Here is a 227,947-nt window from a genome sequence, read left to right as displayed (position 1 = left end):
CTCGGCCGCACGCGCGCAGTCCGAGATGGGCTCGACAGGAGCGGTCTGAGGTCTAGCCGAGGCGCAGCACGACCGCCTCCCACGGACGAAGGGTGATCGGCACTGCACCGGGCTCGGCCTCGGGGTAGTTGCCGATCACCCTTTCGACCTCGCCGAACGCATCAGCGTCCAGCACCACGGCCTGGTCGTCCCCGGTGAAGTTGCCGAGGACGACCAGTGTCGTGTCGGAGAGAGTGCGCGTGAAGGCGTACACATGCGGGTCCTCCGGCAGCAGCAGCGCGAAATCCCCGAAGCGGACGACGGGGTCGTCGTGGCGCAGCGCGATGAGGCGCCGGTAGTGGTGGAAGACGGATGCCTCGTCCCCCCGCTCCGCCTCGGCGTTGACGGTGACGTGGTTGGGGTTGACCGCGAGCCACGGCGTGCCCGTCGTGAAGCCGGCCGCGGGAGAGGCATCCCACTGCATCGGCGTGCGCGCGTTGTCGCGGCTGCCGTCGGCGAGTCCCTTCAGGAGCTGTTCGTCGCTCGCGCTCCCGAGCGCGCGCGCCTGCTCGACGTGGCGCAGCGACTCGATGTCGCGGTAGTCGTCGAACGAGTCGAAGTGCGCATTCGTCATCCCGAGCTCCTCGCCCTGGTAGACGTACGGCGTGCCGCGGTGCAGGTGGAGGATCGTCGCGAGCATCGTCGCGGACTCCCGCCGATAGCGGCCGTCGTCGCCGAAGCGAGAGACGACGCGGGGCTGGTCGTGGTTCTCCCAGTACAGGGCGTTCCACCCCGCCTCGTGCAGTCCCGCCTGCCACCGCGCCATCGTCGCCTTGAGCGCGAGGAGGTCCAGCGGCACGACGTCGAAGCGCCCGCCCGTGCCGTGGTCGAGGCCCACGTGCTCGAACGTGAAGATCATGTCGAGCTCCTGGCGGGCCGGGTCGGTCAGGACCTTCGCGTCGTCGACGGTCGCGCCGGGCGTCTCGCCGACGAGCAGCAGGCTCCCGCGGCGTCCGTCGAAGACCGCGTGATGCATCTCCTGCAGGAACTCGTGCAGGCGGGGGCCGTTGACGCTTCCCGCCCAGCCGTCGCCGTGCGGCCCGGTCGTGACGACCCCGTCGGCGAGCTCGCCGCTCTCCCCGATGTGCTTGGAGATGAGGTTGATGACGTCCATCCGGAACCCGTCGATTCCGCGGTCGAGCCACCAGCGCATCATGGCGTACACGGCCTCGCGCACCTCGGGATTCTCCCAGTTGAGGTCGGGCTGCTTGCGGCTGAACAGATGCAGGTAGTACTCGCCGGTCGCCTCGTCGTACTCCCACGCGGGACCCGAGAACACCGATCCCCAGTTGGTCGGCTCGGCTCCCGGCGTGCCGGGCTCGAGCCCCTCCCGTCCCGGGCGCCACCAGTACCAGTCGCGCTTCGGGCTGTCGGTGGACGAGCGCGACTCGACGAACCACGGGTGCTCGTCGCTCGTGTGGTTCACCACGAGGTCCATCACGACCTTGATCCCGCGCTCGTGCAGTGCCGCGACGACCTCGTCGAGGTCCTCGAGCGTGCCGAAGAGCGGATCGACGTCCTGGTAGTCGCTGATGTCGTAGCCGTTGTCGTCCTGCGGGCTGCGGTACAACGGCGAGAACCAGACGACGTCGACGCCGAGCTCGGCGAGGTGGTCGACCCGCTGGAGGACTCCGCGGAGGTCGCCCACCCCGTCGCCGTCCGAATCCTGGAACGAGCGCGGGTAGATCTGGTACACGACCGCGCCCGTCCACCACGGAGCCGTGGCGGGGTCGAGCAGCGGATTGGTCGCGTCGGTCATGCGGAGCCTTTCGGATCAGTCCAGGCGCAGCCGGTCCACGGCCGCCTGGATCGCGACGGCGGCGGCGCCGCGCGCCCACGCCGTGAACGCCGTGTCGTCGACGTAGAGCTGGATGGGGTCGGCTCGGGGATCGCGGTCGGCGTCGATCGCCGAGCGCACGCGGTCCTCCGCGACGGCGAACAGGCCCATGCCCTCGCCCGCCAGGACGGTCGCCGGCTGGAGCGTGAGGTTGGCCGCGAGCGCGACGAACCGCCCGAGCGCGTCGGCGGCGGCGTCCACGACGGCCCGCGCGGCGGGATCGCCCGCCGCGGCGAGGTCGAGCGCCTCGGCGTACTCGACGGGGCGCTGGAGGGATGCCGACACCTGCGCCGAGATGGACCCCGAGCTCAGCATCGCCTGGGCGCAGCCGCGGTGGCCCTCCTGGCACACAGGCCCGTTCGCACTCAGCGGCAGGTGGCCGCCGAGTCCGAGCCCCGCCTCACGGGAGCGGACGACTTCCCCGTGCACGACCAGCCCGTAGCCGACCCCCGCGCCGATCGTGATGACCGTGAATCCGGGGATGCCGCGCCCGAGCCCGAACCAGCGTTCGGCCTCCGCGAGCGCGACGAGGTCGTTCTCGAGCGAGACGGGCACGCCCACGACGTGCTCCAGGAGCTCCGCGAACGGCACGTCCTCCCAGTGCAGGAACGGCGCGTATTCGACCCTGTCCTGGCGGACGGATCCGCCCACCGAGACGCCGACGCCGGAGGGTTCGGTGAGACCGAGCTCGTCGATCGCACGGGCGATCTCGGCGGCCACGTCTCCGGGGGCGGTCGAGGCGAGCGGGCGGCTCACGGAGTCGAGCAGCGAGGCGCGCACGTCGGTCGCGACGGCGTGGAGCGCCTCACCCGTCAGCTTGACCCCGACGAACCGGCCGACGCCGGGGGCGACGTCGAGCGGGCGCACGGGGCGGCCTACGGAACCGTCCGACGTGTCGTCCAGCTCCACCAGCAGACCGCGATCGAGGAAAGGCTTCGCGAGCCGCGTGAGGCTCGCAGGGGACAGCCCGAGGCGGGTCGTCAGCGCGCTTCGCGAGATGGGTCCGTGAATGAGCACCGCCCGCGCGAGCGCCTTCTCGCTGTCGGTCAGCATCGACGAACTCCCCCGTTGCCTTTCACCATTGGTTTCATCTTGACACGAATAGTCCGACCATACGCCCATCCGGAATCTCGGAAAAGGGGATTGCTGAATGGTTTATTTCCGTGCTAGAACTAATTCCATGACCCGCCCTGAAGCCTCGCTCGGCGCCGAGCACGCGGCATCCGTCCCCTCCGCAGGTAGCGCGAACGTCCTGCACCTGCGCCGCGGCGGCACGAGCGTCGTCGTCGATCTCGACGCCTACGGCGGTCCCGCGATCGTCCACTGGGGCGAAGAGCTCGTCCACTCGACGCCTCAGACGCTCCAGGGACTCGCGGTCGCGGCACGCCCTCAGCGCGTATCGGGCGGACTCGACGCGACGCCCCGCCTCACGGTCGTCGCGACGCCTGCCACGGGGTGGCTCGGCACTCCCGCCTTCGAAGGCCACCGGTCGGGCGCCGCGTTCAGCGCCCGCTTCGACGTCGCCGGCGTGCAGTCCAACGATCACCGCGCCGTGCTCGCCCTCGTCGATTCCGAGGCCCGGCTCGCGGCGCAGGTCGAGCTCCGGGTCGGCACCGGCGGCCTCCTCCACCAGCGCATCACGCTGCGCAACACGGGCGACACGGCCTACACCGTGCAGTCGCTGCACCTCGCATTCCCTGTGCCGTGGGACGCGACCGAGCTCTTCGACACGACAGGCCGCCACCTGCGCGAGCGCAGCGCGCAGCGCCGCGCCTTCACGTTCGGCACGCACCTCCGCGAGAGCCGGCGCGGCCGGCCGGGAGCCGATGCGACGCTCCTTCTGGCCGCGGGCCGTCCCGGCTTCGGCTTCGAGTCCGGGCGCGTCCACGGCATCCACGTCGCGTGGAGCGGCAACCACCGCGTGCTCGCGGAGCGCACCGTGACGGGCGAGGCCTTCCTCGCCGGCGGCGAGCTGTTCGGCCCGGGCGAGGCGATCCTCGAGCCGGGTCAAGCCCTCGCCTCGCCGTGGGTCATCGGGTCGTGGGGCGACGGGCTCACCGAGGTCGCGCACCGCTTCCACGACGAGTGGCGCTCCCGCCCACAGCATCCGCGCCGTCCCCGCCCCGTGACCCTCAACACGTGGGAGGCCGTCTACTTCGACCACTCGCTCGACAAGCTCACGGCCCTCGCGGATGCCGCGGCGGCAGTCGGCATCGAGCGGTTCGTACTCGACGACGGCTGGTTCGCCGGTCGGCGCGACGACACGAAGGGCCTCGGCGACTGGTATGTCGACGCGACCGTGTGGCCGGCCGGTCTGCACCCCCTCATCCGCCATGTGCGCGGCCTCGGCATGGAGTTCGGCCTGTGGGTCGAGCCCGAGATGGTCAACCCCGACAGCGACCTGGCGCGCTCGCACCCGGACTGGATCCTCCGCGGCCGCATGCAGCTCCCGCCGTCCGCGCGCCAGCAGCAGGTGCTCGACCTCGCGCACCCCGAGGCCTACGCCTACATCGCCGAGCGCCTGCACGCGATCCTCGACGAGCACGACATCGCATACCTCAAATGGGACCACAACCGCGACCTCGTGGACGCAGGCTCGGGCCCCGAGGGCGTCGCACGCGTGCACGACCACACGCTCGCCGTCTACCGCCTCATCGACGAGCTCAAGGCGGCGCACCCCGGCCTCGAGATCGAGAGCTGCGCGTCGGGCGGAGCCCGCGTCGACCTCGGCATCCTCGACCGCACGGACCGGATCTGGACCAGCGACAGCCTCGACCCGCTCGAGCGCCTCGAGAACCAGCGGCACACGGCGCTCGTCGTGCCGCCCGAGCTCATGGGCATGCACCTCACGAGCCCCGTCGTGCACTCGTCCGGCCGCGCTGTCGGCCTGGGTCTCAGCGCCGCCGTCGCGCTCTTCGGGCACTTCGGCGTCGAGTGGGACCTCACCTCGGCCGACGACGAGACCCGCCGCCGCGTCGCCGAGTGGGTCGACCTCGCCAAGCGCGTCCGCCCGCTCGTCTCGACGGGCCGGACGGTCGACGTCGACGGCACCGACCCCGGACTCGATGTGCGCGGCATCGTCGCGGACAATGCGGCATCCGCCTTCTTCACGATCACGCAGGTCGCCACGACCGTCGCCTACCCGCCGGGGAGGATCCGGATGCCGGGGCTCGACCCGGCCCGCCGGTACCGCCTGACCGTGCACTCCCCCGGTGAGCCCTATGCGGACGCCGGCCAGTCGCCGCTCGAGTGGACGCTCCACGACACCGTCATGAGCGGGAGGGAGCTCGCCGTCGCCGGCGTGCGCCCGCCCGTGCAGTTCCCCCAGCGCTCGACCGTCGTCGAGCTCGAAGCCCTCGCCTGAAACCCCACGCGCAAGGAGGCGCACGATGAAACCCACAGCCCGCTACGGCAGGCCCGCTGCGGTACTCGCCCTCGTGGCGGTCGCGGCCGCGATCGGCGGCTGCGCCGCCAACCCCTCGAACGGGGTGACGACCCTCAACTTCTTCCAGTTCAAGGGAGAGGCGCTCGAGGACTTCAACGAGATCATCGCCGACTTCGAGGCCGAGAACCCCGACATCAAGGTCGTGCAGAACCAGGTCGCGGATGCCGACACGCTCATCCGCGCGCTGCTGGTGAAGGACAAGGCGCCCGACGTCATCACGCTCAACGCCAACGGCGGATTCGGCAAGCTCGCGCAGGCGGGCGTGTTCTACGACTTCTCGGACGAGCCCGTGCTGCAGACGATCAACCCCGCGGTGCAGGAGATCCTGGCGGATCTCGGCAACAAGGAGGGCGAGGTCAACAGCCTCGGCTACGTCAACAACGCCAACGGCGTGATCTACAACATGGACATCTTCGAGGAACAGGGCCTCGAGGCCCCCGAGACGTGGGACGAGTTCATCGAGGTCTGCGACGCCCTGCAGGACGCCGGCATCACGCCCTTCTACGGGACGCTCGCCGACTCGTGGACGGGCCTGCCCTCGTTCAACGCGCTGGGCGCGTATCCGTCCCAGGGCGATTTCTGGGACCAGATGCGGGCCGAGGGCGAGAACGTCGGCCCCGACTCCGAGGTGTCGTTCTCGAAGGACTTCGCGGAGGCGATGGACCAGCAGTACCAGCTGTACGGCTACATGCAGGACGGCTATCGCGGCAAGACCTACGACGACGGCAACGCCGCGTTCGCAAACGGCGAGGTCGCGATGCTCCTGCAGGGCATCTGGGCGGTCAACCCGGTGAAGGCGGTCAACCCCGATATCCGGGCCGGCATCTTCCCGTACCCCGCGACGGACGACCCGGACGACCGGCTGCTCGTCTCGGGCGTGGACGTCACGGTGACGATGGGCAAGAACGGCCCGCACCAGGAGGAGGCGCTGCGGTTCATCAACTACCTCTTCGAGCCCGACGTCATCGAGGAGTTCGCCGCCTCGCAGAACATGGTGCCCTCCGTGAAGGGGACCCAGATCAGCGACGACCCCTCGCTGCAGTCGATCAAGCCGTTCTTCGACGCGGGGATGATCACGGGCTTCATCGACCACCAGATCCCGCCCAGCATCCCGCTCGCCGCGATCGACCAGCAGTTCCTCTTCACCGGCGACGCCGAAGCGGCCCTCGCCACCCTTGACAGCGAGTGGCGGAAAGTGGCCGCTCGCACGATCCCCGTGACAGGAGAGTGACATGACAACCCTCACCGAGGCCGTGCGCGCCTCGTCCACGGGCGGCGCCGCGAAGAAGCGGGCCAGCCGGATGCGCTCGGAGACGAAGCGCGCCCCGGGTGCCTTCTACTGGATGGTGTGGCCCGCGGTCATCGCGTTCGCCTTCTTCCACACGCTCCCTGTACTGGTGGGCATCTTCTTCAGCTTCACGAACTACCCGGGCTACGGCGACTGGAACTTCGTGGGCCTGTCGAACTACGTGAACCTGTTCAAGGACAGCCGGATCCTCAACGCCTACGGATTCTCGTTCCTGTTCGCGATCGTCGCGACGATCCTGACGAACGTCATCTCGCTCGCGGTGGCGATGGGACTCAACGCCAAGATCAAGGCGCGCGAGTTCTGGCGCGGGGTCTACTTCGTCCCCTACATCCTGGCGATCCTGATCATCGGCTACGTGTTCCAGTTCTTCTTCTCGAACTCGCTGCCCAAGCTCCTGCCGAACATCCCGCTCTTCGCCGACAACATCCTGACGAACGAGACGTGGGCGTGGACGGCGATCGTGGCGCTGGCCGTCTGGCAGTCGTGCGCGTTCTCGATCATCATCTATCTCGCCGGGCTCCAGACGATCCCCGCCGAGCTGTACGAGGCGGCATCACTGGACGGCGCGCGGACGTGGCGCCAGTTCTGGTCGATCACCTTCCCGCTCATCAGCGCGTTCTTCTCGATCAACGTCGTGCTGAGCCTGAAGAACTTCCTCCAGGTGTTCGACCCGATCGTCGCCCTCACCAACGGCGGACCGGGCACCGCGACAGAATCCGTCACGCTGCTCATCTTCCGCGGCGGATTCAGCGGCGGCGAGTTCGCCTATCAATCCGCGAACGCCGTGATCTTCTTCATCGTGATCACGGTCGTGTCCCTCTTCCAATTCCGGGTCCTTCAGCGCAGAGAGGCCGATTTCTGATGACCACCATGACCAACGCCGGCACCCAGGCCGAGGGCGCGCTCGCCGCCGTCCGACGCCGGCCCCGGCGCAGCAGCGAGGCCGACGACACGCGCAAGACCAACTGGTGGGCCACAGCCCTCATCGCGGTCTGCTCGCTGACGATCCTCATCCCGCTCTACCTCGCGGTCGTGGTCTCGCTCAAGACGCCCGACCAACTGACCGAGGGCACGGGGTTCGAATGGCCGAACCCCGTCAACTGGGGGAACTTCCCCACGGCGTGGGAGCGGACGAACTTCCCGCAGGCGCTCATGAACACGGCGTTCATCACGGTCGGCGCGGTGGCGTTCACGCTCCTCACGAGCTCGATCGTCGCGTACGCGCTGGCTCGGAACATCCACCGGCCGTTCTTCAAGGGCGTGTTCTTCTACCTGCTCGCGGCGCTGTTCATCCCCTTCCCGATCATCATGCTGCCTCTCGTGAAGCAGACCGCGCTCCTGGGGCTCGACAACCAGGTCGGGTTGATCATCCTGTACACGGTCTACGGCCTGTCGCTGAACATCTTCATCTACACGGCCTACATCCGCTCGATCCCGATCGAGCTCGAGGAAGCCGCGCGGATCGACGGCGCGAGCACGTGGCGCGTGTTCTGGTCGGTCATCTTCCCGCTCCTGGGTCCCATGAACGCGACGGTCGGCATCCTCACCTGCGTGTGGGCGTGGAACGACTTCATCATGCCGCTCGTCGTGCTGACCGACCCCGCCGCCCGCACGCTACCGCTCGCGCAGTACGTCTTCCAGGGGCAGTTCAACACCGACTACACGGTGGCGTTCGCGTCCTACCTCATGGCGATGGCGCCCCTGCTCATCGTCTACATCTTCAGCCAGCGCTGGGTCATCTCCGGCGTCACGCGGGGCTCGATCAAGTAGCCCCGGTCCTCCCCGCGCGAGAACGCGCTTATGTCTTCACGCCCCGGCGTGCGGACATAGGCGCGTTCTCGCGTCAGGACAGGAGGGCGGCGAGGCGGTCGAGCTGGCTCGCGTCCTCGAGCGCCGAGCCGACCGCGACGACGCGGACGCCGGCATCCAGGAACTCCTGCGCGTTCGACGCGTCGATCCCGCCGGTCGCGACGAAGCGCACGTGCGGGAACGGCCCCTTCATGTGCCGGAACCAGTCCACGCCGAGCCACGTCGCGGGGAAGGCCTTCAGCCAGGTCAGCCCCAGCGACTGCGCGAGCTGCACCTCGGTCGGCGTCGCGACCCCGGGAAGGATCGGGATGCCGGCATCCTGCGCTGCCCGGACGACGATCGGGTCGAGCCCGGGCGAGACGAGGTACGCGGCGCCGGCGGCCTGGGCGAGCGTGATCTGGTCGGGCGACACGATCGTGCCGGCGCCGACGAGCTTGCCGCGCTCCGCCCCGAGCCGCACGAGCTCGCGCAGTGCCCGCTCGTCCTCCTCGGTCTGCAGCGGCACCTCGACGGAGTCGATGCCGAGGTCCCACGCCGTCCCGGCGAGCCGGACCGAGCGGTCGACGCCCATGCCGCGCAGGATCGCCATGAGCGGCACGCGGCCGAAGATCTCGTCGAAGTCGTGCTGAGCCGTCATGCGGAAGTCCTCTCGTCGACGGAGTCGCTCGTGGTCTGAAGGGTCAGTGCCGCGCGGTGGTGACCGCGGCGGAGTCGTTCGGAAGCCGGCCGCCCCTCGACGAGTGCCGACAGATAGCCTCCCGCGAAGGCGTCGCCGGCGCCGACGGCTTCGACGACCTCGACCGGCAGGGCGGGCTCGAACACCACGCCGGCGCGCGTGAACGCCGTGGCCCCGACGTCGCCGTCCTTCACGACGAGCTCGCCCACCTCCGGCAGCAGTGCACGGACGGATGCGGCATCCGTCGTCCCCCACAGCGTCTCGGCCTCGTCGCGGCCGACGAACACGATGTCGGCAGCGCGCGCGAGCGCGAGGAGCGCGGGTGCGGCGGTCGCGGCGTCCCACAGCGGAGCGCGGTGATTGACGTCGAAGCTCACGGGAACGCCGGCCTCGCGCGCCCGGGCGATGACGGCGTCGAGGAAGGCCGACGCCGACGCGGAGATCGCCGCCGTGATCCCCGAGACGTGCAGGATCGCGACGCCGTGGAGGTCGACGCGGTCCGCGTCGCCGGCCGAGAGGTGAGCCGCCGCCGATCCTGCACGGTAGTACCGCACGCCGTGGCCCGGGTCCTTGAAGTAGACGCCGGTCGGATGCCGCGGATCGAACTCGACGCCTGAGACGTCGACACCTCGCTCGGCGAGCTGACGGGCGATGCGGTGGCCGAGCGGGTCGTCGCCGAGCCGGCTGAACCAGCGGGCCTCGCCGCCGAACGCCGCGACGTGACCCGCGACGTTGGACTCGGCGCCGCCGGCGTCGACGCGGAAGTCGACGGCATCCGTCAGCGGCGTCGCGGCCGCGGGCGTCACCAACGCCATCGTCTCGCCGACCGCGAGGAGGGCGCCCTGCAGGGAAGTCACCCGGCGATCATCTCAGGTCGGTGACGGGCGCCGCGTCCATGTCGTCGAACGCCTGGTTCTCGCCGGCCATCGCCCACACGAACGAGTACGCCTCCGTGCCGACGCCCGAGTGCAGCGACCAGCTCGGCGAGATGACCGCCTGACGGTCGGCCACGACGAGGTGACGAGTCTCGGTGCGCTCGCCCAGGAGGTGGATGACCCGCGCGTCCTCCGGCACGTCGAAGTACAGGTAGCACTCGGTGCGGCGGTCGTGGGTGTGGGCGGGCATCGTGTTCCACATCGAGCCGGGGTGCAGTTCGGTGACGCCCATCACGATCTGGCACGACTTCACACCGGTCTCGTGGATGTACTGGTTGAGCGTCCGGCGGTTCGAGGTGAGCTGGTCGCCGAGCTCGCGGACCGTGCCCTCGCCGGGTGGGACGAGGGCCGCCGGGTAAGACGTGTGGGCGGGGGCCGAGAAGAGGTAGAACTGCCCGTCACCATCGAAGGTGATCGAGCGGATGCCGCGGCCGAGGTAGAGGCACGCGCCCTTGACGAGCGTGTACATCTCGCCGTCGGCCGTGACGGTGCCCGTGCCGCCGACGTTGACGATCCCGAGCTCGCGATGCTCGAGGAAGTGGTCGCTGCGGATCTCGGGGTAGCCGGTCAGCTCCAGGGGGCTGCCCGCCGGCACCGCCCCGCCGAGCACCACGCGGTCGTGGTGCGTGTAGACGAGGCGGATCTCGCCCGGCACGAAGATCTCGGGCACGAGGTAGCGCTCGCGCAGCTCGGTCGTCGTGAAGCCAGGGACCTGGTCGGGGTTGGTCGCGTAGCGCTGTTCGATGTGGCTCACCAGTAGCTCTTCCAATCGGGATCGGCGAGGCGCGTGAGCGCCTCGAGGTAGAAGTAGTCGCCCCACAGCGTGCCCTCGTCGACCCCCCTGTCCTTGGGGAGGTCGTACACGCCGTGCAGGAGCAGCGCGTCGGAGTCCGCGGGACCCCGGGGCGCACAGTCTGCCGCGAGCGCCGCGACGAGCGTCTCGCCGAGCGCCTGCGCGCGTGCGGCCCGCTCGGGATCGACGTCGACCCGAGCCAGCTCGAGGAAGCCGCAGGCCGCGATCGCGGCGGCGGAGCTGTCACGCGGAGCGTCGCTGCCGTCCGTGTACACGAGATCCCAGTAAGGGATGCTGTCAGCCGGCAGGTGCGCGATGAAGTAGTCGGCGCAGCGCCACGCCGCACCGAGGAGCTCGTCATCGCCCGTCGCCCGGAAATTGAGGGCGAAGCCGTAGATCCCCCACGCCTGTCCGCGGGCCCAGCACGAACCGTCGTGCGCACCCTGCTCCGTCGCGCCGCGAAGCGGCCGGCCCGTCTCGGCGTCCCAGTAGAAGGTGTGGAACGTCGAGTCGTCCTCGCGGAGGATGTGCTCGCGCAGCTGCGTCGTGTGCCGCCGCACCGCGTCGGCGAAGCGCGCATCGCGCGTCTGCTCGTGCGCCCACGTGAGCAGCGGCATGTTCATGAGGCTGTCGATGATCGTGCGCCCGCGCTGCGCGGGGTCGGACAGGTCGCCCCACGCCTGGATGATCCCGGCCGGCTCGAGGAAGCGCCGCATGAGGTGGTCGGCGGCGCGGAGCGCAGCATCCCGAGCGTTCTCGTCCTGCAGCAGCCGCCACGGCGCGACGGCGGACAGCGTGTAGAGGAATCCGAGGTCGTGGGTCTCGAGATCCTCGCCCGCGCGCACGCGCCGGGCGAAGTCGGCCGCATGGCGCAGACCCGCGTCGCGGAAGGCGGTGTCGCCCGTGCGCTCCCACGCGAGCCATTGCATGCCCGGCCAGAAGCTCGTCGTCCAGCCGCGGTTGCCGCCCTCCGGAAACCCGCCCGCCGCGGGGCGGAGCGGGTAGCGGTCGTCGCGCGTCGTGTCGTCCGGGTACCGGTCGCCGAACACGTCGATGTTGCGGCGGACGGTCCAGAGCGCCGCGGCGAGGGCCGCCTCGGTCGTCACTGTCGAGTGCGACGCGGGGGGAGTCGTCGTCATCGGGGCGGATGTCCTTCCTGAATCGGTGCGGTCAGGCGGTCAGTGCAGTGGATGTCACGACGCCGTCGGGCCAGGTGACCGTCGCGGCTCCGCCGTCCGCGAGCGCGAGCCGCGCGACGTGGAGCCGCGAGGCGGTGCCGGCGAGCTCGACGATGACGGCGACGGTCATGCCCTCCGCGACGGGGAAGGTCGCGATCGGCACAGTCGCGTCGCCGCCGAGCGGACTCGCGTCCGCGCGCCGCTCGGCGCTGGTCACCCCGTCGCCGAGAAGCGGGCGGATGCTGCTCCTCACGCGCTGCGCGGCGGCGCCGGCGAGCGGCCAGCCACCCACGCGCAATGCGAGCCCGGGGGGGTCGATGTCGGGCTCGACCGCGTCGACGCGGACGATGCGGACCTCCCACGGCCCGCGCACGAGCGAGCGGACGGTGAGGCGCCCCGCGACCGTCACGGCGCCTCGGATGCCGGCGCCGTGGCGGGTCTGCACCTCGTCCGGTGCGATCCAATGGGCGCGCCACGTCGAGCCGGCGACGCCGACGGCCTCGACGCCCTCGCCCTCGACCCGCGTCTCGAGGAGCGTCATCCCGGCACGATGGCTCGCGTCTCCGTTCGCACGCACGAGCGCGACCGACTGCTCGAGCGGCTCGCCCCACGCGCGGCCGTCGGCGAGGGGAGCGGTCGCCGTCGAGTACCCGAGGCGGGCGTAGAGCGGCGAGTCGCCCACGAGCGCGCCCTCGACCGCCTTGTCGGTGCCGTGGTTGACGACGCGCACGACGCCGTCCGCGCGGGTGCCCGACACGATCCACCCCGCCGCGCGGACGGCGCGCAGGGAGTCGGACGTCTCGACGGGGAGCGGCTCGGCCGGTGCCGCCCAGACCGGATGGTCGGCCGGGAGCGAGATGCCGAGAAGGCCCTTCGCGGCCCAGTACGGGGAAGCCGGGCCGGAGTAGCCCTGCGCGAGGCGGCGCCACTCGCCGTGCCACCCCATCGTGAGCAGACCCCGCTCGTCGGGCACGCCGCGATCCGCGAAGTGGCGGACGACGCGGTCGGCGGCGTGCCGCAGCGCGCCCGCCGAGGTCGACGGGACGCCGGCCATCGCACCGACCCAGAAGGGCGCGGCGGCGGCGAACCGATAGATGAGGCTGCGGCCCTGGATGAGCGGCGAGCCGTCGCCGCCGACGAGGGCCAGGGCGTCGAGGAGGAAGCGATCGAGCAGCGCGACGTCGCGCTCCGTGCGCCCGTCCGCGAGGTCTGCGGCGCCCTGCATCCGCGACCACAGCACGGGGTACAGGTGCAGCGCCCAGCCGACGTAGTGGTCGTACGCGCGCTCCTCGCCGTCCGAGAGCCAACCTTCCGGCCGCGCGAACGAGTCGTGCAGCGCGAGGTCGTCCGCGATGTCCTGGGCCGACCACGGGCCGCCGACCGAGCGGAGGAAGGTCTGCACGACGACGCGGAACCACAGCCAGTTCGTCCGAGGGTAGGTGGGATCCCCCACCGCGGGAGCGAGGTAGGCGACGAGCCGCTCCTGCGTCCCGTGGTCGAGCCGGTCCCAGATCCAGGCGCGCGTCAGGTCGAGGATGAGCGCGAGAGAAGCGGCCTCGACCTTCGCCTGGCCGTGCTCGTCGAGCCGCACCCACCGGTCGGGAGCGGTGGGGTCGACGCCGGACGCGATGCCGCGCGCGCAGAAGTCGATGAGCTTATCGACGCCCTCTCCGCGCTCGCCCGCGATCCGGAAACCCGCCAGCAGGAATGCCCGGGCGAATCCCTCGAGCCCATCGACCGCGCGACCGTAGCCGCCTTCGGTGCCGGGCGGCGTGATGAGCGCGCCGTTCGGCGATGCCCACGCCCGCGCGGCGGCGAGAAGCCGGTCGGCGTACTGCACCCACTGGGCGCGGCTCCAGTCCGTCACAGTCGTTCCTCGTCGAATCGTCGGGGCAAGCGCTTTCGGAGATTAGCAACCCGAACCGATCAGATCAATGGCTATTTCTTCGGTCTTGATCGATTATGATCGTTTTTATCATGGGGGAATCGATGTTCCGCGGCCCACTCGCGGCGGTGTTCGCGCACGGTGCCGATGGCGTCGTGTCGGCTGCCGGCGCGCTTCCCGTTCCCCCCGCGAGCGACCGGGCCGTCTGGGCGGAAGACCGCCTCGACGGACCCACGGTCGGCGACCTCCTCCGCCGAGCCGAGCTCGACCGCGGCACACCGTGGCCTCAGCCGCTCGCGAGCGCCGCCGCGCGCGTGCATCGCGACGGCGACCGCGTCGGATGGGAGACACCGGCGTTCGCGCGCCAGCACCGGCTCAGCCGCGCCGCCGTCGCCGCCGCCGTCACGCTCGACGACGCGTGGATCGACGAGGTCGCCGACGGCGTACAGCTCGTGTGCGAGCAGAGCTCGTGGTGCTGGCCCGCCCACGACGACGCCCTCGCGCGGCACGGGTCCGTTCTCGCGGTCGTCGACGACCCGTACCTCGACCTGGGCGCCGGCGAGGCCGTCGCCCAGCTCGCGTGGATAGACCGGCTCCTCGGCGAGCAGCTCGACGAGCGCTACCCGGGGCTGCGGGCACGCATCAGGCGCGAGGCCCGCGTCCGCGTCATCGATCCGTTCGTCGCGCGGCGCGACTGGCACTGGATCGGCCTGGACGGAGACGTACACAACTGGAACCCGTGGATCCACGGGAACGTCCTCGTCGCGGCCCTGCAGCTGCTCGACGAGCCCGCTGAGGCGGCTCTGCGCGCTGATGTCGTCGCCCTGGCGATCGAAGGGCTCGACCGGTACGCGGCATCCCTTCCCGGCGACGGCGCGATCGACGAGGGCTACGCGTACTGGTGGAACGGCGCCTGCCGCGCCCTCGAAGCCCTCGATCTGCTCGCCTTCGCGACCGACGGACGGTGGGATGCTGCTCCCGCCGTCGCCGGGCTGCGCGAGACGATCGCCTTCCCGCACCGCATGCACCTCGGCGGCGACTGGTACCTGAACCTCGCGGACGGGCAGGCGCGCCCGCCGCGCGACCAGCCGTGGCATGCACTGCATCGCGCCGCGCGCCGCGTCGGAGATGAGGCTGCACGCCGCCACGCGGTCGCGCATCGCTCGCCCGGCGAGCCGCTGGCCACGGAGCGCGAAGGGCTCGGGCGGTTCCTGCGGGCGCTCACGGACGAGGACTGGCGCACCGCTGTGCCGGGGTCGTCGCCGCTTCCGCGCGACACCTGGCTGCCGTCGACGCAGGTGCTCGTGGCACGGGCCGCCGGCGGCACCGCCGCGGGACTCGCGCTGGCCGCGAAGGGCGGACACAACGGCGAGCACCACAACCACAACGACGTCGGCTCGTTCGTCGTCGCGGTCGACGGCGTGCCCGTCGTCGTCGACGCGGGGCGGCCGACGTACACGCTCGCGACGTTCGGTCCCGGCCGATACGACATCTGGACGATGCAGAGCTCGTGGCACAGCGTCCCCGAGGTTCGCGGCGTCGCCCAGGCACCCGGCGCGGTGTACGGCGCCCGCGATGTCGAGGCGCGGCTGGGCGAGTCCGCGTCGTCCCTCTCGCTCGATCTGGCGCCGGCCTACCCTGCCGCAGGCCTCGTCTCGTGGCGCCGCACAGCAACGCTCGAGCGCTCCCCGGCCGCGGGCCGCGTGGTCGTGGCGGACTCCTGGGAGCTCGAGGAGTGGACCGCGGGCGAGGAGCCTCCGACGATGGTGCACCTCCTGCTCGCGGGCGACGTGCGGCTCGGCGACGGTGAGGCGCACGTGACTCCGCTCGACGGCGCGCGGCCCGTCGTCGTGCGCTGGTCGCCCGATGTCGAGGCCGTCGTCGCCGAGCGGGTGCTCGACGACCCGATGCTCTCGGACGTGTGGGGCCCGACCCTCACCCGTCTCGGTCTGCTCGTGACGGGGCGCCGCCGCCTGCGCGTCACGATAGACGTGGACGTCCACCTCGACAGGGAAGGCCGATGACCGCGCCACCCTCGAACGGCGCGCACGCCGCGCACGCCGCGCTCGCGCCCGCGCGGCGCGCGCACATCCTCGCGGTCCTCTCGCGCGACGGCGTCGTGCGCGCGTCCGAGCTGCTCGACGACCTCGGAGTGACACCCGTCACGGTGCGGCGCGACCTGGCTCAGCTCGAGTCCGAGGGGCTCCTCGTGCGGGTCCACGGGGGCGCCGTCGCGGTGCAGAGCGATGTCACCGCGACCCCGGCCGTCGGGACGGACGATGCGATCGCGGTGCTCGTCCCGTCGCTCGACTACTACTGGCCCGCCGTCGTGCGCGGCATGGCGGAGGAGGCGCGGCAGCGCGGCCTCCGGCCCATCGTGCGCGGCACGTCCTACGACCTGCAGGACGAGCGTCCGGTCCTCGAGCGCCTCCTTCAGGACCCCGCGGTGCGGGGCCTCGTCGTCGCCCCCAACACCGACACCCCCTACGCCGCCGACGTCGTGCAATGGCTCGCCGGATGCCGCGTCCCGAGCGTCCTCGCCGAGCGCGAGGCCGCGCTGCCGGACGGCACGGCCGTCGAGTCCGTCACAACCGACCACGCGCTGGGCGCGGCGCTGGCCGCCCGTCACCTCGCGGGCCTCGGACACCGGAAGGTGGGCCTCGTGCTCTCGCGCGACTCACCCACTTCGCGGCGGATCGCCGACGGCTGGGCCGCGGCCTCGGCCGAGCTGGACTTCACGCCGATCCCGAACCTCGAGCGGTTCCTCCCGCCGCGCAGCAGCGCGGACTTCTCGGCCGCCGTCGACGCGTCGCTGGACCGCGCGCTCGCGGGCGGGGCGACGGCGCTGCTCGTCCACGCCGACGCCGAGGCGATGGCCTTCGTCGACCTCGCGCTCGCGCGAGGCGTCTCGGTGCCCGACGACCTGTCGATCGTCGCGTACGACGACGAGGTCGCCGAGCTCTTCACTCCGGCCCTCACCGCCGTCAGCCCGCCCCGGGCGGCCGTCGGCGCGTCGGCGATCGATCTCCTGGTGCGCCGCATCGCCGAGCCGGACCGGCCCGTGCACCGCGTGACCGTGAGCCCCACGCTCAAGGTCCGTCGCTCGACGGCGTCGATCGGCGAGCCCTGATCGGGCCCCGGCATCCGTCCCCTTCCCTGCCTGCCTACGACAGAGAGCCTCCTGTGCCCACCTTCACGATCGGCGACACCGACTTCCTCCTCGACGGAGCCCCGCACCGCGTCATCTCGGGCGCGCTGCACTACTACCGCGTGCATCCCGAGCAGTGGGCGGACCGCATCCGCAAGGCGCGGCTCATGGGGCTCAACACGATCGAGACCTACGTCGCGTGGAACGCGCACGAGCCGCGGCGCGGCGAGTGGAACGCCACGGGCTGGAACGACCTGGGCCGCTTCCTCGACCTCGTCGCCATCGAGGGGCTGCACGCGATCGTCCGGCCGGGACCGTACATCTGCGCCGAGTGGCACAACGGCGGGCTTCCGGTGTGGCTCACGGGGATGCCGGGCATCGGCCTGCGGCGCTGGGAGCCGCAGTACGTCGCCGAGGTGACGCGCTACCTGGAGCGCGTGTACGAGATCGTCGCGCCTCGGCAGATCGATCGCGGAGGCAACGTCGTGCTCGTCCAGATCGAGAACGAGTACGGCGCCTACGGCTCCGACAAGGAGTACCTCGCCGAGCTCGTCCGCGTGACGCGAGATGCCGGCATCACGGTGCCGCTCACGACCGTCGACCAACCCCAGCCCGACATGCTGCGCGACGGGAGCCTGCCCGGCCTGCACCTGACCGGATCGTTCGGCTCGCGCGCGGCGGAGCGCCTCGCGACGCTGCGCGAGCACCAGCCCACGGGACCCCTCATGTGCTCAGAGTTCTGGGACGGCTGGTTCGACTGGTGGGGCGGTGTGCACCACACGACCGAGACGGATGCCGCGGCCGCCGAGCTGGACGCGCTTCTGGCCGCCGGGGCTTCGGTCAACATCTACATGTTCCACGGCGGCACGAACTTCGGCCTGACCAATGGCGCGAACGACAAGGGGCGATACCTGCCGCTCACGACGTCGTACGACTACGACGCGCCGCTCGACGAGGCAGGCAACCCGACGGCCAAGTTCGAGGCCTTCCGCGAGGTCATCGCGCGCTACGCCGAAGTCCCGGCCGAGGTCGCTCCGGCGGGCGTGCCCGCGCCTGAGCTCGAGGTGCCCCTGAGGTGGGCCGGAGGAGCGATCGACGGCCTCGCGCGCGCCGGGGAGCAGCATCCGTCTCCCCCGTCGTTCGAGCAGCTCGACCACCTCGGCGCGCTCGTGCTCTACGAGACGGAGCTCGGCGGCGCGGGCGGGGCGCTCGAGATCGAGGAGGTGCGCGACCATGCGTGGGTCGCGGTGGACGGGCGGCCCGTCGGCACGCTGTCGCGGACGCGCCACGAGCGGGCGCTCCTCGTCCCGGCGGGCCGGCGCCTCTCGCTCCTCGTCGAGGAGCAGGGCCGCGTCAACTACGACGGCCGCCTGGGTGAGCCGAAGGGCCTCCTGGGGCCGGTGCTGCTCGACGGGCAGCCCCTCGAAGGCTGGACCGCGACGCCGCTCGAGCTCGAGGCGCTGGCCTCGGCGGCCGGGGAGTCGGGATGGGGCCCGCGCGCCGCTACGGCGACGTTCGAGCTCGACGAGCAGGGCGACCTGTTCCTCTCGACCGCAGGCCTCGGCAAGGGCTTCGCCTACGTCAACGGCCTGCTCCTCGGCCGCTACTGGAGCAACGGCCCACAGCGCACGCTGTACGTGCCGGCACCCGCGACGCGGGCCGGCGCCAACGAGCTCGTGATCATCGAGCTCGACGGCGCGGCGCCGCGCGCGGCGCGCTTCGTCGCGGGGCTGGAGCTGGGCCCGGAGCACGAGTAGCCCCCGGGCCCAGCGCGTCCGGGATCAGCCGACCGGCTGGACCCACGTCGACGGAGCGGGCGGTGCGACGACCGGCGGGCGGTCGTTGCACGTGTACGGGTTGGGCAGGTAGTACCCGAGCCAGTTCGTCCCGGGGTGCCACTCGTTGCTGTCGACGCCGTCGTTGCCGCCCAGATCGGTCGAGAAGAACGACGTGTGCGTGTAGGTCGGGTCGTCGAACGAACCGCAGTTGTTGACGCCCCACCAGCCGACGCCCCGGACGTCGACGTTCTCGAAGGACGCTCCGCCCTTGACCCGCGCGCTCACGACCGAGGTGCCCACGCCGTCGACGCGGATGTCCTCGAAGTGCACGCCGGTCAGCGTGTACTGATCTTTGATGCCCCAGTCCGAGACCATGAGGATCGCGTTGTACGTGCTGTCGAGGTAGTGGTCTCCGACGACGTGGATGTCGGCGTCGATCGACTTGTCCAGGACGTAGAACCAGATCGAGCCGAGCCCGATGTCCCAGTTGAGCTCCCGCGTGCCGGCGCGCACCGTCGTGTTGCCCGAGAACGTGAGCGATCCGTCGAACGCGTGCGCCCCGAACCGCGAACCGGCGTGCAGCGCGCTGCCCTCGCGGATCGTGTCGGCGACGAGGTTGCCCGACACCGTCGTGTCGGTGCCGCCGTAGATCGCGATGCCGTTCGCGAGGTTCGGGGTCTGGACCGTGTTGCGGTCGAACGTGTTCCGGGCGTTCGTCGGCGCGTCGCCCTTCTGCTCGGCCCATGCGGCCAGGCCGTCGTCGCCCGAGTTGCGCACGAAGTTGTTCCGCACGACCGAGTCGGTCACGCCGAGGTGCAGGTTCACGCCGTCGGCGATCTGGTCGACGATGACGTTGTCGGCGATCGTGACGCCCGACATCGGCCCGTCGAGCCAGATGCCGACCTTCGTGTGCTGGATGTGCAGGTTTGTGAAGCTCGAGTCGCTGAACGCCCCGCCGATCCCGTTCACCTGGTCCGTGTCGATGCGCTCGCGCACGTCGCCCTCGATCGAGAAGCCGGACAGGTGCACGTCCGAGCTGCCGCCCTCGGCGGCATCCTTCCCGTAGAACCCGACTCCCGTGTGTACCGAGCCGTCCGGAGCCGGCGCCTCGAGCGCGACCTCGGAGCCCTTGAACGTCGTGTACCAGCTGCCCGCGCCCTCGATCGTGACGTCGTCGACGACGATGTGGCGGTCGACGCGGTAGGTGCCCGGCGGCACGTAGACCGTGAGCCCCTTGCGCTGCGCGAACGCGATGGCCTTCTCGAGGGCGGATGCCGAGTCTCGCCGGCCGGTCGGATCGGCGCCGAACAGCAGGACGTTCGCGGCCTTGATCTTGACGTACGGCGCGGCGACCTTCTCGGTGTCGATGAGGTCGATGACGGTCCATGCGACCGACGCCGGCGCCGTGAGCCGGATCGTGTCGCCCGCCTTGTAGGTCTTGCCGAGAAGCAGGCGCTCCTCGTCGTAGAACTTCATGGGGCGGAAGGGCTTGGCCGGCTCGTAGCCAGGTCCGGGCACGCAGCCGCACTCCGTGATCCACCAGTCCGGATGCAGGAGGCCCGCGTCCGGGTCGTTCGTGAACGGGTACTGGTTGTAGAGGTACGCGTACTGCGACGTCAGCTCGAGCGTGTGCTTCTTGCCGCCGGCCGTCACCTTCAGGGGCGCAGTGAGGCCGCCTCCTCCGGAAGCGTCCGGGATGCTGTACCGCACCGTGATGGCGTTGGCGGCGGCCGGGAGGGTGAACTCCACGAACTGCCCGGGTGCGAGCCTGACGGCCTTGCGGCCCGATGCCTCCGCTTCGAGGCTGTACGCCTCGCGGCTCGGGCCGATGATCGTGCCGTTCGTGACCGCGTTCTCGGCCTCCTGCTCGAGGAACGCGACCTCCGCCCCGCGGCCGGCGACGAGCGCGGGATCGAGCGCCGCCCTCGTCACGACCGGCGGCGGTGGCGGCGCGGGCTTGGCGGCCGAGGCCGGGGCCGCCGCGGCGAGCGCCGCGAGGGTGAGGGATGCCGCGGCCGCAGCCGCGATCAGGGTACGGGGACGTGTCATCGTCGACTCGCTTCAATCCGGGGAGGGACGGGCGGCAATGCCCGCTCGACGTCAATCTAAACGGCGCACATGCACTGATTCAATACTTCGTCGCCTAATGCCGATATTCTGTGGATTTCTTGCGTTCACTTGCCAATCTGGCGCAAGACTTGCAGGGCCCGTCGGCAGACACCGAGGTCGCAGTCGACCCTGAAGATCGGAAGTCTGAACCTCAGTGAGGGCAATTCCGACAAGATTCTCAGTGTTGACGCACAATACATCCGATCTTTAGTCTTGCCTTGGAAAGGACCCCATGCCTGTCATCACCGAACTCGAGACCTTCGACATCCGGTTCCCCACCTCGCTGAGCCTGGACGGCTCGGACGCCATGAACCCCGACCCCGACTATTCCGCCGCGTACGTCGTGATCCGCTCCGACGCGACGGACGGGCTCGAGGGGCACGCGTTCGTCTTCACGATCGGTCGCGGCAACGACGTCCAGGTCGCCGCGATCGAGGCGCTGCGCGATCACCTCCTCGGCGAGGACCTCGACGCTCTGCTCGCCGATATGGGAGCCACGTCCCGCCTCCTCGGCTACGACTCGCAGCTGAGGTGGCTCGGGCCCGAGAAGGGCGTCATGCACATGGCCATCGGCGCCGTCCTCAACGCCCTGTGGGATCTGCGTGCCAAGCGCGCGGGCGAGCCGCTGTGGCTGCACCTCAGCCGGCTGTCCCCCGTTGAGATCGTCGACCTGCTCGATTTCCGCTACTTGAGCGACGCTCTCACGCGGGACGAGGCGCTCGCGATCCTCGAGGCCGCCGTGCCCGGTCGACAGGAGCGCATCGCCGCTCTCCTCGACGGCGGCTACCCGGCTTACACGACGAGTCCCGGCTGGCTCGGATACTCCGACGAGAAGCTCGCGCGCCTGTGTCGTGAAGCCGTCGCCGACGGATTCCGGCAGATCAAGCTGAAGGTCGGCGCCGATCTCGACGAGGACCGGCGCCGCCTCGCGATCGCCCGCGCCAACGTGCCCGCCGGGTTCCCGATCGCGATCGACGCGAACCAGCGCTGGGACGTCGAGGCCGCGATCGGCTGGGTCACTGCGCTCGCAGAGTTCGACCTCGCCTGGATCGAGGAGCCCACGAGCCCCGACGACATCCTCGGACACGCCGCGATCGCACGCGGCGTGTCTCCCGTCCGCGTCGCGACGGGCGAGCACGTCCAGAACCGCATCGTCTTCAAGCAGCTTCTGCAGGCGGGTGGCATGGACGTCATGCAGATCGACGCGGCGCGCGTCGGCGGCGTCAACGAGAACATCGCCAACCTCCTGCTCGCGGCCAAGTTCGGCATCCCGGTCTGCCCGCACGCGGGAGGAGTCGGGCTCTGCGAAGCCGTGCAGCACCTTTCGATGTTCGACTTCGTCGCGGTGACGGGCACGCGCGAGGGCCGCATGATCGAGTACGTCGACCACCTCCACGAGCACTTCGCCACGCCGGTCGAGATCCGCGACGGTCGCTACGTCGCGCCGACCGCTCCGGGCGCGGGCACTGAGATGCACCGCGAGTCCATCGCGGCCTACCGGTGGCGCGGCGCACACGCCGCGGTCGACGCGTGACGGGGGCTCAGCCGGCCAGTCCGTAGAAGCGGACGCCCGTCCGCGCCGAGACGGCCTCCCACTCCTCGCCGTCGATCCCCGTCGCGAACCGTACGCGGTCGCTCCACTCCTCGGGGGTCGATCTCATGCCGAAGACAGCGCTCACGGGCCAGTCGCTGCCGAGCATCGCGCGGTCCGGGCCGAAGGCGTCGAGTGTGAAGCGGATGTAATCGTCGGCGTGCGTGAAGTACGCGCGCCCGTCGTCCGTCTCTGCCGGCAGGCCGGAGAGCTTGACGTGGGTGCCCGGCAGCGCGGCGAGCCGCCGGAGCCCCTCCGCCCACCGCTGCCCCGCGACGCTTGCGAGGCCCTCTGCGACGGGCGGCTTGCCCAGGTGGTCGAGGACGACGCGCAGGCCCGGCACCGACTCCAGCAGCGCGATGAGCGCGTCGAGCTGCGGATGGCGGATGCATGCGTCGAACGTCAGGCCGCGCTCCGCGAGGAGCGCCAGTCCACGCCGCAGGTCCGGGTCGGCGAAGCGCGCAGCATCCTCCCCCTGCAGGAGATGCCGGATGCCGACGAAGCCGCGGACGTCGGCGAGCGCGTCGAGGTGGTCGGAGAGATCGGGCGAGCGCAGATCCGCGCCCGCGACGATGCCGGCGAGCTCGGGCCAGTCGAGGTCCGCGACCCAGCGCGCCTCGTCGAGGGCCTGGTCGGGGCGGCAGTCGGCTTGCACGAAGACGACGCGGCGCTCGTCCTCCGAGCGGTAGTCGTCGGGCAGGCGGGGCCCGTCGAGCTCGTCGAGGCCCGAGAGCCACGGATAGTCGAGGCGGCGCGGATCCCACACGTGGACGTGGGCATCGAGCGGCACGGGGTTACGAGGCATCCCTCAGCCAATCCTCGATGCCGGCGATGTGGGTCAGCATGAGCGCCTCGGCGAGACGGGCGTCGCCGCGGCTGAGCGCGCCGAGGATGCCGCGGTGCTCCGCGATCGTGCGCTCGGTCGCACCCTGCTGGGTGATGCCGCGCCAGATGCGCGCCCGGACCGTTCCGCTGGACATCGACTCGACGAGGCGGCTCAGGTACTCGTTGCCGGACGCCTCGACGATCGCCTGGTGGAACTCCAGGTCGTGTGCGACAAGATCCTCGATCCCCGACGCCGCGTCGGTCTGCTCGATGAGCGCGGTCAGCCGGACGACGGTCTCGGGCGTCATGCTCCGCGCCGCGAGCGCCGCTCCCGCCGGCTCCAGGATGCGGCGCACGCCGAAGATCTCGAGCACGGAGCGGTCGGTGTGCAGATCGACGACGAACGCCATCGCCTCGAGGAGGAGGCGCGGCTCGAGGCTCGTGACGTAGGTGCCGTCCCCGCGGCGCACGTCCAGCACGCGGATGACCTCGAGCGCCTTGACCGCCTCGCGCAGCGAGTTGCGCGAGAGTCCGAGCCGCTCGCTGAGCTCCTTCTCCGGCGGGAGCCGGTCGCCCGGACCCAGCTCGCCGGAGGTGATCATCCGGCGGATCCTCTGGATCGCCTCGTCCGTCACCGCCATGCACGACATGCTAGCGAAATTCGGCGCAGACATCGGACCTCTGCGGTCCATAGGCGCCGCATAGGCGTCGGCGGGGGCCCGCCTAGGTCGCGTGCGTACTCATGGAGCATGGACACGACATCGCGACGCCGACGCCACCCCCTCCGCAACAGCCTGATCGCCGGGGGCCTCGTCGTGCTGCTCGTCGGCGGCGGGGGCGCCGCGTGGGCGGTGGACCGCTTCCTCATCGAGCACGTCGAGATCTCCGATGTCTCTGAATACGAGGCCGCGAACTCGTCGAGTTCGACCGCGTCGGAGGCGGGCACCTCGACCGAGACCGAGGGCACCGTCACGGGCTCGACCTACGCGAACGGAGAGACGACCGTCACGGTGTCGCAGGTCGTCACGGGAACCGGCGACGACACCGTGACCTACTACGTCGCCGATGTCGTCCTCGGCGACGCGGCGGCGCTGCGATCCGCTTTCGCGAAGGACCAGTTCGGCGAGAACATCACCGAGACGACGAGCGCCATCGCCGACGCGAACGACGCGGTCTTCGCCATCAACGGCGACTACTACGGCTTCCGCGACACCGGCATCGTCATCCGCAACGGCGTCGTGTACCGCGACGTGGGCGCCCGCGAGGGTCTCGTGTTCTACACCGACGGCTCGGTCGCGGTCTACGACGAGACGACGACGTCGGCGGATGAGCTGCTCGCGGCCGGCGCCTGGAACACCCTGAGCTTCGGCCCCGCGATCGTCCAGGACGGACAGATCGTCGACGGCATCGAGGATGTCGAGGTCGACACGAACTTCGGCAACCACTCGATCCAGGGCGAGCAGCCGCGCACGCTGGTCGGCGTCATCGACGAGAACCACCTGGTGTTCGTCGTCGTCGACGGCCGTGACTCCGGTTACAGCCGCGGCGTGACGATGACCGAGGCGGCGCAGATCATGGTCGACCTCGGCGCGACGACGGCGTACAACCTCGACGGCGGCGGCTCGTCGACGATGTACTTCGACGGCGAGGTCGTCAACCAGCCTTCCAACGGCGGCGAGCGCGGCACGAGCGACATCCTGTACATCGCGGAGTGACGTCGTGATCCTCCTGATCCCGTCCTACGAGCCGAGCGATGCCCTGCCCGATCTCGTCGCGCAGCTGCTGACGGCCGATCCCGACGTCGAGATCGTCGTCGTGGACGATGGCAGCGGCGAGCGGTACGCGTCCCTGTTCGCCCGCGCGCACGCCCTCGGCGCGACCGTCCTGACCCACGACGCGAACCGGGGGAAGGGCGCGGCGCTGAAGACCGGGTTCGCGCACGTGCTCGCCGAGCACCCGGGCGACGACGTCGTCACGGCGGACGCCGACGGCCAGCACACACCCCGCGACATCGTCGCGCTCGCGGACGAGCTGAGGCGGGATGCCGCTGCCGGGACCCCGACGCTGATCCTGGGCTGCCGCGCCTTCTCCGGGCATGTGCCCCTGCGCAGCCGCGCGGGCAACGCGGTCGCGCGCGGGGCCTTCCGTGTTGCGGCGGGGTGGCGGCTCTCCGACACGCAGACGGGGCTGCGCGGCATCCCCTCCGCCATGCTGCCCTGGCTCCTCGAGCAGCCGGGCGACCGCTTCGAGTACGAGCAGAACGTCCTGCTGCGCAGCCGCCGCGCGGGATGGCCCGCGCGCGAAGCGCCCATCGAGACGGTCTACCTCGACGACAACGCGTCGAGCCACTTCCGCCCCGTCGCGGACTCGCTGCGGGTCGGCCTGCCGCTTCTCGCCTTCGCGGGCTCCTCGCTGCTCGCCTTCGCCGTCGACACCGTGGCGCTCGTCGTCCTCACTGCTCTCACCGGATGGCTCGTGCCGTCGATCGTCGTTGCTCGCGTCCTCAGCGCCTCGGTGAACTTCGCCGTCAACCGCCGACTCGTCTTCCAGCGCCGAACGAAGCGCGACGTCGTGCGGCACGCCGTGCGCTACACCCTCCTCGCGGGCGCACTGCTCGCGTCGAACATCGTCTGGATGACGGCGCTCACCGAGTTCGGCATCCCTCTCCTCGTCGCCAAGATCGCGACCGAGGTCGTCCTCTTCATCACCAGCTATGGAGTTCAGAAGAGCTTCGTGTTCGCCGCCGAGGAGGCGCCGCAACCCCTAACCGCGCCACAGAACGCGCATAGCCGCCGCATAGTCGCGGACGGTCGGGTGGAATCATGACGATCACCACAGTCCTCCTCATCGCCGTCGACCTCGTCGCGGCCGTCCTCCTGAGCTTCGGGCTCTACTACCGCCGCCACCACCGCCGCGATCTCGTCGTGGCATTCCTCGGCGTCAACGTCGGCGTGCTCGCCGTCGCGGCGGTGCTGGGGACCGCGGAGGTCGCGTTGGGCCTCGGGCTCGGTCTGTTCGGCGTGCTGTCGATCATCCGGCTGCGCTCGTCCGAGATCTCGCAGCGCGAAGTGGCCTACTACTTCTCGGCGCTCGCGATAGGCCTCATGGCGGGGCTCCCGCAGTCAGACCCGTGGCCCGTCGTGGGACTCATCGCCCTGATCCTCGCCGTCATGTGGGCAGCCGACCACCCCCGGCTCCTGGCGCGCAGCCGGCACCAGATCGTGCGCCTGGACCGCGCCGTGGCCGACGAGTCCGAGCTGCGCAACGAGCTGGCCGCACAGCTGGGCGGCGTCGTCACCTCGCTCACTGTGCAGGAGCTCGACCTCGTCAACGACACGACGCTCGTCGACGTCCGGTACCGCATGGTCAGCCGACCGGTCGTTGAGCGAGCGAAGCGAGACGAAACGTCCCAGGCGATCGGCAGCCTGCGGTGACCCTCCTTCCGCTCGACCGGTTCGAGTCCGTCTCGCTCGAGGAGCTCGTGGCGGATGCCGCGCTCCTGACCCGCGTCGACCGCAAGTACGTCCTCCCGGCGCGTGACGCCGAGCGCCTGCTCGCCACCCTCGACGCCGCGAGCCGCGTTCTCGAGATCGACGGTGCCCGCGACTTCGCGTACGAGTCGGTCTACTTCGACACGCCCGACCTGCTGAGCTTCCGGATGGCCGCGCAGCCGCGCCGACGGCGGTTCAAGCTCCGCACCCGCAGCTATCTCGATGCCGGCTCGGCCTACCTCGAGATCAAGACCCGCGGCGCGCGCGGCACGACCGTGAAGGACCGCACGGAGTACGACCCGGTCCTGCGCAGCGTCCTGACCGACACGGCCCGCGACGACGTCGCGGACGCCTTCGACGCGATCGGGGTCGACGGGCAGCGCGCCGACGAGCTCGCCGCGACGCTCACGACGCGGTACCGCCGGGCGACCCTCCTGGCACCGGACGGCGCCGGTCGCGCGACGATCGACACCGCCCTGCGCTGGGACGACGCGAACGGCGAGGGCTTCACGCTCCCCGACGTCGTCATCGTCGAGACGAAATCCCCCGCTGCGGCATCCGTCATCGACCGGATGCTGTGGAGAGCCGGGCACCGCCCCGCCACCGTGAGCAAGTACGCGACGGGCCTCGCCGCCCTCCATTCCGACCTTCCCCGCAACCGCTGGGCGCGCGTCCTGCGCGGCCCCTTCGCGGGAGCGACCCCCACGTCCGGAGCATCCGCCCGGGCCCGAACGGAGGAGCCGCCATGCGCCGCCGCCTGATCCTGCCCGTCATCCCCCTCGCGATCGCGGGGCTGGTCCTCGCCGGCTGCGCGACGCAGACGGTCGCCACGACGCCCGCCTCGGACACGTCGACCGCGACGACGCAGGCCACCGTCGAGATCGACTCGGACCTCGACACAGACGCCGTCATCGCCGCGGACGAGGGCGCGACGGTCGTGAACGACGACGAGTGGTCCGCCTCGGACGCCGTCGACATCGAACTGACGGGCGACACGGCGTCGACCGCCGAGGACGTCGAGGTCGATGGATCGACCGTCACGATCACGGCGGCGGGCGTCTACCGCCTGACCGGCTCGCTCGACGGCTCCGTCGTCGTCGCGGCACCCGAGGACGCCCTGGTCGTCCTAATCCTCGACGACGCCGACATCGCGAACACGGAAGGCGCCGCGATCGAGGCCGTGACGGCCGACGACGTCGCGATCTCGCTCGCCGACGGCAGCGTGAACGGAATCTCGGCTGCCTCGGATACTGCCGCGATCCACGCCGACACCGACCTCACGATCACCGGCACGGGCTCGCTCGAGGTGAGCGCCGACGGCAACGACGGCATCGCGAGCACCGACGATCTCGCGATCCTGTCCGGGACGATCACGGTCGACGCGGCCGACGACGCGCTGCGCGGCAAGGACGCGCTCGTCGTCGAGGGCGGGACCCTCGACCTCGCGGCGGGCGGCGACGCGCTCAAGAGCGACGAGGACCAGGACGCGACGCGCGGGTACATCTGGATCTCGGGAGGCGATGTCACCGCGACCGCCGGCGACGACGGCCTCGCCGCGGCGACCGACGCCGTCGTGACGGGCGGGACGATCGACCTGACGACGACGGGCTCCGACGGAGCCAAGGGCGTGAACGCGGGAGCCGTCATCGCGATCGACGGCGGCGAGGTCACGATCGACGCCGCAGACGACGGCTTGCACTCGGACGGCTCGATCGGCATCGGCGGCGGGACCGTGACGGTCTCGTCGGGCGACGACGGCATCCACGCCGAGGCGGCGCTCGAGATCCGCGACGGCGTCGTGACGGTCCTGCAGTCCTACGAAGGGCTCGAGGCGACCGACATCACGATCAGCGGAGGAGCCGTCGACATCACGGCGGACGACGACGGAGTCAATGCGAGCGGCGGCTCGTCCGGTTCGGGCGGCCAGGGCGGGATGGGCGGGGGCATGGCCGACACCGGCGAGACCCTCACGATCTCGGGCGGCACGCTGACCGTCTCGGCCCAGGGCGACGGCCTCGACTCGAACGGCTCCATGACGATCACGGGCGGCGACACCACCGTGTTCGGACCGACGAACGACGGCAACGGCGCGCTCGACACGAACGGCGGGCTGACGGTCTCCGGCGGCACCGTGCTCGCGGTCGGCAGCGCGGGCATGGCGGAGACCCCCGACTCCTCCTCGGCTCAGCAGTGGATCGCAGCGACCCTCTCGGCCGCGGCGGGCGACGAGATCGAGATCACGGACGCCTCGGGCCAGGTCATCGCTTCGTTCACGACCGAGAAGCAGCTCGCGTCGCTCGTCTACACCTCACCCCACATCGTCGACGGTGCGACCTACACGATCACGGTCAACGGCTCGGCCGCCGCGACGGTCACGGAGGGCACCGCGATCGCCGGCGGCGGCATGGGCGGCGGCCCTGGCCGGCGCTGACCGTGAGTGACGGGATGCCGCGAGCCGCGGCATCCCGTCACCACGCCTGCAGGGAGTCGGCCGGAGTGCGGCCGACGGCGACGGGCCGGCGCGGCGAGCGCGCCCACTGGCTCCACGAGCCGGGGTAGATGCGCGTCTCGATGCCCGCCTCGGCGTAGGCGAGTGCCGAGTGGGCCGACGAGATGCCGGCGCCGCAGTACAGCGTGATGGGCCGCGTCGGATCGACCCCGAAGGCGTCGAGCACGGCCCTGATCTCGTCGGGCGACCGGAACGCGCCGTCGCGCGTGATGTGCGCGATGACGGGGATGTTGAGGGCCCCCGGGATGTGCCCCGACACCGGATCGAGCCCCGGCGCGAGTCCGCGGTAGTGCTCCGGCGCGCGCACGTCGATGAGGTAGCCCTCGACGGGCGCGCGGGCCGCCTCGTCGGTCGTTACGGCACCGGGGTCCGCCGCCGTGAGCCTCGCGTCGCCCGGCGCCGGACGGAAGTCGCCGCGCTCGAGCGGATAGCCCTGGGCGACCCACGCCCGCAGACCCCCGTCCAGCACGCGGATGCGGACGCCACGCCGGCGCAGCAGCCACCACGCGCGCGCCGCCGCGACGGCGTCATTGTCGTCGTACGCGACGACGAGATCACCCTCGCGGACGCCCCAGCGGCGCACCGAGGCCTCGAGAGCCGCCACGTCGGGCAGCGGGTAGCGCCCCTCCTCCGGGTAGCCGCGCTTGGACAGTTCGCGCTCGAGGTCGACGTAGACGGCGCCCGGGAGGTGACCCGCGACGTAGTCGGGCCGGCCCTCCGGCAGGTCGAGACGCCAGCGGACATCGAGCAGGCGAAGAGGACGACCCGATTCCCCCTCACCCTGCAGCTCTCGTGGAGTGATCAGGTGAGACATGGCACGAGTCTCGCGACGACGCCGGCCGCGCGCTCCCGCGCGCGAAACATGCGGCAACCTGACGACCCGCAAGGCAACGATGCCCTGACGTGCTAGCGTTCCAGCGATCGTGACCGAACGCTCCCCTTCCCCCCTCTCCGGTCCGCGCGAGCGGGCCCTCGTCCTCGGCGGAGGCGGATCCGCCGGCAATGCCTGGCTCATCGGCGTCGTCGCCGGTCTCTTCGAGGCCGGGCTGGACGTCACGGATGCCGATCTCATCGTCGGGACCTCGGCAGGATCCACCGCGGCGGCCCAGATCACCGGCGCGGCCCCGTCCGCGCTGCTCGCCGAAATCCTCGCTGCGCCGCCCGCGCCGGGCCGCGGACCGGCACGTCCCGCGCTCACCATGAGCCACCTGCAGCGGCTCGACGCGACGATCGCCGCCTCGACGGATGCCGCCGACTATCGCCGCAGGATGTCCGCCGTCCTCCTGGCCGATCCTGCACCGGACAGGTCCGCGCAGTGGCGCGCGACCGTCGCCGCCCGCTTCGCCGGCCGGGGCTGGCCGAGCGACAGCCTGCTCATCACGGCGGTGGACGCGAAGACGGCCGAGCCGGTCCTGTTCGACCGCGACAGCGGAGTGGACATCGTGGATGCTGTCGCCGCGAGCTGCGCCGGCGGCTTCGCGTACCGCATCGGGGAGGGCCGGTACATCGACGGCGGCTACCGCACCAATCCCGACAACGCCGACCTCGCGCAGGGCTGGGCGAAGGTGCTCGTGCTCTCGCCGCTCGGCGGAGCCTCGCGGACGCCCGCAGCGTGGGGCCTGCACCTCGCGGACCAGGTCGAGGCGCTGCGCGCCGGGGGAAGCCGCGTCGAGACGGTCTTTCCGGACGACACGTCGCGCGAGGCGTTCGGCGACAACCTCATGGACCCGTCTACGAGGCTCCCCGCCGCGAAGGCCGGGTACGACCAGGGCAGAGCGCTGCTCGCGCGGGTCGCCGAGTTCTGGCTCGGCTGACGGACGTCGGATCGGGCGGCGGATCCCTCCGTGGGTCCGCTCAGTCGACCCCGCCGAGACCACGTGCCACACGCTTCTGCGTCGCGTCAACCCTCGGCCACGGGTCGGCCCAGCGGGCGTAGCCTGCTTCTTCCGCACCGGCTGGAGGGATGCTCATGGAACCGAAGACGAGCGAGCAGGCCGACGTCAAAGAGCAGACGGCACCCGCGCCCGACGATCCGCGAAAGCCGGACGAGCTGACCGACCTTCACAAGCATTCGTGGGGCTACATCGCGAAGAAGACGCTCCGCGAGTTCTCCGAAGACGAGTGCACGGATCTGGCGGCCGCGCTGACGTACTACGGTGTGCTCGCTGTGTTCCCTGCGCTGCTCGCCGTCGTCTCGATCATCGGCCTGTTCGGGGATCCCGAGCAGACGACCGACCTGCTGCTCGGCATTCTGAGCGGGCTGCTGTCGGCCGAGACGATCGACGTGATCCGCGAGCCGCTCGCGGGGCTCGCCCAGTCGCCCTCGGCGGGTCTCACGTTCGTCATCGGCATCGTGGGCGCGATCTGGTCGGCATCCGGCTACGTCGTGGCGTTCTCCCGCGCCATGAATCGGATCTACGAGACGGAGGAGGGGCGGCCGTTCTGGAAGCTGCGGCCGGTCATGCTCGGCATCACGGTCATCGGCCTCATCGCAGCCGTCATCGGAGCGATCCTGGTGACAGCATCCGGTCCCGTCGCGCGCGAGATCGCGCAGGCGATGGGGCTTCCCGAACAGGCCGTCATCGTGTGGGACATCGCGAAGTGGCTCGTCGTCATCATCCTCGCCGTCGTGATCGTCGCGGTCCTCTACTACGCGACGCCCAACGTGAAGCAGCCGAAGTTCCGCTGGATCAGCGTCGGCGCGCTCGTCGCCCTCGTGGTGTGGGCGCTCGCGAGCCTTCTGTTCGGCTTCTACGTCGTCAACTTCGCGAGCTACAACCGCACGTACGGCGCCATCGGCAGCGTCATCGTCTTCCTGCTCTGGCTGTGGATCTCGAACCTCGCTCTGCTCTTCGGCGCCGAGCTCGACGCCGAGCTCGAGCGCGGCCGTCAGCTCCAGGCCGGCATCAAGGCCGAGGAGACGATCCAGCTGCCGCCGCGCGACTCCCGCCAGAGCGAGAAGAAGGAGAAGAAGCGCGACGAGGACATCGAAGAGGGGCGGCGGCTGCGGGAGTCCAGCGGGAAGCACGCCGAGAGCCCGCGCGAGGCCGAGGAGCACAAGCGCGACACGAAGCGCTGAGCCCCCAGGTCAGAGCGATTCCGCGATGCGCTTGATGTCCACGAGGCGGCGGTCCCACAGGGCGCCGATCGCGTCCAGCCGGCGGGCGGTCGCCTCGAGCTGAGCGCCGACGACGCGGTACCGCACTTCGCGACCGGCGCGCAGCGACTCGACGAGTCCGACCTCCTCGAGGACGGCGAGGTGCTTCGCGATCGCCTGCCGGCTGACGGGCAGGCGCCCGGCGAGGGCGGAGGCCGAGGCCTCGCCCTCCCCGAGCGCCGCGAGGATGCTCCACCGGGTCTCGTCACCGAGAGCGGCGAACACGGGAACCAGCGCCTCGGTCGTCATGAACCGCCCTCGAGCAGCGCGACGAGCTTGTCGAGCTCGCCGTCCCAGCCCTTACGGTGCGATTCGAGGTTGAACGCGGGGTCGGAGGTGTTCTCGAAGCCCGACTCGACGACCGTCAGCTGGGTCGTGCCATCGACGTCCTCGAGAGTGAACATGAAGACCGTGGAAGTGGCGTCGTCGAGCGCGTCGGGCCGGCGGTCCTCGGCGTCGTCGTTGCCCCACCGGTACGTCACCGAGTGCGGCGGGTCGAACACCTCGACGCGGATGGGCACGGAGCCGTAGTCCGGGAACGTCAGGGTGCCCGTCGCACCCGCGCCCTCGCCGTCGAACCGTGCCTGCCCGAACCACTGCGAGATGTGCTCGGGACGAGTGACGGCCGACCACACCTTCTCGACGGGCGCGTCGATTCGGATCGTGCGCCGGACGGCGAACCGGTCCTCGTCGACGATCGAGCCGGGGTTGATGGTCATGCTCATGATGATGCGTCCTCTCAAGGGGTTGATGCAACTCGTGTGTTGCAGTTCGTTGCAACCCCAGGGTTGCACATCATTGGCGGTCAATGCAACCCCTCAGTTGCACATAGGATGGACGTCATCGAAGTCCGCGACGTGGCGGGCACGAGAGGAGTACGGGCATGCAGGCTGATCCCGCAACGGTCGAGATGCTGTCGACCCCACGGTCGGGACCGCTCGCCGGCATCGTCGTGGCGGATCTCAGCCGCGTGCTCGCGGGACCGTATGCGACGATGCTCCTCGCCGACATGGGCGCCCACGTCATCAAGATCGAGAGCTCCCTGGGCGACGACACGCGCACGTGGGTGCCGCCCGTCCGCGACGGCGAGGGCACGTACTTCCTGTCGGTGAACCGCGGCAAGCATTCGATCGCGCTCGACTTCGCCGATCCCGAGCAGCTCGCGATCGCGCACGAGATCGTGTCCAGGGCCGACGTGCTGGTCGAGAACTTCCGGCCCGGGAGCCTTGCGCGCTTCGGCCTGGACTACGCGGCGCTTTCGGCGCAGCATCCTTCCCTCGTCTACGCCTCGATCACGGGGTTCGGGGCGGCGCTCGGCGCCGACCTCCCGGGCTACGACCTGCTCGTGCAGGCCGTGTCGGGCCTCATGGACCTGACGGGAACGACGGAGGGCGGGCCCACGAAGGTCGGGGTCGCGGTCGTCGATGTCATCACGGGTGTGCACGCGACAGCGGGGATCCTCGCGGCGCTCAACGCCCGTCACGAGACCGGCAGGGGCGATCACGTCGAGGTCGAGCTGCTGACGTCGATCCTGTCCGCGCTCGTGAACCAGACCTCCGCCTACGTCGCCGGAGGCGTCGTGCCGACGCGCATGGGCAACGAGCACCCCAGTCTCACGCCGTACGAGCCCTTCCCCACCGCCGACGACGACCTCGTGATCGCCGTCGGCAACGACGGGCAGTTCGCCCGCCTGTGCGAGGTGATCGGGATGCCGGACCTCGCCTCCGACGAGCGCTTCGCGACGATGGGGCAGCGCAACGCCCACCGTGCCGAGCTCCGCGTGCTCCTCTCCGAACGCCTGCGCACGCGAGGCGCGGACGAGTGGTTCGAGGCGCTGCGGCTCGCGCGCGTGCCGGCGGGTCCGATCCAGGGCGTGGACGGCGGCATCCGCCTCGCGACCCGCCTCGGCCTGGAGCCGGTCGTCGAGACCGGCACCGGCGAGCGCCGGATACCGACTGTGCGGCATCCGATCCGGTACGGGGCGTCCGAGTTGGACTACGCGAAGGCTCCCCCGCGCCTCGACGCCGATCGCGACGCCGTGCTCGAGTGGCTCGCCACGACGGAGGCGGTCAGCGGCCGCTGACCTTGCCGCGCTTCGATACGGCGCTGCGCGCCTACTCAGTGACCGTTTTCGGCAAGGTCAGCGGCCGCTGACCTTGCCGAACAGCCGCGCGATCGGCGCGATCACGAGCGGCCGCGCCGCGATCCAGGCGGCCGCGATCACGACGAGCGACAGCACGAAGATCCAGAAGCCGGTCCAATTGACAGCATCCTGCGACGCGTACATGTGGTTCAGGTTGCGAAGGGCCCCCGTCGCGAACACGAGCACGACGTGCACGAAGATGAAGAGCACGAAGTAGAGCATCACGGGGAAGTGCAGCCTGCGCGCCCACTCCACGTCGACGATCCGGTTGAGTGTCTTGGCGTCCTTGGGCCACACCCACGACATGCGCGCGCCCGTGATGATCGCGAGCGGCGCCGCGAGGAACACGGTCGTGAAGTACGCCAGCTGCTGGAGCGAGTTGTAGTTCACCCAGCCGTTCTCGGTCGGCCAGTCCAGCGAGACGTACTGCAGCGCCGCCGAGATCGCGTTCGGGAACACCGCCCAGCTCGTCGGCACGATCTTCATCCACTGGCCCGTGACGAACAGCAGGATGACGAACAGCAGGCCGTTGACGATCCACAGCAGGTCCAGCGCCTGGTGGAACCACATCGTGAGGCTCATCTTGCGCCGGCCGTTGCTCTTGGGCGACCAGAACACCGACGGCCGCTTCTCGCTGCGGATCGTGAGACCCGACCGGATGATGAGCACCATCAGGAACACGTTGAAGAAGTGCTGCCAGCCCAGCCACGGCGGGATGCCGACGGGTGCACCCTCGGGCAGGTGGTACTCGCCCGGATACGCGGCGAGGAACTCCTGCATGAACTCCAGGCTCAGGAACCACCGCGTGAACAGGACGACCATCCCGGCGGCGAACAGCAGCCCGAAGCCGCCGACGATGGCGGCGCCCGCCCACTGCAGCTTCGTGAACGGCCCGATCCGCTTCGGCTCGGGGGCGGGCGCGGGGCGCGTCGCGGCCGCTGCTCCCGGCCAGACGCTGCGCGTGAAGGGGAGCGGCGCGCGCTCCGCGAGGGCGACGGATGCTGCCGCCGCCGGTGCTGCGGGGGCCTCGGCGACCGGGGCTGCGACCGGGGTTGCGACCGGGGTTGCGGGGGCGGGCGCGGCAGTAGCCGCGGTGCGGGGCAGGCCCGCGCGGCGGCCCGGCACGGCGGGTGCCGGGGGCGCGGTGGGTGCCGCCGGTTCCTCGGCCGCCTCGACCACCGTGGGGGCGGGCTGGCTCGGTGCCGTGCGGACCGCGGTCGCCGGCGGCCACGCCTCGCCGCCCGCGGTGCGCGGCAGACCCCGGCGCAGAGTTCCGCCGAGGGCCCCGGTGGTTTCACCCACCCCGGTCGTTGAGCGAGCGAAGCGAGACGAAACGTCCTCAGCCGACGACGCAACTGCGGCCGCAGCCGCCGCCTCGTCGCTCGGGACTCGTTTCGTCTCGTCGCTGCGCTCCTCGCTCAACGACCGGGAAGCGGAGACATCGCCGGGATCGGCCCCCGGAACCCCGGCTGCAGGCCACGGCTCTCCCCCCGCGACGCGGGGGAGGCCACGGCGCAGCGCAACCGTCCCCGAGCTTGTGGAGGGGTCGGAGCCGTTCGTCGCGACCGCACCGGCGGTCGACACCTCGACGGGCTCGGCGACCGCGGCACCGTCCGGCGTCGGGTTCGGGCTCGGCACTGCCACTGGCTCCACGACGGTGGGGCCGGCGGCCGCAGCCTCGAGGACAGCGGCTCCGCCGCCTACTCCATCCGGAGGCCATGCCTCCCCGCCGGCGACGCGCGGCAGCCCGCGCCTGACCGCAGTTCCGTACGTCGCCACCGGGGGTTACGCCTTCTTCGCCTCGAGCGCCGCGATCAGCTGCGGCACGACGGTGAACAGGTCGCCCACGACGCCGAAGTCGGCGATCTCGAAGATCGGGGCATCCGCGTCCTTGTTGATCGCGACGATCGTCTTGGCCGTCTGCATGCCCGCCTTGTGCTGGATAGCGCCCGAGATGCCCAGCGCGATGTACAGCTGGGGGGCGACGGAGACGCCGGTCTGCCCGACCTGGTACGACTGCGGCACGTAGCCCGCGTCGACGGCGGCGCGCGATGCGCCCACGGCGGCGCCCAGGGCGTCGGCGAGCTGCTCGACGAGCGCGAACTTCTCGCCCGACCCGAGTCCCCGGCCGCCGGAGACGACCTTCGCCGCTCCGCGCAGCTCGGGGCGCGAAGACGCCACGACCGCCTCCTCGACCGAGTCGACGGATGCCGCAGGCCGGCCCGAGGCGCGCACCTGGAGCGCCTCGACCTCGGGCGTGCGCGACTCGGCGCGCGCGTCGATCGCACCCTGCCGGATCGTGATGACGGGCGCACCCCACGTGACGGCGGAGTCGACGTTGTACGCGCCGCCGTACACGGAGTGGTGCGCGACGACTCCCTCGGCATCCCTCGAAACCGCGACGGCGTCCACGGCGAGCCCGGAGCGGGATCGCGCCGCGAAGCGACCGGCGACCTCACGGCCCTCGATCGAGTTCGAGACCAGGATCGCGTCGGGCCGGACGAGGTCCGCCGCCGCCGTCAGCGCGTCCACTTGCGGGACCGTCAGCAGTGCAGCGTCCCCTTCGGCGGTCAGCACGACGGCTGCACCCAGGTCGCCCGCCTGCGACGCGAGGGACGCGGCATCCGCCCCCACGATCAGCGCGACGGGCGTGCCCACCTGCGAAGCGGCCCCGAGCAGGCCCGCCGATGATTTCGCGAGCTCGCCGGACGGCGTGACGTCCAGCAGGACGAGGATCGAGTCCTCGGCGAATTCGGCCATGTTCTCCACCTCTTACGCGAGCCGGTTCTGGACCAGGAACTCCGCGAGCTGCTCGCCCGCGTCGCCCTCGTCGACGATCTTGACGCCCGCCTGCCTCGGCGGCTTCTCGCTGAGCCCGATCACGATCGAGCGGGATGCCGAGTGATCCTCGGCCTCGATGCCGAGATCCGCGAGCGACAGCGTCTCGAACGGCTTCTTCTTGGCCGCCATGATGCCCTTGAAGTTCGGGAACCGAGCGTCCGGCAGCGCCTCCGTGATCGACACGACGGCGGGAAGGGATGCCGACACCGTGAGGGCCGCACCGTCCGAGGCGCGCTCGCCCGACACCGAGCCGTCCGAGATCGCGACCGAGTTGAGCGCCGTCACATTCGGGACGCCCAGCAGCTCCGCCACCATCGCCGGGATGACGCCGCCCGACCCGTCCGTCGACAGGTTGCCCGCGATCACGAGGTCGAAGCCCGTCCGCTGCAGCGCCGCCGCTAGGACTTCGGCCGTCAGACCGAGATCCGCGCCGAGCAGTCCGTCGTCGATGACCTGCACGGCCGACGCGGCACCCATCGCGAGGCCCTTGCGCACTGTCGCGGACGCCGCCTCGGACGCCATCGACAGCACGATCACCTCCGTGCCGGGCGTCTTGTCGGAGTACGACAGCGCCACTTCGAGAGCGCGCTCGCCGATCTCGTCGAGCACACGTTCGGACGCACCCCGGTCGGCAAGCCCTGTCTCCAGCGACAGCTTGCGATCCCCGTAGGTGTCCGGGACTTCCTTGACCAGGACGACGATCTTCATCCGACTCCGCTCCTTCGTCTCGTCGAGTCTATGCGGCGCGCCGGGTGGCTTCCGGCGCTACCGTGGGAGCCGCGACGAGGGAGGTGCCGCATGCCGAGGCATTCGCCGTTGCCCGTCGATCCGATCGCCGAGGCGAAGCGCCAGTGGATCGCCCACGGCTGGACCGACGCCGCCGCCGGGATGTCGGCCGTGACGTCGGTCATCCGCGCGCAGCAGCTCATGTTCGCCCGCATCGATGCGATCCTCAGACCCTTCGGCCTGTCGTTCGCGCGGTTCGAGATGCTCCGCCTCCTCGCCTTCACCAGGGCGGGACGGATGCCGATGGCCAGCGCCATCGCACGCCTGCAGGTGCATCCCACGAGCGTCACGAACACGGTCGACCGCCTCGTCCGCGACGGGCTCATCGTGCGCGAGCCGCACCCCGTGGACGGCCGCGCCGCGATGCTCGCGCTGACCGATGCCGGCCGCGACCTCGTGGAGCGGGCGACGGAGGCCCTCAACTCCGAGATGTTCGAGCGGCCCGGGCTGTCCGAGGACGACACCGCCGAGCTCGTCCGCATCATCGCGCGGTTCCGGAAGGATGCCGGCGACTTCTCGGACCCTCGACCGGTTCCGGATCCGCTCTGACCAGGGACACCGTCAGCGGTTCGTGAAGTCGGGCGACCGCTTCTCGCGGAAGGCGGCCATGCCCTCCTTCTGGTCGGCCGTGTCGAAGAGGCTCGCGAAGACGTGGCGCTCGAAGCGGAGTCCCTCGGCGAGCGGCGTCTCCATCGCGGTGTCGAGCGCGGCTTTCGCGGCGTAGAGCGACGGCAGCGACTTGGCGGCGATCGTGTCGGCGACCTTGGCGGTCTCGTCGAGCAGGTCGGCCGCGGGCACGATGCGCGAGACGAGTCCCGCACGCTCGGCCTCGACAGCATCCATCATGCGTCCCGTGAGGATGAGGTCGGCGGCCTTGTAGTAGCCGACGGCCCGGATGAGGCGCTGCGAGCCGCCCATACCGGGGATCACGCCGAGGTTGATCTCGGGCTGGCCGAACTTCGCGGTGTCGGCGGCGAGGATGAGGTCGCACATCATGGCGAGCTCGCACCCGCCGCCGAGGGCATAGCCCGAGACCGCGGCGATGACGGGAGTGCGGACGGCCGCGAAGGTCGCCCAGCCGCCGAAGTGGTCGCCCATCAGCATCTCGAGGCCGGACTTGCCCTCCATCTCCTTGATGTCGGCACCCGCGGCGAACGCGCGCTCCGAGCCCGTCACGACGATGGCCCCGATGCCCTCGTCCGCGTCGAACGCCGTCGCGGCTTCGACGATCTCGGTCATCACCTGCGTGTTGAGGGCGTTGAGGGCCTCGGGTCGGTTGAGCGTGATCCATCCGACGCGTCCTCGCGTCTCGACGATGATCGTGGAGAAGTCGGTCATGCTCCGAGGCTAGCCAAGGAGCTCGCGGCCGATGATGACGCGCATGATCTCGTTCGTGCCCTCGAGGATCTGGTGCACGCGCAGATCGCGGACGACCTTCTCGATGCCGTAGTCGGCGAGGTATCCGTAGCCGCCATGCAGCTGGAGCGCCTCGTTCGCCACGCGGAAGCCGGCGTCGGTCGCGAACCGCTTGGCCATCGCGCACTGCATCGCGACGTCCGGAGCCTTCGTGTCGAGGGCGTACGCGGCATCCCGGACCAGGGCCCTCGCCGCCTGCAGATCGGTCGCCATGTCGGCCAGGGCGAAGACGACCGCCTGCTTCTCGGCGAGAGGCTCGCCGAACGTGAAGCGCTCCTGCACGTACTGCACGGCGCGGTCGAGCGCCCACTGCGCGCCGCCGAGCGAGCACGCCGCGATGTTGATGCGGCCGCCGTTGAGCGCCGACATCGCGATCTTGAAGCCCTGCCCCTCGACGCCGAGCATGCTCGACGCGGGCACGCGGACCTCGTCGAGGATCACCTGTCGCGTCGGCTGGGCCTTCCAGCCCATCTTGTGCTCGTTGACGCCGAACGAGAGGCCTGGTGTGCCATCCGGGACGAGGAACGCGCTGATGCCGCGAGCGCCGGGGTCGCCCGTGCGGGCCATGACGATGTAGACGGATGCCTCGCCCCCGCCCGAGATGAACTGCTTGACGCCCGTCAGGACGTAGTCGTCACCCGACCGGATCGCCGAGGTCGCGATGGCCGCGGCATCCGACCCCGCCCCCGGCTCGGTGAGGCAGTAGGCCCCCAGGTCGCCCATCGTGACGAGCTTCGGCAGCCACTCCTGACGCTGATCCTCGGTGCCGTACGTGTCGATCATCCACGCGACCATGTTGTGGATCGTGACATAGGCGGCCAGCGAGGGGTCGGCCTTCGCGAGCTCCTCGACGACGGCTACGGCGTCGGACCGCGAGAGGCCCGAGCCGCCGACGTCCTCGCGGATGTACAGGCCGCCCAGCCCCAGCTCACCGCCGCGGACGAGCACGTCGCGCGGGAAGTGCTGCGCCGCGTCCCATTCGAGCGCGTGCGGCGCGATCTCGGCCTGCGCGAAGTCGCGCACGGCGTCGATGATCGCCGAGCGCTCTTCGGCGGCCAGTGCGGGGAAAGCGTGTTCTGCAACGCGGGTCTGCGGGGTCATTGTGCGACTTCCTTGTGGGGACGACATTGTCACTGTGCTCAGTTTACCTGGACTTCCAAGTATCTGGTATGGGATCCATGGAAGACGCCGCCCGTGATCGCCTTCCCCCTCGCCCGTCCACCGGGTTATAACTGGGGTGTCGCCTGTTCTGGGGAGCCGGCGAGTGCTCCGACTGCATCACCGCGTCTGCTTCGCAGTCGCGCTCGCCCGCGGCCGTTTCGCTCAGCGCACCGCCTGGGGAACCGCTCCACCCGTGCGCGCCCGCGCGCGGCACCGTTCGTCGACACCGGAGGCACTCATGCACTCATCCCTACGACGCACCGCCGCGGCCGCGGCGGGCGTGACCCTCGCACTCGCGCTGCTGCTCGCCCCCTCGGCGGCGTCAGCCATCGTGACGGCCGAGCCCACCGCCGAGCCGATTCCCGTGAACACCGTCCCACCGCAGATCACCGGCGATCCCGATGTGACGCGCACGATCCGCGTGAGCCCCGGAACGTGGACGGGGGCCTCGCGCTTCTCGTACAGCACCCAGTGGTTCAAGGACGGCGAACCCATCCGCAACGCGACCTCGTCGGCCTACACCGTGAACCTCCTGGACCAGGGACACGTCCTGTCGGCCCGGGTCACAGCCAAGGCCCACCTCGGCCTCTTCGCCGACGCGTGGGCCGAGCCGGTCACGGCGCGGCGACTGTCCGTCGCCTCGGTCAGCGCGAGCCCCGCTGCTCCGACGGAGTCGACGGCCGTCACGATCGTCGTGCGGATCATCCCCTCCAACGTCGCGATCGGCGGCGGGACGATCCCGACCGGCACCGTCCGCATCTCGATCGACGGCGAGAGCCGAACGGGCACACTCGTCCACGGCATCGCGCGGATCCCCGTCGGGACGCTCGACGCGGGACGCCACCCCCTGGTCGCCCAGTACTTCGGCGACGCACGGATCACGCCGACGATCGGCGGCACCCTCGTGACCGTCGGATAGCAGACGCCAAGGCCCCGCACGCCTCACGAGGTCGTGCGGGGCCTTGAGTCAGCGGTCCCGAGCTCGAGGTCAGTGCACGAGCACCGGCACGGGCAGGATCGCCCGCGAGTCGCCCCATGCATCCGCGCCCGTGAACGAGACGCGCAGCAGGTGCACGCCCTTGCCGAGCTTCGGCAGCGAGATGTCGAACCTCCCCTTCGCGGAGGCGGCGAGAGATGCTGTCGCCACGGTCCTGCCGCCGTCGGTCACCGTGAGCGTCCCCACGGGGGCGCTGCCGTCGTCGGCGAGGACGCGTCCCGCGACGGAGATCTTCGCCCCCTCCGGCGCGACGAGGCGGCTCGGCGCCGCGATGACCTTCGTGCCGACCGGCTCGCGGTCGACCAGGACCGCGACCGTCCGCGCGGGAACCGTGACGGCGCCGGTGGCGGCATTCCACTGAGTCGTCTTCACGACGGAGTCGGAGCCGTTCGCCAGTGCCGGGGTGAGTGAGAAGCCGCGCCCCTCGAGCGCCGGGATCGTCTGCGTCGTGGCCTCGGGCGAGGCGTTGAACACCACGAGCGCACCCTCGAGCGCCGGGTCGACGTCGTCGCCGAGCAGGTCGTCGATGAGCATCACGATGACGCCGGGAGCGGCATCCGTCCCGCTGTTCGGGAACGAGACCTTCTCGTCGATGAGCTCGGCAGACCCGAGCCGCAGCAGGTCGACCTCGTTGCGCACCTTGAGGAGGTCGAGCGCGGATGCCTCGGCCGCCGCGATGTCGGCCGCGGCCGGCTTGAGAGCGGGGTTCGCGAGCAGGGGCTTCAGGATGTCCCAGCGATCCCCGTTGTCGGCCTCCATGGGCAGGCCCGAGCCGAATGTCGACTCCTGGCCCGTCCAGTCGATGCGGTTGAACCAGTCGCCCGAGTTGTAGCTGTTGTCGTCCAGCGACTTCGAGCGCAGGAGCTCGGTGCCGGCATGCCAGAACGAGGGCGACTGCGACAGCGTCACGGTCGCGAGCGACAGCGTGTTCATGCGGACGCGGTCCGCCATCGACGTGTCCACCGGGAGCTTGAGCACCGCGAGGTCGTACAGCGTGTTGTTGTCGTGCGCGTCGACGTAGTTGATCGTCTCGTCGGGCTCGTCGGCGTAGCCGGCCGGCGCTCCGTTGTAGTCGATCTCAGCGCCGGACTTCACCGTGCCGTCGGCCGACATGAACTCGAAGTCGCGGAGGTTGCCCGCCAGTCCGATCTTGACGAGGTCGGTCATGTTCCCGAGCCGTGCGAGCTGCTCGTCAGCCGTGCCGTCCTGTCCGTTGGGGTCGGTTCCGAGGCCCGTTCCGAAGCCCTGCTCGTAGGTCGAGTCGCGCACGGGGCTGCCGCCGTGCACGCCGTCGCGGAGCCGGTCGTTGAAGGTGCCGATGCCCGTTCCGCCCAGCTGGCCCTGCGTGGCCTGCTCGAAGAGCGAGTTGTTCGCGACCTCGCCGAAGTTCCATCCCTCGCCGTAGAGGTAGATGCTCTCGCCGTCGACGCCGTCGTTCTTGAGCGTGAGCTCGTCCAGGGCCGCGCGGACCGCGAGCATGTTCTCCTTCGAGTGGTGGCCCATGAGGTCGAAGCGGAAGCCGTCGACCTTGTAGTCACGGGCCCAGGTCACGACCGAGTCGACCATGAGCTTCTGCGCCACCACGTGCTCGGTCGCCACGTTCTGGCAGCACGTCGAGGTCTCGACGCCGCCGGCCGCGTTGAGGCGGTGGTAGTAGCCGGGCACGACCCGGTCGAGCACGGAGCGATCACCCTGACCCGACTCGGCCGTGTGGTTGAAGACTTCGTCGAGGACGACCTGGAGTCCGAGCCCGTGCAGGGCGCCCACCATCGAGCGGAACTCGCCGATACGCGCGCCGCCGTCCGGGTCGGTCGCGTACGAGCCCTCGGGCACGGTGTAGTGGTACGGGTCGTAGCCCCAGTTGAAGGCATCGGCGTCGGCCACGGCGTCGATGCACGACTGCTGCTGGTCGGAGTCGGCCGGGAGCGCCGCAAGGTCGCATGCGGGCTCCTGCTGCGCATCCTCGTCCTCCTCGATCGACGCGATGTCGAACGAGGGCAGCAGGTGCACCGTCGTGATGCCGGCGTCGGCGAGCTGCTCGAGCTGCGCCGTGCCCGCGCTCTTCTGCGTGAACGCGAGGTACGTGCCGCGGAGGTCCTCCGGCACCGTCTGGTCGGTCTCCGAGAAGTCGCGGATGTGCAGCTCGTAGATCGCGTGGTCGACGGGCCGCTCGACGACGGGGGCCGCCGTCTTCTCCCACTGCTTGGGCTTGAGCTGCTTGTCGTCGAGATCGACCGCGACGGATCGCTCCGAGTTCTCGGTCAGCGCCACCGAGTACGGGTCGGTCACGTCGTTCGTCTCGATCGCGGTCGTGGTGGGGGCGTAGACGACGACCTCCCACAGGTACTCGTCGCCCTTGAGCGCCTGCTTGCCCTTCACGGTCCAGGTTCCGGATGCCGCGTCCCACGCCGCGTCGTGACGCACGGGGTCGCCCGTGGCTCCCGCATCCCACGTGAGCAGGGTGGCGGTCTGAGCCGTCGGCGCCCACAGGCGGAACGTCGGCTTCTTGCCTTCGAAGGTGACGCCGAGATCGACGTCCTCGACCGCGGCGGCGTACAGGTCGTCCAGGACGCCCGGGATCTGCACTCCCGTGAAGGCGGTGACCTCGTCCTCGGCGTTGCGCTGCGCGACCATGAGCTGGCCCTTCAGCAGCGTGGCGACAGCATCCCGATCCTGCCCTTCGACCTGCAGGGCGACGAAATCCTTCAGGGCAGGGAACCGCTCCTTCTGCTCGGGAGTGAGCCCGCCGGCGACGCGGGTCAGAGCGATCGGCTCGCCGCCGGTGACCTCGTCATCCTCCGAGAGCTCGAGCGCGGCATCGGTCGACGAGTACAGCTGCCACGTCGCCTCGTCGGCGGGAGCACCGAGCCCGGTCGGCCACGCGATGGTCTGCGCGTCGATCCAGTGGGCGCGGAGCTGGCCGACACCGGGAAGACCGGGCTCGCCGATCTGCAGGACGTGCGTCGCGAGGGTGTAGCGGAACGTGACGACGTCGCCATCCTCCTCGACCTCGAAGGGGATGTCCGATCCGCCCGGGACGCCGTCCTGCCCGTAGTTCTCGTTCCAGCTGAGACCGTGCGCCACCTTGACCTTGTACGACCCCGCGGGAATCTGGTCCGTCGTGAACTCATAGACGCCGTTCTTGTCGCCGTCGGCCATGAGCGTCACCAGGCAGTCGGGCTGCCAGTCGCCGGGGCAGCCCATCTCACTCTGGTAGTCGCCGGGGAGCGTCACGATGGGGCCCTCTGCCGTGGACTGCACGATGTTCGTGCGCGGGTCGTAGTAGAAGGTGACCTCCGCGTCCTGCTCGAGCGTGAAGGCGATGTTCGGACCGCCCGGCACGCCGTTGGCACCGTAGTTCTCGTCCCAGCTTCCGCCGACGGCGACCTTGTACTCGTAGTCGCCCGCCGGGATGGCGAAAGTCGCTGTGAACACGCCGTCATCCTCGGTCAGCGTGATGGCCTCGCAGTCAGGCTGCCAGTCGCCCGGACACCCCACCTCGTCGTTGAAGCTGCCCGGCACCGTGATGAAGGGCCCTTGCGGACCGTCGTCGAGGAGGTTGACCTTGTGACCCACCGAGCCGTACGTCGAGGCGGCCGAGCGCTGGCCCGCGGCATCGGTCGACACGGCACGGTACTCGACGAGTGTGCCCGGGGCGAGGTCGTCGACGTCGTGGAAGACGCCGGGCGCGGTGTCCTCGGCGGTGCCGAGCGCGTGCCAGTCCTCCGACCCGATGACGCGCCAGGCGAAGCTCGTCTCACGCCACGCGTCGTCGGCGGTCGCCGACACGGCGGCCGAGCCCTTGAGCGCGGCGCCCGCGACCGGCACGTCGACCGTGATGCCCGAGGCGGCGGCGGGCGCCGAGACGGTGCTGTCGGCCTTCCAGACGCGAGCCGAGAGGGCGGGGACCGTGACGGGTGCCGCGGACGAGGCATCCGTCGTCAGCGAGGCGTCTGTGCCGTAGACCGGCGCGAACGTCGCGTCTGCCGTGAGCGTCGTCAGTGACACCGTCTGCTCGGTCGTGGCGTTGTTGACGGCGACGAGGTACTCGGTCTTGTCCGAGCGGTCGACGCGCGAGAAGGCGTAGATGCCCGCGCTCTCGGCGGCGTAGCGCTCGATCTGCGCGCCTGTCGCGAGCGCCGGATGGTCTGCGCGCAGCTGTGCAAGCGCCGCGATGTGCTCGTACACGGGCGCATCGGTGTCGTAGCGGTCCTGCGACCCGAGGGTTTCCCCCGTCACGAGCGGCTGGTTGACGTACTCGGCGACGTCGCTCGCGAAAAGAGTCTGACGGGCGGCGCGGTCGTTGACAGCCCCGGTCTCGGGTGCCGCGAAGCCCTGCTCGTCGCCGTAGTAGACCACGGGCTGGCCGCGCGTGAGGAACAGGAGGTCGTGAGCGAGCAGATCCCGTTCGAGCGTCTGGTCCTCCTCCCGCAAGAAGGAGCCGATGCGACCCATGTCGTGGTTGCCGAGGAAGGTCGGCAGCGCCGTCGCCGAGGAGTCCGGGGTCGTGTAGCGGTCGTCGCCGGCGAAGAGCGTCGAAAGACCCTTGGCCGGCTTGCCCTCGGCGAAGCCTTGCGCCCCGGCCTGGAAAGCGAAGTCCAGGACGGAGTTCATGTCGGTGCCGCGGACGTAGGGCGCGAGCTTCGCCGGATCGGCCTCATACACCTCGCCGAACATGAAGAACTCGTCTTTGCCGAGGCTGTGCGCGTAGTCCAGGACGTCGGTGGACCACTTCTCCCAGAACTCGAAGTTGACGTGCTTGGCCGTATCGATCCGGAAGCCGTCGATGCCGAGGTCGATCCAGTCCTTGTACACCTCGGCGAAGCCGTCGACGACGGTCGGGTGCTCGGTCATCAGATCGTCGAGCCCGAAGAAGTCGCCGTAGGTCGTCGACTCGCCCTGGAACGTCGAGTCGCCCCTGTTGTGGTAGAGCGTCGGGTCATTGAGCCACGCCGGGACCTTGACGTCCTTCTCGGCGTCGGCGATGACCGGCGTGTACGGGAAGGACTTCTCGACGTCCAGCGGCGGGAAGGTGTCGGCGCCTGCAAGCTGTGCGATGTCGATCTCGTTGCCGTCGGCGTCGTAATAGGGCGAATCACCGATGTCGACGTAGTCGTACGTGTTCTCGGCATACGAGATGACGTCGGCGGTGTGGTTCGTGATGATGTCGAAGTAGACCTTGATGTCCTTCAGGTGGGCGGCCTCGATGAAGTCCTGCAGCTCCTGGTTGGTGCCGAGATGCGGGTCGATCTGGGTGAAGTCGGTGATCCAGTACCCGTGGTAGCCCGCCGAGACGTTGGCGCCCGTTCCCTGGACGGACTTGTTCTTGAAGCTCGGGGTGAGCCAGATGGCCGTGGTGCCGAGGCCGGCGATGTAGTCGAGCTGCGAGTGGAGGCCCGCGATGTCACCGCCGTTGTAGAAGCCCGTGCTCGTCGGGTCGAAGCCCGTGACGAGGCGGTCGCCGGTCAGCCCGCCCTGGTCGTTCGACGTGTCGCCGTTGGCGAAGCGATCCGTCATGACGAAGTAGAACTGCTCGTCGCTGCCCGGCTGACGCACGGGTGCCGCGGCCAGCGCGTCGTCGGACGTCGTGTAGCCCCCGGTCACGTCCACGACTTTGACGCCGACCTGGCGCTTCCCGTCCTCGCCCGGGTCGTCGTCGAACAGGAAGCGCAGGCGCGTCGGTCCCTCGATGACGAGCGGGATGTCTCCACTTCCCCCGTCGAGGCCGTACGACTCGGCCCACCCGTCATCGACGGCGACCTTGTAGTGCCACGTGCCCGCGGGCACGTTGAACTCGGCCGCGTAGACATCCGCCTCAGTCGTCAGTTCGAGTTCCGTCTGGGTGCAGTCGGGCTGCCAGTCACCGGGGCAGCCGAGCTCGCTCTGCAGGTCGCCGACGAGGGCGAACGTGCGGTCGGCGGCGGTCGCCGGCGCGGCGAGGGCCGTGACGCTGCCGGCGAGGACCAGCGCGGCGGCGGTGAGGGTGGCGAGCACGCGGCGGCGGCGTGCGGTAGTCGTCTTCGACACTGAGGAGCTCCCGGGGGATCGAGAGGGCACGTCGACGTGCCCGCCTGCGGTGTCTGCGACGCTACCGGGTGGCGACGACACAATGCAAGCGCTTACATCATGAGAGAACCCTCATCTGAGCGAACCATGCGAGCGAATGGGAAAGCGGACGTCGCGGTCCGGAAGCGCTTGCAGGCGTGCCGAACGCCAGAGCCGCTCAGAGGCGCTCGATGATCGTCGCGTTGGCCATGCCGCCGCCCTCGCACATCGTCTGCAGGCCGTACCGGCCGCCGGACGCCTCGAGGTACGCGAGCATCGTGCCGAGCAGGCGCGTGCCCGACGCCCCGACGGCATGACCCAGTGCGATGGCGCCGCCCCACGGGTTGAGCTTCGCCGGATCGGCCCCGGTCTCGCGCAGCCACGCGAGCGGCACCGAGGCGAACGCCTCGTTGACCTCGTAGACGTCCAGGTCGCCGATCACCAGCCCGCTGCGCTCGAGGATGCGCTGTGTTGCGGGGATCGGCCCCGTCAGCATGAGCATCGGGTCGTCGCCGACGACGGCGAACGAGTGGAACCGCGCGCGGGGCCGGAGGCCGAGCTCGGCCGCCCTCTCCTCGCTCATGATGAGGACGCCGGATGCCGCGTCCGTGAGCGGCGACGAGGTGCCGGCGGTGATCCGCCAGTCCAGGTCGGGGAAGCGCGCGGCGAGCTCGTCCGTGCGGAAGGCAGGGCCGAGGCCCGCGAGCCCTTCCGCCGTCGTGCCGGCGCGGACCGTCTCGTCCTCGCGGAGCTCGACGCCGGGCACGGGAAGGGCCTGGCTGTCGAAGCGGCCCTGGGCCCAGGCATCCCCCGCCCTCCCGTGGGATTCGGCGGCGAACGCGTCGAGCTCGTCGCGGCTCAGGCGCCACTTCTGGGCGATGAGCTCCGCCGAGACGCCCTGCCCGACGAGCCCCTCGGGGTAGCGCTGCCGGATGCCGGGCGCCGTGGAGCCGCCGTGGCGCGACGAGCCGAGCGGCACTCGGCTCATCGACTCGACGCCGCCCGCGATGACGATGTCGTAGGCGCCCGCCATGACGCCCTGGGCCGCGAAGTGGGCCGCCTGCTGGCTCGAGCCGCACTGCCGGTCGATCGTCGTCGCCGGTACGCGCTCGTCGAATCCCGCGGCGAGCACGGCCTGCCGCGCGAGGTTCATCGCCTGGTCGCCGATCTGGCTGACGCACCCCAGGATGACGTCGTCGACCAGCGTCGAGTCCAGGCCCGAGCGGCTGAGCAGGCTCGCGAGGACGTGCGCCGCGAGGTCGACGGGATGCTGTCCCGACAGCGCCCCGCCGGGCTTGCCCTTGCCGGACGGAGTGCGGACGGCGTCGACGATGACAGCGGTGCGGGTCATGCCTCCATCATCCGCCCGGTCGCGGACGGATGGGCGCGCTTCGGCCCTGGCGCCCGCGGATCCGGAGTGGGAGGCTGGCGCCGGGTGGAGGACGAGTGCGACTCGTGCAGTGGAGAGGACGAGAAATGGCAGTGGACATCTACCTGCAGCTCCCCGGCATCCCCGGCGCATCCGCCGAGCGCGATCACAAGGACTGGATCGAGGTCACGAGCGCGACGTGGGGTGTCGAGCAGCAGGGCGGCGGAGGCGGCGGCATGGGCGGAGGCGCGGGTCGCGCGGGCAGGGCGACGCAGCATCCGCTCGTCGTGTCGTCGCCGACCACGATCGCGACGCCGCTCATCTTCGAGGCGATCGCGAAGGGCGTGAGCCTGCCGACAGCGAAGCTGGAGGTCGTCCGCGCGACGGAGGGCCGGGGTGCCGTCGTGATCCGGTGGGAGTTCGAGGACGTCCGCCTCATGCGACTGGACGTCGCCGGGGCCGCACCGGGGTTCGACGACTCCTTCGAAGTCGTGGCCAAGCGTGCCCGGCTGTCGGTGTCACCCGTCGACGAACGGGGCGGTGCAGGCCAGCTCGTCTCGCGCGGATGGGACTTCGCCGCGCATCAGCCCTGGTGACGCAGCCGCGTCAGGCTCGGCCCTCCGCGGTCGAGTAGGTGCTCCGCTGCTCGATCACCGCGAGCGTGCACCGCGAGATGCAGGCGAGCTTGCCGGCGTCGTCCACGATGCGGATCTCCCAGACCTGGCTGCGCCGGCCGATCGCGGCGGGCGTCGCGGTCGCCGTCACCCAGCCTGAGAAGACGGGCCGGATGTGGTTGGCGTTGATCTCCTGCCCCACGACGTGGAACCTCTCGCGATCGACGGCGAGGTAGCCCGCCCACGATGCGATCGTCTCGGCGAGCGCGACCGACGCGCCGCCGTGCAGGACGCCGGCCGGCTGCACGGTGCGGTGGTCGACGGGCATGCGCGCGACGAGGGCGTCATCGCGCAGCTCGACGACCTCGATGCCGAGCGTCTCGATGAGCGTCCCGCTCGCCATCGCATTGAGGTCGGCGCCCGACGCGTGGCTGTGCCAGATGCTCACCCCGCCGCTTCCTCCGGGCGCTCGATCGTCGCCGTCTGCGCGGCACTGATGACGTACCCCTCGATGTGGCGCTCATCCGGGCCGTTGTACGCCGAGAGCGGTCGGATGAGGGCGTTGGATGCCGCCTGTTCGACGATGTGCGCCGTCCAGCCCACGACCCGCGACGCGACGAAGAGCGGCGTGAACGTCAGGGTGTCGAAGCCCATCAGGTGATACGCGGGCCCGGACGGGTAGTCGAGGTTGGGGTAGATGCCCTTGCGGCCCACGAAGTCGGACTCGAGGGCGTCGTAGAGGAGCGCGAGGTCCTGCGCGTCGTAGTGCTCCACGAGGGTGTCCAGGGCCGCCTTCATCGTCGGGACGCGCGAGTCGCCCTTCTTGTACACGCGGTGCCCGAACCCCATGATCTTGCGCTTCTCGGCGAGGGCCTGGTCGAGCCACGGCCCGACGTTCTCGGCGTCGCCGATCTCGTCGAAGATGTGCATGACCGCCTCATTCGCCCCGCCGTGGAGCGGGCCCTTGAGCGCGCCGATGGCCCCGACGACGGCGGAGTAGAGGTCGGCCATCGTGCTCGTGACGACGCGCGCCGTGAAGGTGGAGGCGTTGAACGAGTGCTCGGCGTACATGATCATCGAGACGTTGAAAGCGGCCGCGACGACGGGATCGGGCTCCTCGCCGAACGTGACCCAGAGGAAGTTGTGCGAGTAGTCGAGATCGTCGCGCGAGGCGATCGGCTCCTGGCCGCGCCGCCGCCGCTGGTCGTACGCGACGATCGCGGGCAGCTTCGCGAAGAGGCGCTCGGACTTGCCGAGGTCCGACTCCGGCGAGCTGTCGTACGTCTCCGGGTCCGACGCGCCGATGACCGAGACGGCCGTGCGGACGACGTCCATCGGGTGCGCCTCCAGCGGCAGGAGATCGATCGCCTGCTTGACGTTCGCGTCCAGCGCACGGTGCGAGCGCTCGCGCGTGCGGAACGCCTCGAGCTCGGCATCCGTCGGCAGCTCGCCGTGCCACAGCAGGTAGGCGACCGCCTCGAACGGCTGCGTCGCGGCCAGCTCGTGCACGGGGTATCCGCGGTACAGCAGCGAGTTGCTGTCGGGGTTGACCTTGCTCACGGCGGTGTAGTCGACGGTGACCCCCGCGAGGCCCTTCTTGATCTCGATCGTGTCGGTCATGTGTGCTCCTCTGGTTGACCCGGTCGTTGAGCGAGGAGCGAAGCGACGAGACGAAACGCGTCGGTGCCGTTTCGTCTCGCTTCGCTCGCTCAACGACCGGTGGTGTCGATGTGGAAGGTGTAGACGTTGTTGTCGAAGTGGCTGTACGCCTCGTAGTCGACGAGGTCGTAGAGGTCGGCGCGGTGCTGCATCTCGCCGAGTTTGGAGGTCAGGTGTCCTTCGTCCTCGAGCGTGTCGAGGGCGCGGGATGCCGCTCCCATCGCGATGCGCAGGAGCGAGACGGGCCAGATCACGATGTTCACGCCGACGCCCTGGAGCTGGTCGACCGAGAACAGGTCGCTCTTCCCGAACTCCGTCATGTTCGCGAGGATCGGCACGTCGACCGCCGCGCGCACGGCGGCGAACTCGTCGAGCGTGCGCATCGCCTCGGGGAAGATCGCGTCGGCCCCCGCGTCGACGAGTGCCTTCGCGCGGTCGATCGCGGCATCCATCCCCTCCACGGCGCGGATGTCGGTGCGCGCCATGATCAGGAAGTCCGGGTCGCGGCGCGCGTCCGCAGCCGCCCGGATGCGCTTGACGGCCGTGTCCTCGTCGACGACGGCCTTGCCGTCGAGGTGCCCGCACCGCTTGGGGTTGATCTGGTCCTCGATGTGCATGCCGGCCAGGCCCGCGTCCTCGAGAGTCTGGATCGTCCGCGCGACGTTCATCGGCTCGCCGAAGCCTGTGTCGGCGTCGATGATCGCGGGAAGGTCGGTCATGCGGGCGATCTGCTGCCCGCGGCCGGCGACCTCGGTGAGGGTCGTCAGGCCGATGTCAGGCAGGCCCAGGTCGGCGGAGAGGACGGCGCCCGAGATGTAGACGCCCTCGAACCCCTTCTGCTCGATGAGCCGCGCCGACAGCGGGTTGAAGGCGCCCGGGAACCGGAGCAGCTCGCCCGACGCGAGCCGCTCGCGGAACGCGCGGCGCTTCTGGGCCGCCGGGACGGTGGAGTACAGCATCAGAAGAGGCCCTTCGGCGCCGGCGCGCCGGCGAGGACGCCGAGCTCGGCGACGATCGTGAGCTGCTGCACCTCTTCCGGCGTGAGCTCGGGCAGGCGCTGCGCGAGGTCGAGGAACCGCTCGATCTCGTCGGCCGAGAGGACGTGCTCGGCGAGGAGGCGGAACTTGCGGACGTAGTCCTCCCGTGCGAACGGCCGCGCACCGAGGGGATGGGCGTCGGCGACGGCGATCTCGTCCTCGATGACCGACCCGTCGGTCAGGCGGATCTCCACCCGGCCGCCGAACGCCTTCTCGTTCGGGTCCTCGGAGTGGTAGCGGCGCGTCCACTCCGGGTCCTCGGCGGTCGTGATCTTCTGCCACAGCTCAACGGTGTCGGCGCGGCCGGCGCGCTCGGGAGTGTACGAGTCGACGTGGTGCCACCCGCCGTCCTGGAGAGCTGTGGCGAAGATGTACGGGATCGAGTGGTCGAGCGTCTCGCGGGATGCCGTCGGGTCGTACTTCTGGGGGTCGTTCGCACCGGACCCGATCACGTAGTGCGTGTGGTGCGACGTATGCAGCACGATCGACTCGACGTCGGCCGTGTCGAAGGCCGCCTCGTGGTGGAGCTTGCGCGCCAGATCGATCCACGCCTGCGCCTGGTACTCCGCAGAGTGCTCCTTCGTGTACGAGTCCAGGATGCCGCGCTTGGCCTCGCCCGCCGCGGGAAGCGGCACGTCGTACGAGGCATCCGGACCGTCCAGCATCCAGGCGACGACGCCGTCCTCGCCCTCGTAGATGGGCGACGGGGAGGTCTCGCCGCGCATCGCGCGGTCGACCGCCTCGACGGCCATCTTCCCGGCGAAGGCGGGCGCGTGCGCCTTCCACGTCGAGATCTCGCCCTTGCGCGACTGCCGCGTCGCGGTCGTCGTGTGCAGCGCCTGCCCGACAGCCTGGTAGATCGTCTCGACGGGCAGCCCGAGGAGCGTCCCGATGCCTGCCGCGGCCGACGGCCCGAGGTGGGCGACGTGGTCGATCTTGTGCTTGTGGAGGCAGATCGCGCGCACGAGGTCGATCTGGACCTCGTAGCCCGTCGCGAGGCCCCGGACGAGCGCCGCCCCGTCCGACCCGACGTGCTGCGCGACCGCGAGGATCGGCGGGATGTTGTCGCCGGGGTGAGAGTAATCGGCCGCGAGGAATGTGTCGTGGTAGTCGAGCTCGCGCACCGCGACCCCGTTCGCCCACGCCGCCCACTCCGGCGAGGTGCGCCGCTCCAAGGGGCAGCCGAACACCGTCGCCCCGTCGCCGCCGATCGACACGGCGTGGTCGAGAGCCTGCTGACGCGCCGCGCTCACGGGCGCGCGTGTCAGGGATGCCGCGGCCACCGCCGCGTTGTCGATCACGCGGTTGATGATCATGTCGACGACCTCGGGCTCGACCTCGACGGGATCGGCCGCGACCTCCGCGATGTGCCACGCCAACTGCCCCTCGCGCGCGAGGCTCTCGTCGCTGCGGTGGACGCGGAGGTGATGGATGACGGTCATGCTGCTCCCTGGTGAGTGCCGGCGTCGAGCGAGCCGAGGATGCTCGCCAGCGCGTTGTGGAGGTGGACGTGGGTCGCGTGGGCCGCGAGGTCGGCGTCTCGCGCGGCGATGGCGGACGCGATGAGCGTGTGCTCCGCGACGGATGCCGCCAGCCGGTCGGGGTTGTCGCGTGCGAGCCTGCGGACCCGCACGAGGTGCGTGCGGACGGTCCGCAGCGCCGACGTGAGGTAGTCGTTCGCGACGGCGTCGTCCAGCGCCGCGTCGAAGCGCTCGATGAGCGCGTAGTAGGCGTCGGTCGCGGCCTGGCCGTCGAGCGAGGCTCCCGCGAACCGGCTCGCGAGCTGCGCGAAGGCCGCGGCATCCCCGCGCTGCGCGGCGAGGCGGGCGGCCGTCTCCTCGAGGGCGCGACGGACCTCGAACAGCTCGCGGATGTCGCCCGCGTCGATGTCGCTCACGACCGTGACGCGCGGCGACTGCTGGACGACGAGGCCGTCGGCGGCGAGCCTGCCGAGGGCTTCGCGCAGCGGCGTGCGGCTCACGCCGAGACGGGCGGCCTGCTCGACCTCGCCGATGACGGAGCCCGGCGCGAGGCGCCCGGACTGGATCTCTTCGAGGAGAGTGCGGTACGCCCGATCGCTCGCCCGCATGCCGCGCCTCCTCCGCTCGAGTCGATGTTCGCCAGTGTATACATAATCCGCGCGCGGTGGCATTCGGATCGAAGATCCCCCGGCATTGGTATACATACGGGCGGATCGACCTAGGACGTTCGCCCTATACCGACGGGCGGATGCACGGGTGTACGTTCCGCTTCAAGCGGGCCCGATCAAGGGAGATCCAATGAAGCACACGCGCACCGCGGCGGTCATCGCCGCCCTCTCGGGAGCCCTCCTGGCGCTCGCGACGACGCCCGCATCGGCGGCGCCTCCCGAGATCGACCACTGGACGTTCTCCGACTCGCACATCGAGCAGGTCGAACACGAGGAAGAGGACTGGTGCGAGGATGAGGCGGGCAACGACCTCATCCCGTTCGCGGTCCTGTTCACCGAGAACTCGCACGGCAACTTCCGCGGCATGGTCCGTAACGGCGACTTCTACGGCCAGAGCACCGTCCACGTCGAGCAGACCTGGATGAACGTCGAGAACGGCAAGACGCTCACGTCCGTCTGGCAGGGGTTGGACCAGGATCACAAGGTGGTCGCCCAGGACGACGGCACGCTGTACCTCACGCTCCACTTCACGGGACCGACCAAGTACTACGGCCCCGAAGGCGACAGGCTCTTCATGGACGTCGGACGCACGTTCACGACGATCCATCTGGACGCGGACGGCAACTTCATGGGTGTGGTCGACAGCGACAGCAAGGGCCGCTTCGAGACGATGAACCGCGACTTCTGCGCCGACATACTGGAGCTCCTCGGCTGAGCCCCCTCGCTCGAGGATCGCTCCGGACGCCGCGTCGCCTCGGCCCGGAGCGATCCGCGTGAGGATTCCGTAAGGAATATTCAGAAGTTTGTGAATTCGGCGTAGCGTCCGGGGCATGCCACCAGTCATCAGCACGTCCGGCCTCGTCAAGCGCTACGGCCGTGTCAACGCCCTCGACGGCCTCGACCTCACGGTCGACGAGGGTCAGGTCCACGGCTTCCTCGGCCCGAACGGGGCCGGAAAGTCCACCACCATCCGCGTCCTGCTCGGACTCGCCCGAGCGAGCGACGGCGAGGCATCCGTCTTCGGCCTGCATCCGTGGCGCGACGCGGTCGCGATCCACCGGCGCGTCTCGTACATCCCCGGCGACGTGAGTGTCTGGCCGAACCTGTCCGGCGGCGAGGCGATCGACCTGCTGGCGCGCCTGCGCGGCGCGGCGAAGCACGGCAGCCTCTATCGGGCCGAGAAGGAGCGCCTGCTGGAGGCGTTCCAGTTCGACCCGCGCAAGAAGGGCCGCGCGTACTCGAAGGGCAACCGGCAGAAGGTCGCCCTCATCGCGGCGTTCGCGGTGCCTGCCGAGCTGTACATCTTCGACGAGCCGACGAGCGGCCTCGACCCTCTCATGGAGGTCATGTTCCGCCGCGAGGTCGCGCGGGTGAAGGAGGCCGGCGCGACCGTGCTGCTGTCGAGCCACATCCTCTCCGAGGTCGAGCGGCTGTGCGACCGCGTGTCGATCATCCGCGCCGGCAAGGTCGTCGAGTCGGGCACGCTGGCAGACCTCCGTCACCTCACGCGCACCGAGGTCTCGTTCGAAGGGACGGATGCTGCGCTCGTGGCCGCCGTCGCGGACGCGCACGACGCCACGGCCGAGGACGGGCGCGTGAGCTTCACGGTCGACAGCGACCGGGTCGCGGGTGTCCTCCCCGAGCTCTCGCGCCTGCAGGTCGCGGGGCTCCGCGTCGAGCCGCCGTCGCTCGAGGAGCTGTTCCTCCGCCACTACGGCGACGACCTCGCCGCCCTGGAGGGAAGCACGCGATGAGACCGCTCAGCGTCCTGGTCGCCCAGCGGCTGCGCCGCGACTGGCTGCAGCTGACGCTGTGGGTGGTGGGCACCGTCGCTCTCGCCTTCGCGGGCTTCTCCGGCGTGCAGGAGGCGTATGGCGGGGAGCAGGACCGGCTCGGCATCCTCGCGGCCGTCATGGCGAACCCCGTCATCCTCCTGTTCCGCGGCCTTCCGTCCGGGACGGACGAGTCGGCGTTCATCGTCTTCCTGCTGTTCCCGTGGCTCGCGATCCTGGCCGCCCTCATGAGCACGTTCCTCGCCGTGCGCCACACGCGGGGCGACGAGGAGGCGGGGCGACTCGAGCTCGTCGACGCGACGCCGGCCGGCCGGTGGACGCCGACGATCGCGACCCTCGTCCACGGGACGCTCGCGAACGTCGTGCTCGGCATCCTGGTCGCTTCGACGTTCCTCGCCGGCGGCGCGGCATCCGAGGGGTCCTGGCTCGTCGGGACGGCGACGGCCGTCGTCGGGCTCGTCTTCCTGGGTCTCGGGATGCTGTCGGCCCAGCTGATGCGGACCTCTCGCGGCGCGAACTCCCTCACCGTGTGGATCCTCCTCGTGACCTTCGTCCTGGCCGGCATGGGAAATGCGATCGGCACACCCAGCGATGACCTCACGCACATGGAGAGCTCGTGGCTCACGTGGACGTCGCCGTTCGGCTGGGCCGAGAACACGCGCGCCTTCGACGTGAACCTGTGGTGGCCGGTTCTGCTGTGCCTGGGGGCGTTCGTCGTGCTGACGGCCGCCGCCTTCGCGCTGCAGGGCGTGCGCGACCTGGGCGAGAGCATCGTCGCGGAGCGCCTCGGTCGCGCATCGGGGCGCGCCGGCCTGTCCTCGACGCTCGCCCTCGTCGCGCGGCTGTCGACCCCGTCGACGATCGGCTGGATGGTCGGCGCGCTGCTCACGGGCGCCCTGTCGACGTCCCTCGGCGGCGTCGTGGATCAGATCGGCGGCGAGAACCCCGCGATCGCTGACGTCCTCACCTCGCTCGCATCGGAAGGCGACCTCCAGCAGGCGGTCGTCGTGGTGTTCTTCACCATGGCGGGCCTCCTCGCGGCCTGCGCCGCTGTGCAGACGGTCGCGCGGGCACGTCAGGAGGAGGCGCACGGCACGGCGGAGCCCGTGCTCGCGACGCCGGTGCAGCGGGTGCGCTGGCTGACGGAATTCATCGGCATCGGCTTCGCGGCGATCATCCTCACGTGCGCCGCGGCTCTCGGCGGGGCGGCGCTGGGTGCCGTGGGCGCCGAGGACGCATCGGGGCTCCTCCAGACAGCAGCCGTCTCGGCCGCAGGCCAGGCCGTCGCGGCGACGGTGTTCCTCGTGCTCACGGCTCTCGTGTTCACGGTCGCACCGCGGCTCACGATCACCGTCGGGTGGACGCTCGTCGTGGTGGCGATCGTGCTCGGACTGTTCGGCCCTCTCCTCGGACTGCCCGAGAGCCTGTCGAACCTGTCGCCGTTCGCCGTGGCTCCCGAGCTCGACGGTGACTCGATCGACGTGCGAGGCCTGTGGTGGCTGCTGCTCACGATCGGCGTGGGGGCCGCGGCATCCCTCACCCTCATGCGGCGGCGCGAGCTGGCGCCCGCGGGATGACCATGGTCACGGGGGGAGAGCATTCCGGAGCCGAGGCGGCCGAGCAGGCCGCCTCGCTCCTCACTGCGGCCGGCATGGCACGGATGCCGAGCCGTGTCATGATGGCGCTCGTCGGCTCGCCCGACGACGGCTACACCGCCGCCGAACTCGCCGATCGGCTCGGCGTCTCGCCGGCTGCCGTGTCGGGGGCGGTACGCTACCTGCAGTCGATCCACATGATCCGGCGCATCTCGCGCCCGGGTGACCGCCGCGACCGCTACGAGCTGTCCGACGACGCGTGGAGCGACGTCGCGACGGGCAACGCGCCACTGTACACGCGCCTCGCCGATTTCATGGACCTCATCGCCGACGACAACGACGGAGCCCCGGCATCCGTCGCCCGTGCGCGCGCGACCGCCGACTTCCTGCGGTTCCTCGCCACGCGGATGCCGGAGCTCGTCGAGGAGTGGCGCGTGGCGCGGGGGCAGGCGGCCGACGGGTAGCCTTGCCCGAGTGACTTCCGACGATCGCTACATCGTGGCCACGGACGGCGCCTGCAAGGGCAACCCGGGTCCCGCCGGCTGGGCGTGGGTCGCCGAGGACGGACACTGGGCCGCGGGATCGATCCCGGTCGGGACGAACAACATCGGCGAGCTCCTCGGACTCCTGCGCGCGATCGAGGACCACGCCGACGTCGCGAATCTCGTCGTGCAGGCGGACTCGAAGTACGCCATCGACAGCTACGAGAAGTGGATGGACGGGCACCGCCGCCGCGGCTGGAAGACGTCGACCGGAGCACCCACGAAGAACCGCGACCTGCTCGAGCAGCTCATCGGGGTGCGCGACGCGCGACGCGCGGCGGGGCTCCCGGATGTCGTGCTCGAGCACGTGCGCGGGCACTCGGGCCACGTCCTGAACGCGTGGGCGGACGAGCGGGCCGTGCGCGCGTCCGAGCACGCCGCGAAGGGCGTCGAGAGCGCCTGGTCGTCGCTCGGCCCCCACCCCAAGATCGACGTCTCGGCCGCGCCGAAGAACGGCCGCTGACCCGACCTCAGCCCTCGGTCGTGCCCTCGAAGAGGCCGATCGCGTTGCCGTCGAGATCCTGGATGACCGCCCACCAGCTCGTCGGAGTGATCTCGCTCTTCTCCATCAGCACGGCGCCCCCGGCATCGACGGCGGCTGCGACGGTGTCGTCGATCGAGTCCACCTCGACATAGGAGCGCGGCTGAGAGAACCCCTCGTCGCGCGGCGCCAGCCCTCCGCCGGAGATCTGGTTGGGCGCGCGCCACATCGGGTACCCCTCGAAGCCAGGCACCTCGGCGATGTCCCACCCGAAGAGCCGGGAGTAGAAGGCGCTCGCCTTGCCGAAGTCGCTCACCGGGATGTCGATGTGCGTGATGTCGCCGTGTGCCATGGAAGGTTCCTCTCGCCGTAGTCGCCCCGGACAGTCTCACCCCGCCTCGGGGTGCCCACAAGGGACCTTCGACGCCGCCGTTCGCGAGTGCGCGATCGACGCCGCAGCCCGCGTCAGCGTCGATCCGGCACTCACGAGCCGCCGTCAGCCTGCGCCCGCGGCGGAGAGGTGCTCCTGCAGCGCGTCCAGGGCGGGGCGCTGGCCCTTCACGAGCTTGTCGCGGGCGGCGGGCAGCGGCATCCATTCGACTCTGTCGACCTCGGGGAAGGACTGCGTCCGGCCCGATCGCGGCGGCCACTCGAGCTCGAATTCGCCGAACTCGAGCCCCTCGAGCGAGAAGCCGGCGCCGTCCGCGACGAACACCGTGATGCGCTTGCCCGAGGAGTAGGCCCACGTGCCGAGCTCGGCGTGAGGCTCGGGCGGCGGCGCCACGCCGAGCTCCTCGCGGAACTCGCGCAACGCCGCCTCGAGCGCAGTCTCGCCGTCCGGGTCGTACTCGCCCTTGGGGATCGACCAGGCCGCGTCGTCCTTCGCCGCCCAGAACGGCCCGCCCATGTGCGCGATGAGCACCTCCGGCTCGGCGTGGGTCAGCCGGTAGAGGAGGAGTCCTGCACTGTGGACGGGCATGCCGCGCTCCCCTCACACGCCGACGTCGGAGGTCCGGCCCCTCGTCGGAGGATTCTCTGCGATTGCTCCGACGTTAGGCCGATCCTCCGACGTCGTGAAGCGGCGCCTTGGCTCAGGGGCGGGTCTTGGGCGAGACCTCGTAGGTCTTCTCGGGGTCGCGCTCGGCGACGTCCGCGAGGGCATCGTCGATCGCGGCGAGCACGTCGGCCTCGAGCTTGACCCCGGAGGCCTTGACGTTCGCGGCGATCTGCTCGGGACGGGATGCCCCGACCAGCGCAGCGGAGACATTCGGGTTCGCCAGCACCCACGCGATGGCGAGCTGCGCCATCGTGAGTCCCGCCTCGTCGGCGATGGGCTTGAGCTTCTGCACCGCCGTGAGGACGTCATCGCGCAGCAGACGCGAGATGAACTGCGCGCCGCTCTTCTCGTCGGTCGCGCGCGAGCCCTCGGGGACGGGCTGACCGGGCAGGTACTTGCCCGTGAGGACCCCCTGCGCGATGGGCGACCACACGATCTGCGAGATGCCGAGCTCCTCCGAGGTCGGGATGACCTTGTCCTCGATGACGCGCCACAGCGCCGAGTACTGAGGCTGGTTCGAGACGAGCTGCACGCCGAGCTGCTTCGCGAGCGCGTGGCCCTCGCGCAGCTGCTCGGCCGTCCACTCCGAGACGCCGATGTACAGCGCCTTGCCCTGCCGCACGACGTCGGCGAACGCCTGCATCGTCTCTTCGAGCGGCGTCTCGTAGTCGTACCGGTGCGCCTGGTAGAGATCGACGTAGTCGACGCCGAGGCGCGTGAGGGACCCGTTGATGCCGTCGTGGATGTGCTTGCGGGACAGCCCGACGTCGTTGGCGCCGCGCGGGCCGACCGGCCAGTAGACCTTGGTCAGGATCTCGAGGCCCTCGCGCCGCTGCCCCGCGAGCGCCTTGCCCAGCACGACCTCGGCGGCCGTGTTCGCGTAGACGTCGGCGGTGTCGAACGTCGTGATGCCGGCATCCAGCGCCGCGTGCACCGTCGCTATCGCCGCGTCGTCGCCGACCTGCGATGCGTGCGTGACCCAGTTGCCGTACGTGATCTCCGAGACCTTGAATCCGCTGTTGCCGAGGTAGCGATACTCAACCATTCCGTGCCTTCTTCTCATTCGGGTGGCACCGCGCAAGCGGCGGGGCCGTGATCACCCTAGGCGCGTTCCAGGGGCCGCGTCCAACGCGAGCGAAACGATTCGGCGAACAATCCCGCAGCGCGCTCGAGCGCGCGCGGACACAGGCGGAGACGACGGATGCCGCGGCCCCGGCTCGAGCCAGCGGCCTGCGGCTGCCTCGGGCTTGGACGACTGGTGCGGGGGACGCGGCATCCGCCCCGCGCCACAACGTCGCAGAAAACCACACCGCCTGACGGATCCGGCCGCCGGTGTGCGACATTGTGGCGATCTGCGACGTTGTGGCGGACGGGAGACGACGGATGCCGCGGCCCCGGCTCATGCCGGGGTCGCGGCATCCGACGTCAGGCGACCGGGGCGGTCTCGTCCTCGATCGCGTCGACACTCGCCGCCTCGCCCGCGCCGGCCTGCGCCTGGGCGTCGGCCAGGGCGTGGGCCTCCTCGTCGAGATCGGTCGCGGCCTGCTCGAACTGCGAGTTGTAGAGGCGGAAGTACGCCCCCTTGGCCGCGATGAGCTCGTCGTGCGTGCCCTTCTCGACGATTCCGCCGTTCTCCATCACGAGGATGAGGTCGGCGTCGCGGATGGTCGACAGGCGGTGGGCGATGACGAACGACGTGCGTCCTTCGCGCAGGGCCGCCATGGCGTGCTGCAGCAGCAGCTCGGTGCGGGTGTCGACGGAGCTGGTGGCCTCGTCGAGGATCAGCACCGAGGGCTGCGCCACGAAGGCGCGCGCGATCGTGATGAGCTGCTTCTCGCCCGCCGAGATGTTCGACGCCTCCTCGTCGAGGAGCGTGTCGTAGCCGTCGGGCAGCGAGTGCACGAAACGGTCGACGTACGTCGCCCGGGCGGCGGCGAGGATCTCGTCGTCGGTGGCGTCGGCGCGGCCGTACCGGATGTTCTCGCGGATCGTCCCGGCGAACAGCCACGGGTCCTGCAGCACCATGCCCGTCTTGGCGCGGATGTCGCGGCGCGTGAGCTGCGCGATGTCCTGGCCGTTGAGGAGGATGCGTCCCCCGTCCAGCTCGTAGAACCGCATGAGCAGATTGACGAGCGTCGTCTTGCCCGCACCGGTCGGGCCGACGATCGCCACCGTCTGCCCGGGCTCCACCCGGAACGACAGGTCGTGGATGAGCGGGCGATCGGGCGAGTACGAGAACGCGACATCCCGGAACTCGATCGTGCCGTCGCCGTCCACCGGCTCCGGCGCGTCGGCGGCGTCGGGGTCCTGCTCGGTCTCGTCCAGCAGCTCGAAGACGCGCTCGGCCGACGCCGTGCCGGACTGCACGACCGCGGCCATGCCGCCGAGCTCGGACAGCGGCTGGGTGAACTGCTGCGAATACTGGATGAAGGCCTGCACGTCGCCGAGGCGAAGCTGGCCGCCGGCGACCATGAGGGCGCCGAAGACGGCGATGCCGACGTAGGTCAGGTTCCCGATGAACATCATCGCGGGCATCATGATGTTCGACAGGAACTGCGCCTTGAAGGACGCCTGGTAGAGCTCCTCGTTCTCGGCGCGGAACGCCTCGCGCGAGGCCTGCTCGCGGCCGAACACCTTGACGAGCGCGTGGCCGGAGAAGGACTCCTCCACGCGGGCGTTGAGGCGCCCGACCTTGCGCCACTGGATGCCGAACGCCTTCTGCGAACGCGGCCCGATGACACCGAACAGCACGCCCATGAGCGGGAAGCTCACGAGCACGACGAGCGTGAGCTGCCACGAGATCGACAGCATCATGATGAGCACGCCGATGACGGTGAGGACGCTCGTGAGGGCCTGCGACAGCGACTGCTGCATCATCTGCGTGATGTTGTCGATGTCGTTGGTCACGCGCGAGATCAGCTCGCCGCGCTGCACGCGATCGAAATAGCGCAGCGGGAGGCGGTTGATCTTGGCCTCGACGTCTTCGCGGAGGCGCCACATGACGCGCACCATGATGACGTTGATGACGTAGCCCTGCAGCCACATCAGGATCGACGAGGCGAAGTACAGGGCGAGCACGAGCAGCAGCACGCGGCTCAGCGCGATGAAGTCGACTCCCGCGCCGGGGACGAAGTGCTCCATCGCCGCGACCATATTGGCGAGGTCCTGCTGGCCCTCGGCCTCCAGACCCGCGACGACCTGCGCCTGCGTGACGCCGGCCGGCGCCATCCCCGACACGACGCCCTCGAAGAGGATGTTGGTCGCCTCGCCGAGGATCTTCGGCGAGAGCACGGCGAGCACGACGCCGATCGATCCGAGGATCGACACGAACACGAACGCCACGGCGTGCGGGCGCAGGAGTCCGATCAGGCGGCGGAACGCCGGCCAGAAGTGGGCCGCCTTGCCCGGGGCGACGGCGCCGCTCCAGTCGTCGGCGGCGATGCGGGCCTGCTCGCCGAGCTCGATCTCGGCCTTCTCCTCGGCGCTCAGCTCCGCGACGGCGGCGCGGGTGCGGTGACGGCGGGAGGCGGTCTTGTCGGCGCTCATCGGGCGACCTCCGCTCCGAGCTGGGATTCGACGATCTCGCGGTAGGTCTGGCTCGTCTCGAGCAGCTCGTCGTGCGTGCCGAGGCCCACGATCCCGCCATCGTCGAGCACGACGATGCGGTCGGCGTCGGTGATCGTCGAGACGCGCTGCGCGACGACGATCTTGGTGACCTCGGGCAGCTCGCGCCAAAGCGCCTGCCTCAGCCGCGCGTCGGTCGTGAGATCGAGCGCCGAGAACGAGTCGTCGAACACCAGCACGCGCGGCTGGTGGACGATCGCCCGGGCGATCGCCAGACGCTGACGCTGACCGCCCGACACGTTCGTGCCGCCTTGCGAGATGGGGGCGTCCAGTCCGCCGTCCATCTGGCTCACGAAGTCGCTCGCCTGCGCGATCTCGAGGGCATGCCAGAGCTCGGCATCCGTCGCGTCCTCACGACCGAAGCGCAGGTTCGACGCGATCGTCCCCGAGAACAGGAACGGCCGCTGGGGGACGAGCCCGATCGTGCTCCAGAGCGCGTCGAGGTCGGCGCGGCGCACGTCGAGGCCGCCCACTTCGACCACGCCGTCGGTGACGTCGAAGAGCCGTGGGATGAGCGAGACCAGCGTCGTCTTGCCGGCGCCCGTCGAGCCGACCACGGCGACGGTCTCACCGGGCGCGGCGCTGAAGGTGATGCCCGACAGGATCGGGTGCTCGGCACCCGGGTAGGTGAACGTGACGTCGCGGAACGCGACAGTCCCCGGTGCGGGGAAGCCGGCGTCGGCGTCGGCGGGGCGCTCGAGCGACGACCTCGTGTCGAGCACCTCCCCGATGCGCTCCGCCGAGACCGCGGCGCGGGGGATCATCAGGGTCATGAAGCTCGCCATCAGGACGCCGGAGAGGATGATCATGACGTACTGCATGAAGGCGAACAGCGTGCCGATCTGCACCTCCCCCGCGTCGACCTTGATGCCGCCGAACCAGATCACGGCGATGACCGTGACGTTGAGGATCAGCATGACGGCGGGGAAGAGCAGGACGAACAGGGAGCCGACCTTGCGGCCGACGACCATGATCTCGGTGTTGGCCTCGCGGAAGCGCTCCTCCTCGATCGGCTCGCGGACGAAGGCGCGGATGACGCGGATGCCGGTGAGCTGCTCGCGCATGACGCGGTTCACGCCGTCGAGCTTGCCCTGGTAGCTGCGGAACAGCGGCACCATGCGGGCGATCACGACGCCCGCGACCAGGAGCAGCACGGGCACCGCCACGGCGATGATCCAGGCGAGGCTCGCGCTCTGCTGGACGGCGAGGATGATGCCGCCGATCGCGAGGAGCGGCGCCGTCACGAGGAAGGTCGCGGCCATCATCGTGAGCATCTGCACCTGCTGCACGTCGTTGGTGTTGCGCGTGATGAGCGATCCGGCGCCGAAGCCGGTGACCTCCCGCTCGGAGTAGCCCGAGACTCGCTCGAAGACGTCGTCGCGGATGTCGCGCCCGAGCTTCATCGCGGCTCGCGCGGCGAACCACGTCGCGATGATGGAGGCGACGATCTGGGCGAGCGAGACCGTGAGCATGAAGACGCCGGTGCGCCAGATGTAGTCGGTGTCGCCCTTGGAGACGCCGTTGTCGATGATGTCGGCGTTGAGACTCGGCAGGTAGAGCGAGGCGATCGCGGAGGCCGACTGGAACAGCAGGACGCCGAGCAGGAGCCAGCCGTACGGTTTGAGATAGCGGACGAGGAGTTTTGCCAGCACGGATTTCTCCAAGACATGGCGAAGCCGCGGCGAGGCTCCGCCGGTGCGGATGTGGTGATGCGGTACCAGCCTCGCACGGCTCCCCGACATTGCGGCGGCCCCCTCCGTGCGGGTGGGACGCCGGTCACTCTAACACGATATATCGCGAACTGCGACTACCCCTCGGCGGCCTGGGCGATGTCGGCGCGCTCCCGCCAGCTGCGCGCCGTCACGCGGTCCAGCGCCACGCGGCGGCGCAGCGCGTCGGCCTGCTCGTAGAGCGAGGGCTCGCCGTAGCTCGTCAGCACCTTCACGAGCACGGGCAGGAGCTCGATCATGAAGAAGAGGCCGGCGATGAGCCAGTGCGCCCATGCGAGCGTCGGCTCCTGGGCCGACAGCCGCTCGAGCCCGCTGATCTGGCTGAGGAGCCCGACCGCGCCGGCATTGCCGCTCGCGACCTCGGCCGCACGGGCGTCGTACGCCGCGAGCGCTGCCTCGTATTGATCGCGCGCGGCCGGCAGCTCGTCCTTCGCCTGCTGCCTGTTCTGCGCCTCGGACGCGCTCGCGTCGGCGGTGCCCGCCGCCTGCGCCGCGGCGAGGTCGGCCTGGGCGGCCGTCAGCTGAGCCGCCAGATCGTCGTAGGCCGCCTGCGCGGCCGCGAGCTGATCCTGCGCGGCGGTCGAGCTGGCGCCCTCGCCCGCGACGCCGCTGCAGCCCTCCACGTCGCCCTGCCCCGTGAGCTCGCACTGGTACATCGCGCGCGCCTGGTCGATGACCTCTTGCTGCGCCGCGAGCTTGGCCGTCAGATCGGCGACCGACTGCTGCGCCGACGCCGCCGAGGCGGACGTCGTGTCTGCCCCGGCCACGACACCGCTGGCCGCCTGGCTCTCCAGCTCCGCGACGCGCTCGCTCGCAGCATCCAGCGCCTGCTTCTCGGGTCCGCCCGTCACGGCGTCCTGGTCCGACTGCGCCTGGACGAGGTTGGTCGCCGTCACCTCCCGCGCGATGTCGTTGTGGAACACCTGCAGCACGAGCGGCTCGGCGACGACGATGCCGATGACGGCCGCCATGATGACACGCGGGATCGCGAGGCCGATCAGCCGCCCGACGCTGTGCGTCGAGCGCATGGTCGAGGTGAGGAAGCGGTCGAGGTTGAAGATGATGAGCGCCCACACGATCGCGAGCGGCAGGGCGCCCCACGCGACGATCCGGACGCCCGTCGTGAGGGCGAAGTACATCGAGATCGCCGAGATGAGCGCCGTGCCGGCGATCACGAAGAACATCTGCACGAAGCGCGGGGTCTCGGTCGGCACCTCGTCGAGCACCGACGCGTCCGCGCCGCCGAGGACCGCGAGCCGGCGCCACCCCGATCCGCGCTCGCGACGACGCGCGGCACGCTTCGCGCGGACGGGAGGAGCGGATGCCTCGGCGACAAGCTCCGCGGGCTCCTCCGCGCGCTCATCCACAGCGCCCCACTCGCCGATCGCTGCCTGCGCGTTCGCGTCCTCCGACGCGGCGACGGCGACCGGCTGCGTCGGGTTCATCGCGAGCGCGTCCTCGAGGAGGTCGCGTGTCACGGGGTACGGATCCTCGGGCCCGTCCGCGTCCGGGCGCCGGTCGGGCTCGCCGGCGGCTTGCTGCGCCCGCACGTCGTCGAGGTAGAGCTCGTCCAGCGCATCGCCGTCGAGGTCGAACTCGATTCGGCCGTCAGAGCCGAACCTGCCGGGCCGATGCGCGGAGAAAGACATCCGGACAGCCTAGGAAGGCGAACCTGTGCGCCAGGTGCGAAGCACCCGGCGCACAGGTCGTCGGGAGACCCCGGATGCCGTCCTCAGCGCGCCGCGACCCCGGACGCCGTCGGCACCTGTGCCGCGAGCCACTCGTCGAGCGTCAGCTCGTCGATGATCGCCTCGCCGACGGGAACCAGGCTCGCCTTGCCGACTTCCCGGCCGAAGTATCCGACCGTGTCGTCCTCGACGACCCGGCGCTCGTCGCCGGCCGCGTGGAGCACCCGCGACACGACTTCGCCGATAGGGGCGCGCTCGGGACCCGCGACCTCGATCGCGCCCGCGGGAGCAGCGACGGCCGCGTCGGCGACCGCTCGCGCGACGGCCGCGGAGGCGATGGGCTGCATGGGCGCCGGCGCGACGCGCACGACGCCGTCGACCGTGCTCGCATCCGCGATCCCGGCCAGGAACTCGAAGAACTGCGTGGCCCGCACGATCGTGAAGGGCACGCCGCCCTCTTTGATGAGCCGCTCCTGCGCGACCTTGCCGGCCTGGTACCCCTTCGCGTCGGGGTCGCGGTCGACGCCCACGATCGACAGCGCGACATGGTGGCCGACCCCCGCGCGCTTCTCGGCGGCGAGCACGTTGCCCGTCGCGGTCGTGAAGAACGACACGACCGCGGCCTCGTCGAACGCCGGCGCATTCGTGACGTCGACGACGGCATCCGCTCCCGCGAAGGCCTCGTCGAGCCCCGTGCCGGCGATGCTGTCGACACCGGTCGACGGCGATGCCGCGATCGCCTCGTGCCCGCCCTCGCGCAGCCGCGCCACGACCTGCGCGCCGATCAGTCCCGTCCCACCCAGCACCACGATCTTCATGTCCACTCCTAACTCGGATATATGTTGTCCGAGTTCAGGATACTCGGATAGGCACTGTCCGAGTCAAGTACCATCTGGGCATGAGGATGTCGGGCGGCGTGGAGTGGGCGGTGCACTGCTGCGTCGTGCTCACGGATGTCGAGCGCCCCGTCCCGGCCGCGACGCTCGCGAAGCTGCACGACGTATCGATGACGTACCTCGCGAAGCAGATGCAGGCCCTCGCCCGCGCGGATCTCGTCCGCTCGGTGCAGGGCAAGGCCGGCGGCTACGTCCTGACCCGCTCCCCCGACGACATCACGGTGCTGGACGTCGTCCTCGCGATCGAGGGCCCCGAGCCGCAGTTCGTCTGCACCGAGATCCGCCAGCGCGGGCCCCTCGGCACGCCCCCGGAGGACTGCCGGACCGCCTGCCCCGTCGCGAAGGCGATGCTCAAGGCCGAGGCGGCGTGGCGCGGTGCGCTCAAGGAGGTGTCGATCGGCGATCTCGTGCGCGAGGTCGACCGCAGCTCGGGCAAGGACGCCCTCGCGACGATCCGCGCGTGGTTCGGCGGCGACGCCGCCTGACCACCGGCCGCTGACCGTCGCGGACCGATTCAGCCGCATGCATGGCGCGCGGGCACGGGTTCTGCGATATTTCTCCCACCGGCGCTCCCGCGCCTTCCCTCGTCGCCGCGGGCCGAAGGCGCCTCTCCAAGGAGGTGCGGCACATGAGTGTGCTGTCCACTCGGCTCGCGAATGCCGCTGCGATGACCGCGACCGGCACGCTGTTGGCCGCGAGCCTCGTCGCGATCGCGCCGTCGGCGACGGCTGCCGTGATCGGCCCCGAGGCCGAGTTCTTCACCGTCTCGCAGTCGGCGGCGGGTGCGGCATCCCAGCCCTTCCTGACCCCGGACAGCCAGCGCGTCCTCTATACGTCGACGGCGTCCGACCTCGTGAGCGGAGACGGCAACGGTTTCGCCGACGTGTTCGTCTCGGTGGCGATCGAAGGGTCCGACGATCCGTTCTCAGGAGCGCCGTCACTCGTCAGCCGCCCCGACGATTCGCTCGCCGACGTGCTCGCGAACGGTGCGAGCGGCGAGCCCGTCGCGAGCGCCGACGGGCGGTACGTCGCCTTCTCGAGCGCTGCGACGAACCTCGTTCCGGGCGGTACGACCGCCGGCCGCACGCACGTGTACGTGCGCGACACGAGGCTGGGCACGACGTTCCTCGCGCAGGGCGCCGCCGAGCCGGACGGCTCGTCGCGCGCTCCGGACCTCAGCGACGACGGCCGCTATCTCGTGTTCACGTCGGCGGCGACGAACCTCTCGGCGGCGTCGGACGTCCCCGACGCGAACGGCGTCGACGACTCGTTCGTCGTCGATCTGGACCCGGACGGCGACGGCGTGCACACGGCGGCGATGACGGTCAGTCGCGCCTTCGGCTTCAACTCGATGGATTCGGGCAGCCACGACATCGTGATCAGCGGGAACGGCTCGATGTTCGCGGCGCTGTCGAGGAACGTCCCGTCCGATCCGCACACCGAAGAGGAGCTCTCCGTCGACTGGCTCTTCCGCGCTCCGCGCACCGACCACGACGCGTTCATCCTGATGTCCCGCGACGTGCGCGACGTCTCGATCGACACGACCGGCTCTGCGATGGCGTTCGTCAAGGACCATGCCTGCAACGACAAGCCGACGGTCATGGCTCTCATGGTCAGCACGAACATCCGCTTCCAGGTCGCGCTCGGCACGATCTTCGTCGAGGACCGCAACGGCGAGGTCTGGGATCCGTCCATCTCCGCCGACGGCAGCACGGTCGCCTGGACCACGACACGTCCGGAGTTCAGCTTCGACGGCGAGAGCCCGGCCCTCGAGCATCCCGTCGTCCGCAGCCAGCGCGTCGGCTGGTGGGATGCCGAGGGCAGCGGCGACGCCTTCCAGTGCAGCGGCATCCGGGCCGGCGACTGGGTCGACGTGGCCGAGGGCGCCCAGGCGTCGCTGTCGGCGTCGGGTCGCACGATCGCGTTCGCGACACCCGACGCGACACCGCCCGCCGTCCGCGCCGTCGACACCCACTCCAACGAAGGACTGTCCGTTTCGAGCGCCGACGGCAGCATCGTCACGCCGGGTTTCATGACGTCGGTCGCGATCTCGGACATCCCTGTGTCGTCAGTGCGGGACTATTCCGCGGCCATCGCCGGCGCCCCCGTCTATCGGCTCCCCGTCTACCGCCTACCCGTCTATCGCCTGCCCGTGTACCGACTGCCCGTGTACCGCCTCCTCGTCGAGGACTCGCCCGTGTATCGGCTGCCCGTGTATCGGCTGCCGGTCTACCGCCTGCCCGTCTACCGGCTGGACCTCCCCGGCGGCTGGACGCAGATCCTCGAGGGCACGCCGTACGGCGGCGAGCTCGTGCAGACCGTCACGCTCGACGTCGTCCTCGCCTGGGCCGCCGACACCCTCGCCGACGGTGCGACGCCGACGCCGGAGGAGCGCGCAGCGGCCGAGCTCATCCAATCGCTCACGCTGGGCGACGTCGGCCTGGACGACAGCGGCCTGGACGGGCTCACGATCGCGTCCTATGTGCTCGGAAGCGCGCCGCTCGCCGAGATCCCGCTCGGCGGGGCCGGCGCTCCTCTCTCGCAGTGGCAAGGGCTGCTTGATCGCCAGGGCCTCGACCTCCCGCTCGACGGCGAGACGGCGCTCGCCGACGCCGATGCGGCCGGGCTCGACGTCTCGCACTCGGGCATCGAGGCCGTGCCGCTGCGCGACCTGCCGATCGACAAGACGCTCTTCGGCTATCTGCGCGTCGTGACGGACGACCCGAGCGTCCCGGGCCACGGCCTCTTCCTCACGGGAACTCCACTGGGCGACCTCGATGTCACGACGCTCGATGACGCGGCGCGCCAGGCGCTCTTCGGCACGCCGGACGTCACGGGCACGCTCGCGGCGCCGTCGACGCCGATCCTGCAGAGCGCGACAGTCGCCGACCTCGCCCGCGGCGTCCCCGGCGATGTGACGTTCGGCACCCTCCTGCTCTCGATGCTGGACACAGAGAACTACCCGTGGGAGCAGATCGACCCCTCCTCGATCGACCCCTCCCTCGCGAGCTCCTCGACGAGCGGTCAGTCGTGCACAGGGAACATCCGCTGCTCCATGACGGCGTCGTTCGCCTTCACCTTCGACGCCGGCCCGGGTGATCCGACGACCTACCTCGCGCCGACAGCATCCGTGACGACACCCGCGGGAACCACGGTGCGGCGCGCACCGGGCTCCGACACGCTCCTGGTCGGCGCGGCCGGCTCCGGGCCCGGGCTGTCGTTCTCCGGCGAAGATCTCTATCAGGGCCCGCTGCAGCTGGACGGCCGCCTGGTGCGGATCCCGCTCCCCGACACACGGGCGGGCACCGTCATCCAGTTCACGACGGCCTTCACCGAGACGAACCAGCCCGGTGCGGGCCGGTCCACGGCAGAGCTCACAAGCGGCGGCCTGACCGCGACGGAGGAGCTCTTCAACGACGCACCGCTGAGCACCTTCGACGACCCCACCCGCAATCTGGTGGCCGGGCAGCCGCAGGTCCTCCACAGGATCACCGAAGGAATCCTCTACTACGAGTGGATCTCGCCGCAGTGGATGGGCATCGACGACGAGGGCAACCCGAGCCTGGGCCCCGCCGAGGACGCCGACTACTACGGCGTCGACGCGCCCGCACCCGGCGAACGCCTCGTCATCTCGACGAACGGCAGCGACGGTCAGATCGCGCTGTCGCTCTACGCCCCGACGACCGACTCGGCGGCGACCCTCGGCGTCGCGGACGCGGGGCCCGCACCCGGCACCGCGGTGACGGAGCAGAGCGGGCAGGGCAGCCCCGCCGAGGCGGGGGCGGATGCGGCGAGCGAGCTTCCCGGTCAGACCCTCGTCGACCAGGCCGTCGTGCGCGGCGACGGCGCAGCCGAGGTCGAGGCGGCCTCGACGGCCGCGTCCGGCGGCGACACCCTCGTCCTGCGCGTCACGAGCGGGAACGGCAACCCGAGCTCGTCGCTGTACTCACTGCGCGTGCGCTACCTCCCCGAGCCCGCGGAGACGACATGCCTGCCGTACGCGCCGCCGCAGGTCGGGGTGCAGGGGACGAACGACCCCGTCACCGACGCCACCAATACGCTCTACCTCCTCGACACGCAGCGTTACGGCGAGCGCTACGGCGCTGCCGCGGCCGAGTCCGTGCGCGCCTCGCTCGCGTCGCTCACCGGCACGGGGACCGTCGGCGCGGGCACGGTCCAGGGTGCCGTGCTCTCGGTCGACTCGGACCCCGACGTCCGCGCGGCGCGCGCCGCGCTCGATGCGAACCCGTGCTCCATGGCCGCGCGCGGCGCGCTGACCTCGGCGATCAACCGCTTCGTGTCGCAGGCGATCGAGGGCCACCGAGACCAGGTCGCGTCGGTCGTCGTCGTCGGGGGCGACGACGTCCTCCCGTTCGCGCCGGTGGCGCAGAACACCGCCCAGTTCACCGAGGCGAGCCACGCCGGAGAGCTCCGGCTGCTCTCGCCGCTCGCGGGAGGCTCCTGCCCCGACGGCGTCGCAGCGGGGGCGCCCGACCCGTGCGAGACGCCTCTGTCGGCGGCCGCCCGCGGCTCGTTCATCCTGAGCGACGATCCGTACGGGCTCGCAACGGCCTACCGGACCGCCGGCGGCCACCTCTACGTGCCCTCCGTGGCACTCGGCCGGATCGTGGGCGACGAGACCGAGATCGCAGCGGTCGTGTCGCGGTTCATCGATTCCCAGGGCGTGCTCGCCGCCGACTCGACCGCGACCGCGGGCTACGGCGCCTGGAGCGAGCTGCCGGAGAAGGTGACCTCGGCGCTGGAGTGGCGCTCACCGGCGAACGAGACGTTCCCGGAGGAGCCTGCGACGTGGACGAGCGAGCTCATCGAATCGACGGTCTTCCCCGCGGCCGGGCAGAGCGCGCGCCTCGTGTCGATCAACACGCACGCCGACGAGTCGCGCATGCTTCCGGGCGTCCCCGGTGCGCACAACGGATCCTTCTCCGACGCCGACCTCTTCACGGCGGGCGGACGCACCGGTGCGGCGCAGCTGAGCGGAGCGCTCGTGTTCCTCATCGGCTGCCACGCGGGAAACAACCTCCCCGACGGCTACTACGGCGCGGGCGCCGAGGACTGGGTCGACGTCTTCTCCTCCGCGGGCGGGTACGTCGGCAACACCGGCTACGGCCTGGCCAACAACACGACGACGGCCCTCAGCGAGCGCCTGCTCGCGCTGTACGCGGACTGGATCGGGGTCACGGTCGGCGATTCGACCGTATCTGCCGCCGGCGCGCTGACCTACGCGAAGCAGTCCTACCTCAGCGGGCTCGGGTCGTACACGGGCTACGACGAGAAGGTGCTCATGGAGGCCGTCTACTACGGACTCCCGATGTACTCCTTCGCGCCGGCGGCCACGGCCAAGTCCGCACCGCTTCCCGGAATCCCCGACGACCTGACGGATGTCGCGACCGATGGCCTCCTGACGGCGTCGCTGTCACTGAACCCCGTGTTCACGACGACGTCCGCGACGGACGCCGACGGCCGCACCGTCCAGGTCACGACCGCCGACGGCCAGGACCCGCTCGCCGTCGCGGGGCAGCCGATCCTGCCCCGGATCGTGTCGCAGCTCAACACCCGGCCGGACGGCCTCCTCCCCCGCGGCGCCGTCATCACGGCCCTCACGTCCGTGACCGAGCCCTACACGCCCGCGATCGCGGAGCCCGGCGTCGGGGTCCCCGAGACGACGGCGACGCGCACCGGAGTCGCGTTCCCCTCGACGTTCGCGACAGTCACGACGCAGGACACCCCGTCGGGACTCGTCGACCTCCTCGTAGTGACCCCCGCGCGGATCGTCGCGCCCGCCGGCGGGACCGGCACGATCGACACCTTCACGTCACTCGAGCTCGACGTCACGTATGGCCACGCCTCCTCGACCGACTCGACCGCGCCGGCCCTGCTGTCCGCCGACCTGTCGGGGCGGGGCGGGGTGCTGGCCTTCCGTGCGAGCGACGGCGAGGGCGGTTCGGGCGTCCAGCGCATGGTGCTCCTCGTGCAGCCCGAGGGCGAGAACGCATGGCAGCGCGTCGAGGTCGCACCGCCCGCGGGCGACGACGGCGAGTGGACCGCCCCCGTCCCTCCGACGACGTTCCGCTGGATTCTTCAGGTGATCGACGCAGAGGGCAACGTCACGACGGAGTCCTCCCGCGGTCACCTGACCCGCGCGAATGCGCCGGCGCCCGAGCTCTCCGACCCCGGCGAGGATGTGACGGTGGATGCCGGCACCCGCGTGGCGCGAGCGCTCGACCTCTCCGGGGTCCAGGCCGGCGACCAGCCGACCGCGACCGTGCGCGTCTCGACGCCCGACGGCGAGATCGTCTCGACCGGTCCCGCGGCGGTCGTGACGGGGGACGACGGTGCGACGCGCATCGTGACGGACCCGCTGTTCACGACGCCCGGCACCTTCGTGGTCGACGTCTCGGCGTGCATCGGGACGGTGTGCGACGCCGCGTCGTTCGGCGTCACGGTGCGCCTGGGCAACCGCGCGCCTTCGACGACGGCCCACCTCTCGTCCGACCACGACCCCGTCGACCCCACCGCGACGCTCACCGCGAGCGCGACGGGCGTCGACCCCGACGACGACCCGGACGGGCAGGACAACGGGAACGTCGGCTTCAGCTACGTCTGGACGCGCAACGGCGTGCCGCTGTCCAACCCCGGCAGCGACCCGCGCGTCCTCTCGCTCGCCGGCATCGCGCAGCCGGGCGACGAGATCGCCGTCCAGGTCACGCCGTACGACTCTCAGGGACAGGCGGGCCACATCGCGACAGCATCCGTGTTCGTGACCATCCCACCACCCGCCCCGGCCATCACGGCGAGCACCGGCACGTACGTCTCCGGGACGTGGAGCCGGTCCCCCGTGACCGTGACGTTCGAGTGCACGTCCGGCGTGCTCGTGACGACGTGCCCGGCGCCCGTGACCGTCTCGGCGGACACGGCCGCCGCGGGGCGCGAAGTGTCGGGAACGATGACGGATGTGCTCGGCCGGCAGGCGACAGCATCCGTCGTCGTCAAGGTCGACCGCACCGCGCCGGTCCTCGCCCCCACCGTCACGCCCGATCCGGTCGCGCAGGGCGCGACCGCGGTCGCCGCACCGAACGCCTCGGATCCCCTGTCCGGCATCGCCTCCCAGTCGTGCGACACCCCGTCGACCGCGACGGCCGGCACGAAGACCGTCGCGTGCCGCGCAGCGGATGTCGCGGGCAACGTGGCCTCGGCCTCCGTCGCGTACACCGTGAAGGCTCCCGGGGCCCGCACGTGCCTCGGCGTCGCCGATCGGCAGGCGCTAACTCCCTACAACGCCGACGGCTCGAGCGTCTTCCTCCGCCACTCCGGCGTGCCCCTCGTCTTCCGCGCGTGCGACGCAGCCGGCCGCTCGATCGGGACGAAGAAGTTCGTGAAGGGCGTGGTGCTCGTGTCGTCCGGGGCGCTGCCGGCCGGGGCGCGGATCAACGAGCTCTGGTACCCGCCTGTGCCGGTGTTCAAGTACTCGAAGGCGTTCGGACTGTGGACGGGGACGATCCCGACCGCGAAGCTCGCGTCCGGGAAGCTCTACACCTACCGGGTGCTGCTCGGCGACGGCACGTCGTTCACGGTGACGTTCGGCGTGCGCTGAGCCCTGTCAGTCCTCGAGCGGCGTCTCGGCGGCGACCCGCTGGTCGTCCTCCGTCGCGACGAGCTGGCCGCACGCGCCGTCGATCTCCTTGCCGCGCGTGTCGCGGAGGGTCGTCGGAACCCCGGCCTCGTTGAGGCGCCGGACGAACTCGTTCTGCGCCGCCTTCGTGGACGACGTCCAGATCGAGCCGGGTGTCGGGTTCAGCGGGATGGGGTTCACGTGGACCCAGCCGCGACCGCGCGCATTCAGCTTCTCGGCGAGCAGGTCGGCGCGCCATGCGTGGTCGTTCATGTCCTTGATGAGCGCGTATTCGATCGAGACGCGCCGTCCGGTCTTCTCGAAGTAGGCGCGCGCGGCGTCGAGCGCCTCGTCCACCTTCCAGCGGGAGTTCACCGGGATGAGCTCGTCGCGCAGCTCGTCGTCGGGTGCGTGCAGCGACAGCGCGAACGTCACGGGGATGTCCTCGTCGGCGAGCTTGCGGATCGCGGGCACGAGGCCCACCGTCGAGACGGTCACGCCGCGCGCGCTCATGCCCAGGCCGTGCTTCTTGTCGGTCATGACGCGGACGGCCTGCATGAGCCGCGCATAGTTCGCAAGCGGTTCGCCCATGCCCATGAAGACGATGTTGGTGACGCGCTCGTCGGGATGCTCGGCGGGGCCCAGGCCGCCCTCGCGGATGAGGCGGTTGGCGCGCACGACCTGCTCGATGATCTCGGCGGCCGACATGTTGCGGGTGAGCCCCGCCTGGCCCGTCGCGCAGAAGGGGCAGTTCATGCCGCAGCCGGCCTGCGACGAGACGCACAGCGTGATGCGGCCGGGGTAGCGCATGAGGACGGACTCGACGAGCGCTCCGTCGTGGAGCTTCCACAGGAACTTGATCGTGTCGCCGCGATCGGTCTGCAGGCGCCGCACCTCCGTCAGCAGGGGCGGCAGCATCCCGTGCACGAGTTCCTGCCTGCCCGCCGCGGGAAGGTCGGTCATGAGCGCCGGATCGTGCGTGTAGTGCTCGAAGTAGTGCTTCTCGAGCTGCTTCGCGCGGAAGCCCGGCATCCCGAGCTCCTTGACCTTCTCGACGCGCTCCTCGGGTGTGAGGTCGGCCAGGTGCACGGGCGGCTTGCCGCGCTTGGGGGACGCGAACTGCAGGAGCGGCCGGCCCTCGGCATCCTTCTTCTGCGTCCATCCCTCGGTCTTGGGACGGACCTGGAGGACGGGGGTGTCTGCGGGCGCGGTCGCGGGACGCGCCGAACGGGCAGGGGGGCGCGTCGAGGTCATGCCTCCAGGGTAGGCGACGCGCCTGCGCGAACGCTGGTGGGGCAAGGGATCTCCGGGCTGTGAAAGCGGTATGACCCATGGCGGGTCCCGCGCTTTCGTGAGAGTCTTCTCATCACCGAACGCGGCTGGGTCATCCCCCGAAACGGCCAGGAGCGCGCGTCCCCGAAGGAGGGTTGTCAGCTGAACGCGCATGTGACGGCGTCGGCGCTGAGCCCCCGCCTCCTCCACGGGCTCGACGACGATGCGGAGCAGACGCTCCGCATCGCGGGGACGGCTGTCGTCATCGACATCTCGGGGTTCACGACGCTCTCGGAACAGCTCGCCGCAGCGGGGCGCGAAGGCACGGAGCAGCTCATCGCGACGCTGTCGCGGATCTTCACGGTGCTCCTGCCCGTCTCGGACGACGGCGGCGACGTCGTCAAATTCGCCGGGGATGCGCTGTTCGTCCTCTTCACGGGTCCGGATCACGCACGCCACGCGGCCCACTCGGCCTGGAACATGAACAAGGTCCTCACCGCGATCGGCGACATCCACCTGCCCGCCGCGCGCGCGAAGCTGCGCATGTCGGTGGGCGTCCACAGCGGGACCTTCGAGTTCTTCCTCACGGGCGGCGACAACACGTCGGTCGTCCTGACCGGGGGCGACACATCGCGCGTCATGGCGCTGCAGAGCGCCGCGGACGCCGGGACGATCCTCGTCAGCGACGAGACGGCGGTGCTCCTGCCCGCGTCGCAGGTCACGAAGGAGGAGTCCGCGCCCGGCGCGCGGCGGCTCGTGAAGGGCGGCTCGGTCGCATCGGCGTCGCTCATGGCGCTCAGCGTCGGACGCACGACCGCCGCCGACCGCTTCCTGCCACGGGCCTTCGCGCAGCGCCCCGATCTGCTCGCGTCCGAGCCCGACCATCGCTGGGCCGCGATCGCCTTCGTGCAGGTCTCGGGCGTCGCCGACCGGCCGGACGACGAAGACCTCGAGCACATGGACCGGCTCACGACCCTCGTCGAGACGGTCGCCGCCGACACGGGCGTGACGCTCCTGGACGTCGACCCGGCCACCGGCGGGTACCGCTACTTCCTGACGGCCGGTGCGCCGACCACGGCGGAGGACCCGGAGGGGCGCCTCATGACGGCCGCGCTCCGCATCGTGCGCCAAGGCGGTGGCCGCTTCGCCGTGCGCGCGGGCGTGACGTCGGGCCGGATCTTCGCGGGCTTCGTCGGCGCCATGTACCGCCAGACCTACACCGTCATGGGCGACCCCACGAACCTCGCGGCACGCCTCACGGCCCGCGCCGAGCCGGGCACCGTGCTCGTCGCCCGCTCGACGCTCGAGCGCACGAGCCGCTCGTTCGAGAGCACGGACGCCGGGACGATCTCGGTCAAGGGCAAGACCCAGCAGATCCCGGTCGCCATCGTGACCGGGCATGGCGGCGCGACGAGGCTCGCGGCGCAGCAGACCCCGTTCGTGGGACGGCGCGCCGAGCTCGACCGCATCCGCGAGCTGCTGACGGATGCCGCGGAGGAGCGCGGCGCGACGCTCACGCTCGCGGGCGCCGCCGGCATCGGCAAGACCCGCCTCCTCGAGCACGCCCTGGCCGAGACCCCGCTCGCGGTCCTGCGCGGCTACGGAGACCCGTACGGCGCGACCACGCCGTATCGCACGATGCAGACCGTGCTGCGCCCTCTCCTTCGGATCGCGCCCACGGCGACGCCCGCGGAGGCCGGCGAGCGCCTCCGCGACGTCGTGGAAGGGCACTTCCCCGACCTCGCGCCGTGGCTGCCGCTCATCGCGCCGGCGGTCGGCGCGGACGCGGCGGACACCCCCGAGGTCGATGCGCTCGATGCCGCATTCCGAGCCGAGCGGGCTGCCGAGACGGTCTCGACGTTCCTCGCGGCGCTGACGACAGCACCCGGCTGCCTCGTCGTCGACGATGCGCAGTGGGTCGATCCGGCCTCGTCGGCGGTGCTCGCGGACCTCATCTCGCGCGACACGCGCCACGCGATCGTGCTCGCGCGGCGCCCGGGGCCCGAGGGTCTCGGACCGCTCGGCGAGACGCTCGAGATCGAGCCGCTCGACGGCGACAGCATCCGCGACATCCTGGAGGCCGTCGCGGGGCGGAAGCTGCTGCCGGCGGACGCACGGCCTCTCGTCGCGCGCGCGGAGGGCAACCCGCTGTACGCGATCGAGCTCGGCTCCGGCCTCGCGTCGGGGGCCGAGGCGCTCGCGATCGAGGAACTCATCGGCGAGCGCATCGACGCGCTGTCCGAGGCTGATCGCACGGCGCTGCGGCGCGCGTCGGTGCTCGGCACCCGGATCCCGCTCGGCCTGTACGTCAAGTGCGTCGGCATGCCGCTCATCTCGGGCGGGCTGGCCGCGTTCCTCGAGCTCGGCGCGCAGGAGGTGAGCTTCCGCAGCGAGCTCTTCCGCGACGTCGCATACGGGCAGCTCACGTTCCAGGTGCGCCGCGAAGTCCACCGCATCGCCGCGACCGCCATCGAGGCCGACGCCAAGCTCGGCGGCCCGAGCGCCGATGTCATGCTCGCGCGCCACTGGGAGGAGTGCGGCGAGTGGGCAAAGGCGCTCGAGGCGGGCCGCCGGGCCGCCGCGAGCGCCGAGAAGTCCTTCGCGCTCGAGGAGGCCGTGCGCGCCTACCGCGGCGCCGTCGAGGCGGCGCGGCGCAACCCCGACTCCGCGGACGACCTGCCCGAGCTGCTGTCCGCCCTCGGGCGCGTCAGCATCGCGGGCGGCTGGGCGCAGGAGGGACTCGAGGCCTTCTCCAACGCCCGCAAGCTCGTGACCGATGCGATCGAGCGCGCCCGCATCGACCGCGAGCGGGCCTACGCGCTGAACATCCTCGGCCGTCCCGCCGAGGCGGTCCGCACGCTCCGGTCGGCCCGGCGCGCCGTGAGCGGCTCGGGCCACGCGGGACGCGCCGTCCTGGCCGCGATCGCGGTCACAGAGTCCGGCCTCCGGCTCCGTCAGGGCAAATGGGCCGAGGCGAAGCGCCTCGCCCTGGACGCGATCGAGCTCATCGAGGACGTCGCCGAGACCGACACCGAGAAGGGCGTCCTCGCCGACGCGATGCGATACCACGACATCGCGGCGAGCGAGCTGGCCGGTGACGAGGGGATGCTGTACCTCCAGCGCGCCCTCGACCTCTACGACGCGACCGGCGACGAGCTGTCGAAGTCCAAGATCATGAACCTCATCGGGGCGCGCTCGTACTACCGCGGCGAGTGGACGCTCGCGGCGACGCTCTACGCGCAGGCGGAAGCGGCGGCGGAAGCGGCCGGCGACGTCGTCGGCGCGGCGATCGAGTCGGCCAACGTCGCCGAAGTGCTCGTCGATCAGGGGCGCGTCGACGAGGCCCGCCCGCTGCTGCGCGACATGATGCGGGTCTTCGAGGCGTCCGACAACCCGTACCTGATCGCGATCGCGACGACGTTCACGGCCCGCGGCCATCTGAGGTCCGGTGAGCGGGATGCTGCGCGCGAGGCGTTCGCGACGGCCGCCGACCTCTTCGCCTCGCTCGAGGACAACGACTGGTCGCGCGAGAACCGCGTGCGCCTGGCCGAGACCGAGATCGACGACGGCGAGTTCGAGGCGGCGCGCGCGATCGTCGAGGCGATCGATCCCGCGGAGGCGGGCCCCGTGCGCAGCCGCCTCCTGCGCCAGAGCGCGCGCCTCGCGGCGCTGGACGGCGATCTGCCTCGCGCGCGCGAACTCGGCGAGTCGGCGATCGACGCCGCCGCAGCCGTGCCGTTCGAGAAGGCGCTGTCGATGGCCCTCCTCGCGCGCCTGGCAGGAGCGGACGACCCCGACGCGGACGCCCTCCGAACCGACGCGCGCTCGATCCTCACCGACCTCGGACTCGTCGACGTCGACGATGTCCTCGCCGCCGGCGACACCGGCGCAGCCCTCCCCGTGGAATCAGCGAAGGTGACCCGATGACCTCCGCCCGCTCATCGTTCGCGGCATCCGTCGCGGTGGCAGCCGTCGTGCTCGCCGGATCGATCGTCACCGTCGCCCCCGCGGAGGCGGCGCCTCTGGCCGACGGCGCCGAGACCTTCGAAGTCGCGAGCACCGTCCCCGGCGACATCGACTCCCTGTTCATGACGGCGGACGCCCAGCGGGTGTACTACTCGTCGGACCTGCTCGATGTCATCGCGGGAAATGCCGACGGCGTCCGTGACGTCATCGCCGAAGCGGCCGTCCCCGGCTCGGCGGACCCCTTCTCGGGTTCGCCCGTCCTCGTGAGCGTGCCGGACGGCCCCGTCGGCGACACCCGTGCGAACGGCGCGAGCACCGACCCCGTAGCGAGTGCCGACGGTCGCTATGTCGCCTTCGTGAGCGGCGCGACGAACCTCGTCCCCGAGGCCGGCACGCCGGGCCGCACGCAGATCTTCGTGCGCGACACGCTCCTGGACCGCACCTTCCGCGTCTCCTCCCCGGGCGTCGAGCCCGACGGCTCGTCGTACGCGCCCGACATGAGCGACGACGGGCGATACGTCGTCTTCACGACGGACGCCGCGAACCTGACCGCCGGCGACGCCAACGGCGCGCGGGATGCCGTGCTGGCCGATCTCGATGCGAACGCGGACGGCGTCCACGGCGATGTCTCGATCACCCGCGTCGCGTCGGCCGTATCGCTGGAGACGGGATCGCACAACCCCGTCATCAGCGGCGACGGCTCCACCATCCTGTTCCTCTCGCGCAAGCCGGCCGATTCGGCCGCCGCACCCGCCGAGACGGACTACCTCCAGCTCACCGCCCGCGGTGCGACCACGGCCAGGGTCATCGCCGACGAGGCCTCGTCCCCGTCGATCGACTCTGCGGGAACCGCGTTCGCCTACCTCGACGCGACCCGCTGCGGAGGCGTGCCGACCGTCGCGGCGGGCATGCTGAGCGCCGGCATCCCGTACACGATCGGGCTGGGCCAGCTCCGGGCCGACAACCGGTCCGGGTGGGTCGACGAACCGACCATCTCGAACGACGGCAGCACCGTCGCGTGGACGACGACCGTGCCCGAGTTCGACTTCGGCAACGGCGGCGTCCCCGCACCCGAGCTCGCCGACCCCGTCGTCCGCATCGAGCGGGTCTCCTGGTACGACGCGATGAACGGGACGGACCAGTGCGAGGGCTCGGGCGTCAAGATCGACGAGTGGCAGGATGTGGCTCCGGGCGGCGCACCGGCCATCTCGGCATCCGGACGCACCGTCGCGTTCGCGTCGGCGGATCGGGATGCTGTCACCGCCGTGGACCGCCACACCAACGACGGCATCTCGGTCACGAGCGTGCAGGGCACCCTCGTGACACCGGGCTACATGTCGCAGGTCGACACGTCGACGCTCTCGGTCGCCGCGCTGCGGGACGCCGCGGGGGCCATCGCCAACGCCCCCGTGTACCGGCTTCCCGTGTACCGGCTGCCCGTCTACCGGCTCCCCGTCTATCGCCTGCCCGTGTACCGGCTCCTCATCGACGACTCGCCGGTGTACCGGCTGCCGGTCTACCGGCTCCCCGTGTACCGGCTGCCCGTCTATCGCCTCGACCTCCCCGGCGGCTGGGCGCAGATCCTCGAGGGCAGCCCCTACGCCGGCGAGCTCCTGCAGTCCGTCACCCTCCACGAGGTCCTGACCTGGGCTGCCGACACGCTCGCCGATCAGCAGGCGACGGATGCCGCGCGCGCGAGCGCCGAGCGGATCCAGTCGCTCACCCTGGCCGACATGTCGCTCGACGGCAGCGGCCTGGCGGGCCTGTCGATCGCGTCCTACGTGCTCGGCAGCGCGCCGCTCGAGCACATCCCCCTCCCCGGGCAGGAGGACACCCCGATCGAGAACTGGCAGGCGCTCGCCGAGGGCCAGGGGATCGGGCTGACCATCACCGGCGAGACTCTGCTCGCCGAGCTCGACTCGGCGGGCCTGGACATCGCCCGGTCGCGGATCGACGAGATCCCGCTGCCCGACCTGCCCTCCGACGAGACGCTGCTGTCCGAGGTTCTCGTCACGTCCCTCTTCCTCGAGGGCACGCCGCTCGGCAGCCTCGACGTCGAGCGGCTGAGCCCGCAGTCGCGGGAAGCGCTCTTCGGCACGTCCGACGTCGGCGGCACCCTCGCTGCCCCGACCGCACCCCTCCTCGAGTCGGCGATCGCGAGCGATCTCGCGAAGGGCGCCCCCGCCGACGTCACGTTCGGCGCGCTCCTGCTGTCGCTGCTGGATCTGGCGAACTACCCGTGGGAGCAGATCGCCGCAAGCGACATCGGCCCCGAGAACGCCGCGCAGGACACGCCCGGCTACGGCTGCACGGCGAACGTCCGCTGCGACTACCGCGCACCGTTCCGCTTCACGTTCGACGCCGGCCCCGGCGAGGCGACGGACTACGTCGCGCCGACAGCATCCGTCACCCTCCCGGCGGGCACCGTGCTGACCCAGCTCTTCGCGAAGGGCTCGGGCCCCGGCGCGCTGTGGGACTACGGCGACCAGGAGTTCTCGGGTCCGCACTCGACGACGGGCCGCCGCGTCGAGGTGCCGCTGGCCGACCAGCAGGCGGGCACGGTCTTCGAGCTGTCGCCGTGGTTCTCGGGCACGAGTCAGGTCGGCTGGTCGTCGGCCGAGGCCGTCCTCACGACGGGCGATCTCGAGGCGACCGGGAACCTGGCTGATCTCGCGCCGCTGGACTCGTGGGACGACTTCAACAACAACTACGTCGACGGGCAGTGGCAGGGCGATCCCAAGACGCTGCAGGCGGGCCGGGTGTACTACGAGTGGCTCTCGCCGTCCTGGCTCGACAACGACGACTTCACGGGCGCGAACATCCACTCCCCCGTCTCGGACGACGAGGACTACTTCCTCGTCGACGCTCCGGAGCCCGGCCAGCGACTCGTCGTGTCCACCAACGCGATGGACGGCCAGATCTCGCTGACGCTCTACAGCCCGTCCGCGCAGGCCGCGACCCCGCTCGGCGTGCCCGACGCGGGAGCGGCGGCCGGCACGGGCGTCGCGGAGCAGGCGGGCTACGGCGCGCCGGCGCAGGCGGGCGCCGACACGGCCGCGGAAGTGCCGGGCCAGACCGTCGTCGACCAAGTGGTGGTCCGCGGCGGCGACGCGGCGCACGTGGAGGCGGCGTCGACGGATGCTGCGCAGGACGACCAGCTCATGATCCGCGTCGCGAGCGGCAGCGGCGCCCCCAGCGAGTCGCTCTACTCGCTGCGCGTGAGCTACGTCCGGGACGCGCCGGAGAAGCAGTGCACCCCGTGGACACCGCCCGCGACCGCCGACCCCGCCGATCCCGGCATCATCGGCTTCACGGACGTCGTGACGCCCGACACGAACACGATCTACCTCTTCGACGAGAAGCGCTACGGCGACACGTACGGAGCGGCGCAGGCCGCCGCCGTCCGATCGGCGCTGCGCGTGCAGCTCGACGGCGAGGGCAAGCCGGGTTCGACGGTCTCGGGTGCCGTCCTGTCGATCGACGACTCCGAAGCCGTCCGCGCGGCGCGGACCACGCTCGATGCGAACCCGTGCTCCCTCGAGGCGCGCCGCGCGCTGTCTACCGAGATCAACCGGTACGTCGCGGCGCAGGTCGGCGGCGAGCGCGAGCACATCACGTCGGTCGTGATCGTCGGCGGCGACGACATCATCCCCTTCGCGCCCGTGCGCGAGACGACGTCGCAGTTCACCGAGAGCGGCCACGCCGCCGAGCTGCGGCTCACGTCGCCGCTCGGCGGGCCGGTGGACGATCCGTGCCCCGCCGACATCCCCGAGGGCACGGCCGACCCGTGCGAGACGCCCCTGTCGGCCGCCGCAGCCGCGAACACGATCCTCAGCGACGACCCGTACGGCCTCGCGACGGCGTACGAGACGCTCGGGGGCTACCTCTACGTCCCGTCGGCGGGGCTCGGTCGCCTCGTCGAGACGCCGGACGAGATCCTCGCGACGATCGGCCGCTTCGCCGAGGCCGACGGCGAGCTCGACGCATCGGGCAACCTCCCCGCCGACTCGACGGTCACCGCGGGCTACGGCGCGTGGAGCAAGCTCCCGCAGGAGGTCACGGCCGCCCTGGCCTGGCGTTCGGGGCAGAACCAGCAGCTCTCGGGCGAGTGGACCGCCGAGGTCATGGATGACGCGATCTTCCCCGAGGGCCAGGACAGCCCGGCTGTCGTGTCCGTCAACACGCACGCCGACGAGCGGCGCATGCTCCCCGGACTGCCCGGCGCGGAGGAGGGCCGTTTCGAGGACTCCGACCTGTTCCTCGCAGCCGACCACGATTCAGCCGCCTCCCTCGCGGACTCGCTCGTCTTCCTCATCGGATGCCACGCCGGCAACAACCTGCCCACGGCCTACTACGGCGACGTCGCCGACTGGGTCGACGTCTTCTCGTCGGCGGCCGGCTACGTCGGCAACACGGGGTACGGCCTGGCCAACGACACGACGAACGCGCTGAGCGCCCGGCTGCTCTCCCTCTACGCGTCGTGGATCGGCGTCGAGACCGACGCCTCCGCGGTCACTGCGGCGCAGGCCCTCACGTACGCGAAGCAGACCTACCTCGGCGGGCTGGGGCTCTTCTCGGGCTACGACGAGAAGGTCCTGATGCAGGCCGTCTTCTACGGCCTGCCGATGTACACCTTCGCGGGCCCGACCAAGAGCGCGCCGCTGCCCGAGCTGCCCGAGGGCCTCACGCCCGTCGAGGTGGGCGCGGACGGCGTCTCGACGGCCTCGCTGTCGCTGACACCCTCCTTCGAGCCGGTGACCGCCACGGGCTCCGACGGCGTGGAGCGGACCTACCTGACGGCGGACGGACAGGAGCCCGCCGTCGTCGCGGGCCAGCCGATCCTGCCGCGCATCGTCTCGAAGCTCGACGAGGCACCCGCCGGTCAGAAGGCCCGGGGCGTCCTCCTCACGGGACTGACCTCGACCTCCGAGACGCTCGATCCCGCGTTCGGGACGCCGAGCGTGGGAACGCCCGACCCGACGCAGCCGCGCGGAGACGTCGCCTTCCCCTCGTCGTTCGCGGGCGTCACACGGCAGGACACGCCCGACGGCCCCATCGATCTGCTCGTCGTGACGCCGGCGCGAGTCGAGCTGCGGGGGACGGGACAGGGCCGCATCGAGAGGTTCACGCAGCTCGACCTCGAGGTCGTCTACGGCGACGCCGCGTCGACCGACGAGACGGCGCCGCTCGTCCGCTCGGTCGAGCCGGTGTTCGGCGACCTGAAGTTCGACCTCGACGGGACGGGTTCGGAGGTCAAGCGCGTCGTGCTGCTCGTGCAGCGCGAGGGGCAGACGGTGTGGGAGAGCATCCCGGTGACCAAGCCCGTCTTCGGCACGACCTGGTCCGCGTCTCCGGACGAAGGCCCGTACCGCTGGATCCTCCAGGTCGTGGACGCCGCCGGGAACGTCGCGACCGAGACGCAGCGCGGGCACCTCGAGCCGATGGGCGCCGCCGCCCCTGCCCTGAGCGGCATCGGCGACGACACGGCGCTCGTCGCAGGCCAGAGCCTCGCGCGGACGGTCGAGGTGACGGATGCCGCTCCCGGCGAGCGTCTCACCGCGACAGTCGAGATCGCCGAGTACCAGGAGCCCCAGGCCGTCGACGGCGAAGAGCCTCCCGCCGATGCCGTCCCCGCGGGCGCGGTCGTCTCGTCCGCGGTCATCCCCGTCTCGACGGGCGACGACGGCGTCACGCGCGTGCCGGTCGACGTGGAGTTCCCGACCCCGGGCAGGTACGTCGTCTCGCTCGACGTCTGCCGCGCCGCGTCCTGCACGACGGAGTGGTTCGTCGCGGACGTCGACACCCCCGACCACGCGCCGACGGTGACCCTCTCGCTCCTGGCCGACACGAACCCCGTCGACACGAAGACGGTGCTGACCGCCGATGCCGAGGGCACCGACCCGGACGGCGAGGACGTCTCCATCGCCTATGAGTGGTTCCGCAACGGCGTGCCGATCCCCGTCTACGTCGAGACGCTCGACCTCGACGGCATCGCGGAGGCCGGCGACGTCATCTCGGTCACGGTCACGCCGTGGAACGACGCGGGCACAGGGCACGCGGCATCCGCCTCGACGCTCGTCGTCGCGGCCCCCGAGCCGCCGCCCGGCCCGACCATCACGGCCACCGCGACGACCGCGTCGGGCGACCCCTATGTCGAGGGCGTGTGGAGCCGGACTGCCGTCACCGTCGAGTTCGAATGCACGGCGGGCGCGCCGCTCCTGCAGCCGTGCCCGGCGCCGCAAGTGGTCGACGAGGACACGACGCCGATGGGCGTCCAGGTCACGGGCACCGTGACCGACATGCTCGGCCGCACCGAGTCGGCGACGGTGCTCGTCCGCGTCGACAGGACCGCGCCGGTTCTCGCCCCGACCGTGGAGCCGCGCAAGATCGTCGTCGGCACGAGCGGGACCGCGAAGCCGAACGCGACGGATGCCGCCTCCGGCGTGGCATCGCAGTCGTGCGACGTGCCGCGGCCCACGAAGCCCGGGCGGACATCCGTCACGTGCCGTGCGACCGACGTGGCCGGAAACACCGCCACGGCGCAGGCGTTCTACATCGGCAGCCCCAAGGCGCCCCCGCACACGACACCGCCCTCGAACCCGAAGCCCACGCCCACGCCCACGCCGTCCCCGCGGCCGCCTCAGACCAGCACGGGCGGAGGCTCGACGGGCGCCGTCATCCCCCTCCTCCCCGGCGTCGACCTTCCCGACCGCCAGGCGCTCGGCCCCGTCGCGGCCGACGGATCCAGCGTGTACGCGCGCGGCTCCGCGGTCCCGATCATCTTCCGCGCGCACGACGACGGCGGCGAGGCGATCGGCACGCCCGGCTACGTGGTGGATGTCGTGCTCGTCTCGTCTCAGGACCTGGATGCCGGGGCGTCGGTGAACGAGGGGTACTTCGTGGCGTTCCCGTTCGTGTACGCCGAGGCCGCCGAGGTCTGGCTGGGGACGATCCCGACGGCCGATCTCGCCGGCGGCACGAGGTACACCTACCGCGTCGACCTCTCGGACGGCACGTCGTTCACCGTTACCTTCGGAGTGAGCGGATGACCGTCGCCGACGAAGGAGCGCCGATGCCCGAGGACACGACCGCGCCCGGCGACGGAGCAGAAGGCCACGTCGATCGGACGCACGAGCTGGCGGCCGAGATGCTCGGCGAGGTCATGGTCGAGATCGACCGCGCCGACCAGAAGGCGTCGCTGCTCATCGGCAGCCTCGGCATCGCGTTCAGCATCGTGCTGAGCGGGATGCTGGGCGGCAGCTGGTCGCCCGCCTCACTCGGCGCGATGGGCGTCACGCTCTGGACCGTCGGGGGCGTCGCAGCCGCGGCATCCGTCGTCACCGCCGCGCTCGCGGTGTGGCCGCGCCTGAGCAAGGGCCCGGGCCCCGGCGCCATCACGTACTGGGGCCAGATCCGCGGGATGTCCTCACCCGAAGCCGTCCAGGAGGCGCTCGCGGAACGGGGGCTGCTGCCACCCGAGCGGACGTACCAGCAGCTGCTCGTGCTGTCCTCGGTCGCGCAGCGGAAGTACCGCGCCATCCGGCAGTCGATGGTCCTCGCGGGGATCGCCGCGGGCGTCGTCGTACTCTCGTTCTTCATCATCGTCTAGAGCCGCCCGCTGAGGTCGTCCGAGGGCTAGCGTGGAATCGTGAGCGCTGTCGACGTCGCCGTGCGCGACATCCGTGTCGAGGACGCCGGGGAGGTCCTCACGCTGCAGCGCGCCGCCTTCGTGCAGGAAGCGCTCATCTACGGAACCCCCGACATGCCGCCGCTCACGCAGAGCCTCGACGAGCTCGCCCATGAGCTGCGCGAGAACCTGGGCCGGGTCGCGCACGTGGGGCCGCGCATGGTCGGCGCCGTGCGCGCACGCAGGGACGGCGCTCTGCTGCTCATCGGCCGCCTCGTGATCGCGCCCGACCAGCAGGGCAAGGGCATCGGCTCACGCCTGCTCGCCGCCGTCGAGGAGCGCGGGCGCGACGCCGGGGCCAGCGAGGCCGAGCTCTTCACGGGGTCGCTCTCGGACGCCAACCTCCGCCTGTACGAGCGCGAGGGCTATGTCGAGACCCAGCGGGTGCCCGGCGACGACGGCATCGAACAGGTCTTCCTCCGCAAGCGGCTGGTCTCCTGATGGGGCGGGAGAGATGGATGACGCGACCCGCGCCGAGCTCGCTGAGCTGAGGCGCCGAGCCTTCGGCCTCGAACCCGACATCGCCGACGATCCCGCGGCGATCGATCGGCTCGTGCAGCTGGAAGGACTCGTGCTCGCCGAGCACGCGGCATCCGCGCCCCTCCATCCGGAGCCGGCAGTCGCCGTCGATCCGGTCCCGGCGGACGGCGCGCTCGCCGGCGTCGGCGTGCGGCAGTCCGTCACGGCGCCACCTCGCCCCGTCGTGCCGCAGCCGGTCGCGGCAGGGGCCGACCCGGTCGAGCAAGCGCCGGTCCGGCAGCGGCGCGCTCCGCGCCGCGACGGGTGGGGCTACGCGCTCGTCGCGGCGCTCGTCGCGACCGTCGTCGTGCTCCTGAGCCCTGTCGAGCCGCCCCCGCCGAGCAGCGCCGAGGTCACGATCGAGACGACGCGCTCGGCGTACACGTTCGCGCGCGACAGCGATGCCGAAGTGCTCGTCCGCGTCCCCATCGACGGGTGGTACGGGGTCGACAACAGCGAGCTCACGCCCGAGGACATCCCGCCGTTCCGGCCCAGCGGCCCCATCGAGTGGGCCTCGCATCTGGGCGAGTACTACGGGTGGGACCTGTGGATCGCGGGGGCTGAAGGCGCGCTCCAGGACGAGCAGTGCATCCTCGTGATCCGCGGCGCCGTCGCGAAGAGCCGCTGCACCCCCGCGTACCTCCGTCCCTACACTGCGCTCGTCGTGTCGCTGCCGTATCGCTTCATCGAGCCGCACGAGCGCCCGCCGGGCTTGGTCCCCGGGCGACGCATCGGCTTCTGGTGGGCCGAGGACGATTCCGTGACGATCCTGATGGGTGCGACGCCCGAGGGGGGCTGAGCGGGCGCAGGGCACTATCGTTTCAGCGTGGTACCGCTGGAGAACCTCCTCGCCTTCACCCTCGCGGCCGTCGTGCTCATCGTGATCCCCGGCCCGAGCGTCCTGTTCACGATCGGGCGCGCGCTCGCGCTCGGCCGGATCGGCGGCCTCCTGAGCGTCCTGGGCAACGCCCTGGGGCTGCTCCCCGTCATCGTGGCGGTCGCCCTCGGGGTCGGCGGCATCGTGGCGCAGTCGGTCGTCCTCTTCACGATCGTGAAAGTCGCGGGAGCCCTCTACCTCATGTACCTCGGCGTCCAGGCGATCCGCCATCGCACGCGCACCGCCGAGACGGCGACCGGCGGCATCCCTCCCCGCTCGCACTGGCGACAGCTCGGCGAGGGCTTCCTCGTGGGGATCACCAACCCCAAGACGATCGCGTTCTTCGTCGCCGTCCTGCCGCAGTTCGTCGACCTCGAGGCGGGCATGGTTCCGCTGCAGATGATCGAGCTCGGCCTGGTGTTCTTCGCGATCGCGCTCATCTCCGACGCCGTCTGGGCGCTCGTCGCCGCGGCGGCGCGCGACTGGTTCGCCCGCTCGCCCAGGCGCATCGCGACGCTCTCCGCCACGGGCGGCGGCCTCATGATCGGCCTCGGCGGCATCCTGCTCTTCTCCGGCAACGACCGGCACTGACCGGCCGCGAATCTCGCGGGGGGTGGGCCGGGTCTACGCGGCCGGGCGTGCGCCGAGGTTCACCAGGTTCCCGTCGGGATCGCGCACCTGGGCGACCCGCTCGCCCCACGGCATGTCGGCCGGCGGGGACGAGATCGCTCCGCCCGCCTCGCGCCACCGCTCGAAGGCCGCGTCCACGTCGTCGACGTAGAACCACAGGGCGACGCGGTCGCCGGAGGTCGCGGCATCCGGATCGCGCCCGATGCCGAGCGAGGCGCTTCCGAAGGTCAGCGAGACGTAGTCGTCCTCCTCGGCGCTGCCGAAGCGGTAGTCGACCCGACCGTGCAGCGCGCTCTCGTAGAACGACACGAGACGCGGCAGGTCGCGCGTCAGGAGGATGGGGAAGAGGCTCTCGACCGCCATCCCTCCACGCTACGGCGCCCGGCCGCGGTCAGTCGAGGAAGATGTCGGGGAACAGCGCGCTGTCGGGCGTGCCGGGGATGGCGGCGTAGCCGGAGAAGTCGGTGATGCCGGCATCCGCCAGCACGTCCTCGACGATGAGCGTCTGCCCCGAGTACTCGCGCGCCGGCTTCGTGAAGACCTCGTAGGCGGCGTCGGCGTAGACCTCCGGCGTGCGACTCACCTGCATCATGCGGTCGCCGCCGAGGGCGAACTGCACGGCGGCCGTCGCGATCGTCGTGCGCGGCCACAGGGTGTTGGCGGCGATGCCGTCCTTCGCGAACTCGGCCGCCAGGCCCAGGGTCGCCATCGTCATGCCGTACTTCGCGAGCGTGTAGCCGGTGTGCGCGCCGAGCCACTTCGGCGAGAGGTTCAGCGGCGGCGACAGCGACAGGATGTGCGGGTTGGCGCTCTCGCGCAGCATCGGGATCGCGGTGCGCGAGAGGAGGAACGTGCCGCGCACGTTGACGTCCTGCATGAGGTCGTACTTCTTCGCCGGGAGGTCGAGCGAGCGCGACAGGTCGATGACGCTCGCGTTGTTGACGACGATGTCGATGCCGCCGAACTCGCCCTGGGTCTCGAGCACGGCTCGCGTGATGTCGTCGTCGTTGCGGACGTCGCCGACGATCGGGAGGGCCCGGCCCCCGGCATCCCGGATCTGCTCGGCCGCCGTGTGCACCGTGCCCTCGAGCTTGGGGTGGGGCGTGTCGGTCTTGGCGACGAGGGCGATGTTCGCGCCGTCGCGCGCGGCGCGCAGCGCGATCGCGAGCCCGATGCCGCGGCTGCCGCCCGACATGAGGATGGTCTTTCCGGCGAGGGGCTTGTCTGTCATGTGATCACTCTCCGTTGCGGGCCGGGTCAGGCGGGGCGGGCTTGCTTGGCGGATGCCGCGGCGAAGGCCGCGACGCGCGTGCGAGCCTCGTCGGTGTCGAAGCGGGCGCCGATCGAGGGGGCCTCGTCGGCGAGGTTCTCGTCGAAGGTCCGATCGGCCCCGACCCGGACGAGCCGCTTCGCCTGGCCGAACGCCGCGGTGGCGCCTGCGAGCCAGAAGCGGGCGACGGCCTCGGCGCGGCCGGCGACGTCGTCGCGTGGCACGACCTCGGACACGAGCCCCCAGTCCAGGGCCGTCCCGGCGTCGAGGGTGCGGTCCTGCAGCAGAAGCTGGAGCGCGCGGCGCTGGCCGATCGCGGCGGGCAGGAGCGTCGAGACGCCGAGGTCGGGGGTCAGCCCGATGTTCGCGTACTTGCTGACGAACTTGGCGGAGTCCGCCGCCACGATGTAGTCGGCCGTCAGCATGAGGCCGAGGCCCCCGCCGGCGACAGCGCCCTGGACGGCGGCGACGATCGGCTTGTCCGAGAGGGCGAAGGTCCGGATGCCGTCGTGGATGATGTGCGCCGTGTCGGTGACGTCGGCACCCGACGCGCCCGACGTCGCCATCGCGATGACGTCGCCCCCGGCGCAGAACGCGGGGCCGGCAGCATCCAGGATCACCGCGCCGACGGACGCGTCGGACGTGATCTCGTGCGCGACGTCGCGCCAGCGGCGGCCCATCTCGAAGTCCATCGCGTTCAGGAACGCGGGCCGGTTGAAGGTCACGCGTGCCAGGGCGCCGTCCCGCGCGACGAGGATCGAATCGGTCATTTCGATGCCCTTTCTCCTCGCGATGCCCGCGAGACTTCACAGATGTACCGTCCAGGCGCCTCAATCGAGACATTCGTGAAGTCTCGCGGGATGGCGACGGTCACTTCGGCGCCATGCGGATCGCGCCGTCGAGGCGGATCGTCTCGCCGTTGAGGTACCCGTTGTCGACCATGGCGAGGACGAGCCGCGCGTACTCGTCGGGGCGGCCGAGGCGCTGCGGGTAGGGCACCTGCTCGCCGAGCGAGTCCTGCGCCGCCTGCGGAAGGCCCTTGAGCATGGGGGTCTCCATGATGCCGGGGGCGATCGTGAGGACGCGGATGCCGTAGCGCGCGAGCTCGCGCGCGATCGGGAGCGTCATGGCGTGCACGCCGCCCTTGCTCGCGGAGTACGCAGGCTGCCCGATCTGGCCGTCGAACGCCGCGACGCTGGCCGTGCTGACGATGACCCCGCGGTCGCCGTCGGCGGCCGGCTCCGTGCGCGCCATGACCGCCGACGCCTGCGCGATGACGTTGTACGTGCCGACGAGGTTGATGCGGATGATGCGCTCGAAGTCGGCGAGGGGCGTAGGGGCGCCCTCACGGTCGAGGACCTTCGCCGGCGGGGCGATGCCGGCGCAGTTGACGACGACGCGGAGGGGTCCGGATGCCGCAGCCTGGGCGACGGCCGCGGCGACCTGGTCGGGATCCGTGACGTCGGCCGCGGCGAAGCTCCCGCCGAGTTCCTCGGCGACGGTCGCGCCGGCCGAGGACGGGAGGTCGACGATCGCGACGCGAGCTCCGGCCTCGGCGAGGCGCCGCGCCGTCGCGAGACCCAGCCCGCTCGCGCCGCCCGTGACCAGCGCCGCTGCGCCAGAGATGTCCATGCGTTCTCCTTCGAACCGAACTCGTGGGATTCAGTCCCAGCATAGGCGGGACCCGGTATCACCATGTACGGGGCGGACCGCCGCAGTCCAGGCTATCCGGGAGGGTGGCGCGGCGGGAGGCCGAGCGGTTGACTGGATACGTGGACCTGCGACTGAAGCGCGTGTACGACGAGCCCTCCGAGGAGGACGGCTTCCGGGTGCTCGTCGACCGTCTCTGGCCCCGAGGGCTGACCAAGGAGCGGGCCGCGGTCGACCTGTGGGCGAAGGAGGCCGCACCCTCGACCGAGCTGCGGCGCGCGTTCCACTACGACGGCATGGACTGGGAGACGTTCGACGCCGCCTACCGCGGCGAGCTCGCCCTCAACCCCGCCGTCGAAGAGCTGCGCGCCGCGATCGAGGGCAAGCCCGTCGTGACCCTGCTCTACGGGGCGCAGGACGCCATCCGCAACCACGCCGAGATCCTCAGCGAGCTCCTGCGCGCGTGACCATCCCCCTCGAACCCGTCGCGGTGCCCGACCGCGTCCGCGACCTCGCGCGCGGCGCGGAGCTCGACTGCGTCTGGGCCAACGAGCTCGGCGGGCTGACGTTCCGCGCCTCGGACGGCCGGCACATCAAGCACGGACCGCGCAACGGCGAGACGTCGTTCGCGGGGGAGGCGCGGCGCCTGGCCTGGGCGGGGCGCTGGATCACGGTGCCGCCCGTCCTCGAGGTCGGCGGCGACGACACCCACGAGTGGCTCGTGACCGCCTCGATCGAGGGCGAATCGGCCGTCGCGCCGCGCTGGGTCGCCGACCCGGCGAGCGCCGTCCACGCCATCGGCGAGGGGCTGCGCGCGCTGCACGACACCCTGCCCGTCGCCGACTGCCCCTTCGACTGGGGCGTCCCGTCGCGTGTCGCGAACGCCGCGGGGCGCGGCATCCGTGTTCCCGAGCGGATGCTGTCCGCCCCGCCGATCGACCGGCTCGTGGTCTGCCACGCCGACGCGTGCGCCCCGAACACCCTCGTGGGCGACGACGGCGCGTGGGCCGGCCACGTCGACCTGGGCGCCCTCGGCGTCGCCGACCGCTGGGCGGATCTGGCCGTGGCGACGATGAGCTGCGAGTGGAACTATGGACCCGGGTGGGAGGGCACGCTCCTCGCGGCATACGGCATCGAGCCCGACACCGAGCGCATCGACTACTACCGGGAGCTCTGGAACGCGACATGACACCCATTCGCACGGGCGACGTCCGCCTGATCGACGGCGAGCCCAACCTCATCATCACGCGCACGTTCGGCTCGCCCGCCGAGGCCGTGTGGCAGACCCTGACGGAGTCCGAGCGGCTGCGCGAGTGGATCGGCTACTGGGAGGGCGACCCCACGACGGGCCACGTGTCGTTCTTCATGACCTCCGAGGCCGAAGACCCCGAGCCCGAGCGCTACACGATCCTCGAGTGCGACCGGCCGCGCCGCTTCGCGGGCGACACGAGCCAGGGGTCGGGCGCATGGCACCTGTGGTTCGAGCTCGACGAGATCGCGGGCGTCACGACCCTGACGTTCGGCCAGCGCCTCAATCCGGGCGAGGACGTCGGCTCGATCGGTCCCGGCTGGGAGTACTACCTCGACCGCGCCGAGGCCGCCCACGAAGGACGGGATGTCGCGGCCATCGCGTGGGACGACTACTACCCGGCCCTGCGCGACGAGTACGCCGCGCTCGCGCCCTGACGGGGGTTCTGCGCCCCCGGGCCGCGGCATCCGTCATCCGGGGCCGAGGATGAAGTTCCACGTGCCGGCCGCGACCGCCGCCGCCACCGCGATGGCCGAGATCGCCGCGCCGATCGCCATGAGCATCCACTCGCGCCACCCGAAGCGCGACTCGCGTGCCCACGTGCGGTGCCCCGGCGCACCGAATCCGCGCGCCTCCATCGAGGTGGCGAGCTTCGACCCGCGCCGGATGGACAGCACGAGGAGGGCGAAGGCCATCCCGAGGAACCGGCGGAGCCGTCCGCGGTCGGCCACCCCGCGAGCCCGGCGCGCGAGCTCGAGCGCTCGCCAGTCGTCGATGAAGAGCCCGACCATGCGCAGGCCCGCGAGGGCCCCGAGCACGAAGCGCGCGGGCAGCCGCAGCACCTGCGCGAGCCCGTCGGCGAGGTCGGTCGGATCGACCGTCACGAACAGCACGACGGAGGGCAGCGCGATCGCGAGGACGCGGAAGAAGGTCGCGACCGCGAGCTCGAGCGAGCCCTCGCTCACCTGCACGAGGAACCAGTCGACGTACACCTGGCCCGACGTCTCGCCGTAGAGCGCGATCGTGAGCGCCGTGAGGGGGGCCGCGAGCCACACGGGCCACGTCCGCAGCCAGAACTCGCGCCACCCGATGCCCGCGAACGGGAAGAGCAGGCACTCCAGCACGAGGGCGACGGCGGCCGACACCCAGTCGAGGGTCAGCACGAGCGGCAGGGCGATGAGCGCGCTCGCACCGAGCTTGGCGACGGGATTGAGGTGCGCGACGACCCCGGTGCGGGCCCGAGACTCGAGGAGCGTCATCCGGAACCCTCCCAGGCCACGTCCGAAACGAGGAGATCTCTCGAAACGAGGACGGAATCGAGGGAGAACGTCCTCGATTCGGGATATCTCCTCGTTTCGCGACAGCCGGACGCGCTCACGACGCCACCTCCAGCGCGTGCTCCCGCGCGTGCAGGGCGCGGACCACATCGAGGTCGTGCGTGATGGCGACGATCGCGGAGCGCTCGTCGCCGTCCAGGCCGTCGCGCAGCCGCGCGAGCAGTGCGACGAGCTCAGCCCACGTCCGGGCGTCCTGCCCGAACGTGGGCTCGTCCAGGACGAGCACGCGCGGACCCGTCGCGAGCGCCGCAGCGACCGTGAGCCGCCGCTTCTCGCCGCCCGACAGTGTGAAGGGGTTCGCCGCCGCGAGCGCGTCCAGCCGGAGCCGGACGAGGAGCTCGTCGACGCGCGCGGACGTCCGCCCCTCGTCGAGCCCGAGCGCTCGCGGACCCACTTCGAGCTCTTCGCGGACGGTCCGGGACAGGAGCTGGTGCTCAGGGTCCTGGAAGACCGTGCCGATGCGCGTCAGGAGCTGCTTCGACTTCCAGCGGATGGGCGACGGCCCCGCGCCGTCGGCGAGCGCGGGCGTCGCGGCCAGGTCGCCGGCGGCCGGCTCGAGCAATCCCGCGAGCGTGAGGCCCAGAGTGGACTTGCCTGCGCCGTTGGGACCCGTCACGGCGAGCACCTCACCGGCGCGCACCGTGAGGTCGATGCCGGTGGCGACGGGATGCTTCTCCACTCGTGCGACGGAAAGGTCCGCCGCCGAGAGCAGCGCCTCACCCGGTGCGCCGAGCGGCGGTCCGGGCACGGCGGGCGGGATGCCGGGAACCCACACGCCCTGAGCGGCGAGCCGCGCGCCCTCCCGTCCCAGGACGTCCGAGGGTGCGCCGTCCGCGACGACTCCGCCGGCGCCGAGCACGATGACGCGCGAGACGACGGGAAGCCACACGTCCACACGGTGCTCCACCACCACGAGGGTCGCGGGATGCCGCTCCAGCAGCCGGTCGACGGCTTCGCGCACCTCGGCGACGCCGGCCGGGTCGAGGTTGGCGGTCGGCTCGTCCAGGAGCAGGAGCCCGGGTCGCATGGCCAGGGCGCCGGCGAGCGCGAGACGCTGCTTCTGCCCGCCGGAGAGCGCCTTCGTCGGGCGGTCCAGCGGGACGTCGAGGCCGACGTCGTCGAGCGCGTCGCGCACGCGAGGCCAGATCTCCTCGCGCGGGACGCCGAGGTTCTCGCAGCCGAACGCGACATCGTCGCCGACGCGCGCGAGCACGACCTGCGCGTCGGGATCCTGCAGGACGAGGCCGGCCGTGCCCCGCGTCGCGGCGGCATGCCGCCCTCCGACGAGCAGCTCGCCGACGGCCTCGCCCTCGTCGTCGCCGCCGAGGACGCCGGCGAGCCCGTGCAGGAGCGTCGACTTGCCGGACCCGGAGGCGCCCAGCAGCAGCACGCGCTCGCCCGGGTCGATGCGGAACGAGACGTCCCGCAGCGCCCACGCCAGGCGGCTGGCATGCCGCCATCCCCAGCCGCGCGCCTCGACGGCGGCCGGGGATGCTGTCATCGACGTCACGTCAGACGCGCTGGCGCGCTTCGCGACCCGAGGCGAAGCGGTCGAGCGCGCCGGTCGCGGCGAGCCCGCGCGTGAGGGCCCACGGGAGGACGCCGGCGATGAGGGCGCCCGAGACGACGGTGCTGATGAGGTACGTCACGACGAACCAGAAGCTCGAGCCCGGGTACCAGAGGACGAGGTTGTTGATGCCGCCGGCCAGCGCCGCACCGGCGCCCGCGAGGGCCGCGACGGGAAGCGTCCACACGCGGTAGGCGAAGATCAGGAACACGAGCTCGGCGCCGAGGCCCTGCACGAGCCCCGCCTCGATCGTGAGGAACCCGCCCCACTGGTTGCCGACGAGGGCCGACACGACGGCGGCGAGGGTCTCGACGTAGATCGCGGCACCCGGCTTGCGGATGATGAGCGCGCCCAGCACGCCTGCGAAGAGCCACGGGCCGTCGAGCAGGCCCTGAAGGCCGGGCAGCAGCGGCTCGAGAAGCGCCTTGGGCCCGAGGTATCCGATGTTCCAGAAGAGGAAGATCAGGCCCGACGCGACGCCGATGACACTGGCGACGACGATGTCGACTACCCTCCAGCGAAGGCTCCGGGTTCGGGTCGAAGCAGTCGTCGGGGCGGACGTGGATGCGTTCATGTTTCTCCTCCCTGCGCTGGCATGATCCAGATCAGGTTCGACGGTCGAAGCGTCGGTCGCTTCCTCTCAGCCCGGCACACCGGACTCCCGTGGTTGTGGCGATGAGTATACCGCGGCGCGGCGAGGTACCTTTAGCGAGTGACTCTCGCCGGCACCCAGCCTCCGACGCGCCGTTCGCTGCGCGCCGAGACGGGTGCCGTCGCGGTCGAGGAAACCGAGGACCCCTTGACGGCGGCGGAGACGGCACCGCTGGTCGGTGATCCCGGCCCCGATCAGGGCAAGCCCGGCAAGCCCGGCAAGGAGCCGCGCCGGCCCGTCAAGGATCCGCGCGTCGCGCTCACCTGGATCGACGAGGAGACGGTCGCCCAGACCGCCCTGGCGCCGCGCGATCTCACCGCCGCCGCGACGCCGTACGTCGGCGTCGACGTCGACCTCCTGGCGAAGGCTCCACGGCGCTCGCCCTTCCGCGCCGGCGTCCTCGTGCCGATCGCGATCATCGCGGCGCTCATCGGCGGCTACTCCGGGACGACGCTCCTGTGGCCGCTGCACGCCGTCGCTCCCGAGATCGAGGCGATGCAGGTCGACTCCGCGCCCGCGCCCGCCGCGGCCGTCGCGTGGCCCGGGCAGGGATCGGGCGCCGTCGCGGTCGCAGGCTTCGACGGCACGATGGCCTCGACGCAGGATGCTGCTCCCATCGCGAGCATCACGAAGGTCGTGACAGCGCTCCTCGTGCTCGAAGAGCAGCCCCTCGCCGTCGGCGAGCAGGGACCCGACTACCACTTCTCGTGGAGCGACAGCTCGTCGTACTGGGGTTACCGCTGGCGCGGCGAGTCGGCGCTCGACGTCCCCGTGGGCGGGACGCTGACGGAGTATCAGCTCCTCGAGGGCATGCTCATCGGGTCGGCCAACAACTACGCCGACCGCCTCGCGAGGGACCTCTGGCCGAGCGACGCCGTCTATGCCAGCGCCGCCAACGAGTGGCTCCAGGCGCACGGCGTCCCCGGGATCACGATCGTGGAGCCGACGGGCTTCGACGCGGGCAACACGGCGAGCGCGGCATCCCTCATCCCGCTCGCGAAGAAGGCCCTCGCCAACCCGGTCATCGCGGAGATCGTCGCGAAGAAGGAAGTCGACCTCCCGGGCGCCGGTCACGTCACGAACACCAACGGCCTCCTGGCGGATGCCGGGGTCATCGGCGTCAAGACGGGCTCGCTCGACGATTTCAACCTCCTCGCGGCGAAGGACATCACGGTGGGCGAGACGCCCGTCCGGCTGTACGCCGCGGTTCTCGGCCAGCCCGACGACCCGACGCGCGTCGAGGCGACGAGGCAGCTCTTCGCACAGCTCGAGCAGGACCTCCAGACGGAGCCCTCGGTGCCCGCCGGGACGACGGTGGGCGTCGTCGATACCGCGTGGGGCGAGCACGCCGAGGTGAGGACGGATGCCGACGCCTCCGTCGTGCTCTGGAACGGCCTGGCCGGCGAGGTCGCGACCGACCTGTCGCTCGGCGACGACCGCGACGCGGGCGATACCGTGGGGACGCTCAGCGTCACCGGCCCACTGAACGCGCAGACGGTCGACGTCTCGCTCGCCTCCGACATCGAGCCGCCGTCCGCGTGGTGGCGCCTCACCCACCCCCTCGAGCTCTTCGGCCTCGCGGGCTGACGCGTCCCGGCCCCTCGACAAGCTCGGGGGCCGTGGGGACGTCAGACGTGGCGGACGGCGTGCTGCAGGCGCGTGCGGACGTCGAACACCTCGTTTCCGCCCACTTCGCGCGCGCCCGTGAGTCCGCGGCGCAGCATCGTCGACAGGGCGCTGCGCGACACGACCGCGACCGGCACGCCCCGCACACGGCCGATCTCCTCGATCGGCTGCTCGAGGTCGTCGTCCGGGAGCACGACGATCGCGCCGCCGAACTTGACGCGCGCGCTCCGGCCGACCGAGCGCAGGCGCGAGAGAAGCGTCGCGATGGGCGACCCCTCGACGCCCTCGCCGTAGAGCTCGCCGCGGCGCACGCGGACGGGCCCGCCGAAGTCCTCCGACAGGACGCCGTACAGCCCGCTCGGCCCGAGCACGAGGTGGTCGACCTTCTCGTCCGCCGCGCGCCCCGCCGCGACGTCGTGCCAGACCGTGTAGCCCATTCCGAGGTCGGCCACGACGCGCGCGGTCGCCTCCTCCGCGAGGGCGTCCGCGAGCAGCCGCCGCACGAGGTGCGGCGCGCGGCGCACGAGCGCCGGGTCGTACGGGTCCTCGAGCTCGACGCCGCGCCCCACCCACTCGCGCATGAGCGACAGGTACCGCTCGCGGCGCCAGCCGCCCGGCTGGCCGTACGACCGCGCGCGCGGCCGCGTGTCGGCCGGACGCGCCGGAGGACGCCAGGCCGGGGCATCCGGACTGAACGCGGGCGCCGCGTGCGCGCCGAATCCGTGGCCGCGGTCGTAGGCGGCCCGCGCCTCGGTCGTTCCGACGAGCTCCCACGCGCGCTGCACCTGGATGAAGACGGATGCCTCACCGCCCGTGTCGGGGTGCGTCTGGCGAAGCCGCAGGCGATACGCCTTGCGCAGCGCCTCCTCGTCGACGGTCGGCTCGACGCCGAGCACCTGATACGCCGAGGCGGACAGCGGCGAGTCGAACATGCGGGGAACCTCTCAGCGGCGCTCGTTGCGCCGGGCATACGCGGCCGCGCTGCGACTGGACAGCGCGAGGAGGATCAGCGTATCGAGCGCCGTCGTGAGAAGGCTCGTCTTGAGGGTGATGTCGAGGTCGTCGAGCCACCACGCGGTGAACGCCGACGTGATCGAGATGACGGCGAAGAGCATCACGACGACGCGGGGCCAATTGAGTCCGCGGAGGACGAGGACCGCCAGCACGATGTCCAGGACGAGCACGACCGACGCGATGGAGACGATGATCCACAGCCCGACGCCGGCATCGCTCGACGTCAGGCCGTCGATGTCGACGGCGACCTCGGTCGCGACGAAGTTCCAGTTGAGGGCGAGCTCGCCGAGCCACAGGATGCCCACGACGACCCGCAGCAGGACGAGCACGGCGCCGGCGACGGTCGTCGGCGGCCGCTTCATGTCGGGCCGGTAGCCGGGGCGCCGCAGCAGCTCGCGCGCGGGCTCGTACGCGGGCCGCTTCGCCGGCGCGCTCATCTCGAGGCCTCCTGCCGCGAGACCGGGAAGCCGACGGCGCGCACGTCCACGATCGGCAGATCGCCGTCCGTCGAGATCGAGTCGCCCCCGCCGTTGCGCGCGTGATAGCCCGTCGCGAAATCGGCGATCACATCGACCCGGACGCGCGGGTCGGCGCCGGTCAGGGTCGCGACGATGTGATCCCGCTCGACGTCGGTGTCGGCATCGATCTTGTGCGTGATCTGCAGGGTGAACAGCGACAGCCCCACCCTGCGGTCGAACGTGCCCGCTGCGAGCCAGTCGACGCGCCGTCCGCCCGGCAGCAGCCAGTCGTCCGGGCACTGCCAGAACCGCACGTGGTGCCGCTGCGCCGGACTGTCGTCCACGTCCTGCTGGTAGGCGAAGTCCTGCTGGCGGCCGAACAGGAACAGCGGGCTCACCGGTGCCTCGTCGTAGCTGCGGCGCAGCAGGGTCGAGCTCACGATTCGCCAGGACGAGGCGACGGTGACAGCATCCGCCCGCGTCCAGCCCGCTTCGCGCATGGCCGACTCGATCTGCTCACCCGTCCCCATGAACGCGAGATTGACCGGGTCGCCGAGCAGCCCGTCGCTCGTGCGCGTGCGCCCGATGAAGTAATCCGGGACGTAGATCGTCGTGAGTATCCGGTGCAGGCGCGGCAGGACGAGGTAGGCCAGGAGCACCCAGAACGCGATCGCGAAGAGCGGCCCCCACCAGCCGAGGCTGAACGTCTCGGTGAGGCTCAGGTACGCGAGCCACAGCGCCGCGAAGCCCGCGAAGACGAAGAAGAACCAGTCCAGCGCGACGCCGAACGACCAGCCCCGCCGCCGGGCGTGGGCGGGCGTCCCGTCGCCGTCGTCCGCCGCCCGCGCCATCGGTCACCCCCAGAGCGGTGTCACGGGGGCGAAGGCGAGGGCGGATGCCGCGGCATCCGGCGCCAGCTCGGCGAGGGTCGCGGGCTGCCACCGCGGCGAGCGGTCCTTGTCGACGACCTGGGCGCGGATGCCCTCCGCGAGGTCGGGCTGCGTCGTCGCGAACCACATGACGAGCCCGTACTCCTGCGCGAGCGCGGCCCGGAGGTCCGGCAGGTCGCGCACGCGCCGGATCGCCTCGAGCGTCACGACGAGTCCCGTCGGCGAGAGCTCTTCCAGCAGGTCCGCCGTCGCGGACGCCTCGGGCTCGGGCCGTGCGCGCAGCCGCTCGATGATCCCGGCGACGGTGTCGGCCGAGAAGGCGTCGTCGATCCACTCGCGGGCCGCGATGAAGCGGGACGGGGGAGGCGTCTCGTCGAAGAGGAGGACGAGCTCGGTGGGCGTGCTCGGGTCGGCGCGCGTCTCGAGTGCGTCGCGCAGGCCCTCGAGGTTGGCGCTCGGCACGTAGTGATCCGCGAATCCGGCGTGGATCGCGTCGGACGCGTTCATGACGGCGCCCGTGAGGCCGAGGTACTCCCCGAGCCGGCCCGGCGCGCGCGACAGCAGCCAGGTGCCGCCGACGTCGGGCGTGAAGCCGATCCGCGTCTCGGGCATCGCGAGCTGCGAGCGCTCGGTCACGATGCGGATCGGCGCGTGGCCCGCGAGCCCGATGCCCCCGCCCATCGTGATGCCGTCCGCGAAGGCGACGAACGGCTTGGGGTACTCCGCGATGCGGGCGTTGAGCGCATACTCCTCGCGGAAGAAGAGCGCCGACTCCTCGGCGAGACCGCCCACCGTGCGGTCGTAGAGCCCGCGGACATCGCCGCCCGCGCACAGTCCGCGCTCGCCCGCGCCGTCGAGGAGGACCGCATCGACGTCGGTGTCGTGCTCCCAGTCTTCGAGCGCGGCCATGACGGCGCGGATCATGTCGAGGTCCAGCGCGTTGATGGCGCGCGGCCGGTTGAGCGTCACCCGGCCCAGCGATCCGCTCGCGTGCGCGAGCACCTTCTGCTCGGGCCCGTCCGCCGGTACGCTCACGGTGCCACGTTACCGTTCCGGGTGATCGTGCGTGCCGGCCGCAACGACGCGGCCGGATGGGGTCCGACGTTCCCGCGTCAGAGCGCGCTTTTCCGCAAAGATAGGGGGAACGTACGTGTTGACGACGAGAGGGTTCGGCATGCCCGAAGGACAGGTGCTGGAGTTCTCCGCGGTCACCAAGCGCTTCGGCGCCGTCACCGCCGTGGACGACTTCACGGCGCGGGTCGAGCCAGGACGCGTCACCGGATTCCTCGGGCCCAACGGGGCGGGCAAGACGACGACGCTGCGCGTGCTCCTCGGGCTCGTGCGTGCGACCGAGGGCACCGCGACGATCGGCGGCCTCCCCTACGCCAAGCTCCCGCACCCGCTGCGCACCGTGGGCGCCGTCCTCGAGGCATCCAGCTTCCACCCCGGACGCTCCGCCGCGAACCACCTCAAGATCTACGCGCAGGCGGCGGGACTCCCGTCCGGACGCGTCGACGAGGCTCTGGGCCTCGTGGGCCTCGGAGACGTCGCGGGACGCAAGGTCGGCGGCTACTCGCTCGGCATGCGTCAGCGCCTCGGGCTCGCCTACGCGCTCATCGGAGACCCCGGCGTCCTCGTGCTCGATGAGCCCGCGAACGGCCTCGACCCCGAGGGCATCAAGTGGATGCGGGGGCTTCTGCGAGACCTCGCCCGGCAGGGCCGCACCGTGTTCGTCTCGTCGCACCTGCTCGCCGAAGTGCAGCAGACCGTCGACTCGCTCCTCATCATCTCCGCGGGACGCCTCGTCTTCCAGGGCGCCCTGGGCGACCTCGCCGATCCGGGCGAGTACGCGACGGTCGTCGACTCGGGCGACCGCGCGGCGCTGTCCGCTGCCCTGCGCGCCGCGGGGGTCGACTTCGACATCCTCCGCTCGGGGCTCACGGTGCGCGGGCTCGACCCCGCACAGGTCGGGGTCATCGCCGCCGGAGCCGGCATCCCCCTCACGGCGCTGCAGCGCCGGGGTCCCGCGCTCGAGGAGATCTTCCTCGACCTCGTCAACGGCACGCGGGTCCACGCGAGCGCCGCGGATCAGGCGGCGCCGGCAGATGCTGCTCCTCCCGCGGTCGGCGCGGTCGCCGCCGAGCCCGAGGCTCCGGATGCCGCTCCCTCGGCGGCTGAGACCTCGGCCGAAACTGACGCTCCGGATGCCGCTCCCGTCGCGGCGGGGGCCGCCGGTGTCGCGGGCGTCGCAGCGCTTGCGGGCGCGCGTGCCGAGGAGGAGGCGAACGAGCCCGAGGACCAGGCCGAGTCCGAATGGGAAGCCGAGCCGGATGAGGACGACGAGGACGCGGAGCAGCTGACCCCGGCGGTCGCCGTTCCCGGATCTCCCCTGCAGGCGGCCGCCTTCGCCGTCGCGAGCACGGGCATCATCGACATCGTCCCCCAGCCCGAGCCGCGGCCGGACGGCTCCGACGAGGCGGACGACGGCAGCGAAGACGACCTCGGCGACGGCTACGACGACCCGGCCGATGCGGACGCCGACGGCGATGAGCGCGCCGGAACCGAACCTGCGGCCGACGAGCCCGCCGACCAGGACGAGCCTGCGGCCGAAGAAGCGGCCCAGGACGTGACCGGCGGCGGCGAGACGCCTGCCGAGCCGGAGCCGTCCTCGGAGTGGGCGGCCGAGGACCGCCCCGAGGAGACGCCCCAGCCACAGGAGCGCGAGTGGAAGCCCCCCGTCGGGTGGGCCGAGCCGCGCGAGTGGAAGGCTCCCGCGACATGGACCGGGGCGAGCCCGGTCATCGACGCCGATTCCGAATCGACTCCCGAAGAGTCCGCCGCCGGAGTGGAGTCCGCCGACAGCGAGACGTCGACCGGCGAGCCTTCCGGACTCGAGCACGGCGGTGCGCCCGTCGACCAGCCCGAAGGCGAAGCCGACCAGCCGCCGGGCGTCGAGGACGAGCGCCCGTGGGAGCACTACGTCAAGACGGATGCCGACCTCGAGGCGGACCGGTTCTTCGCGGCGTTCGACGCCGAGGATGCCGAGCAGTCCGCGGCGGACAGCATCCCGGACGAGCGCGAGCCCCTCGGGACGGAGCTCGAGACGCCGGCGCCCGAGGAGCTCGGCGGTCACTCGCCGGACTGGCAGGCGCAGCCCGAGCCGCTCCCGGCCGACGACGAGGCGGAGGAGCAGCAGGCTGACGAGGACGAGGGGGGACAGCATCCGGAACCCGTCGCCGAGGACGAGCACTCCGAGCGCCCGGAGGACGAGGGGACGTCCGAGGATGGGGCCGAGGACGCTCCCGAGGTGCAGGCGTTCGACGCCGTGCTGGACTCCCCGCAGCCCGAGGAGTTCCGAGACGCCGACGACGCGACGGAAGGCGGTGAGCAGCGATGACCCTCGCCGCCACGACCCGGTCGGAGACGACCAAGCAGTTCTCCACGTCCGCGTGGTGGGTGCTCGCGATCGTCCTGTTCGTCTACATCGGCTTCACGGCCGCTGTGCTCGGCTTCGTCTTCTCGGCGGCGTCGACCGGTGCCCTGGGGAGCGAGGCTCCCCAGCTGCCCTCGGAAGGGCTTGCCGAGACGCTCTACAGCACCGCCACCTCGGTGGGCTACGTCTTCCCGCTCCTCATCGGCACGCTGATGGTCACGGCCGAGTTCCGCCACAGCACTCTGACCCCGACCTTCCTCGCGACGCCCCGCCGCGGGAACGTCCTGTGGGCCAAGCTCGCGGTCGCGGTCCTGCTCGGGCTCCTGTACGGACTGGTCGGTGTCATCGCATCCGTCGCTCCGTCCGCCGCGTTCCTGGCGGGCTACGGGCTGAGCACCGAGTTCGACACCGTCGAGACCTGGGCGCTGTTCGGGCGGATGCTCATCGCCTACGTGCTGTGGGTGCTCGTCGGCGTCGGCGTCGGCGCCCTCGTGCGCAATCAGGTAGGCGCGATCGTCGGGGTCCTCGTCTTCACGCAGTTCCTCGAGCCCGTCGCCCGTGCGGCGGCGAGCTTCGTGGACTGGCTCACGGAGTTCACGAAGTACCTCCCCGGGGCCGCGAGCGACGCGCTCGTCGGCGCGAGCGTCTTCACCGCGGGCGTGCCGCAGGGGGCGACGGCGTCCGATCCGCTCGAGTGGTGGGCGGGCGGACTCGTTCTGCTCGGGTACGCGGCGGTCTTCATCGTCCTCGGCTACCTCTTCAGCTGGCGTCGCGACGTCAGCTGAGCGTTCCCGGAGCGCGGAGGCTCAGCCGGCGGCCGGAGCCGCGACGGGCTTCTGGCGACGCGGGGCGCGGGCTCGCGACGCCTCCGCCGCGATCTCGGCGACGTCGGCGGCTTCCTCCGCCACATCGAGCCGGAGCGCCTGCACGAGCGCGAGGCCGTGGCGGGTCGTCAGCACGATCCGCTCGAACTCGGGGTGCTCCTCGAGATCGATGACGACCCCCGCGCGGTGGCGGCGGATGACGGCGAAATCCTCGCCGCCCGTCGACTTCCACGTGCCCATCGCCGTGACGCCCTTGATGTAGGTGCCGGGGCTCGGGATGCCGCGCAGCCACGTCCACGCATCGTCGGTCAGCTGGACCTTCGAGATCGTCTCGCGCTCGATCGTGACATTCCCCTTGCGGAATGAGAGGAGCCGCTCGGTGCCGGACAGAACCACCTCGAGGCGGGTCGAGTCGAGCAGCAGCGTGACCATGCGACTAGTCTGCCAGCGCCGCAGTGAGCGCACCTGGTCGGTTTGCTCACAGGACGGCAACGATCCCTTGTCGGGAGGGTCAGGTCGCGAACTCGTCCGCGGCGTGCGGGAGCGGGAAGCCCTCGACGGCGTCGATGAGCGCGTCGACGGACTGGCGGTCCGCGATGACGTCGACCGAGAGGCCTACGCGACGCGCGTCCTTCGCCGTGCGCGGGCCGATCGCCGCGATGAGCGTCGACGCCGGCACATCGGGGAACTGCGACTGCACCTGCTCGGCGACCGAGCCGCTGGTCACGAGGATCGCGTTGATGCGGCCGCTGCGCACATCCTCCGCGATCCGCTCGGTGACCGGAACCCCCACCGTGCGGTAGGCGACGACGCTGCGCACGCGGTGCCCGGCTTCGGTCAGCATCCGCGTCAGGACCGGCTTCGCGATCTCGCTGCGGAGCGTCAGGAAGTCGCGCGGCTCGGACTCGAGCGCGATGAGCTGCTCTGCCAGGCCCGCGGCGGAGTTGTCCCGCTCGGGGACGAGATCGACTCGGTACCCGACGGCGTTGAGCGCCGCGGCCGTCGTCTCGCCGACGGCCGCGATCCTCGTGCGCGCAGGGATCGTGGCGCGGTAGGCGTAGAGCACGTCGACCGTCGTGGCACTCGTGAGCGTGAGCCAGTCGAAGACGCCGGCCTGCAGATCCGCGAGCGACTGCTCGAGCGTCGCCTGGTCGTTGGTCGGCGCGAAGTTGATGAGCGGCGCGATGACGGGAGTCGCCCCGCGGCGGCGCAGGGATGCGGCCACGCCGTCTCCCCACGGTCCCCCACGCGGCACGAGGACGCGCCATCCTGCGAGTGGCTTCGCGGGCGTGGGATGTGCTGCGTTCATGGGGTCGACTCTCGTGCGTACTACTCGGTCAGCCGCCCCATGTCTCGAGCAGCCGACACGCGAGGTGGAACCGATCCGGAATCCGCGGTTCTCGCCGTCGGCAGCATCCGCACCATTGCACTGCCTGGCTCTGAGCATACCCCGGCCCCGCGGCCGTGTCCGCCGGGCCGTGCGACGGCGCCCGTGATCACGGCATCAGCGCGTGTAGGCGCGGATGATCGACCAGACGAGCGTTCCGACCGCGGCCGCCCCCGCGAGCACGAGGGCGCCGGCGGCGACCGGATTCTCCTTCGTGAAGGCTCGCGCGTGCAGCTTGGCGCGCTCGCTCGCCCGCGACATGCGACGCGGGACGTTCGCCTTGTCCTCGATCGCGGCAAGGGTCGCCTTCAGCTCGATGCGCGCGCGCTCGACGGGGTCGGTGATCCCGAGGGGGACGGCGGTGCGGGGCAGCTGGACTTCAGAGCTCATCGCGGACGGCCTCCACATCCTTCACGATCGACTGCACGGGGTTCTCGCTCTTGACGACCTTGCGCCAGCGCAGGTAGCCCAGCAGGCCCATCACCGCCGCGATGACGAGCAGCAGCACGAGCACCGTGAGGGCGGCGGCCCACAGCGGCATCCACGCCGAAAGCCCGATGATGATGAACGCCATCAGCACCGGGATCGCCCAGAAGAGGAAGAACAGCGCCCCGAGGATCCAGCCGGAGCCGATCCCTGCGTCCTTCGAGGTGCGACGCACCCACGCCTTCGCGGCTTCGATCTCCGCCGTGACGAGGTTGCGGATGAGTTCGGGGACCTCACCGACGAGTGTGAGCAGACTCTCGTCGGCGCGGTCGCGGAAACCGCGCGGACTCGTCATGTCAGGCCCCGCCGCGGCCTGCGTCGGAGCCCTCGTCGAATGCCTCGTCGGCGGCGTCCTTCACGGCCTTCGCGGAAGCCTCCGCAGCCGATCGCACGTCGTCGGCCGAATCCTTGCCGACCTTGATCGCGGAGTCGAGCCGCTGGCCCGGCGTCCCCTTGGAGGAAGCGGCCTTGGTGACCTTGACGGCGCTGTCCCACAGCGTCGACGGCAGCGCCATCGCGCTGGACTTCGCGAACTCCTTCGCCTTGCCGACCTGTTCCTGGACGGGATCGAGGTTCCACACCTTCAGCGCCTGCGCCTTGATCTGCTCGTACCGTTCGCGACCGGCACGCGAGCCGAGCACGTAGCCGGCGGCCAGCCCGATGACGAGTCCAACTTTGCCTTTCACGGGGCGTCTCCTCACGCTCGACGGGTGGTGCGTGCTCCCAGGTTAGCCCTGCATGCCGATTCCGGCATCCGGCCTTGACAGTCCGGTCACCTCATGGGTGCGATCAGCCCTCGGAAGGCCCCCACAGGACGTCGTGCCGCACGGCGTCCGCGGTGCGGACGGCATCCGGGACGATCTGCGCGAGGCCGGAGCCGGCAAGCCAGCCGCCGACGGCAGACAGTCCGCCGGCCGCGGCGATCGCGCTGCGCAGGGTGTCCGTCGCGTCGGCGCGGCCGAGCGCCGACGCGGGTCGCGGCGCCTCGAACCTCTCGCGCGCGGCACCGACGACCTCGCCGACGGGCGCACCGAGAAGGGCGGATGCCTCGTCCCGGGCGAGCCTGGCCGCCTCCGCGTCGCCGAGCCCGGCCGTCGCGGCGGGGGCGCCCGCTGCGCCGAAGACGACGCGCAGGATATGGATGCCGGGACCCACGCGCGACTCGAGGGAGGGCCATCGGGCGGTCGAGTGGATGAGAGCGACGGCGCGCGCCGTCCCCGCGACGGGGTAGACGGCGCTCCCCCGGGGACGGCCGTCCAGCGCGAGGGCGCGCACGACGAGCGTCACGACCTCCACCGGCTCGCCGGCGCCGGCGGGCGCGGGCAGGTCCGGGGCGACGTGAGCGAGCAGCCGGCGGGCCTCGGCCTCCGGCGTCGCGAGGACGACATGGTCGGCGGGATCGACCGGCTCGGAGCGATCCGGGTCCGAGGCGGCTTCCACGCGCCACCGGCCGTCGTCGAGGCGCTCGAGCGAGGACACCTCGGCGCCGAGCCGGACGTCGGCGCCGAGCTCTTCGAGCCGGGACGCCGCGGCGTCGACGAGGCGCAGCATCCCGCCCTCCACGGTCTCGAGCGCGGGACCGGACGTCCGGTCGACGATCAGCTCGGCGACGGCGCCGCTCAGCGAGCCTGTCCGAGTGAGGGCTGTGCTCAAGCCGGGGGCGACCGCCTCGACGTCGACGTCGTCGGGGTGGGTGCCGTAGAGGCCCACGCTCACGGGCGCCACGAGGCGGTCGAGGACGACGTCGCCCATGCGGGTGCGCACGAGCCGGCCGAGGCTGCGCTCCTTGCCGATCGTGAGGGGCGGGCGCACGCGGTCGAGGAACGCGCGCCAGGCACCGCTCCATCCGATGATGCGGCGGACGCTCTCGTCCCAGGGGTTCTGGGGGATGCCGGCGATCGTCGTCGACGGCAGCGGCGCGGCACCCGAGGGCAGGCCGGCGATCCACGTGGTCGTGTCGGCGGCGGGCGTCAGGGCCGACTCGAGGCCCAGATCGACCGCGAGCGCGCGCACCGACCCGCCGCGCGTGGACCAGCCCTCGACGGCGGCCTCCAACGTGAAGCCTGCGACGTCGATCTCGCGGACGGCTCCGCCGAGCCGGTCGGACGCCTCGAGGAGCGTCACCCGAAGCCCGACCCGCGCGCACTCGAGGGCCGTCACGATGCCGGCGATGCCGCCGCCGACGACCACGATGTGCCGCTCGTGGGCAGCTGCCGCGAGGTCGCCGAGCGCGCCGCCTGAACCTGCTTCCGCCATGCGGTCCATCCTTCCATCCGCCCTCTCGGCCGAACCTGGGAGCGCTGGCCCGCCCGGCGGGCGGGTGCGAGACTGGCCGCATGACGCTCCACATCACGGGCGATGCCGACGCCGACCGGCTGCTGACGGAAGACCCCCTCGCACTCCTCATCGGCATGCTGCTGGACCAGCAGGTCGCGATGGAGGTCGCGTTCACGGGTCCGCTCAAGATCCGGCAGCGCGTCGGATCGGTGGATGCCGCGACCCTCGCCGGCTACGACCCGGACGCCCTCGTCGAGGCGTTCCGCCAGACGCCGTCGGTCCACCGCTACCCCGGCTCGATGGCGGGGCGGGTGCAGAGCCTGTGCGCCGCACTCGAGGAGGACTGGGGCGGCGACGCCTCGGCGCTGTGGACGCGCGATGACCCGGACGGCCCCGAAGTGCTCCGCCGCCTCAAGAGGCTGCCGGGCTTCGGCGAGCAGAAGGCCAAGATCTTCCTCGCGCTCCTCGGCAAGCAGTACGGCTTCACGGGCGAGGGCTGGCGCGCGGCATCCTTCCCCTACGGCGACGAGGGCACCCACCGCAGCGTCGCCGACATCGTCTCGCCCGAGAGTCTCGCGAAGGTGCGCGAGCACAAGCGGGCGATGAAATCCGCCGCGAGGTCCGGTGGAGGAGGAGGCGTCTGATGAAGAAGACAGGCGGAAGCGTCGCGTCGTTCATCGCCGGGGTGACCCCTGCCAAGCGGAGGCAGGATGCCGAGACGATGCTCGCGCTGATGTCCGAGCTGACCGGGCGCGAGCCGGAACTGTGGGGCACGATCATCGGGTTCGGGTCGTGCCATTACAGATACGCGACGGGAACAGAGGGCGACATGCCCATCGTCGCCTTCTCGCCGCGGAAGGACTCGACGACGATCTACCTCGACCGGGCCGACGCGCACGCGGCCGAGCTTGCGCAGCTCGGGCCGCACACGACGGGGGCCAGCTGCCTCTACATCAAGGACGTCGAGGCCGTCGACCACGAGGTCCTCAAACGGGTCATCGCGGCATCGGAGGCCTTCGCCCGCGGCGGAGGCGACGACTACGCCAGGATCACGGTGATCGACTGACAAACGCCTCACCCGATCGACAGGTCAACCACGCGTCGGCAGGATGATCCGCCGCCGATCATCCTGCAGACAGGTGGTTGACCTGTGCCTGCGGTGGCGGGCGGCCCGGACCCCTATCGTGGATCCGTGCGGCTGAGGTTCTTCGGCGGGCTGGCCCTGGAGGGCTCCGCAGGTGAGGCGATCTCCGTGCCCGGTCGCGGGCAGCAGGCCCTGCTCTTCCGGCTCGCCGTCGACGCCGGCACGACCGTCGCCTACCGGCCGCTCGCGCAGGACCTGTGGCCCGATGATTCGCCCGAGGATCCCCGCGCGGCCCTGCAGTCGCTCGTATCGCGGCTGCGCCGGGCGGTGGGGGCGGATGCTGTCGCCTCCGAGCCCGGCGGCTACCGGCTCGCGCTGTCCCGCGACGACGTCGACGTCACACGCTTCCAGGACCTCGTCGAGGCGGCGCGAGCGAGCGACGACCCGGCGGAGGCCGCGATGCTCGCGCGGCGCGCGACGGGCTTGTGGACGGGCGACCCGTGGACCCCCGGCCCCGAGTTCGACTGGGTCCTGCGGGACCTGCTCGAGGACCGGGCCCACGCGGAGCGGCTCGTGCGCGCGACGCCGCCGCTTGCGCGCGCCGCGACGATCGCGGTCCCCGCACCCCTGACCCCGCTCGTCGGACGGCATCGGGAGCTCGCGACGATCGGCGCCCAGCTGAGCTCGGAGCGCCTCGTGACCCTGATCGGCCCCGGAGGAGCGGGCAAGACGACCCTCGCCCTCGAGACGGCGCGCGCGTGGGGCGACGCGACGGTCGTCGTCGAGCTAGCCCCGGCGGCGGCGGGCGAGGTGTGGGCGGCTGTCGCGGCGGCGGGCCGCAGCATCCGTCTCGCCGACGCGACGGCGACGGCCGCGCCCGCGTCGCCGCGGCAGCGCGCGCTCGAGGCGCTCGCGGGCCGGCCCGTGCTCATCGTCCTCGACAACTGCGAGCACGTCTCGGCCGAGGCGGCGGGGGTCGCACTCGAACTCCTGCAGGCGACACCCGCCGCGCGCATCCTGGCGACGAGCCGCGAGCCGCTCGGCGTATCGGGCGAGGCGTTCGTCGACCTCGGACCGCTGCCGGCGGACGACGCCGTCGAGCTGTTCTCACGCCGCGTCCGGGCCGCGCGCGGCGAAGCGCCGGCCCCCGACGATGCCGAGGCCGTCGACCGCATCGTCCGCAGGCTCGACGGGCTCCCCCTCGCCCTGGAGCTCGCCGCCGCCCGCGCCCGCACCCTGACGCTCGCCGAGATCGACGAGGGACTCGACGACCGGTTCACGCTCCTCGGCGTCGGCCCGCGCACCGCCGACGTGCGCCACCAGACGCTGCGCGCCCTCATCGACTGGAGCTGGGAGACCCTCACCGAGCCCGAGCGCGAGGCGCTGCTGACGGCATCCGTGTTCCCCGACGGCATCCGGACCTCCGACGCGACCGTCGTGGCGAGCCGGTTCGGGACGGATGCCGCGGCCTTCGACCGCCTCGTCGACCGCTCGCTGCTGCACCGCGGCGACGGCGGGTTCCGGATGCTCGAGACGGTGCGCGAGTACGGCATCGACGTTCTTCGCGCGGACGGCCGCGAGCCGGCCTTCCGCAGCCGGCAGGCCGGTGCGACGGCTCAGCTCGCGCGGGCCCAGGATGCGCTGCTGCGCGGGCCGCGCGTGCGGAAGGGTCTGGCCTGGTTCGACGCGAACGAGGAGAACGTCTCGGCCGCGCTGCGCGCGTGCATCGACCAGCCCGAGCTGGAAAAGACCGGGGTCGAGCTCGTGCGGGCCTGCCTCTGGGCGTGGATCATGCGCGAGCGGTTCGACCAGCTGCAGACGGGCGTCGAGGCGTTCGCATCGCCCGACGCGGTGCTGGACACCGAGGCGGCTGTCGTCCTCAACGGGCTCGCGTCCCTTCTCAGCACGATGGAGGCCGCCATGAGCTTCGTGGGCGACGCGGACGGGGAAAGGCTCGTCGACCTCGCCGCCGAGCTCACGCGGCAGCACGCGCGCGTGCGCGACGCCGCGGCACAGCATCCGTCCGATCTCGCCGCAGCGCTCCCTCCCCTCCTGGCGGGCGCGAGCCAGGCGCTCTCGAGCTTCGAGGGGCAGCTGAACTGGTCGCGCGCGTTCCACGTGCCCGACGCGGGGCCCGACGCCCCCGCGTGGACGACGGCGCTCGTCTCGATGATGCGCTCGGCGCTCGCGCAGAACGGCGGCGACGTCGAGACGCTCGGGGTCGAGAGCGAGCGGGCGCTGCGGATGTTCCGCGAGGTCGGCGACCCGTGGGGCATCGCGTTCGCGAGCCAGATGCGCTCCGAGTGGCTGCTGCTGCAGGGCCGCCTCGAGGAGGCGCTGCAGGTCGCCGACTCGTCGACGGAGGGCCTCACGGGGCTCACGTCGGTGACCGACCTGCTGCAGCAGCGGTCGCAGAGCATCGGGATCCTCGTGCGCCTCGGGCGTCTGGACGAAGCGCGTGAGCGCGTCGCCGAGACGGACGAGCTCGCGAGGACCGACGGCTCGGACCGCGCCCTCGCACAGGCGCGCATGAACGCCGTCATGCTCGAGCTCGCGGTGGGCGACGGCGAGGCGGCGCTGCGGCACCTCGACGGGGTCGCCGAGGGCTTCGCCGCGGCGTTCCCCGACCAGCTCGTGGCATGGTCGACGTCCAAGCGCGCGCAGGCGCTCGCCCTCGCCGGCCGCGCGGACGAGGCGGCCGCCGCGGTCGCGTCAGCGCTGCCCACCGCGCGTCGCAGCGGAGACCAGCCGATCCTCGCGGACGTCGTGCTGAGCCTCGCGGGCTGGCTCGCCGTCACAGGTCGGAATGCCGCGGCCCGCCGCGCCCTCGACCTCTCCGACCGGCTCCGCGGCGGCGTCGACGAGGCCGAGCCGTTCCACCGCTGGGTCGCAGAACGCGCGAGCGCCGCGCCGGGAGACGGACCCCCGGACGCGGCGCCGGACGAGCCGGACGAGCTGGACGAACTGGTCGCGCTGCTGCCCTGACGGGGTTCCGGTCGTTGAGCGGGGGAGCGCGGCGACCGGGGGGCGGTCAGGCCCGCCGCATGTAGGCGCGGACCGTGAGGGGCGCGAAGACCGCCACGACGACCGCGGCGCCGATGATCGTCGCGATGACGTCGGCTCCGGCATCCGTCCCCATCGTGAGGGCGCGGGCCGCCGACACGAGGTGCGAGACCGGATTGATCGACGCGAACCACGCGAGTGCGGGCGGCAGCGTGTCGATCGGGACGTACGCGTTTGACAGGAACGTCAGCGGGAAGAGGATGAGGAACGAGATCCCCTGGACGGATGCCGCGGTCCGGGCGATGACGCCGAAGAACGCGAAGATCCAGCTGAGCGCCCACGATGCGCCGATGACCAGGAGCGCTGCCAGGAGCACGCCCCCGAGACCCGCCGCGGGCCGGTAGCCCATGAGGTAGCCCGTCGCGAAGGTCAGGGTCGTCGCGATGGCGTAGCGGAGGGTGTCGGCCAGGAGCGCTCCGGCCAACGGTGCGACGCGTGCGATGGGCAGCGACCGGAACCGGTCGAAGACGCCCTTCTCCATGTCTTCGCGCAGCTGCACCCCCGTGACGACAGAGGTCGTGATGACGGTCTGGACGAGGATGCCGGGGAGGAGGAAGGGCAGGTAGCTCTCGACGCTCCCGGCGATCGCGCCGCCGAAGATGTAGGCGAACATGACCGTGAAGATGATCGGCTGCACCGTCACATCGATGAGCTGCTCGGGCGTACGGCGGATCTTGATGAGGCCGCGGCCGGCCATCGTGAGCGAGTTGCGGACGGACTGCCCGAGGCTCACGTGGTTCTTGAGCGGGGTGGTGGGGGTGAGGACGGCGGCGGTCATGCCAGGCTCCCTTCGAGCTCGGCCTCTGCACGGGTGTCGGCGCTCTCGACGCCGTGGCCCGTGAGGGTGAGGAAGACCTCGTCGAGCGTCGGCTTCTGGACGCTCAGCTCGGCCAGGCGGATGTCCGATGCGCGCAGCTCGACCAGGAGGTCGGTCACGAGGTCGGGGTTCTGCATGGGCGCCGTCAGGCGCGCGGCCTCGGGGCTCACGGTGGCGGGCACGCGCAGGACGCGCTCGACGGCGATCCGCACGGCCTCGAGGTCGGCGGGGTCAGCGGGGCGCAGCTGCAGGCTCGAGGTGCCGACGGACGACTTGAGCTCGTCGGACGTGCCCTCCGCGACGACCCTGCCGGTGTCGATGACCGCGATGCGGTCCGCGAGCTGATCGGCCTCGTCGAGGTACTGCGTCGTCAGGAGCACGGTCGAGCCGTCCGAGACGAGGCTGCGGATCGTGTCCCACATCTGCGCCCGCGTGCGAGGGTCCAGACCCGTCGTCGGCTCGTCGAGGAAGATCAGCGGCGGCCGGGCGATGAGGGATGCTGCGAGGTCGAGGCGCCGGCGCATCCCGCCGGAGAAGTTCTTGAGCGGCCGCTTGGCGGCATCCGTCAGTCCGAACTCCTCGAGGAGGTCGATCGCCTTCCGGCGCGCGTCGGCCCGCGAGAGGCCCAGAAGACGGCCGAAGAGCACGAGGTTCTCGGTCGCCGAGAGGGTCTCGTCCACAGATGCGTACTGGCCCGTCACGCCGACGAGCTGGCGCACGACCTGCGCCTCGCGCTCCACGTCGTGGCCGAAGATCTCGGCCCGTCCGCCGTCGGGACGCAGGAGCGTCGCGAGCATGCGGATCGTCGTGGTCTTGCCGGCGCCGTTGGGTCCGAGGACGCCGTAGACCGTGCCGGCCTGCACCTGCAGGTCGACGCCGTCGACGGCGCGGTTGTCGCCGAAGACCTTGACGAGGCCCTCGGCCCGCACGGCGAGTGCGGTGTTGGATGAAGTCATGGGGGTGCCTTTCTCTGAACGGCTTCCCCCAGGGTCGCGCGGGCGCGCTGTCACCTCGCTGTCACGGGCACCCGGATGCTGTCACCCCGCTGTCACGCGACGGCCGGATGCGCGAGACTTCACGTGTGGGGCTCGACAGCCCCGGATGCTGCGCGCTGGGGAGGGCAGGCATGGAGTTCAACGACGCGTTCTTTTCGCGTGAAGACCGGTATGCACTGGGGACCGAGGAGGAGTCGGGGAGCAGATACCTGTCGATCCCGGTGAGCACGGGACCCGTCGACTACGAGGAGTACTACGAGCTCACGGACGAGCAGTACGAGCGGTTCCTCGCCGATCCCGCCGCCGCGCTGGTGTTCGCGGGGTCGTGCCGGCTGCGTCTGCGCGACGAGCTGCTCCTCGTCCAGCCGGGCTGGAACCGCGGCACGGCGATCTGACGCCCGGCCGGGGTGACAGCATCCGTTCCCCTTCGTGGAACGCGTGTCGCGGGATCCGTTCGTCTCCGTCGAACGTAGGGCGCGGGGATGCCGAGACCGGCGTTCGACGGAGACGAACCGAAGGGTGGGACGTCGGCGCGGGCATGGCCGGGGCCGCGGCACGCGCGTACCCTGAGAGCCGTCCGCGGGGGCGCGCCGGCGCGCCGAGTGGAAGGGGCTGGAGATGGCACTCAACTCGTACGCACGCCTCACGCTGAACGGGACCGAGCTCACCGGTGACGTCAGCGCCACGGAGTTCGGGGGCGTGGATGTGTCGTCCGGGTACATCGAGGTGCGGCGGCTCAGCTTCGGCGCCGCGACCGCCCGCCTCACGGAGGGCGGAATGGCCACGGGCAGGCGTCAGTACGAGCCCATCCGGCTCATGAAACGGCTCGACGCCGGCACGCCGCAGCTCTATCGCGCGCTCGCCCAGAACGAGGTCGTGGCCGGAGAGATCCTGCTCTTCGACACCGACCCCGCCGACGGCACGATCCGGCACTGGTTCACGGTCGGAATCGGCAGCGGGGTGGTCTCGAGGATCGACAGCGTGAGCCCCGACGTCTGGGATCCCGCCGTCGCGACGTGGATCGCGTACGAGGAGGTTTCGCTCGTGGCCACGAGCATCACCTTCCAGCACCTGCGCGGCGGCACCTCGTTCGAGGATCAGGTCGGCGGCGGGGTATAGGACGCCGGGGAGTCCCGCAGGTCGGGCGCAGCATCCGTTCGTCTCCGTGAAACGCGTTGCGCGGGGTTCCAAGACCCGCGTTCGACGGAGACGAACGGAAGGGGGATGCCGAGGGTCAGGCTCCGCGCAGGCGCTCGGCGAGGTACGACTCGAGCGCCGCGAGCGGCACGCGCTCCTGGCCCATCGTGTCGCGGTCGCGGACCGTGACCGCCTGGTCGTCGAGCGAGTCGAAGTCGATCGTGACGCAGAAGGGCGTGCCGATCTCGTCCTGACGGCGGTAGCGGCGGCCGATGGCGCCGGCGTCGTCGAAGTCGACGTTCCAGTGCCCGCGGAGGTCCTCGGCGAGCTTGCGCGCGATGGGCGACAGGTTCTCGTTGCGCGACAGCGGCAGGACGGCGACCTTCACCGGTGCGAGGCGCGGGTCGAGCTTGAGGACCGTGCGGGTGTCGGTGCCGCCCTTCGCGTTCGGCGCCTCCTCCTCGTGGTACGCGTCGACGAGGAACGCCATCATCGAGCGCGTGAGGCCGAACGAGGGCTCGATGACGTATGGGATGTACTTCTCGCCGCTGGCCTGGTCGAAGTACGCGAGCGACTGGCCCGACACCTCGGTGTGGCTGCCGAGGTCGTAGTCGGTGCGGTTGGCGACGCCCATGAGCTCGCCCCACTCCTTGCCCGGGAAGCCGAAGCGGTACTCGACGTCGATCGTGCCGTCGGAGTAGTGCGCCCGCTCGTCCTCGGGCACGTCGAACCGGCGCATGTTGTCGGGGTCGATGCCGAGGTCGACGAACCAGTCCCAGCACTCCTCGACCCAGTGCTCGAACCACTCCTGCGCCTCGGCCGGCGGCACGAAGTACTCGATCTCCATCTGCTCGAACTCGCGCGTGCGGAAGATGAAGTTTCCGGGCGTGATCTCGTTGCGGAACGCCTTGCCGATCTGGCCGATGCCGAACGGCGGCTTCTTGCGGCTCGCGGTGAGGACGTTCGAGAAGTTCACGAAGATGCCCTGCGCCGTCTCGGGGCGCAGGAAGTGCAGGCCCGACTCGTCGTCGACGACGCCGAGGTAGGTCTTCACAAGGCCCGAGAACGCCTTGGGCTCGGTGTACTGGCCCTTCGTGCCGCAGTTGGGGCACGGGACGTCGGCCAGGCCGTTCTCTGCGGGGCGGCCCTTGCGGGCCTCGAAGTCCTCGAGCAGGTTGTCGGCGCGGAAGCGCTTGTGGCACTGCAGGCACTCGACGAGCGGGTCGGTGAACGTCGCGACGTGACCGGATGCCTCCCACACTCGCTTGGGGAGGATCACCGACGAGTCGAGGCCGACCATGTCGCCGCGGCCGCGCACGAACGTCTGCCACCACTGGCGGCGGATGTTCTCCTTGAGCTCCGTGCCGAGGGGTCCGTAGTCCCACGCCGAGCGGGATCCGCCGTAGATCTCGCCCGCCTGGAAGACGAACCCGCGGTGTCGGGCGAGGGCGATGACTTTGTCGAGGCGGGACTGCTCGGCCACGGTGGCTCCAATGGTCGGGATCGTGCGGGGGAGTCGCGGAATCGCGGGATGCCGACGGATGCCGCGGCATCCGTCAATCCTAGTCCGGCCTGCTGGGGCGGCCCTGAGCGGGCTGTCGAGGTGCGTCTGTGGCGAGGGTCTCTGGCGCGGGAGGCGAGCCGGGCCTAGCATGTGCCGCATCGAGCGGGCATCAACGGGGAGGCTCCGCCATGGGCGAGACCGACGAGACGACGATGAGCGAGAGCGGGCAGGAGGTCGAGGAGCTCGCCGGCCGCGTGTTCGGGCAGCTCCTGGCCGGGATGGAGCTCCTGTCGATCTATCTGGGCGATCGACTGGGCCTGTATCAGGCGCTCCTCGAGGCGCCCGCGACTCCGGCCGAGCTCGCGGCGCGCGCCGGCGTGCACGAGCGCTACGCGCGGGAGTGGCTCGAACAGCAGGCGGTCGCGGGCTTCCTCGAGGTCGAGGGAGCGGGGGATGCCGCCACTTTCCGTCTGCCGGCCGCGCAGGCCGAAGTCCTCATGGACCCCGCCTCGCTGGCGTACTCCGCGCCCTTCGCGCGACTGTTCGTGTCGGCCGCGGTCCAGATGCCGTCCCTCCTCGCCGCGTACCGGTCCGGCGGCGGGGTGCCCTGGGCGCGGTTCGGCGCCGACGCGCGCGAAGGACAGGGCGACGTCAACCGGCCCTGGTTCGAGCAGTCGCTCGGAGCCGCACTGGCGGCCGTCCCCGCCGTCCACGACGTGCTGTCTCGAGAGGACGCCGGCATCGCCGACATCGCGTGCGGCCATGGGTGGTCGACCATCGCCCTCGCGCGCGCGTACCCCGACGCGATCGTCGAGGGGTTCGATCTCGACGCGCCGGCGATCGAGGCCGCGCGCGAGCATGCGGCCGGACTGGAGAACGTGACCTTCTCCGAGCTGCGCGGCGAGCAGCTCGCCGAGCAGGGCGAGGAGCGGTACGACGCAGGCTTCATCTTCGAGGCGCTGCACGACATGCCCGACCCGATCGGGGTGCTGACGGCGCTGCGCCGCGCGCTCCGGCCCGACGGGATCGTCGTCGTGATGGACGAGGCGGTCGCCGACACGTTCGGCGCACCCGGCGACGAGGTCGAGCGCGCGATGTACGGCTACAGCCTGCTGATGTGCCTGCCCGACTCGATGTCGACGCCGGGCTCGATCGCGACGGGCACCGTCATGCGGTTCGCGACGCTCGAGCGCTATGCGAAGGAGGCGGGGTTCAGCCGCGCCTCGGTCCTGCCGATCGAGGGGTTCGCGGCGTTCCGGTTCTATCTGCTGCAGCCCTGAGCTCCCCCGCGATTGAACTCACGTGGCGGCGTTCGCCTCCGTCGAACGCGGGGTTTCCGGGCCTGCAGGCGCGCGTTCCACGGAGATGAACACGGATGCTGCGCTACGCCGGCGCGGAGGGGCCGCCGTCGGAGGCCTCGCCGAAGGCGCGGTCCCAGTCCTGCAGCTCCTTGCGACGGCCGATGAGGCCGTCGAGCGACACCTGGAAGAGCAGGCCGCGGCGGGCGTTGACCTGCTTGATGTTGTCGACGAGCTCGGTCGAGACGCCCTCGAGCGCCTGCTGCACTTCTCGCACGCGGTCGTCCGGGTCGTCCCACAGGTGCGGGTGGGTCAGGATGTCGAGCAGGTAGTCGCTGTTGAGAGCGGCGGTGAGCTTGCGGAGCTTGTCGTCGTACTCGACGGCGGCGATGCTCACCTGGTCCTCGACGTTGCGCCGGTCCAGCCGAGCGAACAGCTCCTGGACATTGTCGGCGAGGACCGCGATCTGCAGGCTCGTCTGGGTCGCGATCCCGTTCCCGGAGGCGCCGACGGCCGCGTACTCGCCGACGAGCCGGCGGAGCACCGCGATCTGCGCCGCGACCCCGTCCGGGAGTGCGCCTTGCTCGGGAGCGCTGCGCCGCCGACGGCGGACGACGGCGACGACGGCGATGACGGCGCCGACAAGCAGCGCGGTCGTGAGCACGAAACCCACGACGAGGCCGCCGTCGACCCCGTCTCCCTGCTCGGCGGGGGTCGTGGCCGGCTCGAGCGCCACGATCTCCTGAACCGTCACAGTCAGTGCGTCTTCGACGGACTCTTCGGATGTCTGCGCCTCATTCGCGATCCCCAGGACCTCGTCGTCCTCGAGCACGTTCGACCCGGCCGCGACGTCGTTGCCGACCGCCACGATGATGGTGTCGTACCCCGTGGTCGTCAGGAGTTCGTCGACGATGTCGAGAGTCTCGGCCTCCAGATTCGCGTTCTGGGAGAGGACTGCGACGCCGATCGAGGCATCCCCGATCTCAGTTTCGAGCTGCTCCGCGAGACCCGCCGGAGCACCCGAATCGGGAGCGACGTACACGGTCGAAGTCGACAGGCCCTGGACCGCCTCGTCGACGAACCCGCCGTCCGAGACAGCGAGGAACGCTGGAACGTGCATCGTCCTCCGCCGCCTAGAAGTTGTTGATGACCGACGCGAAGACGAGGTCGATCTTGGCCGCGTCCGATGCGTCGAACCACTGGCCGCCGGTCGCCTCGGCGATCCGCTGCAGGGCTGAGGTGTCGGCGCCTTCACCGTATGCGATCGGGAAGATGCGCACGGGAGCCGTGTCGACGCCCTCGCGCGACGCCTTTCCGATCTTCGCGACGAGCGAGTCGAGCGAGATCGTCGAGTCGGTGTCCTGACCGTCCGAGAGCACGACGATGGCGTTGATGCGACCGGGCTCCGCGCGGAGCTTCATCTCGTCGTAGGCGGCGGCGATCGCGTCGTACAGTGGCGTCCCCTGACGGTTCGAGAAGCGCAGGTCCTCGATCGACGACTGGAGCGCCTCGAGGTCGGAGGCCAGCGGCGTTACGTCCCGCAGCACCGCGATGTTCTGACCTGCGGAGGACTCGAGGCCCGTCGTGAACGCCCACACGCCGACCTCGTCGGTGCGGCGGAAGTGTCCGAGCGTCGTCTGCGCGCCTTCGATGGCGCCGTCGAGCTTCGAGCGGCCGTCGCCGATCGGGTCGTCCATCGACCCCGAGATGTCGATGAGCTCGAGGACCGACGACGGCTTGCGGATCTGCGTCCACTGGTCGATCGCGGCCGAGACGACGTCGACCTCGGGCTTGGGCAGCGTGATCGCCGGCCGTGCCGGGTCGACGCCGTACTCCTCCGTGAAGAGCGTGCCGAGCGGCACGGACTCGTCGAGCGGCCGGAAGCCGTACGTGGGGAGGATTCTCTGCGCCTCCGCCGTCTGCACGAAGGACGCGAATGCGAGGCCCGCTTCGCGCTGCTCGTCGGTCACCCAGTCGGCGCCGAGCACCGTGATGGGATTGTCTGACCACATCGAGCCGCCCTTGGGGTACACCGCGACGAGCTTCTCCTTCGGCGGCGTGAGCGACTCACCCGGCTGCACTGTGTGCGAGTCGGGGTTGCCCTGGTTGTAGTTGAGGAGCGAGGTCTCTTCGATCGCGATGGCCGAGACGTAGCCCGAACCGCCCGTGCCGTTCTGCGTCTGGTCGTACAGGCGCGTCAGCACGTTGCCGGTCGTGTCGCCGTAGTGGATGACGCACTCCTCGAACACGCGCGAGAAGTCCGCCGCAGCCGCGACGTCGTCCGCCGTGAGGTCGGCGGTCTTGCCGGATGCCTCGTACGACTGCATGAGGATCGTCGAAAGCCCCGTCGTCGAGGTGTTGGGGTTGGTCTTCGAGATCTTGAACGAGCCCCACAGCGGCTTGCCGACGCTCGCCCACCCGTCGGGGTCGGAGCAGAGGGCGGCGAAGTCCGAGATGCCGATCTCGGCGGACGGCCAGCCGAGAGCGCGCGCCATGGTCTCCGGCACGCCGAACACGACCGGCGTGTGCGTGAACGACTCGGGCTCGCCCACGAGGGCGGGCGAGGCGGCCGCCGCCACGCGGTCTGTCCAGACGGTCGAGGCCGGCGACCACAGCGTCGGCCATCGGCGGGGGTTCTCGTCGGGCCAGTCCTCACCGGAGGTGAGGAAGCGCGTCGCGTTGCCCGAGGACACGTTGATGGGGCGCACCGTCGCGCACGTGTCGAGGGCCTCGTGCTGGGGCGAGTCCTTGAACGCCTCCGCCAGCGCATCGAGCATGTTGACCTTCTCGGACGACGTCGCCACGACGACGTTCGTGCAGCCGTCGTCGACGAAGTCGCCGTCGCCGTTGACCGTCTCGGCGTCCCCGCCCGTGCACGCCGCCAGCACGAGGGCGGTCGCGAGCGCGAGCGCGCCGGCCGTGGAGCGCAGCGCGGAGTGCGCACGCGAGCGAGGGTGCGAGGGGAGGTCTGAACCGGCGAGTGTGCGCCGCGGGCCGGCCATCATGGGGCAAGCATAGGCGGCACGATGCACTCCTGCATCGTGCCGCTCAGGTCGCCTCCTCCGTCGCCGGAGATCAGCGCACGAACGGGATCGTCAGCGGGTAGGTCCACCACTGTCCGCCGCCCGCCTTGACCGCCGCGATGATCGGGAAGACGAGGGCCAGGATGCCGGCGGCGATGAGGATCGGGATGCCGATCAGGACGATCGTGAGGATGCCGCCCACGAGATAGGCGATGAGCAGCGTGAGCTGGAAGTTGAGCGCCGTCGCGGCGTGCGCGCGGATGAAGGGCCCGCGGTCCTTGAGCACGAGGTAGCCGATGAGGGCGGGGAAGAAGCTGAAGAAGATGCCGCCCACGTTGATGAGAACGGCCCAGAGCTTCTCGTCCGAGGGGCTCATGGGCGCGGCCGGGCCGCCGTAGGGCTGGGGGTTGGGGTACGTCACGCCATCACACTAGAGAACCGGGCGCCGATCCACACGGTGGCCATCCCCCCGATCCTGCCGGGGGGTTTCACGCGCTGCGGAGCGTCTCCCGGTCGAGGTCGGGGATCGACGTGCATCCCGCGAGCCCCAGGGTGATGTCGAGCTCGGCCAGAACGTTCCGGAGGACCTCCCGCACGCCGGCCTCACCGGCGACGGCGAGTCCGTAGGAGTACGGACGGCCGATCGCGACGGCGGTCGCACCGAGGGCCAGCGCGATGACGGCATCCGCTCCCCCGCGCACTCCCGAGTCGAAGACGACCGGCACCCGTCCGCCGACGCGCTCGACCACGCCGGGAAGGGCGTCGAGCGTCGGCACCGACTGGTCGATCTGGCGGCCGCCGTGGTTGGAGACCCAGACGCCGTCGACGCCCGCGTCGATCGCGCGCGACGCGTCGTCGGGGTGCACGATTCCCTTCAGGATGATGGGCAGGTTCGTCCATTCGCGGGCCTTGGCGAGGTCGTCCCACGTGAGGGCCGGGGTCGAGAAGACGTCGAGGAACGTCTCGATCGCGGCGCGCGGCAGCGGCGAGCGCAGGCTCGCGCGGAGCCCTTCGCCCGTCAGGACTCCCCCCTTGCGCGCGATCGACAGCCCCGCGGCGATCGTCTTGCGGGTGACCCGCACGCGCGCGGCCGGCGCATCGGCGGACCGCGCGACCCGCTCGCGGACGAGCTCGACGAAGACGGGATCGTTCGTGTACTGCGCGATCCCGAGCCCGCGCGTGAACGGCAGGTACGCGAGGTCGAGGTCGCGCCTGCGCCAGCCGAGCAGGTGGGTGTCCAGTGTCACGACGATGGCTTCGCAGCCGGATGCCTCGGCCCGCCGCAGCAGCGACGCGTTGAGGTCATCCGACGCCGACCAGTACAGCTGGAACAGGCGGGAGCCGGTGGGCGCGGCATCCCGAACCGCCTCCATGGAGAACGACGCCTGGTTCGAGAGGGTGTACGGGATGCCGAGGGATGCCGCCGCCCGGGCGACCGCGAGGTCGGCCTCGGGGTGGGCCATCTCCATGACGCCCAGCGGTGCGAGCAGAAGCGGAGTCGGCCGCCGCGCGCCGAGGAAGTCGATCGACAGGTCGCGGGCCGACACGTCGCGCAGCGGCCGCGGCCACACCTGCCAGCGCTCGAAGGCGGCGCGGTTCGCGGCCACGGTGCGCTCGGCGCCCGCACCGCCCGAAATGTATGCGAAGGCCTCGGGGCTGAGAGCCTTCTGCGCCGCGGCCTCGAGCGCGACCGGGTCTACGGGCACGCGGGGCCGGGCGCCGCTGATGCCGGCGCGATAGACCTCGGACTGGGCGAGACGCGAGATGCCCCGCACGGCGGCCGGGTCGAGGGGAGCGAACGGGCCCCCGCGCCCGGAGGCTCCGCGGACCGCGCCAGCCGGACGTGGAGGGGGCGTGGGGATGCTCATCGGGCCAGCCTACGGTCGGCGCTCAGGAGCCGAACCCGCACCACTGGCCCACCCACGTGAGGATGTCGCCGCGCATCTCCTCGCTCGCGGGCAGCTCGATCGTGCCCGGCTCGCCGTCGACCTCGACATCGAGCGTGAAGACCGTGCCGCGCTTGTCCTCCTGGACGGCGTGCGGGTCGCAGCGCAGCGGCACGAGCGGCAGCGTCAGCTGGACGGGCGTCGTGTCGCCCTCCGCGACGGCGATGTCGAGCGGATGGATCGTGTCCTCCCCCGCCCACGTCAGGAGATTCGTCGAGTGGATGCTGTCGATCCCTGCGGCCGCACCGCCGGTCGGCGCGAGGGTGAGGGTGAGGTCGGCGGGCTCGCCGGGAGGCGACGGCGTGAACGATGAGAAGGAGAGGGCGACAGCATCCGCCACCCGCTCGGCGCGGCACTCGCGCTCGTGGAGGGGTCCGAGGACGTCGAGCGGATCCGGAAGCGACCCCGCGGCGCCGCCCTCGACATCGTCGAGCCCGAGCCACACGCGCGTGTCGCCCTGGGCCGCATCGCACTTCGCGGGGGCGAGCTGGATGCGGATGTCAACGGTCCGCTCCGGCTCGATCGTCGAGGTGCGACCCTCGTTCACGCGCATCGAGCCGGCCGGGAATCCGTCGTCGATGATGACGACGTCGCCGATCCGGATCGCCTCGTCCGTGCCGTTGTGCACGCGGAGCTGCGCCTGGCGCGAGGCGACGTCGGACCGCAGCTGGACGAGCTCAACCGTGACATCGCCCGGAATCGGCCCCGGTCCCGGGTCGTCGCCCCGGCGGGCATCGCAGCCGGCGAGCACCGCGACGAGGGCGAGGAGCGCGCTCGCCCGCAGCAGCTGTCGCTTCGGCATCCTCGGACGCTACCGCCGCACGATCTCTCGCGCGACAGTGAAGGCCTCGAGCGCGACGGGATCGATCGTGACCCCGAGGCCCGGCCCCGTGGGCACCCGGACATGGCCGTCGTCGAGCACCGCGGGCTCCGTCACGATGTCGCGGTGGTAGAACCGGCTCGACGCGGAGACGTCCCCCGGCAGTGTGAAGCCGGGCAGTGCCGCGAGCGCCGCGTTGGCCGCACGGCCGATCCCGGTCTCGAGCATGCCTCCGCACCACACCGGGATGCCGGCATCCCGGCACAGGTCGTGGACGCGCACGGCCTCGAGGTACCCGCCGACGCGCCCCGCCTTGATGTTGACGACGGATGCCGCGCCCAGCGCGAGCGCGTCGGTCGCAGCCTTGAGCGAAACGATCGACTCGTCGAGGCACACCGGCGTGCGCAGGTGCCGCGCGAGGGTCGCGTGGTCGACGATGTCGTCCTCCTGCAGCGGCTGCTCGATGAGGAGGAGGTCGAAGCGGTCGAGCTCGGCGAGGGTGTCGATGTCGGAGAGCGTGTAGGCCGAGTTCGCGTCGACCTGGAGCGGGATCGCTCCGAACTCGTCGCGCACGGCCGCCGTGTCGCCGATGTCGCGCCCCGGCTTGATCTTGATCTTGATGCGGACGTAGCCCTCGTCGAGATAGCTGCGGACGACCTCGACGAGAGCGGCCGGGTCGTGCTGGATCCCGACGCTCACCCCGCTCGGCACACGGTCGCGCACGGCGCCGAGGTACTGGCCGAGCGGACGCCCCGCCGCGCGGAGCGCCGCGTCGAGGATTGCGAGCTCGAGGCCGGCCTTGGCCATGCGGTGGCCGACGAACGGCGCGAGGACTCCGGCGACGTCCTCCGGCGCCGCCGTGCCGCGCTCGAGGAGCGCCGGGATGAGCCAGCGGATCGCGACATCCCATGCGCCCTGGGTGTACTCGCTGGAGTACAGCGGGGCGTCCTGCGTCACGATCTCGCCCCAGCCGTCGCCGTCGGCCGTGAGCGCCCGCACGACGATGACCTCGCGCACCGTCTCGGTTCCGAACGACGTCGTGAAGGGCGACACGAGCGGCAGGTGCAGCACACGCAGCTCGAACCCCTCGAGCCGGACGGATGCCGCGGGATGGGCGATGGGCATGGGGTCAGGCTAGCCCTGACCGGCGCATCAGTTGAGGGTGCGGGTGCCCTCGGGCAGGCCGCCGCCGGCGTGCACGTCGCGGACGAGGTCCTGCAGCGCCGTGAGGGCGACGCGCTGCGACCACGGCCCGAACGAGACCCGCGCGACGCCCAGCTCCTCGAGCTTCGCGAGCGGGAGCGACCCCGGCACGGCGATGAGCGAGAGCTTGCGGGCCCCGAACGCCTCGACGAGCGTCCGCACCTGGTGCTCGTCGAGCCGGCCCGGCACGAACACGACGGGAGCGCCCGCCGCGAGGTACGCCTGACCGCGGGTGACGGCATCCTCGAGGTTCTCCTCCGGCGTGCGGTCCGCGCCGCGGATGAAGGCATCCGTGCGCGCGTTGAGCACGAACGGAATGCCCTCGGCCTCGCCTGCCGCGAGCGCCGCCTCGACCCCGCGCACCGCCTCGTCGAGGGGTTTGAGCTGATCCTCGATGTTGGCGCCCACGACGCCCACGCCGATCGCGCGGCGGATCGTCTCGCCGACGTCGCCGTAGCCGGCCTCGAGATCGGCCGAGACGGGGAGGTCCGTCGCCTGCACGATCCGCTCGATCGCCTCGAGGTGCAGGTCGAGCGGGATCCGCTCGCCGTCCTCGTAGCCGAAGCTCGCCGCGATCGAGTGGCTCGCGGTCGCGAGAGCCTGCGTGCCGGGTTCGGCCGAGACGACCTTGGCCGAGACGGGATCCCACACGTTCACGACGGTGAGCAGAGCGGGGTCTTCGTGAAGCGCGAGCAGTCGGTCGGCCTTCTCCTGCAGTGTCATGCGTCGAGTCAACCGCGTCCGGGACGTCTGCGTCATCCCCGCGACCCGGAACGACGTCAGCCGAACGGCGTGACGCCGACCTCGCCCGGGAGCCTGGGCCGCAGCCGCGACGGCGCGGGCCAGGACAGCTCGAAGCGCTCGACGGGCGCGTCGATCGCACCGAAGTCGTCCGTCTGCACGACGACCCGGCCTGCCTCGTCGACCCCGCCCGGGGTCACCTCGACGAGCTTGACGCGCAGCGCCTCGCCCGCATCGCGGTCCAGCATCCAGATCTCGGCCAGCCACGAAAGTCCGACCGACTCGAGCGCCGCTTCGGCCTCGAGCCAGTCGACGGGTCCGGATGCCTCGCGTCCCAGGAGATCGACCGCGAGCCAGTCGTCGCCCTCCGGGCGGATCCAGCCCAACAGCTCGCCGTCGTCGCGGCGATGCGGGGTCCAGTCGGCGGGGATCATCCCGCCACGGTAGCGCGGGGGGCCTCGGGGTGCTCAGTCCAGGCGGCGCGCGTCCATGTGCTGCTCGAGCCACCACGTCCGGCCCCCGTCCAACGACGACCAGCCGTCCCACGCGAAGGCGTCGGAGGTGATGGCGCTGAAGTTCCAGCGGATCGGGATGTCGCCGCCCGGCGTGAACTCGACGCCGTCCTGACGGATGCCGTCGTCGCCGTGAGCCCGGGCGATGAGCGCGCCGTAGTTGGAGTGGAGCGTGCCGAACCAGTTGATGCGCCACGCGCCGACGCGCGCGTCGTAGGCGCGGACCGTCGTACCGGCGACGACGGGCTCGTCGCCGCGATCGCTGCCGAGGATGACGTCCTGGACGGCGCGGCCGCCCGCGATCCACGAGAAGATCCACGTGCGCGCGCTCGCGCTCCACTCCGCATAAGGGGTCGCGCGGTAGCGGTTCTCCACCCGCCAGCGGCCGACGAGACGGCCGAAGAGGTCGAGCTCGCCCGCGAGGGACGGCTCAGGGGTCGTGGCGACGAGACTCGAGGCGAAGTCGCTCATGGCGACACGCTACGCCGGGCATCGGACATGCGCAGGCGGCGGGCGGCGGGTACCCCGTCGGCCGGATGCTGTAAACCCCTGCAGACGCGCGACCGGCGCCCGCCTACCCTCGGTGCCATGGCCAAGACGCAGGACTTCCAGCCGCGCCGCGCGATCGTGACGGCGTCGGACTCGGGCATCGGACAGGCGACGGCACTCGCGCTCGCGGAGGCCGGGATGGACGTCGGGATCACGTGGCACACCGACGACGCCGGTGCTCAGCGCACGGCCGACGGAGTGCGCGAGCGCGGCCGCGAGGCCCACGTCGTCCGGTTCGACGCGACGCGCCTCGACGAGGTCGCGGGCGTCATCGACGACCTCGCGGCGCGGCTCGGCGGCCTGGACGTCTTCGTCAACAACGCGGGAGGCGGCTCGAGCGGGCCCCTCGTCGAGTCGACGATCGAGGGCTGGCGCTCGATCGTCGCACTCAACCTCGACGGCGCGTTCGTCGGCATGCAGGCGGCGGCCCGGCACATGGTGCAGGCCGGCGCCGGTGGGCGGATCATCGCCGTCACGAGCGTCCACGAGCATCAGCCGAGGGTCGGGTCGGGCGCCTACGTCGCCGCGAAGCACGGCCTGGGCGGCCTGGTGAAGACGATGGCCCAGGAGCTCGGCCGCTACGCGATCACGGTCAACGCCGTCGCGCCCGGCGAGATCGCGACGCCGCTGAACGACATGGCGCCGGAGGACGCCGACACGACGCGTCGCCCCGGAGTCCCGCTCGGCCGCCCCGGGAAGCCCGAGGAGATCGCGCACGTCGTCGCCTTCCTCGCCTCCTCCCAGGCGAGCTTCGTGACGGGTGCGAGCTGGGCAGTGGACGGCGGGATGCTGCAGATGGGCCCGATGGCCGGCTCCCACCTCGAGAACGACGACTGGCGGGACGGCTGAACCGCTCGCCCGTCCGAGGAGAAGTCCCCTTCGGGAGGAGGAAGCTGCCCGAGAACCCCTCCCGAACGGCACAACTCCTCCGCAACGGCACAGCCGCTAGGCGGGGACCTCGGCGAAGGCCCGGACAGGGAACGTCCCGAACCCCTCGACGGCGGGCGGCGCCGCAGTGAAGCGCGCGCCGTGCGGCGGCAGCGCCCCGAGGTTCGTGAGGTGCTCGACGACGTGCACGCCGGCGCCGAGGAGCAGGCTGTGGGCGGGGCGCGTCCCTCCGGACTCGGTGTCGTCGATGTTGAGCGAGTCGATGCCCACGAGCGCGGCGCCCGCCTCGATGAGGTGACGCGTGCCCTCCTCCGTCAGGAAGGGGGCTCCCGTGCCGTACTCGGGCTGCCCGAACCAGCGGTCCCAGCCGGTGTGCAGCAGCACGGCGGCGCCGCGCACGTCGCGGTCGAGCAGCGTCTCGGCACGGATGCCGCGGCGCTCGGGCGTCCACGCGTCCTCGAGGTGGAAGACCTCGGCGCGCAGCCCGACGAGCGACGCGAGGTCGAGGCCCGCGAGGTCCGACCCGTCGCCGTAGCGGTGGAAGGGCGAGTCGAGGTACGTGCCGGTGTTGCCGATCATGTGGATGATGTCCATCGCGAACTCGGTGCCCGGCGCATAGCGGGCGCGCGAGTCCTCCCGCGTCAAGTGCGGCGTGATGGTCGGCGCCGGCAGACCCGGGTAGGTGACGAGCCCGGCCCGGATGGGGTGGCTGAGGTCGACGACGCGCGTGGTCACAGCATCCTGCCCTCCCGCCGGTACGACACCCCGGCTGCCGCGATGCGGCTCCTCAACGATGCGCAGCCCGCGCAGCTCGACCTCGTCGACGAGAGCCAGCCCCAAGTGCTGCACGAGGAGCTTCGCGACGGCGTCGGCATCGGCATCCGGACCCGGCAGGTCGAGGCGGAAGCCGGTGCCGGCGAGCTCGCCGCCGTTCGCGAACGTCAGCTGGAAGTCGAAGTGGGCGCGGTAGTCGGGCATGCGCGTCAGCCTAGGGGCGAAGGATGCTGGAGCCCCGGCCCTCATCGCACTTCGGCAGTCGTCGGAACCTCGACGGCAGAAAGGCTCCGGCGCAGTGCGGGTCTGACACCGCACCACGCCGGAGCGCGAAGGTCCGCGTCAGTTCAGCCCGATGTGCTTGCCCGGGTGCCCGTTGTTGACCTTGACGATCGTCCCCGGAGCAGGAGGCTGGCTCGGGTCGAGCGTGATGGTCGTGCCCGCCCACAGCGTCCCATCGGACGCCGTCTCGACCGCGATGACGTTCTGCAGCGGCAGGTAGTCGGACTTCTTGCCGTTCTTCTTGACGACCGAGATCTTGCCCGCGAAGTACTCCGCGACGTAGATCTCGCCCTTCCAGCCGAGCGCGAGGTTCGTGGCGCCGAGGAACCCGTCCGCGACCTTCTGCAGGGCGCCCGTCGCGGGAGTGAGCTTCCACAGCGCGCCGCGCGCGCCCAGGACGGCGCTCTCCGGTCCGCCCGGCAGAGTCGTGACGTACACCGAGCCGTCGGCGGCGACTTCGACATCAGTCGGCACCGGCTCGAACGCGTAGGTCACACCCGCGACGCAGGACGGGAAGCCGAGGGCCGCGGCCATGTCCGCCGTGATCAGGAGCGGCTGGGGCGGCAGGACCGCGAGGGTGCTCACGTCGCCCTCCGCGTCGATGCTCCAGAGCGCGTTGGCGCCGGCATCCGCAACGACCCAGCCATCGCCCCACGCGGCCACCGAGTAGGCGTGGGAATCGACCTGGCCCATGTAGTCGTAGGGGAAGCCCGCCGCTTCGAACGCCTCAGCGACGCACTCGCTCGGATTGTCGATGCCGTAGTGGTTCACAGCATCCGGATTGTGCTCCTCCTCGTACGCCATCGTGTCGGCGTAGATCTTCTCGTCGCCGGGGCCCCACAGGTTGAGCCCGGCCTCGAGGTTCACGCCTGTCTCGTCGTCCGACAGCGTCGTCGTGAACGCCAGGATGCTGCCATCCTGCGAGAGATCGACGCCCGAGGCGCCCGGCTGGCCCACGGCGATCGGCGAGAGCGAGCCGTCGCCCTGAAGCGTTCCGACCAGGCCCATGAAGCCCTCGGCGACGTACACGTCCGAGCCCGGAAGCGCGAGGTTGAACGGGGCGAGGACCTGGTCCGACCGGACTTCGGGATCCGGATGAGGGCCCTTGCCCGCGGCCGAGGCCATGACCGGTGTGGCCACAACGAGTCCCGCGACGGCGAAGCCGGCGACGAGCGCGCGTGATGATGAGCGCATTGACTACCTCCCAAGTAGGTCGCCCGCCTCTTCGCGGGCGCTCGAAGCGGTCGCCGAAATCCCCATCGCCGACCGTGGCCGTCCGCTCGAACGGCCCGTGTCACATCCTCCGACCGCCGGAGTGCGGGGTCAATGGGGTTGCCGGAACGGCGACCGATCGGCACGGGGCAGGATCGGCGAAGGAGGAAGGGCCCGGTCAGGGGCGGATGAAGAGGTAGCCGCGCTCGTCCTCGAACCCGCCGACAGTGAGGCCCGCGTCGAGGTGGCCGAGGACCGCGTCGCGGACGCGCAGGCGCCAGGCCGCGGCCTCGTCCGGAGAGTCGTGGCGGAGCGCCTCGATGTCGTGCGGGACGGCGACGGAGGCGACGACGTCGGCGTCGTCGGGTGTCGGGACCGGTGGGGACGCCAGCGACCACGTCACCAGGATGCGGTCGGTCTGGTCACCGCGGTTGATGCCGTCGTCCATCGCCCCGTAGCGGTTGACGAAGTAGTCGGTGAAGCGCGCGCCGAGGACGCGCAGGTTGAAGTGGGCGTTGCGGGCCACGAGCGGGTCGTACGTCCACGTGATGTGGCCGACGCCCTGCGAGAAGGCCCACTCGCGCTGATGCTGCTTGAGCAGCCGACCAAGGCCCTGACTCTGGTACTCGGCGAGGACCCCCGTGATGTGCGAGTGCATCGACCGCGTCGCGGGCGGAGCGAAGAACGCGACCGACGCGCCGATGATGCGGTCGCCGTCGTAGAGGCCCACGACGTAGTTGCCCGAGTACGCGAGCGCCGCCATGAGGTTGGCCGGCATGCCGCCGCGGTCGCCGCCCCACACGTCCCGCAGCACGGCCGCCGCCTCGAAGGCCCCGTCCACCGTCTCGATCGTGCGGATCTCGATGCCGGGCGGAGTCGCGACGAGCGGGTCGGTCATGCGCCCACCCTACGCCCGGCGACCCGAGGCCTCCCGGGGCGCGGATAGCCTGGATCGATGGCATCGAAGGATGAGGACGCGCGCAGAAGACTCACCCGGATGCCGCCGCAGGGGGCGATCGTCGCTGTGCTGGCCGTCGCAGGCCTCGCCTCGTCGTTCATGTTCACACTCGTCGTGCCGATCCAGTCGAAGCTGCCCGAACTGCTCGACGCGAGCCGCGAAGACACCGCCTGGGTCGTCACCTCGACGCTCCTGGCCGCGGCCGTCATCACCCCGATCTCGGGACGGCTCGGCGACATGTACGGCAAGCGCCGGATCGTGCTCGTGCTCCTCGCCGTGATGGTCGCGGGCTCCGTCATCGCGGCGGTCTCGCCGGGCATCGTCGGGGTGATCGTGGGCCGGACGCTGCAGGGCGCCATGGTCGGCGTGATCCCGCTCGGCATCTCGATCCTCCGCGACGTGCTGCACGAGAACCGCGTCGACACCGCTATCGCGCTCATCAGCGCGACGCTCGGCGTGGGCGGGGCATTGGGGCTGCCGATCAGCGCGCTCATCACGGAGCGCGCCGACTGGCACGTCCTCTTCTGGGTCGCGGCCGCACTTGGCGTCATCGTCTTCGCGCTCGTCCTGTGGATCGTGCCCGTGAGCGTCCTGCGCACCGCCGGACGGTTCGACTACGTCGGCGCCGCGGGGCTCACCGTGGGCCTTCTCGGCATCCTCCTCGCCGTCTCGCGAGGCAACGAATGGGGCTGGACGTCGGCACCCGTCCTCGTGTCGGGGCTCGGCGGCCTCGTCGTGCTGCTGGCATGGGGCTGGTACGAGCTGCGCATCGACGCTCCGCTGCTCGACCTGCGCGTCGCCGCGCGCCGGCCCGTGCTGCTCACGAACATCGCGTCGGTCGCGATGGGCTTCTCGCTCTTCGCGTCGAACGTCGCCTATCCGCAGATGCTCGAGCTGCCCGCCATCGCCGGCGGATTCGGCCTGTCGCTCCTCGCCGCGAGCCTCGTCGTCATGCCGGCGGGCGTCGTCATGATGGTGCTCTCGCCCTTCTCCGGGCGCCTCGCGCGGACCGTGGGACCCAAGCTGCTCCTCATCCTCGGCGCCGTCTCGCTCATCGTCGCCTACGCCTACACGCTGCTGTTCTCGGCGGAGGTGTGGCAGCTCGTCGTCGCGAACTTCCTCATCGGCGCGGGCATCGGCTTCGGCTACGCCGCGATGCCGATGCTCATCATGCGGTCGGTGCCGCAGTCCGAGACGGGCGCGTCGAACGGGCTCAACGCGCTCTGCCGCTCGCTCGGCACGAGCACCGCCGCGGCCGTCATCGGCGCCGTGCTCGCGACATACGTCGTCGACGTCGACGGGATGCCGGCACCCACGCCGACGGCGTTCCAGCTGTCGTTCGTGCTCGGCGGGATCGCGGCGGTCGTGGCGCTCGTGACGGCGGCGTTCATCCCGCGGCATCACGCCGCCCAGGAGCGGCATCCGTCACTGCCGGAGTAGCGGGCACCTGTCGGCACAGCATCCCGCCGCACTACCCTGACCCCATGAGCGGCGCAACAGATGGGACAGGGGTCGGACCGGACGGTGTTCCGGAGCAGGTGCCGGTAGGCGCGCCCGACGGCGCGACGGCGGCTGGGGCGGCTGCGGGCGGCACTTCGACGGGTGCCGTCGCGGCCGCGCAGAGCGGGACGGATGCCGCCGCCACGACCGGCGGCGGCAGCAAGGACACCGGGTTCTTCGGGCAGCCGCGCGCGCTGGCCAACATCTTCGGCGTCGAGATGTGGGAGCGGTTCAGCTTCTACGGCATGCAGGGCATCCTGCTCATCTACATGTACTACTCCGTCGAGCAGGGCGGGCTGGGCATCGACCAGGCGACGGCGACGGGAATCGTCGGCGCGTACGGCGGCACGGTCTACCTCTGCACGATCCTCGGCGCGTGGCTCGCCGACCGGCTGTTCGGGTCGGAGCGGGTCCTCTTCTACAGCGCCATCGTCATCATGGCGGGCCACATCGCGCTGGCCGTCCTGCCGAACCTCGCGGGCCTCGGCGTCGGCCTCATCCTCGTCGCGATCGGATCCGGCGGCCTCAAGGCGAACGCGACGGCGCTCGTGGGCACCCTCTACCGCGCCGGCGACACGAGGCGCGACGCGGGCTTCTCGATCTTCTATCTCGGCATCAACCTGGGCGCGTTCCTCGGTCCGCTCATCACGGGGTTCCTGCAGCAGAACTACGGCTTCCACATCGGGTTCGGCGCCGCCGCGGTCGGCATGGCGATCGGCCTCATCCAGTACTCGATCGGCCGCAAGAACCTCCCGGAGTCTGCGGGGGTCGTCGCCAACCCGCTCCCGCGCAACCGCTACGCCGCCATGATCGGGATCGGACTGGCCGGCGTCGCCGTCATCGTCGTCCTCGTGCTGCTGGGCGTCATCAACGCCCAGAACCTCGCGGGCGTCGTCATCATCGCGACCCTCGGCGCGGCGATCGCGTACTTCCTCGTCATCGTCTCGTCGCGTCAGATCACGTCCGACGACCGGTCGCGCGTCATCGGCTTCCTGCCGCTGTTCATCGTCAACGTCGGCTTCTGGTCGCTGTACCAGCAGCAGTTCACCGTCCTGACGATCTACTCCGACCAGCGCCTGAACCGGATGCTGGGCGGCTGGGAGATGCCCGTCTCGTGGATCAACTCGATCAACCCCGTCTTCGTCATCGTCTTCTCGGGCATCTTCGCCGCGATCTGGTCGAAGCTCGGTCCCCGTCAGCCCTCGGCGCCGGTCAAGTTCGCCCTCGGTGCGATCATCATGGGCGTCGCCTTCCTGCTGTTCCTGCCCTGGGCCAACGGAGCCCCGAACTCGACGCCGCTCATGGCGATCGTCCTCATCCTGCTCGTCTTCACGATCGCCGAGATGTTCATCTCGCCTCCGGGTCTGTCGGTGACGACGAAGCTCGCACCCCAGCGCTTCCACACGCAGATGGTCTCGCTGTACTTCCTCTCGGTGGCCCTGGGAACCTCGATCGCCGGCTGGCTCGCACAGTTCTACGACCCGACGAACGAGGTGCCGTACTTCACGATCCTCGGCTTCATCGCGATCGCCCTCGGCGTCGCGCTGCTGTTCTGCGTCAAGCCCGTGCTCGCGCTCATGAAGGGCGTGCGCTAGCGCTGCGCCGGCATCGACACGGAGCCGATGCCGGGCGCGGGACCCGGTGGCCTCGTGCCGATGCCGCGCGCCGGGCACCGTGGCCTCCGGCCGATGCCGGGCGCGGAGCCCGGTGGCCTCGTGCCGATGCGGCGCACCGGGTCCGCTCCTGTCAGCCCTTGCCCTTGCCCTTGAGCTGGATCGTGGACTCGTCGAAGTACTCCGAGCAGAACGCCAGCCCGCACGCCGCCGCGAAGGTCACCGTGGCGGACTTGCCGCCCTTGAACAGGCCGTTGTCACCGAGCACCTCGATGGTCCATGGGCGGGTCGTGCCGTCGCACGTGACCTCGGTGCCGCCGAACCCGCGGATGAGGACGCGCCCGACGCGCTGTGTCAGCTGAGCCTCGAGGAAAGCCGAGGCGGCGTCTTCCCCGCACATCATCGTGCCGGAGAGGATGGCCGATCCGGTCTTGGAGTCGAAGCGGGCTGCCGGGTCGACCGTGACCTCGAGCGCCGGGGGCGGAGGTGCGACGTCGATCATGAGTGCCATCTGTCCGCCGTTGCCGCCCCCATCGGACTGGTCGTCGATGACGACGATGGAGTACGTCGCACCGGCGGTCGCCTGCCACGCGGCGCCGCCGGGGCCGCAGGCGAGCACCTCGAAGCTTCCCGGGGAGCCGGTGGCGACGAACACGCCCGTGCTGTAGTCCGAGGCTGAGGCGTCTGCGATGTACGCCTCGTCGGCGGCAGCGGTGAAGGAGTACCACACGCTGGCATCCATGGCGGGGGCGCCGCACGTGGCGTTCAGCTCGGCATCGTCGGCGTCGGTCGTCGCCTCTGTCGTGTCGAGAGATGTGGTGAAGGGGACGGCCCCGACGACTTCGGCGCCGCTGAACAGATCGTTCGTCGGCACCGCCGCGATGGCGGGCGAACCCGCGACCGCCGTGAGGGCGAGCGCTGCGGCAAGGCCCGCTGCGAGGCGCTGTGAGAGTTTCATCGACCTACTCCTTTGTTGATCGGACCGATCCGACCGTCCGCCCCCAGCGGGCACATCGCGGATCGCTCCTCGTAGTGTGGCGTGGATCGCGGGTCCACGCTACGGCTGGGGCATCCGACGCCGGTCGGCTGCGAAAGGGGAAGAACCCGTGAGACGCATCCGACTGGCCGTCATCTCGTTCGCGACAGCCGCGGCCCTGTCCGTCGGGCTGGCTCCGATGGCGACCGCTGCGGCCGCACCGAGCCCGGCGGAGAAGTACATCGTGACGCTGAAGCCCGGCGCCGACCCCGGGACGGTCGCCGCGAAGCACCAGCGGTCGCGCGGCGCCTCGGTCACGCACGTCTACCGGCACGCCCTCCACGGGTATGCGGCCTCGATGTCTTCGTCGGCCGCGGCCGCCATCGCGGCGCAGCCGGAAGTGGCCGCCGTCATCCCCGACCTCGACGTTCAGATGAGCGCTCAGTCGCTGCCGCCGGGCATCGACCGGGTCGGCGCCGACGAGAGCTCCGCCGCCGCGGGAGACGGCCGCGGCACCGTCGACGCGGACATCGCCATCCTCGACACGGGCATCGACGCCAAGCACCGCGACCTCAACGTCGTCGGCGGCGTCAACTGCATCAAGGGCAACAACTCCTACGCCGACCTCAACGGCCACGGCACGCACGTGTCGGGGACGGCCGCCGCCAAGGACAACAGCGTGGGCGTCGTGGGAGTCGCCCCCGGCGCCCGGCTGTGGGCGGTTCGCGTCCTCGACGCGAACGGGGGCGGGTCGTGGTCGTCGATCATCTGCGGCATCGACTGGGTGACCGCCCGAGCCGCGACGATCGAGGTCGCGAACATGAGTCTCGGCGGGGCGGGCGGCGCCGGGTCGTGCACCGACCACGGTCTGCGGGAGGCCATCTGCCGCTCCACCGCAGCGGGAGTCACCTACGTCGTCGCGGCCGGAAACTCCGCCGCAGACGCCGGGGGCTTCGTGCCGGCGACCTTCGACGAGGTCATCACCGTCTCGGCGATCACCGACTTCGACGGCGAGCCGGGAGGCGTCGGCACCCCCAGCTGCCAGACCGGCTTCGACGACACCTTCGCGAACTTCTCGAACTACGGAGCCGACGTCGACCTGACGGCGCCGGGGATGTGCGTCCTGTCGACGTGGCGCGGGGGCGGGTACCGCTCCATTTCGGGAACCTCGATGGCCAGTCCCCACGTCGCGGGCGCGGCCGCGCTCTTCCTGTCCGCCCACCCCGATGCGACGCCTGCCGTGGTCCGTGCGGCGCTCGTCGCTGCCGGCACGCTGGACTGGACCGGTGACCCGGACGCCGTCAAGGAGCCGCTGCTGGACGTCGCCGACTTCTGACGGCGTTCCGGCGGGAGCAGACCTCCCGCCTCCCCGCGCGCGGCGCCCTGCTCAGTCCGAGATGAGCGTCCCGCCGTCGATCACGATGTTCTGGCCGCTCACGAAGGCCCCCGCGGGCGAGGCGAGCCAGACGACGGCGCCGGCGACCTCGGCGGCAGTGCCGAAGCGGCCCAGCGGAGTCTTCGCGAGGCGTGCGGGAGCAGCATCCGGATCATCCGTGATGGGGCGCGCGAAGTCGGTCGCGATGACTCCGGGTGAGATCGCGTTGGCCCGGATCCCCCGCGGGCCCCACTGCACCGCGAGGTTGCGGGCGAGCTGCGCGTTCGCGGCCTTCGTGACGCCGTAGCCGCTCAGCACGCGGTTGCCGCGGAGTCCGGAGAGGCTCGACATGACGAGGAACGCTCCCCCGTCACCCTCCGCCATGACGGGGAGCGAGAGCTCGGCGAGGGCCGCGACCGAGCGCACGTGGAGGTCGAACATGCGGTCGAGGGCCTCGATCGCGCCCGGCCGGTTCGGATCGTCGAGCGCCGCTCCGGCGTTCGCGAGCACCGTGTCGAGGCGGCCCCGGCGTGCGACGGTCGAGTCGACGAGCCCGGCGAGGTCGCCGGCATCCGTCACATCGCACGGGATGCCGACCACCTCGAGGCCCCGGTCCGCGAGAGCCGCGGCGGCACGCTCGGGCTGCGACGCCGCGAGGCCCGCGATGACGACGCGGGCACCCGCCGCGGCGAGCGCCTCGGCGCATGCCAGGCCGATGCCGGAGCCGCCCCCGGTCACGATCGCGACCTGCCCGGCGCACGAGAACAGGCGGGCGGGGGCGAGGGGTGAGTCGCTCATGCGTCCATCCTCGCCGCCGTGCGGCGCCGTCGCGCCTGCCGATCGCTGATGCGCGGCATCACCGATCCACCGTTCCGGGGGACGGATGCCGAGGCTACCGTCGAGCCATGAGCAGCGCCGCCTACCCCGGACTCGAGGGACGCACCGTGGTCGTGACGGGCGCGGGCGGCGGCCAGGGTGCGGCCGAGGCGCGGCTGCTCGCGGACGCCGGCGCGCGGGTCGTCGCGACGGATGTGTCGGATGCCGCTCCCGCCCAGCTCGCCGGCATCGAGTACCGGCGGCTCGACGTGACGGACGAGTCCGCCTGGGCGGCACTGGCCACCTGGCTCGCCGAGGAGCGCGCCGGGGAGCCGCTGCGCGGGCTCGTCAACAACGCCGGCATCACGCACCGCACGCGGCTCGGCGAGACGTCGCGCGAGGACTGGGACCGGGTCATCGCCGTGAACCTCACGGGGCCCATGCTCGGGATGCAGGCCCTCGCGCCGCTCATGGCGGACGGCTCGTCTATCGTCAACATCGGGTCGTCGGCCGGGCTCAACGCCCACTATCCCGTCGCATACACGACGTCGAAGTGGGGCCTGCGCGGACTTTCGCACGTGGCCGCGACCGAACTCGGGCGCCGCGGCATCCGCGTCAACCTCGTGCATCCCGGCTTCATCGAGACGCCGATGACGGCCGAGGCGCCCGAGGCGATGCGCGAGGCTCAGCTCGCCCTGACGCCGCTCGAGCGACTCGGCGCCGCGGAGGAGGTGGCCCGGATCGTGGCGTTCCTCCTCTCGGACGCCTCCTCGTACCTGACGGGGGCCGAGATCCCCGTCGACGGCGGCGCGACGTCCTCGGCGGGCGCGAAGCTCATGTCCGACCGCATCGCCGGCCGCTGAGCCCGTTCGCAACTCCGGCAGAATCGGCGCGCGAGGCCCCAGGCAGCGCTTCCTCGGCCCGCCTGGTCACAACCAGCCTGAGTTGCGCACGCGGAGCCGGCTCGACGGAGCGCCAGGTTCACGACCGCCCGTGCCCGCGCCGCGTCACCGCCCGGCCTCCGCGACCAGCGCACCCGACAGCTCCTCGGCGAGCCTGCGGGCGCCGCGCACGGCGATCGCGACGCTCATGAGGGTCGGGTTCATGGCGTTCGCGGTCGGGATCGTGCCGTTGCCGCCGACGACGAGACCCTCGACGCCCCACACGCGCGACCACGGGTCGGCGACCGACGTGCCGTCGTCCGCCTGGCCGACGCGGTAGGTCCCCATGTAGTGCAGGCTCGAGCCGTTGGGCAGCAGCCGCGGCTCGGCGACGAACTCGCCGATGGCCCCGCCCGCGCGGCGGAGTCGCTCGGTGGCCGCCTCGATCTCGGCGGTCTCGGCATCCGTCAGCGCGTATTCGATCGTCATGTTCGGGAAGCCGCGGTAGTCCAGCTCGTCGTCGTCGAAGGTGACGACGTCCTCGAAGCGCGGCCGCTTGCGCATGCCGTAGCCCATGTTGACGTAGCCCCACTTGTTGCCCGCCTGAGGGTGCGAAGGGTCGAGCTGGAACGGCGGGTTCTCGGCGTACATGACCTGCAGCGCGAAGGGGTGGTCGGGCTCCGAGAACGGGATGCGGTTCACCGCCGCGACCGGATCCGCAGGGTTGTGCGCACGCCGCGCGATCTCTGCATCGAGATCGGCCTCCGTCGCGAAGCGGCCGATCTTGTCGGCGTCGACCGCAACGGTCGAGATGACGACGGGGTGCTCCGTCAGGTAGTGCCCGAGAGCCTCGGGGCGGATGCCCGAGGCCCACAGCAGCTGCGGAGTGCGGAAGGCGTCCGCGGCGACGACGACGGCATCCGCGGAGAAGGCGTACGTCTCGCGCGTGCGGAGGTCCTCGACCGTGATGCCCGTCACGCGGTCGCCCTCGAGCTCGAGCCGGCGGACGAGAGACAGGTCGCGCAGCTCGAACCGCTCCGACAGCGGCGACGACGGATCGATGAGCGGCCCGAGCACGACGTCGGCGCCGGCCCAGCGCATCGAGCCGTCGGGCTGCGGGTCGCCCGCGACGGGGAGGGTGCCGGGGCCGTAGCCCTCGGGCAGCTCGCCGGCGAACTCCTCCTCGAGGAGGGACCGGATGCCTCCGCCGACGGCCGAGTCGGCGAAGGCTGCACTCTGCACGTGCAGCAGGTCGCCGGCGACGGCGATGAGCTCGTCCCACTCCGCGTCGGCGATGAACCCGATCCGCTCGCTGAACGCCGGTGCAGGCGTCGCGCACGTCCAGTGCGCGCCCTGCCCGCCGACGTTCGTCGCGGCGGCGGCGGCCGGGAAGGTCGGCGCGTGGCCCGAGCCGGGTCCGCCGAAGTCGATGAGGTGCGTGCCCTGGCGCGCCGTGAACATGCCCTCGACGACGACGCCGGCGGGGATGCCGAGCGACTCGCGGAAGTCCCCGGCCTGGGGTCCCTGCGACCGCTCGCGGGCGCGCTCCTTCTCGGCGGGGTCGGCGATGTTGCGGACGCTCTCGCCCGGCACGGCGGTCAGCTGCGGGCCCGCCTCGAACATGACGACCCGGGCGTCGGGGACGCCCTCGACGAGCAGGCGCGCGTACGCGGAGCCGATCGGCCCGCTGCCGACGACGGCGATGGTGGGGGTGTGCGACATGGAGTGCTCCTCGGGTGTCACGCGGTGAGAGGTTCGGTGGATGCTGTGGGCGCGGGCTGGGAATCGTGCTCGTCCGAGAGCCGCCCGACGGGAAGCAGGACCGCCGCGACGATGCCGAGCGCGTAGACGATCGCGAGCGCCGCGAAGACGGGTGCCAGGACGCCGCCGTACAGGTCGGCGACCTGCGCCTGGAGCGCGGGCGACGCGGCGTGGACCGACTGGGGGGTGAGCGTCGACGCGTCGAGGCCCCCGGGCAGTCCCGCCGCGACGCCGACCGCGATCACTCCGCCGATGACGGCCGTCGCGACCGTCGAGCCGACCTGGCGCACGAGGTTGATCGTCGCCGTGATCGCGCCGGTCTCGCGGCGCGGCGCGGCGCTCTGCACGACGGCGATCACGAGGCTCATGAACGCTCCGGTGCCGACGCCGACGACGGCCATGAGGATCATCGGCACCCACAGCGGCGCGCCGACGGGCAGGAGCGACATGGCGGACAGGCCCGCCGCCGCGAGCGCCGTGCCGATGATCGGATACACGCGGTAGCGGCCCGTCCGGCTCACGAGCCACCCGGTCGCGAGGTTGGCCACCAGCATCCCGAACACCGTCGCGATGGGGACGAGACCCGAGACCGTCGCGCTCGTGCGGTAGGCCATCTGGAAGTACGTCGGCAGGTACGCCGTCACCGAGAACAGGCCCACGCCGATGATCGCCGACAGCGCGATGCCGGCCGACACGGTGCGGCTGCGGAAGAGCCGCAGCGGCACGATCGGCTCGTCGGTGCGCAGCTCGATGAGGAAGAAGGCGGCGAACGCGATCGCCGACAGCGCGAAGGCGACGACGGATGCTGCGCCCATCCCGATCGACCCGACCCACGTGACGGCGAGCACGAGTGCCACGAGCGCCGCCGTGAAGGCGATGGATCCGGCGTAGTCGAAGCGGCGGCGGCCGCCCGGCTCGATGTGCGGGATCGCGACGAGCGCGAGCCCGAGCGCCGCCAGGCCGAAGGGGATGTTGATCCAGAAGACCCAGGACCAGCCCCAGTAGTCCGTGATGACGCCGCCGAGGACGGGGCCGATAAGGATCGCGATGGGGAACGCGGCGCCGATGATCGCGAGGTAGCGCGGGCGCTCCCGGGGGGTTGTGACCTGCGCGACGATCGTCTGCGACATGAGCTGCAGGCCCGCCGAACTCATGCCCTGGACGATCCGCGCGACGATGAGCTGCGCCATGTCCTGCGCGAAGCCGCAGACGAGCGAGGCGAGGAGGAAGACGGCGAGCGAGGTCAGGAAGACCCAGCGCGGGCCGACCATGTCGCCGAGCTTGCCGAGCACGGGCAGGAGCACGGTGCTCGCGAGCGTGTAGCCGACGACGATCCAGCTCATCTGCCCGAGGGCGCCGAGGTCACCGGCGACGGTCGCGAGCGACGTCGCGACGATCGTGTGGTCGAGCGCACCGAGGAGGGAGACGGTGAGGAGCGAGATGACGAGGAGGCGAAGTCTCAGAGGTGTCAGGGGCATACGCGTTGCGCCCGATCGATCGGGCCGTCGACGCGACTCGGTGTGCCCCGACCGCGACTTCGCGGCGGGAACGGATCCCGTGGGATCCCGGCGTCACTGTCAATTCTAGGTGATCTTCAGTCAGTTTTCAACCAAAGTGATTCATCCCGGTCAGATGTCGATCGCGACGCCGGTCGCGTGCTCCGAGAACTTCCAGAGGTTCGCGATGGCCCGCTTGCGCCCCGGCCGGAGGACTCCCAGCCGCACGGGACGGCCGTTGTTGATGAACCGCGGTCCGTAGAACTCGCCGCTCACCGCGGCCGGATCAGTCGCGGCCCTGATCTGCGGCATCGCGCCGTCGGCGGGCTCCATGCCTGTCCGCGCGGCGGCGCGGGCGAAGAACGGCGCGAGCGGGCCGCCGCCGCCCTCGCGCACGGTCCGCAGCTGCAGATCGCTGTGCGAGAGGCCCGGGTGGGCGATGAGGCTTGCGGCCCGGACGTGGGCGCGGGCGAACCTGTCGTGCAGGCCGAGGCCGAAGTGGTAGTTGGCGAGCTTCGCGGTGCCGTACGCGAGCCACGCCTGGTACCGGCCGGGCGGGTACGGCTTGCCGGGGTCGATCGCGCGCCCGAAGTGGTGCGCCGTCGACGTCACCGTCACGACGCGCGCCGCGGGAGCGGCGAGCAGCGACGGGAGCAGGAGCGCGGTGAAGGTCCAGTGGCCGAGGTGGTCAATGCCGAGCTGCGTCTCGAAGCCGTCGACGGTGCGCCCCTCGGGCGATGCCATGACCCCCGCGTTGTTCACGAGGATGTCCACGGACGGATGCCGCGCCGCGATGTTGGTCGCCGCCTGCTTCGTCGACGCCTGGGAGCCGAGGTCGAGCTCGACGATCTCGAGCGAGGCTTCCGGCGTCGCCTCGCGGATGCGCGCGGCCGCCGCTGCCGCCTTCTCCTGGTCCCGCGCGGCCATCACGACGACCGCGCCCTTGGCGGCGAGCGCCTGTGCGGTCTCCAAGCCGAGCCCGCCGTTGGCACCCGTCACGACGGCGATGCGGCCACTCAGGTCGGGGATCGAGTCCCGCGTGTAGGCCATGCTCCTCCTCGAGTCGGACCAAGCCTCTCGCACCGGCCCGCCCGCGGGAAGTCAGCGCGTGCGCGCGGCGGTCTCCCACTCGCCCCGAGGAGGGGAGGAGAACCGACGTGCGGAGGGCCGATCCGGCCGGAACAGCCTCCGTCCCTCGAATCCCCTCCGCTCGTCGAGCGCGCGGGCGAGTGCTCAGCGCGTCCGCGCGCGGCTGCGCGGCCGCGCCGGGGGCAGCTCGGGGGCGAGCACGGCGGGGCCGACCGTCGCGACGAGCTCGCCGATGCCCTCGACCGCCATGCGGACCTCATCGCCTTCCGCCAGGGCGGGGATGCTCGACCCGCGTCCCCACAGCTCGCCGAGGCATCCGCCGTTGCCGACCGTGCCGCTGCCCAGGACGTCGCCGGGCAGGACGCGCGAGTTGCGCGAGGCGTACGCGACGAGCTCGGGGAAGGGCCACCCCATGTTCGAGACCAGGTCCTCGCCGACGAGCTCGCCGTTGACCTGCACCTCGGCACGGATCGCGAGGAAGCCGTCGCCGTCGACGAACGGGGCGAGCTCGTCGGCCGTGACGATCCACGGGCCGAGGCTCGTGCCGAAGTCCTTGCCCTTGGCCGGGCCCAGGCGCACCTTCATCTCGCGGGACTGCAGGTCGCGCGCGGACCAGTCGTTCATGATCGTGTAGCCGAAGATGCGGGATGCCGCGTCCTGCGCGGTCAGGTTCGCTCCGCCCGCTCCTCCGACCACGACGGCGATCTCGAGCTCGAAGTCGAGCCGCTGCGTCACGGGCGGGCTCACGGGCTCGCCGGGACCCAGGATCGTGTGCGGGTTGGTGAAGTAGAACGTCGGCGCCTGGTACCACTCCGGCACGACCTCGCTCTTGCCGTCCACCGACGCGCTCACGCCCTCGACGTGCTCCTCGAACGCGACGAAGTCCCGCACCGACGCCGGGACGAGGGGCGCGACGAGCCGGACGTCGGTCAGAGGTGTGCCCGCCTCGCCTCGGACGCGCGCGAACGCCGCGTGGGCAGCATCCAGTCCCCCCGCGAGGATGTCGGCGACCGTGAGCTCGTCGGGGAACGGGATGACGCGATCCTCGACGACGAACCCCTCGAGAACCTCGGCGGTGCCGGGCACGACCCACCGCGCGATCCTCATGCGCGCACCCGCGACTCGAGGAGCGCCTCGGCGTTGGCGGACAGGATCCGGTCGACGAGCTCGGCCGGCAGCTCCGCGCCGCGGACGAACGCGACGGGGTCGTCGAGCCCCATGTCGAAGGGGAAGTCGCTGCCCAGCACGACCCGCGCCGCACCGGCGACCTCGACGAGGTGCCGCAGCGCCACGGGGTCGTGCACGACGGTGTCGAACCAGAGCCTGCGCAGGTACGTCGACGGCGCGTGCTCGCAGCGGTGCGCCTCGGGGCGCACGTGCCACGCGCGGTCCGATCGGCCGACCGCGAAGGGGAGGTAGCCACCGCCGTGCGCTGCGACGATCTTCAGATCGGGATGCCGGTCCAGCACCCCCGCGAAGATCAGGTGCGACAGCGCGACGGCGTTCTCGGCGGGCTGTCCGACGGTGTTCGAGAGGTAGAACCGGTCGAGCCGCTCGTCGAGGCTGCACCCGAACGGGTGCACGAACACGATCGCGCCGAGCTGCGCCGCGCGCGCCCAGAACGGCTCGAGACGCTCGTCGGACAGCTCGACGTCGCCTGCGAACGACGAGATCTCCACGCCCGCGAGGCCGCGGCCGAGGATCGCGTCGTCGAGGCACTCCACGATGCGCTCGGGATGCTGCAGCGGCACGACGCCGAGACCCGTGAGGCGATCGGGCGCCCCGGCGACGTGCGCCGCGACGAGCCGGTTCGTCTCCATCGCGACCCACACGGCGAGTCCTTCCGGCGCCCACGGGTAGAAGTGGTTCGGCGAGACGCTGACCCACTGCCGGTCGACGCCCTGTGCGTCCATCGCGGCAAGGCGAGCTCCGAGGTCGGTGAGCTTGGGGATGCGCGCGCCGATCATCGCCCCCGAGGCTTGGAGGCTCTCGACGCCGTTGCGACGGCGTTCGAGGTCGGCGGCCTCGGCGACGAGCTCGGGGACGCGCCGCTCGACCTCGGCGTGGAGTCCCGGCAGGAGCAGGTGTGCGTGGACGTCGGTCGTCATACCGGCTGCGCCATGAGCTGTGCGATGCGGAACTGGAGACCTCCGACATCGGCGTCGCGGTCGCCGTCGATCTGCCACTGGCCGAGCTGCACCGACGCATCGACGACGGCCTTGGCGCGCGGCAGGCGGCGTTCGTGGAAGCTCGTCCACAGGTCGTCGTCGAGCGAGTCGTGCTGGGTGAGGAGCTCGGTCAGGACCAGTGCGTCCTCCAGGCCCTGGGCCGCACCCTGCGCGATCGTCGGGGGGCAGCTGTGCGCGGCGTCCCCGATGAGGACGACGCGCCCGCGGTTCCACGGCTCCTCGACGAGATGCTTCGTGAACCACGTGTAGTTCGCGTGTGCGCCCGCCTCGAGGTCGGCGCGGATGGAGTTCCACGGACCGTCGTAGGCGCGCGACTCCTCGAGCATGATGCGGGTGGCCTCTTCGTCGCCGACGCCGAAGCGGTCCTGCGCCTTCTCGACGAGGAACGCGTACATCGTGTCGTCGCCGGTGGGCGTGTAGCCGGCGATGTAGACGGGGCCGCCGTAGTAGAGCTCGGTGCTCTCGACCTCGGCGGGGCGCGACACGAAGGAGCGCCAGATGCCCATGCCCGTCGGCTCGGGCTTCGTGTCGATGCCGATGAGCTCGCGTACCTGGGAGTTCAGGCCGTCGGCGCCGATCACGAGGTCGTAGACACCCGCGGGCCGGCCGTCGACGAAGACCTCCACCTCGTCGTCGTCCTGCACGAGCCACGTGACCTTCGCGCCGAACCGGACGTTCGCACCCGCACGCTCGGCGTGCTCGAGGAGGATCCGGGCGAGCGCGGGGCGCGGCATCCCCATCGTCGACGGGTAGTCCGGCCCGCCCGGCTTCGCGTCGGGCAGCGCCGCGACGACGGGTGCACCGGGGCCCGGAGCGCGCAGGTTGAGGCCCACGAATGGATAGCCCGCCGCGCGGATGTCGTCCCACGCGCCGAGCGCATCGAAGACCCTGAGGGCGTTGCCCTGGAGTGTGATGCCCGATCCGAGGGCGCTCAGCTCGGGCTTGGCCTCGAACACGTCGACCTCGACGCCGGCCTTGGCGAGCTGGATGGCGGCGGCGAGACCGGCGACGCCGGCGCCGGCGATCGCGACCTTGCTGACTGCAGTCATGTCAGAACCTCTCTGTTCTTCTCTTCGGGGGGTGGCTAGAGGATGGCGACGGGATTGATGGGCGACCCGACGGCACCCGTGATGGGCAGGGGTGCGGCCGACAGCAGGAAGTCGTAGGAGCCGGATGCCGCGCACACCCCGCCGAGCTCTTCGAGGTCCCACAGCTCGCCGATCGTGAGGCCCAGGTTGGGGATCACGACCTGGTGCAGCGGCTGGAACGCCGGCACGTCGAACTCGTTCGGGCGCACCTCGAAGCCCCACGTGTCGGTCGCGATCGCCGCGATCTCGCTCGCGTGCAGCCAGCCTGCCGTCGTGAGGCTCAGGCCCGGAGCAGGACCGCCCGCGTAGTCGCCCCAGCCGTCGCGGCGGGCGCGCGCGAGCTGGCCCGTGCGGACCAGGACGATGTCGCCGCGGCCGACCTCCGTCGCCTGCGCGGCGATCGTCGCGTCGAGGTCGGCGGCCGTGATCGCGTAGCCGTCCTCCAGCTCACCCGTCTCGGGACGGAGATGCCGCGCCACGTCGAGCAGGACCCCGCGGCTCACGATGACGGATGCCGCATGCTCGATGCCGGTCACGAGGTCGCCGTCGCTCGTGACGACGTCGCCCGCGCGGCGGCCGTTCCACGCGTTACCGTGGTCGAAGATGTGGCCGAGGCCGTCCCACTGCGTCGAGCACTGCAGCGGCATCGAGATGTGGTCGTCGGCCCCGCCGATGCCGTGGGGGAAGCCCTGCGCGCCGCGCTCGGCATCCGATCCGGTGTCCATCATGAGATGCACGGGGTTCGTCCGGCGCCGCCAGCCCTTCTGCGGGCCGTTCATGTCGAACGACTGCGAAAGCGAGACGACGCGGCCCGTCCGCACGAGCCCCGCCGCCTCGAGGCGCTTGGCCTCGTCGATGAAGTTGAGTGTGCCCAGGCGGTCGTCGTCGCCCCAGCGGCCCCAGTTGCGGTATGCCTCGGCGCGCGCCGCGATCTCGGCCTCGGGGTTCTGGCGGTCGAGATCGGCGGGCTGGGCGGAAGGCCCGGTCATGCCCGTGCCTCCAGGGTGGCGTTTCGTCTCGCTCGCTGCGCGTATCCGGTCGTTGAGCGAGCGGAGCGAGACGAAACGGGCAGGCGCACAGGCCTCGTGATGGCGGGCTGGCCGGGACGGATCGTGACGGTGGTCACGCGCCCGTGCTCGACGATCTGGACGGCGATCATACGGCGGGTCCTTCCGCGAGGCACCGGACGACCTGCGTGCCGAGGCCCGTGATCGACCCCGTCATGACGTCGCCGTCGCGCAGGAATCTCTTCCAGTGCTGGCCGTTGCCGGGAGGGCTCCCGGTCAGGAGCAGGTCTCCGGGCAGGAGTGCCGTCGTCTGCGACGCGGCGGAGATGAGGGCGGGGATGCCGAAGAGCAGGTCGCTCGTCGACCCGTTCTGCATCGTCTCGCCGTTGAGATCGAGCCGCACCGTGACGTCGGAGCCGTCCACGAACGGCGCCGGCACGAGGAACGGCCCGGTCGGCAGGAAGCCCGGGGCGTTCTTGGAGCGGAACCAGTCGGTGCCGATCTCCTTCATGTCCTTGCGGAACACGAGGTCGCGCGTCGTCACGTCGTTGACGATCGTGTAGCCCGCGACGTGGTCGAGCGCCTCGTCGCGCGAGACGCGGAACGCCTCCTTGCCGATGACGACGGCGAGCTCGAGCTCCCAGTCGTGCACGTCGCTGTACTCCGGCAGCACGAGCGGCACGTCGTCGCCCACGACGACGGTCGGAAGCCCCAGGAAGAAGTACGGCTCGCCGTTCGCGGCGCGGTCGTCCATCATCCGCGCGGCGAACTCCCGCGCCTCCTCGGGCGAGCGGCTCTGGTCCTGCGTGAGGCCCGCGACGACGAGCTCGATGACGTGCTCGCGGTAGTTCGCACCCGCCTGCAGGACCTGGCGAGGCTCGACCGGAGCCGTCAGCACGACGTCGGCGAGCGGCATCCACCCCTCGGCGAGCTCGGGGGCCGAGGCGGCTGTGGCGAGGCGGCGCAGGCGCTCCCAGTCGGGGTGCGCCAGGAAGGCGTTGAGGCTCGCGGCACCCAGCTCATCGGTCGAGAGCGCGCGGATGCGGTCGCCTGCCACGAGGCCGAGGCGCACGTCCTCGCCGTCGCGGAATCGCGCGAGGGCGAAAGGGGCGGTCAGCCCGTCGGACGTCGTCGTCATGTGTCCTCCAGATCCGGGTTCGGAACGTGGGGCGAGGGCGGGAGCGTGCGTTCAGCGCTCCCGCCCTCGGGTCTATCAGCCCTGGCCGTGCTTCGCGTAGGGGTTGAGCAGGGCGTCCTTGATCTCGTCCGGAACGCCTTCCTCCGTCGCGGACGGTCCGTCCGCGGGCGGGAAGGACTCCGTCATCGACATCGGCATGGCGCTGTTGCGGTAGAAGTTGTTAGACCCCTGCGACGGCTTCCAGGTGTTGGCTTCCCAGTCGGGCACGTAGTTGCGGTAGCCGCCGGTGTTGAGCTCGATGCGCAGGCTCGAGGGCTCGCGATAGTAGAGGAAGTTCTGCTCGCCGATGCCGTGGATCGACGGGCCGTACTCGATCGGGTAGCCGTTCTCGCCGAGGATGTCGGCCGCGATGAGCAGCTCCTCGCGGGTGTCGACCCAGAAGGCGTAGTGGTTGACGCGGCCGGCGCGGGTCGAGCCGTCGAGCACGACGCCGAGGTCGTGCGACTTCTCGTTGGTCGTGAGGACCGAGAAGACCGAGATGGGCGCCTCGTCGAGCTGCGTGCGGGCCATGAAGCGGAAGCCGAGGACGTCGACGTACCACTTGACGAAGGCGTCGACGTCGCTCGTGGCGATCGTGACGTGGTCGAGCTGACGGGGCGCGCCCGCGACCTTGCTGCGGCGCGACGGGCGGTCGGGGTAGATCGACGCGGCCTCGCCCTCGGTGTCGTGGTGGCGGGTGACGTCCCAGTGCAGGGTCAGGGTGTGGCCCCACGGGCCGGTGAAGCGGTACGCGCGGCCGATCTTGTGCACGTCGACCCACTCGCCCTGGATGCCGGCGGCCTCGACGCGCTTCGCGGCCTCCTCGAGCGCCTCGGGGCTCGACGTCCGCCACGCGGCGGTCTCGAGCCCGGGCTCGTCGCCGGGCACGACGACGACGCTGTACGCGTAGTAGTCGCCCCAGCAGCGGAGGTACACGGCGCCGTCGACGCGGTCGACGACCGTGAGGCCGACCTGCTTGACGTAGAAGTCGACGGACGCCTCGACATCCGGAGACGTGATCGCCACATACGACAGATGCGACAGAAGCTTGATCATCTTCGATCCCTTTCGGTGAGTCATCGGGGTGATCCCGTGATCCACTTTCGCTTCAGACGCACATATCAGGGAATCCCATATCGGCTATCCCCCGGATCACCGACGTTTATGAACGGGATGCTGTCGCCACGAGTGCGGCGACTGCGGCGTCGTGCCGCAGATCGCCGAGGTCCGGCGTGCGCCGTCGCGCGTCGGCCGCCTCGATCGCGCGGCGCAGGGCGAGGCGCTCGGGGCCCTCGAACCGTGGCGCCCAGGTGCGCCGGCCCGCGGCATCCGTCATCGTCACCGACAGGTCCGCGTCGTCGTCGATCTCGACGAGCGTCTCGGCGAGGGCGGTGATCCGCAGCCGCCCGAGCGGCGGGGCGCCGGGCTGCGTCGCCGCGATGATCGAGACCGGCTCGTGCCCCGCGGTCTCGAGGAGGGCCAGCGACCGGCCGCTCCACGATTCGGCGGTGCGGCACGTGAGGGGCGCACGGCCCAGGATCCGCGCCCAGCCGATCGCGTCGCGGAGCGCTGGCGGGAGGGCGCCGTCGGGAGCGTGGCATTCGATCGCGAGGACGGCGGGAGCGTGCAGCGCGGGCAGCGTCGCCGTGACGGAGGCCGCGACGTCGGTGCGCAGGAGCGGCCGGTCGAGCACGATGGGGACGCCGTCGGCGCGGGAGGCGAGCGCGTCGATCTCCGAGGCCGGGGCGGCGGCCGGGTGGGCCACGACGACGGCCGCCGCACCGCGCGCGATCGCGTCGGCCGCCTGCCCCCACCACTCGCCGTCGCCGCTCAGAGCAACGACGGCGCCGCCGGTGTCCCGGCTCGCCGCCGCGCGGAGCGGCAGCTCGGCGATCGCGACGCGGTAGGCGTCGAGGTCGGTGCGCACGGGAGTCGTCATCGCATCGCCTCCACGAGGCCGGCGGCGGATTCCGCGAGGAGCAGCCCGTAGCGCACGTCGTCGAGGAGCTCGTCGTACTCGACGGGCATTCCGCTGTCCAGCAGCTCGGCCAGGGCGCGCCACTCCGCGACGTACCCGTCGCGCGGGTCGTGCGCATAGGTGGTGTCGCGCCCGTCCGCCGAACGGACGCGGATCCGGGCCGCCCCCGCGTGCACGAACGCCGGCGGGAACGTCACGTCGAGCCGGTCGCGCGCCGTCGAGACGGTCACGCGCCACAGCGCATCGGCACCGTCCGGGAGCATGACGGTCGTGAGCTGGACCGGGATGCCGCTCGCGACGAACCCGACGGCGTAGCCCAGCGGCGCGACGGGCCGCGCGAACACGACGTGCTCGAACGACGGCGCGAGGTCGCGCACGAGAGGGAGGTCGTGGATCGCGAGACCCGTCAGCAGCTGCCGGACGACCCCGGCCGCGACCTCCCGACGGCTGAGGTCCGGCCGCGGCCGCCGCCCGGCCGGCGCGTGCAGCTCGGTCACGACGTCGTGGTACCGCGTGTTCGGGGGCAGCGACATCGTGACCGAGATCGACAGGACCGGCCCGCCCGACGCCGTGAGATGGTGCTTGGCGCGACCCCACGCGGGGTCGAAGTAGTGGTTCGTGCCGACGATGAGCGCGATGCCGGCGCTCCGGCACGCCTCGACGGCTTCTTCGGCCTCGGCCACCGTCGTGCCGACGGGCTTCTCGCAGAAGATCGACCGCGCCCCGCCGGCGACCGCCGCGAGGATCTGGGCCGCGTGCTCGGCGGGAGGGCTGCAGATGGCGACGACCTCGACGTCGGGATCGGCGATGAGCTCGTCGGAGCCCGTCGACGACCGCACGCCGAGCTGGGCCGCGAGCCCGGCCGCCCGGCCGCTCCCGGCATCCGTGATGTGAACGATCCGGAAGGCGTCCGCGAGCCGCGCGAGGGTCGGCACGTGCAGGGCCGCGACTCCTGGTCCCGCCCCGATGATGCCGACGCCGTAGGTCATTGCGCCTCCCCACTTCCGTGGAAAGAGTACCTAAGTCAGAATCGCTTTGACCATAGGTGACGCCATTTCGGTCTCGCAATGGCGACGTTATGCAAGAATCGACCATGGCCAGGGAGTCCACACTGCGCTTCGGCGCACAGACCGACGAGATGACGAGCCTCCTGCGCATCGTCAACATGGTGCGCACGGGGGATGCCGCGACCCGCCCCGAGATCGGGCGCGTCACGGGCCTCGGCCGCGGTGTCGTGACGCAGCGCGTCGACCACGCGATCGAGATCGGGTACCTGGCCGACGGCGAGTTCGGCCCGTCGTCCGGCGGTCGTGCACCGCGGACGCTGCGCTTCCGCGGCGAGGCGGGGCGGATCGTCGTGTGCGCCCTCGGCGCCCTGCACATCCACGTCGGCCTCGCGCTCCTGGACGGCGACGTCATCGACCAGTCGCACTCGCCGTGGGACATCTCCCGCGGGCCCGCCGAGACCCTCGACAAGGCGCTCAGCATGATCGACGAGGTGCTCGCCCGCACGCCCGACGTCCCCGTGTGGGGGATCGCCGTCGGCGTGCCCGGCCCCGTCGACTTCGAGAGCGGCCGGCCTGTCGCGCCGCCGATCATGCCCGGCTGGAACGGCTTCGACGTCCGCCGCCGCTTCGAGCAGCGCTACGACGCCCCCGTGTGGGTCGACAACGACGTCAACCTCCTGACCCTCGGCGAGCGCGCCCGTCGGCGCGACGACCACCTCGACCTCATCTACTGCAAGATCGGCTCCGGCATCGGGGCTGGACTGCTCTCCAACGGGCGCATCCACCGCGGCGCGAACGGCGCGGCCGGCGACATCGGCCACGTCCGCGTCCGGGAGTCCGACGAGCTGTGCCGGTGCGGCAAGATCGGGTGCCTCGAGGCGGTCGCCGGCGGATGGGCGCTCATCCGCGATGCCCTCGCCGAGATCGAGGCCGGCGCGACGGGCGCTCTCGCGACAGCCGTCGCCCAGGGCGAGGAGCTGACGCCCGAGCGCGTCTCGGTCGCGGCGGAGGACGGCGACGCGCTCGCGATCCGCCTCGTCCAGCGCTCCGCTCGGGTCGTCGGCGAGTCGATCGCCGCCCTCGTCAACATGTTCAACCCGTCGATCATCGTCATCGGAGGCGCCGTCGCGGGAGCCGGCGAGCTGCTCCTGGCCGAGGTCCGGCAGCGGGTGTACGAGCTGTCGCTCCCGCTCGCGACGCGCGACCTGACGATCGCGCAATCCGTCAACGACGTCCGCGAGCCGCTGCGCGGCGGCGTCGAGATGGTGCGCGAACAGCTGTTCGACGCGACCTTCCCGCGCTGGTTCGGCGACGGCCGCCCCACGATTGGCGCGATCCGTGGCGTGCTCGAAGACGTGGCCTGACACGTCACGCAGTGCGCGGCATCCGGAGACTTCTTCCTAAAAGCGACAAAAGCGTGTAGCTTCCTGTCTCAAGCCGCGACTCGTCGGCCGAGACGGAGGAGTACCCCGCTATGCCCCTGCCCGTGCTGCTGGACGACGCGCTGATCGCGACCGAGTCGGGGTTCGCCGTGCGACTGAGTCTCCCGTGGATCCGGTCGATGCCGCTCGCGAGCGTTACGGAACTGTCGGTCTCGATCGACGGCGAGCCGGTCGCGGTGCCCGGCCACCCTGAGGGAGATTCCGGCTGGTGGTTCATCCAGGACCGCCTCGAGGTGCGCGGGGACGGGATGCTGTCCCCCGGCCTCCACGACGTCGCGGTCTCGTTCACCCTCGTCGTTCCGTATCTGCAGGCAGGGCCCGCCGGGCCGCTCGCCCTGCCCTTCCGCGCCGAGCGGTCACTGCGACTCGGCGCCGCAGCATCCGACCCCCTTCCCGGTTCGTCCTTCTCGGTGGTCGAGCGAGCCGAGCGGAACGAAACGCCCCGGGCGGGGGATTCAGCCTGGATGCTGTCCGCGAGCGCCTTCAACTGGACGCCCGAGGTCATCCGCGCCGAGCGCGACGCCGCCGACATCGCCGTCGGCGTCGTCGAGGACGGCATCGCCGAGACGATCGAGATCGAGGCGGGGCAGGTGTGGCGCTCGTTCCCCGAGCCGTCCGACGCGGAGGTCGGCGCGCTGCGCGATCGCCTCGACGCCGTGGGTGGCGCCGTCACGATCGTCGGCGCGAGCCTCGACGACTGGGAGCTGCCGGCGCGCCGCCGCTCGGAGCAGGAGCGCCTCGCCTTCCTCGTGCCGCAGCTCCGAGCAGCCGCCCGGCTCGGGGCACGCGGGGTCCGCGTGCCGTTCGGGCAGGCGGGGCGCGAGCTGCTTCGCCTCGTCCAGCCCGTCCTCGACGAGCTCGACGTCGTGCTCTACGAGGAGATCCAGGGCCAGCAGACGCTCGACCTGCCGCACGTCGCGGCGAACCTCGAACTGCTCGAAGCCCTCGACGATCCGCGCATCCGGGTGCTCGTCGACATCAGCATGCTCATGCCGTCGCTCCCGCCGAGCTACCTCATCGAGCTCCGACGCGGCGGTGTGGACGCCGCGCTCCTGGACCGCCTCGAGCACGAGTGGCGCGCGCCCGAGACGCACGCCGCGGTGATCTCGGCGCTGCGGGAGGGGCGCGTGCCCCCGCCCGTGCACACCCTCTTCATGAACCTGCTGGTGCGCTTCGGCCGCTCCGGCATCGCCGACCTCGAGCCGCTGCTCCCGCTCACGGCGGGCGTGCACTTGAAGTTCTGGGACCTCGACGACACCGACGGACGGGTCTCTCGCCCCATCGCCGACGTCGGCGCGGCGCTGCAGCGCACGGGCTTCGCCGGCACGCTCACGAGCGAGTGGGGCGGGCACGAGTGGCTCGACGCCGACCCCGTCGCCACGACGCGCGCGCACCTCGAAATCTCCCGCCGCGCGCTGTCCGGCATCGCGGTTCCCTAACCGCCCGGCCGCGCCCGGCGAAGCAGAACGGGTCGACACACCACGACATCCGGCACCTCGACGTCGGGATGGCCGCTGTCATGGCACTCCGGGTGCGGCCGGACCGGGAGTGTCAGGCGCCGGTCGGGATCCAGGCGCTCCCTTCGGCCGAGCTGCGCTCGACGGCGGCCAGCACGCGCTGCACGGACAGCCCCTCGGCGAACGTGGGGTGAGGATCGGTCCCGCCGGTGACCGCCTCGACGAAGTCCTTGGCCTGGTGCACGAAGCCGTGCTCGTAGCCGAGCATATGACCGGCCGGCCACCACGCAGCCACGTACGGATGGCTGGGCTCCGTCACGAGGATCTTCGTGAAGCCCTGACGGTCACCGGGTGCCGTGCGGTCGTAGAACTGCAGGGCGTTGAGGTCCTCGAGGTCGAACGCGAGAGCACCCTTGTCCCCCGACACCTCCAGCGTCAGGCCGTTCTTCCGGCCCGTCGCGAAACGCGTCGCCTCGAATGACGCCAGGGCGCCGCCGGCCAGGCGGCCGGTGAAGATCGCGACGTCGTCGACGGTCACTTCGCCGAAACCCTCAGCGGCAGTGCCCGACAGGCCCGATCCGGAGCCGAGCAGGGGGCGCTGCTTCACGATCGTGTCGAGCGTCCCCGAGACGGACTCGACGTGCAGGCCGGTCACGAACTGGGTCATGTCGATGATGTGCGCGCCGATGTCCCCGAGCGCACCCGAACCCGCGTGCTCCTTCTGCAGTCGCCACGCGAGCGGCATGTCGGGGTCGACGAGCCAGTCCTGCCGGTAGGCGGCGCGCACCTGCTGGACGCGGCCGATGACGCCCTGCGCGATGAGATCGCGAAGGAACGTGACAGCGGGCACGCGTCGATACGTGAATCCGACCATCGACCGCACTCCGTTCGCGGCGGCGCGAGATGCGGCATCCGTCATCGCCTCGGCCTCGGCGACGGTGTTCGCGAGCGGCTTCTCGCAGATGACGTGCTTGCCGGCCTCGAGCGCCGCGATCGCGATCTCAGCGTGCGAATCTCCGGGGGTGACGATGTCGACGATGTCGATGTCGTCGCGTGCGATCACCGCCCGCCAGTCGGTGGCCGACTCCAGCCATCCCCATTTGGCGGCGGCCTCGGCCACGGCATCGGCATGGCGACCGACCACGACCGCCATCTCGACGCCGCCGGGAAGGTCGTACGCGCGCGGCGCCTGGCGCCACCCGACGGAGTGGGCGGCCCCCATGAAGCCGTAGCCGATCATCGCGACGCGGAGTGCTCTGGTCACGCGGAGTCCTCTCTCAGGGTCGGCGCGGGCACCCGCCGGATCGACGGGCGCCCGCGACGCGCTTCTGCTTACTCGAAGGCCAGGTCGATGTACTGGTCGACGTTGTCCTTCGTGACGACCGGCGCGTCCAACACGATCCGGTTCGGGATGCTCGGCGTGACGAGGTCGCTCATCGTCTTGCTCTGCGCGATGAGGCGGGCGAGCGCGACGCCATCGGCCGCCTGCGTCGACGGGTAGATGACCGTCGCCTTGAGCACGGTGTCGTCCGCCTCGATGGCCTCCATGGCGCTCTTGCTGCCGGCGCCGCCCATCATGAAGAACTCGTCGCGCCCGGCGGCATCGATGGCTGCCAGCACGCCGATGCCCTGGTCGTCGTCGTGGTTCCAGATGGCGTCGATCTGCGGGTTGGCGGCGAGCAGCTGCGACGCCGCAGCCTCACCGCCCGCGACGGTGAAGTCCGCCGCGACGCGCGCCGAGACTTCGAGGCCGCAGTCGTCGAGTGCGTCGGCGAAGCCCTCGGAGCGGTCCTGGGTCAGGGGCAGCGAGTCGATGCCGGCGATCTCGGCGACGATGGCGTCGGGGTTGTCGCCCAGCTGCTCGCAGATGTAGGTGCCGGCGCTCACGCCCATGCCGTAGTTGTCGCCGAGGATCGTCGAGCGCGCGGCGAACGGGCTCGAGAACTCCCGGTCGACGTTGATGACCGGGATGCCGGCCTCCATCGCCGCGATCGCCGCTTCCGTGAGCGCCGCTCCATCGGTCGGCAGGAGCACGATGGCGTCGACGTCGTCGTTGACGAACGTCTCGACGGCGGCGATCTGCGCGATCGGGTCGTTCGTGCCCTCGGCCACCTGCAGCTCGACGTCGTCGAAGCTGTCGGCTGCAGCCTGAGCTCCCGAGTTGATGGCGCCGAGCCAGCCGTGGTCGGCGGCGGGGCCCGAGAAGCCGATCACGACGGTGTCGCCGGTCTCGGCGTTCTCCTCGTCGGTCGTGCCCTGATCGACGACGTTCTCCTCGTCAGCCCCCGTGCCGGTGCAGCCGACGAGAAGCCCGATCGCGGCGACGACAGCGGTGCCCGTGAGCACGAGTCGCGTGCGCGCTGTGAGGCGTGAGCGCATGGTGTTCCTCCTTGAATGTGATGCAGCTCCGACAGGTGGCTGCCGCGAGAGGGTTGCTGCCCGCACTCGAGGGGATCCACGCTGACGGGACCCAACGTAACAGAACAGCGCAGCCGACGGTCATCTTTTGTGGTCGACTCGTCAGAAGTATCGCTCCCGTCGAAATGTGGCATCCCGCCCCCTTCCCGACGAGCCTCGCAGCTGTGTCCTCTCGGCGAAGTGATCCGCAACGGCTCTGGGTGCGCCCGCGGGGTGCATGTTATGTTCATGCCGTGATCAAAGGTGACCATGGATCGGCATTACTCGCGGTCGAGGGAGTGACGAAGTCGTTCGCCGGCGTGCGGGCGCTGCGCGGCGTGGATCTCGACGTCATGCCCGGCGAGGTGCACTGCATCCTCGGCCAGAACGGCGCCGGAAAGTCGACGCTCATCAAGACGCTGGCGGGGGTCCACCGGCCCGACGAGGGCGTCATCAGGTGGCTCGGCGAGGAGGTCGACATCCCGAGTCCCGAATCCGCGATCGCCTTGGGCATCGCCACGATGTATCAGGAGCTGGACGTCGTGGACGGCCTCACGATCGCCGAGAACATCTTCCTCGGTCACGAACTGGCTCGCGGGGGCTTCACGAAGCGGTCGGAGGCCGCGAAGCAGACGCGCGACCTGCTGCGACGCCTGGGGCACCCGAACCTCTCACCGAACACGGAAGTCGGCTCGCTGAGCGCGGCGAACAAGCAGATCGTGAGCATGGCGCGCGCACTGTCGCACGACATCAAGCTCATCATCATGGACGAGCCCTCCGCCGTGCTCGACACGGAGGAGGTCAAGAACCTCTTCGGTGTCGTGCGAGAGCTGACCACCGCGGGCATCGCGGTCGTCTACATCACCCACCGGCTCGAGGAGATCCGCCAGATCGGCGATCGGATCACCGTCCTGAAGGACGGTCGGTCGATGGCCAGCGGGATTCCGGTCGCAGGCACCTCGACGCCCGAGCTCATCCGTCTCATGACGGGCCGCGAAGTGGCCAACGTCTTCCCGCCCGCCGTTCCGATCGCGAACGACGCGCCGCTCGTGCTCGAAGTCGAGGACCTGGGCCTCACGGGGGTCTTCGATGCCGTCTCGTTCTCGGTGCGGGCCGGAGAGATCGTCGGCCTCGCGGGCCTCGTGGGGTCGGGACGATCCGAGATCCTGGAGACGGTCTACGGCGCCCGGAAGGCGACGGCCGGTTCGGTACGGGTGGGCGGGAAGCGATTGCCGCGCGGCTCGGTCGTCGCCGCCGTGGACGCCGGCGTCGGGCTCTCTCCCGAGGAGCGCAAGAGTCAGGGCCTCGTCCTCGACGAGCCGATCTTCGTCAACGTCACCCTCTCGTCGGTCTCGCGGTTCGCCAAGGCGGGCTTCCTCGACGAGCGCGCCGAGCGGCAGATCACCCGCGAGCAGATCGACGCGCTCGAACTGCGCCCCGCGGACCCCGACCGACCCGCGATGACGCTCTCGGGCGGCAACCAGCAGAAGATCCTCCTCGCGCGGTGGCTCGTGCACGGAACGCGCGTGCTGCTGCTGGACGAGCCGACGCGCGGCGTGGACGTCGGCGCCCGCGCCGAGATCTACGCCCTCATCCGGCGCCTCGCCGCCGCGGGGAACGCCGTCGTCATCGTCTCGAGCGAGATCGAGGAGGTACTCGGCCTCGCCGACACCGTCCTTGTCGTCGCCGACGGCCGGGTGCTGCAGACCCTTCCCGCCTCCCAGATCGACGAGCACGGCGTGCTCGATCTCGTCATGAAAGGAACAGCCGCGTGAGCGAGCAGACATCCGGGGCCGCCGTAGTCCCCACCGCGTCCGAGGCACCGCCTCCGTCGGGCAGCCCCGACGACCGCCGAAAGTCCGGCTTCCAGCGTTTCATGTCGGGTTCCGTCGGCCGCAACCTGGGCCTGGTCGTCGCCCTCCTGCTCCTCGTCATCGTCGGCGCCGTCACGGCTCCTGACACCTTCACGAGCGTCAGCAACATCCTGACGATCCTCCGGCAGGCGTCGATCATCGGCGTCATCAGCATCGGCATGACCCTCGTGATCATCGCAGGCGGCATCGACCTGTCGGTGGGTTCGGTCATGGGGCTCGCGTCCGTCGCGGCGACGATCGCGGTCGCGCAGGACCTCGCCGACCAGTCGCACTGGATCGTCATGGTCCTCATCGCCCTGCTCGTCGGCCTGGGCGCGGGTCTCATCAACGGCGTCGTGATCGCATACGGCAAGGTCGTCGCGTTCATGGCGACGCTCGCGATGCTCGTCGCGGCACGCGGCCTGGCCGAGATCCTGGCCAACCGCCGCACGCTCCAGATCGGGGACCGCGGATTCATCCAGGCCCTGAACGCCGACATCATCGGCGTCGACATCCTGATCTGGATCTTCGCGATCGTCGCGGCCCTCGGCTGGGTGCTGCTCAATCGCACGACCTTCGGCCGCCGCACCGTCGCGATCGGCGGCAACCGAGAGGCGGCGCGCCTGGCGGGCATCAACGTCAAGCGACACACGATGTGGCTCTACGCGATCTCCGGCCTCTGCGCGGGTATCGGCGCCGTCATGATCCTCGGCCGTACGACCGCGGGCACCTCGACCCACGGAACGCTCTACGAGCTGGATGCCATCGCCGCCGTCGTCGTCGGCGGCACGCTGCTCGTCGGCGGTCGCGGCACGATCACGGGCACCGTCTTCGGCGTCCTGATCTTCGCGACGCTGACCAACGTGTTCGTGCAGAACAACCTCAGCTCGTCGGTCCAGGCGGTCGTCAAGGGCATCATCATCGTCATCGCGGTCCTCCTGCAGCAGCGCTTCGCCCGGCCGACGGGTCGTGCGACATGAACGAGGGTTCTGCGATGGGATACGGCATCCGTCCGGGGATGCCGGCCGGTTTCAGCCCCGCGCGGCGCGAGTGATCGACTGAACCGTGGTCACTGTCTCGTCGGATTCGGGTCCCGTCGGAAACGGTGCGATGGAGCTCTTCCAGCTGCTGCGCGACGGGACGCCGCGCACGCGGGCGCAGCTCGCGAAGTCCACGGGACTGGCGAGGTCGACGATCGCGGCGCGCGTCGAGGAGCTCATGCGAATGGGCCTCATCATGCCGGTGGCGGATGCCGCGTCCACCGGTGGCCGTCCGCCTTCGCAGTTCGCCCTGAACCCGAGCGCGCGCGTCGTGCTCGCCGTCGACATCGGCGCGTCCCACACGACCGTCGCCGTCGTGGACCTCACGGGGGCGATCCTCACCAAGCGGAGCGAGCCGATCCCCGTCGCGGAAGGCCCCGTGCCCGTGCTGACGTGGATGGTCGACACGGCCGCAGCGCTCCTCGAGGAGTCAGGGCGCGACATCCGCTCCCTCGTCGCGATCGGGATGGGGGTGCCCGGCCCCGTCGAGCACTCGACGGGTCAGCCCGTGAACCCCCCGATCATGCCCGGCTGGGATCGCTTCGACGTGCCGGGATGGGTGCAGCAGCACCTCGAAGTGCCCGTGCTCGTGGACAACGACGTCAACATCATGGCGCTCGGCGAACGCGCGGCGGCCTGGCCCACGACCTCGCACCTCATGTTCGTGAAGGTCGCGACCGGCATCGGCGCCGGTGTCATCTCGGGCGGGGAGCTGCAACGCGGGGCCCAGGGCGTCGCGGGCGACATCGGGCACGTCCAAGTGGCGCGCGGCTCGGACGTGCCGTGCCACTGCGGCAACCGCGGATGCCTCGAGGCCCTCGCGTCAGGACCGGCGATCGCGCGCGCTCTCCGGGAGAAGGGCGTGGACGCGCAGGACGGCAACGACGTCATCGCGCTCGTCAAGCGCGGGAACATCGACGCCATCCAGGCCGTGCGTCAAGCAGGCCGCGACATCGGCGAGGTGCTCACGGCGTGTGTGAGCCTCATGAACCCGTCCGTCATCGCGCTCGGCGGCTCGATGGCCCGGGTCGGCGAGCACCTCATCGCGGGGGTCCGCGAGGTCGTTTACACGCGGTCCATGCCGCTGGCGACCGAGCACCTCGCGATCGTGCCGTCCGCCGCCGCCGAGAACGCCGCCGTCGTGGGGGCGGGGATGCTGGCCATCGAGCACGCGCTCTCGCCCGAGGCCTTCCACTCTCTCGCCGGCTGACCCGCGGGAGGTGTCCGCGACTCCGGCTGCCTCAGCGCGCCGGGGCCCGATACGCCGCCGGGGCATCTCAGGAGCCCCACTCAGCCGGACTTCGGCGCGGTCGCAGCTCGCAGACGCCCCAGGGGTCGCTCAGCGCGGAAGCAGGCCGGCGGCGCGGTAGATGTCGTCCACGACACGCATCGTGCCGACGCCGCGCCCGGCGTCGAGGATGCTGGCGGAGCCGTCGCCCAGCACCGCGACCAGATGCTCCAGCTGCCGCGCGTAGCTGTTCTCGCCGTCGACGGCCTTCTCCTCGATGAGCACGTCGTCGCCGGCGGTGACGCGCAGCGTCGCTCCCCACTGCGGCACGATGACGCTCGTGGCGACCAGGTCGGCCGCCGAGCCCGTGATGTGCAGCGACATCGCACCCTGGTCGTGGCCCACGAAGGACGCGCGCAGGGAGGCAGGTGCGCCGGTCGGCAGCCGCAGAACGGCGTCGGTCTGCAGATCGATCCGCGGGTCCGCGTCGTAGAGCAGCGCCGTCGCCGACTCGACCACCGGCTCACCCCAGGCGGCGCGGATGAGGTCGACCGCGTAGCACCCGACGTCCATGACGGCTCCGCCGCCCAGGTTTCCATCGAGCCGGATGTTGCCGGGCTTGACGACGAAGTGGGGGATGCTGAAGTCGACGTCCACGCGCTGGATCTCGCCGAGCACGCCCGACGCGATGACCTCGAGCAGGCGCCGGGTGAAGCCGTGGAGCCGGTAGTGGAAGCCGACGAACGCGCGCCGACCCGTCTCGGCAGCGGCCTCCGCGATCGCCGCCGCCGTCGTGGCGTTCACCGAGAGCGGCTTCTCGCACAGGACGTGCTTACCCGCCTGGAGCGCGCGCACTGCCCACTCGGCGTGCGTGATCGGGGGGAGCGCGAGGTACACGAGGTCGATGTCCGGGTCCGCGAGGATCGTCTCGTAGTCGCCGTGCTTCGGCAGGCCGAGCCGTTCGGCGAAGGCCTCAGCGCGCTCGGGGTCGCGCGCGCCGATCGCATCGACCCTGACACCCTCCACGTCATGGGAGGGCTCGACCATCGCCCGCTCCGCGACGCCGCCTGCACCCAGGATCCCGATCCTCAGCTCCGAGGACATGTCCTACCCCTCGTGGTTGTAGTACGGCCAGGGCAGGAAACGGCGCTCGCCCCGCCGGTCCGGGCCCTCGAGCGACACCGAACCGGTCGCGGCCCACTCGACGCCGCGCGGGAACATGCGGATGAACTCGATGCGCCGGAACGTGTCGATATCGTGCCCGATCGTGATCGTGAACGAGCGGCCGCTGCCGTACTCGTTGATCCACGCGATGGGCTGGTCGGTGTTCATGCCGTTCAACTCGGCGATGCCGCCCTCGGGAATCTCGACCGGGTAGTGCGACATCGGCCAGATGGGCGCCTTCTCATAGGCCTCGAGGTCGTCGAAGGTCGTGAGCAGCACCTGCGCGCCCTCGTAGAGGTCGACCCCGGTGAGGATGTCGTCGCCGGTCACGGTCCAGCGGGCGCTGATCCCCTCGGTGATGGGATGCCGCGGCTCGACCGTGTCGAGCTGCGCCTCGCCCCACGGCCGGGGGCGCAGGCCGGTCTCGTACGCGCTGAGCTTCGCCCCGCGCATGACGTTGTACTCCTCGGGGTAGCCCCAGCGGTCCTCCTGCGCGGCCGACCCGTGGAACCAGACGATGCCCTTGCCCTCGTCGTGCACGAAGCGCAGGATCGCGGCATCCGTCTCGGCTCCGAACCCGACGGCCTTGTCGAAGAAGCCGTCCCTGCCCTCGAAGACGACGATCAGCACGTCGTACTTGTCGATGATGTCGGCGCCCAGTCCGCGCGGGTCCTCGACGACTCGGACCTTGAAGCGCCCCGTGTCCTCCAGGAGCGTCGTGATCCACTGATTGTGCAGCCGGAAGCTGCGGAACTCGTTGTCGTGCTCGCGCGTCATGTGACCCGAGAGGATGAGGACGTGCAGCAGGTCGGTCATTACGGACTCCTTGTCGTCGGTGTCGAGGCGCGCCGATCACCGGCCACCGCGGGCCGGTCATCGGATGCCGAGGGTCAGTCGGTCTTGCTGGAGAACGCCGCGTCGAAGGCGGCGGCGGGTGGGGTGATGGCGTTGAGCTTGCGGACGAACGCGATGGCCTCGGGAGCGCCCTGGAGGCGGTCCATGCCGGCGTCCTCCCATTCGATCGAGGTCGGCCCGTCGTAGCCGATCGCGTTCAGCGCGCGGAACAGCGGCTCCCACGGCACCGCGCCGTGCCCGGTGGACACGAACGTCCACCCGCGGCGCGGGTTGGCCCAGGGCAGGTGTGAGCCGAGCACGCCGTTGCGGCCGTCGAGGTTGGTGATCGACTCCTTCACGTGCACGTGGAAGATGTCATCGGCGAAGTCCAGCACGAACGCGACCGGGTCCAGCTGCTGCCACATGAAGTGCGACGGGTCGAAGTTCAGCCCGAAGCTCTTACGGTGGCCGATCGCGTCGAGCGTCGCCTTCGCGGTCCAGTAGTCGTAGGCGATCTCGCTCGGATGCACCTCGAGCCCGAACCGCACGCCGACCTCCTCGAACACGTCCAGGATCGGGTTCCACCGGTCGGCGAAGTCCTGGTAGCCGGCGGCGATCCACTCGTCCGACGCGGGCGGGAACATCGCGACGGCCTTCCAGATCGACGACCCGGTGAAGCCGTTCACCGTCTTCACCCCGAGCTTCGCGGCGAACCGCGCGGTGTTCTTCATGTCCTCCGCGGCCCGCTGACGGACGCCCTCCGGCTCGCCATCGCCCCACACGCGTGCGGGGAGGATGTCCTTGTGCCGCACGTCGATCGGGTCATCGCACACCGCCTGACCGGTCAGATGGTTCGAGATCGCCCAGACCTTCAGGCCGTTGCGCTCCAGAATGTCCTTGCGGGACTGCACGTAGTCCGCATCATCCCAGCGCGACACATCGATATGGTCGCCCCAGCAGGCGATCTCGAGGCCATCGAAGCCCCACTCGCCGGCGAGCCGCGCGACCTCCTCGAACGGCAGGTCGGCCCACTGGCCCGTGAACAGCGTGATCGGACGAGGCATCGCAGCTCCTTTGCTTTGTTGTTTCTACAAACCTATCCGGCGAGCCCCAAAGGACAACCGGTCATCGAGCCGTGGCGTCGGCGGCCACCGGCGCTCCGACCCGCACCCACGTGGCATCTCGTGCGGAGCTGTCCTCGACGGCGGCGAGCACGCGCTGCACGGAGAGGCCCTCCTCGAACGACGGGTGCGGGTCGGTGCCCTCGGCGATCGCCGAAACCAGGTCGACGACCTGGTGGCTGAACCCGTGCTCGTAGCCGAGCATGTGCCCCGCGGGCCACCACGCGGCCACGTACGGGTGGGATGCCTCGGTCACCAGGATCCGGGTGAACCCCTGCGTCTCAGCCGGGGCGGTGCGGTCGTAGAACCACAGCGTGTTCAGGTCCTCGAGGTCGAAGCGCAGCGCGCCCTTGTCGCCGGAGACCTCGATCGACAGGTCGTTCTTGCGACCCGTCGCGAAGCGGGAGGCCTCGAACGACACGAGCGCGCCCGTGGAGAGTCGGCCGGTGAAGATCGCGATGTCGTCCACCGTGACCTCACCGAACCCCTCCGCCGCGGTGCCTGACAGGCCCGAGCCCGAGCCCTGCAGCGGGCGCTGCTTCACGATCGTGTCCACCACCCCCGACACCGCGGTCACCTCCAGGCCCGTGACGAACTGGGTCATGTCGATGATGTGCGCGCCGATGTCGCCGAGCGCCCCCGAACCGGCGTGCTCCTTCTGCAGCCGCCACGCCAGCGGCATCTCGGGGTCCACCAGCCAGTCCTGCCGGTACGCCGCGCGCACCTGCGCGATCCTGCCGACCGCCCCCTGAGCGATCAGATCGCGCAGGAACGTGACCGCCGGGACGCGCCGATACGTGAAGCCGACCATCGAGCGAACCCCCTTCGCCGCGGCGCGGGACGCGGCATCCGCCATCGCCTCCGCCTCCGCCACGGTGTTCGCGAGAGGCTTCTCGCAGAGCACGTGCTTGCCGGCCTCCAGCGCCGCGATCGCGATCTCGGCGTGCCAGTCGCCGGGCGTGACGATGTCGACGATGTCGATGTCGTCCCGCGCGATCACCTCGCGCCAGTCGGTGGCCGACTCCTGCCAGCCCCACCGGGTGGCAGCATCCGCCACCGCCTCGGCGTTGCGCCCTACGACGACGGCCATCTCGACGGCCTCGGGCAGGTCGAACACGCGCGGCGCCTGGCGCCAGCCGACGGAGTGGGCGGCACCCATGAAGCCATAGCCGATCATGGCGACGCGAAGCGTCATGCGAGCACGACCTCGCGCTGCACCGGAACGCGGTTGGTGACGTAGCGACCGGGGCCGCCATCGGCGCCCGGCATGATCTGCATGTAGAGCAGGCGCATCGTGAGCACGACCTCGACGGTGAGCTTCTCGCCTTCCTCCGGCGCGCGGCCGAGGTCGATCAGCACGTCAGGGCGGTCCGCGACGAACCAGAGGGTGTCCCACTGCTCGGGCAGTTCCTCGATGCGGTACGCGCGGCCGTTGAGGGCGAAGCGGAGGTTCTCGGTCGGGACCTCGACGCCATTGACGGATGCGGCGACCCCGTCGACGGCCGAGAGCCAAAGGCTCCGATACCAGGGCAGCTGCACCGAGACGGCGAGCCCCGTGTCGGTGCGACGGACGTCCTGGTCGGCGAAGAGCGAATTGTGCGTGGCCATGGCTGTTCCTCAGGCGTAGGTGTCGGTGAAGGTCTCGTGCGGCACCGGCGGGGCGGGCTCGAGCTTCTGCACCGTCTGCGGGCTGTACGGGTGGTTGGTGGAGGGGACCGGCTCGTCGGCCGGCGGCATGAAGACGGGCTTGCCGTCGTCGCCGAAGTACATGAGGTCGAGGTCGAACGCACCTTGGTTCTTCAGGCCGAAGCTGACCCAGTTCTCCTCGAAGGGCGCGCGGGCGAGCTCGTAGCAGCGGAACTTCCAGAACTTCCACTCGCCGTCCTGCTTGAGGAAGTCGATGGCGTACTTGCACCACACCCAGTGCGCCCAGACCTTCTTGCCGAGCACCTCCTCCGGCGAATACATGTCGGGGAACGCCTCGGCGACCTTCGGGTCGGTGAGGCCCGACTCGGTGCCGGCCATGAGCCACACGCCCTTGGCGGTCTTGCCGTCGGCGGCGACCTCGATCACGGGCGTCGTCGTGGCGTGCAGGATGAGCTTGCCCTCGGGATGCGGGCGGTCGCGGTGGTAGCGGGTCACGCTCTCCCACGTCGTGTACTGACCGGCGTTGGTGTAGCGCGCACGGATGCCCTCCGTGCCCTCCTTGACCCACAGCGGAATGATCTGCTCGTCCTCGAAGGCGTTGTGCAGGTACATGTAGCGGTTGAACAGATTCTCGACCTGTCCGCGGTCCTCGGCGCGCTGCGCGAGGGCGCGCGCCGCGGCGACCTCTTCGCGCAGGGCAGCGAGCTCCGCCTGGATTGCCGCAAGATCGGTCGCCGAGCGGGAGAGAGTGTCAGACATGCGCGGTCTCCTTGGCTGCGACGGTTTCCTCGATCGCCTTGCGCATGAGCGCGTGCTGCTTCTTCACGACGTCGATCGGGTCGACCACGCCGAGGTCGACGAAGGCGTGCCCCTCCCACTCGCTCGACAGGTACCCCTGGTAGCCGCCCACGACGAACTGCTTCACGATGCGCGGGATGTCCATCGCCGGCTCATCGCCGTTCGCGTCGATGTCGTAGAACTTCGCGTGCACGTGGAAGATCTGCGGCATGATGTCGAGCCACTCCTCCGGCGGCACGAGCCCGTGCATGTTGAACGCGAGGCGCGTGTGGGGCCCGAAGCCGACCGGGTCGACGCCCTCGCCGATCAGGTAGTCCTCGAACTTCTGGTTGCGCTCGTTCATCGGCATCGGCTCGTGCCAGATCTCGTCCATCACGGCGAAGTGCTTCGGATCCATGCCCATCAGTTCGAGCTGGGTCAGCAGCAGCGGAGACAGGCTGTGCATCGTCGACGAGAAGTCGGCAGTGAAGCCAAGACGGTCGCTCTGCAGCTCGTCGTACATCTCACGGATCTGCACGACGTGCGGGTTGTTGGGTCCCGAGGGCGCGTGGATCTCGTACCCGAGGTACTGGTCGTACTTCTCGGCGAGCGGAAGGAGGCTGCGCAGCAGCTCCTTGCCGTGCGAGCGGATGACGACCTTCTTGAAGCCGAGCGTGTGCGCGGTCTTCAGCTGGCGGGCGAGGAAGTCGTGCTCCTCGTCGGGCGTCATGTCGCGGTCCTTGCGGCGCCCCATGTCGAGGTTCGTGCCGACTGCGCTCGCCTCGAGGCCGTACTTCTCGAGGGAGTCGAACCAGAGCTTCACGAACTTCTTGTCGACGTCGGGGTACGTGCGCAGCAGCTGCGCGATGTTGAATTCGACGCCCGGCCCGATGCCCTCCTCGGCCACGGCGGCGATGAGGGTCTCGGGCGTGTAGAGGCCCGCGGCGAACTCGCTCGTCAGGGAGTACAGAGTCGTGCCGAGCTTGATGCCGGTGCCGGCGATGCCGTCGGTCATGCGGATGCTCCTTGCTTGGTAGGAAGCCAGGCGGCGAGCTGGGCCCGCGCCTCGGTCAGGTCGGTGGTCATGCGCGAGCCGGCTTCGGCGGCGGCGGAGCGCTGCACGGCCTGCTCGTCGCGGATGATGTCGAACGGGCTCTGCCAGTGGTTCCAGTGCCAGCCCTCGTACTCGCTGGAGATCGCGCCGTTGTAGCCGTTCTCGACGAGCAGTCGGATGAGGTCGCGCACGGGGACCGAGGGCTCCTCGTGGTTCTCGTCGATGCCGAAGAACTTGCCGTGCACGTGCTTGATCCACGGGAAGATCTCGAGCCAGTCGTCCACGCGCGCGGGGCCGAACAGGCCCGTGCCGTTGATCGCGAAGTCGATGCCGAGGTCGGGGCGGCCGTTCTGCGCCGCGAGCCCGATGAAGCGGCCGAAGCGCTGGCCGTGGTCGGCCTGATCGGCCGGCGGACCCTGCTCGTAGAGCTCGTTCCACAGGTCCACGACCTTGCCGAGGAGCTCCTCGGAAGCGCCGCGGCGGCGGTACGCCTCGAGCAGCGACGGCGCGAAGCCCGTGACGGTGGCGCCCCAGTCCATCGTGAACCCGAGGAAGGGCGACCCGACCTTCTCGTAGCGGTCGCGCAGCGCGAGGATGCGCGGGTGCGACGCGTACTGGTCGGCGTGCACTTCGAGCGCGAGCGTCACGCCGTACTCCTCGGCGATCGGCGCGAGCGCCTCCATCGAGTCGGGCGTGATCGAGATCTGCACGCGGGCGATCGGGAAGCCGAGCTTCGCGGCCGCCGCGATCTGCCGGCGCATGTACTCGAGCAGCTCGTCCTGCGTGAGGAGGCGGTCGCGGTGGATGCCGATGTCGGCGTTGACCGCGAGCGAGGTCGTGACCAGCCCGGTCTCTGCCACGAGGTCGCGGAACCAGCCCGCGAACGCGTCGTCGACCTGCGGGAACCCGCGGAAGCTCGAGAATCCGATGATCTCCAGCCCCGGGCCGTAGCCCTCGGCGGCGACCTTGCGGATGAGGCCCTCGAGGTCGTACTCGCGGCCGTGGAAGGCGCGCGTGAAGCTGTAGAGCGTGACGCCCTGGATGGGCGAGCCCGGTCCCTGAGCCTGTCGAAGGGCGGTCATGCCGCCACCGCCTTTCGTGCGGTCATCGTCTTGGCGTCGTGCTCCTCGATGTGGAGCACCTCCTCGGCGCCGATGACGATATAGGGGATGTACAGGACGAGGCCGACCTCGACCTTGTGCTCGACGTTGTCCTCGAGGGCGAGGTCGCCTGAGAGGACAGCCGAGTCGGTCGGGAACCACCACTCCTCTGTGTTCGGGACGAGCTCGGCGAAGGTGAAGCTGCGGCCGTTCATCTCCCAGCGGACCGACTCGGCGGGGGCTTGCTCGCCGTCGATCGTGAGGGTGGCGCCGCCGATGCAGGACGCCGGGAGCGCCCGGTACCAGGGCAGCCGCACTTCGACCGAAGCGCGGGCGCCGTCGGTCGTGAGCGTTCCCTGCTCGATGATGCGATCGGGGATCACTGTGTTCTCCTGACTACTTTGTCCTTGTTCCTACACTCTAATGTCTGTTTTCGACATAAGCAAGATGTCGTTCGCAGGTTCCGGCGTTTCGTCTCGGTCGCTTCGCTCCCTCGCTCAACGACCGGAGGTTCCGGTCGTTGAGCGAGCGAAGCGAGACGAAACGCTCGGGCGCGGCGCACACGTCAGGCTCGCTCGGCCACCGGGGCCGGATACGCAGCCAGGTCTCGGGCGATCCGGCGGGCGCCGCGAACCGCGAGCGCCACCGAGGTCAGGGTCGGGTTGCAGGCCGTCGCGGTCGGGATGACGCCGTTGCCGGCGACGAAGAGCCCCGGCACGTTCCACACCTGGCTGTCGGGGTCGCACACGGAGCGTCCGTCGTCCGCCTGGCCCATCCGCGTCGTGCCCTGGTAGTGCAGCGAGGCGCCGAGGGGCATCGTGAACGGCCGGTCGCCGATGGGCTCGCCCACGGCGTGCGCGAGTTCGACGATCTCGGCGCGGGCTCGGTCGAGCACGGCGTGATCGACCGGCGTGAGCGTGTAGTGCAGCCGCATGGCCGGCATCCCGTACGAGTCCCGCTCGTCGTCGACGAACTCGACGCGGTCCTCCCACTGGAGGTCCTTGGCGCAGAAGAGGCCGAGTCCCACGATCGATCCGGGGATGACGGGGTCGTCCTCGGCGAGCGGCACGGGCGAGGCGTCCAGCTGCATGATCTGGCCGTGGAAGGGCAGGTCGTCGGTGAAGGGCACCCAGCTGACGCCGCTCTGCTCGCTGAGCGCTCCGGATGCCGCCACCTGGTCCTCGGGCGGCGGCTCGACGTCCCGCAGTCGCGCCGCGTAGACGACCTGAGCCTGGTCGTTGAGGAACCGCCCGAGGGCCGCCGGGCGGATGCCGGACGCCCAGAGCACCTGGGGGGTCCGCAGGGCGTCGGCGGCGACGACGACGACGCGCGCGCGCACCTCGTGCTCGGCACCCGTGCGCAGGTCGCGCACGGCGACGCCGACCGCCCTGTCGTCCTCGATGAGCACCCGTACGACGAGCGACTCGTCGAAGAGCGTGAAGTTGGGGTTCTCGCGCACGACGTCGCCGAACACGACGTCGGAGCCCGACCAGACGAGTCGGCCGTCCTCGCGGCGGTGCACGGCCAGCGGCATGCGCTGCACGCGTGCGGCCCCATCGCGGCCGTCGTCGACTGCTGCCGCGAGGCGCTCGCGCACGAGCGCCGTGAACGGCGCCTGATCGAAGGCATTCGTCGTGACGCCCAGGAGTCGGTCGCCCTCGTCGAGCAGCTCGTCGAGATCGGGCAGGAACGAGATGCGCTCGCTTCCGCCCGGCCGCGGGCACGCGCCCGTCCAGTGCGCGGCCATGCCGCCCACGTTGCTGGAGAACGCCGCGACGGGCAGCCCGTCCTCGCCGGCGAGCTGGTAGCCGTCGGCGAGGAGGTAGGTTCCTGGCCGGGCGCGGCGCTCCCCCGACTTCACCGCGCCCGGCGAGTTCACGGTCGCCGAGCCCGCCCCCGGGCCCTCCGACCGCTCCTGCGCCTGCGCCCTCAGGGCAGGGTCCTCGATGTTCTTGACGTGGGCGCCCGGCGGGTTGGAGACCGTGGGACCGACCTCGAACAGCGCGATGACAGCATCCGGAGCCTCCTCGCTCAGGATGCGGGCATACGCGGCGCCCGTGGGGCCGCTGCCGACGATCGCCACGTCGACGCCCTCGGGGTAGCGGCTCATGCCGCCGCTGCCGCTTCGCGGATGAGGGCGACGGATGCTGCCGACTCGACGGTCGGGTAGTACTCGAGCCCGATCGGCCCGTCGTAGCCGGAGGCGCGCAGCACGCCGAGCGTCGCGGCCCAGTCGAGGGTCCCGGTGCCCGGCTCGCCGCGGCCCGGGGCGTCGGCGAGCTGCACGTACTTCACGATCGAGCCGGCGTTCGCAAGCTCGGCAGCCATGTCCTCGCCCTCGACGGCGGAGTGGTAGATGTCGTAGAGCACCCCGAAGTACGGCGAGTCGACGCCGCGGGCGACGTAGACGGCTTCGGCCGTGCGGTCCAGGAGCGAGCCGGGGTGGTCGACGCGGACGTTGACGGGCTCGAGCACGAGCGTGATGCCGGAGCCGTCGATCTGCGCGATCGCCTTCCGGTAGATCTCGACGAGCTTGTCGAGCTGCACCTGGCGCTTCCAGCCGCCGAAGCCCGTGCCGCTGCCGACGACGATGCGGGGGCAGCCGAGGTCCTGCGCGATCGCCACGCCCTCGTCGAGCTTGCGGTAGAACTCCGAGTGGTCCCACGGCGGGATCATGAACTGCGTGCGGGGCTCGGCGAGCTGCGCCGTCAGCTGCGTGCCGGTCTCTTCGAGCGCGGCCTTGAGTGCCGGCAGGTCCTTCGGCGTCGACGGTGCGTCCGCGCCGGTCGGCCCCCACATCTCGACGGCGTCGAAGCCCGCCGCAGCGGCGGCGCGGACGCGATCGTGGTAGTCGCCCGCCTCGGTGAAGAGCAGTTCGATGTTGGGTGCGAGCTGATACATGTGTGCCTTTCGGTCCCTGACCGCGCCTGCGCGGGTCAGAACATCGGGTGGTCGTGGACGGCATGCACGGGGACCTGCTGCAGCACGTCCCAGTGCTCGACGATCCGGCCGTCCTCGAATCGGTAGATGTCCGCGACCGCGGCGTCCGGTGCGCCGGGACGGGAGGCCTTGACGTGCACCATCGCGAGGTCGCCGTCCACGAGGATCCGCTGGATCTCGAACGTCGCGTCGGGCGAGCCGTCGAACTTGGGAGTGAGCATCTCGATCGCGGCGGCCGGGCCGTCGGCGATCGTCGGGTTGTGCTGGCGGTAGTCGTGCGAGACGAGGTGCGCGAAGGCATCCGCCACACGCTTCTGCGTGTAGAAGAGGTCGACGAACGTCTCGAACGCCGCGCGGTTGTCGGCGCTCATGGGGATCCGCTCCTTCAGCCCTTGAGGCCGCCGGAGAAGCCCTGGATGAACTTCTTCTGCGCGAACATGTAGAACAGCAGGATCGGGACCATCGAGATGATGACGACGGCGAAGATCTTGTTCCACGCCGACACGAGGCCGCCGACGTACGTGTACATCGCGACGGGGAGCGTCTGCGTCGTGGATCCGCCGAGGAAGATCAGCGAGTTGAAGAAGTCATTCCACACGATGAGGCCCGCGAGGATCGCGACGGTGCCGGTCGCGGGAGCCATGAGCGGCAGCACGACGCGGAAGAACGCCTGCGTCGGCGAGGCTCCGTCGATGACGGCGGCCTCCTCGTACTCCGTCGTGAGCCCGCGGAAGAAGCTCGCGTAGAGGAACACCGACAGCGGCAGCAGGATGCCGATCCAGAGCAGGATCATGCCGATCGCGTTGCCCGTGAGGCCCACGGTGCGCGCCCCGATGTACAGCGGGACGGTGCCCAGCTGCGCGGGCAGGATGATCGCGATCAGGACGAGGTAGAACGTCAGGTTCGTCCAGGCGCGCGTCCGCCGCGTGATGACGTAGGCTGCGACCGACCCGAAGAGGACGAGTCCCGCGATCGCGCCGGCGGTGATCAGGATGCTGTTGAAGATGCTGAGCGGGATGTTGTTGCGTCCGCCGGTCGTGAGCACCTCGATGAACGCGCCGAAGTCCAGCGAGCTCGGCGGCGCCACGGCGCTCGTCGTCAGCGCCTCCTGATCGCCCTTGAACGCGGTCGCGATGAGGAAGTAGAAGGGCAGCAGCCAGATCAGCGTGACGACCCAGATGAGCGCCTCGCGGACGGCGGTGAGCGGGGTGTAGCGGAACATGTCAGGCCCTTCCGACGGCGTCGCGGTCGCGGGTGGCGTACTGCTGGAGGATGGCGAAGACGAGGATGATGAGGGTCAGCACGAGGGCGAGCGCCGAGCCGAACCCGAACTGGCCGAGCGAGAACGCCTGCTTGTAGACCTGCGTCGCGAGGGTCTCGGTGGCGCCGGCCGGGCCGCCGCCGGTGAGCGCGAAGATCTGGTCGAAGATCCGCAGACCCTGGATGATGCCGAGCGTCGTCGCGATCGCGATCGACGGGCGGATCGCGGGCACCGTCACGTTGAGGAAGCGCTGCCAGATGTTCGCGCCGTCCAGCGCGGCCGCCTCCTCGATCTCGATCGGAACGGAGGCGAGGCCGGCGAGGTAGATGACCATGACGAAGCCGGTCTGCTGCCAGACGACGGTCACGAGGATGGCCCAGATCGACCACGTCGGGTCGGCGAGCCACACCTTCTGCAGGTCGGGCAGCCCGATGAGGGCGAAGAAGCCGTTGAGCGGGCCGTTGAACTGGAAGATGAACTTCCAGATGTAGGCGGTCGCGAGCGGGCTGAGCACGACGGGCAGGAACAGCAGAGTGCGCAGGATGTAGCGCGATTTGAGCGTGCGGTTGATCGCGAGCGCGAAGCCCAGGCCGATGACGTTCGTCACGATCACCGTCCCGAACGCGAGGAAGAGCGTGTTCCACACCGATCCCAGGAGCGTGGGGTCCTGGAAGATGCGGACGAAGTTGTCCAGGCCGATGAACTCCCAGTCGCCCAGGCCCGTCCAGTTCGTGAAGGCGAAGAACCCGCCCGTGAGCGTCGCGGCGTAGTGGACCGCGATCACGAGGATGATCGCCGGCAGCGCCCACCACCAGTGGCCGTAGCTGATCAGCGGCTTGCGTCCGCGCGGGCGCGGAGTGCGGCGTGCTTCAGGGGGCACCGTGAGGGTGCGAGTTGCGTCTCGCTCGATCGTCACTGTCATCTGCTCTCTGACCTCGTCGTCACGCGCCTCGGCTTCGGGGGCGCCTGGAGCCACTATCACACACTTGTGTCGGAAGCACACATTAGTTCTAGCGATATCGGATATAAGTGGACCGCACCTTCTGTCTGAGATGAGCGAGGGGAGGATGAGCAGGGTGACCGAGACATCGTCTCCCGCGCCCGACGAGCTGTGGCGGGTCTTCGTCGATCCGCCCGACGACGCGCGCCCGCGCGCCTGGTGGCACTGGATGGACGGCAACGTCGACGCCGCCGGCATCGTGCGCGACCTCACATGGCTGCACGGCGTCGGCGTGCGCGGGGTGCAGCTCTTCGACGGCGGGATGGGCGTGCCGCTCGTCGTGCCCGAGCCCGTGCGGCCGGGATCGGATGCGTGGCGCGAGGGCCTGGACACCGCCTCGCGGACGGCCGAGGAGCTCGGCCTCGAGCTCGCCGTCGCCACCTCGTCAGGATGGAGCGCGGCCGGCGGGCCCTGGGTCGAGCCTGCGGACGCCATGAAGAAGGTCGTGTGGTCGCAAGCGATCCTCGAGGGCCCGGGTGACCACCTGCTGCCGCCCCTGCCGTCCGTCGCCGGACTCTTCCAGGACGCCCCGCGTTGGGGAGCACCGCCTCGCGAGCCGTGGGCCGTCGACTGGCGGGTCGTGGCCTTCCCGGCTTCGGCTGACCAGGATGCGCTGCTGCCGGCGCGGGTGACCGGGTCGGCGGACCTCGCCGAGGCCTCGATTCTGTTCGACGGCTCCTTCGACACGGCCGTGGCGCTCCCGCGCGATCCCGACGCCTCCTCATCGGCGTGGATCGAGCAGGAGTTCGACGAGCCCATCACGGTGCGCTCGATCGTCGTGGGACTGCCGGGCCCGCGCGGGTTCGGCGCCGCACCGCCGCCCGAGGCCGTCCTGCAGGCCGGCGACGACGGAGTCGCCTATCGCGACATCGTGACGCTGCCGGCGACGACGGTGCCGGCGCGGACGGCATCCTTCCCGCCCGTGACGGCCCGGCGATTCCGGCTCGTGCTCTCGGGCGCGAGCGCCGCCGAGGCTCTGCCTCCCGTCGCCGACGGTGTGCGCCTGCCGCCCGTGCTGCGTCGCAGCGACGCATTTCTCGTGTCGGAGTTCGCCCTCCGCACGGCCGGGCGGGTGCATCACGCCGAGGTCAAGGCGGGGTTCGGCGTCGTCCCCGACTACTACGCCGTCGACACCGACCCGGGTGCGGGCCTTGGGATCGACGAGGTGCTCGATCTCACCGAGCTCCTCGAGGGCGACACCCTCCGATGGGACCCGCCGCCCGGACGCTGGCGCGTGCTGCGGCTCGGGGCATCCCTCACGGGCCAGACGAACGGGCCGGCCTCGCCCGACGCGACGGGCCTGGAGGTCGACAAGCTCGACGGCACGCGGGTGGCGGCGTACCTCGAGACGCACCTGGCGCGGTTCGATCCCGGCCGGTTCGATGCGCTGCTGAGCGACAGCATCGAGTCCGGCTCGCAGAACTGGACCGACGGGATCCTCGAGCGGTTCCGCGAGCTGCGCGGCTACGATCCGACGCAGTGGCTGCCCGCTCTGGCGGGCTTCGTCGTCGGCGACAGCGCGCGGACCGACCGCTTCCTCTACGACTACCGGCGCACGCTCGCCGAGCTCTTCGCGTCGCAGTACTACGGCACCCTCGCGGCGGAGGCGCACCGCCGCGGCCTGCGCTACTACGCCGAGGCGCTCGAGGACGCGCGGCCGCAGCTCGGCGACGACCTCGCGATGCGCTTGCACGCCGACGTCCCGATGGGCGCCATGTGGACGTTCGATCCCGAGTCGGGGCCGCTCCCGACCTACGTCGCCGACCTCAAGGGCGCCTCCTCGGTCGCCCACGTGCACGGCAAGGACTGGACGGGCGCCGAGGCGTTCACGAGCTTCGACCGCCCGTGGGCGTCGTCCCCGCGCAGCCTCAAACACGTCGCCGACCTCCAGCTCGCGCTCGGCGTGACCCGGTTCTGCATCCACACCTCGCCCCACCAGCCGCTCGCCGCACCGCCGCCCGGCGTCGCGCTCGCCCCGTTCCTCGGCCAAGCCTTCACGGTCAATGAGACGTGGGGGGGCATGGCGCGGCCCTGGATCGACTACCTGGCGCGATGCTCGGCCGTGCTCTCGGCGGGCGAACCCGCCGTCGACATCGCCGTCTTCGTCGGCGAGGAGGCGCCGGTGACAGGGCTCTTCGGAGACCGCTTCGACGACAGTGTGCCGACGGGGTTCGACTTCGACTACGTCGGAGTGGACGGGCTGTCGGTGCTCGGCGTCGAGCACGGGGCGTTGCGGTCCGTGGGCGCGCGATTCCGGGTGCTCTACCTCGGCGGGTCGAGCCGGCGGATGACCGTGTCGACGCTTCGGCGAGTCTCGGCACTGCTGGACGACGGGGCGACCGTCGTGGGCGTCCGGCCGGAGGGCTCGCCGTCGCTCGGTGACGATGAGGAGGAGTTCGCGGGTCTCTGCGACCAGATCTGGGCGCCCCCGCGCGCCCAGGGGCGCGTCGTGCCGACGTCGGATCTCGCGGGGGCGCTCCGCGAGCTCGGGATGCGACCCTGGCTCGAGGTCGACGGCGGGCGCGCCAGGACCATCGCGCGGATCGTCGACGGCGAGCGCATCACGTTCATCGCGAACCCCGCGGACGCCGAGGTGCGGCTGCGGGTCACGGTGCCGGGCGAGATCGGCGCGCTGAGCGCGTGGGATCCGGTCGAGGTGCGGGCGCGCGACCTCGTCGCTGTCGAACGGGCCGATGGCCGACGCTCGTTCGAGCTCGTGCTGCCGCCGTCCGGGTCGGTGTTCCTCGTGCCCGGGCTTCCGGTCGCACGCGAGGACGCGGCATCCGCCCGGTCTCTTCGCCTCGATGCACCCTGGACGCTCGAGATGCCGGAGCGCGCGCCGATCGCGCTGCCGGACGGACCCGTGCTGTGGACGGAGCTCGATGACCAGGCCCGGGGGTTCTCGGGTGTCGCGACCTACCGAACGGAGTTCGAGGCCGCCGCGCGGCCCGAGGGCGTGCGGGTGACGCTCGAACTCGGCGTCGCGCGAGACATCGCTCGTGTATCGGTGAACGGCGTCGAGTGCGGCATCGCGTGGACAGCGCCGTTCCGCGTCGACGTCACGGACGCCGTGCGTCCCGGGCGCAACACGCTCGCGGTCGAAATCGCGACACCCTGGCGCAATCGGCTGATCGCGGAGGCCCGCACTCCGTCGGGCGAGATCTTCGCGCCCATGACACAGGTGTTCGAGCCGGAGGCGACTCCCCTGCGCGCGGGCCTCGCGGGACCCGTCGGCGTGGTCGTCGAAATCAGCTCCTGACCTGCCCGAAACCGGGAATCAGCGAGGCAATTGCCGCACATAACCATCACTAATGTCAGAAACCTACATATCGTGCCAGGCTTGATGTGCGGCCCCGAGGCCGAGCCAGCATCCCGAGCTGGCGACAACGAAGTCACGAAAGGGTCGAAATGCCACAGCACACAGCCTCCCGGCAGCTCCGGTGGTCGCTTCTCGCGGCTCCCGTCGCCGGAGTCCTCATCCTCGCCGGCTGTTCCGCCGGCGGCGACGACGGCGGAAGCACCGGAGACGGTGACGGCACCGCCGCCGGCTTCAGCGTCATGGTCGCTCAGGCGAACGACCAGGACGACTTCTATGCGCAGATCCTCGAGCAGTACTCGGAGGAGACCGGCGTCGAGGTCGAGGTCATCCCCTACCCGTCCGACGCGTACAACAGTCAGGTCACCACGCAGCTGCAGGCAGGAAATGCCGCCGACGTGATGATCCTCGCACCTGGCACCGGTCAGCCGATCTCGGTCATCACCCTCGCCGAAGCCGGATTCCTCGAGCCGCTCGACGAGACGTCCGCAGGCCTCATTCCGGCCGGAAGCGAGATGGAGTTCCAGATCGACGGCGAGACCTACGCCCAGCCAACGGCCCTCACCCCGGTCGGCATGGTCTTCAATGTCACGGCCGCCGACGAAGTGGCCGTCTCGGAGTACCCGGCTACCTACGAAGACCTCCTCGACGCGTGCACGACCGCGCGCGACGGTGGCAAGACCTTCACGGTGCTTGCCGGCGGCATCCCCTTCAACACGGGCCTGTTCTCGATGCTCATCTCGGCGACACGCGTCTACGCCGAGACGCCTGACTGGAACGCACAGCGCGCCGCAGGTGACGTCACCTTCGCCGACAGCGGCTGGCGTGAGGTCCTCGAGGACATCATCGAGATGAACGAGTCGGGCTGCTTCCAGGACGGGGCTGAAGGCGGCACGTTCGACAGCATCACGCAGGGTCTCGGCGGCGGGACGTCCCTGACCGCCGCGGTCCCGGGCAGCGCCGCTGCCTCGATCAGCCAGGCCACGGGCGCGGAGCTCAACGTGCAGGCCTTCCCGCCGGCTTCCGGCCAGGAGGCGTTCACCGTCACCGGCGCGAACTACGCGTGGGGGATCAACGCCTCGTCGGACGACGACGTCAAGGCGTCTGCGCAGGCCTTCCTCGACTGGGTCGCCGAGCCCGACAACGCGCAGGCCTACGCCGAGCTCTCCGGCAGCGTGCCGATCACGGGCATCGATCCTGAGACGCTGCTTCCGCAGTACGCCCCGATCGGCGACCTGCTGTCGAGCGGCTCCTACGCGGGACTGCCCAACGCGACGTGGCCCAACCCGGCCGTGTACGACGCACTCGGCATCGGCGTCCAGGGCCTGCTGACCGGCCAGAAGACGGTCGACCAGGTGCTCGCCGACATGGACGCGGCCTGGGACAGCTGATCCGCGGACTCTCGGGGGAGAGCGCCGCCCGGGGCTTCGGCCCCGGGCGGCATTCCCTTCGGGGTCCGGCTATTGGAGGACCGAATGGACCAGAGCCCGCGCGTGCAGCGCCTGCTCGCCGAGATGACGCCCGCCGAGAAGCTCGGGCAGCTGCAGATCGTCTTCCGCCCGAAGCTCGCGGATGCCGCGCAGCTCGTCCGCGACGGCGTCGGGTCGATCTTCTGGCCGCGCTCGGCATCCGCCGTCAATGAGCTGCAGCGCGTGGCCGTCGAGGAGACGCGGCTCGGCATACCGGTCCTCGTGGGACTCGACGTGATCCACGGGCAGCGCACGATCGCACCCGTGCCACTGGCCCAGGCCGCGAGCTTCGATCCGGCGCTCGTGGAGGAGCTCGCGGCGCTGGCGGCGGCCGAGGCCCGGTCCGGCGGAGTCACGTGGACCTTCTCCCCCATGGTCGACGTGTCACGCGACCCGCGCTGGGGTCGCGTCGTCGAGGGCTTCGGCGAGGACGTCCACCTCACAGCGGTCATGGGCCGCGCCATGGTGCGCGGGTACCAGGGCCTCGACCTCGCCTCTCCCGGCTCGATCGCCGCGACCGCGAAGCACTTCGTCGCGTACGGTCAGCCCGAGGGCGGCCGCGACTACAACACGGTCGACGTCTCGGAGCACCGCCTCCGCAACGTCTACCTCGAACCCTTCCGCGCCGTCGTCGACGAGGGCGCCGCGTCGGTCATGGCGGCGTTCAACACCGTCGCGGGCGTGCCGATGCACGCCAATCGCCGCCTGCTCACGGGCGTCCTCAAGGACGAGTGGGGCTTCGACGGCGTCGTCGTCGGCGATGCCGACGGCGTGCGCAACCTCCTCCCCCACGGCGTCGCCGAGGACCTCGCGGATGCTGTCGCGCAGGCCTTCGACGCCGGCCTCGACCTCGAGATGGGCGGCGCTCCCGCCGAGCTCGACCCCGCCGGGCTCGAGCGGATCGACCCGACACGCATCGACGGCGCCGTCACGCGGGTCCTCGCGCTCAAGGAGGCGCTCGGCCTCTTCGACTCCCCGTACGTCGCGGCGGACGCGGAGCTGACCGAGCCGGCGGAGGCCGCGCGGGATCTCGTGCGGCGCGCCGCCGCTCGCTCGTCGGTGCTGCTGAAGAACGACGGGATGCTGCCCCTCGCCGCGACGGGCCGCGTGCTGCTGACCGGTCCCTACGCCGAGTCGACGGATCACCTGGGCGCCTGGACCCAGTCCTTCGGTGCGCCCGCGGAAAGCATCGCGGGCGAGTTCCGCGCGCGCGGGATCGACGTCCGCGTCGCGCCGGGCGTCGGGTTCCTCGACGACGACACCTCGGGGATCGCCGCCGCCGTCGAGGCCGCCCGTGCGAGCGACGTCGTCATCGTGCTCGCGGGCGAGTCCAGTGCGATCTCGGGCGAGGCCGCTTCGCGCAGCGACCTGCGGCTGCCCGGGCGGCAGGAGGAGCTCATCCGGGCGATCGCCGGGAGCGGCATCCCGTTCGTCGTCGTCCTCGAGACGGGGCGGCCGCTCGTCGTGGCCGACTGGATCGAGCTCACGCCGACCGTCCTGGTCGCATGGCACGGCGGCACCGAGGCGGCCGCCGCCATCGTCGACGTCCTGCTGGGCGACGCCGATCCTGCGGGCCGGCTGCCGATGTCGTGGCCGCGGTCGGTGGGCCAGATCCCGATCCACTACGCACACGAGAACACCGGTCGCCCGGCTGCGACCGGCGGATCGCTGTCGACGGAGTCCGCCGACATCGGCCTGCACGGACCCGCGAACGTGCAGGAGAAGTACACGTCGAAGTACCTCGACCTCGACCTCGGGCCTCAGTTCGCCTTCGGCCATGGCTCGGGCTATGCGAGCTTCGCGCACGGGAAGCCGACGCTGTCGGCGGACGAGCTCTCGCCTGCCGACCTCGACGCGGGTGTCTCGCTCTCGGTCGACGTGACGAACACGTCGGCGCGGCGCGGCGACGAGGTCGTGCAGGTCTACCTCGAGGACGTCGTCGCGAGCGTCGCCCCGCCCGTGCGCCGTCTCGTCGCGTTCGAACGCCGCAGTCTCGAGCCGGGCGACACCGCGGTGTTCTCGTTCACGATCGGCCGCGACGAGCTCGGCTTCTGGACGGATGCCGGGTTCGTCGTCGAACCCGGGCTGTTCCGCCTCCATGTCGGACCGACTCTCGCCGCGACGCAGGCGGTCGAGCTCCGCGTCGTCTGACCTGAAACGAGGAGATGTCACAAAACGAGGACCGGAAGGCGGCATCCGCTCCTCGTTTCCGTACATCTCCTCGGTTTCGCCCACCCCACGGCAACGACCCTCCTCGCCGAGCCCGCGAGCTTCCCGGTCGTCGAGCGACACCTCGACTCGCTTCGCTGTACGACCGATATCCGGGGAGGACCGGCTCCGGACCGAGCCCCTCAGAGGCTCGGTCCGGTGCCCTGAGCGACGGCGACGCGGTCGACGAGCTCGGCGAGGGCCTCGACTCCGCCCGACTCGGCCATGCTCGCGGCGATGCGCCGGGCGCTCTCGCGATAGGCGTCGTCGCGGAGCACGGCGCGGACAGCATCCCGCACCTGCGCCGGGGTCGGCGTCTCGGTCTTGATGCGGCGCCCGACTCCGGACCACTCGATGCGCGCTGCGACCTCGGGCTTGTCCTCCTTGCCGCCGCTCGTGACGATCGGGATGCCGTAGCGCAGCGCGTACTGGACGCCGCCGTAGCCCCCGTTGGTCACGTAGACGTCGGTCTTGGGGAGGAGATCGTCGTAGGGCAGGTAGCTCGCGGCCCGGGCGTTGGCCGGCAGCGGCGGCAGCGTGTCGAGCGGCCGCCCGCCGGTCGAGACGACGACGAGCACGTCGTCGTGCGCAAGCCCTTCGAGAGCGGGCCCGATGATCTGCGCGTAGTCGTGGTTCGCGATCGTCCCCTGCGTCACGTGCACGACGGGCTTCGAGCCGTCCAGATCGCTCCACCACTCGGGGAGGGCGATGTCAGCGGGGGCACCTGTCATCGGCCCGACGAAGTGGAGGGTCCCGGGCGCGTCGGATCGGGGGTACTCGAACTCGGCGACCGTGAACTGCGCGATCGCCTCGGCGTGCCGCGGCCAGTCGAGGACGGGGAACGGCAGCGGCCTGCCGTGGATCTCGCTGTTGATGGCGGATGCTGCGCGCTGGGCCGCCGGGAAGACGCTGCGCGCCGCGGCAGCCGCCAGCAGGCGATTGCGCAGCCGGCCGACGGGTCCACGCAGGGGTGTCAGCCCCATTCCGTACGGGGCGGTGTCGCGGCTCGCGATCGGAAGCGGGACGACGCCGCACACGATGAGGGGAGGACGCTTGCCGACCGGATACCCGAGTGCGAACGCGCCCCCGACGAAGGCCGTGTCGGTCAGGATGGCGGCGGCCGGGGTCTCCCCGTGCGCCGCCATGAGGGTCTCGAACTGACCACGGCCGGGTTGGACGAACAGATGCTCTATGTCGAAGGCGATCGCCTTGGAGCCGCTGAGACCCGCCCGCTCGGGGAACATCTCGTCCGGATCCTGACGATCGTCGAACTCGGCGTCGGGCGGGAGGGCGATATGTCGCGCTCCCGTGGCCTCGACGACGGCGGCGAATCGGCTTCCTGTGATGAACCGGACCTCGTCGCCTCGCTCGACGAAATATCTCGCGACGGGGAGCAGCGGACCGACGTGGCCGTGGATAGGGACGGTCGCAATGATGATCGACGACATGATCCACCCCTTTTGGTGGCACCTTGCGGTATTGAATACCGCAGACCAGTATTCACCGTTATGGTACGGTAGTCAATGATGGATCTCGCCAGCGGCAGTGGCCGACCCTACCGTTCCGAACTCCGCGAGCGGCAGGCCGCCGAGACCCGTCACCGCGTCATCGAGTCCGCGCTCCGGCTGTTCAGCCGGCAGGGCTACCGTGCGACCACATTCGCGCAGATCGCCGCCGACGCGGGGGTGTCCGTCGAGACGGTCCAGAAGCACGGCCCCAAGACGTCGCTCCTCCAGTCCGCCGTCCAGCTCGCCGCCTTCGGCGTCGAGGGCGAGAGCGACATCTTCGCCACCGACGTCGGCCGGGCGATCCTGGCGGTCCGTGACGCGGATGAATTCGCCGCACTGCTGGGCGAGCTGATCCTCGCCGTCAACGCGCCCTCGGCGGGTATGTGGATGACGATCGCCGGCGCGGCGCGGGGGGACGAGGAGCTCTCCGCCTATCAGTCGGAGCTGCTCTCCGGCATCCGCTCCCAGGTCGGGCGCGTGCTCCGCTACCTCGACGAACGCGGCTGGCTGCGCAGCGATCTCGCCTTCGACGACCTCGTCGAGGCCGTCTGCGTCATCACGGGCCCCGAAGCCTACGTGCGCTTCGTCGAGTTCGACGGCAAGTCGGCCGAGGCCTACCAGGCGTTCGTGACGCGGATGATGCGCGAGACGGTGCTGAACGTCACGCGCTGAGCGGACGATAGGCGAAGTCGCGGAACCGCACCGACCCGTCGCCCGCGGCGTAGAGCGCGGGGCGCAGGCTCAGGAGGTCGCCCATCGTGTTGGCGTGGTATCCGGATGCCTCGTACCGCACGCCGTGGCGGATCCACTCGCCGCCGGGCTCGCGGTACCAGCCCGTCACGATGTGCTCGTCGTTGCGCAGCCGCAGCTGCAGCCGGCGCACGGCCGGGGCGGGCTCGCGCCAGTGCGTCACGCGTCCGCCGGAGTAGGACAGCATGCGCTGCCCGTCGATCCCCATGCCGCAGAACATGCGGTCGTTGAAGAAGAGGAGCAGTCCGCCTTCGGAGCCGTCCACCTCGAGGTCGACCTCCACCTCGTACGAGTGGTCGCCGACGACGAGCGCGAGCGGCGACGTGTCGCCGGGTTCTGAGCCCTTGCCCGCCATCACGAGGCCGTCGTCCAGGCGGAGTCGGGATGCCTCACCCGGCGAGGGCGCGTGGAAGGTCCACCGCTCGCCGAGCCGGAGGGCCGAGAAGTCGTCCTCGAATCCGATCGCAGGATGCTGTGCGCCGGCGCCGGCAGGTGCGTCGAGCGTTCCCCCGATGTCGTGGAGCCCCGCGACGGGCCACCCGTCGTCGGTCCAGGCGATGGGCTCGAGGAGGATCTGGCGCCCGAGGGTGCGGTATCCGTTCTCATACCCGTGCGACACCATCCACCAGTCGCCGTCCTCAATGGGGCTGCGCGCCGAAGCCCCGGCGCCGGGACCGCGCACCAGGGTCGCGTGCCCGCGCGACCACCACCTCTCGGCGGCATCCGTCGTGCGCGCGATCGGGTTGTGCGGGCTGTTCTCCCACGGCCCGTGCACCGAGCGCGAACGCGCGACGATCACCATGTGCCCCGTCGGCGGCCCGCCGGTCCCGCCGACGGCGCTCACGAGGTAGAACCAGCCATCGGGTGCCTGTTGGCGCTCCGCCCCGAACCCCCGGCCCGCTGACCCTCGCCAGAAGAGCTTCGGTCCCTCGAGCGCGTACGCCTCCGTGACCCACTCGTCGGGGTAGCGCCACCCGTCGTAGACGTGCTCGAGCTCGCCGACCGTCGCGAGTCCGTCGTCGGTCAGCGCGATGCGCCGGACGCCGTTCACGAACAGATACCGCTTGCCGTCCTCGCCGACGACGTGCCCGGGATCGATCGCCCACCGGATGCCGAGATCGATCGGCTCCGACCACGGGCCCTCCATCGAATCGGCGTGCACGACGAAGATCGCCGGCTCCTCCACCGCCGACCACGGCGTCGGGATGAACGGGATGTAGATGAAGAAGCGTCCGTCGACCTCGGCGATGTCGACGGCGAACGTGCTGCCGAGCGGCTCGGCGAGCGCCGACCCGCTGTACGTCCAGTTCACGAGGTCCGGCGAGCGGTACAGGAGCAGGCCCGGAGCCGACTCGAACGACGAGTACGTCATCCAGTACTCGTCGCCCACCTTGATGACGGCCGGGTCGGGCCGGTCGCCGCCCAGGACGGGATTGACGAAGACGGGGTCAGACACGGGCGAGACCCCCGACCGCCGCAGCGACCGAAAGCTGCGCCGCGATGATCCGATCCTCGAGGTCGTCCGTCTCGACGCCGAGCCCGTGCGCGTCGATGTGCTCGACGGTCGCGGCGAGACCTTCCTCGATCGAGACCCTCGGGACGAACTCCGGGATGTCGCGCTGCACCTTGTCGGCGCTGAAGAGCATGTTGTGCGCGAAGACCTTCGTCGCGAAGAGGAACCGCTGCGCGTCGATCGCCTCGAGCACGTCCGCGGGCACGCCGACCTGCTCGACTTCGCGCCCGACGACGCGCATCTGCGCGGCGTGGAACTCCTCCCATGTCGTGTGCTGCGGATGCACGAGGTGGTACGTCTGGCCGATGCAGTGCTCCTTGCCGAGCGCGCCGACGAACGCGAGTGCGGCATCGTCGACGTGCAGCAGGTGGTGCGTCACGCGGCCGTCGCCGACCTTGATGATCGGCTTGCCCGCACGGATGCGCGAAACCCACGTGCTCTCGATGCCGAGCTGGCGCAGGGCGCGGCGCGGCCCGTAGGTCGTCGACGGCCGCATGATCGTCACCGGGAAGCCGGAGCCGTAGTGGGCCTCGAGCAGGACCCGCTCGGCCTCCGCCTTCGCCGCGGCGTACGGCACCGACGGCCGGACCGGGTGATCCTCCGTCACGGGCAGCCGGTCGAACCGCTCGCCGAGCACGGTCACGGTCGACGTGTGCACGACGTGCCCGACATCCCGGAACGCCCGGATGCTGGACCGCACGTCCGCGGGAGTGAACGCGATGACGTCGATCGCCGCGTCGAACCGGCCGGCCTGCACCGCCGACTCGAAGCGCTCCTCGTCGTGCCGGTCGAGGACGATCGTCTCGACGCCGTCGGGCGCGGCCGCTGTCGTCCCGCGATTGACGCACGTGACGTCGTGGCCTTCGTCCAGCAGTCGCCGGACGATGCTCGTGCTGATGTTGCCGGTTCCTCCGACGACGACGACCTTCATGCGCCCTCCTCCGTTCGGGTCCGAAGCTCGAGCCGCGCGAAGAAGTCGGCGAAGAGCAGGCGCGCGTCGATCGTGTCGTAGACCACGAGCGGGCGCGGTTCGGGATGCTGTGCGTACGTGCCGTCCTCGACGATCCAGGGTGCATCGACCGTGCGGAAGATGCTCGACTCGGTCCCCAGCGCCGTGATGAGGACGGGCGGACTGTCGCCCATGGGCCAGATGCCGCCGATGCGGATGAAGTCGGGCGGCGACGTGAAGCGGTCGTAGAGCCACGCCCCGAACTCCCCCGCCCGCCGCAGCCCCGTCTCGAGTTCGGCGATCGACATGAGGCACTGCCGGTAGACGTGCTGCGGCACCTGCGCGACCCGGAGCCGGGACTCGTTGAATACGAACTGCGCCGCCGCGACGTCGAGCGCCAGGTTGTACTCCCACGCCCCGTCCGGGTATGCGCCGCCGCCGATCCAGACGAGCTCCGCGCGGTCCGCGAGCGTGGGATCCTCGCGCAGCGCCGACGCGACGTTCGTGAGCGGCCCGCCGCACGCGATGACGAGCGGCAGCTCGTCGTCCCGCCGCGACTCCTCCAGGATGAGCCGCGCGCCGTCGGTCGCGCCGGACAGCTCGTCGAACCGCACTTGCACGTCGTCCGACACAGGCGGCTCGTCGACGCCGAGCCGTCGGATGAGCTCCTCGGCGACCTCCCGCGCCGGGCTTCCGGCGTCGTACGGGAGGCCCTCCATCGCGATCGACGTCCCCGTGACTCCGCGGATGACCGCCGCGTCGGCGAGGAGGTGATGCGCGAGCGCGAGCAGGCCATCCGGGTCGCCCGCGAAGTCGTTGTCGACGATGACCCGCACCTGCGGTGTCACGGGGATGCGGCGGTAGGCCGTCACGACGCCACCCGGATCCACTCCGCGAGGGCCTCGATCGTCGGGAGGGCCGTCGGGTCGGCCGGCTCGTTGATATGGCCGTGGCCCGCACCCGCCTCGAGGTGCAGCGCCGTCGGGATGCCGGCATCCTGCAGCATGGCCGCGAACGCCTCACCCGAGGGGCGTAGGTCGTCGAGTTCGCACACGACGACGATCGTCGGCGGGAAGCCCTCGACCGGGCCGAGCGCGGCGAACGCGTGCGGGTCGGCCAGGCCCTGCGGCGTTCCCGCGAAGTTCAGCGCCAGTCCGCCGTGCGGCGAGTCGAGGTCGACCTCGTCGGAGGCCGCCGGGCCGTTCGGGTGCACGACGGGATAGACGAGCGCGAGCCCGCCAGGGACCTGCTCGCCGGCATCCCGCAGTCGCGCGACCGCGCCCGCCGTGAGGTTGCCGCCCGCGCTCGCGCCGCCCAGCACGACCGACGCAGCGGGGACGCCGAACAGCTCCTCCGCGTGGGTGGCCGCGTGGCGCCAGGCGGCGAGCACGTCGTCGGACGGCTCGGGGAAGTGCACGTCGCCCAGGCACTTGATGTAGTCGACGGCCAGGACGGGGATGCCGCGGGCCGCGAGCTCGAGTGCCACCCAGTGCGACTCGGGCATGTCGAGGTGCCCGCCGATGAACGCGCCGCCGTGCACCCACACCAGGGCGCGACCGGATGCCTGTGCAGAGGCATCCCGGTACAGCCGGGCAGGCACGAGCCGGCAGCCGTTGCCGCCCGCGCCGTCGATGCGGATCTCCCACGTCTCGACCGAATCGAGGTGCGGGAAGCGGCGGCGCAGCGAGGCGTCGTCGATGTCGGGACGCGGGTCGACGGGCTCGCCGTGCTCGGCCAGCCAGCGGACCGCCTCGGTGATCGGGAGCGTGCGGAAGTCGACGGTGTCAGACATGGGTGTCTCCAGGCTGGTCATGGTTCAGGGTAGGCCGGACGTCCGGTCGTTGAGCGAGGGAGCGAAGCGACCGAGACGAAACGCGCCGACCGATGGCTCGAGGCGTTTCGTCTCGCTTCGCTCGCTCAACGACCGAAGGGTCAGACCCCGAGCACGGGCTGCACCGTCCGCATGGACGCGCGGATCAGGTCGTGCTGCCTGCGGACGAGGAGCAGCGGGTCGACCTCGCCGAGCTCCGCGAAGGCGTGACCCTCCCATTCGCTCGACCAGTAGCCGCGGTAGCCGCCCTCGACGAAGACGCGGACGAGCTCGGGGTAGTCGATCGCAGGCTCCTGGCCGTGCTCGTCGATGTCGTAGAACTTCGCGTGGACGTGCTTGATCTGCGGCATGATGTCCGCCCACTCGCGCGGGTCGACGTGGCCGTGCATGTTGAACGCGAGGTGCGCGAACGAGCCCAGCCGACCGGGGTCGAAGTCGCGGCTGTTCAGGTAGGCGATGAACTCCTGCTGCCGCTCGCGCATCGGGGCATCCGTCGCCCAGATCTCCTGCAGCCGCGCGATCGCCTCGTCGTCGAGCCCCGCGCGCCGCACGGCCCGCAGAAGCGTCGGCGACATGCTGTGCATCGTCGCCGAGAAGTCCGCGACGAAGCCGAGGAGCGGCGAGTCGAGGTCGGCGTACACGTCGCGCACCTTCTGGATCTCGGGCGCGTTGGGACCCATCGGCGCATGGATCTCGTAAGCGAGCGTGAGGTCGAGCGACTCGGCGACCGGCAGGAGCCGGCGCAGCAGGTCGGGCTTCGCGCTCTGGATGCGCACGAGGGGGAATCCGAGCTTCTTCGCGCCCTGGAAGAGCAGCTCGCTGAACTCGAACTCCTCATCCGGCGTCATGTCGCGATCGCGGCGGCGCCCCATGTCGAGGTTGGCGCCGAACGAGCTCGCGTCGAACCCGTGACGGTCGAATGCGGCACGCCACTGCGCGACGAACTCATCCGACACGACGGGGTACGTCGGCAGCACCTGCGACGCGACGATCTCGATACCGGGACCGATGCCGAGTTCCGCGACGCGGTCGAGCAGTCCGTCGAAGTCGTACCAGCCGGCGCGGAACTCCGCGCTCGCCGAGTAGAGCGTCAGGCCGAGCTTGAACGGGTCGTCCTCGGCCGCGGGCGGAGGAGGAGAGACGTCCGACACGGTCGCGAGCGCGGGCGCGTCTTCGTCGGTGACGGTCAGGGTGAACGCCTGGCGCACGACGTTCGGCACGTACATGCCCGGTCCGCCGTCCTGGCCGGGCGCGATCTGCATGTAGGGCAGTCGCAGCTCCCCGAAGATCTCCACCTCGTGCTGCTCGCCGAGCGCGACGGGCTGGTCGCGCCGGACGATGAGAAGCGGATGCTGTTGCAGGAACCACAGGGTCGCGCTCTGCTGCGGCAGCTCGGCGATCGCGTAGCGCGTTCCGCCGAGCTCGACTGCGAGGTCGCGCTCGGGCACCTCTACCCCGTCGACGGTGACGCGCAACGTCGAGACGGACGACAGCCACAGGCTGCGGTACCACGGGAGCGTGAGCTTGAGCGCGAGCCCGTCCGGGTGCGGACGGAGGCTGTCTTCGGCGATGAGTCCGTTGGGCATTGTTCTCTCCGGTCGGGTTCGAGTGGTCAGAGTCGGGGTCGGGCTTCAGAGCAGGGTCGGGCTTCAGAGGCGGGAGGCGATCGAGCGGATGAGGGAGTGCTGGCGGCGCACCTGCTCGATCGAACGCCACGGGGTGCGCTCGCCCTCGTACTCGCTCGACAGATAACCCGAGTAGCCGGCGTCCTTGAGTGCACGGAGGACCGGCTCCCACGGGATCTGCTGGTCTTCGAGGTTCTCGTCGATGTCGTGGAACTTGGCCTGGATGAAGACGACGTGCTTCGCGATGTCGGCGATGTCGGCGGGGTCCACGGCGATGCCGTCCATGAAGGCGGGGCGGCGGCCGGGCAGCTCGCCGGGCTTCAGCGGGATCGGACGGTCCTGGAAGATGCCCGTGTCCAGCAGCAGGCCGAAGTGCTTGGTCCCCGTGCGCTCGATGAGGTCGATGTAGTCGTCGACGACCTCGTGCTTGATGGGCGTCGGCGAGTGGATCTCGGGGCAGATCACGACGTCGAGATCGGCCGCGAGGTCGAGCGAGCGCTCGACCGACTCGGTCCAGATCGGGTGCGGGATGAGGTCGCTCGACACGACGCCGATCTTCGGGCGCACGAAGCGGAACCCGAGGCGCCCCGCGAGCCGCAGATCGCGCTGGAGCATCCCCGCCCCCTCCTCGGCCGTCAGGTCGCGAGCGTTCGCGCCGCTGGAGTGCAGGCGCGTGTCGATCCACGAGCCGTAGTTCGTCGGCTCGAGCGAGTACTTCTCGAGGAGTGCGAACCAGCGATCGATCCACTCCGTCGTGGGCTCGGGGTAGCGCTCGATGTGGCCCTCGCCGAGGATCTCGACGCCCGTCGCGCCGACGTCGGCGACGGCGGCGAGCGCCGTCTCGAGGTCCATGACGGTGCCGTAGTCGGTCATGAAGCTGTAGAGGCTGACGCCGTACTTGAACGGACCGCCCTCCTCGGACGACGTCAGCGTGATGTGCCGCGAGACCTCGTACGTCGACGGCTGGTGCTCCTGCGGGATGTACGACATGCGAAGCCGCAGCTGGATCGACACCTCGTGCGTTCCCTCGGGCAGGCCGCCGGGGAAGGGCACCGTCACGATCGCGGCCTCTTCGAGGGGCCAGCGCACCCCCTCGGAGTCCCACAGCTCCTGCAGCGTGCAGGTCCGGCCGGCGAATGTCCACAGCGGCACGTCCGCGGGCACGTCGACGAGGGAGCCGACGCGGACGGCGACACCGTCGATGAGGGATGCCGCCATGCCGCGGTACGACGGCATGCGCAGCCGGAACTGGAACCCGGTGACCTCGCTCCCCTCGCGGACGTTGCGGAAGCCGACGGACTGGATGAGGTCTCTCTCGAGAAGCATCGATGCTCGCTCTCTGGGTCGGGCCCGCGAAGCTGCGGACCGGGAGTCCCTCTCAGCGTATCAGCGTTACGTGCGATTCTGACATAAGTAAGATGAATGTGCGCATAACCATCACACCCTGTGCTCATCGCCCCGAGCGATGCCACCTACCGGGCTCATAGACCGCACGGATACACTGGCCCGAGGCATCCCGAACCGGAGGACCACACCGTCGTGTCCGATCAACCGCTCCTCTCCCGGCTCGACCTCAATCTGCTCGTCGCGCTCGACGCCCTGCTCACGGAGCGGAGCGTCACGCGGGCGGCCGAACGGCTCCATTTGAGCCAGCCCGCGCTCAGCGCCTCGCTCGCCCGCCTGCGCACGCACTTCAACGATCCGATCCTCGCCCGTCGGGGCAACAGCTACGAGCTCACGCCGCTCGCGCTGCGGCTCACGGAGCACACCACGACCGCGCTCGAGGCCGCGCGCAGGGTCTTCGAGAGCCAGGCGACCTGGAGCCCGCGGGATTCGACGCGCGAGTTCTCGATCTACGGCTCGGACTACGGCTTCGCCACGATCGGCAGCGAGGTCTCGCGCCTGGCCGCCGAGTCCGCGCCCGGCGTGCGGTTCCGCTTCATGCTGCACAACCCCTCGATCGTCGACGACGCCCTCAATCGCCTCCGCTCGGCCGACGGCATGGTCATCCCGCACGGCTACCTCGTCGACCTGCCTTACGCCGACCTCTGGCGCGACGGCTGGGTCGTGGTCGCGTCCGAGTCGAATGAGCAGGTCGGGGACGAGCTGACGATGGAGGTGCTCGGCGCCCTGCCGTGGGTCTTCACGTACCAGTCGCGGACGGCCTTCACGTCGGCGGCGCGGCAGCTCCAGCAGCTCGGCATCGAGCCGCACGTCGAGACGGTCGTGGAGAGCTTCCTCGCGCTGCCGCACTTCATCGCCGGCACGAACCGCCTCGGCCTCATCCAGGCGGGGCTCGCCCACGTCGCGGAGTCGGTCGCGGGCGTGCGGACCCTCGCGGCGCCGTTCGACGCGACGCCCGTCGTCAATGCGCTGTGGTGGCATCCCGTGCACGGGCGGGACCCCGAGCACGCCTGGATGCGAGGCATCTTCGAGCAGGCCGCCAAGCTCGTCTCGTCGCGCCTGCACCCCTCCGCGCTCGCGGCCGGCCGGGCCTGACCCGCCCGCGAAGAGCCGCGGGGTCGGTCAGCGTTCGAGGACGACGGCGAGGCCCTGGCCGACGCCGATGCACAGCGCCGCGACGGCGACTCCTCGTCCGCGCCGCTTCAGCTCGTGCGCCGCGTGGCCGATGATGCGGCCGCCGGATGCGCCGAGCGGGTGGCCGATCGCGATGGCGCCGCCGTGGATGTTGACCTTGCCCGGGTCGAGGTCGGGCCACAGCTGCATGCACGCGAGACTCTGCGACGCGAACGCCTCGTTGAGCTCGACGAGATCGACGTCGGTCCACGTCCGTCCCGCGCGCGCAAGGGCGCGGTTCGCCGCCTCGACAGGTGCCACGCCGAACACGTCCGGGTCGTTGCCGAACACGCCTCGGCCCGTGATGCGGGCGAGGGGCTCGGCATCCATCGCACCCTCGCGGCCCAGAAGCACAGCCGACGCGCCGTCGTTGATCGACGAGGAGTTGCCCGCGGTCACGGTGCCGTCCTTCGCGAAGAGGGCGCGCAGGCCCCCGAGCTTCTCGATCGTGGTGTCGTCGCGGATGCCTTCATCCCGCGCCAGCTCGCAGCCTTCGACCTGCACGATCTCGGGGTCGTAGATGCCGGCATCCCACGCCTCGGCCGCGAGCCGGTGGCTGCGCAGCGCGAAGGAGTCCTGCGCATCGCGCGAGATGCCGTAGATCTCCGCGAGCTTCTCTGCGGACTCGCCGTTGGAGATGGTCCAGTCCGCGCGGAACGCCGGGTTGACCATCCGCCAGCCGATCGACGTGTTCCACATCGTCTGGTTGCCGACGGCCGGCCACGGCTTCGACGACTTCTCGACGACGAACGGCGCGCGGCTCATCGACTCGACGCCGCCTGCGAGGACGATGTCGGCATCCCCCGCCTCGATGGCGCGCGAGCCCTGGATGACGGCCTCGACCGACGATCCGCACAGCCGGTTGACGGTCACACCCGGCACGGTCGTGGGGAAGCCCGCCAGCAGCGCGCCCATGCGCGCGACGTCGCGGTTGTCCTCCCCGGCCTGGTTCGCATCGCCGAAGATGACGTCCTCGACGCGGCCCGGGTCCAGGCCCGTGCGCTCGACCGTCGCCTTCATGACGACCGCGGCGAGGTCGTCGGGCCGGACCGCCGAGAGCGCGCCGCCCGCGCGCCCGAACGGGGTCCGCACGGCGTCGTAGACATGGGTTGCGGTCATGTCAGCTCTCCTCTCCGGGGTGCACCCGATCGCTGAGCGTCGTCGAAGCGTCGAACCCGAGGATCGCAGGGTCTAGGGTTCGAGTGTGAGCGAGGCCGGGATCGGCACGATGTCCTCGCGCAGCCGGATGATGTCGCGCGCGTGCTCGTGGAGGCGGAGATCCGCGGCGGTCTGCGGCACCCACTGCGGCACGGGCGAGGCGACACCGTCCTCTCCCGGCACGACGAAGACGCTCAGGCACTGGGTCGTGAGGGTCAGGTCGTGCGGCATCCGCGGATCGGCCGAGGACACCCGGATGCTCACGTGCATGCTGTGCGCGCTCGTGTAGACGATGCGGGCTTCGACCTCGACGAGGTCGCCGATCCGGACCGGCGCGAAGAAGTGGATGCCGCCCGAGTACACGGCGACGGCGGCGCTGGCAGCATCCCCATCCCTCGCCCACGACGCCGCGCACGCGTACGCGGCCTCGTCGATCCAGCGCATGACGGTGCCGCCGTGCGCCTTGCCGCCCCAGTTCACGACGCCGGGCGGCACGAGGAACCGCATCGTGACGCTCGGCGCCTCGGTGGGTGCTCCGTAGTCCTCGCCGAGCATGAGGCTCTTGATCTCGGTGCGCGACGGGATGCGGTCGAGCGCCGCCGCCGCGAGCTTGCGGTCCGAGCGCGAGACGGGCGTCCACACCGGCACTTCCGTGGGACGGCCGCCGGCGTCCTTCGCGACGAAGATCAGGATGCACGTCGTCGCGGGCGTGTACTCGCGCGTCGAGACCTCGGCGGACGACACCGTCACGACGACGTGCATACTCGTGCGGCCCGTGTGGACGAGACGCGCCTGCACCTCGATGAGGCTTCCCGGCGCGATGGCGCGGCGATGGCGCACGTTGCCGACGTACGCCGTGACGCAGTACGCGCCGGACCAGCCGACGGCGCACGCGTAGCCCGCCTTGTCGATCCACTCCATGACGCTCCCGGCCGCGACCGAGCGGCCACCCGCAGCGGTGTCGGCGGGCGTCGTCATGAACCGCAGCGTGATGCGGTCGTCGCGGCGCACGGTGCGGGCCTCGAGCGTCGGTGTGGTCACGCCGTCAGCCTAGAGTCGCGGCATCCCTCCGGACAGACGGATGCCGCACCCCGACCCTCTGCGCTTGCCACCCGCGAAGGAACCGGGGTTTTCACTCCTCGTCCGCGAGCACCTCGCTCGCGATGCGGAAGGCCGTGTTGGCGGCGGGGATGCCGGAGTACACGGCCGACTGCAGGATGAGCTCGCGGATCTCGGTGACCGACAGGCCGTTGCGCAGCGCCGCGCGCACGTGGAGCGCGAACTCCTCGTGGTCGCCGTGCGCGATGAGCGACGTGAGCACCGCGATCGACCGCGAGCGCCGGTCGAGGCCTGGTCTGGACCAGATGTCGCCCCACGCGACGCGGGTGATGAAGTCCTGGAAGTCCGCGGTCAGGTCGGTCGTGTTCGCGATCGTCCGATCGACGTGCTCATCGCCGAGGATGCGGCGGCGCACCGTCGTCCCCTGCTCCCAGCGCTCCGCGTCGGAGAGTCCTTCGTTGGTCGTCATGCGGCGCTCCCTCCGTCGGGGTCTGCAGGTGGCCCTCGTCGGCCGTCCGCGTCGCGACGAGCGTAGCGCGCTCGTGGTCGGCGAGGGAGACCAGAAGTCGACCGCTCGTCAGGGCGTGCCGAAGCTGTGCGCGGTCTTGATGGCGGCGACCGCGTCGGAGGCGAGGAACGCGAGCACGTCGCGGGCGGCAGCCGGCTCGGCCGATGTCGTCGCAACCGCCCCCGCGAACACGGTGTCGATCGCGCAGTCGGGCGGCAGCACGCCGAGGATGCGCACACCGGTCTGCCCGACGAGCTCGCTCAGCTGCTGGAACCCGAGGTCGGCCTCCCCCGTCGCGAGCAGGCGCGCGACCGGGACCCCGGGCCGCGCCTGCACGAGGCGGTCACCCACGTCGCCGGCCAGGCCCCACTCCTCGATCGCCTCGACGAGAGCGGTGCCGCTCGGACCGGTCGAGTACCCGACGCGCTCGGCCGCGAGCAGCGCCTCGCGAGCCCCGCGGGCATCCGCGAACGCCGGGCCGTCCGGTCGGCTCGCCGGCTCCTCGCTGTGCGACGGCACCGCCACGGCGACCTGCGAGAGCACGAGCGGAGTGACGGATGCCGCATCCACGTGTCCCTCCGCGGCGAGCCGGTCGAGCGCCCCCTCGGCCAGTAACACCAGGTCGAACTGCTCCCCGGCGGCCACGCGACGCGCGGCGTCGACCCCACCGACCGATTCGAGCTCGGTGTGAGGCAGCCCCGCGGCGACCGCGGCGGCGTTGAGATCGGCGAGGACAGCGCGCGTCGCCATCGACGAGATCGCCTTCATCAGCGCCGCGCCACCGGCTGCTCGAACGACTCGGCGTCGACCTCGCCCGATCCGGTCGCGTTGTAGCGCGGCCCCGAGACGGTCGACGTGTCGATCAGCTCACCGGCCCGCTCCAAGAGCTCCGGGTCCACCGCGACCTCCTGCGCCCGCTGGTTCTCGCGCACATGGTCGATGTTCGTGGTGCCGGGGATGGGGACCACGTGCTCACCGCGCGACAGCAGCCACGCTAGCGCGAGCTGCGCGGGCGAGCAGCCGGCTGCTGCGGCAAGGGAACGCCATCCGGGCAGCAGCGCCGCGTTGGATGGCCAGTGGTCGGGCTGGAAGCGCGGCATGGCGCGTCGGATGTCCTTGGCGGCGAGCTGTTCCGGGTCGCCGACCGAGTCCGCCAGGAAGCCGCGCGCGACCGGCGAGAACGCGACCAGCGCCACTCCGCTCTCGCGCGTGGCCTCGAGCATGCCGAGCTCGGGGTTGCGGCTCCACAGGGAGTACTCGTTCTGCACGGCCGCGATCGGAGCGACTGCCTGCGCCTCGCGGAGCCGCGCGACCGACACCTCCGACAGCCCGATCGCACCGATCTTGCCGGCATCCCGCGCCTCCGCGAGCGCGCCGACGCTCTCCGAGATCGGGACCGTCCTGTCCCACCGGTGCAGGTAGTAGAGGTCGATGTGGTCCACGCCGAGCCGCGCGAGCGACGCGTCGACCTGCGCGCGCAGCGTCGCGGGGCGGCCGTCGATGACCTTCACGCCGTCGACCATCGCCATGCCGCCCTTGCTGGCCAGCACCACCTCCTCGCGTCGCCCCGCGATCGCCCGGCCGACGAGCTCCTCATTGCGCCCGCCGCCGTACAGTGTGGCGGTGTCGAGATGCCGCACACCCTCGTCGAGGGCGCTGCGAAGCACGGCCAGCCCCTCCTCCGGCGTCGGCGGCACGCCGTAGGCGTGGCTGAGGTTCATGCAGCCGAGACCCAGACGAGGGAGAGTCAGCGTCATCCGAGCTGCTCCTCCAGCGCGCCGAGCACGCGGTAGCAGTCGATGACCTGACGCAGCGACGAGTTCGGCTCGCGCCCCTCCTGGATAGCGGAGACGAACTCGCGATCCTGCAGCTCGATGCCGTTCATGCTCACGGCGACCTGGGACACGTCGATCGGCTCGTCACGACCGTTGAAGAGGTCGTCGTAGCGGGCGATGTACGTCTCGGTGTCGCCGATGTATCGGAAGAACGTGCCGAACGGCCCGTTGTTGTTGAACGACAGCGAGAGCGTGCAGATGGCGCCGGTCTCGCTCTTGAGCTGAACGGACATGTCCATCGCGATGCCGAGCTCGGGGTGGATCGGGCCCTGGATCGCGTTGGCCTGCACGATGCGGCCGGCCTGGTAGGCGAACAGGTCGACCGTGTGCGCGGCGTGATGCCACAGCAGGTGGTCGGTCCACGAGCGCGCCTCACCCTTGGCATTGGTGTTGGTGCGGCGGAAGAAGTACGTCTGCACGTCCATCTGCTGCACGGCGAAGTCGCCGGCGAGGATCCGGTTGTGCACGAGCTGGTGCGAGGGGTTGAAGCGGCGCGTGTGACCCACCATGGCCACGCGATCGGATGCCTCGGCGACGGCCAGCGTGGCCTCGGCATCCTCCAGCGAATCCGCGAGCGGGATCTCCACCTGCACGTGCTTGCCGGCCGCGAGCACCGCCTGCGTCTGGGCGGCGTGCACCTGCGTCGGCGTGGCGAGGATGACGGCGTCGACGTCGTCGCGCTCGAGCACGGCGTCGAGCCCGACGACGGCGTGCGGCACGCCGTACTTCTCGGCCACGGCCTGCGTGGGCTCGAGCTTCGTGCCGCTGACGACCGTCACCTCGGCATCCGGGATGTTCACCAGGCCGTCGAGGTGCTTCATCCCGAAGGCGCCGGCTGCACCGACGACGGCGACGCGGACCTTGCCACTGCTCATGCGTTCTTCCTTTCGCGGTGGGGAATCAGGATGTCAGGCGTTCGCAACGGCCGCGGTTTCCGCCGGCTCGGGGGCGAACACATGCTCCGCGGGCTCGGCCGCACCTTCTTCGTCGGCGGCGGCGACCGTCCTGCCGACCGGGTTGCTGATGACGAGGTGGCCGACGGCGGTGTTGGACGCTGGGACGTGGTAGAACCGGTGGTCGGTCGAGGGTTCTTCGCCGCCGAACTGGTCGTCCATTGCACCGCGGGCGATCAGCCAGTCGACGAGCTCGATGCCCTCGGATCCGGCCTCGTCGACGTACTCCATGTGCGGCCACTCGGTGAGCCCCAGCGGATCGGCGATGAGGTGGTCGAGGAAGGCGTTGTCCCACTCCTTGTTGATGAGTCCGGCGCGCGGGCCCTGCAGCTGGTGGCTCATGCCGCCGGTGCCCCAGATCTGCACGTTGAGCTCTTCACCGTCCCACTTGTCGATCGCGCGACGAAGCGCCTTGCCGAGCTCGTAGCAGCGACGCCCGGAGGGCACCGGGTACTGCACGACGTTGACGGCGAGCGGGATGACACGCACCGGCCACTGCTCGTCGGGGCCGAGCTCGCCGTAGACGAGGGACAGCGGCACGGTGAGCCCGTGGTCGACGACCATCTCGTTGACGAGGGTGAGGTCGAAGTCGTCCTGGATGATCGACTGCGCGAGGTGCGCGGCGAACTCCGGATAGCCCTTCACGTCAGGAACCGGGCGGGGTCCGTACCCCTCGTCGGCGACCGGATACTCGGCTCCCGTGCCGAGCACGAAAGTCGGGATGATCGAGGCGTCGAACGCGGTCGCGTGGTCGTTGTAGACGAGGATCACGACATCGGGGGTGTTCTCCTTCGCCCACTTCCGCGTCCACTGGTAGCCGTCGAACACCTGCTTCCAGTAGGGCTCCTCGGTCTTCCCGAGGTCCATCGCGGCGCCGATCGCCGGCACATGCGACGTGAACAGCGCCGAGGTGTACTTCGCGGGAGCGTCAGGCCGGAACGTGTTCGCCTTCTCGGTCCGCGGTGGGGTCCAGCCGTCGAGGTCCTTCAGGCGGTTGCCCTCGGGCCGGCGCCCGCCGCCGACCATCATGTCGCGGTAGGCGGCCTCCGACATCCCGGTCATGGAGCCGGCCATCTGCTGGAAGCTCAGCCCGTGCGTGGCACCGATCTTGCTGAGGAAGTAGATGTTGCCGCCCTCGGCGATCATGGTGTTCAGATCCATGTCGAGCACGGCCTGACGCTGCACCGGGTTCAGCGGCCACTCGTCGAGGTAGGCCTCCTGGTCGGCGAGGAAGCGCGAACGGTTCTCGGGCTTCATGAGCGACATCGAGAACTGATTGAGGTGATAGCCCTTGCGGGCCTGCTCGGCATCGAAGATGGTCGTGCCGGGGATGTCCTTGTAGGGCTTGTCGAGTGCCATTTCAGTCTCCTTCTGGCCAGTACAGACGCCGGGGGTTGTCCACCAGCAGCTGCTGCTGAAGCTCGGCGGTGGGGGCGATCTGCGGGATGTAGTCGACCAGCAGCCCATCGTCGGGCATGTGGTCCTTGAGGTTGGGGTGGGGCCAGTCGGTGCCCCACAGCACCCGATCGGGGAACTCCTCGACCACGCGACGGGCGAACGGCACGACGTCCGTGTATGCGCGCTGTTCGCCATTCAATGCACGCGGGCCGGTGACGCTGAGCCGTTCCGGGCACGACACTTTCGTCCACACGTTGGGGTTCTCGCGCATGAAGCGCAGGAAGAGATCGAACTCGGGACCCTCGGGGTCTTTCGTCACATCGGGACGCCCCATGTGGTCGACGACGATGTCCGTCGGAATCGCCGAGAAGAAGTCGTAGAGCTCGGGCAGGTCCTCGGATTCGAAGTAGATAACGACGTGCCAGCCGAGCGGCGCGATCTTGGCGACGATCGCGTCGAGGGAATCGGTGGGTACGCGGTCGACGAGGCGCTTGACGAAGTTGAACCGGACTCCGCGCACGCCCGCGGCGTGCAGTTCGGCGAGCTGCTCCTCGGTCACGTCGCGGCGCACCGTCGCCACGCCGCGCGCGCGTCCCTCGCTGCGCTGCAGCGCGTCGACCAGCGCGCGGTTGTCTGCGCCGTGGCACGTGGCCTGCACGATGACGTTGCGGTCGAAGCCGAGGTGGTCGCGCAGCGCGTACAGCTGCTCGGCCGATGCGTCGCACGGCGTGTACTTGCGCTCGGGGGCGTAGGGGAACCGCTCGCCTGGTCCGAACACGTGGCAGTGCGCGTCGACGGCGCCGGCGGGCAGCCGGAAGACGGGGATGCTGGGCCCCTCGTACCAGTCCAGCCAGCCCGCAGTCTTCTCGAAGCCGCCGCTCGTCTCACCGTGGGCGATGGTCTGCGTCTCGCTCATCGTCAGTCCTCCACGTATTCCAGGCCGGCCGCCGCGAGCGGCTCGCGCATGCCGTAGATATCGAGCCCGAGGACGCCCGCGCGGAACTTCTCGCGCTTGGCCTCCTCGTTCGCCTCGCGGGTTGCGGACGCCTCGGCCACGGCCGCGACGAGCTCTCGCGGCACGATCACGACTCCGTCGACGTCGGCGACCACGACGTCGCCAGGGTTCACGACGGCGTTGGCGACGACGACGGGGATGTTGACCGACCCGAGCGTCGCCTTGACCGTTCCCTTGGCGTTGATGGCGCGGGAGAAGACGGGGAAGTCCATCTTCTCGAGGTCGGCGACGTCGCGGACGCCCCCGTCGATGACGAGGCCCTTGCAGCCGCGCGCGGTCAGCGACGTCGCGAGCAGCTCGCCGAAGAAGCCGTCCTCGCTCTCCGTCGTGCAGCCCGCCACGATGACATCGCCCTCCTGCACCTGCTCGGCCGCGACGTGGAACATCCAGTTGTCGCCGGGCTGCAGCAGCACCGTGACAGCCGGACCGCAGAGCTTCGCGCCGCTGTACGCGGGCCGGATGTACGGACGCAGGAGTCCGACGCGACCCATCGCCTCGTGGATCGTGGCGACGCCGAACTGCGAGAGGCGCGCGACGTCGGCGGGGTCGGGGCGCTCGATGCGGGTGCGGACGATGCCGAGGCTGTTCAGTCGCATGGTTGTTCCTGTCAGAGTCCGCGGGCGGTCAGCGCCCGGTCGAGGCGCGGGTACACGCGGCGTGCGTTGGTCGCGAAGACCTGGGCGCGCTCCGCGTCGTCGAGATTCGGTGTCGCGTCGACGTACCGCTTGGTGTCGTCGAAGTGGTGTCCTGTCCGGGGGTCGATGTCGCGGACTGCGCCGATCATCTCGCTCGCGAACAGGATGTTGTCGGTGGGCACGACTTGCGTGAGCAGGTCGATCCCGGGCTGGTGGTAGACGCACGTGTCGAAGAACACGTTGCCCAGCAGGTGCTCCTCGAGCTCCGGCTTGCCGAGCGCCATCGCGAGGCCGCGGAAGCGGCCCCAGTGGTAGGGGACGGCTCCGCCGCCGTGCGGGATGACGAGCTTGAGGTCGGGGAAGTCGCGGAACAGGTCGCCCTTGAGCAGCTGCATGAACGCCGTCGTGTCGGCGTTGAGGTAGTGATCGCCCGTGGTGTGGAAGACCGGTTTGCACGAGGTGCTGACGTGGATCATCGCGGGGATCTCGTACTCGACGAGCTTCTCGTAGACGGGGTACCACGACCGGTCGGTCAGCGCCGGTGCAGACCACTTCCCGCCGGACGGGTCGGGGTTGAGATTGACGGTGACGGCGCCGAGCTCTTCGACGGCGCGCGTGAGCTCGGCCACGGTTGTCTCGGGAGCGACTCCCGGCGACTGCGGCAGCATCGCGCCGGGCAGGAAGCGGTCGGGGAAGAGCTCGCTGACGCGGGCGCACAGATCGTTGCAGATCCGCGCCCAGGTCTCGCTCACGGCGAGGTCGCCGATGTGGTGCGCCATGAACGACGCGCGGGGGCTGAACACCGTGATGTCGCTGCCGCGCTCATCCATGAGCCGAAGCTGATTGGCCTCGATGGTCTCGCGGATGTCGTCATCGCCAATCCGCAGCGCAGCGGGGTCGGGCGCGTCGCCGCTGCCTTCCGCGAAGGCGATCTGCAGGTCGCGCCATGCGCCCAGCTGCGCGTGCGCCGTCGTGTAGTGGCCATGGATGTCGATGATCAACGGGCGTCCTTGTCGCTGGCGGGATCCGGAATCGGCGAGGTGGGCGCCCCTCGGCGGCCCTGCCGGATGCTGTCGACCACGACTCTAAGCCGCCCCCAGACCTGTGGTCCAATAGATGTAACCGGCACGCCCAATAGATACGATCGATGCGTGCCCTTCGCCGACCTGAACCAGCTGCGGACATTCGTGGTCCTGTACGAGCTGCGCAGCCTCACGGCGGCGGCCGACCGCCTGCACGTCACGCAGCCCACCGTCAGCTACACGCTCGCGCGCCTGCGGGAGCGTTTCAAGGACGACCTGTTCCGCCGCGAGGGCCACGTCATGGTTCCGACGGCACGAGCCGTGCAGCTGTTCGGGCCGCTGCACGAGGCGCTGGCGCAGATCGACGCCACCGTGAGCGCGCCGGACGCGTTCGACCCGGCGACACTCGACGGCGAGCTCGCACTGGCGCTGACATCCATCGGCGAGCAGACCTTCCTGCCGCCGATCATGCCCGTCCTGGCGCGCGAGGCCCCCGGGCTTCACCTTCAGGTCGCGCGGCTGGATGCCGACCGGGTCGAGGACGGCCTCATCCGCGGGTCGATCGATCTGGCGATCACGGTCTCGCTGATGGGCTCGCCCAGCCTCTGGCGCACACCCATCCGCAGCGTCGAGTACGTGGCCCTCTCCTCGTCCGCGCATCCCCTGCCGGCGACCGGCCCGGACATGTTCGCGGGGCGCCGGTTCGTGCGCGTCTCGGCACGCGGGGGTCACGTGTTCCCGTTCCAGACGATGGTCGAGCACGGACTCATGACCCAGGTCGCGCTCACGGTCGAGGAGTACGCGTCCGTGCCCGCCGTGCTGGAGGCGACAGACCTGGTCGTGCTCCTGCCGCGCCACGTGGCCGAGGTGTTCTGCGGATGGTTCGCGGGTCTGCGGATCGCGGAACTGCCCTGGCCCGGCCACAGCGCCCCGGTCGCGCTCTACACGCGTCGCGAGGCGGCCCTGTCTCAGGCGCAGCGGTGGTTCCGGTCCGCCGTGTTCGACGCGGTCGCCGCCGACGAGTACCGCGAGCGCTAGTCCTTCCGGCGGTTCCAGCTCGCCTTCGCGGGGGCGATGGGGCTGCGGACGTGGATCGACCACGTGGAATGCGGGTGGATCGAGAGGATCGCCTTCTCGAACCAGGCCCGGGCCTCGTCCGAGAGCTCGGGGAAGACGGCATCCTTGTCGGCGTCGTCCTGGGGCCGCGGCCGCAGAGCCTTCCAGACCAGCTGCACCTCGGGAGCGCCCGTCGGGATGCCGCCGACCTCGAGCACGGCCCGATCCCACGGCAGCTGGAGCCGGGGATCGCGTCGGTACAGCCAGGCCCGATCCGTGCCGTCCTCGACATTCACCTTGAGAGCCCACGCGCCGGTGCGCTCGTCACGCACCCGCACGGGCTGCAGGTCGGCGTCGCCCGGTGCCTCGTCCCACGGGACCACGTCGTCCTCGCCGTGCGGCGCCCACGCGGAGTACCCGCTCGGCAGCGCGCGGACGAGCGGCGCCAGCTCCGCCGACGTCGTGCTGACGTCCGCGTCTTCGCGCTCCCGGATGGGCCGACCGAGCCAGTGATCGAGCGCGGCCCCTCCCGACAGCCACCACCGAGCGGGCGATGCGGCGAGCAGATCCGCGGCAGCGCGGGGCGAGAGCGGCTCCCACGGCGTGTCGGCGATCGGCTGGGCAGGCAGCATCACCTCAGGCTACCGCCGCGATCGCGCACCGGGATGCCCACGCCCGCTCGTGCGCCGGGACGCGTGTCATCCTGGGGCATGGCCAACTCGCCGTCGGGCGACTCGATGACGCAGCGCATCGTGCGCGTGCTCGAGACGTTCACGACCGAGCGGACCGTGCAGACGGCGTCCGAGATCGGCCGTCGCGCGGGACTGCCGTCGTCGACCGCCCATCGGCTCGTCGACGACCTCGTGCGCGAGGGCCTGCTGGAACGGGATGACGAGCACAGCGTCCGGCTCGGCATGCGGCTGTGGGAGCTCGCGCTGCGGGGTTCGCGCGCCCTGCGTCTGCGGCAGGCGGCGCTGCCGTCGATGGAGCGCATCCAGGCGCGCGTCCGCGAGCACACCCAGCTCGCCGTGCTCGAGCACGACGCCGCACTGTTCGTCGAGCGGCTCTCGCATCCGGATGCCGGCGCGAACATCACCCGGATCGCCGGCCGCCTTCCGCTGCACGCGTCCTCGTCGGGGCTCGTGCTGCTCGCCTACGCCGAACCCGACGTGCAGGAGCGGGTGCTTGCGGCGCCGCTCGCGGCAGTCGCGCCCGAGACGGTGACGGATGCCGCGTCCCTCCGCCGCGTCCTCGGCGGCATCCGCCGCTCGGGCTTCGTCGTCTCACCGGGCTCGGTCGAGTCCGTCTCGACGGGGGTCGCGGTGCCGGTCCGCGACGAGACCGGCGACGTCGTCGCGGCGCTGTCCGTCGTCCTGCCGCGCGAGACGCCGACCGAGGTCGCGATCACCGAGCTCCTCCGCGCCGCCCGCGACATCCGCTCCGCCCTCTCCCGCCGCTGACGGAAGACGGCCGACGGAGCACGGTGGCCGTCCCTCGCTCTGCGCGTGTGTCTCCGGTCCTCTCCCAGCCGACAGGTCAACCACGCATTCGCAGGCCCGATCAGCGAAAAGTTCCCTGCGATCGCGTGGTTGACCTGTCGGTCAGCGGGGCGGAGAAACGCCAGGAGCGAACGTGCCCATTGAACGGGAAGATTCGACCCGCGCAGCGAGCCGGAGCCGCACACTGGTCGACAGCATCCCGAATCGTCCGTCGAAGGAGACGAACCATGACCGCCACAGTCCGCACGCGCGTCGCGATCATCGGCGCCGGGCCCGCGGGCCTGCTCCTGGCCCACCTGCTCGACAAGGCGGGCATCGAGTCGATCGTCATCGACCAGCGCACGCGCGAGGAGATCGAGACGACGATCCGCGCCGGCATCCTCGAGGAGGGCACGGTCGACGTGCTCTCGTCCTCGGGCGCCTCCGACCGGGTCCTCGCGGAGGCGCACCGCCATGAGGGCATCGAGCTGCGCTTCGCGGGCGCCGGCCACCGGATCGACTTCGCGGCCCTCGTCGGCCGGGCCGTGTACCTGTACCCGCAGCACGAGGCGCTCAAGGACCTCATCGCGGCGCGGCTCGCCGCCGGCCAGGATCTGCGCTTCGGGGTGACGGCGCAGCGCGTCGAGGGCGCCGAGTCCGACCGGCCCGCCGTCATCGCGAGAGACGCCGACGGACAGCCGCTCACGATCGAGGCCGAGTTCGTCGTGGGCGCCGACGGCTCGCGGAGCGTCGCGCGCGAGGCGGTCTCCGGCTCGCGCAACGGCTACTTCCGCGAGTACCCGTTCGCGTGGTTCGGCATCCTCTGCGAGGCGCCGCCGAGCGCCGACGAGCTCATCTACAGCAATTCGCCGGACGGCTTCGCGCTCATCAGCCAGCGGAGCACGACCGTGCAGCGCATGTACTTCCAGTGCGACCCCGAGACCGATCCGAGCGCCTACTCCGAGGATCAGCTGTGGGACGAGCTCCAGAAGCGCGTGCCCGGCACGACCCTCAAAGAGGGTCCGATCTTCCAGCGCGACGTCCTGCGGTTCCGCAGCTTCGTCGCGCACGAGCTCCTGAAGGGCCGCGTGGCCCTGATCGGGGATGCTGCGCACACCGTGCCGCCGACGGGCGCGAAGGGCATGAACCTCGCCGTCGCGGACGTGCTCGTGCTCGAGAAGGCCCTGCGGGCACTTCTCCTCGAGGACGACCACCGCCTGCTCGAGGCATTCCCCGAGACCGCACTGCACCGCATCTGGAAGGCACAGCACTTCTCGTGGTGGATGACGAGCATGCTCCACGTCGCTCCGGATGCCTCGGACTTCGACCGCCGCCGCCAGCTCGGGGAGCTGCGCTCCGTCGTCGAGTCCGAGCACGGCCGCGCCTTCCTCGCCGAGGCATACACGGGCTGGCCCCTGGAAGGCCTGGCCTGAGCCGTCGCGAACCGCGGGAGGTGTCAGACTGCTGTGACCATGACACTGCACACCGAGACCCTCCGCGATCACGCGTGCCTGATCGTGCACGGCCCCGACCAGCCCGGACTCGTCGCGGCCGTGACGGCGCTCATCACCCGCAACAAGGGCAACATCGTCTCGCTGGACCAGTACTCCGACAACCCTGAGGGCGGCGCGTTCTTCCAGCGCGTCGTCTTCCACCGGGCCGACCTCCAGGCGGCCCTGCCCGACCTCGAAGCCGACATCGAGAAGACGCTCGAGCCGTACGGCATGGAGTGGCGGCTGACGGATCAGTCCATCCCGAAGCGGATGGCGATCCTCGCCTCGACGAGCGACCACTGCCTGCTCGAGCTGCTGTGGCGCCACCGGCGCGGTGAGCTGCCCGTCACGATCCCGATGGTCATCTCGAACCACACCAACACCGCCGAGGACGTCCGATCCTTCGGCATCCCGTTCATCCACGTGCCGTCGCAGGGCGCCGACAAGTCCGCGGCCGAGGCTCGGATCATCGAGCTGCTCAAGGGCAACGTCGACTTCGTCGTGCTCGCGCGGTACATGCAGATCCTCTCGGACGCCTTCCTCGAGGAGCTCGGCGTGCCCGTGATCAACATCCACCACTCGTTCCTCCCCGCGTTCATCGGCGCCGCGCCGTACCGCAAGGCGTGGGAGCGGGGCGTCAAGCTCATCGGCGCGACCTCGCACTATGTGACCAAGGACCTCGACGAGGGTCCGATCATCGAGCAGGACGTCGCACGCGTGAGCCACGCGCACACCGCCGCCGACCTGCAGGCGCACGGCGCCTACGTCGAGCGCGCCGTGCTCTCCCGCGCAGTGCAGTGGCACGCCGAGGACCGCGTCATCCGGCACGGCAACCACACGGTGGTCTTCAGCTAGCCGCGCCTCACCCCGACCCACGCGCACCTCTACCGGCACGGGCGCGAACCTGGTACGCCGTACATGTGGCCCGGCGTCGTTGGACCGAGGGGAACAGGGCGATGATCGTCCTCCTCGCCTGCTGCTTCGTCCTGCTCGTCAGCGTGCCCATCGCCGGGTTGCTGCTGCCCCTGACCCGCGCCCAGTCCACCGCCGACGCGGGCGCCAAGGCCTCGGATCACCTCGACACCGTCGTCGCGACGCTTCCCGCAGAGCTCGTGATGTCGGACGAGGAGAATTCGCCGACCGAGGGACCATGCCGATCGGATTCCGAGGGGCGGCTCGTGGGGGTCCGCCGGGTCGTCGTCGTCGATCCGGCGTTCGACATGGCGGAATGGTCCGAGCAGCTGCGCGACGATTTCCAGGACTGGCGCTTCACCCGGAGGGCGCTCGACCTCGAGGGGGCCCTCCTCCTGTCGCTCGTCGCGTCGGACTTCTCCCTCGTCAGCGTGCGATCGGCCGGGACGGAGGACGGCACCGTGCTCACGATGACCTCGTGGTCGCCGTGCCTGAGCGCGTCGGGCTAGAAGACGTACTCCATCAGGTCGACGCCCAGCGTCCGGAACGCGTCGTGGACGCGCAGGCGGTGCGAGATCGACAGGTCGTCGAAGCACACGATGAGGGCGTACGACAGTCCGGCCCTCGGCCCCGCGATGACCCCCGCCTCGACGCGGATGCCGGCATCCCGTCCCGTCTTGTTGATGAAGAGCAGCCCGTGCTCGTCGTTCTCGTGCGAGAAGGGGTCCAGGCCCGTCGCGGAGGCCACGAGCGTCAGGTCGTGGTTGAGGCTCAGCCACTCCGCGACCTGGGCGCTGACGCCCGGTGAGACTGTCTGCGAGTTGACGAGCGCCGCGAACACCTCGGCGAGCTCCCGCGCCGAGCCGAGCGCGAAGTGCGGAGCGTCGTCGGGGCCGCGCTGATCGCGGAAGACGTCCAGCAGAGCCGCGCGCGACAGGCCGAGCTGCTCGATGCGCGAGCGCACCGCCTCCAGGCCCACTCGGGAGATCAGCGTGTTGGCCGCGATCGCGTCGCCGGTCGCCGCCGTCAGCACGGCGAGGTCGCAGAGCGGAAGCGCAGGCGCCTTGAGGTGCTGCCACACCCCGCCGACGGCGACGGGCTCGACCGAAGTGCGCTCGACGATCTCGAGCGGATCCAGCGTGCCGGCCTCGAACCCTGCCGCGACCTCGATGAGCAGCGGCACGACGCCGAGCCCGGCGACGGGCAGCGTCACGAAGTCGTCGCCGGACAGCACGGACGTGCCGCGGTCGAGATCGTTCACGCGCACGGAGATGCGCGCACCGAAGCTCGCGAGCTCGTCGAGCGACTTGAGTGTCGAGGCGAAGGAACGGCGACCGACGGCTGCTCGCCTCGGGAGTCGGCGGCTGCTGCGCCGCGTCCCGCGGAGCGCTTCGCCAGGCGTCTCCTGGGTGGGAGGACCCGCCATGTCGAACGGCTCAGAAGGCGTGCCCACGCGGGCGGTTCCTTTCGGGTTGCTCGGGTACAGAGAAAGGCTGCGCCCGGAGGCGCGAGTGACGTGCATGATGCTGCTGTTCGGTTGTGGGGTGCTGGAACGGGTACTGCGTCATCGTGCGCCGCCCGGCCGGGTGTCCGGACGGCGCCCGCAGCGGATCACCAGATGGTGACGCGCTGATCCTCCGGCAGCCAGAGGTCGTCGGACTCGGCGACATCGAACGCATCGTAGAACGCGTCGATGTTGCGGACGATCTGGTTGCAGCGGAATTCGTTGGGTGAGTGCGGGTCGATCGTCAGCAGGCGGATGGTCTCGGCATCCCGCCCCTTCTGCTGCCAGATCTGGGCCCAGCTGAGCAGGAGCCGCTGGATGCCGGTGAACCCGTCGATCACGGGAGGCTCGCCGCCGTCGAGCGACAGCTCGTACGCCTTGATCGCGATGCCGAGACCGCCCAGGTCGCCGATGTTCTCGCCGATCGTGAGGGCGCCGTTGACCTTGTAGTCCTCCGACAGTCCCTGCGGCGTGAGCGCGCTGTACTGCTCGATGAGGCTCTTCGTGCGCTCCTCGAACGACGCGCGGTCCTCGTCGGTCCACCAGTCGCGCAGCGACCCGTCGCCGTCGAAGCGGCTCCCCTGGTCGTCGAAGCCGTGGCCGATCTCGTGGCCGATGACCGCGCCGATGCCACCGTAGTTGGCCGCGGCGTCCCGATCGGCTTCGAAGAAGGGATGCTGGAGGATCGCCGCGGGGAAGACGATCTCGTTCATGAGTGGGTTGTAGTACGCGTTGACCGTCTGCGGCGTCATGTACCACTCGTCGCGGTCGATGGGCTTGCCCACCTTGTCGAGCTGGCGCTCGTGCTCGAGGACGTGCGAGCGGGCGACGTTGCCGACGAGGTCGGCGGGGTCGATCTCGAGGCCCGAGTAGTCCTTCCACTTCACCGGATAGCCGATCTTGGGGGTGAAGGCCTCGAGCTTGCCGAGCGCGCGCTCGCGCGTCTCGGGGCTCATCCACTCGAGCTCCGCGATCGAGCGGCGGTACGCCTCGATGAGGTTCGCGACGAGCTCGTCCATCGCCTCCTTGGCCGCCGGCGGGAAGTGGCGCTCCACGTAGACCTTGCCGATCGCCTCGCCCATCGCGGCCTCCGCGAGCCCGACGCCGCGCTTCCAGCGCTCCCGGATGACCGGGACGCCCGTCAGCTGCGTGCCGTAGAACGCGAAGTTCTCGTCGACGAACTCGTCGGTGAGGAACGCGGCCGCCGCGTGCACGACCGAGAAGCGCAGCCACGCCTTCCAGTCGTCGAGGCGATCCTCGACCAGCAGCGCCCCGAGCCCCTCGAGAAAGCTCGGCTGGTAGACGACGACCTCGGCGAAGGCGTCGGGGTGCCCCGGTGCGACGCCGTCGAGCCACGGCTGCAGATCGACGCCCAGGAGCCCCTCGACCTCGTCCCACGTCTTGAGGTTGTAGGTCGCGACGGCGTCGCGGCTGCGCACGTTGTCCCAGTGGTGGGAGGCGAGCTCGGTCTCGAGCGACGTGATGCGGTCGGCGGATGCCGAGGGCTCCGCGATCCCCGCGAGCTCCAGCATCCGCTCGATGTGCGTACGGAAGACGATGCGCGTCTCGCCGAAGTTCTCGAGCCGGTAGTACGACTCGTCCGGGAGCGAGAGCCCGCCCTGCACGATGAAGGGCAGGTACCGCGTCGGGTTCCCGGGGTCGGGCTCGACGTAGAGCGTGAACATGCCGCCCAGGCCGTCGCGCTCGAACTCGCCGACCGTGCGCAGCAGGTCGGGGATCGAGGAGATCGCGTCGACGCGCTCAAGGCGGTCGGCGAGGGGGGTCGCCCCGAGCTCCGCGATGCGGTCGGTGTCCATGAAGCTCGTGTACAGGTCGCCGATCTTGCGCGCCTCGGTGCCGGGCTCGGCCTCCTGCGATTCCTCGACGATCGCGCGGACGTCCTTTTCGGCCTGCTCGGCGATCAGGTGGAACGAGCCCCACCGCGCCTTGTCGTCCGGGATCTCGGTCCGTTCGAGCCACGCGCCGTTCACGTGACGGAAGAGGTCGTCCTGCGGTCGGATCTCAGGGCTCAGTTCATCGAGCGTGAGACCGGATCGGGGGGTCTCGGTCATTCGTACAGGATATGTGGTCGGCGCCTCACCCTAGGCTCGATCCGTGGCCCCCGACACGCTCAATCGCGACATCCTGCGGCTCGCCGTCCCCGCGCTCGGCGCGCTCGTCGCCGAGCCGCTGTTCCTCATCGTCGACGCGGCGCTCGTCGGACACCTCGGGGTGGAGCCGCTCGCGGGCCTCGGGATCGCGTCGGCGGTCCTGCAGACGATCGTGGGGCTCATGGTCTTCCTCGCCTACTCGACGACTCCCGCCGTCGCGCGGCGGTTCGGCGCGGGCGATCCCACGCGGGCCGTGTCCGTCGGCATCGACGGCATGTGGCTGGCCCTCGGGCTCGGCGCGATCCTCGCGCTCGCGGGCTTCGCGGCGACGCCGTTCCTCGTCGGCCTCTTCGGCGCGACGCCCGAGGTCGCGTCCGAAGCCGTCACGTACCTCGGCATCTCGATGTGGGGCCTTCCCGCGATGCTCGTCGTGTTCGCCGCGACGGGGCTCCTCCGCGGCATGCAGGACACCGTGACGCCCCTGTGGATCGCCGGCCTCGGCTTCGCGGCCAACGCCCTGCTCAACTGGGCCTTCATCTACGGACTCGGCTGGGGCATCGCGGGCTCCGCGACCGGGACCGTCGTCGCCCAGTGGGCGATGGTCGGCGCCTACGTCGTCGTCGTGGGGCGCCTCGCACGCCGGCACGAGGCATCCGTCCGCCCTCATCGCGAGGGGGTGCGCGGCTCGGCCCGCTCGGGAGGCTGGCTCTTCCTGCGCACGGTGTCGCTGCGCATCGCACTGCTCGCGACGGTCGTCGTCGCGACGGCCCTCGGCACGGAGGAGCTCGCCGGCTGGCAGGTCGCGTTCACGATCTTCTCGACGGCCGCATTCGCCCTCGATGCGCTCGCGATCGCGGCGCAGGCGCTCATCGGCAAGGGCCTCGGCGCCGAGGACGAGCGGCGCGTCCACCGCGTGCTGGGCCGCACGGTCGCGTGGGGCGCCTGGTTCGGCGTCGTCGTGGGCGGCGTCATCGCCGCCTTCTCGGGCGTCATCGGGCTGCTCTTCACGGGGGATGCCGAGATCGCCGCCTTGGTTCAGCCCGCCCTGCTCGTGCTCGCCGTCGCCCAGCCGATCTGCGGCATCGTGTTCGTGCTCGACGGCGTGCTCATCGGCGCGGGCGACGGCCGCTATCTCGCGATCGCCGGCGGCATCAACCTCGTGCCGTTCCTGCCGTCCCTCGCGATCCTCGCGGCGCTGCACCCGACCGGCGCCGCCGGGCTCGCGTGGCTGTCCGTCGCCTTCTTCGGCGTCTACATGCTCGCGCGCCTCGGCACGCTCGGCTGGCGCGTCCGCGGCGCGGCCTGGATGACCGTCGGGGTCTGAGCTAGGCCCAGCGGCGGCACCACTCGTACATCACGACGGCCGCCGCGGCGCTCGCGTTGATCGAGCGCGTCGAGCCGTACTGGGTGATCTGGACGGTGGCGGATGCCGCGGCGAGCGCCTCGCGCGAGAGCCCGGGGCCCTCCTGACCGAAGAGCAGGACGCACCGCTCGGGGAGGTCGGCGTGGTCGACCGGCGCCGAGCCGTCGACGTTGTCGATCGCGAGGATCGGAAGGCCCGCGGCATCCGCCCACGCGGCGAACTCCGCCACATCCTCGTGGTGGCGCACGTGCTGGTACCGGTCGGTCACCATGGCACCACGGCGGTTCCAGCGGCGCTTGCCCACGATGTGCACCTCGGCCGCGAGGAACGCGTTGGCGCTGCGCACGATCGAGCCGATGTTCATGTCGTGCTGCCAGTTCTCGATCGCGACATGGAACGGATGCCGCTTCCCGTCGAGGTCGGCGACGATCGCGTCCATCGACCAGTAGCGGTACTCGTCCACGACGTTCCGGCGGTCGCCTTCGGCCAGCAGCTCCCGGTCGTAGCGCGGATCGTCCGGCCAGGCGTCGGCGCCGCCCGGCCACGGTCCGACGCCGTACGGCAGTTCGGGCTCCGCGTGGGCTTCGGGCTCGTCGGTCACCGGCCCAGGCTAGCCGCCGTTCCTGTTCGCAACTCAGGCTGATCAGCGCGAGCGGGCGCGGGCCACGGCGTGTCGCGCGGACGCGCCGCATCCCGCCTGAGTCGCGAACATGCTCCGGGGTCGATGGAGGCTCGGCCTCACGGATCTTTCGGCATCCCGAAATCTGAGGTAGGTTTTCGGTATGCCGAAAACTGCGACGGAGCAGCCCCCCGAGATCGACCTCGCACCGAGGCGTCGCCTGAGCCTGCGCCGCCTCGCATGGCTCATCGGGCCCGCGCTCGTCGCGGGCGTCGCCTACCTCGACCCCGGCAACGTCGCGAGCAACATGACCGCGGGCGCGCTGTACGGCTATCTCCTCGTGTGGGTCGTCGTGCTCGGCAACGTCATGGCGTGGCTCATCCAGTACCTCTCGGCCAAGCTCGGGATCGTCACGGGCAAGAGCCTCCCCGAGATGCTGGGCTCGCGCATCCGGAACAAGTGGGGCCGGCGTGCCTACTGGCTGCAGGCGGAGCTCGTGGCGATGGCGACCGACATCGCCGAGGTCATCGGCGGAGCCGTCGCGCTGAACCTCCTGTTCGACCTGCCCCTCCTGTGGGGCGGTGTCATCACGGGCACCGTCTCGATCGTCATGCTGCTCGTGCAGTCGCGCCGCGGGCCCAAGACGTTCGAATTCGTCGTCATCGGGCTCATCGTCATCATCGCCGTCGGGTTCACGTTCGGCGTCATCGTGGCGCCGCCCGACCCGGCAGGCGTCGTCTCGGGCCTCGTCCCGCGCTTCGAGGACGCCGGCTCGGTGCTGCTGGCCGCCTCGATCCTGGGCGCGACGATCATGCCGCACGCGATCTACGCGCACAGCGCGCTCGCGCGCGATCGCTTCGCGCCCACCGGCGCGCCGGCATCCGTCGGGGGGACGGATGCCGGCGGACCGACCCCTCCCGCTCGTCCCGAGCTCGCCGAGCTCCGCGGGATCTCGACGACCCGGCTCCTGCGCGCGACGCGCTGGGACGTCACGATCGCGATGATCATCGCGGGCACGGTGAACCTCTGCATCCTGCTGCTCGCGGCCGCCAACCTCGCCGGCGTCCCCGGCACGGACTCGCTCGAGGGGGCGTACGCCGCCCTCTACGCGGGGCTCGGCCCGACCGTCGCGACGCTGTTCGCCGTCGGCCTCCTCGCGAGCGGCCTGGCCTCGACCTCCGTCGGCGCGTACGCCGGCGCCGAGATCATGCACGGCCTCCTGCACATCGATGTGCCGCTGCTGACCCGCCGGCTCGTGACGCTCGCGCCGGCGCTCATCATCCTCGCGCTGGGCTTCGACCCCACGGTCGCCCTCGTCCTGAGCCAGGTCGTGCTGTCGTTCGGCATCCCCTTCGCGCTCATCCCGCTCGTGGCGGTCACAGCGAAGTCCGAGGTGCTCGGCGTCTTCCGCAACCGCGCCATGACGACCGCGGCGGGGGTGGCAGCATCCGTCTTCCTCATCGCGCTCAACGCGACGCTGCTGTGGCTCGTCTTCACGGGGGCGTGATCGGCGGCTCCCGGTAGCCTGGCACCGTGCCGTCCCCCGCCGTCGACGACTACCTCAAGACGATCTACCACCACACCGAGTGGCAGGACGATCGCATCACGCCGTCGCAGCTCGCGGCGGAGCTCGGACTCGCGCCGTCGAGCGTGACCGAGATGGTGCAGAAGCTCGCGGCGCAGGGGCTCGTCACGCACCGCCCCTACGGACCCGTCGCGCTGAGCGCCGACGGCGAGCGCCGCGCGGCGGCGATCATCCGCCGGCACCGCCTCATCGAGACGTGGCTCGTGCGCGAGTTCGACTACGGGTGGGACGAGGTCCACGACGAGGCCGAAGTGCTCGAGCACTCCATCAGCGACCGCCTGCTCGAGCGCATCGACGAGCGGCTCGGGCGTCCGACGCACGACCCCCACGGCGACGCGATCCCGGATGCCGAGGGCCGCGTCCACCGCGAGCCCTTCGTGCTGCTCGCCGCCGCGCGGGAGGGGCACGCCGGACGCGTGCTGCGCGTGAGCGACCGCGATCCCGCGCTGCTGCGCGCGCTCGTCGGCGTCGGCGTGGACGTCGGCCGCACCGTCCGGGTGCATGATGCCGGCACCGTCGTGGTCGTCGACGATTCCGCGCCCGTCGCGCTCCCGGAAGGCGCGGCTCAGGCGGTCTGGCTCACGGCCTGATCCGTCGGCCGCGTCGGCCTGTCGAGGCTCGCGCCGATCGACGTCGAGAAGCCAGGTCTTCGGGTATCCCGGCGTCGAGATGCCAGATCTTCGGGTATCCCGGCGTCGAGATGCCAGATCTTCGGGCATCCCGGCGTCGAGATGCCAGATCTTCGGGCATCTCGGCGGAACGCCTCCGCCGCGGTGCGGGATCCCGAACCGTCAGCGCGGGCGGACGCGCGCGGCCTTCTCGAACGGCCACGCGAGCCGCGTCGCGTCCTGGCAGACCTGCCAGACGCGCTCGGCGATGTCGGCGCTGCGCACGATCCGCGCCGGCGTGACGATGCGCGGCTCCCCGCGCATGCCGAAGCGCGGGCCGACGAACGAGCCGCCCTCGATCGAGCCGTCGGCGAGCGCGCGGACGAGGGGCCACGCGCCGTGCTCCTTCGACTGGGCGAAGGCGGCTTGGAGGTTGTCGACGAACCTCGTCGTGCGCGTCGGCTCGTTGACGCCGCGGATGCCGATCGTGCGACCGCTCGTGGAGTATCCGGGGTGGGCGACGACACTCGACACGCGCACGCCCGCGGCGCGCAGCCGCCGATCGGCCTCGAAGCCCAGGACGCTCGTCGCGATCTTGGACTGCACGTATGCGCGCCACGGCGTGTAGCCGTCGACGAGCTGCGGATCCACGGGGTCGTACGGGCTGATCGTCGTGGACATGCTGCCGAGCCACACGAGGCGGCCGGATGCCGCGGCCAGAATCGTCAGCAGCTCACCGGCGAGCGCGAAGTGTCCGAGGGCGTTGGTCGCGAACACGAGCTCGTTGCCGTCCTGCGTCTGCTCGCGCTCCTTCGGCGGATGCACGATCCCCGCGTTGAGCAGGACGCCGTCGAGACGCCCCCGCACGCGGGCCGTCGCTGCCGCGGCGCGCACCGAGCCGAGATTGCTCGTGTCGAGGAGGAGCGTCTCGACCGAGGCATCCGGATTCCGGCGGAGAACCGCGGCACGCGCCGCCGCGAGCCGGTTGGGATGACGACCGGTCATGACGACATGCGCACCCGCCTCGGCGAGCTGCTCGGATGAGAAGAAGCCGAGACCCGCATTGGAACCCGTGACGAGGTAAGTGCGTGCGCGGAGGTCGGGGAGGTGCTGGGGATCCCAGTCGGGTCGGGCCACGGCTTAGAGATTACGTCCCCCGGCGCCCGGATAGGCTGGCAGCATGCGGACGCGCGCCGACATCGAGTGCTGGCTCACCGACATGGACGGCGTGCTCGTTCACGAGAACCGTCCCATTCCGGGCGCGGCGGAGCTCCTCGCGCAGTGGCGCGACACGGGGACGCCGTTCCTCGTCCTCACGAACAACCCGATCTTCACGCCGCGCGACCTGAGCGCGCGCCTGAAGAGGTCGGGCCTCGACGTCCCGGAGGACCGGATCTGGACTTCGGCACTCGCGACCGCGGAATTCCTCCGCTCCCAGCTGCCCGGCGGCACGGCGTTCGTGATCGGCGAGGCGGGGCTCACGACAGCCCTGCACGAGGCCGGCTACATCATGACCGAGTCGCAGCCGGACTACGTCGTCGTGGGTGAGACCCGGCAGTACTCGTTCGAGGCGATCACGAAGGCGATCCGCTTCATCAACGCCGGCGCGCGGTTCATCATCACGAACCCCGACCCGACCGGCCCCACGCCGTACGGCGTCGTGCCCGCGACCGGCTCGTTCGCGGCGCTCATCACGAAGGCGACGGGCAAGGAGCCCTACGTCGTCGGCAAGCCGAACCCCATGATGTTCCGGTCGGCCCTGAACCGCATCGGCGCGCACTCCGAGACGACCGGGATGATCGGCGACCGCATGGACACCGACGTCGTCGCCGGCATCGAGGCGGGCCTGCACACCGTGCTCGTCCTCACCGGCATCAGCGATCCAGCTGAGATCGAGCGCTACCCGTTCCGGCCGGATGAGGTGCTCGACTCCGTCGCCGACCTCGTCGAGGCCGAGGCGGCCGAGTCGGAGCTGCCCGAGCTGCTCTGACCGTCGCCGCGTGTCGGCGATGCCCGGTATCGTCGGCGGCATGGGCGCTCTCGACGACGGTGAGAAGGTCGTCGCGCGAGACGCCGCGGCCTGGCGATCGTGGCTCGAGAGGCATCACGCGACGTCGAAGGGCGCGTGGCTGGTCCGGCCGCGGCCAGGGGCCGACCTCGAGCTGATCGGCTACGAGGACGCGATCCTGCAGGCGCTGTGCTTCGGGTGGATCGACGGTCCCGTGCGGTCGTTCGACGAGCAGACGGGCGGGCTCTGGTTCGCCCCGCGGCGACCCTCGAGCGGCTGGGCGGCGACGAACAAGGCGCGGCTCGTCGTCCTGGATGAGCAGGGCCTCATGGCAGAGGCCGGCATCCGCGCCGTGGAGCTCGCGAAGGCGAACGGGTCGTGGACGATCCTCGACAACGCCGAGGCACTGCGCGAGCCCGACGATCTGAAGACGGCACTGGATGCTGCTCCCCCCGCGCGCGCGAACTGGGACGCCTTCCCACCCTCGGCCCGCAAGATCGGCATCGCGGCGGTCGACGCGGCGCGCCGCCCCGACACCCGGGCCGCGCGGATCGCGAAGCTCGTCGCGGATGCCGCAGAAGGGAAGCGCCCCTGATGCCGCTCGAACAGTCCCTCCTCTACGGCGTGACGATCGTGATCCTCGCGGGGACCCTGATCGTGTGGGTCGTGCAGTACCGCCGCAGATACGGCAAGAAGCGCGACGACGACCGCGACGGCGAGTGATCCGGCCGTAGCATCGGGAGCATGTCACTCGCCGTCGTCCTCCTCGCGCTCGGCTGCCTCGTGGCCGCCACGATCCTCTGGCAGCGCAACAAGAAGGCCGGCGTGAACGGCGCAGGGACGGGCCGGACGCGAGTCGCGATCATCGTGCTCGTCGTGGCCGGCATCCTGCTGGCGCTCGCCTCGCAGACCCTGTTCCGCGGCTGAGCGGGGACAGGCCTGGCTCGCCCGTCGGTCCAGGACGTTTCGTCTCGTCGCTTCGCTCCTCGCTCAACGACCGACGGGCGTCACGCCCCCGGTCGTTGAGCGAGCGAAGCCAGACGAAACGGCATCCGACCTCCGACCGCGGAACGTCCCGTTCGGGAGGAGTTGTGGCGCTGCGGAGGCGTTTGCCGCGGCATCCGTCCTCCGATCGAGGACAACCCCTCGCGACCCCCCTGCCGCCAGGATGCGCCGTTCGGGAGGAGTTGTGGCCCGCCGGAGGAGTTTGCCGCAGCATCCGTCCTCCGATCGAGGACAACCCCTCGTGAGCCCCCGCCGACCCGGCCCGTGCCGCTCGGGAGGAGTTGTGGCCTGCCGGAGGCGGTTGGCGCGGCATCCGTCCTCCGATCGAGGACAACGTCGCCCGAACCGACCGGGCCCGGCGCTATTGCGGGGCGAGGCCCAGGTCGTCGAGGTCGATCGCGGCGAGCCACTCGAGCCCGGCCTCCTCGACGGCGGCCTGCGCGCCCGTCTTACGGTCGACGATGACGGCGACGGCGACCGGCTCGGCGCCTTCGCGACGGAGCGCCTCGACGGCCTTGAGAGCCGACTGGCCCGTGGTCGAGGTGTCCTCGACGACGACGACGCGCTTGCCCGCGACATCCGCCCCCTCGACCTGGCGGCCGCGGCCGTGGTCCTTGGGCTCCTTGCGCACGACGAACGCGTCGAGCGGCCGCTCGGTGCGGGCCGACTCGTGCATGACGGCGTTCGCGATGGGGTCGGCGCCGAGCGTCAGCCCGCCGACTGCGACGATCCCGTCGACGTCCCGGATGAGGTCGAGGATGATCCGGCCGATCGCGGGCGCCGCCCGGTGGTCGAGCGTGAGCTTGCGCATGTCGACGTAGTACGAGGCCTTCTTGCCGCTCGAGAGCGTGAAGTCGCCGTGGAACACCGCCTCGGCCTTGATGAGGTCTATGAGGGCTCGGCGGTCGGATTCGAGCTCGGGCGTGGAGGCGACGGTCATATGCCGAGTCTACGGAGGCACGTCCCACGCCACCGGATCGGCAGGAAGCCGCGGACTTTCTCGCCGGACGAGGGTGAGTGCCGCGCCACACGGCGCACCATCCGGAAGAATTCGAATCGGTGGCGCGTCCACGCACCGTCCGCACCGCCACCGCGAGCACAGGAGCATCGAATGACCCTCATCGGGATCGTCGCCGAGCAGCCGGGAGAGACGCGCGTCTCCGCGACTCCCGCCACCGTGGAGAAGATCATCGCCCTCGGCTACGAGGTGGCGGTCGAGCGGGGTGCGGGAGCAGCATCCGCCTTTCCGGATGCCGCGTTCCAGGCGTCCGGCGCCCGCCTCGTCGACCGGGCCACCGCGTGGGCCTCGCCCGTCGTCCTCAAGGTCGACGCGCCGACGCCGGCCGAGGTCGACCTGCTCGCGGACGGGGCGACGGTCATCGGCCTGCTGAGCCCTGCGCTGCGTCCCGACGTGCGCGAGTCGCTCCAGACGCGCGGCATCACGGCGCTCGCCCTGGACGCCGTGCCCCGCATCTCGCGCGCGCAGTCGATGGACGTGCTCAGCTCGATGGCGAACATCTCCGGCTACCGCGCCGTGGTCGAGGCGGCGCACGAGTTCGGCCGGTTCTTCACGGGTCAGGTGACCGCCGCCGGAAAGGTGCCGCCCGCGAAGGTCCTGGTCGCGGGCGCCGGCGTCGCGGGCCTCGCGGCGATCGGCGCAGCGTCGAGCCTCGGCGCGATCGTCCGCGCGACCGACCCCCGACCCGAGGTCGCCGACCAGGTGAAGTCGATCGGCGGCGAGTATCTGCCGGTTGAGGCGGTCGTCGAGCAGTCGACCGACGGCTATGCGAAGGCGACGAGCGCGGACTACGACCGTGCCGCGGCTGCGCTGTACTCGGCGCAGGCCGCCGAGGTCGACATCATCATCACGACCGCCCTCATTCCGGGCCGTCCCGCGCCGCGTCTGATCACTGCGGCGGATGTCGCGTCCATGCCCCCCGGGAGCGTCATCGTCGACATGGCCGCCGCGCAGGGCGGGAACGTCGAGGGCTCCGTCGCCGGCGAGCGCGTCGTGACCTCGAACGGCGTCGTGATCCTCGGCTACACCGATCTCGCGGGCCGCCTGCCGACGCAGGCGTCGCAGCTGTACGGCACGAACCTGCTCAACCTCCTGAAGCTCCTGACGCCCGGAAAGGACGGCGAGCTCGTGCTCGACTTCGACGACGTCGTGCAGCGCTCCATCACGGTCGTCCGAGACGGCGAGTCGACCTGGCCACCACCACCCGTATCGGTGTCCGTCGCGCCGGCGCCGGCCGCAGCATCCACCCCCGTCGTGGTCGAGCCCGCGAAGAAGAAGGGGCTGTCGAAGGGAGCCCGGACGGGGCTCATCGCGATCGGGATCGGCCTGCTGTTCGCCCTCGCGGCGGTCGCGCCCGAGCCGCTCCCGCAGCACCTCACGGTGCTCATGCTGTCCGTCGTCGTCGGCTTCTACGTCATCGGGCACGTGCACCACGCCCTGCACACGCCGCTCATGAGCGTCACGAACGCCATCTCGGGCATCATCATCGTCGGCGCCATGGTGCAGGTCACCGTCCCCGACATCACGGTGCAGATCCTCGCGGGGATCGCCGTGCTGCTGGCGAGCATCAACGTCTTCGGCGGCTTCTCGGTCACCCGCCGAATGCTCGCGATGTTCTCGAAGGGCGGCGACAGGTGAGCGCCGCATCCGTCGCGACCGCTGCCTACATCGTCGCGGGACTGCTCTTCATCCTGAGCCTGCACGGCCTCAGCAAGCACGAGACGGCGCGCTCGGGCGTGTCGTACGGCATCGCCGGCATGACGATCGCGCTCATCGCGACCGCGTGGCTCACGGCCGAGGACGCGTGGGGCGACCCGCAGGCGCAGCTCGGACTGGTCTTCCTCGTCGTCGCGGTGCTGATCGGCGGCGCGATCGGCCTGTGGCGAGCGCGGGTCGTCGAGATGACCGGGATGCCGGAGCTCATCGCCCTGCTGCACTCCTTCGTGGGCCTGGCCGCGGTCCTCGTCGGCTGGAACGGCGCCCTCTACGACACGGGCCTCGAGGGCGCCCTCGCCGACATCCACCACGCCGAGGTCTTCATCGGCGTCTTCATCGGCGCCGTGACCTTCACGGGCTCGATCGTGGCGTTCCTCAAGCTGTCGGCGCGCATGTCTTCCAAGCCGCTCATGCTGCCGGGCAAGAACGCGCTCAACATCGGCGCCCTCGTCGCGTTCGTCGCCCTGACCGTCTGGTACGTCATCACGCCCGACCTGTGGCTGCTCGTGGTCGTGACGGTCCTCGCGCTCGCACTCGGGTGGCACCTGGTCGCCTCCATCGGCGGCGGCGACATGCCGGTCGTCGTCTCGATGCTCAACAGCTACTCCGGCTGGGCGGCCGCCGCGGCCGGCTTCCTGCTCAACAACGACCTGCTCATCATCACGGGCGCACTCGTGGGCTCCTCGGGTGCGTACCTGTCGTACATCATGTGCAAGGCGATGAACCGGTCCTTCATCTCCGTCATCGCGGGCGGCTTCGGCATCGAGGCGCCCAAGTCGACCGACGAGGAGACCGGCGAACACCGCGAGACCGACGCGCAGAGCGTCGCGGAGCTGCTGGCCGCGGCATCCCGCGTCGTCATCACCCCGGGCTACGGCATGGCCGTCGCGCAGGCGCAGTACCCCGTCGCCGAGCTCGCGGCGCGGCTGCGCGAACGCGGCGTCGACGTGCAGTTCGGCATCCATCCCGTCGCGGGGCGCCTGCCGGGCCACATGAACGTGCTCCTCGCGGAGGCGAAGGTGCCGTACGACATCGTCCTGGAGATGGACGAGATCAACGACGACTTCGCCGACACGACGGTCGTGCTCGTCATCGGCGCCAACGACACCGTCAACCCGGCCGCCGCCGAAGACCCCACGAGCCCGATCGCGGGAATGCCCGTGCTCCGGGTGTGGGATGCCGAGAACGTCGTCGTCTTCAAGCGCTCGATGGCGTCGGGGTACGCGGGGGTGCAGAACCCGCTGTTCTTCCGCGAGAACGCCGCGATGCTCTTCGGCGACGCGAAGGAGCGCGTGGAGGACATCCTCCGCGAGCTCTGATCCGTCCCTCGCCCCCCGCCCCCCGCCCCCCGCTCCCGACCTCCCGACCTCCAGCCGCGAGACTGCAACCGGGCACCGAGACAGCAGGGATTTCGCGCAGTCTCGGTGCTCCGATGCAGTCTCGCGGGCGTACCGAGGGCGCGGACGCCCGGGAACGAAGAAGACCGGATGCCGCGCCCCGCGTGGGCTGCGGCATCCGGTCCACCGGCCGACGGGTTCGGGTGCCGTCAGGTCCTTATGCCGTTGCCACGCAGGCGCGACAGGGCGTCGACGGTGGCGGCGAGGATCAGGACCCCGCCGGTCACCATGAGGTTGATGCCCGACGTGAGTCCGAGCAGGCCCAGGCCGTTCGTGATGACGGCGATGACGAGCGCGCCGATCGCCGCGTGGATGAGCCGGCCCCGACCGCCGAAGAGGCTGACGCCGCCGACGACCGCCGCCGCGACACCGCTCAGGACGATGTCGCGCCCGACCGTCGCGTCGACGGAGCCGACGCGCGTGACGCTGAAGAGGGCCGCGACGACGGACAGCCCGGAACAGATCACGAACGCCCACCACTTGACCCAGCGGACCTTGATGCCCGCGCGGCGTGCGGCCTCGGCGTTGCCGCCGATCGCGTAGATGTAGCGCCCGAACCGGGTGCGGTCGAGCATGAAGGTGCCGAGCCACAGGATGAGCAGCGTCACGGGGACGATGATCGGCACGCCCTGGACGACGTTGATCGACTGCCCGCGGTCGAGGTTCAGGAAGTAGACGACCACGCCGCCCAGCACCGCGATGACGCCGAGCTTGATCCACACGAGTGAGATCGGCCGGTTGGGCACCCCCGCGCGGGTCCGACGGGCCCGGTCCCAGAAGGACGTGGCGGCCGAGATCCCGATCATGATCGCGAGCATCGCCCATCCGCCCCATACGGGGAGGTTGCCGTTCTGCAGCGCCCGCAGCTCCGGGACGTCGATTCGGTAGAGGCCGCCCTCTCCGATGATGATGAGCGCGAGCCCTTGAAGCCCGAGGAACAGACCCAGCGTCACGACGAACGACGGGATGCCGATCCTCGCGACGAAGAAGCCGATGAGCGCGCCGATGGCGATGCCGAAGACGAAGCCGGCGAGCAGCGCGAGCGGCCACGGCACGCCGTTCGCCGCGAAGACGACGAAGATCGCCATCGCGTTGCCGCCCGTGACGCCGGCGGACAGGTCGATCTCGCCGAGCAGCAGGACGAACACGAGCGCCATGCCCAGCATGACGAGCGGTGCCGCCTGGTTGAAGAGGTTGGCGAAGTTGCGCTCGGTGAGGAAGAAGCGGCTCAGCAGGGAGAACAGGACGCAGAGGACGACGAGTCCGCCGATGGCGGGGAGCGCGCCCATCTCGCCGCCGCGGACCCGCTGGAGCCACGCCTGGACCTGGTCGCCGAGGCCGCCCTCCGCGCCGCTGCCGATGAGGTCGCTCGCCACCGGGTCCGGACCGGCGTCGGTTCGTGTCGGGGCGCTCATGCGATGCCTCCCTCGGTCGTGACGGTCGTCGTGTCGATCAGGTCCACTCCCTGCGTCTTGGTGCCCGTGATGTAGCCGACGACGTCGTCCCGGTTGGTCTGGTTCGTGTCGAGCTGCGCGACCATCTGGCCGAGATAGAGCACCGCGATGTCGTCGGCGACCTCGAACACATCGGCGAGGTTGTGGCTGATGAGGATCACCGCGACGCCCTGCTCGCTCAGCCGCTTGACGAGGTTGAGCACCTGCTCGGTCTGGGCGACGCCCAGCGCGGCGGTCGGCTCGTCGAGGATGACGACGCGCGCCTTCTTGAGGACGGCTCGCGCGATCGCGACGGTCTGGCGCTGGCCGCCCGAGAGGCTCGAGACCTTCTGCCGCACCGACTTCACGGTGCGCACGGAGAGGGAGCGCAGCGTGTCGGACGCCTCCTTCTCCATCCGGCCCTCGTCGAAGGTGCCTGTCGACATCTCCTCGCGGCCGAGGAACATGTTCTGGACGATGTCGAGGTTGTCGCACAGGGCGAGGTCCTGGTACACGACCTCGATGCCGAGCGACCCCGATTCACGAGGCGTGTGCAGGTCGCGGTGGACTCCGTCGATCAGCACCTCGCCCTGGTCGTAGGGCTGGACTCCCGCGAGGCCCTTGATGAGCGTGGACTTGCCGGCGCCGTTGTCGCCGACGAGGGCGGTCACCCGGCCGGGGTAGACCTTGAGGTCGACGCCCTTCAGGACGCTGACCGGGCCGAAGGACTTCTTCACACCGACGAGCTCGATGATGGGTTCTGGCATGCTCGCTTCCTTGCGATTCATCGGGTCGCACAAGGGGCGCCGCGCCCGGAGGACGCGACGCCCCTGTGCGGTCAGCGGTTACTGTACGCCGTACTCCGCGCACTTGTCGGCAACGTCGACGCCTTCGATCGTGCCCGTGCAGAGCTCGGCCGCGTCCGCGTCGCCTGCGGCGACGACGTCCTTGACCTGCTCGGGTCCGACGAGGATCGGCGTCACCTGGATGTAGGGCGTCCCGTCCTCCAGCTCAGCGCCCGCTTCGGGCGTCTCACCCTGGAGCAGCGCGATGGCGGTCTCGACAGCAGCATCCGCCTCGTCCTTCACGGGCTTGTAGACCGTCGCGGTCTGCCAGCCGGTGAGGATGAACTGCAGTGCGGCCAGCTGCGCGTCCTGGCCCGAGATCGGGACTCCGGTGAGCCCGTTCTTCTGCAGGATGCCGATGACGCCGGCGGCGTTCGCGTCGTTGGCAGACCAGACGGCGTCGACCTTGCCGTCGTTGGCGGTGAGGGCGTTCTCGAAGTTGGTCGCCGACTTGGCCTGGTCCCAGATGCCCGGGGGCTCCTGCGCCGGCGTGATGCCCGCAGCCTCCATGACCTCGACAGCGCCTTCCTTGAACATTCCGGCGTTGCCGTCGGTCGGGTCGCCGCCCATGTAGAAGACCTGAGCCGTCGCCGGGTCCTTGCCGGCGGCCTCCAGGCCGTCGACGACGGTCTGGCCCTCGAGGCGTCCGACCTCGACGTTGTCGAAGGACACGTAGTAGTCCGCTCCGGCGAGCGGACGGTCGTACGCGATGACCGGGATGCCCTCGGCCTTCGCCTTGTCGACGACGCCGAGTCCCGCTCCCTGGTAGTCCACGAGCAGCATGACGCCGCAGCCCTGCGTGAGTTGCTGGTCGGCGATCGTGGCGTACTTCTCCTTGTCGCCCTGCGCGTTCTGGATGTCGGTCTCGAAGCCGGCTGCCTCGAGTCCCTCCTGGAGGTACTTGCGGTCCAGGTCCTCCCAGCGGTTGGAGGAGGCCGAGTCGGGCAGGATGACGCACGCGCGTCCTGCCTCGGCGGCGTCGCCGCTCTCGGTCGAGGTGCCGCCGCCGCCGCCGGCACAGCCCGCCAGCAGGGCAACCGCGACGCTTCCCAGAGCGGTCGCGGCAAGCAGTGATGACTTCTTCATCGTTCGCCTTTCGTCTTTGAACATGCGAGCGCGCCGCACGGGGTCTGCACGCCTGAAGTGATCTTCGCCATCACCTGTTCTTGGCGTCAAGATGTGAACGTAACGCTTTGGCAACGCCCAGGAATCGCCCAGCTTTCAGCGGCGTGCCGAGGGTGAGGAATGCCCTTTCCGAGCATTCTGCTAATTGAAACGCTCCAGCTCCCTACAGAGTGCGAATGTCTACCCACCTTGTCCGGGGTGCGCGTTCGCCAAGTGAATTCACGGCGACACGCCGTGAGTTCACGCGCGACCCGTGGCGACGCGTGTGCGGCGCGAGATCGAGTCGACGATGACGGCGAGGATCAGCACGGCGCCCGTCACCATGAACCGCACGGACGAGTCGAGGCTGAGCAGCGTGAGACCGGAGGAGATCGATTGGATGACGATGACTCCGAGCAGCGCCGAGAACGCCGTGCCGCGGCCGCCGAAGAGGCTCGCACCGCCGATGACGGCGGCCGCGATCGCGTTGAGGTTGGTGTCGCCGCCGCCGGAGCTCTGGTTGGCGGCAGCGAGCCGCGACGCGGCCAGGACGCCGCCCACGGCGGCGAGGCTCGAGCACAGGGCGAACACCGAGAGGTAGATCCGGTCGACGCGGATGCCCGCCCGGCGCGCCGCCTCGACGGAACCGCCGACGGCGTACACGGCCCGCCCCCAGCGCGTGCGGCTCAGCACGAGATGCATCGTCACGACGAGGCCGATGAAGAAGAGGAACATGACGCCGACGCCGCGCGAGAGGTTGAGGTACCACGCCGACGCGAGCAGGAACGCCAGGAGCAGGCCGCTGCGAACCCCGATCTCGAGGTAGCTCTGGCTCTCGAGGTTCGCCGCCGCGCGCCGCCGCGCCCGCCGGATGAGCGAGAAGGCGTACGCGGCGACCGACAGCCCGGCGATCACGTACGACGCCCACGCCGGCAGGAACATCTGCTGAGCGAACTGCACGAAGAACGAGTCGAACGGCAGGTTGATCGACCCCGTGCCGCCGAGGACCCACAGCTGCAGCCCGAGGAAGCCGAGGAGGCCTGCGAGCGTGATGACGAAGCTCGGGAGCCCGAACCGCGAGTACAGGAATCCGTACAGCAGACCCGCGAGCATCCCCGCCGCGATCGCCGCCGCGAGCGCGAAGAGCGCATGCCACTCCAGCTGCACGAACGTCACGGCGAGGATCGCCGCCGCGAGTCCCGAGACCGATCCGACCGAGAGGTCGATCTCGCCGACGAGCAGGACCACGACGATGCCCAGCGCGATCGTGCCGATCGCGGCGCACTGCATCGTGATGAGGACGAGATTCGCACTCGTGAGGAACACGGGGTTGAGGATCTGGAAGACGGTCCAGATCACGACGAGCCCGACGACGACGGGGATCGACCCGAGGTCGCCGCCGCGCACGCGCTCGACGAGCGAGGTCACGGCACGGCGCACGGCGCCGGGTG

The 227,947-nt window shown here is 71.0% G+C and carries 195 protein-coding genes and 1 riboswitch (2 of these 196 cut by a window edge); of the genes, 74 read left to right on the top strand and 121 right to left on the bottom strand.

Annotation, left to right across the window (positions count from 1 at the left end):
- A protein-coding gene (locus ABZ477_RS07985; protein WP_360130561.1) for a DUF3618 domain-containing protein crosses the window boundary here: on the top strand, positions 1–49 show its final stretch. Its footprint begins 551 nt before the window's first position; only the last 49 of its 600 coding nucleotides appear in the window; its start codon lies off the left edge, out of view; its stop codon occupies positions 47–49.
- Between the two features lie 3 nt (positions 50–52).
- Here the strand turns inward: ABZ477_RS07985 and ABZ477_RS07980 are convergent, their stop codons facing one another.
- Positions 53–1,798 carry an alpha-glucosidase gene (locus ABZ477_RS07980; protein WP_360130558.1) on the bottom strand — a complete coding sequence of 582 codons (1,746 nt, stop codon included), beginning with the start codon at positions 1,796–1,798 and terminating at the stop codon, positions 53–55.
- Between the two features lie 15 nt (positions 1,799–1,813).
- Complete coding sequence (locus tag ABZ477_RS07975) at positions 1,814–2,929, bottom strand: ROK family transcriptional regulator (RefSeq protein WP_360130555.1); 1,116 nt, start codon at positions 2,927–2,929, stop codon at positions 1,814–1,816.
- Positions 2,930–3,056: 127 nt separating this feature from the next.
- Here ABZ477_RS07975 and ABZ477_RS07970 point away from each other — a divergent pair, with 127 nt between their 5' ends.
- From ABZ477_RS07970 to ABZ477_RS07955, 4 genes are read left to right on the top strand one after another with little or no spacing between them, the layout of a single operon-like run.
- On the top strand, positions 3,057–5,240 hold the full coding sequence (locus tag ABZ477_RS07970) for an alpha-galactosidase (protein WP_360130552.1): 2,184 nt from the start codon (positions 3,057–3,059) through the stop codon (positions 5,238–5,240).
- A gap of 25 nt (positions 5,241–5,265) precedes the next feature.
- Positions 5,266–6,552, top strand: coding sequence for an extracellular solute-binding protein (locus ABZ477_RS07965; RefSeq protein ID WP_360130549.1), 1,287 nt, complete (start codon positions 5,266–5,268; stop codon positions 6,550–6,552).
- Position 6,553: 1 nt separating this feature from the next.
- Positions 6,554–7,492, top strand: a complete 939-nt coding sequence (locus ABZ477_RS07960) for a sugar ABC transporter permease (protein WP_360130546.1) — start codon at positions 6,554–6,556, stop codon at positions 7,490–7,492.
- A gap of 8 nt (positions 7,493–7,500) precedes the next feature.
- Positions 7,501–8,400, top strand: a complete 900-nt coding sequence (locus ABZ477_RS07955) for a carbohydrate ABC transporter permease (protein ID WP_360131084.1) — start codon at positions 7,501–7,503, stop codon at positions 8,398–8,400.
- 73 nt (positions 8,401–8,473) lie between these two features.
- Here the strand turns inward: ABZ477_RS07955 and ABZ477_RS07950 are convergent, their stop codons facing one another.
- From ABZ477_RS07950 to ABZ477_RS07930, 5 genes are read right to left on the bottom strand one after another with little or no spacing between them, the layout of a single operon-like run.
- Entirely contained in the window at positions 8,474–9,076 is a 603-nt protein-coding gene (locus ABZ477_RS07950) for a bifunctional 4-hydroxy-2-oxoglutarate aldolase/2-dehydro-3-deoxy-phosphogluconate aldolase (protein ID WP_360130544.1), read from the bottom strand.
- Positions 9,073–9,972 carry a sugar kinase gene (locus tag ABZ477_RS07945; protein ID WP_360130541.1) on the bottom strand — a complete coding sequence of 300 codons (900 nt, stop codon included), beginning with the start codon at positions 9,970–9,972 and terminating at the stop codon, positions 9,073–9,075. Before ABZ477_RS07945 ends, ABZ477_RS07950 begins: the two co-directional genes overlap by 4 nt.
- Before the next feature lie 7 nt (positions 9,973–9,979).
- Positions 9,980–10,804, bottom strand: a complete 825-nt coding sequence (gene kduI, locus ABZ477_RS07940; RefSeq protein WP_360130538.1) for a 5-dehydro-4-deoxy-D-glucuronate isomerase — start codon at positions 10,802–10,804, stop codon at positions 9,980–9,982.
- Positions 10,801–11,982 carry a glycoside hydrolase family 88 protein gene (locus ABZ477_RS07935; RefSeq protein ID WP_360130535.1) on the bottom strand — a complete coding sequence of 394 codons (1,182 nt, stop codon included), beginning with the start codon at positions 11,980–11,982 and terminating at the stop codon, positions 10,801–10,803. The genes kduI and ABZ477_RS07935 overlap by 4 nt, the downstream gene beginning before the upstream one ends.
- Before the next feature lie 31 nt (positions 11,983–12,013).
- Positions 12,014–13,888 (bottom strand): DUF2264 domain-containing protein, encoded by a 1,875-nt coding sequence (locus ABZ477_RS07930; protein ID WP_360130532.1) that lies wholly within the window; start codon positions 13,886–13,888, stop codon positions 12,014–12,016.
- A gap of 122 nt (positions 13,889–14,010) precedes the next feature.
- Here ABZ477_RS07930 and ABZ477_RS07925 point away from each other — a divergent pair, with 122 nt between their 5' ends.
- The 3 genes from ABZ477_RS07925 to ABZ477_RS07915 are packed head-to-tail and all read left to right on the top strand — an operon-like array spanning position 14,011 to position 18,811.
- Positions 14,011–15,930 (top strand): heparinase II/III family protein, encoded by a 1,920-nt coding sequence (locus ABZ477_RS07925; RefSeq protein WP_360130529.1) that lies wholly within the window; start codon positions 14,011–14,013, stop codon positions 15,928–15,930.
- Positions 15,927–17,036: a substrate-binding domain-containing protein gene (locus ABZ477_RS07920; protein ID WP_360130526.1), complete on the top strand. Its 1,110-nt coding sequence runs from the start codon at positions 15,927–15,929 to the stop codon at positions 17,034–17,036. The genes ABZ477_RS07925 and ABZ477_RS07920 overlap by 4 nt, the downstream gene beginning before the upstream one ends.
- Positions 17,037–17,089: 53 nt before the next feature.
- Positions 17,090–18,811 carry a beta-galactosidase family protein gene (locus ABZ477_RS07915; protein WP_360130523.1) on the top strand — a complete coding sequence of 574 codons (1,722 nt, stop codon included), beginning with the start codon at positions 17,090–17,092 and terminating at the stop codon, positions 18,809–18,811.
- A 24-nt stretch (positions 18,812–18,835) separates the two neighbouring features.
- On the opposite strand, the gene ABZ477_RS07910 is transcribed toward ABZ477_RS07915, so the two are convergent.
- On the bottom strand, positions 18,836–20,881 hold the full coding sequence (locus tag ABZ477_RS07910; protein ID WP_360130520.1) for a glycosyl hydrolase family 28-related protein: 2,046 nt from the start codon (positions 20,879–20,881) through the stop codon (positions 18,836–18,838).
- Between the two features lie 292 nt (positions 20,882–21,173).
- On the opposite strand from ABZ477_RS07910, the gene ABZ477_RS07905 reads away from it, so the two are divergent.
- A complete protein-coding gene (locus ABZ477_RS07905; protein WP_360130517.1) occupies positions 21,174–22,475 on the top strand; it encodes an enolase C-terminal domain-like protein in 1,302 nt (433 codons plus the stop codon).
- A gap of 7 nt (positions 22,476–22,482) precedes the next feature.
- Here ABZ477_RS07905 and ABZ477_RS07900 read toward each other — a convergent pair whose 3' ends face one another.
- Both ABZ477_RS07900 and ABZ477_RS07895 read right to left on the bottom strand, forming a co-directional pair.
- Positions 22,483–23,337 (bottom strand): amidohydrolase family protein, encoded by an 855-nt coding sequence (locus tag ABZ477_RS07900; RefSeq protein WP_360130514.1) that lies wholly within the window; start codon positions 23,335–23,337, stop codon positions 22,483–22,485.
- Positions 23,327–23,998: a FadR/GntR family transcriptional regulator gene (locus ABZ477_RS07895; protein ID WP_360130511.1), complete on the bottom strand. Its 672-nt coding sequence runs from the start codon at positions 23,996–23,998 to the stop codon at positions 23,327–23,329. The genes ABZ477_RS07900 and ABZ477_RS07895 overlap by 11 nt, the downstream gene beginning before the upstream one ends.
- A 108-nt stretch (positions 23,999–24,106) precedes the next feature.
- Between ABZ477_RS07895 and ABZ477_RS07890 the strand changes: the two genes are divergently transcribed.
- The 5 genes from ABZ477_RS07890 to ABZ477_RS07870 are packed head-to-tail and all read left to right on the top strand — an operon-like array spanning position 24,107 to position 29,279.
- On the top strand, positions 24,107–25,072 hold the full coding sequence (locus tag ABZ477_RS07890) for a phosphodiester glycosidase family protein (RefSeq protein WP_360130508.1): 966 nt from the start codon (positions 24,107–24,109) through the stop codon (positions 25,070–25,072).
- A 4-nt stretch (positions 25,073–25,076) separates the two neighbouring features.
- Positions 25,077–26,183, top strand: a complete 1,107-nt coding sequence (locus ABZ477_RS07885; protein WP_360130505.1) for a bifunctional glycosyltransferase family 2/GtrA family protein — start codon at positions 25,077–25,079, stop codon at positions 26,181–26,183.
- On the top strand, positions 26,180–26,791 hold the full coding sequence (locus ABZ477_RS07880; RefSeq protein ID WP_360130502.1) for a DUF4956 domain-containing protein: 612 nt from the start codon (positions 26,180–26,182) through the stop codon (positions 26,789–26,791). The genes ABZ477_RS07885 and ABZ477_RS07880 overlap by 4 nt, the downstream gene beginning before the upstream one ends.
- Positions 26,788–27,609, top strand: a complete 822-nt coding sequence (locus ABZ477_RS07875) for a polyphosphate polymerase domain-containing protein (RefSeq protein ID WP_360130499.1) — start codon at positions 26,788–26,790, stop codon at positions 27,607–27,609. The genes ABZ477_RS07880 and ABZ477_RS07875 overlap by 4 nt, the downstream gene beginning before the upstream one ends.
- On the top strand, positions 27,594–29,279 hold the full coding sequence (locus ABZ477_RS07870) for a carbohydrate-binding domain-containing protein (RefSeq protein WP_360130496.1): 1,686 nt from the start codon (positions 27,594–27,596) through the stop codon (positions 29,277–29,279). Before ABZ477_RS07875 ends, ABZ477_RS07870 begins: the two co-directional genes overlap by 16 nt.
- Before the next feature lie 37 nt (positions 29,280–29,316).
- On the opposite strand, the gene ABZ477_RS07865 is transcribed toward ABZ477_RS07870, so the two are convergent.
- Positions 29,317–30,171: a sulfurtransferase gene (locus ABZ477_RS07865; protein ID WP_360130494.1), complete on the bottom strand. Its 855-nt coding sequence runs from the start codon at positions 30,169–30,171 to the stop codon at positions 29,317–29,319.
- 109 nt (positions 30,172–30,280) lie between these two features.
- Here ABZ477_RS07865 and ABZ477_RS07860 point away from each other — a divergent pair, with 109 nt between their 5' ends.
- Together ABZ477_RS07860 and ABZ477_RS07855 are read left to right on the top strand one after the other, a co-directional pair.
- The gene (locus tag ABZ477_RS07860) at positions 30,281–31,171 is read left to right on the top strand and encodes a patatin-like phospholipase family protein (RefSeq protein WP_360130491.1); all 891 of its coding nucleotides are present in this window, start codon (positions 30,281–30,283) and stop codon (positions 31,169–31,171) included.
- Between the two features lie 155 nt (positions 31,172–31,326).
- A complete protein-coding gene (locus ABZ477_RS07855; protein ID WP_360130488.1) occupies positions 31,327–32,436 on the top strand; it encodes a YihY/virulence factor BrkB family protein in 1,110 nt (369 codons plus the stop codon).
- 9 nt (positions 32,437–32,445) lie between these two features.
- Here ABZ477_RS07855 and ABZ477_RS07850 read toward each other — a convergent pair whose 3' ends face one another.
- Positions 32,446–32,763, bottom strand: coding sequence for a metalloregulator ArsR/SmtB family transcription factor (locus tag ABZ477_RS07850; RefSeq protein WP_360130485.1), 318 nt, complete (start codon positions 32,761–32,763; stop codon positions 32,446–32,448).
- On the bottom strand, positions 32,760–33,239 hold the full coding sequence (locus ABZ477_RS07845) for an SRPBCC family protein (protein WP_360130482.1): 480 nt from the start codon (positions 33,237–33,239) through the stop codon (positions 32,760–32,762). Before ABZ477_RS07845 ends, ABZ477_RS07850 begins: the two co-directional genes overlap by 4 nt.
- A gap of 158 nt (positions 33,240–33,397) precedes the next feature.
- Here ABZ477_RS07845 and ABZ477_RS07840 point away from each other — a divergent pair, with 158 nt between their 5' ends.
- The gene (locus ABZ477_RS07840; RefSeq protein WP_360130479.1) at positions 33,398–34,597 is read left to right on the top strand and encodes a CoA transferase; all 1,200 of its coding nucleotides are present in this window, start codon (positions 33,398–33,400) and stop codon (positions 34,595–34,597) included.
- Positions 34,598–34,654: 57 nt separating this feature from the next.
- Here the strand turns inward: ABZ477_RS07840 and ABZ477_RS07835 are convergent, their stop codons facing one another.
- The 3 genes from ABZ477_RS07835 to ABZ477_RS07825 form a co-directional block, all read right to left on the bottom strand.
- Positions 34,655–35,959, bottom strand: a complete 1,305-nt coding sequence (locus ABZ477_RS07835) for a cytochrome b/b6 domain-containing protein (protein ID WP_360130476.1) — start codon at positions 35,957–35,959, stop codon at positions 34,655–34,657.
- Positions 35,960–36,442: 483 nt separating this feature from the next.
- Positions 36,443–37,417 carry an electron transfer flavoprotein subunit alpha/FixB family protein gene (locus tag ABZ477_RS07830; protein WP_360130474.1) on the bottom strand — a complete coding sequence of 325 codons (975 nt, stop codon included), beginning with the start codon at positions 37,415–37,417 and terminating at the stop codon, positions 36,443–36,445.
- 12 nt (positions 37,418–37,429) lie between these two features.
- The gene (locus tag ABZ477_RS07825; protein WP_360130471.1) at positions 37,430–38,206 is read right to left on the bottom strand and encodes an electron transfer flavoprotein subunit beta/FixA family protein; all 777 of its coding nucleotides are present in this window, start codon (positions 38,204–38,206) and stop codon (positions 37,430–37,432) included.
- 90 nt (positions 38,207–38,296) lie between these two features.
- Between ABZ477_RS07825 and ABZ477_RS07820 the strand changes: the two genes are divergently transcribed.
- Positions 38,297–38,833, top strand: coding sequence for a MarR family transcriptional regulator (locus ABZ477_RS07820; RefSeq protein WP_360130468.1), 537 nt, complete (start codon positions 38,297–38,299; stop codon positions 38,831–38,833).
- A gap of 12 nt (positions 38,834–38,845) precedes the next feature.
- Here the strand turns inward: ABZ477_RS07820 and ABZ477_RS07815 are convergent, their stop codons facing one another.
- Positions 38,846–39,622, bottom strand: a complete 777-nt coding sequence (locus ABZ477_RS07815; protein WP_360130465.1) for an enoyl-CoA hydratase — start codon at positions 39,620–39,622, stop codon at positions 38,846–38,848.
- 9 nt (positions 39,623–39,631) lie between these two features.
- Positions 39,632–40,801: an acyl-CoA dehydrogenase family protein gene (locus ABZ477_RS07810; RefSeq protein ID WP_360130462.1), complete on the bottom strand. Its 1,170-nt coding sequence runs from the start codon at positions 40,799–40,801 to the stop codon at positions 39,632–39,634.
- Positions 40,802–41,099: 298 nt separating this feature from the next.
- Here ABZ477_RS07810 and ABZ477_RS07805 point away from each other — a divergent pair, with 298 nt between their 5' ends.
- Complete coding sequence (locus ABZ477_RS07805) at positions 41,100–41,780, top strand: Ig-like domain repeat protein (protein ID WP_360130459.1); 681 nt, start codon at positions 41,100–41,102, stop codon at positions 41,778–41,780.
- A gap of 69 nt (positions 41,781–41,849) precedes the next feature.
- Here the strand turns inward: ABZ477_RS07805 and pulA are convergent, their stop codons facing one another.
- Positions 41,850–47,885 carry a pullulanase-type alpha-1,6-glucosidase gene (pulA, locus tag ABZ477_RS07800; RefSeq protein ID WP_360130456.1) on the bottom strand — a complete coding sequence of 2,012 codons (6,036 nt, stop codon included), beginning with the start codon at positions 47,883–47,885 and terminating at the stop codon, positions 41,850–41,852.
- 196 nt (positions 47,886–48,081) lie between these two features.
- Positions 48,082–49,254 (bottom strand): thiolase family protein, encoded by a 1,173-nt coding sequence (locus tag ABZ477_RS07795; protein WP_360130453.1) that lies wholly within the window; start codon positions 49,252–49,254, stop codon positions 48,082–48,084.
- A 125-nt stretch (positions 49,255–49,379) separates the two neighbouring features.
- Between ABZ477_RS07795 and ABZ477_RS07790 the strand changes: the two genes are divergently transcribed.
- Entirely contained in the window at positions 49,380–49,868 is a 489-nt protein-coding gene (locus tag ABZ477_RS07790) for a type VI secretion system tube protein Hcp (RefSeq protein WP_360130450.1), read from the top strand.
- Positions 49,869–49,878: 10 nt separating this feature from the next.
- Here ABZ477_RS07790 and ABZ477_RS07785 read toward each other — a convergent pair whose 3' ends face one another.
- The 5 genes from ABZ477_RS07785 to ABZ477_RS07765 form a co-directional block, all read right to left on the bottom strand.
- Complete coding sequence (locus tag ABZ477_RS07785; RefSeq protein ID WP_360130447.1) at positions 49,879–50,334, bottom strand: hotdog fold thioesterase; 456 nt, start codon at positions 50,332–50,334, stop codon at positions 49,879–49,881.
- The gene (locus ABZ477_RS07780) at positions 50,331–51,506 is read right to left on the bottom strand and encodes a bifunctional 2-methylcitrate synthase/citrate synthase (protein WP_360130444.1); all 1,176 of its coding nucleotides are present in this window, start codon (positions 51,504–51,506) and stop codon (positions 50,331–50,333) included. The genes ABZ477_RS07785 and ABZ477_RS07780 overlap by 4 nt, the downstream gene beginning before the upstream one ends.
- Before the next feature lie 89 nt (positions 51,507–51,595).
- Positions 51,596–52,504 carry a methylisocitrate lyase gene (prpB, locus tag ABZ477_RS07775; protein ID WP_360130441.1) on the bottom strand — a complete coding sequence of 303 codons (909 nt, stop codon included), beginning with the start codon at positions 52,502–52,504 and terminating at the stop codon, positions 51,596–51,598.
- On the bottom strand, positions 52,504–54,024 hold the full coding sequence (locus tag ABZ477_RS07770; RefSeq protein ID WP_360130438.1) for an MmgE/PrpD family protein: 1,521 nt from the start codon (positions 54,022–54,024) through the stop codon (positions 52,504–52,506). The genes prpB and ABZ477_RS07770 overlap by 1 nt, the downstream gene beginning before the upstream one ends.
- On the bottom strand, positions 54,021–54,671 hold the full coding sequence (locus ABZ477_RS07765) for a GntR family transcriptional regulator (RefSeq protein WP_360130435.1): 651 nt from the start codon (positions 54,669–54,671) through the stop codon (positions 54,021–54,023). The genes ABZ477_RS07770 and ABZ477_RS07765 overlap by 4 nt, the downstream gene beginning before the upstream one ends.
- A gap of 190 nt (positions 54,672–54,861) precedes the next feature.
- Here ABZ477_RS07765 and ABZ477_RS07760 point away from each other — a divergent pair, with 190 nt between their 5' ends.
- The 5 genes from ABZ477_RS07760 to ABZ477_RS07740 all read left to right on the top strand — a co-directional run bounded on the left by ABZ477_RS07760 (position 54,862) and on the right by ABZ477_RS07740 (position 59,124).
- On the top strand, positions 54,862–55,446 hold the full coding sequence (locus tag ABZ477_RS07760; RefSeq protein ID WP_360130432.1) for a hypothetical protein: 585 nt from the start codon (positions 54,862–54,864) through the stop codon (positions 55,444–55,446).
- A gap of 115 nt (positions 55,447–55,561) precedes the next feature.
- Positions 55,562–56,485, top strand: a complete 924-nt coding sequence (locus ABZ477_RS07755; RefSeq protein ID WP_360130429.1) for an ABC transporter ATP-binding protein — start codon at positions 55,562–55,564, stop codon at positions 56,483–56,485.
- Positions 56,482–58,101 (top strand): polyketide antibiotic transporter, encoded by a 1,620-nt coding sequence (locus tag ABZ477_RS07750; protein ID WP_360130426.1) that lies wholly within the window; start codon positions 56,482–56,484, stop codon positions 58,099–58,101. The genes ABZ477_RS07755 and ABZ477_RS07750 overlap by 4 nt, the downstream gene beginning before the upstream one ends.
- Positions 58,102–58,103: 2 nt before the next feature.
- Entirely contained in the window at positions 58,104–58,583 is a 480-nt protein-coding gene (locus tag ABZ477_RS07745) for a MarR family transcriptional regulator (protein WP_360130423.1), read from the top strand.
- A gap of 10 nt (positions 58,584–58,593) precedes the next feature.
- The gene (locus ABZ477_RS07740) at positions 58,594–59,124 is read left to right on the top strand and encodes a ribonuclease H (RefSeq protein WP_360130420.1); all 531 of its coding nucleotides are present in this window, start codon (positions 58,594–58,596) and stop codon (positions 59,122–59,124) included.
- A 7-nt stretch (positions 59,125–59,131) separates the two neighbouring features.
- Here the strand turns inward: ABZ477_RS07740 and ABZ477_RS07735 are convergent, their stop codons facing one another.
- From ABZ477_RS07735 to ABZ477_RS07705, 7 genes are all read right to left on the bottom strand, one after another.
- On the bottom strand, positions 59,132–59,494 hold the full coding sequence (locus ABZ477_RS07735; protein WP_360130417.1) for a VOC family protein: 363 nt from the start codon (positions 59,492–59,494) through the stop codon (positions 59,132–59,134).
- Between the two features lie 144 nt (positions 59,495–59,638).
- Positions 59,639–60,121: an NUDIX domain-containing protein gene (locus ABZ477_RS07730; protein ID WP_360130414.1), complete on the bottom strand. Its 483-nt coding sequence runs from the start codon at positions 60,119–60,121 to the stop codon at positions 59,639–59,641.
- 112 nt (positions 60,122–60,233) lie between these two features.
- Positions 60,234–61,244 (bottom strand): aldo/keto reductase family protein, encoded by a 1,011-nt coding sequence (locus tag ABZ477_RS07725; RefSeq protein ID WP_360130411.1) that lies wholly within the window; start codon positions 61,242–61,244, stop codon positions 60,234–60,236.
- A 380-nt stretch (positions 61,245–61,624) separates the two neighbouring features.
- On the bottom strand, positions 61,625–63,745 hold the full coding sequence (locus ABZ477_RS07720; protein ID WP_360130408.1) for an ABC transporter ATP-binding protein: 2,121 nt from the start codon (positions 63,743–63,745) through the stop codon (positions 61,625–61,627).
- Positions 63,742–65,475, bottom strand: a complete 1,734-nt coding sequence (locus ABZ477_RS07715; protein ID WP_360130405.1) for an ABC transporter ATP-binding protein — start codon at positions 65,473–65,475, stop codon at positions 63,742–63,744. The genes ABZ477_RS07720 and ABZ477_RS07715 overlap by 4 nt, the downstream gene beginning before the upstream one ends.
- Positions 65,476–65,630: 155 nt before the next feature.
- On the bottom strand, positions 65,631–67,202 hold the full coding sequence (locus tag ABZ477_RS07710; protein ID WP_360130402.1) for a DUF4407 domain-containing protein: 1,572 nt from the start codon (positions 67,200–67,202) through the stop codon (positions 65,631–65,633).
- Positions 67,203–67,285: 83 nt separating this feature from the next.
- Positions 67,286–68,059: an SDR family oxidoreductase gene (locus ABZ477_RS07705; protein ID WP_360130399.1), complete on the bottom strand. Its 774-nt coding sequence runs from the start codon at positions 68,057–68,059 to the stop codon at positions 67,286–67,288.
- A gap of 80 nt (positions 68,060–68,139) precedes the next feature.
- Between ABZ477_RS07705 and ABZ477_RS07700 the strand changes: the two genes are divergently transcribed.
- Positions 68,140–68,622 carry an Rrf2 family transcriptional regulator gene (locus ABZ477_RS07700; protein WP_360130396.1) on the top strand — a complete coding sequence of 161 codons (483 nt, stop codon included), beginning with the start codon at positions 68,140–68,142 and terminating at the stop codon, positions 68,620–68,622.
- Between the two features lie 143 nt (positions 68,623–68,765).
- Positions 68,766–75,749, top strand: coding sequence for a hypothetical protein (locus tag ABZ477_RS07695; RefSeq protein WP_360130393.1), 6,984 nt, complete (start codon positions 68,766–68,768; stop codon positions 75,747–75,749).
- Between the two features lie 6 nt (positions 75,750–75,755).
- On the opposite strand, the gene rlmN is transcribed toward ABZ477_RS07695, so the two are convergent.
- A complete protein-coding gene (gene rlmN / locus ABZ477_RS07690; RefSeq protein ID WP_360130390.1) occupies positions 75,756–77,021 on the bottom strand; it encodes a 23S rRNA (adenine(2503)-C(2))-methyltransferase RlmN in 1,266 nt (421 codons plus the stop codon).
- 192 nt (positions 77,022–77,213) lie between these two features.
- On the opposite strand from rlmN, the gene ABZ477_RS07685 reads away from it, so the two are divergent.
- From ABZ477_RS07685 to ABZ477_RS07660, 6 genes are read left to right on the top strand one after another with little or no spacing between them, the layout of a single operon-like run.
- Positions 77,214–80,966 (top strand): adenylate/guanylate cyclase domain-containing protein, encoded by a 3,753-nt coding sequence (locus tag ABZ477_RS07685; protein WP_360130387.1) that lies wholly within the window; start codon positions 77,214–77,216, stop codon positions 80,964–80,966.
- Positions 80,963–88,054, top strand: coding sequence for a hypothetical protein (locus tag ABZ477_RS07680; RefSeq protein WP_360130384.1), 7,092 nt, complete (start codon positions 80,963–80,965; stop codon positions 88,052–88,054). Before ABZ477_RS07685 ends, ABZ477_RS07680 begins: the two co-directional genes overlap by 4 nt.
- A complete protein-coding gene (locus tag ABZ477_RS07675; RefSeq protein ID WP_360130381.1) occupies positions 88,051–88,614 on the top strand; it encodes a Pycsar system effector family protein in 564 nt (187 codons plus the stop codon). The genes ABZ477_RS07680 and ABZ477_RS07675 overlap by 4 nt, the downstream gene beginning before the upstream one ends.
- 39 nt (positions 88,615–88,653) lie before the next feature.
- The gene (locus ABZ477_RS07670; protein ID WP_360130378.1) at positions 88,654–89,133 is read left to right on the top strand and encodes a GNAT family N-acetyltransferase; all 480 of its coding nucleotides are present in this window, start codon (positions 88,654–88,656) and stop codon (positions 89,131–89,133) included.
- Between the two features lie 13 nt (positions 89,134–89,146).
- Positions 89,147–90,010 (top strand): hypothetical protein, encoded by an 864-nt coding sequence (locus ABZ477_RS07665; protein WP_360130375.1) that lies wholly within the window; start codon positions 89,147–89,149, stop codon positions 90,008–90,010.
- A gap of 27 nt (positions 90,011–90,037) precedes the next feature.
- Complete coding sequence (locus ABZ477_RS07660; protein WP_360130372.1) at positions 90,038–90,679, top strand: LysE family translocator; 642 nt, start codon at positions 90,038–90,040, stop codon at positions 90,677–90,679.
- A 33-nt stretch (positions 90,680–90,712) separates the two neighbouring features.
- On the opposite strand, the gene ABZ477_RS07655 is transcribed toward ABZ477_RS07660, so the two are convergent.
- From ABZ477_RS07655 to ABZ477_RS07640, 4 genes are all read right to left on the bottom strand, one after another.
- The gene (locus ABZ477_RS07655) at positions 90,713–91,081 is read right to left on the bottom strand and encodes a VOC family protein (protein ID WP_360130369.1); all 369 of its coding nucleotides are present in this window, start codon (positions 91,079–91,081) and stop codon (positions 90,713–90,715) included.
- A gap of 28 nt (positions 91,082–91,109) precedes the next feature.
- Positions 91,110–91,949 carry an NAD(P)-dependent oxidoreductase gene (locus ABZ477_RS07650; protein WP_360130366.1) on the bottom strand — a complete coding sequence of 280 codons (840 nt, stop codon included), beginning with the start codon at positions 91,947–91,949 and terminating at the stop codon, positions 91,110–91,112.
- A 26-nt stretch (positions 91,950–91,975) separates the two neighbouring features.
- Positions 91,976–92,758, bottom strand: coding sequence for an enoyl-CoA hydratase-related protein (locus tag ABZ477_RS07645; protein ID WP_360130363.1), 783 nt, complete (start codon positions 92,756–92,758; stop codon positions 91,976–91,978).
- A gap of 100 nt (positions 92,759–92,858) precedes the next feature.
- Complete coding sequence (locus ABZ477_RS07640; RefSeq protein WP_360130360.1) at positions 92,859–93,620, bottom strand: SDR family NAD(P)-dependent oxidoreductase; 762 nt, start codon at positions 93,618–93,620, stop codon at positions 92,859–92,861.
- 140 nt (positions 93,621–93,760) lie between these two features.
- On the opposite strand from ABZ477_RS07640, the gene ABZ477_RS07635 reads away from it, so the two are divergent.
- From ABZ477_RS07635 to ABZ477_RS07625, 3 genes are read left to right on the top strand one after another with little or no spacing between them, the layout of a single operon-like run.
- Positions 93,761–94,105, top strand: coding sequence for a DUF488 family protein (locus ABZ477_RS07635; protein WP_360130357.1), 345 nt, complete (start codon positions 93,761–93,763; stop codon positions 94,103–94,105).
- Positions 94,102–94,827, top strand: a complete 726-nt coding sequence (locus ABZ477_RS07630; RefSeq protein WP_360130354.1) for an aminoglycoside 3'-phosphotransferase — start codon at positions 94,102–94,104, stop codon at positions 94,825–94,827. The genes ABZ477_RS07635 and ABZ477_RS07630 overlap by 4 nt, the downstream gene beginning before the upstream one ends.
- Positions 94,824–95,324 carry an SRPBCC domain-containing protein gene (locus ABZ477_RS07625; protein ID WP_360130351.1) on the top strand — a complete coding sequence of 167 codons (501 nt, stop codon included), beginning with the start codon at positions 94,824–94,826 and terminating at the stop codon, positions 95,322–95,324. Before ABZ477_RS07630 ends, ABZ477_RS07625 begins: the two co-directional genes overlap by 4 nt.
- Positions 95,325–95,357: 33 nt before the next feature.
- Here the strand turns inward: ABZ477_RS07625 and ABZ477_RS07620 are convergent, their stop codons facing one another.
- From ABZ477_RS07620 to ABZ477_RS07610, 3 genes are all read right to left on the bottom strand, one after another.
- On the bottom strand, positions 95,358–96,146 hold the full coding sequence (locus ABZ477_RS07620; RefSeq protein ID WP_360130348.1) for an energy-coupling factor transporter transmembrane component T: 789 nt from the start codon (positions 96,144–96,146) through the stop codon (positions 95,358–95,360).
- Positions 96,147–96,261: 115 nt separating this feature from the next.
- Positions 96,262–97,725 carry an ATP-binding cassette domain-containing protein gene (locus ABZ477_RS07615; protein ID WP_360130346.1) on the bottom strand — a complete coding sequence of 488 codons (1,464 nt, stop codon included), beginning with the start codon at positions 97,723–97,725 and terminating at the stop codon, positions 96,262–96,264.
- A gap of 10 nt (positions 97,726–97,735) precedes the next feature.
- Positions 97,736–98,365, bottom strand: coding sequence for an ECF transporter S component (locus ABZ477_RS07610; RefSeq protein WP_360130344.1), 630 nt, complete (start codon positions 98,363–98,365; stop codon positions 97,736–97,738).
- Positions 98,357–98,466, bottom strand: a riboswitch (TPP riboswitch). Its footprint overlaps the gene before it by 9 nt.
- A 37-nt stretch (positions 98,467–98,503) precedes the next feature.
- On the opposite strand from ABZ477_RS07610, the gene ABZ477_RS07605 reads away from it, so the two are divergent.
- Positions 98,504–100,030: a D-alanyl-D-alanine carboxypeptidase gene (locus tag ABZ477_RS07605; protein ID WP_360130341.1), complete on the top strand. Its 1,527-nt coding sequence runs from the start codon at positions 98,504–98,506 to the stop codon at positions 100,028–100,030.
- Between the two features lie 41 nt (positions 100,031–100,071).
- Here the strand turns inward: ABZ477_RS07605 and ABZ477_RS07600 are convergent, their stop codons facing one another.
- The 4 genes from ABZ477_RS07600 to ABZ477_RS07585 are packed head-to-tail and all read right to left on the bottom strand — an operon-like array spanning position 100,072 to position 103,466.
- Entirely contained in the window at positions 100,072–101,001 is a 930-nt protein-coding gene (locus ABZ477_RS07600) for a DnaJ domain-containing protein (protein ID WP_360130338.1), read from the bottom strand.
- A 12-nt stretch (positions 101,002–101,013) separates the two neighbouring features.
- Positions 101,014–101,520 carry a hypothetical protein gene (locus ABZ477_RS07595; protein ID WP_360130335.1) on the bottom strand — a complete coding sequence of 169 codons (507 nt, stop codon included), beginning with the start codon at positions 101,518–101,520 and terminating at the stop codon, positions 101,014–101,016.
- Positions 101,517–102,392: an LssY C-terminal domain-containing protein gene (locus ABZ477_RS07590; RefSeq protein ID WP_360130332.1), complete on the bottom strand. Its 876-nt coding sequence runs from the start codon at positions 102,390–102,392 to the stop codon at positions 101,517–101,519. The genes ABZ477_RS07595 and ABZ477_RS07590 overlap by 4 nt, the downstream gene beginning before the upstream one ends.
- Positions 102,393–102,395: 3 nt before the next feature.
- Positions 102,396–103,466: an enoyl-CoA hydratase/isomerase family protein gene (locus tag ABZ477_RS07585; protein WP_360130329.1), complete on the bottom strand. Its 1,071-nt coding sequence runs from the start codon at positions 103,464–103,466 to the stop codon at positions 102,396–102,398.
- Positions 103,467–103,605: 139 nt separating this feature from the next.
- Between ABZ477_RS07585 and ABZ477_RS07580 the strand changes: the two genes are divergently transcribed.
- On the top strand, positions 103,606–105,828 hold the full coding sequence (locus tag ABZ477_RS07580) for an ATP-binding cassette domain-containing protein (RefSeq protein ID WP_360130326.1): 2,223 nt from the start codon (positions 103,606–103,608) through the stop codon (positions 105,826–105,828).
- Complete coding sequence (locus tag ABZ477_RS07575; RefSeq protein WP_360130323.1) at positions 105,825–106,649, top strand: ABC transporter permease; 825 nt, start codon at positions 105,825–105,827, stop codon at positions 106,647–106,649. Before ABZ477_RS07580 ends, ABZ477_RS07575 begins: the two co-directional genes overlap by 4 nt.
- A gap of 21 nt (positions 106,650–106,670) precedes the next feature.
- On the opposite strand, the gene ABZ477_RS07570 is transcribed toward ABZ477_RS07575, so the two are convergent.
- The 6 genes from ABZ477_RS07570 to ABZ477_RS07545 form a co-directional block, all read right to left on the bottom strand.
- A complete protein-coding gene (locus tag ABZ477_RS07570) occupies positions 106,671–107,120 on the bottom strand; it encodes a hypothetical protein (protein WP_360130320.1) in 450 nt (149 codons plus the stop codon).
- A gap of 79 nt (positions 107,121–107,199) precedes the next feature.
- Positions 107,200–107,997, bottom strand: coding sequence for a uroporphyrinogen-III synthase (locus ABZ477_RS07565; protein WP_360130317.1), 798 nt, complete (start codon positions 107,995–107,997; stop codon positions 107,200–107,202).
- A gap of 195 nt (positions 107,998–108,192) precedes the next feature.
- Positions 108,193–108,465, bottom strand: a complete 273-nt coding sequence (locus ABZ477_RS07560; protein ID WP_360130314.1) for a hypothetical protein — start codon at positions 108,463–108,465, stop codon at positions 108,193–108,195.
- Entirely contained in the window at positions 108,455–108,856 is a 402-nt protein-coding gene (locus ABZ477_RS07555) for a phage holin family protein (RefSeq protein WP_360130311.1), read from the bottom strand. Before ABZ477_RS07555 ends, ABZ477_RS07560 begins: the two co-directional genes overlap by 11 nt.
- A gap of 1 nt (position 108,857) precedes the next feature.
- On the bottom strand, positions 108,858–109,247 hold the full coding sequence (locus tag ABZ477_RS07550) for a hypothetical protein (protein ID WP_360130308.1): 390 nt from the start codon (positions 109,245–109,247) through the stop codon (positions 108,858–108,860).
- Between the two features lie 103 nt (positions 109,248–109,350).
- Complete coding sequence (locus ABZ477_RS07545; protein ID WP_360130305.1) at positions 109,351–110,817, bottom strand: FAD-dependent oxidoreductase; 1,467 nt, start codon at positions 110,815–110,817, stop codon at positions 109,351–109,353.
- Between the two features lie 80 nt (positions 110,818–110,897).
- Between ABZ477_RS07545 and ABZ477_RS07540 the strand changes: the two genes are divergently transcribed.
- From ABZ477_RS07540 to ABZ477_RS07530, 3 genes are all read left to right on the top strand, one after another.
- Positions 110,898–111,482 (top strand): HhH-GPD-type base excision DNA repair protein, encoded by a 585-nt coding sequence (locus tag ABZ477_RS07540; RefSeq protein WP_360130302.1) that lies wholly within the window; start codon positions 110,898–110,900, stop codon positions 111,480–111,482.
- Positions 111,482–111,904, top strand: a complete 423-nt coding sequence (locus ABZ477_RS07535; protein WP_360130299.1) for a DUF1801 domain-containing protein — start codon at positions 111,482–111,484, stop codon at positions 111,902–111,904. The genes ABZ477_RS07540 and ABZ477_RS07535 overlap by 1 nt, the downstream gene beginning before the upstream one ends.
- A 126-nt stretch (positions 111,905–112,030) precedes the next feature.
- The gene (locus ABZ477_RS07530) at positions 112,031–114,907 is read left to right on the top strand and encodes an ATPase (protein WP_360130297.1); all 2,877 of its coding nucleotides are present in this window, start codon (positions 112,031–112,033) and stop codon (positions 114,905–114,907) included.
- Positions 114,908–114,953: 46 nt separating this feature from the next.
- On the opposite strand, the gene ABZ477_RS07525 is transcribed toward ABZ477_RS07530, so the two are convergent.
- Together ABZ477_RS07525 and ABZ477_RS07520 are read right to left on the bottom strand one after the other, a co-directional pair.
- Positions 114,954–115,763 carry an ABC transporter permease gene (locus tag ABZ477_RS07525; RefSeq protein ID WP_360130294.1) on the bottom strand — a complete coding sequence of 270 codons (810 nt, stop codon included), beginning with the start codon at positions 115,761–115,763 and terminating at the stop codon, positions 114,954–114,956.
- Complete coding sequence (locus ABZ477_RS07520) at positions 115,760–116,758, bottom strand: ATP-binding cassette domain-containing protein (RefSeq protein ID WP_360130291.1); 999 nt, start codon at positions 116,756–116,758, stop codon at positions 115,760–115,762. The genes ABZ477_RS07525 and ABZ477_RS07520 overlap by 4 nt, the downstream gene beginning before the upstream one ends.
- 170 nt (positions 116,759–116,928) lie before the next feature.
- On the opposite strand from ABZ477_RS07520, the gene ABZ477_RS07515 reads away from it, so the two are divergent.
- A complete protein-coding gene (locus ABZ477_RS07515) occupies positions 116,929–117,192 on the top strand; it encodes a hypothetical protein (protein WP_360130288.1) in 264 nt (87 codons plus the stop codon).
- Positions 117,193–117,415: 223 nt separating this feature from the next.
- On the top strand, positions 117,416–117,916 hold the full coding sequence (locus tag ABZ477_RS07510) for a type VI secretion system tube protein Hcp (RefSeq protein WP_360130285.1): 501 nt from the start codon (positions 117,416–117,418) through the stop codon (positions 117,914–117,916).
- A gap of 115 nt (positions 117,917–118,031) precedes the next feature.
- On the opposite strand, the gene ABZ477_RS07505 is transcribed toward ABZ477_RS07510, so the two are convergent.
- Positions 118,032–119,417 carry a glycine--tRNA ligase gene (locus tag ABZ477_RS07505; protein WP_360130282.1) on the bottom strand — a complete coding sequence of 462 codons (1,386 nt, stop codon included), beginning with the start codon at positions 119,415–119,417 and terminating at the stop codon, positions 118,032–118,034.
- A gap of 209 nt (positions 119,418–119,626) precedes the next feature.
- Between ABZ477_RS07505 and ABZ477_RS07500 the strand changes: the two genes are divergently transcribed.
- On the top strand, positions 119,627–120,718 hold the full coding sequence (locus ABZ477_RS07500; protein WP_360130279.1) for a class I SAM-dependent methyltransferase: 1,092 nt from the start codon (positions 119,627–119,629) through the stop codon (positions 120,716–120,718).
- Between the two features lie 103 nt (positions 120,719–120,821).
- Here the strand turns inward: ABZ477_RS07500 and ABZ477_RS07495 are convergent, their stop codons facing one another.
- From ABZ477_RS07495 to ABZ477_RS07455, 9 genes are all read right to left on the bottom strand, one after another.
- On the bottom strand, positions 120,822–121,856 hold the full coding sequence (locus ABZ477_RS07495; RefSeq protein ID WP_360130276.1) for a hypothetical protein: 1,035 nt from the start codon (positions 121,854–121,856) through the stop codon (positions 120,822–120,824).
- Between the two features lie 13 nt (positions 121,857–121,869).
- Entirely contained in the window at positions 121,870–123,741 is a 1,872-nt protein-coding gene (locus ABZ477_RS07490) for a substrate-binding and VWA domain-containing protein (RefSeq protein ID WP_360130273.1), read from the bottom strand.
- A gap of 70 nt (positions 123,742–123,811) precedes the next feature.
- Positions 123,812–124,180: a DUF4870 domain-containing protein gene (locus ABZ477_RS07485; RefSeq protein WP_360130270.1), complete on the bottom strand. Its 369-nt coding sequence runs from the start codon at positions 124,178–124,180 to the stop codon at positions 123,812–123,814.
- Positions 124,181–124,247: 67 nt separating this feature from the next.
- Positions 124,248–125,627, bottom strand: coding sequence for an alpha-hydroxy-acid oxidizing protein (locus tag ABZ477_RS07480; protein WP_360130267.1), 1,380 nt, complete (start codon positions 125,625–125,627; stop codon positions 124,248–124,250).
- A 22-nt stretch (positions 125,628–125,649) separates the two neighbouring features.
- On the bottom strand, positions 125,650–126,507 hold the full coding sequence (locus ABZ477_RS07475; RefSeq protein WP_360130264.1) for a hypothetical protein: 858 nt from the start codon (positions 126,505–126,507) through the stop codon (positions 125,650–125,652).
- Between the two features lie 9 nt (positions 126,508–126,516).
- Positions 126,517–127,650: an o-succinylbenzoate synthase gene (gene menC / locus ABZ477_RS07470; protein WP_360130261.1), complete on the bottom strand. Its 1,134-nt coding sequence runs from the start codon at positions 127,648–127,650 to the stop codon at positions 126,517–126,519.
- A 27-nt stretch (positions 127,651–127,677) separates the two neighbouring features.
- Positions 127,678–128,451 (bottom strand): isocitrate lyase/phosphoenolpyruvate mutase family protein, encoded by a 774-nt coding sequence (locus tag ABZ477_RS07465; RefSeq protein WP_360130258.1) that lies wholly within the window; start codon positions 128,449–128,451, stop codon positions 127,678–127,680.
- A gap of 56 nt (positions 128,452–128,507) precedes the next feature.
- Positions 128,508–128,903, bottom strand: coding sequence for a hypothetical protein (locus ABZ477_RS07460; protein WP_360130255.1), 396 nt, complete (start codon positions 128,901–128,903; stop codon positions 128,508–128,510).
- 33 nt (positions 128,904–128,936) lie between these two features.
- The gene (locus ABZ477_RS07455; RefSeq protein ID WP_360130252.1) at positions 128,937–129,452 is read right to left on the bottom strand and encodes a hypothetical protein; all 516 of its coding nucleotides are present in this window, start codon (positions 129,450–129,452) and stop codon (positions 128,937–128,939) included.
- Between the two features lie 117 nt (positions 129,453–129,569).
- Between ABZ477_RS07455 and ABZ477_RS07450 the strand changes: the two genes are divergently transcribed.
- Positions 129,570–130,379 (top strand): SDR family oxidoreductase, encoded by an 810-nt coding sequence (locus ABZ477_RS07450; protein WP_360130249.1) that lies wholly within the window; start codon positions 129,570–129,572, stop codon positions 130,377–130,379.
- A 96-nt stretch (positions 130,380–130,475) separates the two neighbouring features.
- Here the strand turns inward: ABZ477_RS07450 and ABZ477_RS07445 are convergent, their stop codons facing one another.
- From ABZ477_RS07445 to ABZ477_RS07435, 3 genes are all read right to left on the bottom strand, one after another.
- Entirely contained in the window at positions 130,476–131,396 is a 921-nt protein-coding gene (locus tag ABZ477_RS07445) for a cyclase family protein (RefSeq protein WP_360130246.1), read from the bottom strand.
- Positions 131,397–131,534: 138 nt separating this feature from the next.
- Positions 131,535–132,668 (bottom strand): ScyD/ScyE family protein, encoded by a 1,134-nt coding sequence (locus ABZ477_RS07440; RefSeq protein WP_360130243.1) that lies wholly within the window; start codon positions 132,666–132,668, stop codon positions 131,535–131,537.
- Positions 132,669–132,864: 196 nt separating this feature from the next.
- Positions 132,865–133,584 (bottom strand): GNAT family N-acetyltransferase, encoded by a 720-nt coding sequence (locus tag ABZ477_RS07435; protein ID WP_360130240.1) that lies wholly within the window; start codon positions 133,582–133,584, stop codon positions 132,865–132,867.
- 99 nt (positions 133,585–133,683) lie between these two features.
- Between ABZ477_RS07435 and ABZ477_RS07430 the strand changes: the two genes are divergently transcribed.
- Together ABZ477_RS07430 and ABZ477_RS07425 are read left to right on the top strand one after the other, a co-directional pair.
- Positions 133,684–135,084: an MFS transporter gene (locus tag ABZ477_RS07430; RefSeq protein ID WP_360131081.1), complete on the top strand. Its 1,401-nt coding sequence runs from the start codon at positions 133,684–133,686 to the stop codon at positions 135,082–135,084.
- Between the two features lie 44 nt (positions 135,085–135,128).
- Positions 135,129–136,739, top strand: a complete 1,611-nt coding sequence (locus tag ABZ477_RS07425) for a peptide MFS transporter (protein ID WP_360130237.1) — start codon at positions 135,129–135,131, stop codon at positions 136,737–136,739.
- 151 nt (positions 136,740–136,890) lie between these two features.
- Here the strand turns inward: ABZ477_RS07425 and ABZ477_RS07420 are convergent, their stop codons facing one another.
- Entirely contained in the window at positions 136,891–137,715 is an 825-nt protein-coding gene (locus tag ABZ477_RS07420; protein ID WP_360130234.1) for a DUF6299 family protein, read from the bottom strand.
- A gap of 148 nt (positions 137,716–137,863) precedes the next feature.
- Here ABZ477_RS07420 and ABZ477_RS07415 point away from each other — a divergent pair, with 148 nt between their 5' ends.
- Positions 137,864–139,069, top strand: coding sequence for a S8 family serine peptidase (locus tag ABZ477_RS07415; protein ID WP_360130231.1), 1,206 nt, complete (start codon positions 137,864–137,866; stop codon positions 139,067–139,069).
- Between the two features lie 51 nt (positions 139,070–139,120).
- Here ABZ477_RS07415 and ABZ477_RS07410 read toward each other — a convergent pair whose 3' ends face one another.
- Positions 139,121–139,906 carry an SDR family oxidoreductase gene (locus ABZ477_RS07410; protein WP_360130228.1) on the bottom strand — a complete coding sequence of 262 codons (786 nt, stop codon included), beginning with the start codon at positions 139,904–139,906 and terminating at the stop codon, positions 139,121–139,123.
- A 107-nt stretch (positions 139,907–140,013) separates the two neighbouring features.
- On the opposite strand from ABZ477_RS07410, the gene ABZ477_RS07405 reads away from it, so the two are divergent.
- Entirely contained in the window at positions 140,014–140,787 is a 774-nt protein-coding gene (locus ABZ477_RS07405; protein WP_360130226.1) for an SDR family oxidoreductase, read from the top strand.
- Positions 140,788–140,931: 144 nt separating this feature from the next.
- Here ABZ477_RS07405 and ABZ477_RS07400 read toward each other — a convergent pair whose 3' ends face one another.
- From ABZ477_RS07400 to ABZ477_RS07350, 11 genes are all read right to left on the bottom strand, one after another.
- Positions 140,932–142,527: a GMC oxidoreductase gene (locus tag ABZ477_RS07400; RefSeq protein WP_360130223.1), complete on the bottom strand. Its 1,596-nt coding sequence runs from the start codon at positions 142,525–142,527 to the stop codon at positions 140,932–140,934.
- 17 nt (positions 142,528–142,544) lie between these two features.
- Entirely contained in the window at positions 142,545–144,044 is a 1,500-nt protein-coding gene (locus ABZ477_RS07395) for an MFS transporter (protein ID WP_360130220.1), read from the bottom strand.
- A 150-nt stretch (positions 144,045–144,194) separates the two neighbouring features.
- Entirely contained in the window at positions 144,195–145,112 is a 918-nt protein-coding gene (locus tag ABZ477_RS07390) for an SDR family NAD(P)-dependent oxidoreductase (RefSeq protein WP_360130217.1), read from the bottom strand.
- A 183-nt stretch (positions 145,113–145,295) separates the two neighbouring features.
- Complete coding sequence (locus ABZ477_RS07385; RefSeq protein WP_360130214.1) at positions 145,296–146,258, bottom strand: fumarylacetoacetate hydrolase family protein; 963 nt, start codon at positions 146,256–146,258, stop codon at positions 145,296–145,298.
- Positions 146,255–147,259, bottom strand: a complete 1,005-nt coding sequence (locus ABZ477_RS07380; protein ID WP_360130211.1) for an amidohydrolase family protein — start codon at positions 147,257–147,259, stop codon at positions 146,255–146,257. Before ABZ477_RS07380 ends, ABZ477_RS07385 begins: the two co-directional genes overlap by 4 nt.
- Positions 147,256–148,389, bottom strand: coding sequence for an FAD-dependent monooxygenase (locus ABZ477_RS07375; protein ID WP_360130208.1), 1,134 nt, complete (start codon positions 148,387–148,389; stop codon positions 147,256–147,258). Before ABZ477_RS07375 ends, ABZ477_RS07380 begins: the two co-directional genes overlap by 4 nt.
- Positions 148,390–148,424: 35 nt before the next feature.
- Positions 148,425–149,417 carry a cyclase family protein gene (locus ABZ477_RS07370; protein WP_360130205.1) on the bottom strand — a complete coding sequence of 331 codons (993 nt, stop codon included), beginning with the start codon at positions 149,415–149,417 and terminating at the stop codon, positions 148,425–148,427.
- Positions 149,418–149,583: 166 nt separating this feature from the next.
- Complete coding sequence (locus ABZ477_RS07365; protein ID WP_360130202.1) at positions 149,584–150,573, bottom strand: fumarylacetoacetate hydrolase family protein; 990 nt, start codon at positions 150,571–150,573, stop codon at positions 149,584–149,586.
- Positions 150,574–150,648: 75 nt separating this feature from the next.
- Entirely contained in the window at positions 150,649–151,668 is a 1,020-nt protein-coding gene (locus ABZ477_RS07360) for a VOC family protein (RefSeq protein WP_360130199.1), read from the bottom strand.
- Between the two features lie 106 nt (positions 151,669–151,774).
- Complete coding sequence (locus ABZ477_RS07355; RefSeq protein ID WP_360130196.1) at positions 151,775–152,551, bottom strand: hypothetical protein; 777 nt, start codon at positions 152,549–152,551, stop codon at positions 151,775–151,777.
- The gene (locus tag ABZ477_RS07350) at positions 152,548–153,579 is read right to left on the bottom strand and encodes a Gfo/Idh/MocA family oxidoreductase (RefSeq protein ID WP_360130193.1); all 1,032 of its coding nucleotides are present in this window, start codon (positions 153,577–153,579) and stop codon (positions 152,548–152,550) included. Before ABZ477_RS07350 ends, ABZ477_RS07355 begins: the two co-directional genes overlap by 4 nt.
- A gap of 104 nt (positions 153,580–153,683) precedes the next feature.
- Between ABZ477_RS07350 and ABZ477_RS07345 the strand changes: the two genes are divergently transcribed.
- The gene (locus ABZ477_RS07345; RefSeq protein WP_360130190.1) at positions 153,684–154,961 is read left to right on the top strand and encodes an ROK family protein; all 1,278 of its coding nucleotides are present in this window, start codon (positions 153,684–153,686) and stop codon (positions 154,959–154,961) included.
- Between the two features lie 110 nt (positions 154,962–155,071).
- Complete coding sequence (locus ABZ477_RS07340; protein WP_360130187.1) at positions 155,072–156,478, top strand: hypothetical protein; 1,407 nt, start codon at positions 155,072–155,074, stop codon at positions 156,476–156,478.
- A 112-nt stretch (positions 156,479–156,590) separates the two neighbouring features.
- Here ABZ477_RS07340 and ABZ477_RS07335 read toward each other — a convergent pair whose 3' ends face one another.
- On the bottom strand, positions 156,591–157,736 hold the full coding sequence (locus ABZ477_RS07335) for a Gfo/Idh/MocA family oxidoreductase (protein WP_360131078.1): 1,146 nt from the start codon (positions 157,734–157,736) through the stop codon (positions 156,591–156,593).
- Between the two features lie 92 nt (positions 157,737–157,828).
- A complete protein-coding gene (locus tag ABZ477_RS07330) occupies positions 157,829–158,875 on the bottom strand; it encodes a substrate-binding domain-containing protein (RefSeq protein ID WP_360130184.1) in 1,047 nt (348 codons plus the stop codon).
- 317 nt (positions 158,876–159,192) lie between these two features.
- On the opposite strand from ABZ477_RS07330, the gene ABZ477_RS07325 reads away from it, so the two are divergent.
- The 3 genes from ABZ477_RS07325 (at position 159,193) to ABZ477_RS07315 (ending at position 162,996) form a co-directional block, all read left to right on the top strand.
- Complete coding sequence (locus ABZ477_RS07325) at positions 159,193–160,668, top strand: sugar ABC transporter ATP-binding protein (RefSeq protein ID WP_360131075.1); 1,476 nt, start codon at positions 159,193–159,195, stop codon at positions 160,666–160,668.
- Complete coding sequence (locus ABZ477_RS07320) at positions 160,665–161,726, top strand: ABC transporter permease (protein WP_360130181.1); 1,062 nt, start codon at positions 160,665–160,667, stop codon at positions 161,724–161,726. Before ABZ477_RS07325 ends, ABZ477_RS07320 begins: the two co-directional genes overlap by 4 nt.
- Positions 161,727–161,856: 130 nt before the next feature.
- Positions 161,857–162,996 (top strand): ROK family transcriptional regulator, encoded by a 1,140-nt coding sequence (locus ABZ477_RS07315; protein WP_360131072.1) that lies wholly within the window; start codon positions 161,857–161,859, stop codon positions 162,994–162,996.
- Positions 162,997–163,125: 129 nt separating this feature from the next.
- Here ABZ477_RS07315 and ABZ477_RS07310 read toward each other — a convergent pair whose 3' ends face one another.
- The 14 genes from ABZ477_RS07310 to ABZ477_RS07245 all read right to left on the bottom strand — a co-directional run bounded on the left by ABZ477_RS07310 (position 163,126) and on the right by ABZ477_RS07245 (position 175,834).
- Positions 163,126–164,118: a Gfo/Idh/MocA family oxidoreductase gene (locus ABZ477_RS07310; RefSeq protein WP_360130178.1), complete on the bottom strand. Its 993-nt coding sequence runs from the start codon at positions 164,116–164,118 to the stop codon at positions 163,126–163,128.
- 3 nt (positions 164,119–164,121) lie between these two features.
- Positions 164,122–164,994 carry a ThuA domain-containing protein gene (locus ABZ477_RS07305; RefSeq protein ID WP_360130175.1) on the bottom strand — a complete coding sequence of 291 codons (873 nt, stop codon included), beginning with the start codon at positions 164,992–164,994 and terminating at the stop codon, positions 164,122–164,124.
- Between the two features lie 74 nt (positions 164,995–165,068).
- Positions 165,069–166,076: a sugar phosphate isomerase/epimerase family protein gene (locus ABZ477_RS07300; RefSeq protein ID WP_360130172.1), complete on the bottom strand. Its 1,008-nt coding sequence runs from the start codon at positions 166,074–166,076 to the stop codon at positions 165,069–165,071.
- Between the two features lie 61 nt (positions 166,077–166,137).
- Positions 166,138–167,328 (bottom strand): Gfo/Idh/MocA family oxidoreductase, encoded by a 1,191-nt coding sequence (locus ABZ477_RS07295; RefSeq protein ID WP_360130169.1) that lies wholly within the window; start codon positions 167,326–167,328, stop codon positions 166,138–166,140.
- The gene (locus ABZ477_RS07290) at positions 167,325–167,741 is read right to left on the bottom strand and encodes a DUF6379 domain-containing protein (RefSeq protein WP_360130166.1); all 417 of its coding nucleotides are present in this window, start codon (positions 167,739–167,741) and stop codon (positions 167,325–167,327) included. Before ABZ477_RS07290 ends, ABZ477_RS07295 begins: the two co-directional genes overlap by 4 nt.
- A 9-nt stretch (positions 167,742–167,750) precedes the next feature.
- Complete coding sequence (locus ABZ477_RS07285; RefSeq protein WP_360130163.1) at positions 167,751–168,539, bottom strand: nuclear transport factor 2 family protein; 789 nt, start codon at positions 168,537–168,539, stop codon at positions 167,751–167,753.
- A complete protein-coding gene (locus ABZ477_RS07280; protein ID WP_360130160.1) occupies positions 168,532–169,572 on the bottom strand; it encodes a sugar phosphate isomerase in 1,041 nt (346 codons plus the stop codon). The genes ABZ477_RS07285 and ABZ477_RS07280 overlap by 8 nt, the downstream gene beginning before the upstream one ends.
- Complete coding sequence (locus tag ABZ477_RS07275) at positions 169,569–170,693, bottom strand: sugar phosphate isomerase/epimerase (RefSeq protein WP_360130157.1); 1,125 nt, start codon at positions 170,691–170,693, stop codon at positions 169,569–169,571. The genes ABZ477_RS07280 and ABZ477_RS07275 overlap by 4 nt, the downstream gene beginning before the upstream one ends.
- The gene (locus ABZ477_RS07270; RefSeq protein WP_360130154.1) at positions 170,690–171,094 is read right to left on the bottom strand and encodes a DUF6379 domain-containing protein; all 405 of its coding nucleotides are present in this window, start codon (positions 171,092–171,094) and stop codon (positions 170,690–170,692) included. Before ABZ477_RS07270 ends, ABZ477_RS07275 begins: the two co-directional genes overlap by 4 nt.
- Before the next feature lie 182 nt (positions 171,095–171,276).
- Positions 171,277–172,821, bottom strand: a complete 1,545-nt coding sequence (locus ABZ477_RS07265; protein ID WP_360130151.1) for a GMC family oxidoreductase — start codon at positions 172,819–172,821, stop codon at positions 171,277–171,279.
- Positions 172,818–173,612: a TIM barrel protein gene (locus tag ABZ477_RS07260; RefSeq protein WP_360130148.1), complete on the bottom strand. Its 795-nt coding sequence runs from the start codon at positions 173,610–173,612 to the stop codon at positions 172,818–172,820. The genes ABZ477_RS07265 and ABZ477_RS07260 overlap by 4 nt, the downstream gene beginning before the upstream one ends.
- A 35-nt stretch (positions 173,613–173,647) precedes the next feature.
- Positions 173,648–174,022 (bottom strand): nuclear transport factor 2 family protein, encoded by a 375-nt coding sequence (locus ABZ477_RS07255; RefSeq protein WP_360130145.1) that lies wholly within the window; start codon positions 174,020–174,022, stop codon positions 173,648–173,650.
- Between the two features lie 14 nt (positions 174,023–174,036).
- Positions 174,037–174,873 carry a carbohydrate ABC transporter permease gene (locus tag ABZ477_RS07250; protein ID WP_360130142.1) on the bottom strand — a complete coding sequence of 279 codons (837 nt, stop codon included), beginning with the start codon at positions 174,871–174,873 and terminating at the stop codon, positions 174,037–174,039.
- A gap of 1 nt (position 174,874) precedes the next feature.
- Positions 174,875–175,834 carry a sugar ABC transporter permease gene (locus ABZ477_RS07245; protein WP_360130139.1) on the bottom strand — a complete coding sequence of 320 codons (960 nt, stop codon included), beginning with the start codon at positions 175,832–175,834 and terminating at the stop codon, positions 174,875–174,877.
- 154 nt (positions 175,835–175,988) lie between these two features.
- Here ABZ477_RS07245 and ABZ477_RS07240 point away from each other — a divergent pair, with 154 nt between their 5' ends.
- The 3 genes from ABZ477_RS07240 (at position 175,989) to ABZ477_RS07230 (ending at position 182,848) form a co-directional block, all read left to right on the top strand.
- Complete coding sequence (locus ABZ477_RS07240; protein ID WP_360130136.1) at positions 175,989–179,171, top strand: glycosyl hydrolase; 3,183 nt, start codon at positions 175,989–175,991, stop codon at positions 179,169–179,171.
- Positions 179,172–179,320: 149 nt separating this feature from the next.
- Complete coding sequence (locus ABZ477_RS07235) at positions 179,321–180,619, top strand: extracellular solute-binding protein (protein ID WP_360130133.1); 1,299 nt, start codon at positions 179,321–179,323, stop codon at positions 180,617–180,619.
- An 84-nt stretch (positions 180,620–180,703) separates the two neighbouring features.
- Positions 180,704–182,848: a glycoside hydrolase family 3 N-terminal domain-containing protein gene (locus tag ABZ477_RS07230; protein ID WP_360130130.1), complete on the top strand. Its 2,145-nt coding sequence runs from the start codon at positions 180,704–180,706 to the stop codon at positions 182,846–182,848.
- 200 nt (positions 182,849–183,048) lie between these two features.
- On the opposite strand, the gene ABZ477_RS07225 is transcribed toward ABZ477_RS07230, so the two are convergent.
- On the bottom strand, positions 183,049–184,353 hold the full coding sequence (locus ABZ477_RS07225) for a nucleotide disphospho-sugar-binding domain-containing protein (RefSeq protein ID WP_360130127.1): 1,305 nt from the start codon (positions 184,351–184,353) through the stop codon (positions 183,049–183,051).
- 78 nt (positions 184,354–184,431) lie between these two features.
- On the opposite strand from ABZ477_RS07225, the gene ABZ477_RS07220 reads away from it, so the two are divergent.
- Positions 184,432–185,085 (top strand): TetR family transcriptional regulator, encoded by a 654-nt coding sequence (locus tag ABZ477_RS07220; RefSeq protein WP_360130124.1) that lies wholly within the window; start codon positions 184,432–184,434, stop codon positions 185,083–185,085.
- On the opposite strand, the gene ABZ477_RS07215 is transcribed toward ABZ477_RS07220, so the two are convergent.
- The 6 genes from ABZ477_RS07215 to ABZ477_RS07190 all read right to left on the bottom strand — a co-directional run bounded on the left by ABZ477_RS07215 (position 185,075) and on the right by ABZ477_RS07190 (position 192,407).
- Positions 185,075–186,619 (bottom strand): family 43 glycosylhydrolase, encoded by a 1,545-nt coding sequence (locus tag ABZ477_RS07215; protein ID WP_360130122.1) that lies wholly within the window; start codon positions 186,617–186,619, stop codon positions 185,075–185,077. The two genes, ABZ477_RS07220 and ABZ477_RS07215, sit on opposite strands and share 11 nt — an antisense overlap.
- Positions 186,612–187,607 (bottom strand): NAD-dependent epimerase/dehydratase family protein, encoded by a 996-nt coding sequence (locus tag ABZ477_RS07210; protein ID WP_360130119.1) that lies wholly within the window; start codon positions 187,605–187,607, stop codon positions 186,612–186,614. The genes ABZ477_RS07215 and ABZ477_RS07210 overlap by 8 nt, the downstream gene beginning before the upstream one ends.
- Entirely contained in the window at positions 187,604–188,497 is an 894-nt protein-coding gene (locus ABZ477_RS07205) for a nucleoside hydrolase (protein ID WP_360130116.1), read from the bottom strand. The genes ABZ477_RS07210 and ABZ477_RS07205 overlap by 4 nt, the downstream gene beginning before the upstream one ends.
- Positions 188,494–189,417: an alpha/beta hydrolase gene (locus ABZ477_RS07200; protein ID WP_360130113.1), complete on the bottom strand. Its 924-nt coding sequence runs from the start codon at positions 189,415–189,417 to the stop codon at positions 188,494–188,496. The genes ABZ477_RS07205 and ABZ477_RS07200 overlap by 4 nt, the downstream gene beginning before the upstream one ends.
- 140 nt (positions 189,418–189,557) lie before the next feature.
- Complete coding sequence (locus ABZ477_RS07195) at positions 189,558–191,042, bottom strand: DUF6379 domain-containing protein (RefSeq protein ID WP_360130110.1); 1,485 nt, start codon at positions 191,040–191,042, stop codon at positions 189,558–189,560.
- Positions 191,043–191,105: 63 nt separating this feature from the next.
- Positions 191,106–192,407, bottom strand: coding sequence for a DUF6379 domain-containing protein (locus tag ABZ477_RS07190; RefSeq protein ID WP_360130107.1), 1,302 nt, complete (start codon positions 192,405–192,407; stop codon positions 191,106–191,108).
- A gap of 213 nt (positions 192,408–192,620) precedes the next feature.
- Here ABZ477_RS07190 and ABZ477_RS07185 point away from each other — a divergent pair, with 213 nt between their 5' ends.
- Positions 192,621–193,580, top strand: a complete 960-nt coding sequence (locus tag ABZ477_RS07185) for a LysR family transcriptional regulator (protein WP_360130104.1) — start codon at positions 192,621–192,623, stop codon at positions 193,578–193,580.
- Positions 193,581–193,607: 27 nt separating this feature from the next.
- Here the strand turns inward: ABZ477_RS07185 and ABZ477_RS07180 are convergent, their stop codons facing one another.
- From ABZ477_RS07180 to ABZ477_RS07135, 10 genes are all read right to left on the bottom strand, one after another.
- Complete coding sequence (locus ABZ477_RS07180; protein WP_360130101.1) at positions 193,608–194,777, bottom strand: thiolase family protein; 1,170 nt, start codon at positions 194,775–194,777, stop codon at positions 193,608–193,610.
- 72 nt (positions 194,778–194,849) lie between these two features.
- Positions 194,850–195,857, bottom strand: coding sequence for a hotdog domain-containing protein (locus ABZ477_RS07175; protein ID WP_360130098.1), 1,008 nt, complete (start codon positions 195,855–195,857; stop codon positions 194,850–194,852).
- 91 nt (positions 195,858–195,948) lie between these two features.
- Positions 195,949–196,344: a 4-carboxymuconolactone decarboxylase gene (gene pcaC / locus ABZ477_RS07170; RefSeq protein WP_360130095.1), complete on the bottom strand. Its 396-nt coding sequence runs from the start codon at positions 196,342–196,344 to the stop codon at positions 195,949–195,951.
- Positions 196,345–196,452: 108 nt separating this feature from the next.
- On the bottom strand, positions 196,453–197,133 hold the full coding sequence (locus ABZ477_RS07165) for a substrate-binding domain-containing protein (RefSeq protein WP_360130092.1): 681 nt from the start codon (positions 197,131–197,133) through the stop codon (positions 196,453–196,455).
- Between the two features lie 17 nt (positions 197,134–197,150).
- On the bottom strand, positions 197,151–198,140 hold the full coding sequence (locus ABZ477_RS07160; RefSeq protein WP_360130089.1) for an aldo/keto reductase: 990 nt from the start codon (positions 198,138–198,140) through the stop codon (positions 197,151–197,153).
- The gene (locus ABZ477_RS07155) at positions 198,137–199,093 is read right to left on the bottom strand and encodes a Gfo/Idh/MocA family oxidoreductase (protein ID WP_360130086.1); all 957 of its coding nucleotides are present in this window, start codon (positions 199,091–199,093) and stop codon (positions 198,137–198,139) included. Before ABZ477_RS07155 ends, ABZ477_RS07160 begins: the two co-directional genes overlap by 4 nt.
- Positions 199,094–199,126: 33 nt before the next feature.
- The gene (locus ABZ477_RS07150) at positions 199,127–200,530 is read right to left on the bottom strand and encodes a protocatechuate 4,5-dioxygenase subunit alpha/beta (protein ID WP_360130083.1); all 1,404 of its coding nucleotides are present in this window, start codon (positions 200,528–200,530) and stop codon (positions 199,127–199,129) included.
- A 1-nt stretch (position 200,531) separates the two neighbouring features.
- Complete coding sequence (locus ABZ477_RS07145) at positions 200,532–201,485, bottom strand: amidohydrolase family protein (RefSeq protein ID WP_360130080.1); 954 nt, start codon at positions 201,483–201,485, stop codon at positions 200,532–200,534.
- A 2-nt stretch (positions 201,486–201,487) separates the two neighbouring features.
- On the bottom strand, positions 201,488–202,180 hold the full coding sequence (gene ligK / locus ABZ477_RS07140) for a 4-carboxy-4-hydroxy-2-oxoadipate aldolase/oxaloacetate decarboxylase (RefSeq protein WP_360130077.1): 693 nt from the start codon (positions 202,178–202,180) through the stop codon (positions 201,488–201,490).
- Between the two features lie 11 nt (positions 202,181–202,191).
- On the bottom strand, positions 202,192–203,220 hold the full coding sequence (locus tag ABZ477_RS07135; RefSeq protein ID WP_360130074.1) for an amidohydrolase family protein: 1,029 nt from the start codon (positions 203,218–203,220) through the stop codon (positions 202,192–202,194).
- A gap of 150 nt (positions 203,221–203,370) precedes the next feature.
- Between ABZ477_RS07135 and ABZ477_RS07130 the strand changes: the two genes are divergently transcribed.
- The gene (locus ABZ477_RS07130; protein ID WP_360130071.1) at positions 203,371–204,279 is read left to right on the top strand and encodes a LysR family transcriptional regulator; all 909 of its coding nucleotides are present in this window, start codon (positions 203,371–203,373) and stop codon (positions 204,277–204,279) included.
- On the opposite strand, the gene ABZ477_RS07125 is transcribed toward ABZ477_RS07130, so the two are convergent.
- Positions 204,276–204,929 carry a hypothetical protein gene (locus ABZ477_RS07125; protein WP_360130068.1) on the bottom strand — a complete coding sequence of 218 codons (654 nt, stop codon included), beginning with the start codon at positions 204,927–204,929 and terminating at the stop codon, positions 204,276–204,278. The genes ABZ477_RS07130 and ABZ477_RS07125 overlap by 4 nt on opposite strands.
- A 78-nt stretch (positions 204,930–205,007) precedes the next feature.
- Here ABZ477_RS07125 and ABZ477_RS07120 point away from each other — a divergent pair, with 78 nt between their 5' ends.
- The 4 genes from ABZ477_RS07120 (at position 205,008) to ABZ477_RS07105 (ending at position 208,689) form a co-directional block, all read left to right on the top strand.
- Positions 205,008–205,757, top strand: a complete 750-nt coding sequence (locus tag ABZ477_RS07120; protein ID WP_360130065.1) for an IclR family transcriptional regulator — start codon at positions 205,008–205,010, stop codon at positions 205,755–205,757.
- A 266-nt stretch (positions 205,758–206,023) separates the two neighbouring features.
- Complete coding sequence (locus ABZ477_RS07115; protein WP_360130062.1) at positions 206,024–207,208, top strand: 4-hydroxybenzoate 3-monooxygenase; 1,185 nt, start codon at positions 206,024–206,026, stop codon at positions 207,206–207,208.
- A 39-nt stretch (positions 207,209–207,247) separates the two neighbouring features.
- Positions 207,248–208,123 (top strand): formyltetrahydrofolate deformylase, encoded by an 876-nt coding sequence (purU, locus tag ABZ477_RS07110; RefSeq protein ID WP_360130059.1) that lies wholly within the window; start codon positions 207,248–207,250, stop codon positions 208,121–208,123.
- 101 nt (positions 208,124–208,224) lie between these two features.
- Positions 208,225–208,689, top strand: coding sequence for a hypothetical protein (locus tag ABZ477_RS07105; RefSeq protein ID WP_360130056.1), 465 nt, complete (start codon positions 208,225–208,227; stop codon positions 208,687–208,689).
- Here the strand turns inward: ABZ477_RS07105 and ABZ477_RS07100 are convergent.
- Both ABZ477_RS07100 and ABZ477_RS07095 read right to left on the bottom strand, forming a co-directional pair.
- Positions 208,686–209,606 (bottom strand): serine hydrolase, encoded by a 921-nt coding sequence (locus ABZ477_RS07100; RefSeq protein ID WP_360131070.1) that lies wholly within the window; start codon positions 209,604–209,606, stop codon positions 208,686–208,688. The genes ABZ477_RS07105 and ABZ477_RS07100 overlap by 4 nt on opposite strands.
- A gap of 185 nt (positions 209,607–209,791) precedes the next feature.
- Positions 209,792–211,756, bottom strand: coding sequence for a M13-type metalloendopeptidase (locus tag ABZ477_RS07095; protein WP_360130053.1), 1,965 nt, complete (start codon positions 211,754–211,756; stop codon positions 209,792–209,794).
- Between the two features lie 43 nt (positions 211,757–211,799).
- Between ABZ477_RS07095 and ABZ477_RS07090 the strand changes: the two genes are divergently transcribed.
- The gene (locus ABZ477_RS07090) at positions 211,800–213,119 is read left to right on the top strand and encodes an MATE family efflux transporter (protein ID WP_360130050.1); all 1,320 of its coding nucleotides are present in this window, start codon (positions 211,800–211,802) and stop codon (positions 213,117–213,119) included.
- Position 213,120: 1 nt separating this feature from the next.
- Here the strand turns inward: ABZ477_RS07090 and ABZ477_RS07085 are convergent, their stop codons facing one another.
- Positions 213,121–213,759: a TrmH family RNA methyltransferase gene (locus ABZ477_RS07085; RefSeq protein WP_360130047.1), complete on the bottom strand. Its 639-nt coding sequence runs from the start codon at positions 213,757–213,759 to the stop codon at positions 213,121–213,123.
- A 181-nt stretch (positions 213,760–213,940) separates the two neighbouring features.
- Between ABZ477_RS07085 and ABZ477_RS07080 the strand changes: the two genes are divergently transcribed.
- Positions 213,941–215,284 (top strand): Nramp family divalent metal transporter, encoded by a 1,344-nt coding sequence (locus tag ABZ477_RS07080; protein ID WP_360130044.1) that lies wholly within the window; start codon positions 213,941–213,943, stop codon positions 215,282–215,284.
- A 26-nt stretch (positions 215,285–215,310) separates the two neighbouring features.
- Positions 215,311–215,952: a metal-dependent transcriptional regulator gene (locus ABZ477_RS07075; RefSeq protein WP_360130041.1), complete on the top strand. Its 642-nt coding sequence runs from the start codon at positions 215,311–215,313 to the stop codon at positions 215,950–215,952.
- A 201-nt stretch (positions 215,953–216,153) separates the two neighbouring features.
- On the opposite strand, the gene ABZ477_RS07070 is transcribed toward ABZ477_RS07075, so the two are convergent.
- Positions 216,154–217,107: an SDR family NAD(P)-dependent oxidoreductase gene (locus tag ABZ477_RS07070; protein ID WP_360130038.1), complete on the bottom strand. Its 954-nt coding sequence runs from the start codon at positions 217,105–217,107 to the stop codon at positions 216,154–216,156.
- Between the two features lie 43 nt (positions 217,108–217,150).
- On the opposite strand from ABZ477_RS07070, the gene ABZ477_RS07065 reads away from it, so the two are divergent.
- From ABZ477_RS07065 to ABZ477_RS07050, 4 genes are read left to right on the top strand one after another with little or no spacing between them, the layout of a single operon-like run.
- Entirely contained in the window at positions 217,151–217,960 is an 810-nt protein-coding gene (locus ABZ477_RS07065; RefSeq protein WP_360130035.1) for an HAD-IIA family hydrolase, read from the top strand.
- A gap of 40 nt (positions 217,961–218,000) precedes the next feature.
- Positions 218,001–218,573 (top strand): YdeI/OmpD-associated family protein, encoded by a 573-nt coding sequence (locus ABZ477_RS07060; RefSeq protein WP_360130032.1) that lies wholly within the window; start codon positions 218,001–218,003, stop codon positions 218,571–218,573.
- Positions 218,573–218,701, top strand: a complete 129-nt coding sequence (locus ABZ477_RS07055; protein ID WP_360130029.1) for a hypothetical protein — start codon at positions 218,573–218,575, stop codon at positions 218,699–218,701. Before ABZ477_RS07060 ends, ABZ477_RS07055 begins: the two co-directional genes overlap by 1 nt.
- A gap of 21 nt (positions 218,702–218,722) precedes the next feature.
- A complete protein-coding gene (locus ABZ477_RS07050; RefSeq protein ID WP_360130026.1) occupies positions 218,723–218,905 on the top strand; it encodes a hypothetical protein in 183 nt (60 codons plus the stop codon).
- Between the two features lie 439 nt (positions 218,906–219,344).
- Here ABZ477_RS07050 and pyrE read toward each other — a convergent pair whose 3' ends face one another.
- Entirely contained in the window at positions 219,345–219,923 is a 579-nt protein-coding gene (gene pyrE, locus ABZ477_RS07045; protein WP_360130023.1) for an orotate phosphoribosyltransferase, read from the bottom strand.
- A 171-nt stretch (positions 219,924–220,094) separates the two neighbouring features.
- On the opposite strand from pyrE, the gene ABZ477_RS07040 reads away from it, so the two are divergent.
- Entirely contained in the window at positions 220,095–221,639 is a 1,545-nt protein-coding gene (locus ABZ477_RS07040; protein WP_360130020.1) for a Re/Si-specific NAD(P)(+) transhydrogenase subunit alpha, read from the top strand.
- Complete coding sequence (gene pntB / locus ABZ477_RS07035; RefSeq protein ID WP_360130017.1) at positions 221,636–223,036, top strand: Re/Si-specific NAD(P)(+) transhydrogenase subunit beta; 1,401 nt, start codon at positions 221,636–221,638, stop codon at positions 223,034–223,036. Before ABZ477_RS07040 ends, pntB begins: the two co-directional genes overlap by 4 nt.
- A 227-nt stretch (positions 223,037–223,263) precedes the next feature.
- Here the strand turns inward: pntB and ABZ477_RS07030 are convergent, their stop codons facing one another.
- From ABZ477_RS07030 to ABZ477_RS07015, 4 genes are all read right to left on the bottom strand, one after another.
- Positions 223,264–224,529, bottom strand: coding sequence for an ABC transporter permease (locus tag ABZ477_RS07030; RefSeq protein WP_360130014.1), 1,266 nt, complete (start codon positions 224,527–224,529; stop codon positions 223,264–223,266).
- Positions 224,526–225,314, bottom strand: a complete 789-nt coding sequence (locus tag ABZ477_RS07025) for an ATP-binding cassette domain-containing protein (RefSeq protein ID WP_360130011.1) — start codon at positions 225,312–225,314, stop codon at positions 224,526–224,528. The genes ABZ477_RS07030 and ABZ477_RS07025 overlap by 4 nt, the downstream gene beginning before the upstream one ends.
- 78 nt (positions 225,315–225,392) lie before the next feature.
- The gene (locus ABZ477_RS07020; RefSeq protein ID WP_360130008.1) at positions 225,393–226,478 is read right to left on the bottom strand and encodes a substrate-binding domain-containing protein; all 1,086 of its coding nucleotides are present in this window, start codon (positions 226,476–226,478) and stop codon (positions 225,393–225,395) included.
- Between the two features lie 279 nt (positions 226,479–226,757).
- A protein-coding gene (locus ABZ477_RS07015) for a sugar ABC transporter permease (protein ID WP_360131067.1) crosses the window boundary here: on the bottom strand, positions 226,758–227,947 show its 3' portion. The gene runs 7 nt beyond the window's last position; the window shows 1,190 of its 1,197 coding nt (coding positions 8–1,197); its start codon lies off the right edge, out of view — the gene reads right to left on this strand; it ends in the stop codon at positions 226,758–226,760.

Origin of the sequence: Microbacterium sp. NPDC019599, assembly GCF_040632175.1 — a bacterium.
Classification (GTDB): domain Bacteria; phylum Actinomycetota; class Actinomycetes; order Actinomycetales; family Microbacteriaceae; genus Microbacterium.
The sequence above is the reverse complement of the archived record's forward strand: the minus strand, read 5'-3'. Positions and strand labels throughout refer to the sequence as shown.

Bases quoted from the DNA above. Each gene is read 5' to 3' on its own strand.
- ABZ477_RS07245 (WP_360130139.1), bottom strand. From the start codon at position 175,834: ATGACAGTGACGATCGAGCGAGACGCAACTCGCACCCTCACGGTGCCC.
- ABZ477_RS07105 (WP_360130056.1), top strand. From the start codon at position 208,225: ATGATCGTCCTCCTCGCCTGCTGCTTCGTCCTGCTCGTCAGCGTGCCC.
- ABZ477_RS07475 (WP_360130264.1), bottom strand. From the start codon at position 126,507: ATGCCGAAGCGACAGCTGCTGCGGGCGAGCGCGCTCCTCGCCCTCGTC.
- ABZ477_RS07625 (WP_360130351.1), top strand. From the start codon at position 94,824: ATGACACCCATTCGCACGGGCGACGTCCGCCTGATCGACGGCGAGCCC.
- ABZ477_RS07390 (WP_360130217.1), bottom strand. From the start codon at position 145,112: ATGGCCTACACGCGGGACTCGATCCCCGACCTGAGTGGCCGCATCGCC.
- ABZ477_RS07910 (WP_360130520.1), bottom strand. From the start codon at position 20,881: ATGACACGTCCCCGTACCCTGATCGCGGCTGCGGCCGCGGCATCCCTC.
- ABZ477_RS07675 (WP_360130381.1), top strand. From the start codon at position 88,051: ATGACCGTCGCCGACGAAGGAGCGCCGATGCCCGAGGACACGACCGCG.
- ABZ477_RS07280 (WP_360130160.1), bottom strand. From the start codon at position 169,572: ATGACCGACGGCATCGCCGGCACCGGCATCAAGCTCGGCACGACTCTG.
- ABZ477_RS07360 (WP_360130199.1), bottom strand. From the start codon at position 151,668: ATGATCAAGCTTCTGTCGCATCTGTCGTATGTGGCGATCACGTCTCCG.
- prpB (WP_360130441.1), bottom strand. From the start codon at position 52,504: ATGCTGTACTCCACCGTCCCGGCGGCCCAGAAGCGCCGCGCGTTCCGC.
- ABZ477_RS07400 (WP_360130223.1), bottom strand. From the start codon at position 142,527: ATGTCGCACACCCCCACCATCGCCGTCGTCGGCAGCGGGCCGATCGGC.
- ABZ477_RS07385 (WP_360130214.1), bottom strand. From the start codon at position 146,258: ATGAGGATCGCGCGGTGGGTCGTGCCCGGCACCGCCGAGGTTCTCGAG.
- ABZ477_RS07065 (WP_360130035.1), top strand. From the start codon at position 217,151: ATGCGGACGCGCGCCGACATCGAGTGCTGGCTCACCGACATGGACGGC.
- pcaC (WP_360130095.1), bottom strand. From the start codon at position 196,344: ATGACGACCAACGAAGGACTCTCCGACGCGGAGCGCTGGGAGCAGGGG.
- ABZ477_RS07815 (WP_360130465.1), bottom strand. From the start codon at position 39,622: ATGACCGACTTCTCCACGATCATCGTCGAGACGCGAGGACGCGTCGGA.
- ABZ477_RS07335 (WP_360131078.1), bottom strand. From the start codon at position 157,736: ATGATCGGCTACGGCTTCATGGGGGCCGCCCACTCCGTCGGGTGGCGC.
- ABZ477_RS07855 (WP_360130488.1), top strand. From the start codon at position 31,327: ATGGAACCGAAGACGAGCGAGCAGGCCGACGTCAAAGAGCAGACGGCA.
- ABZ477_RS07900 (WP_360130514.1), bottom strand. From the start codon at position 23,337: ATGCCTCGTAACCCCGTGCCGCTCGATGCCCACGTCCACGTGTGGGAT.
- ABZ477_RS07160 (WP_360130089.1), bottom strand. From the start codon at position 198,140: ATGACGCTGACTCTCCCTCGTCTGGGTCTCGGCTGCATGAACCTCAGC.
- ABZ477_RS07545 (WP_360130305.1), bottom strand. From the start codon at position 110,817: ATGGCGGAAGCAGGTTCAGGCGGCGCGCTCGGCGACCTCGCGGCAGCT.
- ABZ477_RS07620 (WP_360130348.1), bottom strand. From the start codon at position 96,146: ATGACGCTCCTCGAGTCTCGGGCCCGCACCGGGGTCGTCGCGCACCTC.
- ABZ477_RS07570 (WP_360130320.1), bottom strand. From the start codon at position 107,120: ATGGTCACGCTGCTGCTCGACTCGACCCGCCTCGAGGTGGTTCTGTCC.
- ABZ477_RS07780 (WP_360130444.1), bottom strand. From the start codon at position 51,506: ATGACCGACACGATCGAGATCAAGAAGGGCCTCGCGGGGGTCACCGTC.
- ABZ477_RS07230 (WP_360130130.1), top strand. From the start codon at position 180,704: ATGGACCAGAGCCCGCGCGTGCAGCGCCTGCTCGCCGAGATGACGCCC.
- ABZ477_RS07285 (WP_360130163.1), bottom strand. From the start codon at position 168,539: ATGTCTGACACTCTCTCCCGCTCGGCGACCGATCTTGCGGCAATCCAG.
- purU (WP_360130059.1), top strand. From the start codon at position 207,248: ATGACACTGCACACCGAGACCCTCCGCGATCACGCGTGCCTGATCGTG.
- ABZ477_RS07725 (WP_360130411.1), bottom strand. From the start codon at position 61,244: ATGGTTGAGTATCGCTACCTCGGCAACAGCGGATTCAAGGTCTCGGAG.
- ABZ477_RS07310 (WP_360130178.1), bottom strand. From the start codon at position 164,118: ATGTCCTCGGAGCTGAGGATCGGGATCCTGGGTGCAGGCGGCGTCGCG.
- ABZ477_RS07395 (WP_360130220.1), bottom strand. From the start codon at position 144,044: ATGCCCCTGACACCTCTGAGACTTCGCCTCCTCGTCATCTCGCTCCTC.
- ABZ477_RS07345 (WP_360130190.1), top strand. From the start codon at position 153,684: ATGGCCAGGGAGTCCACACTGCGCTTCGGCGCACAGACCGACGAGATG.
- ABZ477_RS07560 (WP_360130314.1), bottom strand. From the start codon at position 108,465: ATGAGCTCTGAAGTCCAGCTGCCCCGCACCGCCGTCCCCCTCGGGATC.
- ABZ477_RS07050 (WP_360130026.1), top strand. From the start codon at position 218,723: ATGTCACTCGCCGTCGTCCTCCTCGCGCTCGGCTGCCTCGTGGCCGCC.
- ABZ477_RS07865 (WP_360130494.1), bottom strand. From the start codon at position 30,171: ATGTCTCACCTGATCACTCCACGAGAGCTGCAGGGTGAGGGGGAATCG.
- ABZ477_RS07650 (WP_360130366.1), bottom strand. From the start codon at position 91,949: ATGACAGACAAGCCCCTCGCCGGAAAGACCATCCTCATGTCGGGCGGC.
- ABZ477_RS07640 (WP_360130360.1), bottom strand. From the start codon at position 93,620: ATGGACATCTCTGGCGCAGCGGCGCTGGTCACGGGCGGCGCGAGCGGG.
- ABZ477_RS07655 (WP_360130369.1), bottom strand. From the start codon at position 91,081: ATGGCGGTCGAGAGCCTCTTCCCCATCCTCCTGACGCGCGACCTGCCG.
- ABZ477_RS07330 (WP_360130184.1), bottom strand. From the start codon at position 158,875: ATGCGCTCACGCCTCACAGCGCGCACGCGACTCGTGCTCACGGGCACC.
- ABZ477_RS07720 (WP_360130408.1), bottom strand. From the start codon at position 63,745: ATGAGCGCCGACAAGACCGCCTCCCGCCGTCACCGCACCCGCGCCGCC.
- ABZ477_RS07755 (WP_360130429.1), top strand. From the start codon at position 55,562: ATGCCACCAGTCATCAGCACGTCCGGCCTCGTCAAGCGCTACGGCCGT.
- ABZ477_RS07750 (WP_360130426.1), top strand. From the start codon at position 56,482: ATGAGACCGCTCAGCGTCCTGGTCGCCCAGCGGCTGCGCCGCGACTGG.
- ABZ477_RS07295 (WP_360130169.1), bottom strand. From the start codon at position 167,328: ATGACGCTTCGCGTCGCCATGATCGGCTATGGCTTCATGGGTGCCGCC.
- ABZ477_RS07770 (WP_360130438.1), bottom strand. From the start codon at position 54,024: ATGACCGTCATCCATCACCTCCGCGTCCACCGCAGCGACGAGAGCCTC.
- ABZ477_RS07950 (WP_360130544.1), bottom strand. From the start codon at position 9,076: ATGACGGCTCAGCACGACTTCGACGAGATCTTCGGCCGCGTGCCGCTC.
- ABZ477_RS07210 (WP_360130119.1), bottom strand. From the start codon at position 187,607: ATGAAGGTCGTCGTCGTCGGAGGAACCGGCAACATCAGCACGAGCATC.
- ABZ477_RS07375 (WP_360130208.1), bottom strand. From the start codon at position 148,389: ATGACTGCAGTCAGCAAGGTCGCGATCGCCGGCGCCGGCGTCGCCGGT.
- ABZ477_RS07980 (WP_360130558.1), bottom strand. From the start codon at position 1,798: ATGACCGACGCGACCAATCCGCTGCTCGACCCCGCCACGGCTCCGTGG.
- ABZ477_RS07040 (WP_360130020.1), top strand. From the start codon at position 220,095: ATGACCCTCATCGGGATCGTCGCCGAGCAGCCGGGAGAGACGCGCGTC.
- ABZ477_RS07895 (WP_360130511.1), bottom strand. From the start codon at position 23,998: ATGGCGGTGACGGACGAGGCGATCCAGAGGATCCGCCGGATGATCACC.
- ABZ477_RS07745 (WP_360130423.1), top strand. From the start codon at position 58,104: ATGGTCACGGGGGGAGAGCATTCCGGAGCCGAGGCGGCCGAGCAGGCC.
- ABZ477_RS07350 (WP_360130193.1), bottom strand. From the start codon at position 153,579: ATGACCTACGGCGTCGGCATCATCGGGGCGGGACCAGGAGTCGCGGCC.
- ABZ477_RS07455 (WP_360130252.1), bottom strand. From the start codon at position 129,452: ATGAGCGACTTCGCCTCGAGTCTCGTCGCCACGACCCCTGAGCCGTCC.
- ABZ477_RS07705 (WP_360130399.1), bottom strand. From the start codon at position 68,059: ATGAAGATCGTGGTGCTGGGTGGGACGGGACTGATCGGCGCGCAGGTC.
- ABZ477_RS07095 (WP_360130053.1), bottom strand. From the start codon at position 211,756: ATGACCGAGACCCCCCGATCCGGTCTCACGCTCGATGAACTGAGCCCT.
- ABZ477_RS07730 (WP_360130414.1), bottom strand. From the start codon at position 60,121: ATGCCCGTCCACAGTGCAGGACTCCTCCTCTACCGGCTGACCCACGCC.
- ABZ477_RS07445 (WP_360130246.1), bottom strand. From the start codon at position 131,396: ATGCCCGACTACCGCGCCCACTTCGACTTCCAGCTGACGTTCGCGAAC.
- ABZ477_RS07975 (WP_360130555.1), bottom strand. From the start codon at position 2,929: ATGCTGACCGACAGCGAGAAGGCGCTCGCGCGGGCGGTGCTCATTCAC.
- ABZ477_RS07850 (WP_360130485.1), bottom strand. From the start codon at position 32,763: ATGACGACCGAGGCGCTGGTTCCCGTGTTCGCCGCTCTCGGTGACGAG.
- ABZ477_RS07380 (WP_360130211.1), bottom strand. From the start codon at position 147,259: ATGACGACCGACGTCCACGCACACCTGCTCCTGCCGGGACTCCACGCC.
- ABZ477_RS07575 (WP_360130323.1), top strand. From the start codon at position 105,825: ATGACCCTCGCCGCCACGACCCGGTCGGAGACGACCAAGCAGTTCTCC.
- ABZ477_RS07275 (WP_360130157.1), bottom strand. From the start codon at position 170,693: ATGACCGCCCTTCGACAGGCTCAGGGACCGGGCTCGCCCATCCAGGGC.
- ABZ477_RS07460 (WP_360130255.1), bottom strand. From the start codon at position 128,903: ATGATCCCCGCCGACTGGACCCCGCATCGCCGCGACGACGGCGAGCTG.
- ABZ477_RS07665 (WP_360130375.1), top strand. From the start codon at position 89,147: ATGGATGACGCGACCCGCGCCGAGCTCGCTGAGCTGAGGCGCCGAGCC.
- ABZ477_RS07480 (WP_360130267.1), bottom strand. From the start codon at position 125,627: ATGAGCATCCCCACGCCCCCTCCACGTCCGGCTGGCGCGGTCCGCGGA.
- ABZ477_RS07425 (WP_360130237.1), top strand. From the start codon at position 135,129: ATGAGCGGCGCAACAGATGGGACAGGGGTCGGACCGGACGGTGTTCCG.
- rlmN (WP_360130390.1), bottom strand. From the start codon at position 77,021: ATGACCTCGACGCGCCCCCCTGCCCGTTCGGCGCGTCCCGCGACCGCG.
- ABZ477_RS07840 (WP_360130479.1), top strand. From the start codon at position 33,398: ATGCAGGCTGATCCCGCAACGGTCGAGATGCTGTCGACCCCACGGTCG.
- ABZ477_RS07200 (WP_360130113.1), bottom strand. From the start codon at position 189,417: ATGTCTGACACCGTCGACTTCCGCACGCTCCCGATCACCGAGGCGGTC.
- ABZ477_RS07340 (WP_360130187.1), top strand. From the start codon at position 155,072: ATGCCCCTGCCCGTGCTGCTGGACGACGCGCTGATCGCGACCGAGTCG.
- ABZ477_RS07535 (WP_360130299.1), top strand. From the start codon at position 111,482: ATGAAGAAGACAGGCGGAAGCGTCGCGTCGTTCATCGCCGGGGTGACC.
- ABZ477_RS07935 (WP_360130535.1), bottom strand. From the start codon at position 11,982: ATGACGACGACTCCCCCCGCGTCGCACTCGACAGTGACGACCGAGGCG.
- ABZ477_RS07195 (WP_360130110.1), bottom strand. From the start codon at position 191,042: ATGCCCAACGGACTCATCGCCGAAGACAGCCTCCGTCCGCACCCGGAC.
- ABZ477_RS07420 (WP_360130234.1), bottom strand. From the start codon at position 137,715: ATGAAACTCTCACAGCGCCTCGCAGCGGGCCTTGCCGCAGCGCTCGCC.
- ABZ477_RS07100 (WP_360131070.1), bottom strand. From the start codon at position 209,606: ATGGCGGGTCCTCCCACCCAGGAGACGCCTGGCGAAGCGCTCCGCGGG.
- ABZ477_RS07225 (WP_360130127.1), bottom strand. From the start codon at position 184,353: ATGTCGTCGATCATCATTGCGACCGTCCCTATCCACGGCCACGTCGGT.
- ABZ477_RS07645 (WP_360130363.1), bottom strand. From the start codon at position 92,758: ATGACCGATTCGATCCTCGTCGCGCGGGACGGCGCCCTGGCACGCGTG.
- ABZ477_RS07870 (WP_360130496.1), top strand. From the start codon at position 27,594: ATGCGCCGCCGCCTGATCCTGCCCGTCATCCCCCTCGCGATCGCGGGG.
- ABZ477_RS07290 (WP_360130166.1), bottom strand. From the start codon at position 167,741: ATGGCCACGCACAATTCGCTCTTCGCCGACCAGGACGTCCGTCGCACC.
- ABZ477_RS07735 (WP_360130417.1), bottom strand. From the start codon at position 59,494: ATGGCACACGGCGACATCACGCACATCGACATCCCGGTGAGCGACTTC.
- ABZ477_RS07680 (WP_360130384.1), top strand. From the start codon at position 80,963: ATGACCTCCGCCCGCTCATCGTTCGCGGCATCCGTCGCGGTGGCAGCC.
- ABZ477_RS07790 (WP_360130450.1), top strand. From the start codon at position 49,380: ATGGCAGTGGACATCTACCTGCAGCTCCCCGGCATCCCCGGCGCATCC.
- ABZ477_RS07960 (WP_360130546.1), top strand. From the start codon at position 6,554: ATGACAACCCTCACCGAGGCCGTGCGCGCCTCGTCCACGGGCGGCGCC.
- ABZ477_RS07150 (WP_360130083.1), bottom strand. From the start codon at position 200,530: ATGGCACTCGACAAGCCCTACAAGGACATCCCCGGCACGACCATCTTC.
- ABZ477_RS07610 (WP_360130344.1), bottom strand. From the start codon at position 98,365: ATGAACGCATCCACGTCCGCCCCGACGACTGCTTCGACCCGAACCCGG.
- ABZ477_RS07260 (WP_360130148.1), bottom strand. From the start codon at position 173,612: ATGTATCAGCTCGCACCCAACATCGAACTGCTCTTCACCGAGGCGGGC.
- ABZ477_RS07235 (WP_360130133.1), top strand. From the start codon at position 179,321: ATGCCACAGCACACAGCCTCCCGGCAGCTCCGGTGGTCGCTTCTCGCG.
- ABZ477_RS07710 (WP_360130402.1), bottom strand. From the start codon at position 67,202: ATGTCTTTCTCCGCGCATCGGCCCGGCAGGTTCGGCTCTGACGGCCGA.
- ligK (WP_360130077.1), bottom strand. From the start codon at position 202,180: ATGCGACTGAACAGCCTCGGCATCGTCCGCACCCGCATCGAGCGCCCC.
- ABZ477_RS07250 (WP_360130142.1), bottom strand. From the start codon at position 174,873: ATGTTCCGCTACACCCCGCTCACCGCCGTCCGCGAGGCGCTCATCTGG.
- ABZ477_RS07145 (WP_360130080.1), bottom strand. From the start codon at position 201,485: ATGAGCGAGACGCAGACCATCGCCCACGGTGAGACGAGCGGCGGCTTC.
- ABZ477_RS07430 (WP_360131081.1), top strand. From the start codon at position 133,684: ATGCCGCCGCAGGGGGCGATCGTCGCTGTGCTGGCCGTCGCAGGCCTC.
- ABZ477_RS07565 (WP_360130317.1), bottom strand. From the start codon at position 107,997: ATGAACGCAGCACATCCCACGCCCGCGAAGCCACTCGCAGGATGGCGC.
- ABZ477_RS07920 (WP_360130526.1), top strand. From the start codon at position 15,927: ATGACCGCGCCACCCTCGAACGGCGCGCACGCCGCGCACGCCGCGCTC.
- ABZ477_RS07890 (WP_360130508.1), top strand. From the start codon at position 24,107: ATGGACACGACATCGCGACGCCGACGCCACCCCCTCCGCAACAGCCTG.
- ABZ477_RS07115 (WP_360130062.1), top strand. From the start codon at position 206,024: ATGACCGCCACAGTCCGCACGCGCGTCGCGATCATCGGCGCCGGGCCC.
- ABZ477_RS07300 (WP_360130172.1), bottom strand. From the start codon at position 166,076: ATGCCTCGTCCGATCACGCTGTTCACGGGCCAGTGGGCCGACCTGCCG.
- ABZ477_RS07615 (WP_360130346.1), bottom strand. From the start codon at position 97,725: ATGACAGCATCCCCGGCCGCCGTCGAGGCGCGCGGCTGGGGATGGCGG.
- ABZ477_RS07600 (WP_360130338.1), bottom strand. From the start codon at position 101,001: ATGTTCGACTCGCCGCTGTCCGCCTCGGCGTATCAGGTGCTCGGCGTC.
- ABZ477_RS07700 (WP_360130396.1), top strand. From the start codon at position 68,140: ATGAGGATGTCGGGCGGCGTGGAGTGGGCGGTGCACTGCTGCGTCGTG.
- ABZ477_RS07080 (WP_360130044.1), top strand. From the start codon at position 213,941: ATGCCGAAAACTGCGACGGAGCAGCCCCCCGAGATCGACCTCGCACCG.
- ABZ477_RS07190 (WP_360130107.1), bottom strand. From the start codon at position 192,407: ATGCTTCTCGAGAGAGACCTCATCCAGTCCGTCGGCTTCCGCAACGTC.
- ABZ477_RS07060 (WP_360130032.1), top strand. From the start codon at position 218,001: ATGGGCGCTCTCGACGACGGTGAGAAGGTCGTCGCGCGAGACGCCGCG.
- ABZ477_RS07880 (WP_360130502.1), top strand. From the start codon at position 26,180: ATGACGATCACCACAGTCCTCCTCATCGCCGTCGACCTCGTCGCGGCC.
- ABZ477_RS07510 (WP_360130285.1), top strand. From the start codon at position 117,416: ATGGCACTCAACTCGTACGCACGCCTCACGCTGAACGGGACCGAGCTC.
- ABZ477_RS07765 (WP_360130435.1), bottom strand. From the start codon at position 54,671: ATGCGGGCGAGCGATCGGGCGTACCGCACTCTCCTCGAAGAGATCCAG.
- ABZ477_RS07155 (WP_360130086.1), bottom strand. From the start codon at position 199,093: ATGAGCAGTGGCAAGGTCCGCGTCGCCGTCGTCGGTGCAGCCGGCGCC.
- ABZ477_RS07490 (WP_360130273.1), bottom strand. From the start codon at position 123,741: ATGATGGCCGGCCCGCGGCGCACACTCGCCGGTTCAGACCTCCCCTCG.
- ABZ477_RS07590 (WP_360130332.1), bottom strand. From the start codon at position 102,392: ATGGCGCGGGCGGCGGACGACGGCGACGGGACGCCCGCCCACGCCCGG.
- ABZ477_RS07120 (WP_360130065.1), top strand. From the start codon at position 205,008: ATGGCCAACTCGCCGTCGGGCGACTCGATGACGCAGCGCATCGTGCGC.
- ABZ477_RS07760 (WP_360130432.1), top strand. From the start codon at position 54,862: ATGAAGCACACGCGCACCGCGGCGGTCATCGCCGCCCTCTCGGGAGCC.
- ABZ477_RS07435 (WP_360130240.1), bottom strand. From the start codon at position 133,584: ATGACCGACCCGCTCGTCGCGACTCCGCCCGGCATCGAGATCCGCACG.
- ABZ477_RS07255 (WP_360130145.1), bottom strand. From the start codon at position 174,022: ATGAGCGCCGACAACCGCGCGGCGTTCGAGACGTTCGTCGACCTCTTC.
- ABZ477_RS07030 (WP_360130014.1), bottom strand. From the start codon at position 224,529: ATGAGCGCCCCGACACGAACCGACGCCGGTCCGGACCCGGTGGCGAGC.
- ABZ477_RS07520 (WP_360130291.1), bottom strand. From the start codon at position 116,758: ATGACTTCATCCAACACCGCACTCGCCGTGCGGGCCGAGGGCCTCGTC.
- ABZ477_RS07580 (WP_360130326.1), top strand. From the start codon at position 103,606: ATGCCCGAAGGACAGGTGCTGGAGTTCTCCGCGGTCACCAAGCGCTTC.
- ABZ477_RS07410 (WP_360130228.1), bottom strand. From the start codon at position 139,906: ATGAGCGACTCACCCCTCGCCCCCGCCCGCCTGTTCTCGTGCGCCGGG.
- ABZ477_RS07515 (WP_360130288.1), top strand. From the start codon at position 116,929: ATGGAGTTCAACGACGCGTTCTTTTCGCGTGAAGACCGGTATGCACTG.
- ABZ477_RS07440 (WP_360130243.1), bottom strand. From the start codon at position 132,668: ATGCGCTCATCATCACGCGCGCTCGTCGCCGGCTTCGCCGTCGCGGGA.
- ABZ477_RS07595 (WP_360130335.1), bottom strand. From the start codon at position 101,520: ATGAGCGCGCCGGCGAAGCGGCCCGCGTACGAGCCCGCGCGCGAGCTG.
- ABZ477_RS07965 (WP_360130549.1), top strand. From the start codon at position 5,266: ATGAAACCCACAGCCCGCTACGGCAGGCCCGCTGCGGTACTCGCCCTC.
- ABZ477_RS07830 (WP_360130474.1), bottom strand. From the start codon at position 37,417: ATGGCCGAATTCGCCGAGGACTCGATCCTCGTCCTGCTGGACGTCACG.
- pyrE (WP_360130023.1), bottom strand. From the start codon at position 219,923: ATGACCGTCGCCTCCACGCCCGAGCTCGAATCCGACCGCCGAGCCCTC.
- ABZ477_RS07970 (WP_360130552.1), top strand. From the start codon at position 3,057: ATGACCCGCCCTGAAGCCTCGCTCGGCGCCGAGCACGCGGCATCCGTC.
- ABZ477_RS07365 (WP_360130202.1), bottom strand. From the start codon at position 150,573: ATGACGACGACGTCCGACGGGCTGACCGCCCCTTTCGCCCTCGCGCGA.
- ABZ477_RS07405 (WP_360130226.1), top strand. From the start codon at position 140,014: ATGAGCAGCGCCGCCTACCCCGGACTCGAGGGACGCACCGTGGTCGTG.
- ABZ477_RS07165 (WP_360130092.1), bottom strand. From the start codon at position 197,133: ATGGCGACGCGCGCTGTCCTCGCCGATCTCAACGCCGCCGCGGTCGCC.
- ABZ477_RS07695 (WP_360130393.1), top strand. From the start codon at position 68,766: ATGAGTGTGCTGTCCACTCGGCTCGCGAATGCCGCTGCGATGACCGCG.
- ABZ477_RS07925 (WP_360130529.1), top strand. From the start codon at position 14,011: ATGTTCCGCGGCCCACTCGCGGCGGTGTTCGCGCACGGTGCCGATGGC.
- ABZ477_RS07810 (WP_360130462.1), bottom strand. From the start codon at position 40,801: ATGACCCCGCAGACCCGCGTTGCAGAACACGCTTTCCCCGCACTGGCC.
- ABZ477_RS07315 (WP_360131072.1), top strand. From the start codon at position 161,857: ATGGAGCTCTTCCAGCTGCTGCGCGACGGGACGCCGCGCACGCGGGCG.
- ABZ477_RS07025 (WP_360130011.1), bottom strand. From the start codon at position 225,314: ATGCCAGAACCCATCATCGAGCTCGTCGGTGTGAAGAAGTCCTTCGGC.
- ABZ477_RS07355 (WP_360130196.1), bottom strand. From the start codon at position 152,551: ATGACGACTCCCGTGCGCACCGACCTCGACGCCTACCGCGTCGCGATC.
- ABZ477_RS07125 (WP_360130068.1), bottom strand. From the start codon at position 204,929: ATGCTGCCTGCCCAGCCGATCGCCGACACGCCGTGGGAGCCGCTCTCG.
- ABZ477_RS07055 (WP_360130029.1), top strand. From the start codon at position 218,573: ATGCCGCTCGAACAGTCCCTCCTCTACGGCGTGACGATCGTGATCCTC.
- ABZ477_RS07465 (WP_360130258.1), bottom strand. From the start codon at position 128,451: ATGACACTGCAGGAGAAGGCCGACCGACTGCTCGCGCTTCACGAAGAC.
- ABZ477_RS07555 (WP_360130311.1), bottom strand. From the start codon at position 108,856: ATGACGAGTCCGCGCGGTTTCCGCGACCGCGCCGACGAGAGTCTGCTC.
- ABZ477_RS07305 (WP_360130175.1), bottom strand. From the start codon at position 164,994: ATGACCGACCTGCTGCACGTCCTCATCCTCTCGGGTCACATGACGCGC.
- ABZ477_RS07955 (WP_360131084.1), top strand. From the start codon at position 7,501: ATGACCAACGCCGGCACCCAGGCCGAGGGCGCGCTCGCCGCCGTCCGA.
- ABZ477_RS07540 (WP_360130302.1), top strand. From the start codon at position 110,898: ATGACGCTCCACATCACGGGCGATGCCGACGCCGACCGGCTGCTGACG.
- ABZ477_RS07845 (WP_360130482.1), bottom strand. From the start codon at position 33,239: ATGAGCATGACCATCAACCCCGGCTCGATCGTCGACGAGGACCGGTTC.
- ABZ477_RS07820 (WP_360130468.1), top strand. From the start codon at position 38,297: ATGCCGAGGCATTCGCCGTTGCCCGTCGATCCGATCGCCGAGGCGAAG.
- ABZ477_RS07220 (WP_360130124.1), top strand. From the start codon at position 184,432: ATGGATCTCGCCAGCGGCAGTGGCCGACCCTACCGTTCCGAACTCCGC.
- ABZ477_RS07370 (WP_360130205.1), bottom strand. From the start codon at position 149,417: ATGACCGGGCCTTCCGCCCAGCCCGCCGATCTCGACCGCCAGAACCCC.
- ABZ477_RS07525 (WP_360130294.1), bottom strand. From the start codon at position 115,763: ATGACCGCCGCCGTCCTCACCCCCACCACCCCGCTCAAGAACCACGTG.
- ABZ477_RS07805 (WP_360130459.1), top strand. From the start codon at position 41,100: ATGCACTCATCCCTACGACGCACCGCCGCGGCCGCGGCGGGCGTGACC.
- ABZ477_RS07450 (WP_360130249.1), top strand. From the start codon at position 129,570: ATGGCCAAGACGCAGGACTTCCAGCCGCGCCGCGCGATCGTGACGGCG.
- ABZ477_RS07180 (WP_360130101.1), bottom strand. From the start codon at position 194,777: ATGACCGCAACCCATGTCTACGACGCCGTGCGGACCCCGTTCGGGCGC.
- ABZ477_RS07825 (WP_360130471.1), bottom strand. From the start codon at position 38,206: ATGAAGATCGTCGTCCTGGTCAAGGAAGTCCCGGACACCTACGGGGAT.
- ABZ477_RS07495 (WP_360130276.1), bottom strand. From the start codon at position 121,856: ATGCACGTTCCAGCGTTCCTCGCTGTCTCGGACGGCGGGTTCGTCGAC.
- ABZ477_RS07020 (WP_360130008.1), bottom strand. From the start codon at position 226,478: ATGAAGAAGTCATCACTGCTTGCCGCGACCGCTCTGGGAAGCGTCGCG.
- ABZ477_RS07905 (WP_360130517.1), top strand. From the start codon at position 21,174: ATGCCTGTCATCACCGAACTCGAGACCTTCGACATCCGGTTCCCCACC.
- ABZ477_RS07500 (WP_360130279.1), top strand. From the start codon at position 119,627: ATGGGCGAGACCGACGAGACGACGATGAGCGAGAGCGGGCAGGAGGTC.
- ABZ477_RS07795 (WP_360130453.1), bottom strand. From the start codon at position 49,254: ATGACCCGCACCGCTGTCATCGTCGACGCCGTCCGCACTCCGTCCGGC.
- ABZ477_RS07265 (WP_360130151.1), bottom strand. From the start codon at position 172,821: ATGAGCCGCTACCCCGAGGGCGTCGACGTGGCGATCGTCGGCAGCGGC.
- menC (WP_360130261.1), bottom strand. From the start codon at position 127,650: ATGCCCATCGCCCATCCCGCGGCATCCGTCCGGCTCGAGGGGTTCGAG.